This window comes from Paraburkholderia phytofirmans PsJN, assembly GCF_000020125.1.
GTDB classification, from domain to species: domain Bacteria; phylum Pseudomonadota; class Gammaproteobacteria; order Burkholderiales; family Burkholderiaceae; genus Paraburkholderia; species Paraburkholderia phytofirmans.
In genome coordinates this window covers 2,341,868-2,572,553 of record NC_010676.1, presented here as the reverse complement: position 1 = coordinate 2,572,553, position 230,686 = coordinate 2,341,868, and the positions used below count along the sequence as shown (strand labels likewise).

Sequence of the window (230,686 nt, the reverse complement as noted above, 5' to 3'; positions counted from 1 at the left end):
CGGCTCGAGATGTCGCATACCGTGTCGGTTCAGCCGCGCGACTGTCCTGCTGAGCCGGAGTGAGGTCTGCCAAGCACCTTTGGTCCATCGCTTCATGTGTGCGCCTTTTCGCGTTCGAGCGCACAAAAATCCATGCTCACGGCGTCCTTTTAATTCCCCGCTCAGCCGCATCTTCAAGATGTAAGCCGCTCGAAACGACAGATGGCATGCCGGCTTTCGACAACGAATGGCCGGCGTCGAGTTGATCTGAGCCACGTTCGGGCCGACAGGCGCATGCAACGCCCTTCGAGATGATCCATATCAAACGACAGGACGTCGTACCGGCCTAATCTCAAATCACAACGGGGGGCTCGGCGGTTCCAGATACCGACGGCCGAAACGGGCGTCCCGCGAATTCAATTATCCTAACTGTTCAGGAGGCTTACCATGCGCGCATCCGATGTCATGACCAGCAACGTTATATCCGTGACACCTGAAATGACCGTGCGAGAGGTCGCCAGAATTTTTGTCGACAACGGCATTAGCGGCGCGCCGGTTCTGGATCGCGACGGCCACGTCGCCGGCATGATCAGCGAAGGCGATCTGTTCCGCCGTGCCGAAATCGGCACCGACGAGCGCACGCGAACCTCGTGGCTCGATTTCTGGTCCGCGAGCGAGGAGGCACGGGATTACATCAAAACCCACGCGCTGAAAGTTCGCGATGTAATGACCACCGACGTGGTGACCGTTCAGCCCGAAACGCAACTCGGTGAAGTGGCCGGCATCCTCGAAACCCGGCGCATTAAACGTGTGCCCGTGACGGACGCGGGGCGGCTCGTGGGCATCGTAAGCCGGGCCAATCTCGTCCAGGCGCTGGCGAGCGTACCGGATGAGCCGGCATCGGATGTGACGCTATCCGACGGCGAAATCCGCGCAATGTTGATGGGCGAACTCGCGGGTCGCAAATGGAGCTTCGCCGGACGCAATATCGTCGTCACGGATGGAGTCGTGCATCTGTGGGGCATCTTCCATTCGTTGGAAGCGGTCGAGGCGGTCCGCGTGGCGGCGCAAACCATACCCGGTGTCAAGCGCGTGGAGGATCACACCGAGCCTTATCCGGTCATGCCGGGCATCTAGCGGGCTCCGGCGGACTCTAGCGGGCCGCGGCCTAAAAAAAGCCGCCGTTAAATTCGCGGTGCGGCTCTGCTCGCATCAGGTTTCCTTAAGGTGAGGTCGTTAGTATCGGTTCGTTTGGGCGGTGTATTTTCCGGCTGTCAATTTGAGAGTTTCTGGCCGCGCGCGTCGTCAATCCAATCAATTTCTGGGCGAATCGAGGAGCACGGATGGGTAAGGTTTATGAAACGCGGCTTCCCGCATATGACGCAGTAGCGCGGACGCTGCACTGGCTGACGGCCGTCCTGATCGCGATGCAGTTTGTGATCGGCTGGACGATGCCCGATGTCCACAAGGACACGCAACCCGTCGGCCTGATAGCCTGGCATCTCGGCGTCGGCTCGGCACTCATCGCCGTTATGCTGGTCAGGGTTCTATGGCGATTGACCCACTGGCCGAGCCCGGAAGATTTGCCGCCGTTGCTCAACACAGTCTCGCGCATAACGCATTTTCTGCTCTATGCAGCCTTGCTGGCCGTGCCCCTGCTTGGCTGGATCAACGCGTCTTCGCGCGGCTGGACGGTCCGCCTGCTGGGCGTCGTGCCATACCCGGCGTTGAGCGAGCCGGGCTCGGCCTTCGGCCATGAGATGGGTGATGTGCACGGCGTCCTCGCATGGGTGCTCTTCACGCTTATCGGTCTGCATGTGGTCGCGGCATTGTTCCATCGCTTCGTTCTGAAAGACCACGTGCTGCAACGAATGCTGCCCCAAGCAGGGCCGTCGCGCCTTCCGGCGCGAAACGAATGAGAACAGGTTTGCGCGACCCTATCGAGGGCTACGGCGAGGATGTTGCCAGCGTGGCCGCGGCGCTCCTGCGGCGCACACCGGCTCCAATCCGCAGCCGCCGTGCAGTGCAGACCAGCCACTCGACGCATCGCGCGCCGTCTGCATGAGCCTTTACAACGCTGCGTCCACTCCGATCGCCTGAACCGGCTCGCGCTGATAGCCCGTAGTCGCGAGCAGCAGGCGGCGCGTGTACTCATGCTCGACCTGTTGCGCGCGAATGGACGCGATATCGCACTGCTCGACGATCTCGCCATTACGCATGACCGCGACGCGCGAGCAGAGAAAGCCGACCACCGCCAGATTGTGGCTCACGAGGATCATCGTCAGGTTGCGTTCACGATGAAGCCGCCGCAGCAGGTTGAGAATCTCGGCCTGCACGGACACATCGAGCGCGGACGTCGGCTCATCGAGCAGCAGCACGCGCGGTTCGACAATCAGCGCCCGTGCGATCGAGACGCGCTGCCGCTGGCCCCCCGACAACTGATGCGGATAGCGAAAGCGATACGCCGGACCCAACCCGACTTCGTTCAGCGCGTCGACAATGCGTTTGTCCTGCCGGTCGATGCCGTTGATGCTCAGCGGTTCGCGCAAGGTCTGATCCACTGTGAAACGCGGATGCAGTGCGCCGTACGGATCCTGAAAGACCATCTGCACGTCGCGCCGAAACGAGCGGTTGATCTTTTCTCCAGGCACGTGCGAGCCGATCGTCATAGTGCCGCCAGCGATGGGCGCGAGGCCGGTCAGCGCGCGCAGGATCGTCGACTTGCCGGATCCGGATTCGCCGACCAGCCCGAAAACTTCTCCTTCGCCGACGTGAAAGCTCGCCTCGCGCACGGCCTCGAAGTAACCGGTCTTTGTCTTGAAGCGGACCGTCAGGGCGTCGACGTCGATCATACCGATGCTCCAGTCGATTGCGTGAGCCACGCTGCGTCCCGCTTCAGCACGGGCAGTTCATCGGGTGGATTGACGAGCGGGGGATTTGCCGCGAGCAGGCCGCGCGTATAAGGATGCTCGGCGTGGATGAGATCGCGAGCCGCACAGGTTTCCACCACGCGCCCCGCGTACATCACAACGACGCGGTCGCAGAACGACATGACGAGCGGCAGGTCGTGGCTGATGAAAATGAGGCCCGTGTCGTGCTTTTCGATCATTTCGTCGAGAATCGCGAGCACCTGCATCGAGACGAGCACGTCGAGCGCGCTGGTCGGCTCGTCGGCGACGAGAAGCCGCGGGCCGGACGACACCATCATGGCGATCATCACGCGTTGTCCCATGCCGCCCGACAACTCGTGCGGGTACGCATCGGCGACACGCTCCGGATTGCGGATGTGCACCGCTGCCAGCGCCGCGACGATCTTCTCGCGCATCTCGCGGCGGCCCAGCTTCGGGCCGTGCAGGTCGAACGCTTCGCGCATCTGCTGCGCGACGGTCATCACCGGGTTCAGCGAGTATTTCGGATCCTGCAGGATCATGCCCATCTGCCGGCCGCATAGTTGCCGGCGCTTGCATGCCGACATCGCCAGCAGATCCTGGCCATGGAACTTCATCGCCTTCGCATGGCATTGCGCGGCAGGCGGCAGCAGGCCGAGCAGCGCGCGCCCGGACAGCGATTTGCCCGAACCGGATTCGCCGACAATGCCAAGCCGCTCGCCGCGATGGAGCGTCAGCGACAGGCCGCGCACGGCTTCCGTCAATTCGCCGTCGTGGCCGCGAAAACCGATTCGCAGGTCGTCGATTTCGCACAGGGGTTCGGTGATATCGGCTGGCATGTCAGCTTCCATGGCGAGGATCGAAGACGTCGCGCAGACCGTCGCCGAGCAGGTTGAAGGCGAGGCTCACCAGCAGAATGGCAAAGCCCGGAATGGTGGCCACCCACCACGAATCGAGCAGCACGTTGCGGCCCGACGCGACCATGTAACCCCATTCGGGGCTCGGCGGTTGTGCGCCGAGGCCGAGGAACCCTAAACCCGCGACGGTAAGAATGATGCCGGCCATATCGAGCGTCGCGCGCACGATCACCGACGACGAGCACAGCGGCACGATATAGCGCAACAGGATGCGCAGCCGCGACGCGCCCTGCAACCGCGCGACGTGAATGAAATCGGCTTGCACGAGCCGCAAAGTCTCCGCTCGCGCGAGACGTGCATAGGCCGGCCACGCCGTAATCGAAATCGCGATCACGGCGTTCATGACACCCGGTCCCAGCGCGGCCGCGAATGCGAGCGCGAGCACGATCTTCGGAAACGCAAGGGCCACGTCGGTGATCCGCATCAGCGCGTTGTCGACCCAGCCGCCAAAGAAGCCGGCCGTGGTGCCGATCAGGAGGCCGACTGGAACCACGATCACCACGACGAGAATCGCGATCGAAAGCGTGAGCCGCGAGCCGTAGATGAGCCGCGAGAGGATATCGCGGCCAAGCTGGTCGGTGCCGAACCAGTGCGACGGCGAACCCGGCGGCAGAAGGCGGTCGGAGAGGACTTGCTGCAACGGATCGTGCGGCGCGATCAGCGGTCCGATTGCCGCGACGATGATCAGCAAGGCGAGAATCACAAAGCCGAACACGGACAGAGGATTGCCCGCGAAGCGTCGCCAGCGCCGATAAGCGAGCCCGAGCGCGGCCTGTTTGCGTGACGCGGGCGTGTCGCTCAGCAGCCAGTCTTTCCATCGTCGGGGCGTGGCATTCATTGGCCAGTCCTGCGTTTGCGTTGATCGATCCCATGGGGGAAGCACGGAAGAAACCTCCGGAGCATCAGCGGGCGCGCGGATCGAACACGCGATAGAGCGCGTCGGTCAGCAGATTGAGTGCGATGAACGTGACGCCGATCACGAGCGTGCTGCCAAGCACGGCGTTCATATCGGCATTCAGCAGCGCGCCCGTCAGGTACGAGCCGATACCGGGCCAGGCGAAGACGATTTCCGTCAGCACCGAACCTTCGAGCAGATAGCTGTAAGTGAGCGCGATGATGGTCAGAAGCGGCACGGCGATATTGCCGAAGGCGTGACGCCAGATCACCCGGCGCTCGGGCAAGCCTTTTGCGCGCGCCGTGGTGATGTACTCCTGGCTCAACTGCTCGAGCATGAACGAACGCGTCATCCGGCTCAGATAAGCGACCGAGTAGTAGCCGAGAATGGCCGCGGGCAGCGCGATATGGGAGAACGCATTGAAAAACACGTCCCATTCGCCCGCGATGAGTGAGTCGACCAGCAGGCTGCCCGTATGCGTATCGACCATACCGTCGAATACGGGATCGATGCGCCCCGGACCGGCTACCCAGTGCAGCTTCGCGTAGAACAGCAGCAGTCCCATGAGTCCAAGCCAGAACACCGGCACGGAGCTGCCGACGAGACCGACAAAGCGCGCCACATGATCGATCCAGCGGTTGTGGCGCACGGCGGCGATCACGCCCAGCGGCACGCCTATCAGCACACCGATGAGGGTCGCGAGGGTCGCGAGTTCGAGCGTCGCGGGGAACACGCGCTGAATGTCTTCGATCACAGGGTGCGCCGTCAGCAGCGACATGCCGAAGTTGCCATGCAGCACATCGCGCGCGTAGATCAGAAATTGCACCGTGAGCGGCTTGTCTAGCCCGAGCTGCAGGCGCGCCGCCGCGTAGGCCGCCGCCGAGGCGCGATCGCCGAGAATCGCCAGTACCGGGTCGATCGGTATCTTGCGGCCGATCACGAACGTGACCGCTAGCAAGCCGGTGAAGGTAATCACGAGCGTGAAGATCCAGCGCACGAGGCGCAAGGTCCAGCGCACGCCGGCGCTTTCAGCCGAAAGCGCGCGCATGCGCTCGAAAGTCGTGAGCGGAGTCGACATGATGGGTTCCCCGGTCGAAGGCGAAGCCGGAACAGTTTCGCCTTCGCCCCATACGTTACTGCTTTTTCAGGTCACGATACGACACAAGGTCGTTGATCGGACCCACTTCGAGCCCGGTCACGCCCGGCCGCGCGGCGACCTGCGAGACCTGTTGGAACATGATCACGAAGGGAGAGTTCGCAAGCACCTGCTTCTGCATCGTCTGGTATAGCTCGGCGCGTTTGGTGGTCGACGATTCGGCGAGCGCCGCGTTGGTTTCCTTCGTCAGATCGGGAATATTCCACGAGTTGCGCCACGCGAGCATCTTGTAGGCCGACTTGTCGGAGTTGTCCGGATTCCAGGTGAAGCCCTGCGCATTGCTGTGCGGGTCGATGTAGTCCGCCGACCATTCGCCGATATAGATGTCGTGCGAGCGCGAGCGGTACTTGGCGAGCGTCTGTTTGTTGTCGCCCGGGATGATCTGCACCTTGATGCCGGCCTGGGCGAGATTGGCCTGCACGGCCTCGGCAATTTCGCCGTACGGGTAGCCGTTGCGCACATCCATCGTCACGGAAAAGCCGTTTGGAAGCCCGGCTTTTGCCAGCAGCGCCTTGGCCTTTGCGACATTCTGCTGGTAAGGATTCGAGTTCAGCACGCCGAGAAAGCCTTCAGGCAGGAATGTTTCGTGCACCTTGTAGGTGGTCTTCGCGACGTTGCTCTGGATGCCGTTATAGTCGATCAGCCACTTCATCGCTTCCTGGACTTCCGGTTTTGCCAGATTCGGATTCTTGACGTTGAGGCCGAGGTACAGAAGCGTCGCCTGCGGCACGGCGCTCACACGCGCCTTGCCGGATTTTGTCAGTGCGGCGAGGTCGTCCGGGCTCAGATTGCGCGCCACATCGACGTCGCCGTTCTCGAGCAGCAGGCGCTGGCTCGATGCTTCCGGCACGTGACGCAACACAATGCGCTTCATCGCGAGCGGTAAGCGATAACCGTCGAAGCGCTGCAACACGATGCTGTCGTTGGCCGTCCACTTGACGAGCTTGTAGGCGCCGGAGCCCGCCTCGTTCGTGCGCAGCCAGTCGTTGCCGAAGTCGTTGCCTTTCTGGTGCGAGAGCAGCAACTGCTTGTCCACCACCGAAGCAGGCCACGCGCCGAGCACGTTCAGGACAAACGTCGGGGCATATTTCTGGTCGGTCGTCACACTGACGGTTGTGTCGTCGATCTTTTTCACGTTGCTGAGCGCGTTGTCCCTGGTCAGGCCGATGCCTTGCAGCACGGCGGCCGCGCCTTTGTCGAGCAGGACCGTGCGCTGGATCGACCAGGCGACGTCGTCGGCGGTCAACGGATTGCCCGAGTGGAACTTGAGACCCGGGCGAATCTTGAACGTGAAGGTCAGACCGTCGGGGCTGACGGTCCATGATTGCGCGACATCGCCGTTGAACTTCGACGGGTCTTTCAGATCGACTCGCACCAGCCGGTCATAGGTATTGGCCACATATTCTTCCGGCACCAGCTCGTAGACTTCGCCGGGATCGAGCGTGGTGAATTCGTCGAGGAACGTTGCCATGACGAACATGTCTTTCGGCGTTGCCGCCGCGGCGGGGCTCGCCGCCGTGAACGACAGGGCCAAGGCGGAGGCGATTGCTGCCGCTGCCAATGCATTGCGCAATACCAGTTTCATACTCGCTCCATAAGGAATGGGGTAGAGCCTGCCGGGGAACAACGGACGCGGAAATCGAAAGCCACTACATGAGACGCAAGGGGCCGCTTTCACTGTTGTCGATCACGGGCAGCGCACGGGAGCCGGGCAGCTCGTAATGCCACCATTCGTTCTTGATGTGCGCGAAGCCCGCGGCGTGCATGATGCCGAGCAGTAACAGGCGATTGCGCTGCACGTGCTCGGGCAGGCCCGGATGGAAGTGCTCGGATTCGATCGTCATGGCGTCGAAGCCCGTGCCCATGTCCAGTTCGTTGCCATTGGCATCCAGCAGCGTCAGGTCGATCGCCGTGCCGCGGCTATGGTTCGAACCGCGGCCAAGCTCGGCGACGTAGGTGGGGTCCGGCAGAAAATCCCACAGCACCTGCTGCGCCTGCGGTGGACGGTAGGCGTCGAAAATCCGCAGCGTCAGGCCGGCCTCGCGGGCAATCGTGACTGCCTTGCGCAAAGCGGCTTCGGCTGGTTCGAGCAGCAGGCAGTGGGCCTCCTTGTAGATGGGCTTGCCGGTCAGGTTGCGCTCGGTGGCATAGACGAGGTCGATGTCCACGCCGTGCCCGGCGCGCGTGATTTCGATAAGTCGCGGTTCTGTCATTGGGGGCGCGGTGGAATATTGAATGGGAGCGGGTTCAGAGATCGAACTGGTTAGATTCGCCTTGTAGTTCGCGATTGCGTGCGACGCGTTTGTCGATGGCAAATATAGTTGTGGTGTCTATGAAACGCGTAGCCGATGCCGCGCGTCGGCTGAATGCCGAGGATACACTGAGGCGGCGCTGCAGAGGCACTCTGCGATGCGCGCGAATTGGGGGATTGCGTTGACTGGTACCCCGTGCTGAACGGCGTCAGCACGGACGAGCTTGGTTAGATGCATGTCATTTAACTGAGCGATGACATGCATCTAACAAGACCAATAACCTCAGCGCGAGTATAAAAAATCAATTAGGGGCGATTCTTTAATAGTCTCGGCAGAGGTGATCCGGCGGCCAATAGATTTCCGCGTGTTCGCCGGCGCTCAGAACTTATGCCGGATGCCCGTGACGGCGATGAACTGCGTGCCGCTGCTAGACGGGCCGGATGCTCCCTCGATCTGCGCGACCGCGTTCGTGGCGCGCTGGTACAGCAAGTCGATATAGACATCGGTCGATTTCGACAGGAAGTACTGAACCCCTGCGGTCGTCTGCCAGTAGTGCCACGAGTCCACCTTTCCGTTCGTCGATACATTCGTATAGGTCTCGCCGATCGCCGCATGCACGGCCGGCGAAATGCGATAGCGCAGGCTCGCCTCGGCATTCTGGTAGGTCTGGTACTGGCTCGCGGGTGTCAGCTCGAAGCGCGTGTTGGTGTACATCAAGCCGACGCTTGCGTTGCCCATGTCGTACAGTCCGCCCGCGCCGTAAATGCGCTGCTTGCTGATGCCCTTCAGGAAAGTGAAGTAGTTGTCGGAGGGAATCGCGCCGGTGGTGTCGGTGGCGGGATGATCGAGCATCACATAGGCCGCGCCGAGGTGCCATGGGCCATTCGCGTAGCTCGCGCCGACGCTGTACGAGCGGTTCGTCGCGAAATTGCCGGCATTTCCCGACAGCGCGTACAGGGTGTTGATCTGCAGACCGTAGAAGGTCGGCGTCACGTATTTGATCGAGTTGTCGGTGCGAAACGTGTTGTTGATATCGTCGACGTCGAATGGATGCGTGCCGTACTGAACGGTGTCAGCGGCGAGTTGCAGCGGTTCCAGCGAATCCTGCGACGCGTTGTACTGACGGCCGAACGTCAACGTGCCGTAGCGATCGCTCGACAAACCGACCCACGCTTGTCGCCCGAAGATGCGTCCATTCGCGCTGGCCGTGCCGTTCATCAGATTGAAGCCATTTTCGAGCCGGAATACTGCGCGGTTGCCGCCGCCAAGATCTTCGCTGCCGAGCAGGCCCCAGCGCGAACCCTGTTCGCTGCCGGCCGTCGCCTGATAGTTCGACTTGCCGCCCTGATTGCTGGTGTAGGTGAAACCACCGTCGGCGATGCCATACAGCGTCACGCTCGACTGTGCGTGTGCCGCGCCGGCCGACAGGCCGATGCCGCCGATGCCGCTAATAGCGAGCAGCGTCGCCGGTAGTGTCTGTTTGCGCATGGTGCTTGTCCTCTTGGAGTGGGTCTTACTGTTGAAAAATCGGCGTGCGACGCACGGAAGCGGTCGCGCCCGGGTCTGGACGTTTCCGGCCTTTCGCAGAAAATCCGGGCAAAAAGGGGCCTCGGACGTCGCGCTGAACGCGACGCCTCAATGACCTGGAACGGGGTGGAGCGGAGGCGCTGCTAGCCGGTTTTGCGGCTATCCGCCGGGCTCGCCTGCATGGCTTCGAGCGAAGCCACAGGGACGAGCGGCAGTACGACGTGCGACGCTTGACCCGCGCCGAAATGCACACGGTTCACCGCGACGCGTGGTGTGCGCGCCAGCGCGGGCGCCTCGCCGCTATTCGGGTTGACGTCGAAGTGCGGGAAATTGCTGCTCGATATATCGAGGCGGATGCGGTGGCCGCGTCTGAACAGATTGGCCGTGGCGAACGGTTCGATTTCAATCGCGTAGACGCGGCCTTCTTCGAGGGCACGCGGCTCGGTCCACGATTCGTGAAAGCGGCAGCGGAAAATGCCATCGGTCAGGTTCATCGCGTAGCCGTGCGGGTAATCCGCATTTGGCGGATAGACGTCGATCAGCTTCGCGGTGAAGTCGGTGTCGGGCGCATCGGACGAAATCCACAGCTTCACGACAATCGGCCCAATCACGGCGACGTCTTCTTCGAGCGGGTCTGTCTGAAACACGAGAACATCGGAGCGTGCCGAGAGCGGCATACCCATGTGCCGCGTGCCGAAAAAGCGCGCGTCCTCGCGCTGGTCGAACGCGCCGCCTTCGAAAACCGGCGCACCCGAGGTCAGCGCGCCGCCGATCGTCGGCACCGGATTGGACGGATCGAACGAATACGAGGTCGCCGCGGGCGCCGCCTGCAAAGTGTCATTCGATGCCGAAAGCGAGCCGTCCCCGGCAAGATAAAACGGCGTGAGGCGCGTGCCGGGCAACGGCCATTGCGCTGACTTGACCCAGCGTCCGCCGTGCTCCATGCGGCCCTGCGGATTACGCGCTCCACTGCCGCCGCCCATCACGAAGATACGTGCAATGGCATCGCCTGCCCCGTTCGACGCGCCGTTCGGTTGCAGCCAGCGGTCGAACCAGTCGGCGCGGAACGCCAGCCAGTCTTTCGCAATCTGGCCTTCGATCACCGCGTCGGGTCCGAATTCAACGTCGCCGCTGTACGACACGTTGCGGTCGCCGTGCAGCCACGGACCCATGATCAGATACGCCGGAGCGCCGGGCGTGCCGGATAACGCGGCGAAATTATCGAGCGTGCTGCGCACATAGGCGTCGTACCAGCTCGACATCAGCACCGTCGGCACGCGCGTCATGGTGTCGTAATAGCCTTCAGCATAGATGCCTGGCTGTTTCCAGTATTCGTCGAACACGTCGTGCGTCCATTGCTCGAACAGATAGCGCTCGTATTCCGGCACCGTCGCCAGCGGCGAGTGACCTGGCCGCCACGGCATCCGCGCAAACCATTGACGCAGATCGCTCGCATTCAGCGCCGCCGCAACCAGCGGATTCTCGGCGGCCGTGGTGCTGTTCTTTGCACGGTTGAAGGCCCACGTCGCCTGCTTCAGTTCGAAAGCGCCGCCCTGGCGAATGCCGCAGCGATAGCCGTTGGCGAAACCGCCGGAGTCCAGCACCATGCACGCGAGTCCCGGCGGATTCAGGCAGGCGGCGGCAAGCTGCGTGTGAGCTGCGTACGAGAGCCCCATCGTGCCGACCTTGCCGTTCGACCAGCGTTGTTGCGTGATCCATTCGATCGTGTCGAAACCGTCCGGCCCTTCGGCGATGTATTTGGTGAACGTGCCCTCGGAGTTGTAGCGCCCCCGGCAGTCCTGCAGCACCACGGCATAGCCGCGCGCCGCGAAATAGCGGGCCACGTCGGCGCGATTCGCGGGCGGCTCGCCGTGATGGATCTCCGAACGCGAGATATCGGATTTGCCGTACGGCGTGCGTTCGAGAATCGTGGGCAGCGGCGCGTCGATGCCCGCGCGGTAACCGGCGGGGAAGTACACGTCGGTGGCGAGCCGCACGCCGTCGCGCATCGGCACCATGACGTCGCAAAACGGGTTGAGCGTCGAATCAGCGGGAAGCGCCTCGCTGCGGGAAAAAACGTCGGTCATGGTTGGGTCTCGATGAAAAGCAGCGAGGTGCGTTCAGATTTGTTCGGATGGAAAATCACGCCGTTGCGTGCCGCCCAGTAGTCCACCGGGAAATAGAGCGGCACGATGCCGTAGTCGCTGAAACCCGCGTGCGCGGCCTGTTGCAGCAACTGGTCGCGCCGCGCCGGATCGAAGGTCGCCGCGGCTTCGCGCAGCAGCCGGTCGAGCGTCGGGTTCGAATAGCGAGTGCGGTTGAAGGCGCCCGTGCCGCTCTCACGTGAATAGCTTTCGAGCACGTTGGTGAGCGCAATCGCGGAATCGCTCGTCGTATTGCCGAAACTGAAGACGAACGCACTGTAGCTGCGCCGCGCGGCAGCGCCTGCATACACGTTGTACGGTTGCGTGACGACATCGCTAACGGCGATGCCGCCACGCGCGAGCATCTGGCCAAGCGCCTGGCCGAGATCGCCGTCGCTCGCGAAGCGATCGTTCGACGAATGGATCGTCAGCCGGAAGCCGTTCGGATAGCCGGCCGCAACCAGCAGGCGCTGCGCGCCGACCGGGTCGTACCGGTCCGGCTGCAGCTGCGGGTCATAACCGCCCATGCCGGGCGGCACGATTTGCGCGGCCGGCAGTCCGGCACCGTTCAGCAGATGCTGCGTGATCGCATTGCGGTCGATCATCTTCGAGATGGCTTCGCGCACTCGCACGTCGCGCAACGGATTGCGCGCGATCGCCGAACCGTCGGCGGCGGTGACAAACGGAGAAGCGTCGCGCGACGAATCCAGTGCGAGATAGATGAGCCGTGCGGACGGACCGGAATAGAGCGTCACGTTTCGTTCGCGGCGCAGGCGGCCGATCGTGACCGGCGGTACGTTGTCGATCAGATCGACGGAGCCCGACAGCAAAGCCGACAGTCTCGCGGCGTCGTTCGATACGAAGCGGATAGTGCAGGTGTCGAAAATGGGCCGCTTGCCCCAGTAGTAGTCGTTGCGCACGAGCTCGAGACGGTCGCCCGGAATCCAGCGTACGAGACGATACGGACCGGTGCCGACCGCGACAGCGGGCAGGCGGTAGTCGTTGCTCGCGTGACCCGCGCTCGCGTGCTGCGACACGATATACACGAGCCCGATCTGCTCGACGAACGCGGGTGAAGGCGTCTTCGTCACAATGCGCAGCGTCAGCGGATCGACGACCTCGATGCGCTCGATATTCGCGACCGCGCCCGAATACGGCGCGGGGCTGTTCGGCACGGAGCGCGCACGGCGTAGTGAATACGCGACGTCGTCGGCGGTCATGGTCGAGCCGTCCGAGAAGCGCACGTGCGGGCGCAGATGGAATTCCCACGTGAGCGGATCGACCGCGCGCCACGACACCGCGAGGCCGGGCCGGACCTGCAGATTGTCGTCCTGTTCGATCAGCCGCTCGAACATGTTCTCGGCGGTTTGCATATTGTTCTGCGTGCGCGAGAACAGCGGATCGAGTGATTGCGGCTCGGACGCGAGCGCCATTGTCAGCGAGCGCGCCTGCGCGCCGGCGGCCGCGCCGACAAAGCTCAGTCCGCACGCGAGCGCGATTGCCGCCGTGCGCATGAGGCCGCGTCGGCGCATGGATGAAATCACCGTGTTCATCGCACCTCCACCAGATGACACGCGACCTGATGGGCGGCGCCACTCTGGCGCAACAGGGGCCGCTCGGTGCGGCAACGCTGCGTCGCGTGCGGGCAGCGTGGATGGAAGTGACAACCATCGGGCGGCGCGAGCGGCGACGGAATCTCACCTTGAATCGACTCGAACTGCCGCTTGCGATTCGACAGGCGCGGCACCTGCGCAAGCAACGCGATCGTGTAGGGATGCTGCGGATTGGCGAACAGTTCGACGGTCGGCGCGGTTTCGACGATACGGCCGAGATACATGATGGCGACGCGATCGCTGATGTGCTCGACGACGCCCAGATCGTGGCTGATGAACAGATACGTAAGGCCGAGATCGCGGCGCAGTTGCATGAAGAGATTGATGATCTGCGCCTGGATCGACACGTCGAGCGCCGCGATCGATTCGTCGCAGATCAGGAAATCCGGCTTCACCGCCAGGGCGCGGCCAATTCCGATGCGCTGACGTTGCCCGCCGGAAAACTGATGTGGGAAGCGTTCGCGGAAATCCGGATTCAGGCCGACGCGCTCCATCACGTCGACGACATAAGCGTCCAGCTGTTTGCGCTCGACGATTCCGTGCACGAGCGGCGCCTCGCCAATAATGTCGCGCACCCGCTTGCGCGGATTGAGCGACGACAGCGGGTCCTGGAAAATCATCTGGGTGGCGAGCCGGTGGCGCGAAGTGCGCTTTCCAGCGCGAGTGCCGTCATGCTCGCTGCCCGGCGCGGATTGCTCGGCGATCTTCTCGAGTGTGCGGATCGAGCCGCTCGACGGCGCGCCGATCCCGGCCAGCATCCGGCCGAGGGTCGATTTCCCGCAGCCGGATTCGCCGACCAGACCCAGCACTTCGCCGCGATGAATCGTCAGGCTGACGTCATCGACGGCGTGGACGATCTGTTCCTCAGCGCGCGCGCCGAGCCAGCCGGCGATCCGCTCGGCGTAGTTCAGGCGTCGTACGAAGCGGCGCGACACGTGGTCGACTTCGACCAGCGGCGCCATGACATGGGGTGCGTTCATGCGGGCGCTCCGGAACGGGGATGGAAACAGCGGAACAGATGCGTGCCTTCGCCGGTGACGGGCGGCTCGGCGCTGCGGCACAACGACGTGGCGTACACACAGCGCGGCGCGAACGCACAGCCCACCGGCAGCTTGAGCGCGCTCGGCGCCATGCCCGGAATCTGCGTGAGCGACTCGCCGCGCCGGGCTTTTTCGGGCAAGGAGTCGATCAGCCCGATCGTGTACGGGTGGCGCGGTCGTTCGAGAATCTCGTCGACGCTGCCCGTTTCGACGACCCGGCCGGCGTACATCACGCAAATGCGATCCGCCAGCCCCGCGACCACGGCAAGATCGTGGCTGACCCACACCATGGCGGTATGCGAGCGGGCGCACAGCTTCTGCATTTCCGCGAGAATCTGCGCCTGAATCGTGACGTCGAGCGCGGTGGTCGGTTCGTCGGCGATGATCAGTTCCGGGTCGTGCAGCAGCGCGATCGCAATCGCCACACGCTGCCGCATGCCGCCCGATAACTGGTGCGGATACGCGCGCAAACGTTCGTCCGGCGACGGAATGCCGACCGACGCCAGGGCGTCGCGCGCCCGTTGCCGCGCTGCGTGCTTCGATACGCGCGTGTGGGCCTGGACCGCCTCGATCATCTGCGTGTCGATGCGCAGAACCGGGTTCAGCGTCATCATCGGATCCTGGAAGATCATCGCGATGCGATTGCCGCGCAAGCGGCGCAGCGCTTCAGGCGTGAGCGTCGTCAGGTCTTCGCCTTTGAATAGTACGCGGCCGGCGACAATGCGCCCTGGCGCGTCGATCAGCCCGAGCACGGAGAAGCCCGTAATCGATTTGCCGGAGCCGGATTCGCCGACGAGGCCGACGATCTCGCCTGGCGCGACATCGAAACTCGTGTCGTCGACGGCTTTCGCGACGCCGGCGCCGGTAAAGAAATGCGTGCGCAAATTCTGCACGGACAGGGTAGGGGTGGACATGCGAAATCCTATTTCTGCAAACGCGGGTTCAATGCTTCGCGCAGACTGTCGCCGACGATATTCATGCTGAACACCAGCACGAGCAGCAACAGGCCGGGAAAGACGCTGATCCAGTAGAAGCCCGCGATCAATTGCTGATAGCCGTTTGCGATCAGCAGACCCAGCGAGGGTTGTGTGACCGGCAGGCCGATACCGAGAAAGCTCAAGGTCGCTTCGGCTGAAATGGCGGCGGCAATCTGTACGAGCGCAATGACGATGACGGGCGGCAGGCAGTTCGGCAGCAACTGGCTGAACAGCGCGCGCCGGTGGCTCAGGCCGAGGCAAAACGCGGCCTCCATATACTCCTTGCGGCGTTCGACGGCGGCGACGGCCCGCACGGTGCGCGCGAAATACGCCCACTGCACGACCACCAGCGCGAGGATCACCTTGTCGACACCCTGGCCGAGAATGGCGAGCATCATCAGCGCGACGAGGATCGTCGGAAAGCCAAGCATCAGATCGACGGCGCGCATCACGAGCGTGTCGACGCGACCTCCGAAGTACGCGGCCACAAGACCAAGCGTCGTGCCGAGCGACATCGCGAAGACGCCGCTCAGCAAGCCCACGCCAAGGCTGATGCGCAGTCCGTACATCATGGCGGCGAACATGTCGCGCCCGAGCGCGTCGCTGCCGAGCAGATACAGGTGACCGTTCACGCCTCGCGCGCCGGGCGGGAGGCGGCCGTCGACGAGATTGAGCGCGGCGAGATCGTACGGATTCTGCGGCGCGATCCACGGCGCGAGCAGCGCGATCGCGACGAGCAGAAGACATACGCAAGTCGCCACGGCAACAGCCGGCTTGCCGAACAGACTGCGCAGCACGATGCCCGACGTGGTATTGCGGTCAGGCCGCCATGCAAAAACGGTGGCGCTATGTCTCATGCCGCCTCCAGCCGCACGCGCGGATCGAGTAGCGAATAGATGATGTCGACGAGCAGGTTGAGCAGCGTGAACATCGCGACCACGATCAGCAGATACGCAACGATCACCGGACGGTCGAGCTTGGTGATGCTGTCGATGATCAGTTTGCCGACACCAGGCCACGCGAAAATCGTCTCGGTCACGGTGGCGAATGCGATCAACGAACCGAATTCCATGCCGACCACCGTGACGATGGGAATCAGAATGTTCTTCAGGACATGCACGAAGATCACCCGCCGCTCGCGCAGACCTTTGGCGCGGGCGAACTTCACGTAGTCGAGCGGCAGCGTTTCGCGCACGCCGGCGCGCGTGAGGCGCGTGACGAGCGACATCTTGAAGAGCGACAGGTTCAGCGCGGGCAGCAGCAGGTGCCGCAGGCCGTCCCATGTTGCGAGGCTGGTGTGGATGCCGAACAGGATGCCGGGTTGGCCGCGGCCGGCCGACGGCAGCCAGCCCAGCGTGACCGAAAAGATCAGCACGAGCATGATGCCTTGCCAGAAGTTCGGCAGGCTGAAGCCGAGGATCGAGCCCGTCATCACCGTGCGGTCGAGTACCGATCCCGCCTTCAGCCCGGCGATCAGGCCGAGCGGCAGACCGACTATCAGCGCCAGCACCAACGCCACACACGCCAGTTCCAGCGTTGCCGGCAGGCGTTCGAGAATCAGCGGGATCGACGGCTGGTTGAACACGAACGAGCGCCCGAGATCGCCGTGCAGTGCTCGCCCGATGAAATGCAGATACTGTTGCCAGAGCGGCCGGTCGAGTCCGAGCGATTGCACGGCCTGGGCGATTTCGGCCGGGGTCGCGTCGGCCGGGACGAGAATCGCGATCGGGTCGCCGATGGCGAACACGCCGCAGAATACGAGCACCGACGTGAGCAGCAATACGCCGATGCTCTGGATGAGCCGCCGGATGATGAAGGCGATCATTGCGTGTGAAACCTCAAATGATGAAAATGCGGGGGGTACGGCGCAAGCGGCACCGGGCTCATGCAACGCCCCGATCATTCGACGGCAAAAAACTGTCCGCAACCTTATGTCGAATCCACATACCCCTATGCGGAACCTGCAATGAATCTCAAGCAACTCGAAGCTTTTGCGGCAATTTCAGCGCTGCACACGACGACGGCTGCCGCGCAGCGGCTGGGCTGTTCGCAGTCGGCGGTGAGTCGTCTGCTGAGCCAGTTGGAGGAGGATCTTGGCCTGAGCCTGTTCGTGCGCGAACAGGGCCGCCTGACGCCGACGCGCGAAGGTGACGCGCTCGTGCAGGAGGTGGAAACGATCGTCGAGGCGGCGCGCTGCCTGGAACGGCATGCGCAGCAATTGCGGCTGGCCGGCACACAGCGCAAGCTCGTGCGCATCATGGTTCCGAATACCTTTGCCCAGTTTTTGCTGCCCGCTGTCATGCAGCATTTCTACGAGACGCATCGCGACGCGGTACTGGAAGTGTTTTCGGGTACTTACGACGCTTCGGAGCGCGCATTGCTGAGCCGCGAGGTCGATCTGGCGTTCGTGCGACTGCCGACGCGTCTGTCCGGCTTTTCAGTGAAGTGGCGCTTCAAAAGCGAATCGGTGTGCGTGATACCAAGCTCGCATCCGCTCGCCGGCAACGCGACCGTCTCCCCGCGCGATCTGGACGGTGTGCCGCTCGTGCTGCTATGGCGTCAGAGCGCGCTTCGCCATGAAGTGGACTCGGCGTTCCGCAGCGCGCGGGTAACGCCCAATGTGGTCGCGGAGGTCCATTCGGTGAGCGTGGCCTGTGCGATGGCGGCGCGCGGGGTCGGCGCGGCGATCGTCAACCGGTTGATCGCGCAATGTTGCGACACGGAACAGTTCGTCATGCGGCCATTCGTGCCGACGATCAGCTTCGAGACCGGCATAGCATCTCTCGAATCCGATCCGGTCAGCGGAACCTGTCATGCATTTGCCGCTTGCCTCGCCGAAGCACTGGACAATCTTCATGCGCTGCGCGAGGCTGATTAGCCTCGACCCTGCATCGCCGTCCGACATTTTTCGCGGCCTTTTGTCCGTCAGCATGCGGCCCGCGCGTCATTGTGATGGCGGCGCGATTTAATTTACCCGCCTCAACCCCATGACGGAGGCTCACATGCAATACCTGTTGATGATCTATTCGGAAGAAAACGGCTGGAACCAGATGAGCGCCAGCGAGCGGCAGCAAGGCGTGGCCGCGTATCAGGCGTACACCGAATCGTTGAAAAAAGCGGACGTGCTGGTCGGCGCCAACCGGCTGCAGCAAACGAACACGGCGACCACGGTGCGGCTCGTCGACGGCAAGCCGCAAGTGCTCGACGGACCGTTTTCCGATTCGAAGGAGCAGCTTGCCGGCTACTACCTGATCGACGTGCCCAACCTGGACGCGGCGATTGCGTGGGCGTCGCGTTGCCCCGGCGCGGCGCACGGCCTCATGGAAGTGCGCCCCGTCTGGACTGCCCCGTACGAAGCGCCCTCGGTTGCATGAGCCGGTATGGCTGCGGCAGTGAACGCTGACGGCGCCGCGCGTTCGATCGCCGAGGCGGTCGCTCGTCGCAGTTACGGCAAGCTCGTCGCGCTGCTGGCAATGCGCACGCGCGACGTCGCCGCAGCCGAGGACGCGCTGGCCGACGCGTTTGCGGCCGCGCTCGCCGACTGGCCGGAGCGTGGCTGCCCCGCGAACCCCGAAGCGTGGCTGATGACGGTCGCGCGCCGCCGGGCGATCGACGGCGCGCGGCATCGCCGCGTCGGCGACGAAGTGACGAACCAGCTCACGATCCTCGCCGACGAGATCGACGAGCGTGAAGCCGGCGCGTTGCCCGACCGGCGGCTCGCGCTGCTGTTCGCGTGCACGCACCCCGCGCTCGAAGCCGCGATCCGCACGCCGCTGATGCTGCAAGTCGTGCTGGGGCTCGAAGCGAAGACGATTGCTTCCGCGTTCCTGATGTCGCCCGCCGCGATGAGCAAACGTCTCGTGCGGGCGAAGAACAAGATCCGCGCAGCGGGCATTCCGTTCAGCGTGCCCGGGCGCGAAGAGTTGCCGGACCGGCTCGCCGCGGTGCTGGAAGCGGTCTATGCGGCCTATGCGGAAGGATGGACCGACCCGCTCGGCCGCGATACTGAGAGGCGCGATCTCACCGGCGAGGCGCTGTTTCTTGCACACCTGCTCGTCGAATTGCTGCCCGAGGAGCCGGAGACGCTGGGTTTGCTCGCGCTCATGCTGTATGCGCAGGCGCGTTGCGACTCGCGACGCGATGCAGCCGGCGACTATGTGCCGCTGTCGGCCCAGGATCCTGCTACATGGAACGCGTCGATGCTCGACGCCGCCGACGCATTGCTGCGGCGCGCGAGCGCATTCAATGCAATCGGACGTTTTCAACTGGAGGCCGCGCTGCAGTCGGCGCATGTACACCGTTGCCGCACGCATCGCTCGAACTGGGACGAGATCGTGCAGCTCTACGATGCACTGTTCGCGATTGCGGCGTCGCCGGTGGTCGCGGTGAACCGCGCGCTCGCGCTGGCGGAACGGGACGGCCCGCAGGCGGCGCTCGATGCGCTCGAGCCGTATGCCGACGATCCGCGGCTGGCCGACTACCAGCCGTACTGGGCCGCGCGCGCCGACCTGCTCGCGCGCGTCGGCGCAACGGCTGAAGCGCTCGGCGCGTACGATCTCGCGATTGGACTTGAGCGCGATCCTTCCGTGCGCCGCTTTTTGCAACGCAAGCGCATCGAGTTGTCGTCGGCGAGAGGCTGGATTGGCACCTCGTGATTGCCGCGCGAGGTTGCAAGGCGCGTGATCGCGCCGAAACTCCTGCTCGCGATCAATACATGCATGGCGAGCCGCGCAGTCCGACACCCGTCGAGGCAGACCGAGCCTCGCCCCTTTGCTGGAAGGCGAGGCCGCGGCTTCTCGCTCAACGCTGCTGTTGCACGGCCAACAGCGGATTGACGACCTTGGGCGCCGCCGCCTTCTGATGCAGATCCTTGATGAACGCCTCGCTCAGCGCAATGACTTTTGCCGACGCTCGCGGATCGAAAAGAGCGTGGTCGAGCTCATCGAAGACGACCGCCTTGACATGCGAAAAGCGCGACAGCTTCTTGCCGCGCTTGCCGAAATGCGCATTGAGCTGATCCATTCCTTCGTCGCTCGAGCCGTAGACGAAGAGAGTCCGCACGCCCTTGCGTTCGAGCGCGTGAACCACGCCGTGCGGGTGCGTCAACGTATCGGCTTCGGCCGCGCCGGTACGGTTGGCGGTTGCGTCCAGCCGATGCGAATGCAGGCGCGCGAGCAGAATTGATCCGACGGCTTGCGCGATCGGCAGGAACTTGCGCTTTCCGCTCAGGACGAGCCACCATTTGGACGGCTTGAATATCGCGGGCCCGACACGCTTGAGCGAGTTACGCTGCAACTCCTCCAGCTCCGCCATCGACATGTGCGGGGGTATGTAAAAACGCACGATGTTGACCGCGATGACGGCGGTGAGAGCCGGCTCCACGAGCGCCGCGCGTAAGGCGCTATAGGCGCCCGAGCAGATCCCGAACGAGATGACCGTTTGATAGCCTTTGCGCTTGAGCCAGGCGGCGGCCGTCGCGACATCCTCGATAGTCGTGGATGCGTGGATCTTCGGCACCAGATCGAGTGGCCCTTGTGGCGTACGCGGTGGACTGTCGCCGATGCCGCGCGCGTCGATGCGCATCGAAGGGATGCCGCGCCGGGCCATTTCCCGCGCGATCCGAACCGATAGCCGGCTGTCGCCATGATGCACGCTGCCGGCGGTATTGGTGATCAGCATGACGGGCCCGTACGCGACCCTGCCGCGCGGTTCGCACAGCATGCCGAACAGGCCGTTGGCGCCGAAGATGACCGGGCGCTCGCGGGCTTCGGGCGTCTCGATGATCGCTTCGTCGTCGAGGGACACGCTCGGCCGCGCGCCTCTGTTCATCGAGTTGTGGACGCGCATTCCCGGGGCGCCATCCACGATCCACTTCACGGCCTCTCCGAATGCGCGAGCCGGCACAGTCGACGACTTCGTCTCATCCATATATTCGAGGTAGCCCTCCAGCAGGCCCGTTTCGACCGCGACGCCGCGTCCGCGCAGCGTCGAACACAGCGCGGCGCTTGCGCGAGCGCGTGCATCGAGCACGAGAGCGCGCGTGAGAACCGGAGCGTGCTGGTCCATTGCCTTCGAGAGGTCGAGCGCGTCCAGTTCACTGCAAAGTCGGTCGCTGTAGATCTGTCCCAGCACGTTGAACGGCTTGTCGCGCTGCGCGGCGCGCAAGGACGGGGCGAGATTGTCGAGCCAGACCTTGCGCACCGCGGCCAGTTCGCGCAGATAGGTTCGCCCGCGCGTGACGGGCGCGAGCAGCACGAGCGAGTCGGCCGCGCATGCACGCGATGCCAGCGCTGCGAGCGCCCCGCCGAGACGCAAGCCGCAGAGCGTCACGCTGGTCACGCCGGTCAGTTCCTTGAGGCGCTTGACGGCCGCGACGACGTCGGACACGAAAGCATCGAAGTGATGGGCATTGCCGTCCACGCCCGCGGAGTCTCCCGTTGCCAGATAGTCGAAGCGCAGCGCCGGAATGCCGTACGCGGACAGTTCTTCGGCGAGATAACGAATACCCTTGTGGCACCACGGCTCTTCATGGCCAAACGGGCTGCAGAGCACCACGCCATGTGTGCCTTCTCCAGGATGAAGCCATCCAAAGCGTCCACCGAATGCGATCGGTTTCATGGCTTGCCTCGACCGGTCTGGTTGTTGTCGCCGACTGGGGCCGGGTGGCAAAAAGCGGACGTTGCAACGTTTTTTGCAACTGCACCGCGCAATGTTCTTGTCTCGTAGTGCATCAGTGTGAGCCTCTTTTTGTATTGAGCGTTTTGGTCGATTGGATCGCTCTTTAGAGGCCCGTTCGGTGCGCTAAACAACATTGCACGAAGCAGAAAATGAATTTAACCCGGGCGACGTTTGCCTTTCAACAAACGGTCAATGATTGCTCATATATTTTTTGAAAAAGTCGATTAAGGACTTACCCGTACGTGCCGTGCGTTTTAAGGTATTTTCATGCTGACTGTGCGAATTCGCACATAGTCTTAAAGATTGCCGCAGTAGTGTATTTTCGGGGAAAAACGACTTTCGGATAAAAGCAGGGCCATAAATCGGAACGAGACAATTCGCCGGCACTCGTCCGACGAAAGAAAATACGCCAAATGCGTTGTTTGAGGCCGTGGCGCGGATAAATCAATCTATCGACGAATGAGCCTGACGATGTGCGAATAGCACGGGCGCCGGTGTCCGGCGCGCGACGGAAACTGCCGATGCGGCTGGATTCAGCCTATCCGTCATACAGCCGGAACGCGGCGATAGGCGAGCCGCAAAATTTTCGTAATGAAAACCTTTCGAATCAATTACTCATATATTAATTAATATTTAATCAGACAATAAAAATGTGTCGTTTCTGATACGTTTTTATCTTCATACGTTTAGAAAAATTTACCATTCAACAGACAAAACCATCGGTACGGAAGTCGTTGAAAAGATAGAGGTTCAGGGAATTTGTTCCGGATTTCTGAAAAAGTATGATGATATGATGTACATATTGTAACAAGTGTGACGTAGGACTGACTTTGGTAATCTGATACGATTATTAAGAGATGGTAATAATTTACCTTCTAGCTATTACTGTGCATCTCATCGGCCGCATTATGCGCCATCGAAGTGCAAGTCTGGTGACCCCCTTCCGGAAGATCTGCTTTACCAATCCTGAAGTCTTTGCTTTAAGCGGAGATGTCTTCGGGTATTCGCTTGCGCCTGCGCGTATTCGCATCGCCGATTACGCGGGGTAACTCGTACTTAAGCGTTCGGGCTTTTGCGCCCGTTATCTCGCTTAATTCCCCTATTAACGCCTGTATGGTTGCGGTCGTTCGCTTGGGCTTTGGCTTTTGATCGCGCCGGCATAGTTGGAAAGACTTTAATGATTAAGAATACACCTGCGGCAAGACTCCCTGTTTCTAACACTGAACTCACGGTCCGTCGTAAATTTCTGACGTCCTTGCTGGCCGGCGGCGGCGCGTTCGTGCTCGCTGCATGCGGCGGCGGTGGCGATGCCGCCAGTCCCGACGCGGTCGCGGACCGCTATCGACGCGGCGGCGGCGCATCGAACCCGAGCGGCGCCAGTTCGTCGAGCGGCGCGAGCGCGCCGGCAACGGCAAGCTCCCCGGCAACGGCAAGCTCGCCGGCTGGCGCGAGCTCGCCGACCAGCACCCAAGGTGTTCTTCTCGACACGTCTTTCGGCGTAAAGGGCGATGGGACCACCAACGACCGCGTTGCACTTCAGCGCGCAATCGACGGCTCCATTGGACAGATTTTGCTGATTACCGGCCAGAGCCGGATCGACGTGGCCGGCCTCGACCTGCGCACCAATAGCCACGTGCGCTTTGCAAGCGGCGCTTCGATCAAACTGCTCGCGCATAATACCGACACGTATGAAATCCTGCGCTTGGCGGACGTCAATAACGTCACGCTCGAAAGCCCGTATCTCGACGGCAGCAAGGAATTGAATTCGGCGAAGTCGGGCGAGTGGGGGATGGGGATTTCGATTAATGGCGCAACGAATTGCACCATTACGTCTCCGACCACGATCAATTGCTGGGGCGACGGCATTTACATCAATAACAGCGATAGCAAGAGCAACGGCTACAGCACGAACATCACGGTCAATTCGCACCACGCGACCGGATGCCGTCGCCAGGGTGTATCGATTATCAGCGGCAGCGGCATTACGTTTAATAGCCCGCTTTGGGAAAATATCGGCGGAACGGCCCCCGGTGCCGGTCTCGATATCGAACCGAATGACAATACCGCTGTGTTTCAAAACATCCGCATCGTCAGCCCGACGACGAATAACTGCGCCGGCGGCGGGATTAACGTTTATTTTGGCTTCTTCCCGGGTCCGGTCAACAAGACTGTCAGCATCAGCATTACCGGCCATACGGATACGGGAAGTCCCGGCGGCTCATTCAACGTTCAGGGCCTTCAATTGAATGGCTACGTCGTGAATGGATCGATTACCAGCGCCAACCCGGTCTGGAAGAAAACCGGGCTGAGCCTGGAAGACTGGGACAAGAATGGCCCGACGGTGACGGTCAGCAACGCGCGCATCGGCTGATGAAGCGTTCCGCCGGTGGTGCGATACAGCAACGGATCGCGCCCCGGCTGCCTGACAAGTCGATTGGGCCGGCCTGGTGCCGGCCCAACACGTCTTCACCTTGCTGCGAACCCTGTGGTTACGCAAACCCGATTCGACTTCTTTGTAGACGGGTTTAAGGCGCTGTGGCCGAACGCGAATCAACATGTCCGACACGGGTAAGCTGAAACGTGCGGCGCAATTCGAAGCCCAGACGCTCATACAACCCGATCGCGGAGGTGTTGTTACTGAACACGTGAAGAAACGGCGTGTCCTCCCGTTGCTCAATTTCTCTTCGCAAGACTTTGATGAGCCGGCCGGCAAGGCCGCGTCCCCGATAGTCTTCATCTACGCAGACGGCGCTGATCTCAACGTATCCGTCGACGCGCATCCGTTCGCCGGCCATCGCGATTAGACGCCCCTGGTCGCGAACTCCAATGTAGTGGCCCATTTCCCCCGTTCTCCTGCCGAAAGGACCAGGCTTGGTCTTCTGGGCGAGGTCGAGCATGTCTTTCGCGTCCGCGTCACCCAGCCGGATTACGTCGTGGTCGTCCGCGCGCTCTGCTTTGCCATGCCGGGCGATCATTTGATGAATCACGCCCACGTGCGTGATCTGAAGTCCGTCTATCGGACCGACTGGGTCACTGGAGCGAAGGACGGCGGCCTGTTCGTGAGGCAGCAAAAGCTGGAGCAGCGCCTGGTATGCCGCGGGCGTTTCCAATGCCAAAGCGGCGAAGGGCGCCACGTCGGGATGGTATCGAACGGCAAGCGCATCGCCATATCCGAGGTGCGCCTGCTTCGTTGTGAGGGCCGCCCAGATCGGACGGTCGAGATCAGCTTCTGTCGAACTGCTCATGCTTTCTCCTTTGCAAGCGCGGCTGTGTGCCAGCGGCTTGATTGAATGGTCAGCCGGCGCTCTACCTCGGCCGTATTGCTGTGCAGTCTAGACGCCCGACAGGCGCGAGGCTATAGTCGCAAATGACATTAATGGGGTTATTTGCGACATGAGGCTGGTTATCTTCGCGCTGGACGGCCTGTTCGACACGGGGCTCACGGTCCTGCTGGATACTTTTGCGACGGCCAATGAACTGGCTGTGGCCCAAGGCTTCGCCGCGTCGCCTTTCGATGTCAAAGTCGTCGGCGTGCGCAAACGGATTCGCACCGCGCATGGCTTGTCGACCGCGGTCGAACCGGCAAGCACCGTTCGCCGTCCGGATTGGGTGGTGGTGCCTGCGCTGAACGTCAGACAGCCGGAGCGTCTGATCGAGGCGCTGGGCCGACCAGACGTATGTGAGACGATGGCGTATCTTCGTGCCTGGCATGCCGACGGCGTCGGCGTCGCGGCTGCCTGTATCGGGACTTTCCTGCTGGCCGAAGCCGGGCTTCTGGATAATCGCGAGGCGACAACGACCTGGTCGCTCGCACCGTTCTTCCGCCAACGCTATCCGGCTGTCAGTCTGGATGATTCACGCATGGTCGTCGCCTCGCAAGGCGTAGTGACGGCGGGCTCCGCGATGGGCCATCTCGACCTTGCACTTTGGTTGCTGCGTCAGGCAAGCCCCGAACTTGCGACGCTGGTTGCCCGCTTCATGCTTATCGACAAGCGTTCGTCCCAGTCCGAATACATCATTCCCGATCACCTCGCTCACGCCGATCCGCTGGTCGCGCGATTCGAGCGATGGGCTCGCGACAATCTTTCGTCGGGGTTTTCGCTTCAGGCTGCCGCTGCCGCGTTGTCAGTCGGACCGCGCACCTTGCAGCGGCGTACCGAGGCCGTGCTCGGTAAGTCGCCACTGGCCTTCTTCCAGGACTTGCGAATCGAACGCGCGCAGAATCTCGTGTCGATTGGCTACGACCTCGAGAGAATCGCGAGCGAGGTGGGCTACGCCGACTCGGCGACGTTGCGGACTTTGCTGCGTCGGAGGCTCGGCCGCGGGGTGCGGGAACTTCGCGCCGAAATGCGCTAGCCTTCCGACGACGGTTTGCCGAACCATCCGAGCCGGTCCTTGACGTGGCTGCCGACATACATGATCTGACCACTCCAGCGACTCGACCGCGGACTTGTCGCGAAACGACTGGGCCGCTTCACGCAGCCACTTCGTGAAGCGGCCGAGACTATTTTCTACGGTGTGGCGAGGACATCTCCACGAGACGATAAGAGAATCCCGGCAGACATAGGTCTTCGCCATCGCCAAAACGGGCTGCTCGAGTTGCGGTGGCGCTTGCTCACGCCCCTCCGAAGGTATTCAGGTATCCGTAAGAAAATCCGGATGCCTCGTGCGGATCTGATCGACCTGGCTCAGCGTACCGGAGAGGTGGTTACGCAGCGCTGCCTGCGCAGCCTCGGCATCGCCGCGCTCGATTGCATCGACGATCTCGGTGTGATCGCGCACCACCGCCATCGTCTTGCCTTCCACTGGCAGATGCAGGCGGCGTAGCCGGTCGATGTGGCCACTCAGTCGGCGCACCAGATCCCAGAGTTGCGGCACGCCCGCCGCCTCGTACATCTGGCGATGAAAGGCCTGGTCGAGCAGCGAGAACTGCTCGATGTTCTTCGGGTCGCGCACTTCCATCTGTCCGGCAATCGTGGCGCGTAATTGAGCGATCAGCGCGGCGTCGCGCTGCTCCGCAAGCGTGCGCACGATTTCCAGTTCGATCGAGCGGCGCAGAAAGTGCGCCTGCAACGCAGAAGTCACGTTGATCTGGCTGACGACCGTGGCGTGCTGCGGAAAAATGTCGACGAGGCCTTCCTCGCCGAGCTTCATCAACGCGTCGCGCACGGGCGTCTGACTCAGACCGTACTGCGTCGCCAGATCTGCGCGCGAGAGCACCGTGCCGGGCGCCAGTTCGAGCGACAGGATCATTTCGCGCAGGCGTTCGAATACTTGCGGCGCGGCATGGCGGGACCGGTCGAGCCGGGTCGCCCTCGTCGGGGAAGCGTTGATTTTCATGGCAGAACCAGAAGCGTGGGCATAGGCGGGCACTGCGATTTTCACCCGCTGAAATATTAATACTATAGCCGACGCCCAGCCGCTCCCCGCAAGCGTGTAGCCGTTTTCCGGCGCGACAGACCATGGGTTTTCCCCACTGACACACTAATACATTAGTGCTTTACCATGCCTCCATCTACTTCGAATCTCTCTTTACCGGACTGCCGCCATGACTCGCGACATCACCGTCACCCAGGTGCGAATCACGCCGATCGCCTTCCGCGACGGCCCTCTGCTCAACGCTGCCGGCATCCACGAGCCGTGGGCATTGCGCGCCATCGTCGAACTGGAGACGAGCGATGGCCGCGTGGGTATCTCGGAGACATATGGTGACGAGCCGATGCTGCGCGTGCTCGAGCAGGCCAAGGCGCTGGTGATCGGCCTGTCACCGTTCGACCTGAACCGGATGGAGGAACGCGTGCGTGCGGCGATCAAGCCGAGCTCGGGTGCGATCGAATTCGAACTCGCCCCCGGCTCGCATTCGGCCAAGAACGCGCCGAAAGTCATCAGCACGCTCGAAGTCGCGATGCTCGACCTGCAGGGGCAAATCGTCGGTGCGCCGATCGTCGATCTGCTCGGCGGTAAGGTTCGCGACGCAGTGCCCTACAGCGCCTACCTCTTCTTCAAGTACGCGGAGCACATCGACAAGCCCTATGCGCCCGATGCCTGGGGCGAAGGCCTTAGCGCGGACCAGATCGTCGCGCAGGCGCGTCGCATGATCGACTTGTACGGCTTCCAGAGCATCAAGCTCAAGGGTGGCGTGTTCGAGCCGGCGCACGAGATCGCATGCATGCGTGCGCTGCATCGGGCTTTCCCCGGCGTGCCGCTGCGCCTCGATCCGAACGCCAACTGGACGCTAGAAACGAGCATCGCAGCCGCCCCCGAACTCGACGAGTTGCTCGAGTATTACGAAGACCCGTGTCCGGGGCTCGCAGGCATGGCCGAACTGGCAAAACACACTCGCCTGCCGCTCGCGACCAACATGGTGATCACGACCATGGAAGACTTCCGCCGCGGCGCCGAGATGGGTTCGGTCAAGGTGTTGCTGTCGGATCATCACTACTGGGGTGGTCTGCGCGCGACCCAGACGCTCGCGCGCATGTGCAAGTTGTGGGATCTCGGCATGTCGATGCACTCGAACTCGCACCTCGGCATTAGCTTGATGGCGATGACCCACGTCGCGGCGAGCATTCCTAATCTGACGTATGCGTGCGACACGCATTACCCGTGGCAGGAAGAAGAAGTCATCAAGGGTGGCCGCGTGAGCTTCGACAATGGTGCGGTGCGCGTGCCCAGCGCACCGGGCCTCGGCGTCGAACTCGACCGTGAGCGGCTGGCTGAATTGCATGCTCAGTATCTAACGTGCGGCGTGCGCAATCGCGACGACTTGAAGCAGATGCAGAAGTACGACCCGAGTTTCAGTGGTAAGAACCCGCGCTTCTGATTCAAGCGGGAGTCCCGCGCGATGGGCATTGCCACTCGGCAACTATGTTGTATGGGAACGCTTTGCATGGGGCCGCAGTAAGCGCTAAAGCGCTAACTGCGGTCGACCGCTTTGCATGGGACCAGAGTAAGCGCTAAAGCGCTAACTCTGATCGACCGCTGTGCATGGGACAGCAGTAAGCGCTAAAGCGCTAACTGCTGTCGACAAAGGAGACAAGCCGATGAGCAGATCCATTCCGGCCACGGCCGGCCCGGACCGAACGGATGCACTCGCAAGCGCCGTGCGCAAGATTAAGTGGCATGTGCTGCCGCTCTTCGTTGTGATGTTCGTCGTCAACTACATCGACCGGGTGAACATCGGCTTCGTCCGCCAGCATCTGAGCGCAGATCTCGGCATTGGTGCCGCCGCCTATGGACTTGGCGCGGGGCTTTTCTTCGTCAGCTATGCGATCTTCGAAGTGCCGTCGAACATGCTGTTGCAGCGCTTCGGCGCGAAGGCCTGGCTCACGCGCATCATGTTCACGTGGGGTCTGGCCGCGGTCGGCATGGCGTTCGTTCGCGGCGAGACGTCGTTCTATGCAATGCGCTTGCTGCTCGGCGCCGCCGAGGCCGGCTTCTTTCCGGGCGTCATCTTCTATTTCACCCAATGGCTGCCACGCGGTGAGCGAGGCAAGGCGATGGCGATCTTTCTCAGCGGCTCGGCGCTCGCCTCGATACTGTCCGGGCCGATCTCCGGCGCACTGATGCTGATCAGCGGCGGAGGTCTGCACGGCTGGCAGTGGATGTTCGTGATCGAAGGCATGGCCTCGGTCGTGCTGGCCGGCTTCATCTGGTTCTGGCTCGATTCGAAACCGCGCGACGCCAGATGGCTGAGCAGCGCCGAGCAGAATGCGATTGTCGCCGAGATAGAGGAGGAGCAGCGCGAACGCGACGCGGCGCATGCGGTCATGCCGTCCGTCTGGACTCTGCTGCGCGACCCGCAGATTCTGATCTTCTGTGTGATCTATTTTTCGGTATCGCTGACGATTTACGGTGCAACGTTCTGGCTGCCCAGCATCATCCGCAAGATGGGCCATTTCAACGATTTTCAGGTCGGGCTCTTCAATTCGATCCCGTGGCTGATCTCGATCGTGGCGATGTATCTCTTCGCGATGCTCGCGGCACGCTTCAAGTTTCAGCAGGCATGGGTCGCGTGCGTGCTGTTGATCGCCGCGCTCGGCATGTATGCAGCTGGCCAGGGCAGTCCATTGTTCTCGTTCGTCGCGATCTGCTTTGCGGCGATTGGTTTTAAAGCCGCGTCGGCGTTGTTCTGGCCGATTCCGCAGGGCTACCTGGACGCGCGCATTTCAGCGGCGGTGCTGGCGCTGATCAATTCGATCGGTAATCTCGGCGGCTTCGTTGCGCCGGCGGCCTTCGGCTTGCTGGAGCAGAAAACCGGCTCGATCGAAGGCGGTCTCACCGGGCTGGCCGTGATGTCTGTGGTGGCCGCCGGGGTCGTCTTCTTTTCCCGGATGAAGCCTCGCGAGGGGCGGTCCGCCCTCGCGCTGTAGGCGATACGTGAACCAGTTTGCCTGATTAGAAACTCCCGGAGACACGATGAAAATATTAGAAGCCGGTTCCGTCGCCGACCAAACGGCCGTCGGACGATATAGGTGGACCATCTGCGCACTCATCTTTTTTGCAACGACGATCAACTACATGGATCGTCAGATGCTTGGGCTGCTCGCGCCGCTGCTGCAAAAAGACATCGGCTGGACTCAGGTTCAGTACGCGCAGACCGTGATGGTGTTCACGGTCGCCTATGCGGTGGGTCTCGCGACGTTCGGCCGTATCGCGGATCGGATCAGCACCAAAGTGGTCTACGGTGGCGCTATGGCGATGTGGAGCCTCGCCGCGATGCTGCACGCAATAGCGGCGACCGTCCCCGGCTTCGCAGCGGTGCGCGGTTTGCTCGGGTTCGGCGAGGCGGCCAATTTCCCCGTCGCCATTCGCACCACGGCGCTATGGTTTCCGAAGAAGGAGCGTGCGCTGGCCACGGGCCTATGGAACATGGGCGCAACCGTAGGCGGAATCGTTGCGCCCGCATTCGTACCGATCGCCGCTGTCATGTGGGGCTGGCGCGCGACATTCATTGCGGGAGGGGCGGCCGGTTTCGTGTGGCTGGCGGTGTGGCTGCTCGTCTACCGTCCTCCGGCGGAGCATGCCTCGGTATCGAAGCGCGAGCTCGACTACATCAACTCGGATCGGGACGAGAGCGTCGAGCAACGCGTGAGCTGGCTTTCGGTGCTGAAGTACCGCGAAACGTGGGCGTTCATCTTCGGCAAACTGCTGACCGATCCGGTGTGGTGGTTCTATTTGTTCTGGCTGCCTAAATGGCTCAATGAGTCGAGGCACATCGACATCGCCAATCTTGGGCTGCCGTTGATCGTCATTTACACGATGGCATCCGTCGGCAGTGTGGCTGGAGGATGGTTGTCGTCCCGGCTGATGCAGCGGTCCCACAAACCTAATGTCGCACGCAAGATCGCGATGGGCGTCTGCGCGCTGTGCGTCCTTCCGATTGCCACACTTTCGCTCTTTCAGAGCCTCTGGTACGCAGTATTCGCTGTCGGGCTCGCCGCGGCGGCTCATCAGGGATGGTCGGCCAATCTCGTCACGACGGTCGGCGACGTGTTTCCGCGCCGGATGGTCGGCACGGTGGTCGGTATCGGCGGCGTCGCAGGGATGATCGGCTCGTTCTTTTACTCGGGCGTTATCGGCGAGACGTTGCAGCGCACCGGTCAGTATTGGGTGCTCTTCGCTGTCGGCGCATCGGCTTATCTGGTCGCGCTCGGCATCATCCATTTGCTCATGCCGCGCATGACGCCGGTGAAACTCGAGCACTAACTAGCCTGTTCCGGTCGAAGGTCGTCCCGATGGAACAGATGCCGGCGGTCATGAGATTGGCCGGCGCTCTCCACGAACCATGCCGGTAGCCCATGCGCTCTTTGGCGAGCTCGCGCGATGCAGTATCGGGAGACATCTGCTCGATTCCGAGTTGTAGAAGTCCCACGCTTGCGCCAGCACGTATTGCCCTTCGGCGGCCCGGCACGTTTGTCATCCTCATAGTCCTATATAATTGCGAATGATTCTCAATTGCGTATAAACTGCTGGTTTCGCTGTCGTGCTGAACTATGAAAACCTTCCTGCGTAACGATCTGATTGAGCGCTTTGGTTATGGCATGGCCGTCTATATCACGGCCAAGGCTTCCGCGATGCAGCGGAGCATCGATGCCATCAACGCCGAACGGACGGCGGCCGGTGGCCGCCTGCTGAAGAACGCGAGTATCGAAGAGGTAGTCGGCGTGTTACGCAGGAAAGGCAAGCTGCCGGCCTGAACTTAGCGAGCGATGTCGCACACGAATTCGATGTCGTGTGGCCGCTCGCTACGCGAACGAAGTCTGCCACCCGCTTTACGTGGCGACCGTCGTCACTCGCTCAAAGCAAAGATTTCCCTTGGGCCAGAATCTTGTCGCAGACCTGTTTCGTGATCTGCTCCTTCAGGCCGCCGCCACTCAAGTCGACCTGCTTACCGTCGCCGCTGTTCAGGATGCCTTTGGCGCCGTCGGTGTACCCGCTGTCGCTCGACGATGAACCGCCCGGCAGCTTGCTCATGAGCCCATCTTTGACCGACGACGCGCCGCCGCCGAGATAGTTGTTCTTGATACAAAATTCAAGCACGCCCGCGACATTGCCCGTGCTGCCGGACGTTAGCGACTGCAACGACAACCCACTGCCTAAACCGCCCAGGCTGCCAAGTCCACCTGCGGCCGCGCCGTTTCCGCCCTGATTGAGAAGATTGCCGAGTTGGGCGTGGGCCGTTGGGAAATAGAGCAATGTAGCGACCAGAAGCCCGTTGGCCCAGGTGCGACGGTTGCATGCGATCATGGAAGCCCTCTTGCCGTGGAGTGAAGGTTGTCTTCACTATAGTGCCTCACGGGCTCAAACAAAGGACGAGGTCATCGGCCATTTGAACAGGCCCCGCGCCCGGCATGTGCCAACGCCAGCGCCAATCTCGCCCCGACCTCGGCATTGTGTTTGATGAGCGCAATGTTTGTCGCCAGGCTGCGTCCACTCGTCAATGCCTTGATACGAGCCAGCAGGAAGGGCGTCACGGCCTTACCGGCGATACCTTTCGCCGCGGCCTCGGCGAGCGCCTGCTGGGTCAGCGCGTCGATCTCCTCGGACTTCATCGCTGCCGCTTCCGGCACCGGCGTGCTCAATACCACGCCGCCGACGAGCCCCAAGTCCCACTTGGTCCGGATGAAGCGTGCCTGCTGCGCCGCATCGTCCAGCCTGAAGTCCGCGCGAAAACCGCTGTCGCGCGTGTAAAACGCGGCGAAATTGTCCTGCTCGCAACTGAGCACCGGCACGCCGTGCGTTTCCAGATATTCCAACGTGAGTCCAATGTCCAGAATGGACTTCGCCCCCGCGCAGACCACCGCCACTGATGTCTTCGCCAGTTCCTGCAGGTCGGCCGAAATGTCGAAGGTTTCCGGCGCACCCCGGTGCACCCCGCCAATGCCTCCGGTCACGAATACCTCGATGCCGGCCAGGGCAGCGCATATCATCGTGCCAGCCACTGTCGTGGCGCCAAGCCCGCCGGCGGCCAGCACGGCTGGCAGGTCGCGGCGGCTGACCTTGTGTACCTGGTCCGAGCGCCCAAGCAGTTCCAGTTCGTCGTTTGAAAGACCGATGCGGATTCGCCCGTCGATCAATGCGATAGTCGCCGGTTCGGCGCCCAGGCTGCGGATTACGGCCTCCACTTCGCGCGCAGTGCGAACGTTCTCCGGATAGGGCATGCCGTGAGCGATGATGGTCGATTCCAGCGCCACGAGCGGGCGGCCGGCGGCTTGCGCAGCGGCCACAGGTGCGCTGAAACTCAACCACGAGCGAGCAGGATCCGTAATCATCGCGATGTTCCCGGCGGTTTATTGCGTTCAAGTATGCAACAGGGGGCGGCTCCAGGGTTCACTCGTTGCGATGCGATGGCGCTTATCATTAGGATGGTCAATGTCGGGTCGGGAGGTTCCATGCCACCGCTACGCGCAATCAATCTGCTCCAGTCGACGGAAGGTGCCCGGCTCCATGGCCCGGAGCTCGACCGCTGGCGCCGTTGGGGGCCTTATCTGAGCGAGCGGCAATGGGGCACTGTTCGCGAAGACTATAGCGAATACGGCACCGCATGGGACTACTTTCCGCACGATCATGCGCGCAGCCGCATGTACCGCTGGGGCGAGGACGGCATTGCCGGATTCGGCAACGACCCGCTCGACTGGTGCGTATCGCTCGCGCTCTGGAACGGGCACGATCCGATCATCAAGGAACGGCTCTTCGGCTTAGCGAACGAGCAAGGCAATCACGGCGAGGACGTGAAGGAGCTTTACTTCTATCTCGACGGCACGCCGACGCATTCCTACATGAAGATGCTGTACAAGTATCCTCAAGACGCGTACCCGTACCAGGACCTCATTGACGAAAATCTGCGGCGCGGCGCGGAACAGCCCGAATATGAAATTCTCGATACGGGCGTGTTCGACGATAACCGCTACTTCGACGTTTGCGTCGAGTACGCGAAGCACACTCCCGACGATATCGTGATGCGCGTGACCGTCGAAAACCGAGCGGATCAGCGCGCGGCGCTTCATCTGTTACCGCAATTCTGGGCGCGCAACAGATGGGCCTGGTCGGGCAAGCCCGGCAAGCCGGCGCTTACGCTGGAGTCGAATACAGAGAATGGGACGCGCGTTATCGCGCGCCATCCCGCGCACGCCACGATGATCGTCACGGCGTCAGCGCAACAGCCGATCGAGTGGCTCTTCTGCGAAAACGAAACGAATGTACGCCGTATTTTCGGTATCGATGGAGCGGGGCCGTTCAAGGACGGCTTCAATGACTACCTCGTCGACGGCGACGAGCAGGCCGTCCGGCGCGACAAGGGCACTCGTGCCGCCGCGCATGTGAGCCTGCAATTCGCGCCTCATGAGCGCTCGGTCGTGTATCTGCGCTGGCGTCCCGAAGCGGCTGCGGATGCCGCGCCTCTCGACATGCAAGCGCTCTTCACGCGCCGGCAAGCGGAAGCCGACGAATTCTATGCGGCGCTTCAGCACGACATTGCAGACGCCGATGCGCGGCTCGTGCAGCGTCAGGCACTCGCCGGCATGTTGTGGTCGAAGCAGTACTACCAGTTCGACGTGACGCGCTGGCACGACGGCGACCCCGGCCAGCCGCCGCCGCCGAGAGCACGCAGGCACGGCCGCAATGCGGACTGGCGGCACATGTGCAATGGCGACATCGTGTCGATGCCGGATAAGTGGGAGTACCCATGGTACGCGTCGTGGGATCTCGCATTTCATGCAGTCGCGTTCGCTATGATCGATCCCGACTTCGCGAAGAAGCAATTGCTTCTGCTCGTGAAGGAGCGCTATATGCATCCGAACGGCCAATTGCCCGCTTACGAGTGGGCATTCGGCGATGCCAATCCGCCGGTTCATGCGTGGGCCACATGGCGTGTGTACGAACTCGACCGCGAGGTGACGGGCGTTGGCGATCACGAGTTTCTTGAAGTCATGTTTCACAAACTCCTGCTCAATTTCTCGTGGTGGGTCAACCGCAAGGACGCGGATGATCGCAACATCTTTCAGGGCGGCTTTCTTGGGCTCGACAACGTGGGCATCTTCGACCGGTCTTCGCCACTGCCTACCGGCGGCCGCATCGATCAGGCCGATGGCACGGCATGGATGGCCTCGTACGCGCTAGATCTGATGCAGATCGGCCTGGAACTGGCCATGACGAACAGCGCGTATGTCGAAATTGCAGTGAAGTTCTTCGAGCACTTTCTGTATATCGCGGAAGCGGTCAGTTGCGACGAAGGGTGCAAAACGGGGCTATGGGACGGACAAGACGAATTCTTCTACGACGTACTCCACCTTCCGAACGGCGCCCGTGTGCCGATGCGCATTCGTTCGATCGTCGGGCTGATCCCGCTGTTCGCTGTTCACGTGCTCGAAGATCGCGTGTATGGCCATTTGCCGGGATTGCGCGAACGGCTGGCCTGGTTCCTCGATCATCGGCCGAATCTGGCCAAGCTGGTGTCGCGCTGGACCGAGCCGGGCAAGGGCAATACCACGCTGCTGTCGCTGTTGCGCGGACACCGGATGAAAACACTGCTGCGCCGCGCGCTCGATGAAAACGAGTTTCTCTCCGAGCATGGCGTGCGGGCGCTGTCGCTCGTGCATCGCGATGCACCTTATGTGTTCGACCATGACGGCGTGAAAGTCTGCATTCAATACCAGCCGGCTGAATCGGACTCGCGTGTTTTCGGCGGCAATTCGAACTGGCGCGGGCCGGTCTGGATACCCGTCAACTACCTGCTGATCGAATCGTTGTATGAGTTCTATCGCTACTACGGCGATGAGTTTCGCGTCGACTATCCGACAGGATCGGGAAACCTTTTCTCGCTGAGCGAGATTGCCGACGACCTTGCGCGGCGCGTCACCACGCTCTTTCTCAAGAATGCACAAGGTGTGCGGCCCGTGATGGCGGCTTATCCGATGCTGCAAGCCGACCCGCGTTCGCAGGATCTCATCTTGTTTCATGAGTACTTTCACGGTGACAACGGACGCGGCGTCGGGGCTTCGCACCAGACCGGGTGGAGCGGGCTCGTCGCGCTGCTGCTTCAGCCGCGCATGATGAAGCTGTCGCATGTTGCGGCCGATGTTGCGTCGGCGGATTCGGCAGTGGGGGAGGATGCTGCTGCGGCGGCAGTGCGGTAACCCTCGCCATCAGATTGATCGCGACTTGTCGAAAAACCCACGAGGACTTGAAACGTGAGGGGTTTCTATTCGTAGCCGAGCTTGTGACTCAGAATAGGCGCGAAAAAGAGTGCAATCGCCGAGCCCGCCGCTTTGCCTTCGAGTTCGGCGGCCGCAGCCGCAGCCTGCATTCCATACGAATGCATGAACAGATCGAATAACTGGGGTAGACAGTAAAGTACTGCAATCGCTATGCAATAGGATTGCGCGACGGATATGCGCCAGCCCTTCTCGACGGCGACAGCAGCGGAAACAATGCGCAGAATGGCGAACAATACGAGCGCGCCGACGGCTGCCTGTTCGCGGACCAGATACTCTGGAATAAACTCGACCATGACTTTCTGTGCACCCGCTACGTTAAACCGCCTTGGATTGAAGATCACCCGTTCGACGTCGAGGGTCGAGCCGACAGGTCTCGATAGTACCGATGCAACGCTAGCGGCACGACGGCGCGGCTGAATGAACCATAGTCTTGGCCGATATCGTCAAGACTCACGGGCCGTCGGCCGAACGCCTATTCTTTTTTTTCGCGAAATCGATGGTGGCGTGTTGGCCGTGTCGCGACGGATCAGTCTGTCAGCATGCGGGTACTGGCGAGCGCGCAAGCAGGTACCCTTCGAAATCGGCGGCCACTTCCGGGTGACGTAAGGCGAACTCGACGGTCGCCTTGAGATAACCCAGCTTGCTGCCGCAGTCGAAACGCGTGCCGTGATACTTGTACGCGAGCACCTGTTCGTCGGCGAGCAGCGACTGAATTGCGTCCGTGAGCTGCAATTCGCCGCCCGCGCCCGGCTTCAATGCACGCAGATGTTCGAAGATGCGCGGCTTCAGCACATAGCGTCCCACCACGCCGAGATTCGACGGCGCCATGCTCGGTTCCGGCTTCTCGACAATGCGCGACATCTTGATGATCGAGTCTTCCCATTTCTTGCCGTCGACAATCCCGTACGACCTGGTCTCCTCTGCCGGAATCTCTTCGACGCCGATCACCGAGCTGTGATAGTGGTCGAACACTTCGATCATTTGCGTCATAACGGGTGGCGTGCCGTACAGCAAGTCGTCCGCGAGAATGACGGCGAACGGGTTGTCGCCCACGAGCTTTTCGGCGCACATCACCGCGTGGCCCAAACCCAATGCTTCCGGCTGACGCACGTAGAAGCAGTCCACATGGCTCGGCTTGATGCTGCGCACGAGTTCCAGCAGCTTGTCCTTGCCGCGTGCCTCGAGTTCCGCCTCGATTTCATACGACTTATCGAAGTGGTCTTCGATTGCGCGCTTGCTGCGGCCCGTGACGAAGATCATTTCGGTGATGCCGGCCGCCATTGCCTCTTCCACCGCGTACTGGATCAGCGGCTTGTCGACAATCGGGAGCATCTCTTTCGGGCTCGCCTTCGTGGCGGGAAGGAACCGGGTGCCGAGACCCGCCACCGGAAATATGGCCTTGGTAACTTTGAGCATGTGTTGTCCGGGGTGTTCGCGATAACGACGTTAGAGATTAGCCTGCTTGCTTAAAGAGACGGACCCAAAGCGAAGCTGATCAGACAGTGTTTGCGTATCGTCTGGCAGATCGACTCAGGGTGGACGAGCGCAACCATAAAGGCGAAAGCCAACTATTGATGCGAGATGGCGGAACAGGCACCGCTATTGGCTAAAACGAATACACGCAGGCTTTGCGGGAGCACCGCGAAGGGGAACGCATGGCGCGCGTCGACAGCATCGATGACAGCGGCGAGGGCCTGTTGCTACCCAATCAGCGTGTAACGATGCTACGTACGAATATCATTGGCGAAATCCGCTGAAAATAATTTTTTCGCGGAAGGTTCAGGAAGAACGGGCGGCAAACAAAATCACGGTCTTCTCTGTCGGAGGGCCTTAGCCGAGACAGTCGATCAGGCTTGCTCCGCCGGAGACGCCTCCCTGCCCATGCGGTAATCGGTGGGTGTCGTCGCGAGATACTTCCTGAACAGCTTGGCCAACTGGCCGCCACTGCCAATGCCGCAACGCCGTGCAATCTTATCGACAGGCAAGCGCGACTCGACGAGCATCCGGCAACTCATGTTAAGACGAGCACGAAGCAGATAGTCGGAGGGGGTCATGCCGATCTCGCTCTTGAAGCGGCGCAGGAAGTTGCGCTCGCTCATCGCGGCAATCTTCGCGGCCGCGTCGATAGAAACAGGCCGGTCGACGTTTTCCTCCAACCAGCGCGCCGACGCCATAATCTTTTCACTGACTTTGGGCGCTCCGCTGCGGGAGACGGACATGTCCCAAGGCATATCCTGCTGAGGCGCAACCGATTCAGCGACATGACGCGCCACCTCCGATCCCATATCCTCTTCCACGATACGCAGTGCTGTGGCGACCTCAGTCGGAGCTTCGCTCAGTGCGCGCACTTGATAGTAGTCGCTCGTTTCACTGTCGCCATATAGGAGGGCACTGTAGCGGCTGGGAAGCTTGGCTGCTTCCAGGAGCAGTCTGCCCTCGGCGATCGGATGAACGATCTCGCTGAATGGATGCCTGCGGCGCAGCCAATTGCTCAGGCGTTCGTCGCGGCAGGCATGGGGTACGCCCGCGCCGCCTGCGATGAATAGCAGATGTCTGTCATCCGTGACCTGGTGCGAGTCGACACTCTCCGTCCAGACGAATACCGAAGACGAGCTTGCAATACGGCCGCCCGCAGCCGACAGCAATGAGACGTCGTAACGCGGATGCAATTGCTGCGATGCGCCGAATGCGTTCGCTTTCTGGAAGATCTCGATGATTGCCGCCACTTTTGGCAGCGCAAACCCGTTAAACAACGCTATGTCGACGCGAGTCAACTCACGCGTCTGCGTTCTCATGGCACTTTGCCGCGAGCAGCGCGGCAGAGTATTTACCAGCTCCATTTGCTTTTCCCCGGAATGTTTTGGCCTTCGAAGCTCTTCCCTAGACTCTCTGTTTTTTTCTTATCTTTGGATGCTATACAACCAATTCTAACGTAATTATTACATGTCCGATTTGGCCAACACATTGGCCGTTCACGACCCGGCTGAAAAAATTTCCGGTTTAGCGGAGAAAATCCGCCGTCGAATGTGTCCAAAATCTGAATTGAGCGAATTTATGCTCTTGGGATAAATTCGGCGAGAAATAAGACGGAATGGATAGCGTCTTCGTGGAGACGGTTTGTGCGAGAGTGTGTTATGAAAAGAATCGGAAAGACACTGCTCATTACTCCCGCTCAACCTTACGAGATGTCACTCGTTTCGATCTTTTTCAAGGTAGGGCTTTCCTGGGTAATTTCCGGTCGAAACTCCCGCTATCATGGGGTCGCTGTCGGCAGTTCGCCCGCCTTAACCGGATCCACGCAGAATCTTTTTGGCGGTTTGCCATATTCTCAGCGCGCAGGGCTAAATAAGTCCTGAACGTAGCCGATAACGCATACATGCGTATAGAAGATATTCAGACAATCATTAGCGCCGCTTTCGAAACTGCCGATTCCATAGTCGGCGCGCGTGAGTGGACTACGGCCGAAGATGCGAGCGCAATGCACGACATCATCTTCTGGGACATGCTTTCCAGGCAATTGCCGGATATAAGCGTTGTTGATCTGCTGTCGATTCTGAAATAGCACCGTGCGAGGCGGGCTCAGGACGAGACACCACCCGCCAAGCACATTGTCATTCAAGTGATCCGCTTACCCGGCATCGCGCAGACCTCTATTGTTTCCACTCAATTCATGTACCACTTGTCGACGTATCGGGTGAATGCGTAGATTGTGTCCGCTTTCAGCACAACGTCCTTAGATAAGCGCGTCACGATGCCCGATCCGTGAACGATGGTCACATTCGGATTCCCCAGTACGCGAATCGTTTGACCATCGGCGGCGCCGGAAAAATACGAGATTTCCGTGGGCGTCATGTAGTTATCCAGCACCACGAGACCTGAGCCGGTGACGTTGACGATCCGCGTCCCAGCCGGAGGCTTAATGGTGAGCGGCGCACCGGCTACGCTCGACCCTTCATGGTTCTGGACCAGGAACAACCCGGCCTGATTGAAGCTTCCCGCGCATGCAAAGTATTGATTGCGCGCATCCGGGTCGGATTCACTGACGTAATCCTCGAAACCATACTTCTGAAGACGCTCTTTTCGACCCTCAGAGCGGCATGAGGTCAGTATGTTCGAGCGCGACTTCGACGACATGTAGAAGCCGCTATAGGTGCCGACCCCGGCGGAACTATTGTTATAGCCGAAGCACGTGCTCCATATCGCGCTGCCATCGACATAGAACCCGTGGCCGATATTGGAGTCGCCGCGGCACTGCGAAATGCGGTGCTGTGATCCTCGCAACGGTGCGATGTAGATGCCACGCTCGGCGTCTTCGCCAATGCAATTCGACAGGAAATTATTTGCCCCGCCAACGACAATCCCGCACAGAAGAAGGTCCGGCGTCACCAGGCCGCGACCCGCGATCAGGGAAGGGTTGGCTTCGATACGGTTGAGGAAATCGTCGGTGCCGAACGTTTCGATACACCCGGAAATCCGGTCGCGCTGGCGATTGAGCAAAACGTTTGTCGTCAGAATATCTTCAAAGACGACGCCAAATCCTGCGAGGTGCTGAAATCCCTGGTCGGCGAAATTGTTGGCGGTGCAACGTCGAATAGCGGCCCATTTGACCAGTTGAAAGCGCACCCCGCCACCATTTAAATTTGCGCCACATCCTTCGAAATTGATGCCGCTGATGCCGATACCGCGCACGAGCGTCGACGGAGTATCGACCACGAAGCCGTGGTCCGCCTGTACCAGAGTTACACCAGAAATATGGCCCGGAAGATAACCGAACATCGTGCTACTCGACACCAGCGACACGCCGTTCTTCAGGACGATATTGCAGCGATAGCGCCCAGCAGGAAAGCGGACTACTCCGCCGCCACGTGATTCGAGCAGGTCGATCGCGGACTGGATCGCGACGCTGTCATCCGAGCGGCCATCACCCTTTGCACCAAATCGCTTGGGATTGATATCGGCATCGTTCAACTCTTCGGCCACCGTCCGGACGATACTCGTCGGTGCTGCCGCCTTGAATGCGATTGATTGAGCGTTGCCTGTTCCCGACGGCGTGTCTTTCGACAACCCCGTATCTACAGATGACGCGTCCGGTTTCGTTTGCCCATTGACGGCCGCCGCCGCGCTGAGAATCGTGCCTGCCAGGGCACCCTTGATTGCCTGCCTTCTGTTAGTCACGGTATGACTCTCGTTCGTCGATCATTTATTGCGTGCAACTGCGTTGCTGACGAGTTCCTTGACAAGGACAGTCGGGAATACCAAAGCGTCGTGTGCGTAGCGGCGCAGCAGACGCCGGGGCTCCGTGACGATCCGGTGCAGCCATTCGAGGCCGGTCTTGCGCATCCAGACTGGAGCGCGCGCCTTCTCGCCCGCAATGAAGTCGATCGTCGCACCCGCACAGATCGCCACCTTTGCGTGGATGCGAGCTCTGTACTCATGTACCCATAGTTCCTGTTTGGGTGCGCCGAGTCCAACGATCAACAGATCCGGTTCAGCAGCTGCGATCTCGTAGAGAATGCGATTGCACTCGGACGGCAACGTCTCGAATCCGAAAGGAGGGGAGTATGTACCGGCTATCAGAACGTTCGGCCAGCGCTGCGCAATAATACGCGCGGCACGCTGAGCAACGCCGGAGCCGGCACCGAGCAGAAACACGCGCATGGGCTGATTCATGGACCGCGCCTGATGAAGGAGACTCGGTACGAGGTCGCTGCCCGGCACGGTTTCCTTCAACGCGCGACCCATCATCCGCGATGCGAGTACTAGCGGCTTACCGTCGGCGAGTACCATCGACGCGCCTGCATACGCGGCCTGGAATGCCAGAGAGTTTCGAAGTTTGACGATATGGTCCACATTCGGCGTGACCACGTAACGGCATCTTGCGTGCGGCGATTCGAGCCACCGCGCCAATGTCTTTGCCGCCGTGTCCATTGAAATGGCGTCTATCTCTATCCCGAACATCGTGCATTTGGTGGTCATTTAACAGGCCTCAGGTCGATAGGACGTGACGAAGCGCTCCGACTGAAAATTCAATCGGAGACTTTGGAAAACTAACTAAGTGAGAATCTTGCTGAACTGACCTTGAGTCGGTCTTTGTCGGCTTGATATGCCCAGCATCGCCACGATAGGATGCGCCGGGCCGCCTCCGTGGAAGCGTGCGCGAGCAGCGCTAAGCGCTATGCAGTGCCGGTTCTGCCATATCGGTCCTCAAGCCGAACGATGTCGTCCTCGCCGAGATACGCTCCGGATTGGACTTCGATCAGTTCAAGTGGGATCTTTCCCGGATTGAACAGCCGGTGCGATACGCCAACGGGAATATACGTAGACTGGTTTTCCGTCAGTAAGTCCTCGCGTTCGCCGTTCGTAACTAACGCTGTGCCCCTGACTACGATCCAATGCTCGGCGCGGTGATGGTGCAGTTGAAGACTCAATTGGGCACCGGGATTGACAACTATCCGTTTGACCTGGAAGCGCTCGCCCTGGTCGATGGATTCATACGAACCCCACGGGCGCGTCACGCGCCGATGCGTAACGGACTCGCGCCGTCCCGTTGCATTGAGACTGTCGACGATAGTCTTTACGTTCTTGGCGAGATCGCGATGTGCGACGAGCACAGCGTCTGCCGTTTCGACGATTATCAGGTCGCTGACGCCGATCGCCGCGACCATGCGGTGTTCAGCGCGGATATAGGAATTCGACACGGAATCTTGCAGCACGTCGCCTATAAGGGCATTGCGCTGCTCGTCGTGCGGCGCAATCTCATGCAGTGCGGACCACGATCCGATATCGCTCCAGCCGAGATCGTCCACAGAGATAACTGCTGCGCGATCGGTACGCTCCAGAACTGCGTAGTCCACCGAGATGCTTGGGCAGTCGGTGAAGGCGTCTTTGCCGAGCCTGAGAAATTGCAGATCGGGATGTGCATCTTTGTACGCTTGATCCGCGAAGCGGGCGACGTCTGGCTCGTATCGTTTCAGTTCGTCCAGGTAGACACCTGCGCCAAACAGAAAAATTCCGCTGTTCCACAAGTAATCGCCACTGGCCAGCAGTTCGGCGGCGAGCGCGGCGTCAGGCTTCTCGACGAAAGCGCTAACGTTGTATGCCTCGTGCTCCTTGTCCGCCAACGATTCGCCCTTGCGGATGTATCCGAACCCGGTATGCGGTGTAGTCGGCACCACTCCGAATGTGACGAGCCGTCCATCGCGTGCCAGAGCAATGCCGGTCTCGACGGCATTGTGAAACGCGTCAGCATTCTGAATGACGTGATCGGATGGCAGCACGAGCAACAGCGCTTTTGGATCATCCTGAATAGCGAAATGCGCCGCGGCTGCAATCGCCGCTGCGGTGTTTCTCGAAACCGGTTCTAGGATGATCGCAGAGACGTCCAGAGCGATTTCCTTCAGTTGATCGGCAAGCTGAAAGCGGTATTCGGCATTTGAAACCAGAACCGGCGGCCTGGTGTTATCGAGAGCATTGACGCGTCTCAGCGTAGTCTGCAACAGCGAGTGCTCGCCCGCGAGCGTGAGGAACTGCTTTGGTTGACCGCCACGAGACATCGGCCACAACCGAGTTCCACTGCCGCCACATAGAACAACTGGGAAAATGCTCATGTGCTTCTATCCTGTATGCCTCGTTCGATGTGACTCTACTGAGCAACCCATGTGTTGTGCGTCTACTGTCTTAATTCGACATACTTTTGGCAGATCCGGGTAACCCACTACAAAAGAGCTGCACAGGGCGTTTGTGACACACGTCGATCCTATTGCCGGCCGGCGATTGACGGATAGTCTCGATAGGCGAGAAGCATGAAGACGAAGATCGACAGACCGAGTGGTTCGATCATCAGCAGACCTGTGAAAACGGCAAAGACAAGTGGCGCCATACCGCCGAAATCTCTACGCACCCGGAGCCAGAGAACCCAGCAATAGATGACGGTGACGGGCACGCCGTATTTGTAGATCATGCCGGTAATCGAATTTGATATACCTGCGTCGTTCTCCTTGATGTAGCCATACTCGTCCAGCGCCAGAGCGTTGTAAGCGTCGAGGTCGCCGCTCGGACGGCCGAGCAGCAAGCTGTCAGCTGCCGCGCGCGCGCCGAGTGTCATGTCGTTGATTCGCACGGTGATACTCGAGTCGCCTTGCAGCGAGCGGCCGAACAGGGTCGAGAAGGCGTCGTCTATCGCGCCGGGGGCGGCCAGTACCAGAGTCACCACGACGCCCAACATGATCGCCGCGAGATTCGCGAGTCGCGGCTGGCGCTGATGCATGTAGCAGTAAGCCGCGAATGGCATCAAGACCGATAGGGCTCCCATGGATTGAGTCGAGAGAGCGGCCAGAAGAAACACCCAGTTGGGTCTCTTTTTGTACTTCAAGAAGTTGTACGCGAAGGCCATCGTCAGCATGACGCCGTACACACCGGCTTCCCAGAAGATGCCCTGGTTGCGGTAGTGATTGAAGCGCTGCAAATCGGTCGAGCGGACATAGAGAAGGCCGAAGACCGTGCTGTATTCGTCGTCGATATGGCGTGCGATGCCGGGGGCCACATAGGCGAGCGGATAAAGCACTAGCGAGATGATCGCCATGTAATACATCACGTCGACAAAAAGCTCGCGAAAGTCGCGACGTGTGCGCTTGAAATAGATGCATGCGACGCCCGCAATCAGCGCTTTCAAAATGACGAACAGTTCCTTGTCGTCGATCTGAAAGTCCTGCACATAACTGGCGACGAGGATCGCGATAACCAGAATCCCATAGCTACCGCGGATTGCTCGAGGAAAGCGTACCGATACCAGGAAGCTGCAAAATAGAACCACCACGATTGCGGCGATCATTGCGGAATTACCAACTCGAACCACAACGATCCAACCGCCGCTGACAAGCAGAATTGCGGTCAGCAGTAGCGAGGCGCGGATTTCGCGCCGGAAGAGGGAACTAAGCATGATTGATTTCGTTCGTGACACTAGCGGAACAGGCGGCGCGGGCAGAAGGTGCGCCCTTTAACCATTGCTTACGATCCGGATGCCAGTGTCGAACCACGCGAGCGGGTGCGCCGACGGCGACGCAGAAATCGGGGATGTCGCTTGTGACGACGGCATTAGCGCCGATCACGCAGTGGCGGCCAATTCTTGCTCCGAGTATCACGACGTTCTCGCCGATCCACGAGCCGTCGCCGATGTTGACCGGGCGGCGCTGAATCAGGTCTTGCGTCTTGACTGGTGTGTGGATGTCTTCGTATCCGTGAATATAGTCGGCGACATAGACTCGATCGGCGATCAGTACGTCGCATCCGATCTCGATCGAGTGGGTGACAATAATGTGCGCGCTGTTGCCGATGTAAACGCGGTCCCGGATATCGAGTCGGGGTTGCACGGAGAACGCGCGAATCGTCTCGATCCATGCGAAATTGTTAACGAATACGTCGGTGCCAATCGCGATGTTGTCCGATCCGTCGATCCGGATTGGCCTGAGAATGCGGGAACGTGCCCCGAACCGTGCGAAGAAGAACGGATAGATCAGCCCCTGAAGTGACGTCCTGAGCCGATTTCGAACCTTGAAGAAGATGCCTATGTTCACGTGGCTATTCCGTTTGTGTGCGTTTGGCGTGGTGCTTCAGGAGCGTGGCGATCTCACGCCGGTAGAACGACAGCGACGGGTAGACGCAGATACCTAGAACCTTCCATGCCACAAGTCCCTCCGCGAGTTTTTCGCCTGCCAGTGCAAGCGCGGTAGCGAGTGCCGCGCCGGTTGCGCCAAGCGTCGGCACGAGAATCGCGGCAAGGGCTATGCACGCCAGGGTCGCAATCACCATCGCATTGCGGATGACTCTTTCGAGTCCGTGAACGACCAGTAAAGGACGTATCGAACCGCTTGCGACCACGGCGAGTTGTCCCGCGCTCAAGAAGAGGAGTGGGCCGTAACCTGCCCCGAAGTCATTGCCAAACAGCCGCAACAGTTGGTGACCTGACACGACCAATACGACGAAGAGACCCGATACGAGGATCAGCAGCGCAGCCGACACGCGTTGAACGATCCACTCGATATCGTGCTTGCTGGAAGTGCCGCGCATCATCGAGAGTCTGGGCCCGACTAGCGCGTCGATAGGTGGGACGAGAAATCCCGATAGTGTCAGCGCAACGCGTTGTGCGACCGAATATCCGCCTACGTCAGAGGGAGAAGAGTGGATCCCCACGGCGAAAACCGCAATCCAGAGCAGCGCCATCTGGCAGGTGTTGCCGATCAGCAGCGGCAGTGCCGGTCGAAGCAAGCGGACGTTCCAGAGCGGGCCGATTGGGCCGGGGAGTCCACCGGCGCTACGCATGAATCTACCGAAGGGAATGTACGCAATGGCAAGGTTGACGGTCGATGCGCCGACGAAGATATATGCCGCCGTCACCGCGCTCGACGGCGGCATGCAGAACAGTGAAAGAAACGAGAGGAGCGGCACCCAGACGCTGAAAACGGCAATACTTCTTTCCGGCTTGCCGATGATCTGCAGAAACGGCACGTGCATCATCGCGATCGAAGTGGGTAACAATGCTACTGCGAACCACACCAATACAGAGGCAAGTTCCTGCTTGTGAAAAACATACAGTGCAAGGGGTGTCGATAGAAGAATGACCGTAAGCGTCAGGGCGAGACTCGCAGCAGCGGCGAGAAGCATGGTTTGGCGGTACAAGGATCGTAGCTGTGCCCACTGACGATCACGCACCATCGGGCCGCCGTCGCGAATGACGATCTGTTCGAGGCCGAGACGGCAGAATGTCGACAGCACCGACAGAAACCCTAGGCCAATCATGTAGAGACCCGTCTGCGACGCGCCGAGGTAACGCCCGAGGAAGATCACGAACGAGAAATTCGTCACCGCGCCCGATAGCCTGAAGACGAAACTCGACGCAATACGTTTGAGAATGGTCGGCGAGCGCGGAAGTCCGGTTGGCGTCATATCTGTTTTATCGAGTCTCAACTCGGAGCGACTCCATTACGCGCGCGGCGATACCGCGCGTATAGCCGAGATCGACATCGGTGAAGTGGCCGGGGAAGAAGTACCGGTCGACTAGTGCGCCAAGCAACATATTCGGCGCGGGCTTCGACCTGTCGGTGGGATGTTCGACCAGATGCCCGAGTTCAGCGGGCGTCCGGGCCGGCAGGATTCCGTTGAGATGATCGTAAAACGATTCGCCGAGCACGATGACCCTGTGGCCGGCCGCGAAGGCGTCGAGTCCCGTCAGCGAGTTGACCGTGACCGTTATGCATGTGCGGGCAATATCATCGGATAGCGACCGGCCGCTGAGTTCGATTCTCTCCAGACGCTCCACCAGCGCATAGAATGCCGCGCTATATTTGCGGCGGTACAGCGGATGTTCACGGACGACGACTTTCCAGTCGGGTGGGATACCCGACATGACGAACTCGATCAGTCCGGCATCGCTGAGCTGAAGTGGATTGTGATAGATGTTGTTCGCGTCCTCGGGCACCTGCATGGCGAGAAGGAGCGTCTTTCGCCTGTCGGACACGGTGTCTGATTTGCGCACCAATGCCTTGTAACGTGAAGACGGACACTTCTCCAGCCGATACGGACGGAGATCGGGCGGCAGCAAGCCGGTAAGCCGGGACTGCGCAACGATAAACTTGTCGACCATCGAGTAGAGACGATTGTTCCATCTCGGGCGCTGGTTAGGTACGACCAACTCAGGACCCGCGGCGGGCAGATAGGCAAGGGCCGTCCGGAACGAACAATTCGCGTTGACGCCCTCGCGATCCAGTAGCGTCGTGCGGTACGGCCCCTGCTCGAAGAACCACGTCGTTGCGCGCGAATCGGCCAGTGTGCGCATCAACACTTCGGCCGGCAAGCGTGTATCGCCACTGAGAATGGCTACGTCCGGATCGAATTGCTCGATCACCGATCGGCTCACTTCAAGCATCGCCCGCGCCTGGCGGTTGAGTGCGTCCCGTTGCGGATCGGTCATGCCCGGATCGGACGAGTGGAAGCGGATCAGAGCCGATATCACGTCCGGGTCAGTCGAACGATCCTTTGACCTTGTCAGAAATGCCTTCCATGACAGCGCCTTGGTCGCACGCCCATGCAACCGGAAGTACGCCCACGCACTTGGGAAAACCGCTAGGTGGAGAAATTCCACATTGGGATCCAGCTGCTTCCATGCATCCTCTATCGCGCAGAAGAAGCGCGCCATGGGATGGTAGTAAACCAGCGTGACAACTTTAGTTTTCATAGTGTGTGAGCGAGCCAGGCGCCGGCTGGATGCGATGCCGAACGTGGTTATGCGACAGTCCGTTTCATCAGGAACGCGTCGCGCATTGCACGAAGTTCGATCTTGTGACGTGCTACTGCATGGAAAACCGTCAACACGATTGCCGATGCGGCGACGGCCAGATTGCGCGTTTTCAGTCCGCAGTAAAGCCAATTGCGCGTCAGGTAATAGCGTGAGAAATCTGAGCGACTACCGCCCGTAGAAGAGCTGATCTTGTGCTGAAGATGAATGGTCGGCGTGTAATACATCTTGATTCCGGCCCTTTTCAATTCGAGGCAGAAGATCGTGTCGTCGTAGTAGACGAAAAGTTCTTCCCACATCCGGATTCCCGACTCCTTTAACGGCCGCGATTTGACGATCAGCGAGCAAGTTGGCGCGTAGTCGACCGGATACAGCAGATTTTTGGTCAGTCGATCAGGTTTGTTATGGCCGAAATGACGGCAGCCGCCTTTCAGATAGCTCAGTTTGCCGCCGGCGTACCACGGCTTGCCGGGCGTGTCGTAGTAGAAACTTTTCGGCGCCAGGGCGTCGACGCGCGGATTGGCGACCAGAATGTCGACTTGCCGCTGGAGGAAATCGGCATCGACCTCGATATCGTTATTCAGGAAGAGGATATGCGTGAAGCTCTCATCTGGAAGAAAAAAGTCAAGTCCCTGATTGTTCGCCGTGGCGACACCCACGTTCGACTTGTTGCGAATGAACGTGAACGGGACCTTCAGATCCGCGCGAATTGCCGCTTCGCAGGCCGGGTTTTCGACGTCGTTCTCGATACAGAGGACATGGAAATCCGTGAATCGTTGAGCGTTCATGCTCGCAATAAACCCGGCGATCACAGGGTCCGATTTGAAAAGCACGGTCACAATGCCAATTTTCATCGCGAATTTCCTTGAAGAGTGGAGGTGCGCTTAGTTCAACAATCCGCGACTGCGCATCTCGGCGACCGACTGGTCGTAGCCTGCATCGGAGATGGTTTGTTCCTCGACCCACTTGCAGAAATGCATCGCCCCTTCCGCGAAGGACACCTTCGGCTCGAAATCGAGCTCCTTGCGAATCTTTTTCAGATCCGCGTAGTTATGGCGGATGTCGCCGAGGCGGAAATTGCCCGTGATATTGAGCGCGCCGGTGGCGCCGTAGAAGCGCTTCAGCGTTTGCGCGACCTGAAGCACGCTGGTTGCCTTGCCTGATCCTACGTTGTAGGCAACGCCTGCCTTATTCGTTGCATCGAGCGCGAGCACAATGGATTCGACAATGTCGTCGATATATACAAAGTCGCGACTCTCAAGGCCGTCTTCGAAAATGTTGACGTCTTTGCCTTGAAGCAGCAGCGTGGAGAAGATGGAGAGAATACCGGTGTACGGATTGCGCAGCGACTGTCCCGGCCCATACACGTTCTGAAAGCGAAGTGCGATAGCGCCGATATCGAGCGTCTCGCAGACGGTCAGAACCAGTTGCTCCTGGAACAGCTTCGTAATGCCGTAGACAGAGCTTGGATGTGTCTTGGAAGTTTCGTCGGTCGGAACCAGTTCGAGGCGTTCGCCGGTTTCCGGGCAAAGGCAATCATATAGTCCGAGACGCATATCAGAGGCTTTCCGCGCGCCCGGATATACGTAGCCCGCGTGCCCGCGATATTTGCCTTCGCCGTAAATGGAACGGGACGACGCGACAACGACCCGACGGACCGTGCCATGCCCGGCGTCACGCGCTTCGGCGAGTAGATCGAGCATCAGCGACGTGCCACGCACATTGGTCTCGACATAGTGGTCGATCTGGTACATGGATTGGCCGGTACCCGTTTCCGCGGCCAGATGAATGACGGCTTCCTGACCTTCCAGTGCGGCCAGCCAGTCTTCACGGCGACGTACATCACCTTTGATGAGGCGCACGGATTCAGGCAGCGACTTGAACAAGGGCGAGTCATCGGGATTCGTTCCGTGAATCTGTGGAGAGAGGTTGTCCAGTACGGTAACAGTGTCGCCGAGGCGGTTAAGGGCACGCGCGAGGGCACTGCCGATAAAGCCGGCACCGCCGGTGATCAGGATATTCATGCGAGCTCGAAGATAGAAATAAAGGCCAAAAGGGGCTGCATTCACGGTGAATCGCAGAGGTGAATCACAGCGCTAATCCTGGAACGCGAGACACGAATTTGGGCGACTAGCCGGCACGAGTGCGTGTAGCACTAAGAACGCATATCTTCAATAAGCGTGGGCGCCGCCGAAACCATGAATAAAGGTTTTTAGAACGATCTTGAGATCAAGACCGAAAGTCCAGTTCTCGATGTAATAGAGATCGAATGCGATTCGTCCTTGCATCTTCTCGATCTTGTCGGTTTCACCGCGATAGCCATTGATTTGCGCCCAGCCCGTAATGCCGGGTTTGATCCTGTAGCGAAACATGTAGCCATGCACGAGGTCTTTGTAGAGTTCATCGTGCTGCAAGGCATGCGGACGCGGACCGACCACGGACATGTCGCCTTTGAGCACGTTAATGAACTGCGGCAATTCGTCGAGACTGGTCTTGCGGAGCAGCGCACCTATTGGCGTCACACGAGGATCGCGGCGTTTGGCCTGGGTCAGCTGGCCGGCATCTTCTGAATGAACCACCATCGTCCGGAACTTGTAGATCTGGAATTCGTTGCCGTTCGCACCCTTGCGCCATTGGCGGAAGAAAACCGGCCCGGGCGAGGACAACTTCACGAGAATTCCGATGACAAGCATCAGCGGCAACAAACAGAGCAATGCGAGCGCCGCGAATGTGCGGTCGAAAATCTGTTTGGGTACAAAACGCGGATCTGCCGACGGTGATGCCAATAAATTGATTGCGGATAACCCGACGACCTCCGAGACCGAGTGGTTGAAGAGGGAAAAGTCACGCACGTTCGGAATGAAGCGGACGTTCACGAAGTCATGCCGGAATGCGTTCAATACGGCGTGTACACGTGCTTCCTCCCGCAGCGGCAGAACCAGCCAGATTTCCTTGATGCCGCGGGTACGCACCGCATCGGCAAGTCCTTCGAGAGAAGCGACCACCGGAAGTCCACCGGCGTACGTGGAGGCAAGCGGATCTTCGTCGAATACACATTCCGGAGAGAAACCCGACTGGGCGTTTTTACGCAAGCGATCGATCAGCGTAAGGCTGAGCGGATTTGCACCGACGATCGCGACGGGCTGGACATTGATGCCGCGACGCCATAGCTGTTTCGACAATTGATACTTCGCGAGCCGCAAGCCGACGAGGAGCACAAGCGATGTGACTAGCCACGTGCCGCACCAGAGCCGCGACAGGGTGCGCGCCTGATGCGTCGTGAAAACCAGTACGAGTCCCAGAACGAAGACGGCTACCCAGCCGATCGTGACGAGCGACACCATTTCCAGCGGACTCCGTCCGCGCCACGATTGATAGATGCCGAGCGTGGGGAATAGCAGAACGGTCATCGCCGTATTGAAGGCAACGAGAAGCAGCGTGGCATCGCTCCACGCAGTGAAATCGTCAAAACGGAATACATACGCAATTGCGGCGCCCGCCAATACGAAACACGCATCGAGCAACGCAAAAAGAAAGGCAGGTGCGCGAGTGCCGGGATGAAAACCAAGCGGTTTGACTGATTGCATTTGCATTCCCCTAGCGATTTGTTTGCGGGCGCTAACCGGTTTTGCGTCGCATCATAACCACGAGGTTGGCGGTGAAAAATCCGATGACGGAAAACGGCAATGAATCGTCCGAATCGAATCAACGCCCGCATTGATTGCTTTTTGACATCGGCCGGAAGCCGCGCGGCGACTAGATGTCCGATTTATCCATATTGGGTCAGAAGCCTTAGCGCTTGGGCCTCGAAACCATTGAGCGCAGCCCGGGACTTTCCGTATTTCGCCAAATGCATGCCGTTTTCGGTCAACGCGCTTCGCCGCGCCGCAGCATCGGTAATATCCGATCCCGGTAAGACAAGCCGTCAAGAACGCGACGGCAGACTGTGCGATGCGGTCTCACAGCCGTAGAGCGCGACTGACATTCAAGAGCGGTCGAACAGCCCATAGATCATCGCTCTTTCCGCCAGTCATTTCGAAGTCTGCAGACCCACACTGCCTTAGCACACTGCCAATGAGAAATCGCTTTGCATCACTTATTCAACGCTTGTCCCTGTGTTCGGTGGTTGCGCTTGGTGCTTGCGCATTTGCGCCGGGGATGAGTTTTGATCCACATAAACCGATCGATCCGGAGGATCCTTCTTCAGTGCCGGTGATCACTCCGATTACGTTCAAGCTGATCGAGCAGGAGTCGTCGGCGCGCAAGGCAGCCATAGCGGCCGACACCAGCTATGCATCGTTGATCGCGCCACCGGCTCCCTATCGGATCGGAGCCCAAGACGTGCTGTCTATCATCGTTTGGGATCACCCGGAACTGGTGATGCCTAACCTGAGTTATGCGATCGGTACCGATTCGGGCGCTTCTCCGGCTACCGTCGGCATGGCGGCACAAAGCCTGCCTGGCTTTGTGGTCAGCAAGGACGGCTATGTCCAGTTTCCCTATGTGAAGAAGATCAAGGCCAGTGGACTGACCGAGTTGCAACTGCAGCAGGAATTGATCGATCACCTGAAGCAGAACCTCAACGATCCGCAAGTAACGGTGCGCGTGATCGGATACCGCAGTCAGAAAGCCTATATCGATGGCGAAGTACGCCAGCCGGGCGTCAAGCAGATCACCGATGTCCCGATGACTTTGGCCGAGATGCTGAATCTGGCAAACGGCGTTGCGGCCACAGGCGATCTGAGCAGAATCGAACTGACTCGCGGCGGCATCACACATTGGATCAATCTTCCCGAGATGCTGAAACGCGGAATCAATCCGAAGGACATTGCGATCCGTGACCAGGACGCGATCCGGGTCCCGCCTTTGATCGAGCATCGGGTCGTGGTGTCAGGCGAAGTCGTGAAGCCGGGGCCTGTCGTGTTCAAGACGAATGGTCATTTGACGCTAAGCGATGCGCTCGGCGACGCGGGCGGTGTCAGCCAGTTGAGCGGCGATGCGGGTGAAATCTATGTGGTGCGCGCGAAATCGGACGATGGACTACCGAAGATATTCCATCTCGACAGCAAGTCGCCGACCGGAATGGTGCTTGCCGCTGGTTTTGAAATGAAGCCGGACGACGTCGTGTATGTCGACGCGCCAGGCGTGATCAGGTGGTACCGCGTCGTGACGCCTCTGGTGGGCAGTGCGACCGGAGCGTATTACCTGCAACGAACTACAACGGGTAACTGAACATGGTCCAATCGGTTCTCGTGGTCTGTGTCGGCAACATCTGCCGAAGCCCGATGGCGGTAGGGCTTCTGCGCACACGGCTGCGCCATGTTCGCGTGGAGTCCGCGGGACTCGGCGCTCTTATCGGCCACCCGGCCGACGCGATCGCGCGTGAGTTGATGCGCGAGCGCGACATCGTGATCGACGATCACCGCGCCCGCCCGCTCTCGGCGCCTCTGTGCGCGCAGTCGGATGTGATCTTCGTGATGGACGCCAGACAGAAGCAGAGCGTGGTCGATCGTTATCCGACCACGCGTGGAAAGGTATTTCGGCTGGGCGAATTCATTGATCAGGATATTTTCGACCCTTACGGAGGCGAGCGTTCAGATTTTCAAGCGTGCCTCACCTTGATTGACCGCGCGATCGAAGGCTGGGTCGAGCGACTCAAAATTGTGGCTTAACCGAGCAGGCGTCTTTCCTCTCGCTACCTTGGCACCTATTTGATGACGCAAACTAAATTGCCTCCCACGGGGGCACCTGATAGTGAAGAAGAACTGGATTTCGTGACGATTCTCGACGTGCTGATAGAAAGCCGTTGGCTGATCGGCATTGTCGTTGCCTTCTTCGTCGTGACCGGCACGCTCTACGCGTTTCTGAGCAATCCGGTCTATGAAGCCGATCTTCTCATACAGGTCGAAGACAGCCCGGAGAGCTCGGCGGAAAAGGGCTTGCTGGGCGATGTTTCGTCGTTGTTCGACGTGAAATCGACGGCTGCCGCCGAAAGCCAGATTCTGGCGTCACGCCTGGTCGTTACGCGTGCGGTCGACAACCTCAAACTGTTTATCGACGCACAGCCGCGCTACTTCCCGTTGATCGGGAACTGGATAGCGCGTCGCAGTCAGGAGTTATCCACGCCCGGCCTGTTCGGCATGGGTGGCTACGCGTGGGGGAACGAACATATCGATGTGGCGCAGTTCGACGTGCCGGTATCGCTCGAGGACGACAAATTCCGGCTGACGGTGATCGACGCGACGCACTATCGGCTGACCGGCGACGATCTCACCGACCCATTTGTCGGGCAGATTGGACGGGTCGAGTCCGTACCGTCGTGTTGCGGAAAGATCCTTCTCTGGGTGAAATCCATTAAAGGCCGGCCGGATACGCAGTTCGTGCTTCGACGCCATTCGCGTATGAAGAGTATCACCGACTTGCAAAACAACCTCGACGTTCAAGAGAAAGTGAAGCAATCGGGCGTATTGATTGCGAGTCTGCTCGATACCGACCCGGTGCGCGTAGCGGCGGAGTTGAACGCGGTGGGCGATCAGTACATCCGGCAGAACGTCGAACGAAAGTCCGCTGAAGCTGCGCAATCTCTGGAGTTTCTAAACTCGCAATTGCCTGTGATCAAGCAACGGCTCGACGAGGCCCAGCAGCGGTATACGGCGGCACGGAACAAACTCGGCAGCGTCGACCTGACTGAGGAAGCGAAGGTGGTATTGCAGCAGTCCGTCGATGCCAAGACCAAGTTACTCGAACTCGAGGAGCAACGCCAAGGTCTCGCGGCGCGATTCAATGGACACCATCCGGCAATCCGCACGATCGACTCGCAGATTGCGACATTGCGTCAATACAGCGACGCGGCATCCGCCAGAATCAAGCAATTGCCCGACGTGCAGCAGCAGATCGTTCAGTTGCAACTCGACGTTCAGGTCAATACCGATCTCTACACGTCGTTGCTGAACAACTTTCAGCAATTGCAACTCGTCAAGGCGGGCAAGACGGGGAATGTGCGTCTGGTCGACACGGCGGCGATTCCTGAGAAGCCGGTCAAGCCGAAAAAGTTGATCGTGCTTGCAGGATCGCTGGTTGTCGGCTTGTTTGCAGGAGCGGTGCTGGCCTTTGTGCGCAACATGCTGTTCCGCGGCATCAGTGACCCGACCGAGCTGGAGCGCCGCACAGGGTTGCACGTGTACGCGACGATCCCGTTGAGCAAGCGTCAGCAGGAGATAAGCAGGGTGTCGAGTGCGAAGAAAGCGGGTACACACGTTCTCGCCGCCGATTCGCCCAGCGATCCGGCTATCGAAAGCTTACGAAGTCTGAGAACTGCGCTGCAGTTTGCGATGGTGAATGCGCGAAACAACGTCGTACTGTTGACTGGATCTGCGCCGGCGGTGGGTAAGTCGTTCGTGTCGGTGAATTTTGCGGCGGTGCTCGCGGCAGGGGGCAAAAAAGTGCTGCTGATCGACGGTGACTTGCGCAAAGGGCATTTGCATCAGTCGTTCGGATTTGAACGCGGTGGCGGATTTTCAGAGCTGGTGTCGGGGCTTTCGACATTCGAGCAGGTCGTGCGTCGCGATCTGCTTGCGCGACTGGACTTTGTTTCGACAGGAACGCTGCCGCGAAATCCCGCGGAACTGTTGTTGGGTGAGCGGGTGGCGTCTTGTATCGAAGAGCTGTCGAAGCGGTACGACATCGTGCTGATCGACTCGGCGCCTACACTCGCAGCCGCCGACGCCGGGATTCTCGCGCCGAATGCCGGCACGGTGTTCCTGGTCGCCCGGGCGGCGGTGACAAAAGCGGGCGAGATCACGGAGTCGGTCAAGCGGCTCGCCCAAAACGGGGTCGAGGCAAACGGCGTACTCTTTAACGGGCTCAATCTGTCGCACGCACGGTATGGCTACGGCTCCAAATACGGCTCATATCGCTATGCAGCCTATGAATACGGTGGCGAGACGCGTAGCTAGCGTCAATGTGTGCAGCGCATGAGACCAAAGGACTGAAGATCGCCGTGCTCGGATATCTCCGGGTACGAAGGTCGAGGTCAACCGTTCTAACTCTTTCTGGCGTGGACGTGAGCGATGAAGATAAACGATCGTGCGGTAGAAATCACAGGCGCGGTAACGGTCTCGAACCGTTTGCCGTTTGTATTGTTCGGCGGCATCAACGTTCTCGAAGACCTCGACTCGACACTGTATGCCTGCCGCCACTATGTCGAGACGACGGCGAAGTTGAACATTCCATTCGTCTTCAAGGCTTCGTTCGACAAGGCGAACCGTTCGTCGATCCATTCATACCGTGGGGTGGGAATCGACGAAGGTCTGAGTATCTTTGAAGCCGTCAAACGTGAGTTCGGCGTGCCGGTCATCACCGATGTACACGAGGTCGAGCAGGCCGCACGTGTCGCGGAGGTGGTCGACGTGCTCCAGGTGCCGGCATTCCTCGCGCGGCAGACGGACCTGGTCGTGGCCATTGCCAAAACGGGCCGTGTGATCAACATCAAGAAGCCGCAATTCATGAGCCCGACGCAGGTCGCTCACATTGTCGGCAAATGCCGTGAAGTCGGTAACGACAACGTCATTCTGTGCGAGCGGGGCAGTTCGTTCGGCTATGACAATCTGGTGGTCGATATGCTCGGCTTCCGGCAGATGATCGAAGCGTCGGATGGCGCGCCGGCGATCTTCGATGTGACGCATAGCCTGCAATACCGCGATCCGGGCGGCGCCGCTTCAGGTGGCCGGCGCCGCCAGGTCGTCGAGCTTGCGCGTGCCGGTCTAGCGGTCGGCCTGAGCGGTCTCTTTCTGGAGGCACATCCGGATCCAGACCACGCGCGCTGTGATGGTCCGAGCGCGCTTCCGCTTGCCGTGCTCGAGCCGTTTCTCCAGCAAATGAAAGACCTTGACGATCTGATCAAGAGTTTCCCTGCGCTGGATATTCAATGAGCAGGCCACGCGAGTACCGGGGAAAAATCCGCCTCGTTCTATTCGATGTGGACGGCGTGCTGACGGACGGCTCGCTGCATTTCAACGGCGACGGTGAATACCTCAAGTCCTTTAGCGTACGCGACGGCGTGGCGATCGGATTGCTGCGGGAATACGGGATTGCGAGCGGCGTGTTGTCGGGTCGATCGAGTGCGCCGCTGATACGCCGGGCAGAAGAACTCGGTTTCGACGTGGTGGTGACCGGCAGCCGCGACAAGTTGTCCGCGTACGAGGCGATCAAACTGGAGCGGGGATTGCAGGACGAGCAGATCGTCTACGTCGGCGACGATGTGATCGATTTGCCGGTGATGTTGCGCGCGGGACGCGCGTTCGCCCCCGGCGATGCGCATGTGCTTGTACTACGTCACGCAGACCATGTCACGCGAGCGCGCGGCGGCCACGGCGTCGCCCGTGAAGTCGCCGAGAACGTGTTGCTGGCCGACGGAATGACGCTTGACGAGATGTATCAATCGTTTTTGACCGGGGAGGTGCGCAGTGCGATCGTCCAGTGACCCTGCTTCGATTCACGTGGTGATTCCGGCTCGCTTCGGGTCGACTCGCTTGCCGGGCAAGCCGCTCATTGATTTGGCTGGCGAGCCGATGATCGTGCGTGTTTATGAGGCGGTTCGAGCGGCATTGCCTGAAACGGTGAACATTGTGGTGGCGACGGATGACGAGCGGATTGTCGGAAGTCTGGAGGCGTACCGGATTCCCGTTCGGATGACCGACCCCGAACATCAGTCGGGAACCGATCGGTGCGCGCAAGTCGCGCGTGAATTGGGCTGGAATTCGGACGATCTGGTCGTCAACGTGCAGGGCGACGAACCGCTCGTTCCACAGCCGTTGCTTGCGTCGTTCGTGCAATTTTGCGCGAACGCGCAGGCTTTCGACATGGCGACTGTTGCGGTGCCTTTGACGGAAGTGTCCCATTTGACCGATCCAAACGTCGTCAAACTCGTGGTCGGCGCGCAGGGGCAGGCAATCGTCTTCTCACGTTCCGCAATTCCGTTTTGCCGGGATCTTCCGCAGAACGAATGGCCCCTGTCCGCATACTTGCGTCATGTCGGTATCTACGCCTATCGATGTTCGGCGCTCTACCGGCTGACGGAGACACCTTCATGCGAGCTTGAAGAACTCGAAAGACTGGAACAGATGCGTGCGATCTGGCTGGGCATGCCGATCCGCGTATTCGAATGGCCGGAACCCCCGCCGCCGGGTGTCGATACGAAAGAGGACGTAGCGCGAGTGAGGGAAATACTTTTTGTGAACGCTTCGGGGAGATCATGACGGCTCACGATTACATCTCGTCGGCGAAACGGGTTTTCGCTCTGGAGTCCAGTGCGATTGCCGCGCTCGCGTCGGCTCTGGACGACGACTATCCCCAGGCGATCGCGCGTATTCTCGAAACGCGCGGCCGTGTGATCGTATGCGGCATGGGCAAGTCTGGAATCATAGGTAAGAAGATTGCCGCGACCTTCGCCAGCACCGGCACGCCGGCGTTTTTCATGCATCCCGGCGAGGCGTATCACGGTGACCTCGGGATGGTCACCAGCGACGACGTATTTCTCGCCATTTCAAATTCGGGCGAGACCCACGAGGTTGTGCAATTGCTCCCATTTCTGCGAAACAATCACAATTTCGTGATCGCAATGACGGGTAATCGTGAGTCGACGCTTGCCCGCGCGGGGCATTGTCATCTGGATATCGGCGTCGAGAAAGAGGCTTGTCCGCTGCAACTGGCGCCGACCGCTTCGACGACTGCGACGTTGGCAATGGGCGATGCGCTCGCCGTGACGTTAATGGAGGCGCGCGATTTCAAGCCCGAGGGCTTCGCGCGTTTTCATCCGGGAGGATCGCTTGGCCGGCGACTGCTGAGCACAGTGGGCGATGAGATGGTTCGCGACAGGCTTCCGTTCGTCGGGCCCGACGCGAAGGCTATGGAAATCGTCAGCGAGATGACGCGCGGCAGTCTGGGGATTGCAATCGTTCGCGACGAAACAGGCTGGGGGCTGATCACCGACGGTGACGTTCGCCGTTTGATCGAGGTCCACGGACCCCATGCATTCGAAAAATGCGCGCGAGACTTCATGTCGAGAGAGCCCACGATGGTGTCGCCCGCAACGCGCGTACAGGACGCGTTGGCCTTGCTCGACCAACGGCGGATTACGTCGTTGCTGGTATTCGAACACCAGCAGATTGTCGGTGTTTTCAAGAAGTGAAAGTACATGCTCGGTGCGTTGGGCACAGTGGCTAGCGTTGTTTCAGACAAATCCATGGCACCGGTAGCCAGCGATCATTGTCGACAGCACGCTGTGAGTAATATCGGCAGTCAGGATAAATGACAAGCCAGCGCTGCCCGCGGAAACAGGAACATGCACCGGTACACAAACCGCACAAGAGCTAAAGGAGCATTCTCCGGGAACGTCGCGCCACCTTTCATGGAATCAGTAGTGAAGATTGCGATAGTCGTATTTGCCGGGTTCTCCATCAAGGAGGTCGATGCGCTGGCGGATATCTTTAACCGCGTTCACGGCAACGATATCGTGGAGGAAAAGGCGCCGTCGCCTGGCCTGATATTCAACGTGTCGTTACTGTCGATTGGCGGCGGCTATGTTGATGACTCGCTTTCAATCCGGATTTGGACGGATCCAGTCGAACCTCGTTTATCGGAGAAATTCGACGGTGTGTTTGTGGTGGGAGCGAAGTGCAGGCTGCGGGCGGCTGAAGAGCCGGATGTGTTGCGCGCCATGTCGACTTTGGTGGCGCGAGCCGATGTCGTCGTGTGGGATAGCGATAGCTCGTTGTATCGATTCGTGATGGCTTCGCCGGGTACAGCGCGGCGCGGGCGACGCTTGGGCAGTGCTCGCGCGCGTTCGAGACTGGCGCCGTCTATGACGGAAGCAGGGGTGTCGTTCGTTGCGGCGTTGGCGGCGACCGGCGCGCATGCGCGAAAACAAATCGAATCGCAGATTCTGCTTTATCTCACATCGTCGCGCAATGCTGTGAGAAAGCACGCGAGTCTTGGGACGTCGACTGGCAGTCGCGATGCGCAAACCGTCGATGCCTCATCGATGGAATGGACCGCACCGATCAGAGCGGCGGCAAATTGGCTGCGAGAGAACTACATGCACCCGATCTCAATTGCGCATGCGGCGCAAGTCGCGAATATGAGCGAACGAACTTTTTTGCGTCGTTTCAGGGCGGAGGCATCGATCACGCCTTCGGAGTACTTGCTCGAGATTCGATTGGGTTTCGTGTGCAGTCTGCTGCAGCGGACCAATGTGCCGATCGATACGATCGCGCGACGTTGCGGAATGGGAAGTGGCGAGCGGCTTGCAAAAATATTCAGACGTCGACTGTCTCTCACGCCGAGCGAGTTTCGTGACGCGAATCGGCAGGGATTGAATCCGGACACGTACGGGATCGATCTGAATGAATGAGTGCGAGCCACTCAAGCGGGAAACTGGCGAATGTCGGAATGCGCCAACTATATGGCCGATGCAAAAATAGTCGCGCCTTTACGATTCAAAATGTAAGAGCCGTCATCTAAGAGAACTTCAAATGATCTTCGTAACGGGTGGCGCCGGTTTTATCGGCGCAAATTTTGTCATCGACTGGCTTGCCCACCACGATGAGCCGATACTCAATATCGACAAATTGACGTATGCGGGCAATTACGGCACGTTGCAAGCGCTGCACGACGATCCTCGTCACGTGTTCGCGTGTCGCGATATCGGCGATCGCACAGCCATGAGCGCTATCTTCGAACAATATCGGCCGCGTGCCGTGGTGCACTTTGCAGCGGAAAGTCACGTCGATCGCTCGATCGACCGTCCACGTGAATTTATTGATGCAAATGTGACGGGTACCGGTGAACTGCTGGATGTCGCGCGACTGTATTGGGAGCGGCTAAGCGATGCGGAACGTAATTCGTTTCGCTTCCTGCATGTGTCGACGGACGAAGTGTACGGTTCGCTGTCGGCCAACGATGCCGCATTTACGGAGACGACACCATACGCGCCAAACAGTCCCTATGCGGCATCGAAAGCCAGTTCGGATCATATCGTTCGTGCATACCACCACACCTATGGATTACCTACGCTCACCACGAACTGTTCGAACAACTACGGGCCTTACCAGTTTCCGGAGAAACTGATTCCGTTGATGATTCAAAGGGCACTGAGCGGCGACGCGCTACCGGTGTACGGCGATGGCCGCAATGTGCGCGACTGGCTGTATGTACGCGACCATTGTGATGCGATCCGTACGGTGCTCGCCCGCGGCACGCCGGGGGAGACATATAACATCGGCGGCAATAACGAAAAAACCAACGTCGAAGTCGTTCATTTCATCTGCGATCTTCTCGACGCGATAAAACCGCGCGAGAGCGGCAGTTATCGCGAGCAGATCGCTTTCGTCACGGACCGGAAGGGACACGATAGGCGCTACGCGATCGATGCCACGAAGCTGCGCCGCGAGCTCGGCTGGGTGCCGCGCGAGACGTTTGCCAGCGGCTTGTCGATGACGGTGCAGTGGTACGTCGAAAACGGTGCGTGGCTCGAAGAAATCCGCTCTGGCGCATATCGGCGCTGGAACCCCGAAAGCATACTCAAGAGAGCGTGAACGATGGACTCGAACCGTAAGGGCATTATTCTCGCCGGCGGGTCTGGAACGCGGCTGTACCCGATCACGCGCGTTATCTCCAAGCAGATGCTGCCGATCTACGACAAGCCGATGATTTACTACCCGCTGTCCACGCTGATGATGGCGGGCATTCGCGAGGTTCTGCTGATCTCGACGCCGGATGACACGCCGCGCTTCGCGGCGATGTTCGGCGACGGCAGCCAGTGGGGCATGCAGATCACCTACGCCGTGCAGCCGTCGCCGGATGGGCTCGCCCAAGCGTTCATACTCGGCCGCGAATTTATCGACGGGAAACCCTCCGCGCTGATTCTGGGCGACAACATTTTTTATGGCGCGGACCTGGGTGCCCATCTGGGCAGTGCGCATTCCAGAACCAAAGGCGCGACGGTCTTCGGCTATCACGTGCACGACCCGCAACGCTACGGCGTGGTCGAGATCGACGGTCGGGGTAAGGTGCTGTCGATCGAAGAGAAGCCGCTGAAGCCGCGTTCCAATTTTGCCGTTACCGGTCTTTATTTCTATGACGGCGACGTCTGCGATATTGCCGCGAATATCGAGCCGTCTGCACGCGGAGAGCTGGAAATCACGGATGTGAATCGGCACTACCTGGAGCGCGAAGCGCTTCATCTGGAGACGCTGGGTAGAGGCTTTGCCTGGTTCGACACCGGCACGCACGAATCACTGATCAATGCGGCGACGTTTATCGCGACGCTGCAACAGAGGCAGGGCTTGCTGGTTGCAAGCCCGGAGGAAGTCGCATTCCGGCGTGGCTGGATCGATGCCGAGCAACTGGCCCGCCTCGCGGCGCCTTTGCAGAAGACCGACTACGGCCGATATCTGTCATCTCTCGTTCCTGCCATCCACACATGACCATTCAAGTTAGACATACCGCGATTCCTGACGTGAAGGTCATCGAGCCGCAAGTGTTCGGAGATTCACGGGGCGCTTTTCTCGAGACGTTCAATCAGGTCGAGTTCGAAGAGAAAGTGGCGCGCGGTTATACGTTTGTGCAAGACAATCATTCCATTTCAGCGCAGGGCGTTCTGCGAGGCCTGCATTACCAGATCCAGCATCCGCAAGGCAAGCTGGTTCGAGTTGTAGTGGGTGAGGTGTTCGACGTTGCGGTCGATCTGCGGCGCTGGTCGTCCACGTTCGGGCGATGGGTCGGCGTGCGGCTGTCCGCGTCGAACCGGCGGCAGCTATGGATTCCGCCGGGCTTTGCGCACGGCTTCGTCGTATTGTCGGATGTCGCCGAGTTCCTTTATAAAGCGACTGCATTCTGGCACCCGGAACACGAACGTACTTTGCGTTGGGACGATCCGGATATTGCTGTCGAATGGGAACTGAATGGTGTTCCGTTCGTTTCGTCGAAAGACGCCGCCGGTAGCCGCTTTAACGAGGCTGAGGTCTACTGATGAGAATCGCGATCACGGGCGTACAGGGGCAACTCGGCTGGGAGCTCGCACGCTCGCTTGCGCCGCTGGGTGACGTGGTCCGCTGGGACCGGGAAGTTGCGGATCTCAGCAAGCCGGCACTGCTCGACGGATTGATGAGGTTTTACCGCCCGGACGTCGTTGTCAACGCCGCAGCCTATACGGCGGTCGATAAGGCGGAAGACGATTGCGTAACGGCGCGGCTCGTCAATACCGAATCAGTCGACGTCATGGCCCGTGCGGCGAAACGCGCGGGCGCATTGTTCGTTCATTTCTCGACCGACTATGTATTTGACGGCAAGTCGCCAGAGCCTTATTCGGAAGATTGCGAGACGGCGCCGCTGAATGTGTACGGCGCGACCAAGCGCGACGGGGAACTCGCGATCATCGCGTCCGAATGCGATCATCTGATTTTCCGCACATCCTGGGTCTATGCGACGCGCGGGGCAAACTTCATGCTGACGATGCTGCGGCTCGCCGGCGAACGTGAAGCGTTGAAGATCGTCGATGACCAGCTTGGTGCACCGACTCCGGCAAGAATGCTTGCCAACGTTACCGCCCACGCGATTTCGCAAGCAATGCGCGAGCGCCGGGAAGCACGCTTCCAGAGTGGACTTTTTCATTTGACATCGCGAGGCGTGACCAGTTGGCACGGCTATGCTTCCGCGATCATCGACTATGCGCGTAATCTCGCACCTTCAGGTCGGGTACGCGTCACACACATCGAGCCCGTACCGAGCGAGGCGTTCCCGACGCGTGCTGCTCGGCCGCGCAATTCGGCTCTTAACAACGACCGCTTCGATGAGCGCTTCGGACTTGTGCGGCCGCATTGGTGGGACGCACTTGCTCAGACGCTGGATGAGCGATTCGAGCGTACCGCTTAAGCATTCCAGATCAGCCAAAGCGCCGGAACGAGACCGAAGGTTCGCCGCCGGCCTGCGTTACGATGCTCTGCGCGAACCTTGTTTGCTGATTCGATACTCCGTGGGCGTGGTGAGCAGGTGCTTGCGAAACAGCTTCGCGAGCCTCCCGCCACTGCCGATGCCGCAGCGACGCGCGATCTTGTCGACGGGCAGGCTTGTTTTGGCGAGAAGGCGGCAGCTCATGTCGAGACGCACATAGAGCAGATATTCCGACGGAGTCACACCCATTTCGCTCTTGAAGCGCCGCAGGAAATTCCGTTCGCTCATTGCCGCGATCTGTGCGGCGTCGTCGATCGATATCGGGCGTGCGCCGTTGGCCTCGAGCCATTGCGCGGACGCCTGGATCTTATCGCTGATATGCGATGCCGTTTTGCTACGCAGGATGGTGCTGAATTGCGTTTCGCCTTGAGGCGCAACCCAATCGGCGACCTGCTGCGCGACTTCCGGTCCAAGATCGTCGCCAACGATGCGCAAGGCGGTTCGCAGCGGGCTGGGCGAGTCCACAAGAGATCGGGAAGGGAATGCGTTTCGTGCGTGACGGTCGTTCTCGATGCGCGCACTGTAGGCATTCGAGAAACCCGCCGCTTCGAGCATCAGGCGTCCCTCGGCGATTGCATGGACCATGCCGCTTTTCGGAAAAGCCTGCCGAAGCCATACGATCAGACGATCGTCAAGGAACGCGTTCGTTGCGCCGGTGCCGCCTGCAATGAAAAGCGCGCGGAAGTTGTCCCCGTTCCCGCGCGATTCGACGCTGTCGGTCCACACGAACACCGAAGAAGAACTCGCAATACGCCCGCCGGATGCCGACAATAGCGAGACCTCATAGCGAGTTCGACGGGGTTCGCCTGTGTCGCTCAGGGCATTCGCCGATTGGAATATCTCAATGATGGAAGCCACATCGGGTAGAGCAAATCCATTGAACAATGCAATACCGATATGGTTTACGCTGGCGGTCTGTGGCAAAGCGGGTGCTTGAAGTGCATTCTTATGCTTCACGTTGCAAAGAAACTCCATCGTACTTCCCCGGAAATGAGTGACTTGCCGGCTGTCTCTAAGCCGCCTTTAATTGTTTGATCGAATGCTACATAACGTTGTTGCGCTGCATTAATGACTGGCTGAATTTGCCAAGGTGTTGGCCAGAATTGCCAAGTTGCGATGTCTTTCCATGGCAGGGGAATTACCCGTTGGATAATTGGCTGGTTTAATTCGAAAGCGCGGGCGGGTCTGAAGTGGGAATGGAGTACAGTTCTATTAGGCTTGCGGAGACGGAGTATCGCGCAAAGAACCGGGAAGGCTTAAGTTTTATTGTGAATTGAGTTGTCTATTGTGGGCGTGATAAGGAACACGACTAATGAAGAAGAATATTGATCGTCAACATTCAATATATAGTGATCCTATGCGACGGTATGAGATAGCGTCAACGTAACAGTCAGGGAACCCGCCTTGTCGTATTCGAAGAGTCGAGACTTCACTTTAAATACATCATCGAATCCCAGTTCCTCGACCTTCATGACTACATTGTCGCCAACAAGGGGGAGATGGCATGCGAACCTTTTCCCAGTAGTACGGTACGTACCAAAGCCACCCGTATACTCGTACACGTAAGTCACTTTCTCATCCATGTGTGCTCCGTTCGGGAGTTTTCGTATGAATCGAGGACGTGGAAGCATGCGCCTCGCGAGACGCATGCGCTTAGTTAGACGTGCGACTCGAACCTGATACAGCGGAAAAAAAGAACCTGCCGCCCGAAGGAGCGGCAGGCGGGAAAATCGAGGGGGTTGGGGTTGACTGAGAGAGGCGCCCCTCGAAAGGCCGACGCCAGTGTATTCGTTCGAAGCAGACTCAAGACGCGAGAGGCGGATTGCGTCATGTTGTTGACTGAACATGACATAAGAAGGGCTCAGCGCGACACGATCGTCCAGGTATCCTGGGCCTGTATGGACTCGGGTGGCCGTGTTTGTATTCCGGCGGTAGAGATGTACCGCCGGGTTCTGACTTACGCTTCGACTTGAGTCGCGTAGTCGGCTTCGATCAGAACACCTGGATCGAACTCGCGCCGTTGATCCCGTACCTGTGCGTTTGGTTTCTGCTGTGCCACATGGTTGCGCGTTCGATAGTCCGTCGGCGTCGTCTCCAGATATTTTCTGAACAACTTCGACAACTGGCCGCCGCTGCCGATGCCGCAGCGGCGCGCGATCTTGTCGACGGGCAGCCGCGATTCCACCAGCATCCGGCAACTCATATTCAGGCGTGCGCGAAGCAGATAGTCGGAGGGCGTCATGCCGATCTCGCTCTTGAAGCGGCGCAGGAAGTTGCGCTCGCTCATCGCTGCGACCTGGGCCGCGTCGTCGATCGAGACGGGCCGGTCGACGTTCGCTTCCAGCCAGCGTGCCGACGCGAGGATCTTATCGCTGATCTGGGGCGCCACGGCGGGCGTGATCGACGAGCTGAAAGGCGTTCTGGTTTGCGGCGCGATCGATTCGGCAACCCGCTGCGCGAGATCGGCACCGAGATCCTCTTCGACGATACGCAGCGCGGTCGATACGGCGCCCGGCGCTTCTGTCAACCGCGCCGGATGCAAGCCGGGTGCTTCGTTGTCTCCATAGAGAAGCGGGCAGTAGCGGCTGGGCAGCCCGGCGGCCTGAAGCAGCAGTTGGCCTTCCGCGATCGGATGCACGATCTCGCTGAACGGATGCCTGCGGCGAAGCCACTCGCTCAATCGCTCATCGCGGCATGCCTGCTGCACGCCGGCGCCGCCTGCAATGAACAACAGGTGTGGCTCGTTGGTGCCTCGATGCGACTGGACGTCGTCGGTCCAGACAAAGACCGATGACGAACTGGCGATGCGTCCGCCCGCGGCGGAAAGCAGCGAGACGTCGTAACGTGCGCGGCCCGAGCGCGGTGCGGCGACTAGCGAGTTAGCCCTCTGGAAAATCTCGATGAGTGCGGCGACCGTAGGCAAGGCGAATCCGTTGAACAGCGCAATGTCGATGCGAGTCAGAGCGTTCGTTTGCATCGGCGCGGCACTGTGCGGCGAACTGCGCTGCAGAGTATGTCCCAAATCCATTTATTTTTCCCCGGAAATGTGTGGTCTACAGAGACTTCTCCCCAAGACTCCGTCTTTTTTATTAGAGCATGCTATACGTGTAATTCTCTTGTCAGTATTTCATGGCTGAATTCACCAACACATTGGCTGTTGCGGACGTCGAACGGCGAGATGGCGAGCAGCGCTTGCTGAGCGCCGGATTTTATCCGTGATTGCGTAAGATTAAGAAAGAATTATCGTATTTCGCAACAGACAGGGCGGCATGCATAGTGCATTCCTTTATCGTTTTATGTCATTATTGGGCTAATTGTGCTCAATAACAGTGCGTTGTTCATTGGCGTTGAAATAGTTTGTGGTGAATGCATGTCACTCTGATTGGTCAAAAGTGGTGCATTTGCTGCACCGCGCACGGTATTGCCGCCTACCCCCACGGCCGATGCAGAGAGAACATGTGCCTCGGGTCGGTGGGAAGCGGCCCCAACAATGTGCTCCTTTCGGACTTAAGTTTTCCGATAAGCGCCGCAATACGGTGCGGCGCAGCGGAAGAGGTAGAATTTCGCCCGACGTTCAGGATGCGCGAATTTCAAGTGCGTGCTCACACGCATCGCCGTTCATCTGGAACGCAGGGCAGGCGCCTTGTCCCGCCTCGTCGGGCACGGCGAACGTTTGAACTCCGTGATGCGCCATGTTCGGTTTTCGATTACCGCGCTGGCATCGTGCAAAGCGGAGGGCAGTGGTTAAAATTTTTTAGCAAACGATTGCGCATGAGGCTAAATAAGCTCGCTATGCGACCGTTAACGGGTTCATGCATAAACAAGACATTCAGACAATCGTATCCGCAGCTCGCGAAACGGCCGATTCCATCGTCGGTGCGCGCGAATGGAAGACGGCGGAAGATGCCAGCGCAATGCGCGACGTGATCTTCTGGGACATGGTTGCGAAGCGATTGCCTGACACCAACCTCGCCGATCTATTGTCGGTACTGGATTAGTCGGCTCAGTCGACACGGTTCATCTTGCCGCGCGGCATGCTATTGCGCGTGCGATTGGCGAGCGCTTCCAACCTCCGTCCATGGACGTCCAAAGCGTCGACACGGCTACTCATCCCCAAACCCGAGCAGGGAAAAGATCTTGACGACTGACCCTTGCTTCGGCTGGCGCTCGCCCTGTTGTTGGATGAAGACTTGCATCGCGCGTGCCATCTCCTGATCTGACAGCTTGCGATAGGCGCAGATGTTGTAGGTGACGCCGTGCTGCGAGTCTTTGATGAAATTATTTACGTTCGGTATCTGCATGCTTTCCTCGAAAGCGTCACGCGGTTTTCCGCTGGAACTGTGGTCGTCTTCGACTCACAGGTGAGGACAGCAATCGCAATCGTGGATGAACCTTGGCGGCGGCATGCATCGGCCTGATCCTCTTAGGTCACGAGCGACTATTGCCTGAATTCGAGCGGCCCACAAAAAAAGAGCCTGCCGCCCGAGGGAGCGGCAGGCTGAAAGATCGAGGGGTGGGGTTCGCTTGAGAGAAGCGCCCCCTCGAAAGACCGAAGCCAAGTCTAGTCGCTCGAAAGAGGCCGTGGGCGCATGCGGCGGATGAGGTCACGTTCTTGACGGAACAGGACACGAAAAAGGGCCGATCCCGGGCGAACGGACACGCCGCTGAACGTCACCGCCCAGATCCATTCCACCCCGGCGCCCGGGCCCGACCCGCCGCCCAACATTCCCATTGGCAACACGCCAGACGGGACTTTTTTCATGAATCGTGGTGGACGCGTTAATGTACCAGCGCCGCGAGGCCGCGTATCTGGCGTCCCAGATACTCGCGTGCCATGGCGCAAAACGTACTTCTACCCACCGCGTTAATTTATTCATGGATTCTTTATGCTTATTAAAGACGTAGCCGTCAGCTTGCCCTCCAGGATCGTTACGAACGAAGAAGTGATCGATATGATTCGATTCCATTCCAAGGATTACGAGGGCGACATCGACCGGGGGATGCGCACCATCAAGACCTTGCTCGACAGAAGCGGACTGGTCAACCGGCGCTGGTGTGAAAGCCACGAGTCGCCTATCGATCACGTCGCCATGGCGACGCGCAAGGCGTTATCGGAAACGTATCTGAAGCCGGAACATATCGAGCTGTTTATTTACGTCGGTATTGGACGAGGGTTTCTTGAGCCCGGCAACAGCCACATGATGGCCAGCACGCTAGGCTTCGTGAACGCCGAGTGTTTCGACGTGGTCGACGCCTGCATGAGCTGGACCCGGGCCATGGCGATCATCGACAGCCTTTTCAAGTCGGGTCAGTACAGAAACGCTATGATTGTGAACGCCGAGTTCAATATGCTTGCGGGCGGCCCACTCTATCCGGGGAATTTCGCGTTGAAGAGCCAGGCTCAAATCGAATATACGTTGCCGTCGTTTACGATTGGCGAGGCGGCGACCGCTACCTTGCTCGTCGCCAAAGAGCCGGATAACTTCACCTTTGCGTTCCGCGCGAAGCCGGCAGTGTCGGACCTGTGCACCATTCCAATCCCCGGCTACGAAGGGTATTGCCACCCGACCGAACGGATCGGCAAGAACGGCGACATGCGTTTCACATCATTCGGCCATGAGCTTCACAAGAATTCGGACGAACTGTCCGCGGTATTGACTAAACTGCCAGTTCCCAAGAAAGACATCGACATCGTCTTCACCCACGCATCCTCCAAGGCTGCGTGGCAGGGTTACGGCGCCAAGGTAGGGATCGACGACAAGATGTATCACATCTATCCGGAGACGGGAAACCTCGTCTCGGCTTCGATTCCGGCGGCCATTTCACTGGCGAAAGACGGCGGGCGGTTGAAGAGAGGCGACAGAGTGCTGTGCTGGGTCGGCAGCGCCGGCATGTCGTTCAACGTCAGCAGCTTCAGATTCTGAGGCTGGATAAGTCAAGATAAAGCACGACATGAGAGCCATTTCAACGAGCATCCGTTACCTCAACCGACTGGTTTATGACTCGGCCAAGGTGTCGGACTACAGCGTGCTGGCTGTTGGCGTAATCGGTACGATCGGACATCCGCTGTACTGGGCGTGGTGGACGTATATCGACCCTCAACCCAACGAAAGCCTGCTGATGCGCGCTTTCGGTACAGCCGCCTGTGCGCTGCTGCTATTGCGCCGTTTCTGGCCCGCTCCGGTCGTGCGCTTCCTGCCGTGGTACTACTTCGTAACGGTAGCTTATACGCTACCGTTCTTTTTCACTTACTACCTGATCGCCGGTCACTATTCGATGCTCTGGTCGATGGCCGAGCTGGGCATGGTGTTTTTCCTCATCGCCATCTTTCCGTCGGTCGTTGCGTTAGCACTCAATCTGATTCTGGGGATGGGTCTTGCCGTTTTATGCGCCAGGGTCGTCATTCCGCAATCCCTCCACGTGGACGGACAGTTATTTCTCTACACGTATCTGCCGGTTTTTACATTCGCTATTTTCGCCGGCCTTACGTTCAGTTACAGCAACCTCAAGGGCATCGTCGCGCAGGCAAAAAACGTGGCATTTCGTGCGCTCGCCGGTTCGATCGCTCATGAAATGCGCAATCCTCTCAGCCAGCTGAGGCACGTGCTGGATCGCATGGAAGAGGCGCTGCCCGCGGTGACGGACGCCAACCCGTCGCCGGCCATGTCGCATGACAGGGCGGCGTTGCTTTACCGGCATCTCGCCCACGGCCAATTGTCGATTGACCGGGGCCTGCGCATCATCGCCATGACGCTCGATGAAGTCAGCGCGAAACCCATCCGCGCGGATCATTTCACCTATCTGAGCGCGGCGGCCACCACGCGTAAAGCGCTGGACGAATACGGTTTCGGCGATCAGAAGGAGCGCGCCAAAGTCCGGCTCGCGGTGCTGGAAGACTTCATCTTTAAGGTCGACGAGACCGTCTATCTGTTCACGCTGTTCAATCTGATCAAGAACGCGCTGCATCACATCGCCGCGCATCCTCTGGCAACGCTGACATTGACCATCGACCGCCAGACGGTGCTGGTTCACGATACCGGCCCCGGCATCGCGGCCGACCTCCTGCCGCATCTGTTCGAGCCGTTCCGTACCGCGGGCAATTCGGCGGGGACGGGGCTCGGCCTTGCCTATTGCCAGCGCGCCATGCGGGCGTTCGGCGGCACGATTGCCTGTCGCTCGGAAGTCGGAAAATTTACGCAGTTCACGCTGCAATTCCCCGCCGTTTCCAGCCGCGAGGTGGCGGAGCATGAGCAGAAGGTTTTCGAGCGGGCCACGCCTTTTTTCGCCGGCAAACGCATTCTGATCGTGGACGACGATGCCGCCCAGCGGGCGCGAAGCCGCCGCGCGTTGTCGAAGGTCGGCGCCGAGGTGAGCGAGGCGGAAAACGGCGAGGCGGCATTGAGGTTGCTTCGACAGTCGACGCCGCACGACCTCGTGCTAATGGACATCAATATGCCGGTCATGGACGGCTACACCGCCGCCGAGACGATCCGCGCCGACCATCAACACCCGAACCGGAACGTGCTGATCGCCGCCTTCACGACGGAGCCGGTCAATGTGACGCGGGTACTCGCCCGGCGTGCCGGCATGGACGACATGATCAGCAAATCCGTCAGCCCGGTGGAATTGATCACCGCGCTCAAGACGCTCTTCGAAAGCGGCAATCGGCACGATCACAGCCATCCATTCGACGGATTCGCCGGCAAAACGATACTGGTCGCGGACGACGACACCTACAGCAGGCGGATTGCCAAAGGTTATCTGGAACGATGCGGCGCGCGCGTCGTCGAGGCCGAGCATGGGCCGGCCGTGCTGGCGAGGCTGGAGGAGGACGCCGCCGTCGATGCCATCGTGATGGACATGAACATGCCCGGAATGGGCGGCGTGGAAACGACTGCGTTGATCCGCGCGCGTGCCGACGCATATTCCCGGATCCCCGTCGTTGCATTGACCGGCCAATCCGACATGAAAGCCGTGCAGGCATGTCTCGCCGCGGGCATGAACGAGGTCATGATCAAGCCCGTGCAGATCGGCGCCCTCTATGCGTCTCTTGCAAGACAGTTTGCCCAGCAACGTGTGTCGCATGCGCCGGTCAGGGCGGAACCGGCACAGACACCCGCCGTGCAAGCCGGCAAGCCGGAGCCGATCAAGGAAGGCCCGTTGCTCGACGAGAAACACCTCGAGGAACTGGTGGCGCTCGATTTGCTGGATCAGACGTTCCTCAACGGCATCGAACAGATTCGCTCGACCGTGGCGCAACTCGCCGCAAGCGTGGCGGCCCGGGACCTCGAATCGACGCATGGCGCCTTGCACGTGCTGCTTGGCATCAGCGGCAATATCGGCGCAAAGGCGTTGCATCAGTTCGTGCGGCAAATCTATCCGCGCGTGGTGGAAGGGGAATGGCCCGCGGAAGCCGACTGGCTGGCGCGAATCTGCTCGTTGAGCGACCATTCGGCCCCCGCGCTGCAGACCTTTTTCGCTTCAGCCAAAGCGCGTGGCGATCACGGGGACGCTGTGAGTGATTGATGGGCGGTGGAGGGCAGCGATCCGGTCTGGTTTCGGGCCCGCAAGTTCCTGACGATCCGAGCGCAAAAGCCGCGGAGAATTCGTGGACGGCGGCGTGACCGCCACGCTGTAGTCCGCCGTCGAGGCATCGCGCGGCGAGACTATCTCGCGGCCGGTCCCGTCGATTGCCGGAGCTGAAACAACGCATGCACCTCGTGCCCGTGCAGCGGACGCTTGCCGTCGAGCGTGTCGAGCAGATACTGCGCGGCTAGCTGTCCGATCTCGTAGGTGTCGACGCGCATCGTGGTCAACGCGGGGCGGATTTCCTGCGCCATTTCCAGATCGTCGAATCCGGTGACGGACAGTTCGCCCGGAATCGCAATGCCCAGCTCCTCGGCCTCGCGCAACACGCCCAGCGCGATATGGTCGTTGCCGCAGATGATCGCGGTGGGGCGCTCGCCCGACGCTTGCCAGATCGTGCGCAGACTGCGCCGCCCGAATCCCATCGTCGATTCGCCTTCAAACATATGCTCCGGCCGCACCGCGAGGCCGTGACGTTCGAGTGTCGCGCGAATGCCCGCGACGCGTGCCTGCACGCGATCGTTGTCGCGCGTCGGCTGGATGCAAACCGCGAACGCGCGGTGCCCGAGGCCGATCAGATGTTCGGTAATCTCCGCATAGGCCGCATGATTGTCGAACCCGATGCAGGTGTGCGGACTGTCCTTGCGATACGCGTATGTCACCGCATACGGCACGCGGTAGAGCCGCAATGCATCGAATAGTTCGGCCGGATGAGCCTCGCCTACCACGGCCATTGCTTCCACGCCGCGCGCCAGCATTGCGCGCACCTGCGTGAGCGCCTGCGCGGGGTCGTAATTCGAGCAGCCAAGCACCAGCGTGATGCCGCGCGCCGCGAACGCCGCCTGCATGCCGCTTACCTGCGAAGCAAACACGCGATCATCCAGAGTCGGAATGATGATGCCGGCAATGTGGCTGCGCGTGGAGGCGAGGGCGCGGCCCGCCGCATTCGGAAACCAGTTGAGTGTGAGCGCGGCGTGCTCGACGCGCTCACGCACGTTCGCGGAGACCTTGTCCGGCTCGTTGTAGACCCGCGAGACGGTCGCCGTGGAGACACCCGCGAGCTTGGCCACATCGGAAAGCACGCTGCGGCCCGTGCTGCGGCGAGCGCGGTTCGTCTGGGTGCGGGCGGCGGCCGGTGGGTCGAGAGAGTCGGGCATCAGGTTGGTGAGCGCAAAGTGAATCGGGGAACGCCCGCCATCTTACCGCCGTGAACGCGCGTGACGGCTTCAGCGGATGTACCTGTAATCCGGAAATCCTCCACCCCGTCCAACGGCTAGCGAACCGAGCGGTTCGCACCGAGTGCCGCGATACGGCTGCGAAAATGCTCGGTGCCGACGACGATCTTATCGAGCACCGCGTCGAGGGCCCAGAAACGTTCACGCACGTCGTAGTCGATCACGCGGCAGCGAATGGAGTCGAACGTGCCGATCCGTTGGTGGTAGATCTTCGCGAACGCCGGATAGCCAAGCGACTCGGAGACCGCGGCGAGCACCAGAAACGTAGCGAGTTCTTCTGCCAGGGCCGGGTCTTGCGCCGCATCGTTGCGTAGCCACTTGTAGAGATCCGGATGGAAGTTCGTGAACACGCCGTTGAAGCCGGCGGAACCCGCCTTCATCGCGTCCCACGCAATGGCCGCGTTGGCGTTCAGGATTTTCAGCGGCGAGCCTTCGGCGAGCGCGACGCGCCGTTTGACCGTAGCGAGATCGCAGCTCACGTCTTTCAGCATGATGAAGCGGCCGGTGTCGATGCACAGCTTCAATTCGTCGTCGGAGAGAAGGCGGCGGTAGGGCGCGGGGCATTCGTACAGACCGAGCGGAACGTCGGACGGCAGGCGCGCGAGCAGTTGCCGGAGATTCGCCGCGAACGTCTGCGTGCCTTGCTGTTTCGGGTCGAGCCGGTTCGTCACCAGCACGATGCCTTGTGCGCCGGTGGCGGCGGCGACGTTGAGTTCTTCGGCCTGCGCGTCGGGGTCGTCGCTGATATGGCCGGAGACGACGACCGGAATGCGGCCCGCCACCTTGTCGACGACGAAGCGTCCCAGCGCGCCACGCTCGGCGAGCGTCAGGAACTGCATTTCACTCGACTGCGCGACGGCGAAGAGCGCGTCCGATCCATGCGCGATATACCACTCGATCAGGCGTTCGAGTCCGGCGTAATCGATGGCGCCGGCGTCGTCGAACGGCGTCAGCATCACCGGCACGATGCCTTCGATCGACGTGGCGAATTGCTTGGAAGTGGTCATGCTCGTGATCTCCCGGAAAGGGTTCGTTGAGTCTGGGCGGTGCGCGCGTTTCACGCGGGCGCTCGCACGGGTTCGGTTGGGGTGGACGGGTCTTCGATCGGCTTGCGCACCAGCAGGAGGTAGCTCATCGCGCCGATAAACGCGATGCCCGCGGCCGTCAGCAGCGCGGGGACGAACGACCAGCTCTGCGCGATATAGCCCGTCAGGATCGGGGCGAGCGCGCCGCCCAGAAAACCGCCGAAGTTCTGAATCGCGCCGAGCGAGCCGACGCGGTTCGGCGGCGCGGCGGCAGTGGCGAGCGCCCATGAACTCGCGGATGCGGCATTCGCCAGAAAGATCACCACCGAGATGCACACGATCGCGATCGTGTTGCTTTCGACGAGCGCTGCGGGAATCGTGAACGCGACCATGCCGAGCATCGCGATCACCACCGCATTGCGGCGGCTCGCGACCGGGCTCGTGCTGCGGCTCGTGATGAGATCGGAGAACCAGCCGGCCGTCAGCGAGCCCAGAAAGCCGCAGAAGAACGGTATCGATGCCGCGACGCCCGTGTGCATCAGGCTCATGTGGCGTTCCATCGTCAGATAGCCAGGCAGCCACGTGAGGTACACCCAGTTCAGATACACCGAGCCGAAGAAACCGATCAGCATGCCCCACGTGGTGCCGTGCGAAAACAGCGAGCGCCATTCGGCAAAGGTGACCGTGGGGGCCGGCTTGCGGTCCGCGTCGTCGCCTTCGAGATAGTGCCGTTCGGCTTCGGTCATGGTGGCCTTGACGGGGTCGCGGTACACCGCGAGCCACACGAGCGCCACGACGAGACCGACCACGCCGGTCACGATGAAGGCCCAGCGCCAGTGAAACTGCACCACGAGAACCGACAGACACAGCGGTGCGAGCGCCGTGCCGAGCGGCGACGCCGAGTTGAAAATGCCGGTCGGCTTGCCGCGCGCGCGCAGCGGAAACCAGTTGCTGACCACCCGGGCCGCCGACGGAAACTGCGGCGCCTCGCCGATGCCGAGCACGATCCGCGCGAGGATGAACCAGCCGAAGGTCGAGACGAATCCGCCCGACGCCTGCGCGAGCGACCACACGATCAGGCCGATGCCGAGCAGCTTGCGCGGCCCGATGCGGTCGACGAGACCGCCCACCGGCAACTGGAAGAGCGCGTAACTCCACGAGAACGCGGAAAGCAGCAGCCCCATTTCTCCAAGCGACAGGCCGAGATCGTGACGGATCAGCGGATTGGCAACTGCGAGCGTGCCGCGGTCCAGATAGTTGACGATGCCGCTCACCATCAGCAGCGTGAGCGCCACGATCTGGGCGCGGCGGATTCTCGGTGGCGCCTGCTCGAGGCTCGGTGTTGCGCTCATGATCGTTGTCTCCGAATGTTTCGTTCTGTCACCGATGTTAGCGCTTACATTTAACGGCACTTTGCGCGAATCATGGGGTTTTTACTAGCAGTTTTGCTTTACATATCCAAATGATAGCGCTTACATTCTGTGCCTTTCTTCGAAGAGATTGCAAGCGATAGCGATGCCTTGAAGGGTAAACCCCGGTGATTAGCGACGAATGCCACGTTGTTGAAAGCGAAGCGTCGGCTGAGCGCTCCTTCGCCTGGCGCCAGACCGAATATTTAGCCGGCGCTTTCCGGCTATGCTTATCGAATAAGTTGTCTGCCTTGCCCACGATACAGGCGGACGGGGCCGTTTATCGACGACGACACGCAACTTCTCACCCGACACGCGCGGAATTCAATGAAAGAGATCAGCGGTGACCCACGCAAGGCACCGGCAGCCGCGACCCGGCAGGATGATGGGCGCCTCGAGCTCCCCGCGGCCGAGCCAGATACGCTCATGCACCTGAAGAGCTGCGCGCTCGCCCTGGTCAGCGATGCTGCCTATCTGATCGACCAGAATGCATGCTTCATCTACGTCAACGAGGCGGCCTGCCGCTCGCTCGGATACAGTCAGGCGCAGTTGCTGCGAATGCGCGTGATGGATGTCGATCCCGAGTGGAACTTTGAACGGTGGCGCGACGTCTGGAAAGAGCTGCGCGAGAACGGCTCGATGATGATCGAGTCGAGGCAGCGCCGCGAGGACGGCACGACCTTGCCGGTGGAAATTAGCGTGAGCTATTTCGAGTACGAGGGCCAACCGTATAACCTCGCGCTCGTGCGCGATATTACGGAGCGCAAGCGCACCGAGCAGCTCCTGATCGCGCAACTGGAACTCGAGGCGCAATTCCGCCGCCTCGCGGAAAGCACGCCCGATATCATTTGCCGCTATGACCTCGACTGCCGGCTGGTTTATGCCAACTCCGGACTGGCCGCGATACTGCGCCGACCCCTGCACGAAATGCTCGGTGCGACGCCGACCGAACACACCGCCGATCCCCAGTTCGTCGCCTATCAGAATGCGCTGGCGGCCACGCTCGAAACGGGCGCGGAACGCACGCACGAACTCACGTTGCGCGACGGCGGGGATGACGTGAGCTATCACCACGTTCGCATTCTCGCGGAGCGCGGGCTGCATGACGAGATCACGAGCGTGCTGGCGCTGGGGCGCGACATCACCGAACGCAAGAAGGCGGAAGAGCGTTTGCATGCGAGCGGGCAGGCATTCCGGGCGCTGGTCGAGCATTCACCGGACTACATTGCGCGCTTCGACCGCGAGTGCCGGCGCATCTACGCCAATCCGGCGCTGCGCGCGATCCTGCCGCCGGTGGCTGACGAAGCCATGGGCACGGAAAGCGTGGACGAGTCGCCAGTGGTCGATGTGCCGAGGTATAGGGACCAGCTCCAGCGCGTCGTCGAGACGGGCACGGAGCGCATGGACGAAGTGCGGTTCCGTAACGCCAACGGCGAGGTGCGCTGGGGGCACATGCGGATGGTGCCGGAGTTTGCCGCCGACGGCCAGGTCGCCACCGTGCTCGCCATCTGCCGCGACATCGACGAACTCAAGCGCAGTGAGCAACTGTTTCGCACGCTGACCGAAAACGCGCCGGAGATGATCGTTCGCTACGACCGCAACTGTCGCTATAGCTACGTCAATCCGCGGTTCGAACAGGTCAACGGGATGCGCGCAGCGGACGCCATCGATAAAGCGCCTGCCGAGCTATCGGACAGTGTAATGCCCGAGTTGCGGATGATCACCGCCACGCTGGAGCAGGTGATGGCAAGCGGTATCGGCGCGAAGGTGGACCTCACGTCGGAGAAGAACGGCAAACCAGTGGGCTGGCACGTTAGCGCGGTACCCGAGCACGGCGCGAACGGCGATATACGCGGTGCGCTGACGATCTGGACCGACATCACCGAGCGGATGGAAGTCGAACTCCGTTTGCGCGAATCGTATGCGCTGTTGCAGGAGTTGACGTCGTTGCGCGAAACCGCGCGTGAGGAAGAGCGCAAGCGCATTGCCCGCGAGATGCACGACGAACTGGGCCAGCAACTGACGGCGCTGCGGCTTGGTGTATCGGCCATGCGGATCGAGTTCGCGCAGGACGATCCGGCGCTCGCCGGACGATTCCGGGACCTGCTGGCGCTTGCGGACGACACCATGCAGGTGGTCCGCAATGTGGTTGCATCGCTGCGTCCCGCCGCAATCGATGCCGGCATCGTCGCCGCGCTGGAGTGGCTGGCCGCCGAATTCTCGCGCGACGGCCGGGTGGCCTGCCATCTACGGATTCCTGACGATAATCTGGTGCTCGACGAGGCGCGGGCAATCGCACTGTTTCGCATCGTGCAGGAGGCGCTAACGAATGTCGCGCGTCACGCTGCGGCGACCCAGGTCACGATTTCGCTCGAACAGACCGGACGCTGCTGGGTCCTCGAAATCAGCGACGACGGCTGCGGCTTCGATTCGATGGCGGCGCGGATGAAGTCGTTCGGGCTGGTGGGCATGAGGGAACGCGTACTGATGTTGGGCGGCGAGATTTCGGTGTGCAGCGCGCCGGGCAGCGGCACGTCGATCACCGTGTGCATACCGGTCGACGACGCTTCATAGCAGTCGGGAACCTGCTTGAACCTTCAAGGCGACTTCCGCAAATGGGCGACAATCGCGTTGATCTGCATATCGAAGCGTTCGAACCATGTGCGCGCCGTTTCCAGTTGCGCGTCGAGTTCCTCAAAGTGGGACTGATGCGCTTCGGCGGCGCGCTCGGCGGCGGCGAACGCTTCAGGAGTCGCCTGCAAGCGAAACGCAAGCGCGGCGAGCGACTCGATCTCGCCGCGGTTGCTTTGACTTTGATGCATGAGTTCGGTCAGCAGCGCTTTCAACATCTGCAACTGATTGTGCCAGTCGCTTTCCGCGCGATGCAGCGCCTCGATGAGCGGACCTGCATCGTCCGCGAGTGAGATGTCGGCCGCGGTGGACGTGCCCTGCCGCACGTGATCCAGCACCGCGAGGCAGCCCTCGGCGCGCTCGACTAGTTGCTTCGCTTTGTCATGCGCCTGGGCCATGCGCGTCTTGAGCGCCGTGGCGCGATCGCACAGCCGCGCCTGTAGGACGAACGTCTGCGGCTTCACCTGTCGATGTCCATGTGTAGGGTTCGTGAGTGGCGATGAATGATCCCGCTTGCATTTGAAACGACGTCGCGCCGGGGGATTGGCGCCGCCTTTCCATGTAAACGGCGGCGCCCAATGCAGCTTGATGTCAGGATTTCCTGATTTTGGCCCAGGCATTGCCCGTTTTGCCAACGGAGGAAAGCCGCCGCCGGCGGCCTCAGCTCATCCAGTACTCGTCTGGAATCCTCCGGTCCGCTTCGGAAAGGAAGGGGTTGTCGAGCGTGAAGATCAACCGGGATGCGATATCCGCGCGCGCGAGCGCATCCTGAATGTAATGATGGGTGTTGAACAGCCTCATATATGCGCCATTGCGATACGCGGCGACGAGCCCCGCTTCAATGGTCTGTGCCAGTGCTTCATGGCCCGCTGCCACATAGAAAATGAAATCCGATCGGTACTTCAGCAGCAGGCGGTTCTCGACCACGAGATCAGGCTCCAACTGCCGGCGTCCGTCGAGTTCGGCAAATGCTTCCACCACGCCGCGCGGAAAAAAGTCGACGCGACCGCCTTGGGTCATCTCGAACATCGTGTCATAGGTCGAGGTCTGGACGTTCAGGCCGGCTGCTCTCAGGATTTTCGTATCGATCCAGCCGAGCCCCTGACCGCACATGAACGCTTTGAGATCGGAGAAGCGCGCCACCTTGTCGAAATCGGCTTGCCGTTCTTTCCGGATGATGAACACCCGGTGGCCAATCAGCCCACGGTGTATCGGAATCCGCACGACGTTCCGGCCGCGCTCGGCTTGCGCCTCCATGCTCGTCCAGTGCAGATTGATCATATTGTCGGCGCCGGCCAGTTCGGCAAGCGCGCGGCCGCGTTCCATTTCGATGTCGGCCGATCGCAACGTGTACGAGGCGTTGGCCGTTTTCATGGCCAGATCCAGCACGGCGAGCGCAAACGCGACTTGCACGTCGCGCGTAGGCCGGATGCGAGGATAGACGATCTCGAAGTGGACGGGAGGGTCGGCAGGGGCGGCACGCGCGTGAAGCGTGCTGCCCACCGCACTCAGCGCGGCCAGAACAAAGCGCCTGCGATGCATGGATAGTTTCCCGAAACAGCAGTAAGGCGCTCAAACCGGCGCTTGTCCGCACAGGTTCTCGCCCGATCGGTGTTTTATCGTGCCACGTCTTGCCAGTGCTGACAAACCGTGTAATCCCTTTGTCAGGACCATTCAGGATTTCCTGACGGCATATTCAGCAGATCGGAAGTGCATTTTTCCGGGCTTCCTGACTGTGTGACGCAAGCGGCCTCCCTACGATGGACTATCGAAATCGTCTATATCAGCGGACCCGTTATGAACGGTCATTCAGAAAGCCGCGAAGTCGCGGTCGAATCCCTCAACACCGCGTGCGAGCGCCTGTTCGACATCTGGTGTGAAAGCCGAAGCGTCATACCGCTCAGCTATCTGTTGCACTGCTGGCCGTTGCCGGATTGGGGATACGCGTCAGTGAAAAAATTGTCGGACGGATTGCGCGAACTGAGGATATCGAACCCCGACGCGCTCGGCGGCCGCGTGCGGCCGATCCTCGGCGAGCTGACGTCATGCATCGATGAGATTCTGCTGTATCCGCGAATCTGCCTGCCGCGCGCGATCAACGAGTCTCCGCCTATCGAGCCGAGCCTGTACGTCATGTAGATTCACGTCGGATGCGCCGGAACGCGTTCATCCGGAATGAGCGCCGGCACAGTCCAGGAAATAAGAGTGACTGGCTGGCCGGGGAAGGCAAACGTTAAATCGCCACCCTGCCGATGCGGCGACCGATTGGTCTGAGCCGCCCGGCGGCAACGAGTGCAGAATAGACGAAACAAGAACCGTAGCACTCGCGGGGATGTATGAAGCACAACCTGTTCGACGCATGGTGGAGTTTGATCGGCAGCTTCAGGAGCAGCCTTGTATCGCGGCTTCTCGTGACCGTGCTGCTGGTCAGTTGCGTCGTCACCGTGTTGTTGACCGGATTGCAGCTTTACGGCGACTACTACCGGGGCGTGGAGCAGATTGAAAATCGCCTGACGGACATCGACCGCAGCAATCGCGACAGTCTCGCGGAGGCGCTCTGGCGCCTCGACGGTTCGCAACTGCGACTTGAGTTGAACGGCATTCTGCGTCTTGCCGACATTCGTGCCGTGGAAATTCGCGAGACAGGCAAAGAGGGGCAATCGGCCTATGTGAGTGCCGGGCGGCGCTCGGCCGGTCCCGTCATCGCCCGCGAATTCCCGCTCTCCTACAGCGTGCAGGGCAAGGAGCGCGAGATCGGCAAGCTCTACGTCGAGGCGACGCTGCTCGACCTTTATCATGACCTGACGCGTACCGCGGTGATGATCCTCGTCACTCAGGCCGCCAACACCTTTCTGATCTCGCTGTTCATCGTCTACATTCTGTCCCGTCTCGTGATGCGGCATGTCGCCGCCATCGCGCGCACGGTGGAGAGCTACGATTTCCGTGAACCGCCCCGGCCGTTCAGTCTCCAGCGGTGCAAACGGCGCGAGCCGGACGAACTGGATCGCGTGGCGGCCGCATTCAATGCGATGGGCGCGCGGCTGTACTGCGCGTACCGCGACGAGCAGGACACGGCGGCCGAACGCGAAGCACGCAATCTGGCGGAAGCGGCCAACCGGGCCAAAGGCGAATTCCTGGCGAACATGAGTCATGAGCTGCGCACGCCGCTCAATGGCATTCTCGGCTACGCCCAGATCCTCGAACGCGATGCCGCATTGAGCGAGCGGCAGCGCGAACGCGCGTCGTCCATCCGCCATAGTGGCGAACATCTGCTGACACTGATCGAAGACACGCTCGATTTCGCGAGGATCGAAGCGGGCAAGCTGCGTGTGGAAATCGGCGACGTGCCGCTGGCGGGGTTCGTCGATGTCATTCGCGACATCATCGACGTGAAAGCGGAGCAGAAGCGCCTCGACTTCATCTGCGAAATCACTGGGGATGCCCCCGTCGGCGTGCGTGCCGATGAGCGGCGCCTGCGGCAGGTCATGCTCAACCTGCTTGCCAACGCCGTGAAGTTCACCGATTCGGGTTGCGTCACCCTGCATATCTCGAGGTCCGAGTCGAACCGCGTTCGTTTCGAAGTGCGCGACACGGGGATCGGCATTGGTCACGATCAGTTGAATACGATCTTCGAGCCGTTCGAGCAGCTGGGCGCGGCCGAGCGGCGAGCCGGCGGGGCGGGTCTCGGTCTGGCCATCAGCCGCGAATTCGTGCGTGCGATGGGTGGCGAGATCGAGGTGGAAAGCCGGATCGGGCAGGGCAGTACTTTCCGCTTCGAACTGCCGGCAGCGAGCGTGACGCCCGTGTTGCGCAAGACGGCGGTCCCGGCGCCGCTGTCGTCCACGGCGACGGGCTATGAAGGGCCGCGCAGGAAGGTGCTGGTTGTCGACGATGTCGAGATCAATCGCGCGATCGTCGTGGATCTGCTGGGGCGTCTCGGCTTCGATACCGTCGAGGCGGAAAACGGTCGCGAGGCATTGGAGAAGGCGCAGCGCGAACGGCCGGCGCTGATTCTCACGGACATCGTGATGCCCGAGATGAACGGCTTCGACCTGACGCGTAACCTGCGTCGATCGCAAGCGTTCGCCGATGTTCCCATCGTGGCCATGTCCGCCAGCCCATCCGGGGTCAACCGGGCGATGAGCATCGAGGCGGGCGCCAATGCCTTTCTGTCCAAACCGGTCGACCTCGAAGCGCTGCTGACACAGATTGCTACGTTGCTCGGGCTGAAGTGGACCCATGCGTCGCCGCCCCCATTCACTCGCGCGGCGACTCCCGAAATCGGTCTTGCGGCCGTGCCTCGGCAACAGATGGAAGAACTGCATCATCTTGCCCGCCTTGGCGACATGCATGAGATTATCGTCTGGGCCGAGAGCGTGGCGGCGGGCGATTCACGTTATCGCTCGTTCACCACGCAACTCTGCGCGCTCGCTCGCGACTACCAGTCGAAAGCCATTCTCCATCTGGTTGAGCGACATCTGAATGTCGAGCCCAAGCCATGAACGAGCCAAATGTGGAGGCCAGCGTGGAGGCCGGCGAACGGCCGACCATCCTGATTGCGGATGACACGCCGGCGAATTTCGGCGTGGTCGTGGAGAGCCTGACGGACCGCGGCTTTCGGGTACTCGTTGCGCTCGACGGCGAAGAGGCGCTCGAACGCGCGCTGTTTTCCCAGCCGGACCTGATCCTGCTCGACGTGAAAATGCCTGGCATCGACGGCTTCGAGACCTGCCGGCGACTCAAGGCCGACGCGCGCACGCGCGATATCACGGTGATCTTCATGACGTCGCTGACGGGCGCGGAAGACATGGTGGAGGGTTTCTCGGCCGGCGGCGTCGATTACGTGGCCAAGCCTGTGCGCGTCAACGAAATGATGGCGCGCATCGAAACGCATCTCGCCTTGCGCGTGATGCACAGGCAGCTCATCGTGCAGAACCGCCTGCTTCTTAAAGAGGTCGCGGTGCGCCAGCAGGCCGAGACGGAACTGTCGAGCGCGCGCGATGCGCTGGAACAGCAGGTCGAGCAGCGCACGCGGCAACTCGCGGAGTCGAACACGCGGCTGTCCGCCCAGATCGACGAGCGCCGCCGTGCGGAAGCGAACTTGCAGGCGAGCGAAGCGCGCTTTCGCACGATTGTCGAAACCAGCCCGATCCCGCTGTGCATCACGTCGATGCCCGAAGGCGTCATCCTGTACGTGAATGAGCCACTGCGAGAGCTATTCGGTCTCGATACCGGCATGCGCACGCTGACCAACATTGTCGACTTCTATATCGACCCCGCCGATCGTGACCGGCTCGTATCGCATCTGCGCGCCGAGGGCAGTTTCAACAATAGCGAAGTCCACATGCGGCGCGTGGACGGTTCGCCGTTCTGGGCCATAGCGACCGCGCGCGTGGCGACTTTCGGCGATGCTCCGGCGATCTACGTGGGTCTCAGCGACATCACATCGCGCAAGCGCATCGAGCAGGAGCTGTTCGAATCGCGCAATCAGTTGCGCGAGTTGTCCGCGTATATGGAGGCGATTCGCGAGGAAGAGCGCAAGCGCATCGCCATGGAGATTCACGATGAACTCGGCCAGTTGCTGACCGCGTTGAAGATGGACGTATCGCTGCTGAAGATGCGCCTCGGCAAGGATCCGGACGCGATGCGCAAAGCCGACGACATGCGCGAACTCGTCGAAAAGACGATCTGGATGGTCTGCAATGTCGCGAACCATCTGCGGCCGGTGGCGCTGAACTTTGGGGTCGTGTCCGCATTGGAGTGGCTCGTGGAGGACTTCATTCGACGCCACGGCATTCCTTGCCAGTTGCATATCAACGGAGGCGAACCGGTGCTGCCGGAAGCTTGTGCCACCGCCGTGTTTCGTATTGTTCAGGCTTCGCTCACCAATGTCGGGCGCCACGCGCATGCCACGCGGGCTGACGTGACGCTGACCAGCACGGCGGCGGCGCTCGACCTTCACGTGAGCGACGACGGCTGTGGTTTCGATCCCGGCATGGCGCGCACGGGTTATTCCTATGGACTGCTCGGCATGCAGGAGCGCGCGCGCCTGATCGGCGGCGCGATGACAATTGACAGTGCGCAGGGCATGGGCACCGCTATTTCCATTCACATTCCGCTTACAGGCGGGGCAGAAAATGATCGACGTCCTGATTGCTGACGACCACGCCGTGGTGCGTGGCGGCCTGAAACAGATTATCGCGACGACCACGGATATCGTCGTCGCCGCCGAAGCCGCGCAAGGTTCGGAAGTGCTCGACCGGCTGCGCGCGAGGCGCTTCGACCTCGTGCTGCTGGACATGACCATGCCCGGCATCAGCGGAGTCGATCTGATCCGGCGCGTACGCGCCGAGCAGCCTCCCTTGCCGATTCTCGTGCTCAGTATCCACAACGAGGCGCAAGTCGTGTCGCGCGCGCTGCGCGCCGGCGCGACTGGTTACGTAACGAAAGACAGCGACCCGGACGTGCTGCTCGCGGCGATCCGTAAATTGGCGGGAGGCGGGCGATTCATCGACCCCAAACTGGTCGACGCCATGGTCTTCGAAACGCATTCCGGCGATGCGCCGCCGCATGAGGTGTTATCCGACCGTGAATTTCAGGTATTACAGATGCTGGCGGCCGGTCAAAGCATCAACGAGATTGCCGAATCGTGTTCGCTCAGCGCCAAGACCATCAGCACCCACAAGATGCGTCTCATGCAAAAGCTCGGCCTCAACAACAACGCCGAGCTGATCCGGTATGCGGTCAGGCACGGTCTGGTGACGGAGTGAAAGGGTGACGGAGCCTTTAGGGATATCCTGAGGCTCGAAGCAGCATTTCCCGAATCAACAATCCGGCGCTGCTGACTGATGAATCCTCGCCGTTGTTCCACGATTGTCAAATGGGAACCTGAAGTGCGGGGGCAGATGTGAATGCGACGAAAAGCTCACTACGCGGACTGCGCGAGAAATTATTGGCAACGGCAGGCACGCTGCCGGTCCGCGTGCTTACGCTGCATGGTTCGCCGGACGGTCGGACTTGCCGGGTATGCGTCGAAATCAGGCGTCCGGACGGTCCGATCCTGCTGTTCTTCTTCCGGCACGACGACGGTACCTGGCACGTATTCCCGCCGGCAAAGAACCTGTGCAGAATGAGCTTTGAGCCGCTCGTGGGTTGATATGAACGACGCCGGACAAAGGAGATTATCGATGAACGCAGACAACCTTGGGACGCTGTCGGGCCACGAAACCGAATTGCGCGCGTGGTTGAGCGATTGGTACGACCACGCGTTCGCGACCGGCTTCATCCGGCCGCCTTTCATACTCGACGACGCGACCGCTTTGAGGCTGGAAGGTTACTTCGACGTGGGCCTGACGCCCGCGGAGGGCGTCAACGCGATTTTCGGCGTGGTGCATTGACGCGGCGGAGGCATCGACGCGCCGGGGCATCCGCCGCGTCGATGCGCTGCTCACCCCGAGCGCGTCTTTTGCTGCCGGACGCCGCTGTTCAGTTCGGCGGCGCCGCCGTCTTCACCGCTTTTTTCGTCGATCCACCGCCGCGCCCATTCGAGCGCGTATTGCCGTGCCGTCTCGCGGTTCTTGAAGCTCGGACCGATCAGCCCTGAGCGCGCAACTCGCCGATCATCGCGCACGATCTCGGCCCATCCGCGGAAACGGGCGTTCGCCAGCCGATCGGCGGCGATGTAGATGACGTAGCCGCGCGGGTCGGATTCGGTGAGGCCTTTCGATGCGAGGCCCATCCACGGCGACTCGATTCGATGCACGGAATGGAGGGGTGTCACCGGCGCGCGGGCTTCGACGCGCTCGGGTAAGGCATACGCGGAGTTGGCGGGATTCGGAAGTTCGCGCGCGATATCCTTGAACGTATCCGCCGTTTGGGGCGACTGCCATGTTTCGCGCGGCGCCTGCCACGACGCCTGGTCTCTCCAGAACACCCGGCGACAACCTTCGTCCCGAGTCTGGCGATCGATGCCGCGCGTTAGGGCGTCCCGGCGTTGCAGTGTCAGTTGCGGACCGCACCGAAGCTTGCGGCCGCTGCTCGAAAGGATCTGGTACATCTGCGCGAGAGCGCCGCTCGAACGCCACGCCTCGAAGCGGTGCCGGCACGTCGGCGCCGACGGGTAGTGGCTCGGCAACATGGACCAGGAATCGCCGGTTGTGAGTACCCATAGCACGGCATTCGCCACCACGCGAACCGATGCGCGTGGCCGGCCGCGCTGGCGGTGAACAATCGGGGGATCCGCGAGGACGGGCGCGAGCAGCAGCCACTCTTCGTCACTGATTTCGTTGAAATGCACGCTGTCTTCCTCTACCCATTGCATTGCGCAGGCGCGGCTGTCGCCGCTCGCGCTACCAGCCGCTCGTCAGCCACGTTGGCAGGGATGAAAGGGCCAGCAGATCCTCGACACAATCCGATAGCTCGCAGATTTCCTGAAAGGCGGTGTCGTTAGAGTCGTGCAGATGTTGCCGTCTGATCTCGCGCAACGCGGTTGCGAGACGCCGGAGGGTCTCGGGGTCGCCGTTCATCATCGGCCAGGCTCTTAGCAGATACGTCAGCGGCACGACGCTTCTGGTTTCGCACCACCTGTCGAAGAGGCGTAAGCACGTCGCGTTGACGTGCTCGATCGAGTTTTCTCTTTCAGACAGATACGGAACCATGGCAGCACTCGGATGACGATCGGCATGCGTTCATCGTATGCGGCCAGTTTTCGCAAGGCTGTCAGGAGATCAAGAAAATGAGAGGGGGCGATGCTGAACTTTGGGTCAGGGAATCCTTAGCAGCCCCGATTTGATGCCCGCATGGGCGCCGCGGCATTACTGCAGTTTCCAGAGCATCGCCGATATCGTGCCTTCGTCCTGGAAGACCGCTAGCACGTCGCTGATGCCCGAAATAGGAACGTTGTTCACCGTCAGGACGAATGCGATCCGGTGGCCGCTTTTGGCATCGATATAGCCGGCGAGCGATTGTCCTCTCAGGAACGGTAACGTCGGCGTGTTCGGATTCTCCGTGACGTACGTGCCGGTTTTCGCATGCACCTGGCCTTTCGCTCCTGCAAGCGTCGCATCGGATTCGAACGCGGTGATGGTGGCCAGCGATCCGTCCACGCCCAGCACCGGCAACGCGTCGAAGTAGGGCGAAAAGACCTGCGTCGTGCTCATGCCTCTGAGCATGGCGATGACCGCCGTGCCGCTCGCAGTCGAGTCGCCGCCGCCGCTGCCGTCGATGAAGTGGTACTGGTTCGACGCGATCTTGAACGTAGTGGACAACTCCGCCTGTTCCGCCGCTAACGCGCCGCTCAGCGTCGTCGAACCGTCGCGTGCGAGACCGAACAGCATGAGGCTCGTATCGGCGCCGATGTTATAGCTGACCTTCATGACGTAGCGGACGTATTGCTCATATGGTTGCGAAGTGAGTTGCGCAACCTGCGTCGCGCTCGAATACGAGCCTTTCGCGGGCAGTAACTGAACCGGATTGGCGGCAACCGGCGCCGCCGTAACCGAGACACCTGCGCGCGCCAGCGCTTCGATGAAGACCGTGCGGGCGTAATTGGAAGGCTCGGTCACGCGGAAGGTGCGGATCAGCGGGTAGGCGTTGGTCAGTGGCGGCACGAAACCGGCCGGCACGTTGCCGGTTATGTTGCCGATACAACCCGGCGAGCCGATGCACAACGGCAGTTCAGGCGCGAGTTCGATATCCAGCTGAGAAGCCGCGCTGCCCGTCGCGAGCGCGGATTGCACGCTGAACGCGGCCGTTCTGGGGCGCCAGTCGAACGGAACGGCGGAGCCTTCGGCGCTCTGGTCCAGGCTGACGTCGACCACGTCGTCGTTGACGAAGATCGGCCGCACGTTGAATTCACCGCGAAAGTCGAACGGCTCGAAAAGGCGATCGTCGATCACGACATCGCCATTGATCTTTTTGATGCCCGCTGCCGCCACCTGCGTCGCGAGGGAGTTGAAGCCGGCGAGCGGGTCGGGCGTGGCGAGTATCGCGTTGCCGAGCGAGTTGGCCTCGTTGTGATCGAAGTTCGTGATGGCGATCGTGCCGTCCGGGTTGGCTCGGCCGCCCATGGTCAGATCGCCGCTTGCCAGCAGGATCAGATTGCCGGTGAGGGTACCGCCCGCATCGAGCGTGCCCTGCCGGTAAACCGGTGTGACGAACTGATGCTGCGCACCCAGTTGATTCAGCGCTGAGCCGACTGAAAAGAGCTTGCGCACCGAGCCAACCAACATCTGGGCGTCCGAATTCAGGTCATAGATCACATGGCCAGAGTCGAGATCGACCACCTGCATCGACCAGGTCGCGTTCTTGTAGACCGGTTTTTGCATCACCTGCATGATCGAATCGGGAACCGTCGGATTCGAACTGAGCGAATCGCCGCACGACACCAGCAGAACGGCGCTTGCGATTGCAGCCCAACATTTCCACTGTCGATCGATTGTCGGGCTCATGGCATGTCTCCGGCGTGATTACACTTGACTGCACCTGCCTGTACGTTAAGCCGCTCGATTCAAAGCGGATGCATTCCGTCACGGCGAGATTGCGGCATCGGAAAGTCCGGCAGCAGCAGGTGGATGCGCTTCTGTTTTTTAGGCCTGGCCGCCAGATAGTGAAATTAAATACCGTCCTGAACGGGTGTCAAGGACACTGTTCGCACTCACGTGCGGGCGGCGAAGCTTTGGCGCCGGTTCATGATGGGGATTTAGGCCGGCTTATTGCAGCTATTATTTAGCTCCAGGGCTCGGCGGAGTGATTGCGTCGTTGTGGCCGCAACAACGTCAATGGCGCGTCCGCATTCATCGGCTCTGCCATGCAGTTCGTAAGGAGAGGGTATTGGCTAACGGCATTCACGGCACTAGTGGCACTAACGGCCGAGAAGTTCTCGAACCGGCACCGGGACGCGAAGCTATCGGACAAGGCGGTGGACCGGCGCCGGTCAAGGTAACCGCGCTAGGGCTGTTTCTTGTCTTTTCCCGCATCGGCCTGACGAGTTTTGGCGGCGGCTTGAGCGGCTGGTTCCTGCGCGAATTCGTGCATGACCGGCAATGGTTGAGCGAAGACGAGTTCCTTAACGGACTGGCGTTGTCGCAGGCGCTGCCGGGCGTCAACATCAAGAACCTGGCCATCTGGATCGGTTATCGCTTGCTGGGCTGGCGTGGGGCGCTGGCCGGATTTTGCGGAATCATTTTCCCGCCCGCCATTGTGATCGTGTTGCTCGGCGCGTTCTTCTCGGCCATCGCCTATCTTCCCCTCACGCATATCGCGCTGGCCGGTGCGGCGGCAGGTGCGATCGGCCTTTCCGCGGCGATGGCGATCACCGCCGCGCGCAGGCTGCCGCGGCGCCTCTTTTCGTATTTCATGCTGATCGCGACCTTCGCGGCGGTGGCGTTATTCAGGGCGTCGCTCGTGTGGACCGTGCTGATCGCGGGCGCACTGAGCGTCGGCTATGAATACGTCCGTTCGCCGCGGCAGCAATAACGACAGTCGGGCAACTCTCAACAAGGCACATCACGTGTCCAGAAATCTCATCGCACTGTTTTCGGTTTTTGCGCCGCTTTCGATCGTGACGGTCGGCGGCGGGCAAGGGATCATCGCCGAGGTCCAACGGCAAGTCGTCGACGTGCATCACTGGATGACGCACGCGCAATTTCTCAGCGACTTCGCGATAGCGCGCCTCGCGCCGGGTCCTGGCTCGCTGCTGGCCACGTTGATCGGCTGGCAGGTCGGCGGTTTTGGCGGCGCGCTCGTGGCGACACTGGCCTTATTCGGGCCAACGGCATTCCTGATGTGCGGTGTCGTGCACGTGTGGAACAGGCATGAAGGCGCCCGCTGGCTGAACGCATTGCAGGCGGGTTTGCGGCCCGTTGCCACCGGTCTGATTCTGGCCGCCGTCTACGTGCTGATGAAACAGCTCGACGGCGGCTGGATAGCGTGGCTCACCGCGGCAATCGCGACGCTGCTGGTTATGGCGACCCGAATCAACGCGTTGGTGTTGATTGCGGGCGGCGGGGGGTCGTTTGTCGTGCTGCACTTCGCGGGCCTGCTCTAGTCCGGCAGTGACGCGCCCGCAATCTGCCGGTCGGTGCGTTGCTGAAGATGATTTTCGCGCGGCAGACTCTGCGCACGTTCGGCGCGGGTCTCAGTGCGCCTCAGTGCGCTCAGTGCGACGGTGCCCGCATTGCACGATATTCGCGCCGCACGATTTCCATCAGCTCCTCGACGGACGTGCTGGCTGCCTCACGCTGATAAGTCACACGTCCGCGTTGCATCAGCATCACACGATCCGCGATGTCGAGCGTCTGCGCGTAGTTGTGCATGATCATGACGATAGACAAGCCGCCTTTCGCCTTGAGCCGAAGGATCAGGTCGATGATGAGCCCCGCCTCGCGGGCGCCCATCGCGGCGAGCGGCTCGTCGAGCAACAGTATCTTTGCATTTGAATTGACCGCGCGGGCGACCGCGATAGCCTGCCGCTGCCCGCCGGAAAGCTGCTCGACCGGCAGGTCGACCGAAGGCACGTGCACGCCGATTTCTTCAAGACACTCCGCAGCGCGCTCGCGCATGGCGCGATTGTCCAACAGCCGAAACGGCCCTCTGCGAATGATTTCCCGATTCAGGAACATGTTGTGATAGATGCTCAGCGAGTTGGCGAGCGCCAGATCCTGATAGACGCATTCAATGCCGAGTGAACGGGCGTGATCGACCGAGCGCAGCATCGTTTCCTCGCCGCCCACAAAAAGCTTGCCGCTTGTCTGCTGATGGAAGCCCGTGAGAATCTTGATCAGCGTCGACTTGCCCGCGCCGTTGTCACCGAGTACGCCGAGAATCTCTCCCTGTTTTAGCGTCAGAGAAACGCCATCGAGCGCGGTGACCGCGCCGAAACGTTTGACGATGTCTTCGCCGCGCAGCGCCTCGAGCACGTCGGACATTACAGATTCCCCTTGCGTGCGAGACGAACCACGTGGATGTTGAAGATCATGGCGCCGAGAATCGCCGCGCCGAGAATCATGTTGAAGGTGAAGGCGTTGATGCCGATCAGCGTGAAGCCGTCGTTGAGAATGCCAAGCACCGCCGCGCCGATCAGCCCGCCTATGATCGTGCCCGATCCCCCGGCGAGGGGCGTGCCGCCGATCACGGCCGCGGCGACGGCGAGAAACATGATCTGGTTGCCGCCTGCTTGCGGATCGATCGACGTGATGCGGAAACCTTCCAGGATCCCGGTCAGTCCGGCGAGCAGCGCGGCAAGAATGAAGTTGCCGAGCTTCAGGCGTCTGACCTGGATGCCTGCCTCACTCGCGCCCAGCGGATTCGCGCCTGAAGCGATGGTATGCAAACCCCAGCGTGTGTGGCGCAGCAGCACGTGCATGAAGGCCGCGAGCGCGAGCGTCCAGATGATTTCGCTGTAGCCCCATCCGCCCATGAATGCCGCGAACGCTGAATTCTCCGGTGGCGAAACCGGCGTGCCTCGCGAGATCGTCAGCGTGAGACCGTTCACGAAGAACAAGGTGCCGAGCGTCGTCACGAACGAAGGGATACGCAGGTACACCGTCACCGCGCCGTTGATCAGCCCGACGATGCCCGCGGCCACCACGCCGGCGAGCATCCCGAGCCATGGCGGCAAGCCCGCCTCGATGGCGAAATACATGATGAAAGGCGCAAACGCAAAGACCATCCCGGCGGAGAGATCGATCTCCCCGCCGATCATCAGCATGATTTCGCCAAAGGCAATGATCGCCACTGGTGCGATGAACTGCGAGAGATTCTGCAGACTCGCGCCCGTCAGCAGAAAGTCATGGTTGACCGTCTCGAAGTAGACGCAAAGGATGAGCGCCACCGCAAAGATGCGGATCTCGCTGGAACGCCCGAGCGCGCCTGACCAGCGCCTCGGACGTTTGGCGGGTTTCTGGGCGTCCGTCACGGAAGACGTCACCCTTTGATCGCACCCGTGCGTGGCACGATCTGGGCTTTCGTGCTCTTGCCTTCATAGCGCGTCGACGTGTTCAGGTACGGATCGACTGTGCCCTTGGTGACGAACTTCAGACCCGTATTCACGTTGGCCGGCCCGACGAGTCCGCCGGAGGCGAGAAAGGTGAACGCCTGGACCACGGTATAAAAACCCTGCACGTACGGTTGCTGGTCGATCGTGAAATCGAGGAAGCCCTCGTTAATCAGATCGACCGTGCGCGGCAACAGGTCAAAGCCGCCGCCGTGGACGCCTTTGGACGGCAGGTTGGATTCCTTCATTGTCACGGCGACGCCCTGCGTGCTGCCCGCGTCCACCGCGAACATGCCTTTGAGATCCTGGTGGCCGAGATAGAAGGATTTGATCTTGGAGAGTTCTTCGTTGACGGTCGCGCCGGTGGCGATGGTCTGCACGTCGATCTTCTTGCCCGATTTCTTGATTGCAGCCACCGCGCCATCGAGCCGGGGTTGAATGTTGAGCTGGCCCGGCGTGGCGATAAAGAGCGCGACCAGGCCGCTATCGATGAGGTTCGCGATCCGCTCGCCCATCTGATAACCGGACAGATAAAGATCCTGGCCGATATACGCGAGGCGCGGATTCGTGGAACCCGAAGGTGCGTCGGCGTTGTAGGCGAAAACGGGAATGCCGGCGTCGAGCGCGGCCTGAATGGGTTTGTCGAACGCCTTGGGATCGACGATTGGGACGGCGATTGCGTCGGCTTTCGCGGCAATCGCCGCGTTGACCGCATTCACCATTTCGCCGATGTCGGCGTTGGCGGAGCCGGTCCATTGATAGTCCATGCCCAGCAAGGCGGTCGCGTCCTGAATGCCGTATTGCGTGGGCACGAAGAACGGATTCGTCGTGACATGATTGACGAAGACGATCTTCCATCGCTTGTGCGCCGGAAATGAACCGCCTTCCGCCGCCTGGGCCGACGAGATCATTCCACCCATTCCACCCATTAGCGCCAATGCTGCGGATATGCCCGCACCCTGCAGCAATCCGCGACGCATGCCCTGTACTTCGTCCTTGTCTTCCTTCGATTGCGCCATCTCAGTCTCCCGTCTCTCAGTTGTCGAACGTTTTACTGGTTGTAACGGCGCAAGCAGGAAAAGCTCCGGCAAGACAGGCACCGGAGCCGGGCACCACTCCTTTCGAAATGCCCACGTGCACGCGCGTACGCATGACTAACCCTCAGAAAATGCTATATCACGCACTTTTGCCTACTAATCAATGTATACCCTTAACTTCTCTGACTAGTGAATCACCGACGTGTGATTCATTCCATTTTCGCTCGCACTTTGAGGCATCTGCAGACCAATTATTGGGATTCGCAACGTGCAATACGCTGAATTGAAAGCTTGCTGCACATCTACTTTGTCGATGACAAATATGTTTATTTCGCATGCGAATTTTATATATTTCGCATGCGAACATGTTGACGGGCTCAGCTGTGCTCGGAGTGCATACTCGTAGATAGTCTGAGCAAATGTTTGGAGATGAGGATGGGGGCAGTGTGCACTGCCGGGCAAAAAACGGCGACACGGCGGTGCCGCGGTGCTCAGGTGTCGCTCTATTCCGTTTCCTCGCCGACGTCGGGAAACTTGTCCTGCAAACTCGTCAGCCAGCGCGTAACCACGTCGATCTCGGACTCTGTAAATCCCTCCGTCAGGCGTGCGTTCAACTCGGCAAGGCCTGACTTCGATCGCTTGAGTGCGGCGCGTCCGGCGGCCGTTAACCAAAGTCGCGACGCACGCCCATCGAGTTCGTCCGAGTGGCGTTCCACAAGACCGGCCCGCTCAGCTCTATCGACCAACCCGCTCATTCCCGGCGCCTTGAGATCGAGCGCCGCGGCCGCCTCGCTGGTGAGAGCTCCGTCGTTTTTCCCGAGAAAGAAAAGCAGCCTGGCCTGCGTCGCAGTGACTCCACCTGCGGCTGTCCGAGTCTGCGACCACCGATGCAGGCGCTTTTGGCCCACATTGAGCAGATACACGAGCCGATGATCCATGTTTCAACCTCACCTGGTGCGCTCCGAAGAACGGCGCTTTTTTTGTTGGGATTTAGTTCGTGCGCGAACTTTTCTCTTAGCATAAGTCATATCGATGGTAGGCATCGCCGACGCTGATAAGCTGCTTCTTTCTGTTCGACGTTTTGCCGCGCTGCGCTGTTTCGCCGGTGATGGCAAGTGCAGCGAGCATCTGCCAGAATCTCTAGAAGAATACTAAGAATGGAGGCAGCTTGCGCACGGTCGAATACCGCTTTTCCACCATCTGGCGTATCGATGCGCCAGTGCAGGACGTGTGGGCGGCAATCCAGGACTCGGCGCGCTGGCCCGAATGGTGGCATAACGTCGAGCGCGTGGACCAACTGGAGGCGGGTTCGGATCAAGGCGTCGGCCTCGTTCAGCGCTATACATGGAAAGGCCGGTTGCCCTATCGTCTGGTGTTCGATATGCGGGTGACGCGCGTCGATCCGTTGGTCGCGCTGGAGGGTGAGGCCAGTGGCGACGTCGAAGGCGCTGGCCGGTGGAGCTTTTCGACCGACGGGCGCAATCTGACCGTGGTCCGCTATGACTGGTGCGTGCATACGAAGCGCGCATGGATGAATGCGTTGGCGCCGTTGTTGCGACCGGTTTTCCAGTGGAACCACGACGCGGTGATGCGCGAGGGCGGCGCGGCGCTAGCGCGGCGGCTGGACGCGCGGCTCCTTGGCATTGAGCAGGGATGATGAAACTCCATCCGGGCCAGAGCAGGGTTCATTCAGTGCAATTACCAATCCGCGGGCTGTACGATGCGGTGTGCCGCTCATGAGCCGCTGGAAGGGTTGCAGCCCGCCTTCTTCCAGATTCACACGTTGCGAACATTGCTGCGGCGGTGGTGGAAAAGAAAGTACGTGAGTTGCGGGCGCCGTGAATCGCTGCGGCCGCGCCAGGTTTGCCGGCAATGGGAGAAACCATGTTCGACAATACGCTGCGTATCGAAAGCGGACCAGACTGGCATCACTTCCACGTCTACACCGACAGTGAGTTCGTCGCGATACTGCTCGTCGTGGCGCTGCTGGTCGCGATTCTGCTGGCCAGCACGATCTGTTACTACGTGACGCGTTCGATCATGCTGTTGATCGTCAGCCGCCTCGCGCGCCAGGAGCGGCACAAGTGGTTGCAAGCCGCCGAGCGCCACAAGGTCTTTCATCGGCTCGCGCCGCTCGTGCCCGCCGCGATCGTCTACGCGGCAGGCCCGCTGCTTTCCGGCATCACGTTCCCGCTGATCGCGGCGCTCGGGCATCCGCTGTCGGTGCTGGCGGCCTGCTACATGGTGTACACCGTGCTGCGTGCCGCGCTGGCGTTCCTCGACAGCGTCAGCGAGCGCTACAGTCACTTCCCCTCCGCGAGCGAGCGGCCGATCAAGAGCTTCCTGCAGATCGCCACCATCGTGCTCTATGTGATTGCGCTGATCGCCGTGATTTCGGTGTTGCTCGAGCGTTCGCCCGCTTACTTCCTCACGGGCCTCAGCGCGATGACGGCGCTGCTCATCATCATTTTCCGCGAGACGCTGCTCGGTTTCGTCGCAAGTATTCAGCTCGCCGCCTACGACATGCTGCGGGTGGGCGACTGGATCGAAGTGCCCGGCTTCGTTGCCGACGGCACGGTGATCGACATTGCGTTGAACACGATCAAGGTGCAGAACTTCGATAACTCGATCGTCATGGTGCCGAGCTACGTTTTACTGACGAGCGGTGTGAAAAACTGGCGCGGCATGACCGAGTCGGGCGGCAGACGGGTCAAGCATTCGATTCATTTCGACGCCGACACGGTCCGCTTTCCCGACGAGGCGCTGCTCGCCCGCCTGCATAGCGATATCGACCCGCCGCTCACGGCATTTGCGCCCGCCGGCACGCAGCGCCGCACGAATCTAGGCCTTTATCGTCTCTATTTGAGCGCGCATTTTCGCGCTCATCCGGCGATCCGCCACGACATGCCTGTTGTGATTCGCCAGGTGCAGTCCAGCCAGCCCGTCGTCGCGCTGGAGATTTTTCTCTACGTCGACGAAACCAGCTGGGAGCCGTACGAAATACTGCAGTCGGACATGCTGGACCACGCTTATGGGCTCGTGCCGCTGTTCGGCCTGCGCTGCTGGCAGCAGGAATACCCGACCCCCCGCCAGCCTTAGCTGGCAGTAGTTCTGCCCGGCATCTACACTTATTTCATAGCTTGGCTGACGATGCCAATGACTGCGCCGAACCGGCGACGCAGGGTTTTGCCGCGCCCAACTCTCAACTGACGGGAATATCGGCAGCGATCCAGCGCGGACGGGAGACACCGACATGAACGGCTATCAGGTCACCTTCTTTACTCAACAGGATCGCCGCCATCACGGCAAGCCGCTGGCCGATTGGCTCGTCCATCTTGCGGGCGAACTCGGTTTGCGCGGTGCAACGGTGATACCGGCCTGCGAAGGAATCGGCCACCATCACCGCATTCACTCCGCGCACTTTTTCGAGTTGGCGGACCAGCCCTTGTCCGTCGTGATGGCGATGACGAGCGACGAAGCCGACCGGTTATTCGACCGGCTGCGCGCCGATGGCGTGCATCTGTTCTACGTGAAGACGCCCGTCGAGTTCGGCGTCATCGGGGATGACAATGGCAATGGCAGCGGCAACGACAGCGGCAACGCCGCGAAGTCCTAGCCTGCGATTTCGTACGCACACTCCGCGAGGTTCGACGCACACGACTCGTAGTTAGCCGATATGCGTCGACCGGGCGGCGCGTTCAATAAGCGTCCATCCGCGCCGCAAAACCGCCGGCTTCTTTCGTTTCTGCTTCCGGCTCGCCGAGATAGGGACGGTCTGGGCGAATCCAGTGCGCGGCAATCGGTCCGAGCACGAGAAAGAACATCGACAGCGCGAACACCGGTTGCCACGAATGCATGGTATCGACCAGCCAGCCGACCAGCGGTGGCGACACCGATGCCGCAATGCCGAGCCCCGTGTTCATGATGCTGCTCGAGGTCGCCGCGTGATTGGGCGCGAGATCCATCGCGACGGCCCACAACGGTGCGGTCACCAGTTCGGAGAGAAACAGCGCGGCAGCCAGCGAGAGCGCGGCGAGCGTCGGCGACGTATGCAGGAACATCGGCACGAAGAACACGATCGGTGCGAGAAAACCCACGGTAATCAGCGTCTGACGCGAGCGGCGAATGTTGCCGGTCTTCTTGAGCATCAGATCGCTGAGCGAGCCCCCAAGCGTGGTGCCGACTACACCGCTCAGGAAAATCCCCGAACTGAAGATTGCCGAATGCCGGATATTCAGGTGATACGCCTGTGCGAAAAACGACGGCATCCAGTTGAGAAAGAACCACAGAATCCAGCCGTGACAGAAGCTCACTACAGTAGCCGGCCAAAGCGCGCGCAAGAGCGGCGGCCAGCGCATCGGCACGCGTGTCTTGCCGAGTTTCGCGGGCAGGCGAGCGATGTCCTGAGGCGTGATGCCCGGATGATCGGCGGGATTGTCGCGGTAATACCAGACCCACAGCACGACCCACGCGAGACTCGCCGCGCCGAGCACGATAAAAGCGATGTGCCATGAAAACGCGGTGATCAAACCGGCGACGAGAATCGGCGTCGATGCGTTGCCGAGCCGGGCACAGGCATGCGTGATGCCTTGCGAAAAGCCGCGCCGCTCGGGTTCCATCCATGCGGTCAATGCGCGGGCGGACGCGGGCACGATCGGGCTTTCACCCAACCCGACGACGAAGCGCGCGAGCAGCAGTGTCCCCAGCCCGCCGGCAAAGCCAGTGAGGAGCGTGCCGAGCCCCCACAGCACGCCGCATACGGCGAGCATCTTGCGGGCGCCGAGACGGTCGCCGATAAAGCCGCCTGGAATCATCGCGAGCGCGTAGGTCAGCGCAAAAGCGGAAAACACGATGCCAAGCTGCGAGTTGCTCAGATGCAGATCCCGACGGATCGCGAGAGCCGCGGTGGAAATGTTGGTGCGGTCCACATACATCAGGAACGACATGATGCACAGGACAATCAGTACGCCTGTCGTCGCGGAAAAGCGGTTGCGGCGGCGGATCGATTCCATCGTGTCTCCTCCTTGCGACTACGCAACGGCACGTGCCGTTGCGTTTGGTGTCGCGGCGCCGCGGGGATCGCCCCACGTCGCCGTACGTCGAATGGCTCGCTATTGAATTGGTGTAATGCGAGCTGAAACGCGAACCTGAACGTACTTACTCGAGCACTTCGCCGTGTACGCCGGCGGCGAGCGTCTTCTTTTCCCAGCGGTCCATGGGCACGACTTCCGCAACCGGGCCGTTCGGCGAACGGAACTTGACCGGCAGATGACCCGGCGCCGTCAGGATTTCGCCGCCGTTTTCCTTGATTTGCGCGATGAACGCGTCAAGGTCTTCCACTTCCATGCCGATGTGGTGAATGCACGGCGCCGGGCCGGCGAAGTCGGCTTCGTCCGAATCCGATTGCTCATAGTGAATCAACGTCAGGTCCATATAACCGTCGGTCAGGTGATGCGAAATGTGGTCGCCGTTCTTGCCCTTGCGACGCACCGTATTCACGTGCTTGTAGCCGAACACGTTCTCATAGAACGCGCGTTCCTTCTCGACATCTTCAACCTTGAATGCAATGTGCTTGATGAAATTCGGCATGGCTCATCTCCTCTGATGTAAGCGCGCGTGGTTGCGCGATGAAGATCAGTCTAAGACGACATCACGTCGCAGTCAATCGAATCATTCGAATGATTAGAATTAATTAATGGGTTCGGGTCGATGCCGATTGTCTTCAATCTTCGCGGTCGCTAAGAACTCGAGGCTTGTCGCGGTGATGCATTTAGGTGTCGATCCTGTATCCTTCCGGAATTCGCCATCCGGGCCGCGAATCGGACCGCAAGCGGCGCACGAAACGTGTGCGTCGCGTAGTCGTCGCGGCGTGGATACAGCGGCTTTTTTCGATTCCTTTTTCTTCACTCTGACACTGACCTGAATGCCAGGACTTCGTACTCCGGGAGAGCAACCGCTCTATGAAATCGTCCGCGCCGGTATTCTCGAGCGCCTTCGTACCGGCCAATGGACGGCCGGCGACAAGATCCCCACGGAGCCGCAGCTAGCCGAGGTATTCGGCGTCGGCATCGGCACGATCCGCCGCGCGGTCGAAGAACTGGTGGCCGAGCGTCTGCTGATTCGCCGGGCGGGGCGCGGCACGATCGTCGCGAAGTTCGCCGATGAACATGCGTTCGACCACTACTTCAGCTTCGTCGATACAGACGGCGAATTACTGAAAGTCACCGCGCGCCTGCTGCGTTTCGGCAAGGAGCGCGCGAGCCCGGAACTCGCCGCGACGCTCAAGCTCGCGCGCGGCGCACGGCTTGCCACCGCCGACAATCTTCGGCTGCATGACGACGTGCCTGTCATGCTCGATCGTTTGTGGTTTCCGCTCGACGTGTTCCCGACGCTCGAAGCCGAGATGTTCAAGGCACGGCGCGGTTCCATTTACGGCTTTTACCAGGAGCACTTTGGAATTTCGGTCGTGCGCGTGGTGGAAGATCTGGGTGGCGCAATCGCCGACGAAGAAGTGGCGCGCGCACTGAATATCGAAGCCGGCGCGCCGGTGTTGCGCATCGAGCGGACGGCGTTCACGTTCAAGGACCAGCCGGTCGAATTCCGTGTGCGCTTTGTCGATTCGAGCCGCTGTTCTTATCGGAACGTGCGCGGCTTGCAGGATTGAGCGGCGTGCGTTGGCGGCGGTGAGGGTGGTGCGCCGGAGCCACGGCTTCTAAGCAGTCGCGGCTTCTGCCTCGCGCCTGAAAACGCTGCACAGTATCAATGAACGACGCCCTCAGTGAGGGCGTCGTTCGCATCGACCAGTCTATTGCCGGAACTGCGCGATCGCGCCGAGCGCCGGCTCGTTGAACACCGTCTCACACCATACGCGCGCCTTGTCGGCGAGTGCCGCACTCCAGCCGCCGTGTTGCGCGTTGTCGGTGAATTTAGTGGCGAGTTCGGCGCGCGAGAGCGGCTCGCGCGCGCCGCCGCGCATATGCGGCTGGCGCACTTCCTGAACGGTGCCGTCGTTGAGCGTTGCACGCAGATGGCCGGTGAAATTGCTCGGATACTCGTTGTCCGGATCGATCACGTAGCGGATTTTGCCGGCCAGCGCGAGCACGGCCGGATCGTGAATGCGCGCTTCGGTGAACTGGCTGAAACCCGCCTTGCGATCGAAGAAACCCACGGCCATGCAGAACGGCGTGCTGAATTTGGCGGCGTAAGCGGTCGGCGGCCGATGCTTGACCGCGAGTTCTTCCCACAGCCGGTGCACCGTGCCTTCGCCGACCTCGCACACGATGTCGCGAATCTCCTCCGCCTTGACGCCGCGCTCCGCGAGTGCGATCGCGCAATCGATATACGGCTGGGTCATCGTGCCGCACGCATAGGGTTTGAACGCGATCGTCTCCATGATCCACGACTTGCCGAGCGTATCGAGCACCGGCGAAAAATCGGGCGCGCGCGACGGCGCGAATGCCTTGAAGAAACCGTGCTTGCCTTCGAGCACCGTGCGCGGACCGTCGAAGCCGCCGCGCGCCATCAACGCCGCGCGAATGCCGGACTGCGCGGCCCAGCCGGCGTGCATCCGCTTGGTCGAGGTGCCTTCGGCCAGATACTCGATGATCCCCGCCGCCATGCTGCCCGCGATACCGAGCGCCGACGTGGCCTGCTGCGGATTCAGGCGTAATGCGCTCGCCACACCGCCCGCCGCCGCGAGCGCGCCGATCACGGCGGTCGGATGAAAGCCGGCCGTATGGATCGCGCGCGGGGCGACGAGACTCAGCCGGCACATCAATTCCGTGCCGACCACGATGCCGCGCAGCAACGCCTCGCCACCCAGGCCTTCGCGTTCGCACGCCGCCAGCACTGCGGGCACGACCACCGCACCCGAATGCACCGGACCGCCTTCGAAGGTGTCGTCGTAATCTTCGCCGTGCGCGGCGGTGCCGTTGATCAGCGCCGCATCGAATGCACTGAAGCTGCCTGCGTGGCCGAGGGCAGTGCAGGCGCCGCCGGCGTCGGTGGCTTGCAGCGTGGCGCGGATATACGGTTCGTCACGCCCGGCGATGCACAAACCCGTCACATCGAGCAGCAGCAGACGGGCGATTTCGACGGTCTGGGCAGGCAATGCCGACGCGTGCACGTCCGCAATCCAGGCGCCGAGTTTTTCGCCAACGATGCCGTGTCCTTCTGATTTTTCAACGCTCATACGGGTGACCACTCCGAGTCGGTAATGAAATGCGTGCGCCGCCGTGTCGCGCCTGCGCCGACGTTCCGGGCGCGCTGCGAGGCTTAATTCGGACCTTCCGCGACGGTGGTCTGCGGCGCTTTGCCGGCGGCTGCGCTGCCCGCTGCCGCGTGCGCGGCGTCTTCCGCGCCATGTGCGGCGATCGCGCGCTGGAAACCTGCCTGCACGTGCTGGCGCATGGCAAGGGCGACGGCTTCGGGATCGCGGCTCGCGAGCGCGTCGAGAATCAGGCGGTGTTCGGTGTGCGACGCCTGCGAGCTGCCGGCGATCGAAAAGCCGCGCCGGCGCAGCAGATGCATGCGGTTGATCGTTTGCCGGTACAGACCGAGCATCGTCGCGTTGCCCGACAGTTCGACCAGCCGGTCGTGAAAGGCGATATTCAGCGTGAAGTAATTGTTCAGCTCGCCGTGGATCGAGCTGGCTTCGAGCTGATCGAGCATGGCGTGCAGTTCTTGCAACTGCGCGTCGGTGATCTTCGAGGCCAGGCGGCGGCCGGCCATCTCGTCGAGGCCGGCGCGCACTTCGTAGAGCTCGGCGGCTTCGTCGTCGGAAATCTCACGGATGTAGACGCCGCGGTTCTTTTCGAGCCACACGAGACCCGCTTCCTCGAGCGCGCGAAACGCTTCGCGCACCGGACTGCGGCTGATCTTCAGATGGTCGGCGAGATCCATCTCGTTGAGTTTCATGCCGGCCTCGAGCTCACCCGTCTTGATGCGGCGGAGAATTTCCTCTTGCACGAGACCGGACAGCGTGACGGAGCGGAGCAACTCGAGCGAAGTGGTGGGGCGGGGCATAGACGGACCTGTTTTGGGGAAAGCTGGCAGTGTACAACGCACATTGCGTCTTGAAGATTGTCGACAACATACTATCCACAGCGCAGGCGCGCAAGTAGAATTTGCCATGATTTGCGTATTGTCGACAATATGTACAATGCGAGCTTGTGTCCTTGGCAGCTCTCCTTTTCATCGCCTCACTACTCTCGTCGACCCGATGACCGAAGCTGATCGCGTCAACCAAACGACGTCGTAAAAGAAGCGCACATGCAGTACCGAAGATGACGCGCACCTTCGCGCGAAGCGCCAGATGCGTCATCGACAACATTGTCGACATAACACAAGCCGCGATACTCAAGAACGCGGCGGACGGTGGATCCAGTCAGGAGACGAGATGTCGAGTTCCGTCGGTGTGGCAGTTGCAGCAGCGCGTCCGTACCGCGTCTTTATCGCCACTTGGGCGGGCTGGATGCTGGACGGCTTCGACAACGCCATCTACATCTACGTGATCGTGCCGGCGTTGACGGAGTTGCTCCCGCAAAGCGGCTTTGTGGCCGATCACGCGCATATCGCGCGGCTCGGCGGTTTGATGTTCAGCCTCTTCATGCTCGGCTGGGCCTGTTCGATGTTCTGGGGCTGGTGCGCGGACCGCTTCGGCCGCGTGCCGACCATGTGCGCGACCATCCTCATCTATTCGATCTTTACCGGCGCGTGTGGGCTCGCGCCGGGCATTGTGTCGTTCGCGATCTTCCGTTTTCTGACGGGCTTCGGAATAGGCGGCGAGTGGGCGGCCGGCGCGCCGTTGTTGCAGGAGTCGGTGCCGGAGCATCTGCGTGAACGCCTGTCGGGATGGCTGCATACCGGCACGCCGATCGGCTTTCTGCTGGCATCCGCGGCCGCGTTGGTGATTCTGCCGCTGGGCGGGTGGCGCGTGCTGTTTCTGATCGGCAGCGCGCCCGCGTTGCTGACGATCTGGCTGCGGCTTGGCGTGCCGGAGTCGCGCCGCTGGCAAGAACAACGCTGTGCAAAGGGTTCGCGTGCACGCGTGCGTGATCTGTTCGCGCCTGGCATGTCGCGCACGACCTGGTCGGCGGCGCTAATGATGACGTGTCTGATCTTCGGGCTGTGGTCGTCGACGTTCTGGATTCCGACGCTCGTCATCACCTGGCAGCGCGCGGGCGGCGCATCCGTTGCCGATGCGCAGTATCTCGGCTCGCTGAGCGGCTTGATCCTGAGTGTCGGCACGCTCGCAGGATGCGTCACGATGCCGTGGATCGTGCGCTGGATTCCGCGCCGCAAATCGGTCGCCACGGTGTTCTTTTCCGGCGCGCTGATCTGCAATGTCACGTCGTACTTCGGCATCGTAGTGCTGCTGAAAAGCCTGCCGCTCTTCCTGATCACGCTGCCGTTGCTTGGCTTCTTCACGAGCGGCGTGTTCTCGCTGTACACGATCTGGCTGCCCGAAATGTTCCCGACGATGCAGCGCGCGCTCGGTTCCGGATTCGCTTTCAGCTTCGGCCGTGTGCTCGGCGCGGCGGGGCCGTCGATTGTCGGCGCGCTCGCGGCGATATTCGGTTCCTATCCGCTCGCGATCACTGCTGTTTCGCTGATCTATCTGGTCGGTCTCTTCTGCGTGAAGTGGGCGCCGGAAACCGCGCACCGGGCATTGCAGAGATGATCGTACGTATTACGAATGATGTGCGTCGAGCGCATCGAGTGCATCGAGGCGTTGGCGGCAATCCGAAAATGAAGGAGCAAACCATGCATCATGGTCACAGTCGCGGTCACGGGCAGGGCGGTTCAAGATGAAAGCGAAAGCAGGCATGTTCAGCGGCACCACGGGCAGAGTATTCATGCTCATCTGCGCGATGTATTTCATCGAATACGTCGACCGGGTCAATCTTTCCATCGCGGCGCCGCTGCTGAAGTCGGAGATGCATCTGTCGAATACGCAGCTCGGCATCGCGCTCTCGGCGTTCGGCTACTGCTACGCGATCTTCCAGATCATCAACGGTTATCTGGGCGACAAGATCGGACCTCGCCGGATGCTGGCGTTCTCAGGCATCTTATGGACGCTCGGCACGCTCGCGACCGGCGTGACCGGCGGCCTCGCGACGCTGGTGCTCTCGCGCGCACTCGTCGGACTCGGCGAAGCCGGCACGATTCCGAACGCCACACGGGCGATGGCCAACTGGGTTCCGCAGATAAAACGCGGCTTCGCTCAGGGCTTCACGCATTCCGCCGCGCGCCTGGCGGCCACCGTCACGCCGCCGCTGATCGTGCTGATGATTCCACTGCTCGGCTGGCGAGGTGCGTTTATCGCGCTCGGTTGCGTCAGCGCGATCTGGGTGGTCGTATGGGCGCTGTATTTCCGCGACGATCCGCGCACGCATCCGACGATCACCACCGCTGAAGTCGACGCATTGCCGCCGTATGCGGGCCCGCGCCATCGCACGGCGGTGCCGTGGTGGCCGCTGATCCGGCGCATCATGCCGGTCACGCTGGTGTTCTTCTGCCATGCATGGACGCTGTGGCTGTATCTGAGCTGGCTGCCGAGTTTCTTTGTCGGCGTGTACGGCATCGACCTCAAAAGCACGGCGCTGTTTACGTCGGGCGTGTTTCTCGCCGGCGTGGTCGGCGATACGGCGGGCGGCCTGCTGACCGACGCACTCTATAAACGCACCGGCAACCTGAATAAAGCGCGACGCAACGTCATCATCATGGGCTTTGCGGGCTCGCTGCTGTTTCTCTCGTGCGTGCTGTTCGTGCGGGACCGGACCGTGATCGCACTGTGTCTGGCCGCCGCATTGTTCTGCCTCGAATCGACCGAAGGCCCGATCTGGGCCGTGCCGATGGATATCGCGCCCGCTTTTGCGGGCGTCGCGAGCGGCTTTATCAGCACGGCGGCCGGGCTCGCGGCGGTCGTGTCGCCGGTCGCGTTCGGCCTGATTACCGACATGACGGGCAGCTATCGTCTGCCGTTCGTGATGTCGATCGCGCTGTTGCTGGTCGGCATTGCGTTGTCGTTCTGGATTCGTCCCGACCGGCCGCTGCAAGCCGGCGCGAAACCCACACTATCAACGGAATCACTGGGAGTGCATTCATGAACGGAGAAGTTAGCGGCGTCGCGGTCGTCACCGGAGCGGCGCGCAATATCGGCCGCGAGATCGCGTTGCAACTTGCGGCAGCGGGCAATGCAGTGCTCGTCAACGCACGCAGTTCCGCCGACGAAGCCGCCGAAGTCGTGCGCGCGATCGAGGCTGCGGGCGGCCGCGCGGCCGCGCATCTGGCCGACGTCAGCGAACCGGCGGGCGCGCAAAGTCTCATGGAAGCGGCGATTCACCATTTCGGGCAGATCGACATTCTCGTCAACAACGCCGCGGTGCGTCGCGAAGTGCCGTTCGCGGAACTGGATTACGCGCGCTGGCGCGAAGTGATGTCGGTGATTCTCGACGGCGCGTATCTGTGCGCGCACGCGGCCTTGCCGTATCTGCGGCAATCGAAGGCCGGCGCGATCGTCAACATCGGCGGCATGTCCGCGCATGCCGGTTCGGCGGGGCGCGCGCACGTGATCGCCGCGAAAGCGGGCCTCGTCGGTTTGACGCGCGCGCTGGCCCACGATCTCGGCCCGGACGGCATTACGGTCAATTGCGTGGTGCCCGGCCTGATCGCGACGGTGCGCGGTGGCGCGGCAGGCAACAAGGAACCCGCGCATCACGCTGAGCGCACCACCTTGCTCGGCCGGCGCGGCCAGCCCGACGAGGTCGCGAGCCTCGTGCAGTTTCTGTGCGGCCCGACGGCACGGTATCTGACGGGCCAGGCGATTCATGCGAACGGCGGCGCGTTTCTAGGCTGATCGTTCTGGCGGCGCGCGGCAAAGACCGTTCGCGCGCCGCGCTCCAACAGTTTCAAGTCGAACTCGCCGTTGCGGGTTTCGGAGGATTGCTTATGCGGTAGAGCTTTCAAATTAGTTAGTATTACAGAGTGAAATGTTAAAGGTAAAAATAAATCATGACTTGGCGGAGATGAAAGAATGAAAAAATCGCTGTTTGCATTATCGATATTGGGCACCTTTGCTGCGACCGTTCACGCGCAGAGCTCGGTGACGCTGTACGGCATTGTGGATGAAGGCGTGATGATCAACACCAACGCGAAGAACGTGGTGAAGGGCAAGAACGTGGGCGGCCGGCAATTCTCGGTTGATTCCAATGCGGGCACGCAGGGCAGCCGCTGGGGCATCCGCGGCGCAGAAGATCTGGGCGGCGGCCTGAAGGCGATCTTCGTGCTGGAGTCAGGCATCAACGTCAGCACGGGCGCGTTCGGGCAAGGCGGCACTGCATTCGGCCGGCAAGCCTATGTGGGCCTCGCCAGCAGCTCGTTCGGCTCCGTAACGCTCGGCCGTCAGTACGACAGCATCAATGACTACGTGGGCAACTACGGCTATGCCGCCGCATATGGCGGATCGACGACAGAACATCCGGGCGACCTCGACAACGTCAACCATACATTTCGCGCGAACAGCACGATCAAGTACGCGAGCCCGAATTTCAACGGCCTGACTTTCGGCGGCACGGTGAGTCTGGGCGGCGTGGCGGGTGAGATTTCGCAGTCGAGCGGATACAGCCTCGGTGCGAACTACGGACACGGCCCGTTCGGGATTGGGGTCGCGTATGAACTGTTCAAGAATCCGTCGGCGTTGGGCTCGCTTCTGAACAGCAACGCGAACGCCGCGACGTTCAATTCGCTGAACTCGGGTTATCTCGGCACGAAGCCCGCCAACTCGCTGCAAATCATTACGACGGGCGGCTCGTACGACTTCGGCCCGGCAAAGATCGGCGCGGTGTATTCGAATACCAAGTACATGAATATCGGCGCATTCGGTGGGGCGACCGCGACGCTCAACAGCTATGAGTTGAACGCGCTCTATCGCTTCACGCCGGCGTTCTCTGTGTCGGGTGAATACAACTACACGAAGGGCAATGCGGTGAGAGGCGACCTCGGCGACCAGAAGTACAACCAGTTCTCGTTGCTGCTCGACTACGCGCTGTCCAAACGTACCGACGTTTATTTCCTCGGCACGTTCCAGACCGCGAGCGGCACCAGTTCCACGGGCGCTGCGGCGGTTGCGGATATCGGCGGTCTCGGCGATTCGTCGAACAATCATCAGGCCGTGGCGCGCGTCGCGATTCACCACAAGTTCTAATCACGCTCGTTTTCCATGAAAGAAGCCCAGTGCGGCGATTAACGCACTGGGCTTCTTTCATTCACATATTCAAACACTGCGCGTGAACGCTTCACGCTGCAACGCTGCCGGGTTATTTCGCGCTGAGCGCCACGCCGCGAACCTTGGCGACTTCACCAGCAGTGACGGCCGCCGCGCGATTTCCCCAACTGGTTCGCACGAAGCTCAATAGGTCCGCTACCTGCTGATCGGTCAAACGCCAGCCGAAGTCGGGCATGGCGAGCGGCGTCGGCGCCGCGGCGGTGGATGGCATATGGGAGCCACTCAACACGATATGAATCAGCGATGCCGGATCGCCGCTCAGCACCGATGCGTTGCCCCTGAGGCTGGGGAAAGCCGGCATTGCGCCGGTGCCATCCGTGCGGTGGCAGGCCGCGCAATTGTCCAGATAGAGACGGGCGCCGGACGAATCGACGCGACCGGCTCGGAGCGCGATAGCCGTCTGTTCCGCGCGGCCGGTTTGCTGCGGGGCCGGCGGCGTCGCGCCTGCTTGCAATGGTGGCGACGTCAGATAGGTTGCGATCGCGTTCAGATCGTCGTCGTGCAGATATTGCGTGCTGTCGTCGACGACTTCCGTCATCGGGCCGAATGCCACCCCGTCATGCATACGCCCGCTGCGCAGATAGGCGACGAGGTCGGCTTTGCTCCATACATTGTCGCTGTCGGATGTTTGCGTCTTATGTCCGCGCAGGTTGGGCGCATACCATCCCGCCAGCGTATTGCCGGACAGGAACGCGGTGTTGTCCTTCTCGTCGAGCACGCTCTCCTGGCCGAGCATGCCGTGCGGCGTATGACATGCGCCGCAATGCGCGAGCCCTTGCACCAGATATGCGCCGCGATTCCATTCCACACTCTGGTGCGGATCTGCCTGATAGGGCAGTTGCTCATGCGCATACAAACGATCCCACACGGTCATCAGCGCGCGAACGTTGAATGGAAACCGCAGTTCGGACGCGCGATCTGGCTGCCCGATGGGTTTGACGCCTTGCATGAAGTAGCGATAAAGCGCATGCATGTCGGCGTCGTCGATCTTTGCATACGACGGATACGGCATTGCCGGATACAGCCGATGGCCGTCTTTGGCGATACCCTGACGCAACGCCGTGGCAAAGTCCGCGTAGCTATATCCGCCGATGCCAGTCGATGCGTCCGGCGTGATGTTGGTTGAATACAGCGTGCCAAAAGGCGTCGCGAGCGGCAGGCCGCCCGCGAACGGTTGCGCTTTGTTTACCGTGTGACAGGCCGCGCAATCGCCGACTTTCGCGAGATAAGCGCCTTTGGCTAGCTGCGCGTCGGCGCTCACGGGCGTGGGCGTGGCATTCGAGGTTTGCGCATTCGCACCGCTACTGAGCGCGCCGCTGCACATCAGCGCAAACACAGGAATCAGATACTGTTTCAAGCGATCGAATTGGATTGTCATGACGTTCGCTCACGCCTGAACCAGAGGGCCGGGATTCTTCAGATACGTCTCGCGGATCGTCTTCGCCGCGTAATACGTCATGGCGCCGATCGTGCCAGTCGGATTGATGCCGAGATTTTGCGGAAACGAGCAGGCGCCGGTCACGAACACATTCGGGACATCCCACGACTGAAGATACTTATTCACCACGCTGTTGTCCGGCCGGTCGCCCGCAATCGCGCCACCGGTCGTGTGCGTGCTCTGATATGGGCCGACATCGAAGTGATCGCCCGGCTTGCCCGCGTTGATTGCAACCGATTGCGGCTTCGGGTTCATCGCGCGCGCAACATCGGCGGCTTTGTGGCTGACGAACTGCGTCATGCGGCCTTCGTTGTCTTTCCAGTCGAACGTCATGCGCAATAGGGGCAGGCCGTATGCGTCCTTGTAAGTCGGATCGAGGTCGAGATAGTTGTCGCGGTACGACATCACCGAGCCCTGCGTGGAGATGGCGAACGAATGCAGATAGTGGTCTTTCACGGCCTTTTTCCACCCCGAGCCCCACTTCGGCGTGCCGGGCGGCACGAGTGCCTGCGCGATCGGACGGCCACCCGTCACCGTCGCAAAGGTAATCGCGCCGCCGATGAAATTCAGCGGACCATGATCGAAGTTGTCGGCATTGAAATCGTCATAAACGACACCACCCGCTCCCGAGCCGATGAACGGATTGATTGCGACGTCCTTGTCGAAGAAGACCTGGATCTTGCTGTTCTTCTGGTAGGCGTAGTTCTTGCCGACAGTGCCTTCTCCGGTGGCCGGATCGTACGGCTTACCGATACCCGATAACAGCAGCAGGCGCACGTTGTGCATCTGGTAAGCGCACAGTGCGACGATATCTGCCGGTTGCTCGACAGTGTGTCCTTGAGCATCGATATAGGTGACGCCGGTGGCGCGTTTGCCGGTCGAGTCGAGATTGACTTTCACGACTGCCGAACGGTCGCGCAGTTCGAAATTCGGCTTTCTCGCGAGCGCCGGAAGAATGCAAGACTGCGGCGACGCTTTCGAAAACATGTAGCAGCCAAACAGTTCGCAGTAGCCGCAGAAATTGCACGGCCCTAGCTGCATGCCATACGGATTCGTGTAGGCCTTCGATGCGATCGACGCGGGCGTCGGATACGGGTGATAGCCCACTTCGCGCGCGGCCTGGTCGAACAGCATCGACGGATACGCAGTGGGTAAGGGCGGCAACGCGTAATCGCGCGAGCGCGGCGCTTCGAATGGATTGCCGCCGCCGACCGATTGTCCGTTGAGATTGCCCGCCTTGCCCGACGTGCCGGCGACATATTCGAAGCGATCGTAGAACGGCTCGAGCTCGGCGGCGCTGACGGGCCAGTCCTGAATCGTCATGTCGTCGGGAATGAAGCCCTTGCCGTAGCGCTGTTCGTAGTGGCTGCGCAGTTTCAGCTCAGCTTCGGTCGCGCGATATGTAAAGCCGTTCCAGTGCACGCCCGATCCGCCGACACCGTCGCCGAACAGAAAGGCGCCGTATTGACGCAACGGCAGCGCGACTTCCTGCGCCTGGCGGCGGATCGTGACGGTCTCGTGCGCGAGGCTTTGCATCAGCTTGAAGCGCTGCACGTGAGTGAGTTCGTCGGCGACCTTCGGATACGCGAAGTCGGGGTATGTATCGCGGTTTTCGCCGCGTTCGAGGCCAACCACGGTGAGGCCGGCGTCCGCCAGTTCGATCGCCATGATCGAACCGGACCAGCCCATGCCGACCACCACCGCGTCCACTTTGGGTTTACTGATGTTCGCCATGTGTCTCCTCCTGGCGTGTGTTTTATGTAGTGCTGCTGCGAGCGTTGCTGGATGAAACGGCTAGAGCTTGCCTTCGATCGTCACGGGTCCGAGCGGATAGACTTTGCCGGGTTGCGCGACCCAGTCGAGATAGTCGGCGCGAGCGCCGGGAAATCCGATCATCGTCCAGCTTGCCGCGTGCTTGTTGCCGCCGTGAATCGGATCGGAGAAATAGCCTTCTTTGGTGTTCTGCCACAGCAGCGCAATGAAATGCCTGGCTGAGGTTTGCTCGAATTTGACCTTGCCGCTATCCATGGCGTGCAGCAGCGTGTCCTGTTGCGCGGTCGTCAATTGCACGAAAGGCTTGCCGCCGAAGTGCGCCTTGCAATGCGCGTCGAGCGCGGCAATGCCGGTGCGGTACAGGTCTCGCGGAGACATGGGGCTTTGATAGCCGGCGAGCGGCGTGGCGTCCGGATGAAACGGACCATGCATGTACCACGCCGCCGCGTGACCGAACGCGCCTTCCATCTGCCGGTCGATGAATGTCGCGACGTCGAGTTCGAGTGCGCCCGGTCCTTCCGCATCGGCGGGAATCAGGCGGTCGATTGCGGCTTGCAGGACGCTCCATTCATCGGGCTTGAAGAACTTCGGCTGGTACGGCGCCGCATTCGAACTGTCCGCGGTCGACGCCGACGCTGACGCCGTCAAGCCGCCGGGTCGGTCGCACGCGGCGAGGCCGCCCGCCACCGGCAACACCGCGACGCTTTTAATCAGGAACCGGCGCCGCGACGAGGCGATTGGCGGCGTCGCTGAGGCGGCTGCGGGTTTGTCGTCCATGATGAACTTCTCCGTGCATTATAAAGGCATCCTGATCGATATGATTTGGCTTGCTAGCAGGATTGCCGACCAACTTAAGCGCCGCAAAAACGGCGACCCGCGTTTTTATTTCAACGCGTCCGCGCCTGCTTTGCAGATATCCGCGTCCTGGTCGCCGCTGCCGCCACTGCATCCGATCGCGCCGACGATCTTGCCGCCGATCACGAGCGGATAGCCGCCGGGCGATGCGACCACCGAAGGATCGAGCGTCGCTGCATAGGTATGACCGGCTTCGAAGGCGTTATAGAACGTGCGCGTATCGCGTCGAAAGCGCGCGGCCGTCGCGGCTTTGCGCAGCGCGATTTTCGGCGACGAGTTCTGCGTGTTGTCCATCTTCGCGAATGCGACGAGTTCTCCGCTGGGATCGGTGACGGCGATTGCTTCGGGCCAGCCGTGCCGAGCGGCTTCAGCCTCGGCGGCTTCGAGCGCCTGGTTGGCGCTTTGCAGGCTGAGCGGCATGCCGTATGGAATATCGAATGGCGAGTGCGCCGGCAGGCCGCCCGCCGACGGTTGCGATGCGGGCGTCTGCGCGATGGCGCTCGTGCCGCTCAACGCTGCGCACAGCGAGAACAGCGCAGGTAAGAAGGCTTGGATGATGCGCTTGCTGGACATATTGGACTCCCGTGGTGTGGCCGATAAAAAGCCTCGAACATTGGCGGTTGATGACAGCTTTGCCCGATGCGTCGAACACATCGGGCAAAGCGAGTCACATTCAGTCGAGCGAAGTCCAGCGGGTACCCAGCGCTTCGGTGATCGCGGCGGCGTCGAAGCGATACGCCATTAGCGCCGCGAAGCCGCGCCGTCCGTCGATCGATGCGGCCGCGCTCGTGAAGCCGTGCTTCGCGATCATCGCGGCTTCGAGCGCGTCGGCTGCGGCCTTGCCGATCTCGATCGCTTCCATCGCGTGGTCCGCGTTGTGCGCGAGGCCCGCGGCCTGGGTTGCGGCGACGCCGAGCGCATGACGTGTACGCGTTTCATCGAGACGCAGCAGGCGCGAGACTGCCAGCACCGCGCCGAGTACGCCCACCGACGACGCCACATTCCAGCGCGCGCGGAATTCAGCGCTGTCGACCGCGTTGAGAATGCGCGCGGCGGCTTCGATACCGATCGCGGCGGCGGCAATCGCATCGCTTTCGGATGAACCCAGCGTGTCGCCTGCTGCGATCACGGCGGCGAGCACCGGCATGGCCGGCGACGCGGCGGCCTGCGTCGCGAGCGAGGTGCCGAGAATCCATGCGCGGGTGCGCGAGTCGGTCGTCGCGCTGCCTTGCGATTGCAGCAGTGCGCTGATCTGCTCGGTGGAGCGCGTCGCCGGGCCGGTGATCAGGCGCGCGTGGGTGAGCGCGTCGCGGGCGGCGTCGAGTGCGGCGTCGGCCGAAGCAGGCAGTGCGGCGATCGCGAAGCCGGCGAGCGCGTCGGACACGACGGAATGTTGAGCGGCGTTATGCATGATTCAGTTCCTCAGACGGTGCGCACAGTGCAAAGAGCGCGTCGAGATTGGCGGCCGTGTCGAGTGCCGCCACGGCGGCGGCGAGTTGAGCGGCGACGCCGTCGCCCAACTGCGAATCCACCAGCAGACGGACCTTGTGCATCAGTTCCTCGTCGGTCAGCGGACGCGCGAGGCTGCCGCGCGCATGTTCGACGTGATGTTCGATAACCGAGCCGTCCTTCAGCGTGGCCGCGATAAAAACTTCGTCGCGATTGACCGAGGCGTCGGGCGCGAGCTTCGTCAGCGCGCGCACCGCCGTGACGTCGTCCTGCACCACGCGTGCGTCCTCGTATTGCGCGAGACCGACCTGGCCGTCGCACAGCGCGGCGGCCACGCCGTGAATCGCGCTAAAGCGCGCCTGCAGGCCGTCCTTCGGCTGCGGATTGCCCATCAGTTCGGGCACGAGCGGATGGCAGCGCAGCGTGATGGATTCGATGGACTGCACGTCGTCGATTTGCGGCGCGAGCGCGAGGCCCGCGTCGATCGCCGGATGCGCGACGATGCCGCACGGATACGGCTTGTACGTGTTGAAGAGCAATTCCCAGCGCTCGCCGAACGCGCCGTTCATCAGTTCGAAGTCGACCTTGGTCGACATCGAATGCGAGTAGCCGCCGGGCGCTTCGAAAATATCGTCCGCGGCGCGCTGGCCTTGCTGCGCGAGACGCGCGGCCGCAATGCCGTTTGCGGCTGCCTTGCCGGGGTGATAGGGCTTGGTCATCGTGCCGAACGCTTCGCGCTGGCCGACAAACATCGAGGCCGCGATCGACACCGCTTGCGCCAATCCCGCTTCGTCGAGACCGAGCAGCAGCGCAGCCGTTACCGCACAGCCGACCACCCCGCACGTGCCGGTGATGTGCCAGCCGCGGTCGTAATGTTCCGGCGAGATCGAGACGCCGACCCGTAACTGTGCTTCGCAGCCGAGCGTGAAGGCGCTCAGCGCGGCCGCGCCGGTGGGCCGCGTGTCGGGCGCGAGAGCGGTCAACACGGCGAGCACCGAAGCCGCGGGGTGAATGACGGTCGCAAGATGGGTGTCGTCGAAATCGTCGAGATGGCCGGCAAAGCCGGTCGCGAGCGCTGAAAAATGCAGATCGACTTTTTCGCTGCGGCCCGGCACCGGCGCGATCCGCGCGACGCCAAGTTCGGCGGCCGCGGCGAGAATCGCGTCGACGCCGGGATGCCGCGAGGCGCCGATCGACGTGCCGATCACATTGATCAAGGAGCGCCGGGCTTCCTCTGCGACCGGAACCGGCAGCGGACGCTGCGCCAGTGCAAAAAGGCCGTGCGCAAATGCGGCGGCGATGGAACTCATTGAGACAACTCCTCCAGACGAATGCCGTTGGTCTTCGGCCCTAGCAGCCCGACCATCACGACGATCACAAACATGGCTGACGAAATCAGCACGAACACGGCGGGCACGCCGGAATGCTTCAGCAATGCCGCCACCCAGAAACCGACGAAGATCGAACTCAGGCGGCTCCAGCTAAAAACAAACCCGACGGCGCGGGCGCGAATCCGGGTCGGATACAGCTCGGCCTGATAGGTGTGAAAGATGCCGATCAGCCAGTTGTTGGCGATCGTCACGGCGCTGCCGAACAGCAGGATCAGAACGGGCTCACGCACCATGCCAAACAGCACGCCGGCCACCGCGACGACGATCGCGCAGCCGACCAGTTGCCACTTGCGCTGAACACGTTCGGCGCACGCCATCGCGCCGAGTGCGCCAAGCGGCGTCGCGAATGCGATCACCATCGTGTAGAGCAGCGAATGCGTGATCGTGATGCCTTTCGTGTAGAGCAGCACCGGCACCCACGCGCCGAAGCCGTACACGCCGAAGGTCTGGAAGAAGTTGAAGAACGACAGCATCACCGTGCGGCTGAAGTAGCGCCCCTTCCACATCTCCGACCATGAACCGCTTTGCTCGCCGGCCGGCGGTTCCGGCGCGTGTTGCGCGGGTGCCTGCAACGGGCAGCGGGTTTCGGCGACCACGCGGGCCTCGATCGCATCGACGATGGCGCGCGCCTCGTCGACGCGGCCCTTGCTTTCGAGCCAGCGCGGCGATTCCGGCAGGCCGCGCCGCATGAACCAGATCAGCACGGCGCCCGCCGAGCCGATGATCATCACCCAGCGCCAGCCTTCGAGACCGAGGATCGTGTGCGGCACGAGCAGAAACGACAGCACCGCGCCGGTCGGCACGGACGTCAGGATCACGAGAATGCTGAACGCGCTGTAGCGGCCGCGTGTGTGATGCGGCGTCAGCTCGGAGATGTAAGTGTCGACAGTGATGAGCTGCACGCCGATCCCGAGGCCCGCGACGAAGCGCCAGAGATCCATGGATTCCGGCGAATGCTGGAACGCGGCGGCAAAGGTCGCGACCGAATAGATCAGCATCGCGCAGGTGAACACGGCGCGGCGTCCAAAGCGGTCGGTGAAGCCGCCGAGCGCCACGGTGCCGACGAACATCCCGGCAAAAAACGAGCCGAGAAAGCTGGCGAAGCCGTTGACGTCGAAGAGGCCTGCCGTGGTGGCGCGGTACAGACCACTGCCGATGAGTCCCAGCGAGATATAGGCTGCCATGAACATTTCATAAAACTCGAACCAGCCGCCGATCGCGATGCGCGCGACGAGGCCGCTGAAATAACGCGTCGGCGGCAGGCGGTCGAGCCGCGCCGAAACGCTGGCTTCGACGGCGGTTGCGCCGGCGATCTCCTTTTCCATGTACATGCTTGCGTCTCCTGTGCCGACCGGAGTTGGCGCTTCGGCGCTTACTCCGGCCCATGCAGCTAGTTGCGACCGGACTTGGTGTTCTATATTGCTAGTGTCGACACTTCGCAAAGTGTATGGCGAATCTATGGTTTATTTCAAGAAATATTCGACGAACTGTGCACACTTAGGGAAATCGAGCAGGGGGCCGCACCGGCTTGCCCAATTGCCGGTTTGCTAGAATCCGTCCATGCAGTCGGGAGGCACGCCAAGGGATATCGAGGAAAACGGGATGGACGAAACTGTCGACACACGCGACGAAGAGGAGCAGGGCGACGCATCGCCGGTCGGGGAGATCGTCGACTGGGTGGCGCGCGGCATCATCGAAGGACGGCTGCAACCGGGCGACGACCTGAATTCGGTCGATCTCGCGAAACGCTTCAACGTCAGCCGCACGCCGGTGCGCGAAGCACTGTTCGTGCTGAACCGCGAACGGCTGGTGGACTGGTCGCCGCGGCGGCGCCCGCGCGTGTCGTCGATGACGCTCACGGAAGTGCGCGAGATCTATCAACTGCGTGTGCTGTTATATGGGCAGGTGTCGCTGGCGATCGTCGAACAGGCCACCGCTGAAGACATCGAATCGTTGTGGCGCGCGCACAAGCGTCTCGCCGATGCGGCCGCGCACGCCGACGTGGACGGCTATTTCTGGGCCAACGTCGCGTTTCGCGATGAAGAACTGAGGGTGAGCCGCAACGGCATCTTCAAGGAAGTACTCGATTCGATGCGGATGCGCACCAACCGGCTGCGCCACCTCAGCACCTCGTTGCCTGGACGCATGCAGCGTTCGTGCGCCGATCATCAACGGCTGTGCGAGGCGTATGCCGAACGCGACGGCACGCTCGCGGCGGCGTTGAACCGCTCGATCGTGTTGACTGCGTTGCAGGCAATCGAGCAGGCGTGGGAGACGGAATTCGTCAAGGGTTGAGGCGCTTCATGGGCGCGGTGCGAGGCAAGCTGGGGTTCGTTTGTTTCTATCAACGGCGAACCAGGTTTTGCCGCCGTCAAGAGATGTTCAGAATGAAACGCGGTCCCGTGCGTCTGGCAACAAGCACGGGACCTGCACGGCATGCCACTTATTTGCCGAAGTACGGGGTACAGAAGCTGACCGGACCGACACAGGTCGATTGCATCGCCGTTTCCATCGGGCTTCCTGACGATGTGCTGTTCGTCGGTACACCGCCGTAGCCCTGCGTCGCTTGCCGATACGTTGATTGTGCCGCGACTTTCGCTTCGGCGGCCTGGATGTCGGCCGGATAGCTGGCGTCGTCGGAACGCGCCGGGTTATAGCCGGCTCGCTCCACCTGCACGAGATTGCTGCGGACCTCGGCGCGTGTTACCGGCCCGTTGGATTGCGCGAAGCTGAGCACCGGAGCGGACAAGGCGGCAGCAGCGAGGGCGAGGCAAACGATAGCTTTCTTCATGATTCAGACTCGAAATAAATACGATGGTTGATTGAGGAAATTCACTAAATAGCAGCAGCTCATTCGACGCTACTGGTATTGCGCGGGCCTTTCTTCTGTGAGCGTCTGGAAGCCATATTGCGCTTGCGCACCTGACGCGATCCCCACCGGTTCATTACGAAATTGACATGTTGGCTCTGCCCCAGCTTCAGGGTCTGGGCACTGCCTGTCGGAAAAAGGCGTTTTGTCATGCATTTATGCATGGAAGGTGTGCGGATTTGTGAGTTTTCAGGCCAGTTTGCATGGGCCACTATTCACTCCAGCTGCTTTCCATTCACCGGCATTTGCCAGGAGCGTTGACCATGACAATGCAAGCCCTCGTTCTCTCCCAGTACAACGGACCGCTGGAACTCACCACCGTAGCGCGCCCCGAACCGTTGCCCGGCCAGGTGCTGGTGCGTATCGCGGCGGCCGGTCTCAATCCGCTCGACACGAAGATCCGCGCAGGCGCCGCCGCTCATGCAAAACATCCGTTACCGCTGGTGCTCGGCATCGACATGGCCGGCGTGGTCGAGGCGGTGGGGGCAGGCGTGACCCGCTTCAAAGCGGGCGACGAGGTCTACGGCATGACAGGCGGTGTCGGTGGCATTCAAGGTTCGCTCGCGCAATATGCTGCCGTCGACGCGGATCTGCTCGCACTAAAGCCCACCACTCTGTCGATGCGCGAAGCCGCCTCTCTGCCGCTCGTGTTCATCACCGCCTACATGGGGATCGTGGACCGCGCGAAGCTCCGGGCCGGGCAGACGGTGCTCGTGCAAGGCGGCGCGGGTGGCGTGGGCCACGTCTCGGTGCAACTCGCGCGGGCGCTAGGAGCGCGGGTGTTCGCGACGGCTAGTGCGCGCGACCACGACGAACTCACGCGCCTCGGCGCAACGCCGATCGATTACGCCGCGCAGAACGTCGAGCAATACGTCGCCCAGCATACGGGCGGGGTGGGATTCGAGGTGGTGGCCGATACGGTGGGCGGTGCGACGCTCGATGCATCCTTCGCGGCGGTCAAGCATTTCGGCCATGTGGTCAGCGCGCTTGGCTGGGGCACGCACGCACTCGCGCCGCTGTCGTTTCGCGAGGCCACGTATTCGGGCGTGTTCACTCTGCATGCGCTGCTGAGCGGCGAGAACCGGGCGCATCACGGCGAGATGCTCCGCGAGGCGACGCGCCTCGCTGAAGCGGGTCAATTGACGCCGCGGCTCGATCCGCGCCTCTTCGATCTTCGCTCGGCGGAACAAGGGTACGACGCAATCACCGAGCGCAGCGCGCGGGGCAAGATCGTCGTCGATATAGCGTGATGCTTGCTGCGCGGGCCGGTGACCGCGAGTGAGTTAAGCGGTGGCCCGATGCCTATCCGTCGTTGGCGAGTCTGTCGACGACAACGTCGATCAGCGCCCGCAACCGCCCCAGCCGCCGAAGGTCGCGATGGTAGCCGAGCCACACTTCGCGACCCGGCGGCTTTTCGCCGAGGTCGATGCGCCGCAGGCCCGGCGTGTTGTCGCCGAGCGCGCACGGCAGGACCGCGAAGCCGCCGCCCTCGGCGCACATGCGCGCCTGCACGCCGCGATTGTTGCTGGCGTACGCGACCCGCGCATGCGGCAGCATGCGGCGAATCCACGTCACGTCGGGCAAGGCTTCGAAGGCGCTGTCCATCGTAATGAGCGATTGCCCCGCGCCATCGCCGGCTTGCGGCACGACCAGATCGGCGTGCCCGTACAGCGCGTAATTCATATCCATGATCTTTCGCTGGATCACGTCGGGTTCGTCGAACGGCGTGATGCGAAACACGAGATCCGCTTCTCGGCGCGAGAGACTGTAGCGTCGCGAGTCGGTGATCAACTCGATCGAGAGTAGCGGATGCCGCGAGAGAAACGTGGCGAATACTGGCGTCAACACATGAATGCCGAACCAGTCGGACGACGACACGCGCAGCGACCCGGTCAACTGCTGCGTGGTCCCGGCAAGCGAACGGGTGAACGCAAGCGCTTCTTCCTCCATTCGCTCCGCGAAACTCAATACCGCCTGGCCTTCGTCGGTCAGGACGAAGCCCTCGGCGGTGCGTTGGAACAGCATCTGGCCCACCGCGTTTTCGAGCGCGCGCAGCCGGCGGCCCATGGTGGGCTGGGTTTGTCCCAGTTGGCGCGCGGCCGCGCCGAGTGTGCCGCAACGGGCAATCGCGAGAAACACGCGGACATCGCCCCAGTCCATTGTCATTTCGTTCATAGCAGGATGCGCTCGTGCGACAGGCGGCTTATCGTACCGAACTTCGAGATTGGGCGTTAGCGCGATGCCGATGACAATCTCGCGGTTGAAAAGACCGATGCGGCGACTGTCCAGTGCGAGGCGCCGGCGCATTGGACTGGCCGTCCTGAGTGACAGCACCAACCGCAAAGCGGGCGACGGGCAAGCGACGATCACGTGCCTATCCACGCTCCGCCTGGCAAGCCGCGCCCGCCACGGCCGGCCGTCCGACGATCGCCAGCGTCAGCAGCACGGCGGCTAGTTCGCTGGCCGCCGCGACCCATCCGAGGCTGCCCACGCCGCCGTGTGCCAGGGTCAATGCGCCGAGCGCGGCGCCTAGCGAGAAACCGATATACATGAACGATGCATTGAGCGACAGCACGATCGGCGCGACCTTGAGACCGGCTATATCGATGAGCCGCGCCTGCTGCGCGGGATAGAACGCCCAGTGCGCAACGCCCCACAACGCGATGGCCACCAGCACCGGTATGAGCGCGGCTGCGGGTGACAGGAAGCGCGCGCTGATCGACAGCATGGCGAAGGCGAGGCCCGACAGCGCGATCGTCGGCACGATCACGGCCAGCGGTCCGAACCGGTCGCTGGCGTTGCCGCCGGTCACGACGCCGGCTGCGGCGGCGAGCCCCCACATGAACATCACCATGCCGATCTGCGCACCGGCCAGACCGGTGACGCTGGCGAGAAACGGCGAGAGATACGTATAGACCGTGTAGGCGCCGGTGGCCCACAGCGTGGTCGTCAATAGCGTTGCGAGCACGACCGGGTTGCGCCCCACCGCGATGCGTTCGCGCAGCGTCGCGACCGGGATGCCCGCTCCAATGTCGCGCGGCAGACCGACGACCAGGCCGGCCGCAGCGAGCATCGCCAGCCCGGCGACGCCGGCGAACGTCATGCGCCAGCCGAGTGCGTGACCGACAACCGCGCCGAGAGGCACGCCAAGCGCGATGGCGATCGTAATGCCGCCATTGACTACCGCGATCGCGCGGCCGCGGCGTTCTGGCGGCACGATCGCGCTCGCCAGCGCATTCGCGCCCGGCACGTACAGACCGGCAGACAGCGCCAACAGCACGCGCGCGCCCATCAGCGCCCAGAAGTTCGGCGCGACCATGGCAAGCACGTTGGAGAGCGCGAAGGCGATCATGCTCGCGAGCAACAAGGTGCGGCGATTCAGATTGCCGCTGAGCGCCGTCAACACCGGCGAACTGAGGCCATAGGCCAGAGCGAAAACGGTGACCAGTTGGCCCGCGGTTTCGATCTTCACCGAGAGATCGGCGGCGAGTCCGGGCAACAGCGGCGAGATCATGAAACCTTCGGTGCCGATCGCGAAAGCGCCGAGCGCCAGCCAGTAGATCGGCGCGGGGAGAGCGGAGGTAACGTGTGCGGATTTCATGCAATGCCTCAAGGCGAAAGTGATGCGTTGCATGATTCTGGGGGCGGCGTTCCCGCCCATCAATAAGCTGGAGTTCCAGACTTATCGGACACCCATGTCCGCAATCATGGGGACGCGCGTGGACGGTCTCAACGCACTCAAAGGTTTTTCCCCGCTGCTGAGTCGCGCGGTTTCACGGATTGCCGGCTATTCATCGAGTACTCGTAGCGAAGCCGGGCGAGCGGTGAACCTCCCGCCGATGCGATGAATCGGTGAATTGATCTTGGGCGTAGCCGGTTCGAACTGCTATCTTGAGTGAGTGTCGTCGGTACCGTCGGCGAGCGAGCGCCATGTATGCGCTAAAAATTCCTGCTCAGAGGTGCATGATGGTCGAAGTTACCTGGCTTGTCGTGGCTGACGGTGGTCGCGCGCGTGTTTTCCGGATGCCCGGGCTTACGCTCGACTTGCAGGAAGTCGAAGTTCTCGTCAACGACGAATACACCGGTACGGTCCTGACCGAGAAAGACCGCGAGAAATTTGCAAAGCGAGTTGCCACCTATCTGGACGAAGGGCGGCTTCATCAACTCTACAATCGGCTGCGGCTTGCCATGGAGTCGAAATTCCTCGGCATGGTGCGTTCGAATCTGAGCGAAGAAGCGCGTCGAATGATATTCGAGCAGATCAGCGAAGATCTGTTGCCGCTCAGTACACAGGAAATCCAGGCGCGTCTGCGGAAGTAGAGAGCGGCTGCGGAAAAATTTCACTGAGCCTGCAAGCGTTTTGCAGGCGCCGGCTTTGCAGCGTTCAGGTTGGCAGCGTTCAGGAACTGATGTCTGGGCCGTGCGATTTTTCTTCCGCATCGCGGAACCAGTCCTCCGCGCGAGCCCGGGCGCTGACCCAGGAGTGCGGTTGCGGCGTCTCGAACTCACGATCGATGAAACGGCGGCCCCATTCGACCGCATCTCTGATCGCTTCTTCTTCGGTCAGCCATTCGGGTTGAACGGTCATCGGGCGAATATCGACGACTTTACCTGCGCTATTTTTCAGGCTCACGCTGGCGACCCAGGCGCCGAACTTATTGGTCTCTGGGCGCACGACCATCTCGAACTCGCCGTAGAAAATAGTGGATGCTGGCATCGTTTTCTCCTTTAGCCTGAGTGTCGCTGCTAAGCGCCATCATGCCGTAATCTCAGCATTCCGATACAAAGAAAATTGCTCCGGCTGGCGCGCGCGGACCGTATTTCGCCGATAGTTAGCATTGGAGAAACCTGCGTTCACCGGGGCGTGACTTGCTCATAGAATTCCACGTGGCGCGTGGCGCGCGAAGACGCGCACTCGTATGAAGATAACGCGGGCTCAACTGGTCTTCCGCGAGGAGGGTTTATGGCAGAAGAGGCACAAGAATTCCCGTATCGACGATTCCTGTTTTCCGCAACGATCTCACCTCTGCAAGGGAACCGGGGCATGGTCACGGTCGACGTCACGACTTCGGACGCTGAGCGCACCGCCGATCTCGGCACGCAGCGTTTCCTTCACGTCGAGCGATGGGTGGAAAGAAACGATCCTGCTTTCCTTCAGGTCGTGATCGACGAATGCAAGGTTGCTGTCGATCATTACGCGGACAACGTCGACGACAGTTGAAGCGTCTTCGAGACCTCAACTTGCATAAGGTGGTGAAAATGCAGGAATTCGATTTCTACATTAATCTGAAGAAGCCGACACTCGGACTCTACGTGCGCAACGGCGCCGGCCTCCCCGACCTAGCCGACAAGAGCGACTGGCAATTCGAGGGGCATGTCTGGCAAAGCGAACTGACACCCGATCTTCTGAAAGGACTCGAGGCCAACGGCCACGTATTTCAGGAACTGGGTGCGTGACGCCCCGCTCTACGGCGAGTAGAGCAAAGCAAGCTGAGCGAATCAAGCTGAGGGAGAAGACCATGCCGGAGCAACAGAGTGATCTGAGTGACGAGTTCATCGCGCAGCAGCGCAAGCGTCTAGAGGCGCTGCTGCGGGAACTGCTGGGCGGCGAGGAAGATACGATCGCGAACGAAAGAACGGCTCAGGAGGAGCATGGCGACGAGGCCAAGGAATACGAGGAGGAGGCGCAGGGAATGGCACAGAATGAGATTAACCAGTCGCTGCATGACGTGAACGACCAGCGCGTCGCGGATATCCAGCGTGCGCTGCGCAAAATCGACGAAGGCACCTACGGTCTCTCCGATGAAAGCGGCCAGCCGATCCCCAAAGAGCGGCTCGAGGTCATGCCCGAGGCTATCCTGACCGTTGCGGAGCAGAGCCGCCGGGAGACCGGCAAGTAGGGGAATTCACACGCGGCGAGGCGCGCATTCCCGGAGCTGATAGCGTTGGACATGGCTGCCAATCCTTATCATCGGAAAAACCAATGTTCCCTTACTAACGATCCACTCATAGAATTTAAGGGCGGTTTTTTAGGTTCGTTATGCCAATCATGTGGGCAATCAGGCGCGTAGCGCGAACACGCGAGCGCATGCCGGTTGCCGGAAGCCGCTCGCGCGTCTCAACCCGTTTGGCAGACGCCGGCATTTGAACGCTGATCAGCGAAGCATCGGTCCCCGGCGCAGCACTTATCGAAAGGCCGGCGACAGGTTTCGTGCATTCGCCCCTCATTTGAACGCGTTCCATACCCTTTAACACGTCGGATGCCTTAACTCATAAAGGTGAATCTACGATGGCCGCCCTTTGCGAAATCTGTAACGCCCGTCCCGCTGTCGCCCGTGTGACCGTTGTGCAGAACGGCGAGCGGAAAACTTTATCGATCTGCGATTACGACTATCGGCAATTAATGCGGCACCAAAGCATGGCGAACCCGTTCGACTCGCTGCTCGGAGGAGGCGGTCTGTCCCGCTTCTTCGGCGGTCTTGGCGGCGCGGGCGCCGGCGCCGGCGCGGAAGATGATGACGAAGAAGAATTGGCCGCGGAGTTGCCGCGCGAATCGGTCGACGCCACCGACGCCTTCAGCGAGCAGACGCTCGAATTGTTGCAGCGCGCGGCAGAGAAAGCGCACGAACTCCAGCGAAACGAACTTGACACCGAACATCTGCTGTACGTACTAGCGGACAACGATGTCGGCACCGCGCTGCTGAAGGAACTCAAACTCTCGCCGCAGGATATTAAAGGGTACATCGACCAGCATGCGCAGAAGGGAAACGCGAGCCCCGATACGCCGATGGACAAGATGACCATCTCGCCGCGCATGAAGAAAGTGATCCAGAGCGCGTTCCAGGCATCGCGCGATCTGGGTCATTCCTACATCGGGCCCGAGCATCTGCTCATCGGGCTTGCGGCGGTGCCGGACAGTATTGCGGGCACCTTGCTGAAGAAGTACGGCGTGACACCGGAAGCGCTGCGGCAGAAAGTGGTGAAGGTAGTCGGCAAAGGCGCCGAGGATGGCCGCGTCGACACGCCGACCGGCACGCCCACACTCGACAAGTTCGGCCGTGATCTCACGGCTCTGGCGCGGCAGGGCAAGCTCGACCCGGTGCTGGGTCGTGCGCAGGAAATCGAAAGCACGATTGAAGTACTCGCGCGGCGCAGGAAGAACAATCCGGTGTTGATCGGCGAACCGGGGGTCGGCAAGACCGCGATCGTCGAAGGCCTGGCGCAGCGTATCGTCAACGACGAAGTTCCCGAAAATCTGCGCGGCAAGCGGCTCGTCGAGGTCAATATCAATTCGATGGTGGCGGGTGCGAAGTATCGCGGCGAGTTCGAAGAACGCGCAAAAACGCTGATCGACGAAGTGACGGCGAAGAAAGACGAACTGGTTCTATTCATCGACGAATTGCACATGATCGTGGGCGCAGGCCAGGGCGGCGGCGAAGGCGGCCTCGACGTCGCGAACGTGCTCAAACCGGCGCTGGCCCGTGGCGAACTCAGCCTGATCGGCGCGACGACGCTCAACGAATACCAGAAGTACATCGAAAAAGACGCAGCGCTCGAGCGGCGCTTTCAGCCGGTGCTGGTGCCCGAGCCGACCGTCGAGCAGACCATCGTCATCTTGCGCGGTCTGCGCGACAAGCTCGAAGCGCATCATCAGGTGACCTTTGCGGACGATGCGTTCGTCGCCGCCGCGGAGATGTCGGACCGTTACATCACATCGCGCTTTCTCCCCGACAAAGCCATCGACCTGATCGACCAGGCTGCCGCGCGCGTGCGCATCGGCGCCACCTCGCGCCCGGCCGACATCCAGGAACTCGAAGCCGAAATCGCCCAGCTCAAGCGCGAGCAGGACTATGCGTCCTCGCGCAAGCGCTACGACGAGGCGAAGAAGTTCGAGGAGCGTATCGGCGAAAAGCAGTCGAAACTCGATGAGCAGATGGAGGCATGGCAGCGCAAGACCGGTTCGGAAACGCTTGAAGTGACGGTGGCGGCCATCGCCGAAGTAGTGTCGCGCCAAACCGGCATTCCGGTCACCGATCTGACACAGGAGGAGCGTCAGAAACTGCTGGACATGGAGAACAAACTGCGCGAGCGCGTGGTTGGCCAGGACGACGCGGTGCTTGCCGTGAGCGACGCCGTGCGCCTGTCGCGCGCCGGACTTGGCCAGGCGAACCGGCCTATCGCGACCTTTCTGTTTCTCGGACCGACCGGCGTCGGCAAGACCGAGCTCGCGAAGGCCCTGGCGGAAACCGTGTTCGGCGATGAGCAGGCGGTGATCCGTATCGACATGTCGGAATATATGGAGCGTCACGCGGTGGCGCGGTTGATCGGCGCGCCTCCGGGCTATGTCGGGTATGACGAGGGCGGCCAGTTGACCGAGCGCGTCCGGCGGCGCCCGTACAGCGTGATCCTGCTCGACGAGATCGAGAAAGCCCACGCGGACGTGAGCAACGTGCTGCTCCAGGTATTCGACGACGGCCGGCTGACCGACGGCAAGGGTCGCGTGGTGGACTTCAGCAACACGATCATCATCGCGACCAGCAATCTCGGCGCACACATCATCATGGATAACCTCGAGAAGCTCGAGGCGGACCAGTTGCCGGAGAAGAAGCTTCGCGAAGAACTGATGGATGTGCTGAAGGGCCACTTCCGCCCGGAATTCCTTAATCGTATCGACGAGGTGATCGTCTTCCACGGGCTTTCTCGCGAGAATATCCGCTCGATCGTGCAGATCCAGCTCGAACGGGTCATACGCACGGCGGCGGCCCAGGACATCACGCTCAAGATGGACGAGTCGATTCTCGACCATCTTGCCGACGCCGGCTACCGGCCCGAGTTCGGTGCCCGCGAACTGAAGCGGCAGATCCGCCAGGAACTGGAAACGCGGCTTGCCAAGGAGATTCTCGGCGGTAAGCTGAAATCGGGCGACAGTGTCGAGGTCAGCTACGACAAGGACAGCGGCGAAGTGAAGTTCGTTCGCGACGAGGCGCCGCCGCCCAAGGCGAAGCGCGTCAATGGCCGGGCCAAGAAGAAGTCGTCCGACGAAGTCGGCAGCACCGAGTCCACGGAGGGCGCCGGGTCCTGACGGCGTGCTGTGGGCAACGGGCAAAGACACGCAGCGAGCGTGTCGGCGGTGTGGCGCGTATTATCCGGAAGCGGACCTGGTGCTGCCTCTCGAACTCTTCTACAAAGAAAGAGACGGGAGGCGCACGGTTCGCCGGCTGAGTGAAGTCTCTCAGCTTTGCGAGGCGTTCATCTTTGCGCACGTACCGGTACAACCTGGAGCCGCCGATCAATCATGGAAATCTTCGATGCCTTCCACCTCGCCAGGCTGCAGTTTGCGTTCACTGTTTCATTTCACATTATTTTCCCCGCGATCAGTATAGGAATGGCCAGTTTCCTCGCCGTGCTGGAGTGGCGTTGGCTGCTGACCGGCGACGTGGTCTACAAGGACATGTTTCTGTTCTGGTCGAAGATCTTTGCGGTCGGCTTCGGCATGGGCGTGGTGTCGGGCGTCGTGATGGCCTACGAGTTCGGCACCAACTGGAGCGGCTTTTCCACCGTTGCCGGCAACATCACAGGGCCGCTGCTGACTTATGAAGTGTTGACGGCGTTCTTTCTCGAGGCCGGCTTTCTCGGCGTGATGCTGTTCGGCTGGCAGCGCGTGGGTCCGCGCGCGCACTTCTTCGCCACGCTGATGGTGGCGGCAGGCACGTTGATGTCCACCTTCTGGATTCTCGCGTCGAACAGCTTCATGCAGACGCCGCAAGGATTCGCCATGGAGAACGGCCGGATCGTGCCGGTCGACTGGCTGAAAGTGATTTTCAACCCGTCGTTTCCGTACCGGCTCGCGCATATGACGATCGCCGCGTTCATCGTCGCGGGCTTCATGGTCGCCGCGTGCGGGGCGTGGCATCTGCTGCATGGCCGGCGCGACGGCCCGATCAAGCGCAGTTTTTCGATGGCGCTGTGGATTCTGCTTTTGCTGACGCCGATCCAGATTTTCGTCGGCGATGCGCACGGCCTGAACACCCGCGAATATCAGCCCGCCAAGATCGCGGCGATAGAGGGACTGTGGGAAACCGAGAAAGGCGGCACGGCGCTCAATCTGGTCGGTCTGCCCGACATGAAGGCGGAAGTGACACGCTACACGCTGCAAATTCCGCATCTAGGCAGCCTCATTCTGACCCATAGCTGGGACGGAGAAATCCGCGGGCTCAAGACATTTCCCGCCAGAGACCGTCCGTATTCGCCGATCATCTTCTGGACCTTCCGGATCATGGCGGGCCTCGGTATGTTGATGCTGCTGACCGCGTTGCTCGGGCTGCTGCTCAGACTGAAAGGCCGCCTCTACGAGACGCGCTGGTATCAGGTTTTCGTGCTGTGCATGGGCCCGTCGGGAATCGTCGCGCTATTGGCCGGGTGGGTCACGACGGAGGTCGGCCGCCAGCCCTGGACGGTCTACGGCGTTCTGCGCACTGAAGACTCGCTCTCGCCGATCAGCGCCCAGCAAGCGGGTGTTTCATTGCTGATCTTTGTGCTGGTGTACTTCCTGGTATTCGGTATGGGGGTCTACTACATGCTCAAGATGATGAAGCGCGGACCCGAGGAGCATGTCGACGCCCGCCAGTCCGTCAAGCATCCGGTGTTGCGCAATCGTCCGCTGGACGCACTGGAACGGGAGTGATGCCATGCAAATCGATCTTCCGGTAGTGTGGGCTGCGATCATCGGACTCGGCGTTTTCATCTATGTGATGCTGGACGGCTTCGATCTCGGCATCGGCCTGCTGTTTCCGTTTTTTGAAGAGAAAGGCGACCGGCAAGTAATGCTCAATACCATCGCCCCCGTGTGGGACGGCAACGAGACGTTCCTCGTGCTCGGCGGCGCGGGCCTATACGGCGCGTTCCCGGTGGTCTATTCGACGCTGCTGCCGGCGAACTATCTGCCGCTGATCCTGATGGTCGTGGGGCTGATCTTCCGCGGCGCAGCCTTTGAATTGCGCGCGAAGGCCACGCGGACCCAGCATGCGTGGGATCTCGCCTTCATTGCCGGGTCGGCTCTCGCGGGCCTTTGCCAGGGCATCGTGCTGGGATCGCTGCTGCAAGGCATCAAGATCGTCGACGACCGTTTTGCCGGCGGCCCGTTCGACTGGCTATCGCCGTTCAGCCTGTTCTGCGGGATCGGCGTGCTCTTCACCTATGCGACGCTTGGCTGCGGCTGGCTGATCCTGAAGACGGAAGGCGAACTGCAGCGCAAGATGCGCGAGGTGATGCGGCCGTTGCTGGCCGTGCTGCTGGGCATAATTTTCGTGGTGAGTCTCTGGACCGTGATCGGCTTGCCGGCGGTGGAGCATCGCTGGTTCGGGAGCGGCTATCTCGGATGGTTCATGCCGGTGCCCATTCTTGTTCTGGCCTGTGTGTGGGGCATTTTTCGTTCGCTTCGCCTGCAGCATGAAGCCATGCCGTTCCTGCTCACGCTTGCGCTGTGCTTTCTCGGATACAGCGGCTTGCTGATCAGCATCTGGCCGAACATCGTGCCGCCTTCGCTGACGATCTGGGAAGCCTCGTCGAGTCATTCGAGCCAACTGTTCACGCTGGTCGGCACGGTGATCGTGCTGCCGATCATCCTCGTCTACAACGCCATGCAGTACCGCGTGTTCCGCGGCAAGGTGCGGGAAGGGGACGCCGGCTATCACTGAGGGCGGCTATGTTCCGCGCGAAGAGGATAGCCAGAAGCTCGCTAGCGGGCGCACAGGGCGGCGAGCTTGCCCACGGTAATCACGGCCTGTTCGATTTCGCTCGACCAGGGGCTGCTGTAATTCAGGCGGATGAAGTTTCGAAAGGTCGTCTCCGAGATCGAAAACATGTAGCCCGGTCCGATGGTGATGCCCTGCTCGAGTGCGAGCTTGTAGAGCCGCATCGCGTCGACCCTGGACGGCAACTCGATCCACAGCACGTAGCCGCCCGCGGGGTTGGACATGCGCGTGCCTTCGGGAAAGAAGCGCGAGACGATCGCCTTCATCAGGTTAGCCTGCTGCGCGTAGGTTTTCCGAACCCGTCGCAGATGATGCTCGTAACCATCCCGTTCGAGGAATTCCGCGATCGCCAGTTGCGGAATCGTCGGTGTGGTCAGCGTGTTCAGAAACTTGAGTTTCTCGACCTGATCGCGATAGCGGCCCGGCATTGCCCAGCCGATGCGGTAGGCTGCCGTCAGCGTCTTCGAGAACGACGCGCAGTGAAGCACCAGTCCCTTCGTGTCGTAGGACTTCAACGTGCTCGGATAGGTGCTGTCGAAGTGCAGCTCGTTGTAGACACCGTTCTCGATGACCGGTATGTCCCGTTTCGTCAGGTATTCGACCAGCTCGCGCTTGCGCTCGTCGGGCATCAGAAACCCGAGCGGATTCTGGAAGTTCGGCATGATCATGCAGGCGGTGACCGTCTGCGATTCCACGATCGCGGCAAGCGCTTCGATGTCGATGCCGTGTTCAGGATGCGTGGACACCTCGATCGCCTTCATGCCCATCCGCTCGATCGCGTGCAGCATCGCGTAGAACGTGGGCGACTCGACGGCGATCGTATCGCCTGGCTTCGCGACGGCCTGCAGGCACAGATTGATCGCCTCGGTCGCGCCGACCGTGATGACGATCTCATTCGGATCGACCGCCATGCCGTTCTCGAGGTAGCGGCGCGCAATCTGGCGCACCAGTCTCGCCGTGCCAGGCGGCAGCGCATCGGTCACGCCCCAGCGTGTCTTGTCTCGTCCCGCGTCGTAAGCGTAGCGGTTGAGCTTCTCGAAAGGAAACAGGCTCGCGTCAGGGTAGGGCGAGCCGAGCGGCACCGCATCGTCGACACCGATCGAGCGCAGCGTGGAAAGCACTAGCCGGCTGACATCGACTGGCGACGAAATCGGGATCGGTTTAGATGGCCGCAGTTCGAGCGACTTCCGCACGCCTTCGTCGCCGCGAAAATTGACGAAATAGCCGGACTGCGGCCTGCTGGTGAGCAAGCCCCGGCTTTCGAGCAACAAGTAGGCGCGAATGACCGTGGTGACGCTGATCCGATGCTGCTGGCTGGTTTGCCGCACTGATGGCAGGCGTTCGCCGTGGCCGTACACGCCTTGCCGGATCAGCTTTTCGATGTCGTCTGCAAGCTTCTCATAGAGATTCATCGGACGATTTTCCTGGCGTTTATCAGCGGCGGGTTATACCGGCTGCTTCGCTGCAGTGCACGCGCTTTCGAAGACGTGCCGCCGCCCGGTGCGCAGATCGTAGCAGAACTGTACTGATGCAAGCCGGGCCGATTTGTGCACTCTGCGACTGACCGCCCAGCCTTACTCTGTTCTCCATCGAACGCGTGTTCGCGGGTCCTGATACGAGGGCCTGTCGATATGTAAAGACTGGAGCCGAAAAATGAAAGACGCAAATCCGAAGGGAAATAGTCACGCATGCCATCAGCCCCCCGACACTTCGTCGCTTGAATCACGCAGGACCGTCGCAAAAGGGGGAGGGGGATCATGAATCTGCTCGAAGCCATGCGCATTTACGTGAGAGTGGTGGAGCGCGAGAGCATTTCCAGCGCGGCCAGGGATCTGAATATCGGGCAGCCCGCCGCGAGCGAACGCATCGAGCGGCTCGAGAAGTACCTGGGTTGCCGGCTTTTGCTGCGTAGCGCACGCGCGTTCAAGTGCACGCCCGAAGGCGTGACCTTCTATGAGCGTAGCAAGAGGATTCTGAGCGCCGTCGAGCAGACCATTGCCGATGTGTCGAACGACGAACAGGCGCTCAGAGGCACGGTCCGCATCGCGGCGCCTCACTGCTTCGGCGAGACGGTCGTACCGCAGGCGTTGACGCTCGTACGCGCGGCCTATCCGCAACTCGATCTGGAACTGGTGCTGAACGACCGGATCGTCGATCTCGTGACGGAAGGCGTGGACGTTTCCTTTCGTCTCGGGCAACTCGGAGAGGGAGCGTTCATCGCCCGTCAACTCGGGCAGGTCGGGCGCGTGCTCGTTGCGGCGCCGGGCTACCTGAGCCGGCACGGGTCGATCGACGAGCCGTCCGATCTGATCAACCATCCGTTCATTCGGATGCAGGGTACGTTCGGCACGGACCAGTTGCCTCTCAGGCACCAGGCGAGCGTCGTCGAGAGCGCCCCCATCCGTACCGCCGTGAAGACCAGTCATTGGCGGCCCATGTATGAAATGATCGTGGCGGGTGCGGGCATTGGCGTGCTGGAAGAGCCGGCGTGCGTCGAAGCGTTCGCGGACGGCCGGTTGGTTCGGTTGTTGCCGCAATTCGAGGCGCTGCCCTTCGACGTCAATATACTGATTCAGGCGCAACGTCCCATGCCGCCGCGGGTACGCCTGATCGTGACGATGTTGAAGCAGTGCACGCCGGCAATGCTCGAGAGAGTGCACGTCGAATGCGGAAAAATGGCCCGCGGCCTCGAAGTGCTGGCTGAGGACGTCGACTCCGCGCTGCCGCAGCAGTCGTTGCGTGCCTGAGCCCGCAACGACCCGCGCTTATTCAGCGAGCGTCAACGACACCGAGGCTTCGCTCGTCAACATCAGGAATGTCAGCGTCTCGCGCAAATAGAGGCGCACTACTGAGTCGGTGTGGCTGAGATAGCCGATCGACAGGTCTTCGCCGAGGTGTAACTCGAAGTCGCCGCCTCGCGTGGAGAGCACGCTGCCGCCGGTCAGCGCGGGTGCCCAGATGATGTCGCCGTTCACGATCCGCTTGATGTGCTCGATCACCGGATAACCCTGGTCGCGTGCCTCGCTGAGCGCCGTGTAGGCGTCGGCGCCGAGCAGCACGGAATAAGGACCGTCCACGCCGGCGAGCCGTAGCTCTTCCAGCGCATTGCCGATTGCGTGCGGATAATCGCCGATGTCGGCGGGCAGCGCGAGCGGCGCATTCGACGAGCCTTCGCGAATCCCGCCGATCCCCGCTGCCTGATAGCCGTCGAAGATCGCGCGATCTTCGGCATAGGCGAGCTCTTTCGCTGCATCTTTGGCGGGCTGCCAGTCGGCGTCGTTCGCGCCGCGCAGCACGCTGTCGATCGCCTCGCGCTGCAATTCGAACGGCACGGTGAACTCGACCAGGCGCTTGACCTCCGCGAGCCTGGCCACGACGCCTTGTTGAGGCGCGGCAATCGCGGTCTGATGCCCCGTGCCGACGCCGGACAACTCCGTTCCGCCCGGACCCTCGACGTCGACCACGCGACGGCCGGCTACGCTGCGTTTGAAGGTGCGCGCCACTTCGTTTTCGATCTGCGACCAGGCGGCGCTGGAATTGGGGCGAGCTCGCGATGCAGATTATTCATGTTGGGAGATTCCCTTGAGAGAGCCAATATTCAGCGAGCCGTCGTGGCGCGGCTCGGCGGGCGAAGACGGTTCGGAATGAGTTTCGATGGCGGCCGTGACGCTCGGCGGATCGCGGTCCGCGAGTTCCTCGAGCAAGGTGGCCGACGGCACGAAGAACAGGCCGCCCGTGACGGCGCGGCTGTAGTCGAGCAGCCGGTCGTAGTTGCCCGGCGGGCGCCCGATGAACATGTTCTCCAGCATCTGCTCGATCGGCGCGGGCGAACGCGCATAGCCGATAAAGTAGGTGCCGAATTCGGCCGCGCCCAGGCGGCCGAACGGCATGTTGTCGCGCAAGATCTTCACTTCCTTGCCGTTTTCGGTGATCGTGGTCAGCGAGCTGTGCGACGACGACGGTTTAATCGCCGCGTCGAGTTCGACGTCGGATAATTTCTTGCGACCGATAATGCGCTCCTGTGTCTCGACGGAAAGCGCATTCCAACCGTCCATGTCGTGCAAGTACTTTTGCACGAGGACATAGCTGCCGCCCTCGAACCCGGGGTCTTCGGTGATGAGCGTGTATTCGTCGGCGGCGCGCCCGGTCGGGTTCTCGGTGCCGTCGACGAAGCCCACCATGTCGCGCATATCGAAGTAGCGAAACCCGTGAACTTCATCGACCACGGTGACCGCGTCGCCGAGCGCGCCCAGCAACTGCGTGGCAAGCTCGAAACAGAGATCCATGTGTTCGGCGCGAATGTGTAGCAGGAAATCGCCTGGTGTCCCCAACGCGCGACGCTCGCCTTCGCCGATGTCGCGGAACGGATGCAGAAGGGCGGGCCGCGGCGCGCCGAACAGCCTGTCCCACGCGTCGGAGCCGAACGAGCAGACGCACGACAGATTGCCGGCAGGCACACGCTTGCCGACCGCGCGCACAAGGGCGGCAATGTCGCCGCACCATTCGCGTACCTTGGCCTCCTGATCGCGGTCGTTCGCGATGGTCGCGACAATGAAGATCGCGCTGCGGGATACGTCATTACAAATTGCTTGCGGTTCCGGGGTTTCGTTGGGCATCGGTTTGAGTGTTGAGAGACCGTTACGGATTCCGACGGCAGTAGAACCCATGTCGTTCCGCCTACGCGCTTCATGCGGGAGGCGGGCGCGAGTTTCGTTTGAATGATTGAAGCAGGTTCGCTGTTGCGGCCAGCCCGGGCATGCGTAGCGCTTTGCCTTGTCGCCGGAAGGGCGCAACATGCGTGACATGGTTGACATCCATCACGCCCACAGATGTTATACCGAGCAGGTAATTTATGTGAACTCGGTGCCGCCTTCGGGAGGCGTCGTGGCGTGGCGGGTCGGCCAATAGACAGTGGCATTCGTTCGCATTGCAAATGGATAGCGAACTGACAATGAATGCTTGGAGCCGCCCGGGATGATTCGGTCTAACATGGCGACTTGCACCTTCAGGAGCAGCAGATCATGACCTCAGGTACCGACGAAGCAGTGGCTCGAGAAGCGGTTGAAGGGTTCTATCGAGCATTCGAGCAGAAGAGCGTCGAATTATTGGCGAAGGTTGTCACCCCTGACTGGCAGTACATTCCGGAGCCTCGCGGGGCCACGCGCGGGCCGGGTCAAATGGTTCAGATCTTCCATGACATTGCGACCGCGCTGCCGGACATGAAAGTCGAAATTCTCGATTTGCTGGTGCATGGCAACCGGATTGGGGTTCGCGCGGAGATCAGCGGCACGCAAACCGGGGAGCTACTCGGCATCGACGCGAGTTCGAAGCACGTGAAATTCGCGATTCATTCTTTCCATCAGATGCGTGGCAATCTGATCGAGATAACCTGGCATCTCGAAGACTGGCTATCGCTGTTTCGACAGCTCGGACAGGTGCCGAAAATACTCGAACGACCTTGAAGCGGAAGGAACGCATCAATGCTGATAATGCATTGCCGCGGCGATCAGAAGCCGAAACGGCAGCGCGAGCAGCACGGCCCCGGCTACGCCGAGCAGCCATAAGCCAATGAACCATAAGAGGCGTTTGCTGAACGTCGTCTTGCGATCAGGGCTTGTCTGTGACACGCTGTCCCTCGTCATCGGCTAGTCATACTCACTTGTCCATCATAACTTGTAGTGGGCGACAGGATCGCGGCAGGTGTTTCTGTGCGATCGCGAAAAGAGGCCGAGAGAGACACAACGGGATCGAGAGTCATGAACGAGAAGCGAGATGCAGCACCTGACAGCACCGCTGCGCGTGTCGCCTTGTGGCGCGCGCTGCATGTCGAGGCCGACCCGCCGCCGCATGTGCTGGAAGACGCCATCGGCCTCAAGCTGCTGGCTCCGGGCAACGAATGGCGTGACCGCGGAGACATGGACCCGCAGTTCACGCGTCCGTTTCGCGCCTCGATCGTGGCGCGGGCTCGCTTTATCGAAGACCTGGTCGTGGAACAGGCGGGGCGGGGGTTGAGTCAGTACGTCATCCTCGGCGCTGGGCTCGACAGCTTCGCCCAGCGCAGGCCGGAGATCGCGTCCCGCCTCAAGGTGTTCGAGATCGATCCGCCGGGTCCTCAGGCATGGAAGCGCCAGCGCCTGATCGAACTCGGCTTTGGCATGCCGGACTGGCTGCGCTTCGTGCCGGTCGATTTCGAGGCGGGCCGGAACTGGCGGGACGAGTTGATGGCTGCCGGCTTCGATGCCAGCAAGCCGGCGGTCTTGGTCTCCACGGGCGTCAGCATGTACCTCACGCGCGACGCGAATATGGCCACGCTGCGCGAGGTCGCGGCGCTCGCGCCGGGATCGACGCTCGCCATGACCTTCCTGCTCCCGCTGCAGCTGGCGGACCCCGAGGTACGTCCGGGGCTCGAGATGGCGGAGAAGGGCGCGCGAGCAAGCGGGACACCTTTTATCAGCTTCTTCACTCCGCCGGAGATGCTGGCGCTGGCTTATGAAGCCGGCTTTGGCGAAGCGCAGCATGTGTCGGCGGCCGATCTGACGCAGCGCTATTTCGCGGGCAGAACCGACGGTTTGCGTCCGCCGAACAATGCGGAGGAACTGCTTGTGGCGAGTACTTCGGCGCAGTGAGCGCATTTACCCGTCTCGAAGTCGCCGTGTTGAAGTCATATACCAAACGCGATTGACAGGCATGTGACCAAGCACTCATTCGTGCCAAAAAACATGCCTGGGGAAAGTATCTATTCTGTCAAAACCGACCCTCGCGTACTTTTAAATCCTGGCTGAATCCCAAATATCGAGCACCAATGCGGTGGATCCGCTTCCAGTCCTTCAACAGGATCGGCGGATCGACGCGGCAGGTGCCGTGACATTTATATTCGAGCGCGCGGGACATCGTTAAACCCTGGCGCGACTGTGGTTCTTGACCCACGCACTTTCAGGGAAACGATGACCACCGGACCTCGTAACAGCGGTTTTCCAGCGCTTGGCGCCCTCTCCTGGGGCTCTCATCTGTGTCACTTCTACGAATCGCGTAGCGAATTGCTCAGCGTCACCGCGGACTTTCTGCATGCCGGACTCGCCAATCGCGAAGCGGCCGTGTGGGTCGCGCCCGCGCTGCTGGGACCCGACAAAGCCCGCTATATGCTCACGCGAACCGCGCCCGCACTCGCGGAATATATCGATGCAGGCCAATTGCAGATTCTCGACGGCGCGCAGATTTACGCCTCGCCCAAAACGGGCTTCAACGGTGGCGCCACCGTGGGCTTGTGGTCGACGGCGATCAACGAAGCGCTGGGGCGAGGCTTCGAAGGATTGCGAGTGGCCGGCGATGCCGTTTGCAACGAAACCACCGACTGGGTTGCGCTGCTCGACTACGAGGCCTCGCTGAAGGAAAAGCTTGCTGCGCGGCCGATCATCGGTTTGTGCACGTACTGCGTGCAGAAGCTTCGCACTGCGCAAGCGCGGGACATCGAGCGCCTGCACGATGCGAAGATCGAAGCGCCGCGCGTCGAGACTTCCGGGCATTCGCGCGGGCACGTTAGCGGGCAGAGTGTGCAACGTTCGGAGAACGTCGCCGCTATTGCCGAGCGTAGCGATGAAACGAAACAAGCCTCGATCGGTGCAACAATAGGCCACGAAATCCGCAATGCAATCACGCCGCTCGGCCTGCTTGCGCGTTTGTTGAACACGCAGTACGGCAATGATGAACAGTTGACGCGCTATGCGCTTCTGCTCTCGCGGCAGGCAAACCTGCTCGGCCAATTGGCCCAGCAATTGATGGCGCCGGACGATGCCGGGTTCGACGGTTTCGCTGGTTCCGCTCATACGGCGCCGGACGCGCCGGCATGTGTGTCGCGCGAGAGAACGGTTGAAAACCCCGCATCGGTCGATATTGGCGATCTGCTCGCGCATTGTGTGCAGGTAGCCGAAGCGGGCGCGCCAGATCACGCGCCGATTCAACTGACGGTAAGCGACGCGCCGTTGCCGGTGCACGGCGACTTCGGCAAGCTGACCCAGGTGTTCGTCAATCTTCTGGTCAACGCGCTCAAATATTCGGCTGCTGCGGACGCGATCAAGGTAACGGCGTCACGCGCCGGGCGTTACTGCTATATCAGCGTGAGCGACGAAGGCATCGGCATCGCGCCGGGCGAGCTTGCGACCATCTTCAAGCCCTACGCGCGCGGGCTTGTGGGTCGCGCATTGGGCACGAGTGGGCATGGACTCGGGTTGGCGGTGGTACGCGATATCGTCGCGAGCCATGGTGGCACCGTTGAGGCGTTTTCCGGGGGACTGGGCTGCGGCTCGAATTTCGTGGTGCGCCTACCGCTGGCGAAGATGGCTACGCCAATCACGACCATTGCATCCGACGTACAAGAGCGCGAGGCGGTTTGCGCGGCACCCGTCACGCAAGGTATTGCCGCATAGCGAGACACGCTAACTCGATGGCGGGAGAATGGCCGTTGATTCGAACGCGATGGTTGAATGTCTCGTCAGGTCGTGCGAGCGACGTAGGTCAGCTTGCTCGCGGGCGTGTGGCAATCTTGAGGCACGTTGCGTGCGCGAGGCAAAGCTTACCGCGACAACTCGCTGCAAACCCAACGATCATTCAACCTTGCACCAACGGCCAGATTCCGTGCACACGATAGCCGGTTCCCCATTCACGCAGACTTGCTCTTCATCCGTTTGCAACGGGCTCGAAGTGGCTATGCCGATGTCGAAGACAACGTTAAGCGCACGCGCAACATGAAGGTCTTCGATGGGAAGCTCCCACGTCAGGAATATTTGCGTGCAATCCTGATCCGGCGCGAAGTCGGCTGTATTGAAACCACTGCTGCCGCGCCGGATAACACCATGAGGCTGGCCAGTGTCGAATATCAGCGCCGTTCCGCGAGTCAAAGGAATGCGATGACCTGTGCCGGGGAAATGAACATCCAGCCCCTTGTCTTCGCTGAGGAACAGATTGCAGAAGGCCGCACCGCCATATTGCGCGCCGTCATGGTGATACCTCGCGCCGCGGCAGGCCATCAGCGCAAGGTCGCTGGCGGCAAGCACGTCTGGCAGTCCGAGCGTGCCCGTCCACTCGGACATTGCCCGCACGCAGTGCGGGTAGTCCGGCCAGCGTACCTGCGTTCGCGCCAACGGCATGACCTCGACGTCGCCAGGTTCGAGGACCATGCGCGACGACGTCTCCCTGTCCCAATCCGCAAGCACGCGAGCAGGAGGCGCAGGCACGTCGAGCGTGCCCGACAGCACGATGTCACTCACGCTCCGACTCCGAATGGCATCGCCACTCCAGAAATAGGAAGTCAGTACGTCTCGCATCGATGCTGTAGAAGAAGGGCTCATCCACAGCATTGTAAGTTACCGCCCAGCTTTGAGTTGCGTCCACAGCCTGTTTTGAAGGCGAAGGATTTCGGCCGGCAAAGGCAGTGACAGCGTGAGCGATTTCATCTTCTCGCCGCGAGGATAGACCGCTTCATTATCGAGGATGGCCGGTTTCACATAAGCACGCGCGGCGGCATTGGCGTTCGGGTAGTAAACCTGATTGGTGATCGCCGCGCTGACCTTCGGTTGAAGAATGTAGTTGATCCACTGCATTGCGGCTTCGGGATGAGGCGCATCTTTCGGCACGCCCATCAGATCGAACCACAGCACGCCGTCGCCTTTGGGAATGACGTAGCGAATCTCATAGGCGCGGTGTGCCTCCTCTGCGCGCCGCTTTGCGATACCGGCGTCGCCGGACCATGCTAGCGCGAGGCAGACATCGTTATTGGCGAGGTCGTTGATGTAGCCGGATGAATTGAACTGGGTGATGTACGATCGGATCGTTTTGAACAGCTTGTACACGGCCTGATAGTCGGCGGGGTTAGTGCTATTGGGATCCTTGTGCAGGTAGATCAAGCCGACCGAGAAAGCATCTTCTGGAGAGTCGAGCACGGAAACGCCGCAGGTTTTCAGTTTGGACACGTATTGCGGATCGAACAGCAGATCCCAGCTATCGTAGGGCGCGTCCTTGCCTAGTATTTGCGTGACCTTCGTGACGTTGTAGCCGATGCCGTCCGTTCCCCATGACCAGGGCACCGTGTACTGATTGCCGGGATCGGCGGATGCCAGCATCTTCATGAGCACCGGATCCAGATTGGCCAGATTTGGAATCTTGCTCTTGTCGAGCTTGCGATAGACCCCCGCTTCGATCTGCCTGGCGGCATAGGCGGACGACGGCACCACCACATCATAGCCTGAGGAACCGCTCAGCAACTTTGCCTGCAAGGTGTCGTCGCCGTCATACACGTCGTATCGCGTGTGAATGCCGGTTTCTTTCTGAAAGCCCGACACGGTGTCCTCGGCGATATTGTCCGACCAGTTGTAGACATTCAGTTCTTCGGCATTGGCAGGATGAGTAGTCGCCGCCAGCATCCCCGATGCTGCGAGGATTCCAATGGCTATGCTGATGAGATGGCGGGGTGTCATAGTGGTCTTCCAGTTTGAATGAATGAGCGCATGCGAGGAGGAGAAGAGTCAGTCTGTGAACGGGCGTTCGGCTCGATCCGCTGGGCGGCGCCAGCCAACCTGCTCCAGTGCTTTCAGCAGACGGGCCGTGCTCAGCGCGGGGACATGCACGCGCTGTCCGCTCGTATCTTCAGCAGCGACAAGTGCGTTGAGAATCGCTTCTTCGACGGCATCCGCGGCCGCGACGAATAGCGGAGAAATAAAATCGTGAGTGACGCTGCGCACGCTGATCACCGGCTCGATCGCTTTGCCGTAGTCCGCCGGCGGTATGCCGTGATTGCCGACCGAGAACGCGATGAAAATGTCGCCGCTCGAATATTCCGTGCCGCCGCCCACGCGAGCCAATCCAATGCTTGCACGTCGCGCGACCTGCTCGCACTGATGGGGAAGAAGCGGCGCGTCGGTCGCGAGCGTCACCACGATCGATCCCATTCCGGGGACGCCCGTCTGACGCTTGTCGAATGGCGAAGGCAGATCGCGCAGCACGTCGCCAACCGGATAGCCGGCCACGCGCAACGCGTCGCGCCGGCCGTAGTTGGCTTGGACCAGCGCGCCCACGGTCCAGCCGCCGTCCCTCGTCGCGAGGCGTCGCGAGGCGGTGCCGATGCCGCCTTTGAACTCGTGGCAAATCATGCCGGTGCCGCCGCCAACCGAGCCTTCCTCGACAGGTCCGCTGCGGGCCGCGGCCAGTGCCTCGTGAACATGCGACGCGGTGACGTGCTGCCCCCAGATATCGTTCAGCACCCCGTCGAAGGTTTCCAGCACGACCGGCATACACCAGTACTGGCTTTCACCGAGCGTCGCCCGTTCGGCGGCAACCAGCGCATCGCGAACCACGCCGACGCTGTGCGTGTTGGTGTACGCGATGGGCGTGGTCAGCAAGCCGGCTTCGCGTATCCACTCCAGGCCGGTGGCATCGCCGTTTCCGTTGAGCACATGGACGCCCGCATAACACGGATCGAACCGCGCGATGCCGGGGCACGGCTCGATGATCGTCACGCCGGTTCGAATCGAGACTTCTGCCCGGTTTTCGACCAGGGTACGATGACCGACTCTGACGCCCTGCACGTCGGTGATGCTGTTGAATGGACCAGGCGTGCCGTGGCCGACTCGAACACCGATGTCTCTGATACCCATACGTTTCTCCTGTGTTGCCCGCTGCGGGCAAGCCTTGCCGCTGCCTATGCGGCGGGGTACTGAGATGGTAGGGACGGCGCAAACGGGTGAAAATCAGGCCGAAGGGCTAGAACGATGGAGCGACCTACCCTTTTAGGGGTAGAGGGGGACACTGACATGCCGCTTGAGGTATCGGACGTTGCATTTCATCAGCGGCTCGGACGTCTGGTCGAAAAACTCGACGACAAACAGTTCTGGCATGCGCTGATCGATCTGTTGCGCAAAGTGGTCCACTTCGACAACTGGGTGGCGATGATCTTTTGGCCGAACGGAAAACCTCAGTTGATCGCGGAGACACAAACGCGCACACCGCACGACGACCTGTTCAAGGGCTATCTGAACAGCGTCTATTTGCTGGACCCGTTCTATCAATTCAGCCTCGGTGCGATCAGCCCAGGCGTGTATTGTCTGGATGAAGTCGCGCCCGATCATTTCCGCGAAACCGAATACTTTCGCCGCTATTTTTCGGTGAACGTGCTCGAAGACGAAGTGCAGTTACTGGCGCCGCTGCCTTTGGGAGGAACGCTGTCGGTGTCGCTGGGCAGTGAGCGGCGCTTCAGTTCGGCCGACGTCGGCACGCTCTGTCTTTACGGCGCATGGCTGCTTCCGCTGATGTGCCACGCGCTCTCGGCGCAGACCGCCATACTGCCGCCGCCGGCGAGTTCGGCGGCGGGAGGCGACCGTCGCCTTCACTTCGAACAGGCACTGCGCAAGCGATCCAATGCGTCGCTGACTCATCGCGAGATCGAAGTCGCGCTGATGATTCTCGCCGGTCACTCGACCAAGAACATGGCGAGAGAGCTGGGTGTGTCGCCTGCCACGGCCAAGGTTCACCGGCGCAATCTCTACAGGAAACTGAACATTTCCTCCCAGGCAACGCTCTTTCTGCTCATCATGGACGAGGACTCAGAGGCGAGCTGAGCCGGCCCGATGCGGATCGGCGATCTCGGGAAGGCGAGCGCTTTGACGTGATCCACGTTCTTTGTATCGCAATGTATCTGCGCCGTAGCAGGGTACATAACGTTTCACCAACCGGCATTGCCGACATAAGCCAGATACGTCCACGGGGTCTAATGCTTCCAAGCCAGCCGAACTGGCCTTGCTAATCAGAACGCGAACGCAGAACACAAACGGGCGTTTGCGTGGAAGACATTGTCTCGAGGTGAAGATCATGAAAGTCATTCAATCGCTTATCGTCGCTGCTGCCGTTGCTCTCCCGGCTTTGTCGTTCGCGCAATCGAATCAGCCGCTCACCCGGGCGCAGGTCCGCGCAGAACTCGTGCAGTTGGAGAAGGCCGGCTACAACCCTGCGGGCGATGAAACGCAGTATCCCAGGAATATCGAAGCCGCGGAGGCCCGCGTGAGTGCGCAGAACGGCCTGGCGTTGTCGTCTTATGGTCCAGCGACGGGCGGCCGCTCGGCATCGGGCTTGCATACGTCGGACTCGGAAATAATCGGTCTTGGAGCGATTTACGCCAAACCGTAACTGAAGTTCGCTTCGAGGGCGGCTGCATGTATCGCCCACGCCTCGCGAGCGTTTTGATTCAACCATTCGGGGCGTCCCGCGGGCGCAACGTTCAATTCAGCGCTGTCGCACATAAGGAGAATTAGCTATGTCTGACCAGATCAATTTGCGGCGTCGTCGTCTGCTCGGGACGACGGTTGCGGGCCTCAGCCTGATGGAACTGGGACTGAGCGGACTTGCCAACGCGCAGTCCAATAGCACGAAGACGGGATCGAGCGTCGCCTCGTTCGACAACCTCAAGCAGATCAACGCGGGCGCGCTCAACATCGGCTATGCCGAAGCGGGTCCGCAGAACGGACCGGTCGTGATCCTGCTGCACGGCTGGCCCTACGATATCCATGCGTTTGCCGAAGTCACGCCGTTGCTGGCGGCAGCCGGCTATCGCGTGATCGTGCCGTATCTGCGCGGTTATGGCACGACGCGGTTCCTGTCCGCGGATACGCCGCGCAACGGACAGCAGGCGGTCGTGGCGGTCGACATCATCGCGTTGATGGATGCGCTGAAGATCGACAAGGCGATTTTCGGCGGCTTCGACTGGGGCGCACGCACGGTGAATATCATCGCCGCGCTGTGGCCGGAGCGATGCAAGGCGATGGTCTCGGTGAGCGGCTACCTGATCGGCAGTCAGGAAGCGAACCGCACGCCGCTGCCGCCGAAAGCGGAGCTGGCCTGGTGGTATCAGTTCTACTTCGCGACGGAGCGCGGCGCGGCGGGTTACGACGCGAATCGTCACGAGTTCAACAAGCTGATCTGGCACACGGCCTCGCCGAAATGGAATTTCGACGATGCGACTTTCGAGCGCTCGGCGCAATCGTTCAGCAATCCGGATCATGTCGCGGTGGTGATTCACAACTATCGCTGGCGTCTGGGGCTGGTGAAGGGCGAGCCGCAGTACGACGATCTGGAGAAGCGCCTGGCCGCGGCGCCGACGATTGCCGTGCCGACAATCACAATGGAAGGCGACGCGAACGGCGCGCCGCATCCCGATCCGGCGGCGTACGCGAAGAAGTTCACCGGTAAATACGCGCACCGGAATATCGGCGGCGGTGTCGGACATAACCTGCCGCAGGAAGCGCCGAAAGCATTCGCCGATGCAGTGATCGACGTCGCACGTTTCTAGGCGAAGCGCGGATTACAGAGCCGCGTCACGCGGCCGGCAGCTTTAGGCTGCTAAGGAAAAAAGCATGCTCCACAAAGACGGGCCGCAGCGATATCCAAGATCGCTGCGGCCCGTTGGTTCATTCCGAGGCCGATTGTCAACCACTTGCGCACGCCATGCGCCGTCAACCGTTCCGTCGTCCGGCTGCCTTTCGCCGCGGGCTTCCCTTCGCTTTAGACGCAGCGAACATCGGCATGCGTTCCTCGATCCATTTGAGCAGTTCGAGCGGGCCTGCTGCAAGCGGCCGGCCGGTTTTGACCAGCACGCGGGCCTGCGCGCCTTCGAACAACGGATGCGCAATCGGGACCGTGGTCAACTCGCCGCTGGCGAGCTCACGATATGCGGCGAACTCTCCAATGAGCGTCACGAAGTTCTCCGCCGTCACGAAACGCTTCAATGCGCTCAGCGAGTTCGTCGTCAACGTAGGGCGGATCACTACATTCTCAGCCAACTCCAGCATCGAAACGACATGGCCGATGCCGAACGTAGAGGGCATCAGCGCGAGCGGGTAGGCGCGCAGATCGTCGACACCAGCGGGCCCTTTCCGTTTGACGAGCGGATGGTCTTTCCTTAGCAGCAACACCACGGGCTGGTGCGAGCTGGCTCGATATTCGATACGCGGATGGGGCGGCGGGTTGTACGCCAGCCCGATATGCGCGCGGCTTTCCGCTACGTCGTCCAGCAGCGCGTCCACGGCCTGCGTCGTCATGCTGATGTCCAGGTGCGGATAGCGCGTGCAAAACGGCGCCAGCACGTCGTCGACGAGCGTATCGACGAAACCTTCGCTGATGGACAACTGGATACGCCCTTTCTGAAGCCCCCGCAATGCGTGCAACTGGTCCTCGAGCTTTTCCTGCTGCGACCGGTAGCCCTGCCAGAACTCGAGCAGATGCGCCGCCGCCTCCGTCGGCCTGACTCCGCGCGCCTGGCGTTCGAACAGGACCGTACCCAATTCGTCTTCGAGCAGCTTGATTTGCCGCGTGATGACCGACGGCGACGTATTGAGGTGGTCGGCGGCGCCGCGGATGGTGCCGTGGGTCAGCACTTCGTGGAAATACCGAAGACGCTGCTGGTTGATTTCTCGCATTTGGTCGCTCCGGAGCTCAAATTAACGTTGTCTACAGAGCAACGATATGTGAACTTAGTTGCTCTTGCTAGTGAGGTTTTGCCCTGCCACCATCAACTCAACCCGCACGACGGGCCCACGGACGCAAAACCGGGAGACACGCATGTCAGCAATCCATCCATCGGCCGCCGGCGATCCTGCCTCAGCGCTCTACAGCAAGCTCAACTGGCGGCTGCTGCCGTTTCTCGTGACTTGCTACATGTTCGCGTATCTGGACCGCGTCAATGTCGGCTTCGCCAAGCTGCAGATGCAGACCGACCTGGGTTTTTCGGACGCTGCATACGGCGTGGGCGCGGGCATCTTCTTCATCGGCTACGTGCTGTTCGAACTGCCGAGCAATCTCATGCTGCCGAAAGTCGGCGCGCGCCGAACCTTCAGCCGCATTCTCGTGCTGTGGGGCATCACGTCGGCGTGCATGCTGTTCGTGCGCAGCGTGCCGGCCTTTTATGCCATGCGATTTCTGCTCGGCGTGTTCGAGGCGGGCTTCGCGCCGGGCATGATCTATTACCTGTCGTGCTGGTATGGACCGGCGCGGATGGCGCGCGCCATTGCGCTGGTGTTCGTCGCCGGGCCGCTGGGCGGAATTGTCGGCGGCCCGGTGTCCGCATGGCTCATGACGAGCCTTTCCGGTGTCGGCGGCCTGGCCGGCTGGCAGTGGATGTTTCTCGTGGAAGGCCTGCCGTGCATTGCACTCGGCCTGCTGACGCTGCGCGTGTTGTCCGACCGGCCTGAGCAGGCGCGCTGGCTGAACGACGACGAAAAGTTGCTGCTGGGGCGCGAAACCGCGCCGACCGAACATCGCGCGGACTCGTTCAAGGCCGTGTTGAAGAGCCCGAGAGTCTATGTGCTCGCGTTCGCTTACTTCAGCATCATCTTTCCCATCTATGCCATCAGCTTCTGGTTGCCGACGCTGCTGAAAGAGCAGGGCGTGAGCGATACGATCCGCCTCGGCTGGTACAGCGCGATTCCGTATGTCGTGGCCGCCGTCTGCATGTACCTCGCGGGCCGCAGCTCGGACCGGGTCGGCGAGCGCCGCTACCATTGCGCGATTCCGGCGCTCGGCGCGGCGATCTGCCTGATCGCGGCGATCTTCGCCGACGGCAATGTGATGCTCACACTCACGGCGTTGACGCTGGGAACGGCTTGCCTCTGGATGGCCTATACGGTTTTTTGGGCCATTCCGTCCCAGCTTGTCGAGGGAACGGCGGCGGCAGGCGGCATCGCGCTTATCAATACCGTGGGCTTGTCCGGCGGCTTCTGGGGGTCGGCGGTGGTCGGCTGGGCCAAGGCATCGACCGGCAGCATGCATGCCGGTCTCTTCGTCATGGCCGGCGCGGCCGCGTTGGCCGCCATTCTGATATTGACCGGCAAGCTGACGCTCAAGCAGGACTGACGGCTGCTGAGTCTGCATGGCAAGGTCTTTGTCGAAATCAAAAAGATAGGCATCCCTATCATCTCGCGGATTTGTCGCGAGGTCGTTTGAGAAAAGGTGAAACACATGAAAATCCTGATCGCCGGTTTCCAGCATGAAACCAATACGTTCGCGCCCACCAAGGCGTCTTATTCGAGCTTCGTTCAGGGCGAGGGCTTTCCACCCATGGTCCGGGGCGACGCGGTGTTCGGACTGCGCGACGTCAATGTTCCGATTGGCGGGTTCATCAAGGTCATGGAAGCGAACGGGCATGAACTGAAGCCGGTGATCTGGGCGGGCGCCAGTGCATCGGCACACGTCACGACGGATGCATTCGAGCGGATCGGCGGCGAGATTCTCGCCGCTGTCGAGGCCGGCGGCTTCGACGCGATCTATCTCGACCTGCACGGTGCGATGGTGACCGAGCAACACGACGACGGCGAAGGGGAACTGCTCGAACGCGTGCGCCGGATTGTCGGCGCTCGCATGCCGGTGGTCGTGTCTCTGGATCTGCATGCCAACGTGACCGCTCGCATGTTCGAACACGCGAGTGCGCTCGTGGCGTATCGAACCTATCCCCACGTGGACATGGCGGAGACCGGCGAGCGCGCCGCGCGGCTTCTCGAAGATCTGATGCATGAAGGGCGTGTGTTGCACCGGGCGGTGCGTCGAGTGCCATTCCTGATTCCCGTGAACGGCATGTGCACGCTGGTCGAGCCTGCACGTGGGATGTACCAGTTGCTGGAGGATCTCGAAGAGCGGCCCGTGGTGACCGTGTCGTTTGCGCCGGGCTTTCCCGCGGCTGATTTTCCCGAGTGCGGCCCGACGATCTGGGCCTATGCATTCGACAAAGCGGCGGCAGAACACGCAGCGGACGCACTGTTCGCGAAGATCGCCGGCGAGGAAGCGCGCTGGGATGTGCCGTTCCTGACGCCCGACGAAGCGGCGCTCGAAGCAATCCGCGTGAGCAGTTCCGCGGCCAAGCCGGTCATTATCGCGGACACGCAGGACAACCCGGGCGTCGGCGGCGATTCGAACACGATGGGGATGGTGCGCGCGTTGTTGCGCAATGGCGCCACCGGCGCGGCGGTCGGCGTGATCTGGGATGCGGAGGCTGCGGCAGCGGCGCATCGTGCAGGTGTGGGCACGCGCATTTCACTCGCGCTGGGCGGACGGTCCGGCGTGCCGGGCGATGCGCCGCTGGAAGGCGTTTTCGAAGTCGAGCACCTGTCGGACGGGCGTTTCCGCTTCGATGGGCCGATGCTCAACGGCATGCAAGGCGAGTTGGGGCCGGTTGCCTGCCTGCGGATCGAAGGCGTCAGGATTGCGGTGAGCTCGGTCAAGATGCAGGTGTTCGATCGCAACCTGTTCCGCGTGGCCGGCATCGAACCGGAGCAGATGAAGATTCTCGTCAACAAGAGTTCGGTGCATTTTCGCGCGGATTTCGAGGCTATCGCCGAGGCGATCCTCGTGGCGAAAGCGCCGGGGCCGATGGCTGCCGATCCCGTCGATCTTCCGTGGACCCGTCTCGATCCGGCCATCCGCTTGCGGCCTTTGGGGCCGTCTTTCAGTGAGAGCGATCCGGCACGGCTCGCGAGTGCTTAATCTTTTTGGAGGAATCGCCATGTCTGACCAGATCAATTTGCGGCGTCGTCGTCTGCTCGGGACGACGGTTGCGGGCCTCAGCCTGATGGAGCTGGGACTGAGCGGACTTGCCAACGCGCAGTCCAATAGCACGAAGGCGGGATCGAGCGTCGCCTCGTTCGACAACCTCAAGCAGATCAACGCGGGCACGCTCAGCATCGGCTACGCCGAAGCGGGCCCGCAGAACGGACCGGTCGTGATCCTGCTGCACGGCTGGCCCTACGATATCCACGCGTTTGCCGAAGTCACGCCGTTGCTGGCGGCAGCCGGCTATCGCGTGATCGTGCCGTATCTGCGCGGTTATGGCACGACGCGGTTCCTGTCCGCGGATACGCCGCGCAACGGCCAGCAGGCGGTCGTGGCGGTGGACATCATCGCGTTGATGGATGCGTTGAAGATCGACAAGGCGATTTTCGGCGGCTTCGACTGGGGCGCACGCACGGTGAATATCATCGCCGCGCTGTGGCCGGAGCGATGCAAGGCGATGGTCTCGGTGAGCGGCTACCTGATCGGCAGTCAGGAAGCGAACCGCACGCCGCTGCCGCCGAAAGCGGAGCTGGCGTGGTGGTATCAGTTCTACTTCGCGACGGAGCGCGGCGCAGCGGGTTACGACGCGAATCGCCACGAGTTCAACAAACTGATCTGGCACACCGCATCGCCAAAATGGAAATTCGATGATGCGACTTTCGAACGCTCGGCGCAATCGTTCAGCAATCCGGACCATGTCGCGGTGGTGATTCACAACTATCGCTGGCGTCTGGGGCTGGTGAAAGGCGAGCCGCAATACGACGATCTGGAGAAGCGCTTGGCCGCGGCGCCGACGATTGCCGTGCCGACCATCACAATGGAAGGCGACGCGAACGGCGCGCCGCATCCCGATCCGGCGGCGTACGCGAAGAAGTTCACCGGCAAGTACGCGCACCGGAATATCGACGGTGGGGTCGGACATAACCTGCCGCAGGAAGCGCCGAAAGCATTCGCCGATGCAGTGATCGACGTCGCACGTTTCTAGGCGGATAGCGCGCAAACGCGTGATCGCGGACAAAGCGTCAGCTAGTCGCGTTGCGACGCGCGCGTCCGTTTAGCCGCCCCGCGCCTTGCCGCCTGGCCGCTCTTCGTCACGGTCATCGCGATTGTCGACGAAGGGCGAATCGGTGTCGCTGCCGCCGGCACGCAGCGCGATCCGCGCTTCGTTAGCCAGTCTTTCGTAGTGTTTGCGAAAACGCGTCAAGTCTTTTTCCTCGAGTTCTTCGAGATCGAGCAGGGCGTTGTGAGCCCCTGCCAATGCGCGGATCAACTCGTCGAGCTTGATCTGCATCGCGGCGGTGTCGCGGTTCTGGGTGTTCTGGATCAGGAAGACCATCAGAAACGTGACGATCGTCGTCGACGTGTTGATCACGAGTTGCCACGTATCGCTGTAGTGAAAGAGCGGGCCCGTGAGGGCCCAGACGATCACCATCAGGACGGCCAGCACAAAGGTGGCCGGCCTGCCGGTCATGGTGGAAAGGAAGCTTGAGAACTTCGAAAACCATTTGCCGCTCATCGTGATCTCCGGGAGTCGGGTCGACGTGAGGCATCATCGCACAGACGCAACCCTGTCCCACGAGCATGCCGCGAAGCACGTCAGCGGTCCGCCGATTTACCCGACACGATCGATTCAGGATGCTGTTCCAGGTAACCCGACAGCGCCTTCAGCGCGCTAAGTGTCCGGCGCAACTCGGTCAACGCCTGACGGATATCGGTGTGCATCGGCGAATCCTGTTGCAACGTTGCGTTTGCGGCGCGTCAGCGCCCGAGCAAGACCAATCACGCCGGCCTCTATTTCCTCGACACCGATTGAAGCAAATCCGAGCACGAGCCCCGGCGGCGCGGCACGGTCGATCGCGTATAGCGACAGCGGACGCGTCTCGATGCCTTCGCGTGCCGCTCGCCGCGCGGCGTCGGTGTCGTCGGCGTCTCGCGGCAGAAACGCGGGCGCGTCGAGGCCCGCCACGATCGGCGCAAGCGCAAGCAAACCCGAAAGATGCCGCTCGAGCGCCGACGTCAGTGCCTCGGCTCGTTCGCCATAGAGCATGCGCATGCGCCGTATGTGCCGGCCGAAATGGCCGTCGGCGATAAAGTCGTGCAGCACGGATTGCTGATCGGTGGGAACATGCCGTGCCGTGGACGACAGCGCGGTCACGAACGGTTCGATCAATCGGTCGGGCAAGATCGCGTACGCGGTCCTCAAAGCGGGAAACAGCAGTTTGCTGAAGGTGCCGCAGTAGATCACGTGTCCGTGGTCGTCGAGGCTCTTCATCGCGGCGAGCGGGTGACCCTCGAAGCGGTACTCGCTGTCGTAGTCGTCCTCGATGATGATGGCGCCTCGCTCGCGCGCCCATTCGAGCAGCGAGAGCCGCCGTTCGAGCGCGAGCGGCGGACCTAGCGGCGCCTGACGCCCGGCGGTGACATAGGCGAGACGCGCTGCCGCGGGGTGCTGGCGAGCCCATGACACATCGACGCCGGCTGTATCGACCGGCACGCCGATCACTCGCGCGCCCGCGGCTTCGAGCACGAAACGGGCGCCGGGATAACCGGGATCTTCCATCCACGCAGTGTCGCCGGGATCGAGCAGGAGGCGAGCGCTCAGATCGATCGCCTGCTGAACGCTGCCCAACACCACCACGTTGTCCGCCGAACATCGAATACCGCGCGACGGGCCGACATAAGCGGCGATCACTTCGCGCAGCGGCCGATATCCTTGTGCCTCGCCGTCGCCGAGCAGATCCCGCCGCGCGCGACGCACCCGGTTTGCCGCGAGCCGCGCCCACAGTTCGAAGGGAAACGCGTCGAGATCGGGCTGGCTGGCGCGAAACGCGCGCGCCGGATGAGTGCGGCCGCTGAGCTGAAACGCGCTGCGCGCGAGCAAACGGCCGCGCGTCGACAACGCGACGTCGCGCGGTTGCGTACCGTTGTTGCCAGCGCGCTTTCCGGGCGACGTCCGCTCGCCGCTGTCGATGCGCCGGTCCGGCAGTTCCGCCGCAACGAAACTGCCTCGTCCCACCGCGCCGGATAGATACCCTTCCGCCTCAAGCTGCGCGAAAACGCCCAGCACCGTCCCGCGCGACAGTCGAAACCTCGCTGCGAGATCGCGTGTGGAAGGCAGGCGCGCGCACGGTGGCAACGTCGCTGTCAGGATCGCCTGGCGCAGCTCGTCGTAGAGCCAGCGCTGAAGCGGCACGCCTTCCGGTCTCGGCGCTAGCGCAAGTTCGATCTGTTCGGCTCGCCGCACTTTGGTCTCCGTCTAATTGGCTCAGTCAGTTTCCGAATAATGGACCTTTTTAATGACCATTCACAGTCTTATGCTGGGCTCATCGGAAGCGCAATGGCTAATGGGAGAAAGGAAATGGCACACAAGGTTTTTGTCGCCGGAATAACGGGCGTGATCGGCAGCGCGCTTGCGCCGCTGTTGCTCGACGCGGGCTACACGGTGTTCGGCAGCACGCGGCGCGCGGATCGTGCGAGAGAACTCGAGGATGCGGGCGTGGTGCCGGTCGTCGTCGATGTATTCGACGCAGCCGCGCTGCGCGAAGCGCTCGTGCGTATCGCGCCGGCTTGCGTGATTCATCAATTGACCGACCTGCCGCCGGGGCTCGACCCCGCCCGAATGGCGCAGGCGGTCACGGCGAACGCGCGGATACGCGATGAGGGTACGCGCAACCTGGTGGCCGCGGCGATCGCGGCGGGCAGCAGCAAAATGATCGCGCAAAGCATCGCATGGGCGTACCGGCCAAGAGCGACGCCTTACGACGAAAGCTCCCCGCTCGACATCGATGCGCAGGGCGCGCGCGGCACGAGCGTGCGTGGCGTCGCGGCGCTCGAGCGGCACGTGCTGGAAGCGGCGTCGCTGAACGGTACAGTGCTTCGCTATGGACAGATCTATGGACCCGGCACGGGCGCCGACGCGCCGGCTGGTTCGAGCCCGCTGCATGTGGAAGCTGCGGCTTTTGCGGCCTTGCTTGCGCTTCAGCGGAACAGCGCGGGCGTGTACAACGTCGCGCAAGACGCCGCCGAAGTGACCAACGCGAAAGCTCGCCGTGAGTTGGGCTGGTCGCCGGACAGCCGCTCGGCGGCGCGCGTATGAATCCGGTGGCGCCGACCCTGCCGCGTTGCGCACGCAAGCTCGCCATGCTCGCATTGGCTACGACGATGATGCTGGCGCTCGCTCCGTCGGCGCCACGTGCGGCAATCGACTGGTTCGCGGACATTTGCGGCGGCGATTCGTCGATGTCCAGCGTGTCGACGCATGCCGGCGCAGCGAGCCGTCCGGCGTCGACCGTGAAGGTGCTCTCGTGCGAAGCGTTGCCCAACGCGCCCGGCAAGTCGGTGACGACGGCGATTGTCGACTTTCCTCCACTCGGCTTTACGCCCGCGCATCGTCACCCCGGCGCAGTGAGCGCGGTCGTGCTGGAAGGAACGATCCGCTCGCAGCTGCAGGGTGGGCCGCCTGTCGACTACGCGGCGGGACAGACGTGGTTTGAGCCGCCGCGGGCGCTTCATTTGTTCGCGGAGAACCCTGATGCAATGCACACGGCTAAATTACTCGCGACGTTTATCGCTGATACCAATTGCGGTCCACTGGTATTGCCGCCGGATTAAATTCCGCAGCGTTACCAATAAATGGTTGTAAATCCGCATCACATTTCTTTTCTCTCCCATGAAATAGACGGTCGGATGCACATGTATTTGACCGTCTATTGCACATCTGCTCACGCACTTGATAGCGCGATCTAGCCGCTTATCGATGGTGGTTTCTACGTGAGGTGCCGCACGTCGGCGCATGCGCGGGGGCTGCACCTATTCCACTGATCTTTCAGGCACCGCCACCGCGTAATTCCTCAGCCAAAACCGCCCCTTGATTCAAGGGTAATCACCTACAAAAGAGTACGCCAAGCGCAGATTTAACAAAGTTAGAATGTTTCATCTAATGCTGCATCGCAGAACGATTCGAGCGGGTTGGCGCAATTCGAGGGTCAACAATCTGCTTGCGTCCCGCTGGTTTCGCATGCCTCTTGTCTGAGCAATGTGAACGTTTTAAAGAAGGAGTCCAGAGTGTATTTTTCGACGCCAGAGCAATTCATCTCCATGCAAAGCGCCAATGTGGCCGTCGCGTTTTCGTTGACGCAGCAAACGTTCCAGTATTTTGAAGAGCTGGCTAAATTGAACCTGCAGGCGGCGAAGGCCACGCTTGCGGAAAGCGAGCAGGCGTGGCAGATGGCGATGTCCGGTAAGACCCCGGTTGAATTGCTTGTTCATCAGGCCAGCAACGCGAAGCCCGTCGCGGAAAAAGTGCTGTCTTATAACAGTCACATGCTCGAAATCGCGAATGCGGCCCAAGCCGAGTTTCTGAAGATTTTCGAAGACCGTTTCGCACAGTCCAACACGAAAATGCAGACGGTGTTCGAGGACCTCGCGCGCAATGCGCCCGCCGGTTCCGAACTCGCGGTCACCGCGTTCAAGTCGGCGGTTTCCAGCGCGGGCGCTGCCTACGATGCGATGCGCAAAGCCACCGCGCAAGCCATTGCCATGGCGCAGGCCAGTCAGTTGACGGTGCCTGCTCCCGCGCGGGTCAAATAAAGCCAGTCAGCCAACAGCAATGCTCACGCAGCCTGGCGCAAACGCGCCAGGGCTGTTGTTTCGCTTTCCTCCAAGCAGGACGGATCGGCCGATTCGGAAACGAAATGGGTATCGCATTGCTTGCCAACTCGTTCGAAGGGCGATTCGAAGGCGCTTGATAAAGTCAGCCGGGAATGTAATGGGAAGTCACGCTTCTTATAAGAATGATCTTTCGCACATTGAAACGATAGTCACAACGCTTGAGCGATTTACATCAAAAGGTGATTCGATGGCTTGCACTTCGCTGATCAATGAGCCGCGTTATTGGCGTCAACGGATCGAGGCGATACTGAAGCAGCGCGAGATATCGCAGGTCGATCGCGAGCATGCTGACGCGTTGCTCAGGCGCTTGAGCGGAATCATCAAGATGCCTTAATAAGGTGGGAGAATCGGACAAACATCGAAAAGCCGCGAGCAACGCGGCTCAGTCAATATAAAAGGATACGACATGACCAGTGAATCTTCTGAGAGCGGTTTGCAGGTACTGACGTCGCAAACTTCGGGCCGTCATCGACTCGTGGTGCGCGCGGCGCTTCACGGCATGCGCATTGCCGCAATCTGGCAGGTGCTATTTCCATTTTCCCGCAACGTCGAGACAGTCGCTGTCACGACGCTGCCGGGCAGCGGTTTTGAAGAGGTGACGATTGCGCTGGCTCAGGCGCAACGTGAGTTGGTGGACGCCCTGATCGCGCGCTTCAAGAGCATGTCCTGGGTGACGAGCGCAACGCTTTGCTAAGTGCGTGACTTCAGCGCAACCGGCCGTTGGATGCAAATAGCCGGCTCCGGCTATTTGCACGTCAACCGCAGCCCGCGCTTTATTCGAGAGCGGAAGCCGGACCAAAGAACTCGTACCGGCTTTGCGACTCCGGCACGCCGATCGCCTTCAAGTGCTTCTTGATGGCCTTCATGAACGCGATCGGTCCGAGGAAATAGACGTCGACGTCACGCGTCCTGGGCAACCACGCGTCCAGACGCTTTTCGTCCAGATAGCCGATGCCGTGCGCGTCGGCATCTTCCGCGCGGCGCTGCTCATAGCAATAGAAACGCTTCAACTTCGGATGACGCGCGGCCAATTGGTCGATCACGTCGCGAAACGCATGCACGCCGCCGTGACGCGCCGAGTGAATGAAGTGCACAGGACGGTCGGTCTTTAGCGCGGCTTGCAGCATGGCCAACGTCGGCGTGATGCCCACGCCGCCGCTGATCAGCACCAGCGGCTTGTCGCTGTCTTCAAGCTTGAAGTCTCCGGCGGGCGCGAACAGTTCCACGGTATCGTTTTCATTGACGCGAGCGTGCAGGTGGTTCGACACCTTGCCATTCGCTTCGCGCTTCACGCTGATCCGGTATTCCTCGCCGTTCGACATGGCCGAGAGCGAGTAATTGCGCCGCACTTCCTCGCCGTCGATCACGAGCCGCACGCCGATGTATTGCCCCGGATGAAACGCGAGCAACTCGCCGTTGTCGGCGGGGCGCAGATAGAACGACGTGATCTCGTCGCTTTCCCGCACTTTACGGGCGACGCGAAAGAGCCGCGTGCCACGCCAGCCGCCCGGCGCCGCTTCGCGCTCGGCGTACATTTTTTCTTCGAGGCCGCTCAACAGATCGGCGAGTTGCTGATAGGCGGCGGCCCACGCTTCGATGACCGCGTCGGTGGCGATCTCCGCGCCCAGCACTTCGCGGATGGATCGGAGCAGGCACTGTCCGACGATCGGATAATGCTCCGGCAGAATATTCAGCGCGACGTGCTTGTTGATGATCTGCGAGACCAGTCCGCCGAGTTGTTCGAGTTGATCGATGTGACGTGCGTACATCAGCACGCCGTTGGCCAGCGCGCGTTGCTGCGCGCCGCTCGCCTGATTGGCGAGGTTGAACATGGGGCGCACTTCGGGATGTTCGCTGATCAGCATGTCGTAAAAGTGCGTGGTCAGCGCCTCGCCCCCGCTTTCGAGAAGAGGAACGGTGGCTTTGACGATGGCGCGGTGTTCGGCGGAAAGCATGGGGAGTCCTGGTTGTTGGTGGATATCCAGTCGTGTATCGACTGATGCGCTTATGTATCCATGTTTCGTGCCAGGTATAAAATGTAAATAAATCAACGATCTGAAATTAAAGATGGTCAATTCGACCTTAGTCGAAAAGACTCCTGATGGAGTCAATCTGACTGCAGAGGCGCTGCTCGACGCCCTGACGCCGCTGATCCGCGATCTCTCGCGCGATCTGCCCGAGAGCGAACGCTACCGTCGTCTGCTGAGTAGCTTGCGCGCGCTGTTTCCCGGCGACGCGGCCGCGCTATTGCGTCTAGAGGGCGACACGCTAGTGCCGCTCGCCATCGACGGACTGAGCAGCGATACGCTGGGGCGGCGCTTTCGTGTCGGCGACCACCCGCGCTTCGAGCAGTTGTTGTCACGGCCGGAGCCGACCCGCTTCGCCGCCGACTCCGATCTGCCGGATCCTTACGACGGCCTCGTGCAGGGCGTGGCCGGGCATCTCGAAGTGCATGACTGCCTCGGTTGTCCGCTATTCGTGCGCGGCCGGCCGTGGGGATTGCTCACGCTCGATGCGCTCGACCCGGCGCGCTTCGACAGCATCGACATGGCGTCGCTGCGGGCTTTTCTGGGTCTGGCCGCCGCTACCGTGAGCGTGGTCGAGCGAATCGATACGCTCGCGCGCAGCACAGAGGAAGAGCGGGCGCGCGCTGAAGCCTACCGGCAGGCGAGCAGCCAGAGCCGGCGCGAAATGGTCGGCAGCAGCGACGCGCATACGCATCTGATGAAGGAAATCGAGGTCGTTGCCGGCAGCGATCTGACCGTGCTGATCACCGGCGAGACCGGCGTCGGCAAGGAACTCGTCGCCAACGCGATTCACGCGCTCTCGTCGCGCGCGAACAAGCCGCTGATCAGCCTGAACTGCGCCGCGCTGCCGGATACGCTCGTCGAGAGCGAACTGTTCGGGCACGTGCGGGGCGCGTTCTCAGGCGCGTCGTCGGACCGGCGCGGCAAATTCGAACTGGCCGACGGCGGCACGATTTTTCTCGACGAAGTGGGCGAGCTGCCGCTTCTCGTGCAAGCCAAGCTGTTGCGGGTTTTGCAGAACGGCCAGCTGCAGCGCATCGGCTCGGACCACGAGCACAAGGTCGACGTGCGGCTGATCGCCGCGACCAATCGCGATCTGGCTGAGGAGGTTCGTGCAGGGCGATTCCGCGCGGATTTTTACCATCGGCTCAGCGTCTATCCGTTGCGCGTGCCGCCGTTGCGCGAACGCGGCCGCGACGTGTTGCTGCTGGCGGGTTTTTTTCTCGAAGAGAATCGCTCGCGGCTCGGTCTGTTGAGCCTGCGTCTCGCGGCGGATGCGCAAGCCATGCTGCTGCGTTATCCGTGGCCGGGGAACGTGCGTGAGCTGGAACACCTGATCGGACGAAGCGCGCTCAAGGCGCTGGCCACGAATCGCGAGCGTCGCCGGATCCTGACGTTGACGGCCGCGGACTTTGCGCTAGCGGCCGCACCCGAGGAAGACAGAGCCCAGAACACCCAGGCCGAAACAACTGAGACGGCATCGAAGGACTTTCGCAGCGCGGTCACCGAGTTCGAGCGGAACATGGTTGTCGACGCTTTGGCGCGCCACAATCAGAATTGGGCGGCGGTCGCGCGCGAGCTTGGTCTTGACCGTGCGAATCTGAATCGGTTGGCCAAGCGGCTCGGCCTTAAGTAGAGAGCTGGTAACTCTGTAACCCGCTCAACCGCGCGAGCCGCTGCACGATGGCAGCGGTTCGCGCGGCATGTCCGACCGGCAAGCGCTTAAGCGTTCACGCCTTCGTTTTGCGGAAATAGCGCGCGACGGGTCTCTTCGTCGAACTCGGCTTTCAGCGTCAGCTTGTCTTTCAAGGCTTGGGCACGAGCCGCGGCCGGGCGCGCGGAGATTTCATCCACCAGGCGCTTGACGTTCGGATATTCGCTCAGACCCGCTTCGCCGAGAATGTAGCCGGCGAAGTTAGCCCAGCCCCACAGCGCGATATCCGCGACCGAATAGGTATCGCCGGCCAGATACTTCGTTGCCGCGAGGCGCTCGTCCAGCACGCGATAGTGGCGCTCCACTTCCTTCAGATAGCGATTGCGCGCATAGGGCAGCGGCGTCGGCGCGTGATGCAGAAAATGCACCGCCTGGCCGGAGAACGGCGACAGCCCGGTCGCGACGAACATCAGCCACGATAAGGCCCGCGCGCGTTCGGCAGCCGACGCCGGCAGAAACCGTTCGTGCTTTGCCGCGAGGTGCAGCAGGATGGCGTGCGAATCGAACACGGTCACACCGTCGTCGGTAATCGCGGGGACTTTTGCGTTCGGGTTGATCCGCAGAAACTCGGGGCGATGTTGCTCGCCCTTGAACGTATCGACCGCGATCAGTTCGAACGGGGTCTGCAGTTCTTCGAGCATCAACGCGACTTTCATCGGGTTCGGCGAGGGGTGGAAGTAAAACTTCAGCATGACGATCTCCATGGAATAAGGGCTGGGCAGATGACGGCCAGGCGGCACTACGCCGCTCGGATTCATGCTGCGGTGGCTGCCGGGCCGTTGCGACCTGTGGTGATGATGGGCTGCCGGGCCGTTTTTGCCGTACGACTATTCCGATGAGAACGTTCGAAGGATTCGCACGTGTTCCGGCGTACGAATCGGGATCGCCTGCCTTCCGTTACTCCGCGATCGAAAAGCGCGCAGGGCGCTTTTGCGGTGCCTTGCCCGGACGCTCCACGCGCGAGGTGGCGCCGCGAATGAAGAGGATTGCGCAAAAGGCCACCATGGCCCATATGCAAAAAATTACCGTCAGAGCGCTCATGTCGATTTTCAGAGGGTGAAACTGCGATTGGTGCTGTTCGGCCGACGGGCCGGTCAATGCGTGGTATGGGGGCCGTTGCCGTCGAACAGCAGCTCGTCGATCAGGCGCGTGGCCAGTTGCAGTTGCTCTTCGAGCGACATGCGCGCTGCCTGCGCGCCCGCCGCGTCGCCGCGCGCAACGGCGTTGTAGGTCTGCGTCGCGAGGCACAGCACGCTCTCCGACGCGAGGTGCAACCCGCGCATCGTTCCGGCGTCGGCGCCCGGCACCGGGCTGGTCCATTCGGCGCCTGAAGCGGCCGGCAGGTCGATTTCGAACTCGTTATCTTTATCGTGGCGGGTGGACATCGCGGGCTCCTTGCGCAATTGGCACAAGTTCAGTGTGCGCTGGCGGGTCAGGTTTCAATCGGGCGAATAGAAGCCTGTTTTTTAGTCAATCTTCGTTGATTGGAAAGTCGACGTATTCCGCTGAAGAATAGGCGTTCGCGGCGCCGCCGCCCAGCGGTCGGCGCGCTTTTGCGCAGGGGCGGGAGCCTCGCGGCGTGAGCCGGCGCCGGCGGGCGTCTTGCGGCAAATATTTGGGGGCGAACGCAATTGCCGTGCTGCCCTCGCCAAAGGTGGAAGCGGCGCGTTTGACCGGGGACAGCCGAACATCGCCGCAGGCGAACACGCCGGGCACGCGCGACCATTTCTGATCGCGGCCGCATTCGATCTACTTGATATCGGAAAAGTCGTCGTTCAACAAACGAACGCGCGCGACGACAGCGATGTATAAAGCGTGCAGCACCAGTTTTTGCGCGACGTCCGTGACTTGGCGAATGCGTTCGGGCTCGGCGGGCGGGGGCGGACTAGGGTGTTTCAAGGGACGGGTTTCTTCGTCGGCGGCTTCCTGCTTTCAGCTACGAGTCTGCGAAGAAACGTATGCGGCAACACGCGCATATTTTTGATGAAGTGGTCGATGGCAGTAAGTCACGGTGTTTGAGAGCCACACGACAACCATGTCGCGGCGTAGCTGATCAGACCGCCTATCGATCGAAGGCAAGCCGTCATTCAATTAGTTCGGACTGCAACATTACTGCGTGCCACTCGGTGCCGGTGCCTGCGAGGCCGGACCGACCCGTACCGATTCCCTTACCAGCTCCTGCGTCATTGCGGCCGCGACGGGGTTCGAACCGCGGTGGTCCTGGCTGGCCGGCGCGGTTTGCGTCGACGGTGGCATCGGCAACGACGGATCGGGCCTGGAAGATTCTCTGACGAGCTGTTCCGTCATGGCCGCCGCGACGGCATTCGAACCATGCCGGGTCAAATCGCCTCGCGCGCGTTCAATCGGCTGCGCGGTGTTCGCCTTCGCGGCGACGGACTCGCGCGCTTGCGCCGATGCAGGCGCGCGGCCCGGCTGTTTATGCCGCGATGCTTGCGGCTGAGTACCGTTCGCGACCGCGCCCGATTGAGACGCTAGCGGTGCGCCCGTGCTGTTCGCGGACGGCGAAGTGGGAACCACGTTGCCTGCGCTCACATGCGTGCCGTCGACGCGCGGGCCGACCGGCGCCGGCGTGATGGAATTGGCCGTTACCGCGTCCGGCGCCGCCTCGGAGCGGTTGCTTTTAGGGAGAAGCTGGTAAGCGATGAAGCCCACGTCCACCAGAACCAGCGCGATTATCAACGCCTTGCCTGTATTCGTCATATCCAACACCGAGTCGTTCGAGTGAGGTGATCGAATCATGATAATCGACCGCCAAAAAACATTTTGCGCGGCGTTTTGCAATGCGATTTATGCGGTTTTTTCCACTCGGTTTGACACCGTTTTGACACTCGACGTAAGCGGCTCCATTACCATCAGCTACCCGCCGGTTCTCCGCGTTTCGTTCCGAAGTCCCAGCGCTGCGCCTGCGCGGTCTCGACTTTGGCGGGCAACAATCCGGCCTGAAAGAACGTATCCGCGATCTTTTGCTGCTCGCCGAAATTCTGCGCGAGAACGGGGCGCACCAGATAGCTCCGGCGCGCGTTCGCACGCTCGATTGTGGCGGCGTCGAGCCCCCAGATCGGTGCGAGCGTTTGGGCCGCGTCCTGAGGATGCGCGCGCAGCCACTCGCCCGCTTGCGTCAACTGATCGAACACGATCTGGATGACTTCGGGGTGCGCCTGCGCGAAGCGATTCGACGCGAGGTAATAACGCTGATACGACGCGAGTCCCTTACCGTCCGCGAGAATGCGCACGTCGGCATCACGGTCGACGGATGCCACATAGGGATCCCACGTGATCCACGCATCGACGCTGCCGCGCTCGAAGGCCGCGCGGCCGTCGGCCGGCGTGAGGTAGCGGATGCGCACGTCCGCTGGCGTGAGACCTGCCTTGATAAGCGCCGCAAGCAGCAGATAGTGGCTGCCGGCGGCCTTGGTCACAGCAATGCGCTTGCCCTTGAGATCGGCAAGCGTATGGAGCGCGCTGTCCTGTTTGACGATGATCGCCTGGGCGCCCGGCGACGGCGCTTCCTGCGCGACATAAACGAAGCGCGCGTGCGCGGCTTGCGCAAAAATCGGCACGGTGTCCGCGACGTCCGCGCTGAAATCGACTGCCTCGACGTTGAGCGCTTCGGTCAAGGGCAAGCCGCTCGAAAACTCATTCCACGACACGCGCACGCCCAATGGCGCCAAGGCCTTGTCGAGCGACCCGCCCGCCTTGAGCAGCGTGATCAACGTCGACGACTTCTGGTAGCCGATCCGCAACACGATCGGCTGACCGTTCGCGGCCGATGTTTGCGCATAACCGCGCGTCGTGAGCGTGGTGAGCGTGGTCAGTGAGGAAGCCAGCGCGACGCGAATAAACGCCCGTCTGTTGAGCAGCGCCATGATGCATAGTCCTTGAGTCGAGTCTGAAGGGGAGGCCAATCGACCATGCTAGCAAGGAGTCCGCGTGGCGCGAACCGACGGTTTCAGCTAACCATCGGACGTTAGTGCATAAGGGCATGCGCGCGTCGAAACTCTGGAGAAATCGAGGCAAAGCGCAGTAGCCATTAAATGCAAAAGATAAATATTGATTCGATATAAACATATCGAAAGAGAATAATTCCCAGAGGCGGTCTTCGTCGCTACGCTTGCGGGCATATCGTCAGAGAGGACATATGGCCGGTTCCATTTCTACTTCGTTTTCCGCACGGCGGCGCGCGCTTAAACTTCTCAGCGCGGTGCCGGCATGCGCCGTAGCGGGTGCATTCAATTCGCTCGGCGTACAGGCAGCCGAACTCGCGCCGGTCACGCTCGTGCTTGGCGATCAGGCAGGCGGCACGCGTGCGTTGGCCGAAGCGGCCAAGGTGCTCGACGGCGCGCCGTATGCGTTTCGCTGGGCCAATTTCCAGGGCGCGGCGCCGCTCTTCGAAGCGCAGCGCGCGGGCGCCGTCGATCTCGCGCCGGCCGGTGATTTGCCGGTGCTTGCCGCAGCCGTCGGCGATCCGACTCTAAAGATTGTCGCGACGCGCGTCGGTTCCGGCGAACAACTCGGCATTCTCGTCGCGCAGGATTCGAAGATTCGCACGGTCGCGGATCTGAAAGGGCGCACGGTGTTCGTTTCGTCCGCGCGGGGCAGCATTTCGCAGTTCCAGCTCTATGGCGCGCTAGCCGAAGCCGGTCTCTCGAAAGAGGACGTCAATGTCCGTTTCATTCTGCCCGTCGATGCATTTGCCGCCTTCGCGTCCGGATCGATCGAGGTTTGGGCAACGTTCGATCCGTACTACGGCATCGCCGTGCAACGTGGCGCGCGTATTCTGCGCGACGGCACCGGCATCAATAGCGGACTCGGTTTCATTACGGCCTCGGGCGCGGCCCTCGCGGAACCGCGCAAGCGCGCGGCGATTGCCGACGTGCTGTTGCGCTTCCAGCGCGCGGGCGATTGGGCGCTCGCGCATCCCGACGCCTACGCGCAGATCTACGCGTCGCTGACGCGTTCGCCGCTCGATGCCGCGAAGCGCATTACGCAACGCGCGTCGCTCAAACAGCACTTCATCAACGAGGCGGATATCAGCGCGTTGCAAAAGGTCGCAGACAGCGCCAACCGCGACGCGATTCTGCCGCGCCGCATCGACGTGCGCGCCATTTCCGATACTCGCATCGCGACGGCATGACGCGTGAGCGCCGATAACCTGACATCGGCCGGCGGCACGCGCTTCGCGCTTACGCGCCCGGTGTTTTCGCGGCTTACCAGGGTTTTGCCCGGTCATAACGTGATGTCATGGGCACTCAAACAATTCCGGCGTTGTGGAGGATAAATAGACTCACTATATTGGGCTCAACGATGCATGACATCGACGATCTGTTCGCTCAACCGTTTCGAGGACCCCGTCGTGATCAAGAAGCCCATGTTGCGCCCGCTTGCCGCAGTTCTGATCCTCGGTGTCGCGAATCTCGCGCCCGCGTGTTTGACGCCCGCGTTTGCCGCCGCCGGCAAGATCACTTTCGTCTCCCAGGGCGGGACCTATCAGGAAGCGCAGACCAAGGCGATTCTCGACCCCGCTGCGAAGCTGCTCAACATCACGGTGAACCAGGACAGCATTCCGGACGCGTGGCCGCAGATCAAAGCCCAGGCCGCGACCGGCAAGCCGATCTGGGACGTGGTCGACACGCCTACGTCCAACTGCCTGCGCGGCGGCAAGGAAGGTCTGCTGGAAAAGCTGGACTTCTCGAAGATTCCGAATGCGGCGGCCATGCCGGAGAAATACCGCACGCCATATTCGGTCGCGTATGAGTTCTATTCGACGGTGATCGGCTACAACAAGAAGTCGCTGAAAAAAGTGCCGCAGAGCTGGGCCGATTTCTGGAACGTGAAGGCATTCCCCGGCACGCGCGCATTGCGTAACGATCCGCAGACCGTGCTCGAAGCCGCGCTGCTCGCCGACGGTGTGCCGCGCGACAAACTCTATCCGCTCGACGTCGATCGCGCGTTCAAAAAGCTGCAGCAGATCAAGCCGGACGTGACCGTGTGGTGGACCTCGGGCGGCCAGTCGGCGCAATTGCTGCACGACGGCGAAGTGGACATGACGATGATCTGGAACGGCCGCGCAAGCGCGGTGCGTAAGGACAACCCCGACGTCGACTTCACCTTCAACGATGGCATTCTGCAGGACACGCAACTCTGCGTGCTGAAGAATGCGCCGAATCTGCCTGAGGCGATCAAGTTCATCAACGCCGCGGTCTCGCCGGAATTGCAGGCCAACTTGCCGCTTTATATCGACTACGGCCCGGGCAACCCGGCTGCATTCAAGACGGGCAAGATCGACGCCAAGCGCGCAAGCGAATTGCCGAGCTCGCCGGAGAATGCGTCGAAACAGGCATTGATGTCGGAGGAATGGTGGGCGTCGGACGCCGGCGTCCAGGCGAAGGCGCGCTGGCTCAAGTTCATGCAGTAAGCGGCATCATGCTGCGCGCGCGAGTCGAGGCCGTTGAACGCCAACGCATCGAATTCCGCGCGCACCGCTGAGCGCTTCTCGCGCCTACCGCACGGCTCATCGTCTGCGCATTCATCGAACGTGATCGACTATCTGATTCTCGGCGGCGGTTCGGCCGGCTGCGTGCTCGCTGCGCGCCTCTCGGAAGACGCCGGCAAGACCGTCTGCCTCGTCGAAGCCGGCCGCAATATCTCGCGAACGGATATGCCCGAGGCAGTGCGCAGCCGCTATCCCGGTCGCGCCTATCTCGACACCGCGAACATCTGGCAACGACTGAAGGCGCGCATGAGCGCCTCGGCCGCGACACGCCGTTATGAACAGGCGCGCCTGCTCGGCGGCGGTTCGGCGATCAATGCGCTGATGGCGAATCGCGGCGCGCCGGCCGACTACGACGAATGGCACGCGCTCGGCGCACATGGCTGGAACTGGAGCGCCTGCCTGCCGTATTTCCGCAAGCTGGAAACCGATTGCGACTTCGACGGTGCGTTGCATGGCAAGAGCGGGCCGATTCGCATCCAGCGCGCGCCGTGGGCGCGTATCTCGCCATTCGCGCGCGCGGTGCTCGCCACACTCGACGCACGCGGCCATCCGCGGCGTGACGACCAGAACGGCGAGTGGCAGGACGGCACGTTCATTGGATCGATCGCGGTGAGCGCAGCGGGCGAACGCATCCCGACTTCGGTCTGCTATCTCGACGACACCGTGCGTGCGCGCCCCAATCTGACGATCCGCACGCACACGCTCGTCGAGCGCGTGCTGTTCGACGGCAAGCTCGCGATTGGCGCGCGGGTCGTCGGCCAGGACGGCGCGAGCGAAGCATTGCGCGCCAAACAGGTGATCGTCTGCTCGGGCGCGATCCACAGCCCGGCGCTGCTGATGCGAAGCGGCATCGGGCCGGCCGCCGAGCTCGCCGCGCACGGTATCGAGGTGGTGGCGGATCGAGGCGGTGTCGGCGGCAATCTGATGGAGCATCCGTCGATTGCCGTGTCGGCGTTTCTGCCGCGCGCCGCTCGCACGTTATATCCTGACGAGCATCACGAGCAGGCGATCGTGCGTTTTTCATCAGGCGTGAGCGGGGCGGTTCCCGGTGACATGCACGGTGCGATCCTGTCGCGCTCGGGTTGGCATTCGGTCGGCCACCGGCTCGGCACGATCTTCTTCTGGGTGAACAAATCGTACTCGCGCGGCCGCGTGAGTCTCGCATCGGCGGATCCGGGGGATGAACCCATCGTCGACTTCAACATGCTCTCCGACGCGCGCGATCTCGAGCGGCTGAAGCTCGCGCTGTGCTTCGGCGCCCGCACGCTCGCCGATCCGATGATGGCGAAGCACCGCGATGCACTGCTGCCGTCGAGCTATTCACCGCGCGTCGCGAGCGTGGCCGTGCCGGGCGCGTGGAACGCGTTGCAACGCGGAATACTGAGCACGTTGCTGGACATTGCCGGACCGTTGCGCGCGTGGCTGGTGCGCAGCGTGATCACGCAAGGCGTGACGCTAAACGAATTGCTCGCCGACGACCATGCGTTGACGCGGTTCGTCACGCGTTCGGTCGGCGGCACCTGGCATCCGTCGGGAACCTGCCGCATGGGCGCGGCCGACGACGCGCTCGCCGTTTGCGATGCGCGCGGCGCAGTGTATGGCGTCAGCGGACTTTACGTCTGCGATGCGTCGCTGATGCCGTCGATACCGTGCGCGAATACGAATGTGCCGACCATCATGATCGCAGAGCGGATTGCGGATATGTTGCGCGGGCGTGTGTGAATGCGATGAAGGGCCGCCGCGTTGACACGCAGCGGCCCGGCAGGCGTCAAGCATCAAGCGGTGAACGGTCCGGCGAAGCGCAAGAAGGCCAGAGCACGCTCACTCGCCAAACCCGACAATACCCTTCACCTCGAGAAACGCCTCGAGCCCCCACTCAGCGTATTCACGCCCATTGCCGGACTGCTTGTACCCGCCGAACGGCGAGCCCGCATCCCACGACGGATAGTTCAGATACACGCTGCCGGCACGAAGTCTGAACGCCACCCGCCGCGCGCGCTCCAGATCGGCGGATTGAACATAAGCCGCGAGCCCGAAGGGACTGTCGTTGGCGATCGCAATCGCTTCTTCCTCATCGCGATACGGCATGATCGCGAGCACCGGGCCGAAGATCTCTTCGCGCGCGATCGTCATGGCAGGGTGCACATCCGCGAAGACCGTCGGTTGTACGTAATAGCCGCGTTCAAGACCCGCCGGGCGCCCGAGGCCACCCGCCACGAGTTGTGCGCCTTCGTCGATGCCAGCCGCAATGAGCCGCTCCACACGCTCGAACTGCACGCTGTTGACCACCGGACCCATGGTCGTGCGTTCGTGGTCGGCGGGGCCAACGCGTTGCGCCTGCGCCGCGCGCCGCGCGATCTCCACTGCTTCGTCGTGGCGCGCCGCGGGCACGAGCATGCGTGTCGGCGCATTGCACGACTGGCCGCTGTTGCTAAAGCACGAGTCGACGCCGGCCGTGACAGCCGCTTCGAAATCGACGTCGTCCAGCAGAATGTTCGCGGACTTGCCGCCCAGTTCCTGATGCACGCGCTTCACGGTCGGCGCCGCGAGCTTCGCTATCTCGACGCCCGCGCGTGTCGAACCGGTGAACGACACCATATCGACATCGGGATGCGCCGCGAGCGCCGCGCCGACAGTCGGCCCGTCGCCGTTGACGAGATTGAAGACGCCCGGCGGCACGCCCGCCGCGTCGAGTATCTCCGCGAATAGCAAGGCATTGAGGGGAGTGACTTCGCTTGGCTTGAGCACCATCGTGCAACCGGCCGCAATCGCGGGCGCGGCCTTGCAGACGATCTGGTTGATCGGCCAGTTCCACGGCGTGATCAGCGCGACCACGCCGACCGGTTCGTGATTGACGAGCGTCCTGCCCTTCCTGCGCTGCCACGTGAATGTTTCGCACGTGCGGATCAGTTCTTCGAGATGCCGCCGCCCGATCCCCGCTTGCCACGCACGCGCCATCGCGCGCGGGGCGCCGAGTTCGCGCGAGATCGTGTCGCCCATTTCGTCGTGACGTTCGAGAAATACTTCGAGAATGCGGCGGATCAATGCGAGGCGCTCGGCCGGCGTGGTCTGCGAGAACGACGTGAACGCGCGCTTCGCGGCGGCTACCGCGCGATCGGCGTCAGTGGGCGTGCCCATTGCCACTTCGGCGATGGGTTGCTCGGTACACGGATCGACCACGGCACGGCGGGCGTTGGTGGACGGCTCGACCCAAGCGCCATCGATATAAAACTTCAGTGCATTGACCATGTATTGGCTATCTTCAGAACGAGGTTAGGCGCGCGCCGCGCCCGAGCGGCGGCTCACCACGACGATCATCACGAGGCACAGCGTCAGTGCGGTCAGCATCGTGCTGATCGCGGCGATGGTCGGATCGATCTCGTCGCGCAGCGTCACGAACATGCGGCGCGTCAGCGTCTGGTTCGAACCGCCCGACACGAAGAGCGCGACCACCGTTTCGTCGAGCGCCTGAATGAACACGAACACCGCGCCGGAGATCACACTGGCCTTGATCTGCGGCAGCGTCACCGTCATGAAACTCCGAAAGCGATTCATGCCGAGGCTGCGCGCGACCATCTCCTGCGTGCGGTCGAAGGTGCGCAGATCGGCGCCGACCGAAATCAGCACGTACGGCAGCCCGAGCATCGTATCGGCGAGTATCAGGCCGCCAAGCGTATTCACATAGCCGGCCTGAGAGTAGACGAAGAACACGCCCACCGCGACGATAATGATCGGCACCATCAACGGCAGCATCAGCAGTGTGCGCAGATAGCGCATGATCCAATGCGTGCCGTTCTGGATCGCGTAGGCGGCGGCCACGCCGAGCGGCGTGGCGATCAGCGCGGCGCAGATCGAAGCGGTCAGCGTGGTGCGCGCGGCGTCGATCCATGCGGGATTGTCGAAGAACGAGTGATACCAGCGCAGCGAGTAGGCGGGCGGCGGGAAGGTCATGAAGCGCGTGTCGGAGAACGACAGCGGCACCACGATTAGCACCGGCACCATCAGGAACAGCAGAATCAGCACGACGCTCGCGCCGAGGACGATCCGTCCGAACGGGAGTTTGTTCATTTCGCGCCCAGGGTCTTTTCGAGTGGCACCACGCGGCTCGCGGCGTAGAAAATCGCGAACACGCAGATCAGCAGCACGACGCTCACCGCGCTCGCCGCACCCCAACTGTTGTAGATCTCGACGTTGCGGCTCACCACCATCGACACCATGATCGACTTGCCGCCGCCCATCAGTTCAGGCGTGATGTAGAAGCCGAGGCACAACACGAACACGAGCGTGACGCCGGCGAACACGCCGCTCAGCGACAGCGGCAGGAACACGCGCAGGAACACATGGAGCGGCGAGCCGCCGAGACTCGCGCCGGCTTGCGAAAGATTCGACGGGATTTTCTGCATCGCCGAATAAAGCGGCAGCACCATGAACGGCAGCAGGATATGCACCATTGCGATGACCGTGCCGAACTGGTTGTAGGCGAGCTGCACCGGCCGATCGACGAGCCCGGAGGCGAGCAGCGCCTTGTTGACCAGCCCCGTGCGCTGCAACAGCACGAGCCACGCGTAGGTGCGCACCAGTACGCTGGTCCAGAACGGCAGAATCACCATGCCGAGCACGAGCGCGCTCAGCTTCGGCGGCAGCGACGCAGCGAAGTAGGCGACCGGATAGCCGAGCAGCAGCGTGATGACGGTCACGACGATGCTCAGTTTAAATGTCAGCAGAAACGTCTCGAGGTAAGCGCCGGTGAACATGCGCCGATAGTTTTCGAGCGTGAAGCCGTCGTGATAGATGGACTGCCACGACAGCCACGCGAGCGGCACGACCAGCAGCACCACGATCACGAGGAGCGCGGGCGTCATCAGAAGAAGCATGGTGCGATCTTCGCGGCGCTGATAGCGCGCGGCGGGATCGGACTCGGTGGCCTGCATCAAGGTGGTTCCCTGGAGCATCCGTTTGGCGGTTGTCATCATGCACCTACGGCGTCGAGAAACTGATACCACGCCGCGACGAGTCGCACACCCGGCGCGCGCAGCGAATGAAAGGGCACGGGCCGCAGACCGGGCGCGCCGAGCAGCGAAAGCTCGGGCGTTTCGCCGAGCGCGAGCGCGGCGGCATGCTGGCCGAGCAGACTCGCCATCGCGACGCCTGCCCCGTTATACCCCAGACAAAAGGTCGTGGCGTCATCGCTGCGTCCGACATGCGGCAGCGAATTGAACGTCATACCCACGTAACCCGACCAGCGATATTCCACGCGCACGTCCGCGAGATCGGGAAAGAGCGCGACCATCGCGCGTTGCAACGCGTCGAAGCCGGTGGTTTGCCCTTCCTTGCCGAACGCGTCGCGGCCGCCGAACAGCATGCGGCCGTCCACTTTGCGGAACCACTTCATCATGCGCCGGGTTTCCGTGTAGCTGCGGCGCTCGACCATCAGACGCGCATCGAGGTCGGCGGGCAGGCGCTCGGTGGCGATCATCGCGCTGCGAAACGGCACGAGTTCGCGCTGATACGCCGAGGTGGCCGCCGTGAGATCCGAATACGCATTGGTCGCAACGATGACCTGCTTCGCGCGCACCGTGCCGCCTGGCGTGCGCAGTGTGACGCGGTTCTCGCCGGGCGTGCGTTGCATCTGCTGCACGGGCGTCGATTCGTAAATCGGCACGCCGCGCAGCGTGAGCCCGCGCGCGAGTCCGCGCACGTATTCGAGCGGCAGAATCGTGCCGGCGTCCGCGCTCAGCACGCCGCCGACAAAACCTTTCGAACCCGTCTCGTGCTCGATCTCGGCACGCGATTGCACGGTCATCGAGGTATCGCCGAGATTCGTGCGAACCCAGTCGGCCTCAGCGCGAATCGCGGCGAGCGCAGTCTCCGTATGAGCGCAGCGCAAACTGCCGGTATGTTCAAAGCGGGCGCGTGCCAACTGGAATTCATCGACCAGCGTCTCGACGACCCGCACGCCTTCATGCGCGAGCCGATGCATACGCTTCGCGGTATCGAGGCCGTTCAGCTTGTCGATGGTGGGAAACGACAATCTGAACTTCGACGACACCACGCCGCCATTACGCCCGCTCGCGCCCCAGCCGACCGGATTCGCATCGAGCACCACGCAGTCGACGCCGCGGTTTTGCAGCGCATACGCGGCGGCGAGACCCGAGTAGCCCGCGCCGATCACGGCGACTTCGACGTCGAGATCGCGTGCAAGCGGCACGCCGGTGCTGACTGCCGCATCCGCGCCTGGCGATGCGGCGAAGAGCGCGCGCCAGAGCGAATCAGGCGCGGGCATGTGCGGTTTCATCGGCGCGAGCATCGGCTCAGGCGGCGAGGCGTGCTTCGGCTTCGACGGCGTCCGCGAGCGCGCCGAGCGTGGCGAACTTGAAGGTCGGCGTGGTCACGGCTTCCGGCACCGGCGTGGCGCCGAAGCCCTTCACGTTCTGACGGCGTTCGATCCAGCAGGTCGCGTAACCGAGCTTCGTGGCGATGCCGATGTCGTGATACTGGCTCTGCGCGGTGTGCAGGATTTCGCCGAACTTGTAGCCGAACGCCGCCTGACGGCCGCGGTTGTACGCGAAGAATTGCGGGTCGGGTTTGGCGACGCCGGTTTCATCGCAGCAGACGGTGTCGTCGAACGGGTCGCCGAGCGTGTGCGCGTAGGCCGAGAGCGCCACGCGGTCGGCGTTGGTCATCGCGACCAGGCGGAAGTGCTTGCGCAGACGCTTGAGCGCCGCGACCGAATCCGCGAACGCCGGCCATTCGAGCACGTCGCGCTGGAAGGCAGCGGCGGATTGCGCGTCGTCGGGCAGACCGAGTTCTTTCGCGAGCGACAGATAGACGTTCGCCATTTCGTGGCTCGAACGGCCCGGATAAGCGGCGCGGCCGCGCATGTACGGTTCGAAGATCTGGTCGTCGGTCAGGTCCTTCGCTTTCGCGCCGCCAATGCGCCGCACGGAGGCGAGCACGCCGCGCTCGAAGTCGATGAGTGTGCCGACGACGTCGAACGTCAGGACCTTGAAATCGGTGAGCTTCATGAAATCATCCTTTTGCAATGTGCGGTGAATCGGAGAGGGAGTGCCCCACGCGTGGGCGGAGAAAATCAGGCGGGCACGACGATCGTGTCTTGCGGGTCGAGCGTCACGCTCATCTGTGCGCCCGGCTCGGGAATGCGGCGGCGCGCGTCGTGGCCGCCGGGTTGCCTGAGGCTGATGGCGGTGCCGTCGGCGAGCGCGGCGAACACGCGCAGACTCTCGCCCTGATACAGCACCTCGGTGACGCGGCACGACAAGCGGTTCACGCCGTCGTTGCCGCCACCGCCGCCGCCGTCGATCACGAGCTTTTCGGTCTGCACCGCGAGCAGCAGTTTGTTGCCATGCGGCAGCGGATGCGCGGTGCGCAGCACGGTATCGCCGAGACGCACCGCGTCGTCGCCGGCACGCGTCACGTCGAGCAGCGTCGCCTCGCCGATGAAGCTAGCCACGAACGCATCGCACGGGCGGTCGTAGAGCCGCTCGGGCGTGTCGATCTGCACCAGCCGGCCGTTCTTCAGCACGGCTACGCGGTCGCTCATGGTGAGCGCCTCGCGCTGATCGTGCGTCACATAGACGATCGTCGCGCCGAGCTTGCGATGCAGCCGCCGCAGTTCGATCTGCATGGTTTCGCGCAGTTGCTTGTCGAGCGCGGAAAGCGGCTCGTCCATCAGGATCAGTTGCGGCTCGAACACCATCGCGCGGGCGAGCGCCACGCGCTGCCGCTGACCGCCGGAAAGCTGGGAGATGCCGCGGCTTTCGTAGCCGGAGAGCTCGACCATGGCGAGCGCGTCGGCGACTTTCTTCGCCCACGTGCCTTTCGGCTGACGGCGCGCGCGCAACGGAAACGCGACGTTCTCGCCGACGCTCATGTGCGGAAACAACGCGTAGTTCTGAAACACGATACCGATGTCGCGTTTATGCGGCGGCGCAAATGTAATGTCGCGCTCGCCGACCCAGACCGCGCCCGAACTCGGCTGCACGAAGCCGCCGAGAATACCGAGCAGGGTCGTCTTGCCCGAGCCCGAAGGGCCGAGCAGCGAGACGAATTCGCCGGGGGCGATGTCGAGTGAAACGTCGTCGAGGGCCACCACCTGGCCATAACGTTTCGCTGCCGATCGGATCGAAACACCTGTTTTCGCTCGTGCGTCCATTGCGTCCTGTCTCGCTGTAGAAGCCTGCGTTAGGGAAAATATAGGCTTCGCTCTTTTTGACGGCAATTCCCAAATTGTTGGAGAAGGCATAACATCAGGTCATGCCCAATCTCCGCAAAAAATTGCCGAGCGCCAATGCGCTGTTCGTGTTCGAAGCTGCTGCGCGCTGCGGCAATTTCACGCGCGCGGCGCAGGAGTTATATGTGAGCCAGCCCGCGGTGAGCCGCATGCTGGCGCGCATGGAAGACCATCTCGGCGTGCGCTTGTTCGAGCGGGTGCGCGGCGGTATTGAGCTCACCGAGAACGGCAAGATTCTTTACCGGAAGATTTCCGAGGGCTTCAACGGTATTGAAGGCGCGATCCGCGAGATCGAGGCGCGCGCCACCGGTGTGGAGTCGGTCACGCTCTCGGTGTCCACCGCTTTCACCACGCACTGGCTGATGCCGCGCATGAACCGGCTGAACCAGGCGTTTCCAAATGTCGACTTGCGGTTCCAGCTGATCTCGGGGCGCATCGGCGGGCCGCTCGTCGATGTGGATCTCGGCATGCGCTTTCGGCGTGAGGACGAGATCGGCGAGAACAGTGTGCTGGTCATGCCGGAGACCTTGCTGCCGGTGTGCAACCGGCGCTATGACGAGATCGCGGCCACCGAGGCGGGGCGCGCGCACGGCGACACAGTGATCGTCATGGACGACGGCGAACGCGGCTGGCATGACCGCTTTGAAGCGTTCGCGGCACACGGGCGTCACGCCGCCAGCATGTTGAGCTTCAACGACTATGCGATCGTTGTGCAGGCCGCGCTGCTTGGCCAGGGCGTCGCGCTCGGCTGGCTGAACGTGGTGTCGCACTGGCTGCTGGAAGGCGCGCTTCAGCCGGCCGAACAGGAACTGATCGTCACGAACCGGCGCTGTTGTCTGGTGTGGCCCGAGAGCCGCGCGCTGCGGCCCGCCGCGGCCGACGTGCGCGACTGGATCATCGAGGAAACGCGCGCGGACGTGCGCGCGGTCGATCGGGCCTATCCGAAGCTGGGGCTGAAGCGTTCGCTGGCGGATGCGGGATTGGCGATCGGGTAGGGCGCCGGCACGCATCGACCTTTCTGGCGCAGTGCAATACTGCCGCCGTCGCTTCAAGGCTGGTCCCAGACGTCATTATTCGGTCACGAACCTCACGCAATATTACCGGCGGCCTTCAATCGGCCAACGGGCCGCAGGCCGGCCCGCTTTCACTTCTTTCGCACCTCCACGCGGACAAAAGCGCCCACGCACGACGCCGCGCGCCCGATCCGTCGACAAACAGGCATTCCAATCAAGGAGACACCGTGTCCCGTTCAAGAATCTTTGCTCTGACAGCGATCGCTTCGTCGCTTTTCTTCGCAACGGCTGCGCATGCCGGCATCGATCTCATCGCGGTCGGTCAACTGAGCGGTCTCACCGGTGACTTATCGAAGGAAACCGCTGCGCCGCTGGAGAACGGCGTGCCGGGCAATCTGCTCGGCGGTCTGGGCTCGGGCATGGCTTACGCGGGATGCCATACGTTCGTCGCCGTGCCGGACCGTGGCCCGAATGCCGTGTCGTACAACCCGGCAATCGACGACACCGCTTCGTATATCAACCGTTTTCAGACTCTGCGCCTGCGCCTGAAACCCGGCGCGGCCGGCGCCTCGCTTCCGTACACGATGACGCCGACCCTGCTCGCCACGACGCTGCTCCACACCAACGACAAGCTGGTCTACGGCACGGGCGCCGCCGCGGGCGTGCCCAACGGCGCGCCGGCGCTCAATCGCCGCAATCACACCAACTACTTTACCGGCCGCTCGGACAACTTCGATCCGACACGCCTGTCCACGGACGACCGCGACGCGCGCTTCGATCCCGAAAGCGTGCGCGTGAGCAACGACGGCGAGAGCGTTTTCATCTCGGACGAGTACGGCCCTTACGTGTATCGCTTCGATCGCCGCAGCGGCCGCCGGATCGACACGTACAAGCTGCCGGACGCGTTCGCGGTTGCCACGCTGAGCCCGATCGGCAACGACGAAATCTCGCAGAACACCTCGGGCCGCGTCGCCAACAAGGGCATGGAAGGCCTCGCGATCTCGCCGGACGGCAAGACGCTGTTCGGCGCGATGCAAAGCCCGCTGATCCAGGACGGCGGCACGAAAGGCGCGTACACGCGTATCGTCAGGATCGACGTGCGCACCGGCAGGACGACCCAGTTCGCGTATCCGCTGACGAACATCGGCACGGCGGCCAAGCCCAAATATCCGACCATTAGCGACGTGGTGGCCGTCAACGATCACGAATTGCTGATGGACGAACGCGATGGCCAGGGGTTGGGCGATAACTCGACGGCCGTGTTCAAGAAGGTGTTCCATATCGACCTGAACGGCGCTCAGGACGTGAGCAACGCGAGCGGCGAGGTCGGCCTCGCGCCGTATGCGGTGCAGAAGACGCTGTTTCTGGATGTGGTTGCCACGCTCACCGCTCACGGCTACAACGCGAACGATATTCCGGCGAAGCTGGAAGGTTTGGCATTCGGTCCCGATGTCGTGGTCGGCGGGGTGAAGAAGCACACGCTTTTCGTCGCTAACGACAACGACTTCTTAGGCACGATCACCGATACCAACCACCCGGCGGGTATCGCGAACCCGAATCAGTTTTTTGCTTTTGCCTGGGACCCGAGCGACTTGCCGGGTTACGTGGCGCAAAGACTGCCCGGCGTGGACGACGATCATCACGGCGACCACCGCCGCGACCACGGCGACTCGGACCGCATGTGCGGCCCCGAACGCGACGACGATCATTGAACCGCTGACGCACGCCTCGTAGTTCCCCGCGCGCGTTAAAGCAACCGAAGGGCGGCGCGGGTTCAAGCCGGCGCCACTTCATCGAGCTAGGCGTCGGCGCTTTGCGCCACGATCAGATCCAGCGAGCCCGCCAGAATCGATCTGGCCGTTTCAGGCTCGTCGACGGCACGCGCCAGCGTCACCGCGCCGACGATGGTCGCGACAATGCCGAGCGCCAGGGTTTCGCTGTCGCCGGCCAACGTCTGCGCGATGCGCGACGCGAGCTTGTGCACGTATTGCGTCAAACTCTCGCGAACCGCTGGCGCCGCGTGCCGCGCTTCGCCGGCAAGCGAGCACAACGCGCAGCCGTTGCCCGGATCCTTGATGTGTTTCTCGCTGAGAAACATTTCGGCGATCACGCGCAACGGTTCTTTCTTCGCCGACCCACTCGCATTTGCCGCCGCAACCGTGGTGGCGATCCGTTTCTCGCTCAGTGCGACGGCATACTCCAACGCCTCGACGATCAACGCGTCACGCGACTCGAAGTGGCCGTAGAACGCGCCATGCGTGAGACCGGCGCGCCGCATGCAGTCCGCCACGCCGAGCGCCTCGATGCCGTCTTCCCGAATCTGCCGCGCCGCTGTTTCCAGCACGCGTTGACGGCTTTCTGCCTTTTGTGCCTGCGAGTAGCCCATTTCCGTCACCCCTCTTGACAATCTGCATGATGAGCATAATACTGAAAATGTGCATGATGATCAACATGCAGATTGTCGGATGAGGGCATCTTTCGCGGATGTCCGTACGCGGCGGCGCCGTTTGGCCGCTTAACCGTTACAGGCGTCGCACGGCCGTGACTTCCGGCGCGTTCGCGGCGCAAGCAAGGAGAGAGATGATGCGTTTCTCAGGAAAGACAGCGTTGATTACCGGTGGGAATAGCGGCATTGGTTTCGTCACGGCGAAGCTGCTGATTGCCGAAGGCGCAAAGGTGGTGATCACCGGCCGCGACAGTGCGAAGCTGGATCAGGCCGTGTCGGAACTCGGCGAAAACGCACTGGGCGTGCGGGCCAATCTGGACAACGAAGCGGACATCGACGCGTTGTTTGAACAGATCAAGAGCAAATTCGGCTCGCTGGACATCGTGTTCGCGAATGCCGGCATCTCGGGTCCGACGCCGCTCGGCGGCACGACGGCCGCGGCGTTCGAGGCCATTCTCCGCACCAATCTGACGGCCGTCTTTCTGACGGTGCAAGCCGCATTGCCGCTGATGAGCGCGGGTGGCGCGGTCGTATTGAACGGCTCCGTGATGCGTGAACTCGGCTCGCCTGGTTCTTCGGCATATTCGGCCACCAAGGCGGGCATCACGGGTATGGCGAAGGTCTTCGCGTCGGAGTTGGTGCAGCGTGGTATTCGCGTGAATACGGTGATCCCTGGCGGCACGCGCACGCCGATCTGGACGCGTGGCGCGCGCGAGGGCGCGACGCTCGACGCAACCGAACAGGCGCTCGCGCCGCGCGTGCCGATGGCACGCCTCGCCGCGCCGGAAGAAGTCGCGGCAGCAGTGCTGTTCCTGGCTTCCAGCGACGCGTCGGGAATGACCGGCGCGGAAATCGTCGTGGATGGCGGCACGATCGGGGCACCGTGGGGCGCGCCGATTTTCCGCCAAGCCTGAGCGGCGTTAAAGGCGGGAAGCCGCGTCGCTCGATGTACAAGCGGCGCGGCCAGCAAGCTCAATACGCTCCGCTCACCAGATTCATCGGCGTATCGTTGACGAAGTTCTCGATGTTATCCATCAACTGATTCGCGAGACTCTGCTGCGCGTCGTCCGACGCCCACGCCACGTGCGGCGTCAGAATCACATTCGGCCGGCCGGCGGCGCGCAACAGCGGATTATCGTCGGCGGGTGGCTCCCCTGCGGTCACGTCGAAACCCGCGCCGCTGATCAATCCTTCGTCGAGCGCCTGGACTAGCGCGGCTTCATCCACCAGTCCGCCGCGCGCCGTGTTGATGATCAACGGCCGGCGCTTCATCGCGCGAAACTCGGGCATGGCGAGCATATTGCGCGTTTGCGGCGTGAGCGGACTGTGCACGGTGATGATGTCGCTCGTCGCGAGCACTTCGTCCCATGGCGTGTATAGCGGGCCGAGTCCTTCGCGTCCTTTGTGCGCGGCGAACATCGGCTGCATGCCGAAGGCTTTGCCGAGTTCCGCCACACGCTGCCCCAGCACCCCTTCGCCGATGATGCCGAGCCGCGCGCCGGCCAGATCGTGAATCGCGTGTGTGAAGAAACAGAACTGCCCGGACTTCTGCCACTCGCCGGCGAGCACGTCGTCGCGATAAGCGACCAGATTGCGCCGCAGCGCGAGGATCAGCGCGAAGGTATGCTCGGGCACGGTGTTGATCGCGTAGCCGCGAATATTGCTCACCGCAATGCCGAGCCGTTGAGCCGCCGCCTTGTCGACGCAATCCGTGCCGGTCGCGGCCACCGCGACGAGCTTCAACTGCGGCAACTGCTCCAGCACTTCGGCGCTCAGCGCCACCTTGTTGGTAATCGCAATCGACGCGCCGGCCAGTCGCTCGATCACTTGCTCCGGCGTAGTGCGATCGTGCTCGATCAACTGATGCTCGAAGCGCAGTTCACGCAACACGATCTGCGGCGCGAGGGTCGAGCGGTCCAGAAAAACGATCTTATGCATGGTCATGTCCCCGATGATTTACAGATGCCGTTTCGCTTCAGCGACGATATGCTGCGCGGTGATGCCGAAGTGCTCGTACAGCGTCTCCGCCGAAGCCGACGCGCCGAAACCCGTCATGCCGACAAAGCCGCCGCGCTCGCCGAGATAGCGATCCCAGCCGAAGCGCAACGCCGCTTCCACGCCGACTCGCACGGTGCCCGCGCCAAGCACGGCGGTGCGATAGGCGTCGTCCTGTTCGTCGAAAATCTCCCAGCACGGCATGGACACCACGGCCGTCGCGATGCCTTCGTCCTGCAACTGACGGCGTGCCTCCACGGCCAGCGCGACTTCGGAACCGGTCGCCAATAGCGTCACGACACGCGCGCCGCCCTCGGCCTCTTCGAGTACGTAAGCGCCGCGTTGCGACAATGGCTCGGCGCTATATTCACGGCGCACCAACGGCAGCGCCTGGCGGGCGAACACCAGCGTACTCGGCCCGCGCCGATGTTCGAGCGCGAGCGCCCAGCACTCGGCGGCTTCGACGGCGTCGGCGGGGCGCAGCACGCGCATGTTCGGCATTGCGCGCAGCGAGGCGAGAATCTCGACGGGTTGATGCGTCGGGCCATTTTTGCCGACGCCGATCGAATCGTGACTGAACACGTAGTGCACCGGCAGGCCCATTAGCGCGGCCATGCGCATGGCCGGACGCTGATAGTCGGAGAACGCGAGATACGTGACGCTGGTCGCGATCACGCCGCCATGCGCGGCCATGCCGTTGGCCATCGAGCCCATCACGTGTTCGCGTACGCCGCAGTGGACGTAGGCGCCGCTGCGGTCCTCGGCAGTAAAGGCGTGCAATTGACGCTTGTGGCCGGTGGGCGCTTCGAGGTCGGCACAGCCCACCATGCGTTCCGGCAACAGCGGCGCGAGCAGGTCGCTGATCTCGCCCGACACGGTGATGCCTGGCTGCGGCTCGTCGCGCTCCACGGCGCGTTTGCGGTAGTCGTCCAGCACGTCGCGCCAGCCTTGCGGCAGATAGCCGGCCTGGACCCGTTCGAACTCGTCGCGCTGCGCGGCGGGCAACGCGGCGAGACGTTCGTGCCACGCGTAGTACTGCGGGTCGCTTCGCCGTCCTGCCGCGCGCCAGGCGCCGAGAATCTCCGCGGGTATCTCGAAGGGGGCGTGCGGCCAACCGAGTGTGTCGCGGGCCGCGTCGGCGTCCGTCTGGAACAGCTTGCCGCTGTGGCCGCCGCGCTGTCCTTGCAGACGCGCGATGCCGCGGCCGATCACGGTCTTGCACGCAATCATCGAAGGCCGCGGGTCCGCGCGGGCGATCGTCAGTGCGGCCGATACCGCTCCGAGATCGTGCCCGTCGACCTCGACGACATGCCAGCCGCCGACGCGAAAGCGCGCGCAGACGTCCTCGCTGATCGAGAGGGCAGTGCTGCCGTCGTCGGTAATCTGGTTGTCGTCCCAGCAGAGGATCAGCTTGCCGAGTTGCAGATGGCCGGCCAGCGAAATCATCTCCTGACCGATGCCTTCCTGAAGACAACCATCGCCGACGAACGCATACGTATAGTGGTCGACGAGATCGCTGCCGAATTTCGCGGCGAGATACGCTTCGGCGATCGCCATGCCGAGCGCGTTGGCGATGCCCTGGCCGAGCGGGCCGGTGGTCGCCTCGATACCGTGCGCCGGTTCGTACTCGGGATGCCCCGCGCAATGCGAGCCTAGCTCGCGAAAGCTCTTGATCTGTTCCAGCCCGATCGCGTCATATCCGGTGAGATACAACAGCGAGTACAGCAGCAGCGAGCCGTGACCATTGGACAGCACGAAGCGGTCGCGGTCGGGCCAGGTCGGATCGGCGGGGTTGAATTTCAGGTGGCGCGTGAACAGCGCGGTCGCGATTTCCGCCATGCCGAGCGGCACGCCCTGATGGCCTTCGCCGGCGCGCAGAATCGCATCGATGGAAAGGAAGCGGATCGCGTCGGCTAACGGCAAGGGCGCGGTTTGCGCAACCTGGACCTGCGGCGTGATCGAAGCAGGCGAAGCATTCAATGCGGCAGACGGGGCTTCGGTGGTGGACATGGCAAAAGGCTCCTCTACGCCGCTGCTTTTACGGGCAGCGGCGGCAATCAGATGAATTGAATCAGGCGAATGGCGTGGCCCGCAGCAGCGGGCGGAAGGACATCGCGCGAGGCGAGACGGCGCTGGCCTCGCGCTTCAGGAGATCAAAGGCTCAATGCAGGAAGCCCGTCGAAATCCACGGCACTGCGGCCACGATGATCAGCCCGGCCATCAACGCGGCGATGTAGCCGAGAATCGGCTTCATGCCTTCGTCCGGATGGATGCGGCTCACCGCGCAAGCGGAGTAGTAGCCCACGCCGAACGGCGGTGCGAACAGGCCCACGCCCATCGAGAGGATCACGACCATGGCGTAATGCACGTCGTGGATATGCATGGCCCGCGCGATCGGAAACATCAGCGGGCCGAACAGCACGATGGCCGGAATGCCTTCGAGTACGCTGCCGAGAATCACGAACATGCAGATCGACGCCGCCATGAACATCGCCGCGCCGCCCGGCAAAGCGCCCAAGGTCTGTGCGAGCTGGCCCGAGAAGCCCGATTGCGTCAGCGCCCAAGCCATTGCGGTGGCCGCGCCGATGATCAGCAGAATCGCGCCCGAGAGCGTGGCGGTATCGATCAGCATCGGCTTGAGCCGTTTCCACTCGAAGCGGCGATAGATCAGCAAGCCGGCCAGCACCGCGTAGGCGATGCCGATGGTCGAGACTTCGGTCGCCGTCGCGATGCCTTCGACCACCGCCGCGCGAATCACGAACGGCAGCGCGAGCGCCGGAAACGCGATCACCAGCTTGCGCAGAATCTCGCCGCGCGTCGCGCGCTTGACGCTCGACATGTCTTCACGCCGGTAACGCCATTGCACGACGATGCACAGCGTGATCGCCAGTACGATGCCCGGCAGCATGCCGCCGGTGAAGAGCGCGGAGATCGACACGCCGGTCACGGAGCCGAGCGTGATCAGCACGAGGCTCGGCGGAATCGTCTCGGTCTGCGCGCCGGTCGCGGCGAGCAGCGCGACCAGGTCGCCGGGTTTCGCGCCGCGCGCTTTCATCTCCGGAAACAGCACGGGTGCGACCGCGGCCATGTCGGCGGCTTTCGATCCCGAGATACCGGAGACGAGATACATCGCGCCGACCAGCACGTACGAAAGACCGCCGCGCACGTGACCCAGCAGGCTCGCGAGAAACGCGATCATCGCCGCGGCCATGCCGGTCATCTCGATCAACTGGCCGAGGAACACGAAGAGCGGCACGGACAGCAGGATCAGATGCGACATGCCTTCGTCCATCCGGCCGACCACCACCGGCATCGGCGTGTTCGTGGTCAGCGCGAGATAACCGAAGGTGGCGAGGCCGAACGAGAACGCGATAGGCACGCCGCTCAGCACGCCGAGCGCCACGAGGCCAACGAAGAAGATCAGCAGGTTGAGATTGCCGAGGTCGCGCAACAGCGGGCCGAGCGCGATGAAGATGCCGACCAGCGCGCCGACCGTCGCGACAGCGCCCAGCACGAGGCGCCAGTTGCCCATGCGCGCAAGGCGCACCACGGCGACCAGCAGCATCAGCGCGGAACCGATCGGCAACGCGGCGGCGCGCCACGAATTCGACAGTTCGAGCGCGGGCGTGGTGATGAACGACTCGTCTTGCGCGAAGCTGATGGCCGGCCCGATCACCATCGCGAGAAACGCGATCGGCGCGGCGATCGCCACGACGTCGAGAAACGCGCGCACGCCCGGCGGTGTCATGCCGACCAGCGCGGTCATTCGCATATGCTCGCCGCGCCGCAAGGCAATCACGGCGCCGAGCATGGCGAGCCAGAGGAACAGCATGGAGGCCAGTTCGTCGGACCAGACGAGCGGTGCGTGCAGGATATAGCGGCTCGTCACGCCGGCCAGCAGCACGACGATTTCCGCCAGCACGAGCAAGGCAGCGGGAATCTCCACCAGATGCCCGAGCGCTGAATCGAGCGCACAGGCGAAGCGGTGCTGCCGCTCGTGTGAATAAGAGATCGAGATCATCGCATCACCCCAGTTTTCCGACGGACTTCTCCAAGAGACCCCAGGCTTCGTCGCCGTATTTGCTCTTCCAGTCGTGGTAGAAGCTCGTCTTGGCCAGTGCGGCGCGGAACGACTCACGATCCACGTCGATGAAAGTAATGCCCTTGGCCTTCAGATCGTCGCGCAGGGAACCGCTCAGCTTCGCGATGTCCGCGCGCTGCAGCATCGCGGCCTTTTCGAATTCGCGCGTGACAATGGTGCGCATTTCCGCCGGCAGTCGCTCCCACGCGGCGCGGTTGCCGAGAATCCAGTAACCGTCCCACACGTGCGAAGTGAGGCTGATGTACTTCTGCACTTCATAGAGCTTGGCCGTGGCGATGATCGGCAGCGGATTTTCCTGGCCTTCCACCACGCCGGTCTGCAAGGCCGAATACAGTTCGTTGAAGTTGATCGGCGCGGGGCCCGCGTCGAGTGCCTTGAACAGCGAGGTCAGCATCGGCGCTTGCGGCACGCGGATCTTGAAGCCCTTCAGGTCGGCCGGCGCACGCAGCGCGCGCGTGGACGAACTGATCTGCCGGAAGCCGTTGTCCCACACCTTGCTGACCGACACGAGCCCGGACTTGCCGATCTGACCGCGAATGTAATTGCCGAGGTCGCCGTCCATGGCTTTCCACACGGCGTCGTAGTCCTTGAACGCGAAGCCGGTGTTGACGATGCCCGCGGCCGGCGTGAGCGTCGCGAGAATCGACGAGGCCTGGTTGAAGAACTCCACGCCGCCGTTGCGCACCTGCGAGAGCAGGTCGGTGTCGGAGCCGAGCTGATTCTGCGGAAACAGCTTGATGTCGAGGCGGCCGTTGGTCGCTTCGCGAATGTGATTGATCGCCTCCTGCGCGCGGATATTGACCGGATGCGTCGGGTCTTGGCCGGTGGCGAGCTTGTACGAGAACTCGGGCGCCGCCATGGCGCGCCGCGAGACGCTCCATAACGGCACGGCTGCGGACAGGGTCGCACCGGCCTTCAGAAAGCTGCGGCGGCTGATGCCCTGCGGGGCGTTCGAACGGGTAGTCATGGTGTCTTCCTCCAATATGGCGTGTCGTTATGTTTTTCTACAGTCTCGAACGAGGCGGCTGCACATGTCGCGCACCGCGCCCGTTTGTTCTCTACTACGCGGTTTCCATTGCCGCCGGCCTCCCGCCGTGCAGCTCGTCCTGCCGGACGAATCGGCCTTGAATCAGCCTTGAATCAGCCGTGAATCAGCATGCCGCCATTCACGTCGATCACCGCGCCGGTAATGTACGAGGACAGGTCCGACGCAAGGAACAGGAACGCGCCGGCCACATCGTCGGGCACGCCCAGGCGATTCAGCGGAATGCCTGAAAGAATCTCGACGCGCTTGTCGTCGCTGATCTTGCCGGCGTTGATGTCGGTCTGGATCAGCCCCGGCGTCACGCAGTTCACGCGAATGCCGTCGTTGCCGAGTTCGCGCGCCATTGCTTTGGCGAGACCGAGCACACCGGCTTTGGCCGCCGAATAGTGCGGGCCGCCCAGAATGCCGCCGCCGCGCTGCGCCGACACCGACGACATGCAGCCAATCGACCCGCTCTTCTGCTTCTTCATTTGCGGCACGACTGCTTGCGACAGATACAGCACGCCGCGCAGATTGACGTCGAGAATGCGGTCCCAGCTTTCCGGGTCGATGTCGAGGAATTTGGCCGCCTGGGTGATGCCGGCGTTATTGATCAGGATATCGATCGAACCGAAATCGGCGACGGTGCGCTCCACAGCCGCCTGGCATGCGCCGCGGTCGGTGACATTGCACACATAACCGCGATGCTCGGGTCCGATCGACGCGGCGGCTTCCACCGCGGCCTTTTCGTCGAGATCGAAAATGGCGATGCGCGCGCCGTGAGCGGCGAATTTGCGCGCGGTGGCCATGCCGATGCCGCGCGGCGACGCGCCGCCGGAAATGACGGCGACCTTGCCGTCGAGAAGACGTGACTCTGACATGATGCGGATCTCCTGAATGTGATGCTTATGGTTTGCTGCTGTCTTTGCTATTGGTGACTACACTTGTTTCTGCTGATGAAACCGGCATCTAGCGCAGCCAGCCTTTGATGGTGTCGCACATCGCCTCGGTCGAAATGCCGTAGCGGTCGTGCAGCGTCGGCAGCGCGCCGGCGTCGAGAAAGGCGTCCGGCAGGCCGATCTGACGGAAGGCCGGCGTGACGCCGTTGGTCAGCAGCACGGTGGCCGCGGCCTCGCCAAGCCCGCCGATCACCGTATGGTTCTCCGCGACGATCACGAGGCGCCCCGGCCGGCGCACTTCGCGCAGCAGTGTGACGGCGTCGAGCGGCTTGATGGTCGGCACATGCAGCACGCCCACGTCGACGCGGTCGGCGGCGAGCGCCTTGGCCGTTTCGAGCGCGCGCATCGTCATGATCCCGGACGAGATGATCAGCACTTCGGCGCCGTCGCGCAGCAGCTTGGCTTTGCCGAGTTCGAACTGATAGTCGTATTCGTCGAGCACGACCGGCACGTTGCCGCGCAAGAGCCGCGCATACACCGGGCCGCGATGGTCGGCAATCGCCGGCACCATCTGCTCGATTTCAAGCGCGTCGCATGGGTCGATCACCGTGAGGTTCGGCATCGCGCGGAACAGGGCGAGGTCTTCGGCCGCCTGGTGGCTCGGACCGTAACCGGTCGTGAGGCCGGGCAGTGCGCAGACCAGCTTGACGTCGAGGTTGTCCTCGGCGATCGCCTGGTGAATGAAGTCGTAGGCGCGGCGCGCGGCGAACACTGCATAGGTGGTGACGAACGGCTGCGCGCCTTCGTGCGCCATGCCGGCGGCGGCGCCCATCAGCAGCTGCTCGGCCATGCCCATCTGGTAGAAGCGCTCGGGGTATTCCTTCGCGAACAGATGCAGGTCGGTGTATTTGCCGAGGTCGGCGGTCATGCCGACCACTTCGGGCCGGTTGCGCGCCAACTCCACCAGCGCGTGGCCGAACGGCGCGGAGCGGGTGATCTGGCCTTCGCCGGCGATCGAGGCGATCATCGCCGATGTCTTCAGACGCGGTTTCGGTGCGGCGGCGCTCATACGGTTCTCCCGGCTTCGAGCGCTTGCAGCGCGAGTTGCCACTCGTGCGCATCGACGCGGATAAAGTGGTTTTTCTCGCGTGCTTCGAGGAACGGCACGCCGCAGCCCATACGCGTATCGCAAACGATGACCCGCGGCTGCGCTTCGGGATGCGCGCGCGCCGCATCGAACGCGGCGACCACCGCCGCGAGATCGTTGCCGTCCACGCGCTGCACGAACCAGCCGAACGCCTGCAGCTTCTCGACCAGCGGCTCGAACGCCATGACCGCCGAGGACGGCCCGTCGGCTTGCTGGTTGTTGACATCGACCATCGCGATCAGGTTGTCCAGCTTCCAGTGCGCGGCGGACATGAGACCTTCCCATATCGCGCCTTCGTCGAGTTCGCCGTCCGAAAACAGTGTGTAGACGGTGGCGTCCGAACCCTTGCGCTTCAGACCCAGGCAGCGGCCGACCGCGATCGTCAGCCCCTGGCCGAGCGAGCCGCCGGACATCTCCATGCCGGGCGTGTAGCTCGCCATGCCGGACATCGGCAGGCGGCTGTCGTCGCTGCCGTAGGTCTCCAGTTCTTCGTCGGCGATGATGCCGGCTTCGATCAGCGCCGCGTACAACGCGATCGCGTAGTGGCCGTTGGAGAGCAGGAAGCGGTCGCGGCCTTCCCAGTCGGGATCGTCGGCGCGATAACGCATGGCGCGGAAGTAGGCGACCGCCAGCACGTCGGCGATGTCGAGCGCCTGGCCGATATAGCCTTGCCCTTGCACCTCGCCCATGCGCAGCGCGTTGCGGCGGATCTGGTAGGCGTGCTCCGCGAGCTGGGCGTACGGTGCGGGTTCTCCTGGATTCATTGTCTCGTCTCCTGTTTTGCGTGGGCTGCATCGACGCCGCAGCCAGTGATGACAAGCGTAATCGCACGCCAGGCATCGCTCAAACGAATTAAGATGGCCGATAGATGAATTGAATTCACGTGGATGCTGCCATGCACAATCGCGTCACCCTCAAGTCGATACAAGCCTTCGAAGCGGCCGCCCGGCTATCGTCGTTCGCGCTCGCAGCAGAAGAACTGTTCGTGACGCCCTCGGCAGTGAGCCATCAAATCAAGCTGCTCGAAGAGCAATTGAGCATTCGTCTGTTTCATCGCTTGCATCGAACGGTGCTGTTGACGGACTCGGGCAGGCAATACGCAGAGGAAATCAGTTCGGCGTTCGCGCGTATCGACGCGGCCACGCGCGAGATCGGCCGCGTGGCGAAGAGCGACATCCTCACGATTCACTGCACGCCGAGTTTCGCGACCCAATGGCTGATGCCGCGCATCGCGCGCTTCAGCGCGGCGCATACGGATATCGACGTGCGTTTGAATGCATCATCGGAAGCGGCGGATCTGATTTCAGGAGCGGTCGATATCGACATCCGCTACGGTCCGCGCAAGCTGCAGCCGGCCGGCACGCTGGTGCTGGAATTGCCGCCGGAGACGATCGTGCCGCTGTGCGCGCCGGCGTTGATGAGCGGCGACTATCCGTTGCGCAGCGTCGCGGACTTGCAGCACCATCCGCTGATTCATAGCGAGGGCTGTCTGGTCGGCTGGCGGGACTGGATGCGTTTGCACCGCAAGACGCGGATCGATATTGGACGCGGACCGCGCTTCGACCGCTCGTTCATGGCGTTGAGCGCCGCGGTCGATGGGTTGGGCGTGTGCCTGGAGAGCCTGCTGCTCGCGCAACGCGAACTGGAAACCGGGCGGCTCGTCGCGCCGTTCGGTACGGACGGTCTCGACGTGCACGGCTACACGTTGAACCTGTTGAAGTCGCGTGCCGACTTGCCGAAGCTGCGCAGCTTTCAGGACTGGCTGTTTGCTGAACTGGAACGGTGAGGTGCGCGCAGGCAGCTTGAGAACGGCAACGCATGTTCGCGCCTAGCCAACGCGTTCGATGGAATCGTTAAACCGATGCGCTTCCCGCTGCGGCAATTCGAACACCGCGCGCTGGATGGCTTTGCCATGACGCGAGCGCAGCCTCCTGATCATCGCGAACAGGGACCGCACATCGGTGGCACTGGATGACGTGTCGAAATACGGTGCGATCTGTTCCAGCACTTCGATTGCTTCGTCATTGCGGCCTTCGTCGCGCAGCAGCGCCGCCATGGCCAGCGACGCACGCAGTTCCCACATTCTCGCGCCCTGCTCGCGGGACGATTCGAGCGCCTTCGCGAAACAGGTGGCCGCGTGCGCGAGCTTGCCGCCGAAATCTTTGCCGGAGCCGGCTTGCACGCCGGCTTCGGCGTGCGCGGCGATTCCCAGCACGCGCCAGATTTCCGGAACGAACATCAACTCGCCGTGCTGCTGGCAAAACGCCAAGGCGTCGTTCAGACGGCTGGTCGCTTCGCGCGTTCGTCCCACGCTCACGAGCGCCTCGGCATGGACGACGATAAACAACGTGACGACACGCCGGAAGCCGCGCGCGATCAACGCATCGAGCGATGCGGCCAGGACAGGCAGCGCCCGCGCCGCCTGTCCGTCGAGAATGTCGCGGTAAGCGCTCAGGCAGTCGCAATACTCCACCCAGACATCGAAGCGATGCAGCGCGGCCTGCGAACGCATGATCTCCAGATACGCCGCGGCGCGGCTCAGATCGCCCGACAACAGCGCGAGCGGCGCGGCCACGGTGCCGAGCATGTGCGTGAGCGACGGCTCCATCGTTTCAGGCCGCACGAGATTCACGAGCGCATCGACCAGCGTCATGGCCTCGCCGGGATTGCCCTGAAGCCAGGCGATCCGCGCGAGCGTCCCGTTGCAATAGACGAGCGGATCGACGGCGAACGTGCTGTCCCACTGCGACTTTCCCTCGAGCTGTGCAAAGCGTTCGCGCGCGCCCTCCAATTTCCGTTTGGCCTGCGCGTGCTGCCCGAGACAATGCAGCGATATGGCTACCGCCTGGTCGCCCAGAACGGCTTGCCATGCATTGCCTTCGTCTTCGCCGAGACGCTGGAATTGCCGCGCGAATTTCATCGATTCGTGGATGTTGCTGCTGGAGAGCATCATGTTCCACAAGCCCCACAGCGCGCGCGCCTGAAACTCCTGGTCGCCGCTCGCGGTCGCCAGCGCGAAGACATCGCGCCACAGTCCGGCCGACCGCGCCACGCACCCGCGAACGGACGGCAAGGCCGTCGCCAACGCCGCGCGCACGCGCATTTCGCAGGCGGCATCCACCGTGGCGGCCGGAAGCTGGTCGAGCACGCCGACCGCGAGTTCGGCGCGCGCGCAAGCCTCCGCGATCATGCCGCCATCGAGCAGCGCACCGGCGAGGTTGGAGGCGAGATCGACGCCGAGGCGCACATCGCCTTCGGCGGAGAAGGCCCAGTCGAACGCGCCGCGCGCGTCGTCGAACGTATGGTGCAGAGCCGTGGCGCGCTCGGCGTCGCGGCACACGGTGGGCGCCGTGCGCGTCTGGAAGCAGGTGGACAGATAGCGCGCGTGGCGCGAAGCGAACGCCGAGTGCTCGCCTTCGGCCTGCAGTTTCTCCAGCGCATAGGCGCGCGTCGATTCGGGCAGCCGGTACTTCGCGACCGGCCCGTCGAACTCGACATTGGCGAGCGATTTGGCCAGCAGTTCGCTGATCCCGCTGATTGCGTTCTCGATCGTCAAAGTGGAATCGCACACGACCGCGCACATGGCCTCGAACGTGAACACGCCGCCGAACACCGCGATCCGTCTGAAGAGCGACTGCGCGCCTTGGTCGAGCAGTGCGAAGCTCCAGTCGAAGGTGGCGCGCAAGGTCTGATGGCGCGGCAGCGCGGTGCGATAGCCGCCCGCGAGAATCGCCATGCGATCGTCCAGCCGCCGATGCACGCCCTCCACGCCGAGCGCCGCGACGCGTGCCGCGGCCAGTTCGATCGCGAGCGGAATGCCGTCCAGCCGGCGGCATATTTCGCCGACCAGCCGCAATTCGGCGCTCTCGGCCCCCACTTTGTATTGCAACGAGTTGGAGCGCAGCAGAAACAGATTCACGGCCGACTGCTGCAGGATCTCCGCATCGGTGGAGTGCAAGTGCGGCACGTCGAGGGGATCCACGCGAAAGACCGCCTCGGGCATGATGCGCAACGGCTCACGGCTCGTCACGAGCACACGCAGCGAATCGCTTTCCGCGATCAACGCCTCCACGATCTCGGCCACGCAACCGATCACATGCTCGGCGTTGTCGAGCACCAGCAGCCGGTGCCTGTGCGCGAGCGCCGCGGCGAGCTGCGCGACGGCGGGCGTCGTGCCTTCCGTGAGCAGTCCGCAACCTTCCGCAATGGCGCCGAGCACGCCGTCAAACGTGTTCAGCGTAGCCAGTTCGACGAAGCAGACGGGCTCGGCATAATCCTCCGCGGCTTGACGCGCCGCTTCGATCGCGAGACTGGTTTTCCCGATGCCGCCCGCGCCCACCAGCGTCAACACGTGCGCCTTCCGCAGCATCGCGTGGATCTGTTCGATTGCCGCGTCGCGGCCCACGAGGCGGGTTTTCGGCGAAGGCAAAGGACGCCCGGCGCAAACCCGGCTGGCGGGCCGCACGGGGGCTGGCTGTTGCCGATGCACAAGCTGATAGCCGCGGCCAGGCACGGTGAGAATCAGATGCCGGTCCGCGCCGAGAATTTTGCGCAAGGCCGAGAGATGCACCTGGATGTTGTTCTCTTCCACCACGGTGTTCGGCCACACCGCATTCATCAATTCGTCTTTCGTGACGAGACGGCCGGCGGCGGACACGATGACGGCGAGAATGTCGAAGGCGCGTGAGCCCAGATGCAGCGCTTCGCCGTCCCGCCGCACGGTGCGCATTTCCAGATCGATTTGAAAGCGGCCTAGTTCAATCATGTCGTTTTCAAGTCCCGGGACAATGAGCGTGATAGGGAGATGCGCCGCACGGCTGCTGGTGAGCGCCTTGCATGTCCTCGCTGCGTCGACGCAGGCTCGAACGGCCATCGTCGATGGGCTCGAAAGTACCTTGGCAAATCACGCGCGTCTTGTCGGTTAGTGCGATGCTTTGTAGGAAAGTCTAACGGCGCGTGCAAACACGGCTTATTCGTTGCAAGACCGGCATGGGTTCAAGAGGCGGGAGGCGCATTCAGCGCCGTTTGCTAGACGGCCCGGCCGCTTAGCCGGCGGCCTGTCTGCGCCATGTGCCGGGCGGCGTGCCGACCAGTTGCGAGAAGGTTCGCGTGAAATGGCTCTGGTCGGAGAAACCGCATGCAATGGCGATTTGGGAAAGGGAATAGTCCGAATTTCTCAGGAGATCGCGAGCCCGGTCGATGCGCTGCTCGAGCAGCCATTGATGCGGCGTGCGATGCGTGGTTTCGCGAAAGGCGCGAATGAAGTAGCTGCGCGAGAGGTTGCATGCGTTGGCGATTTCTTCGATCGACACACTGCCTTGCGACTTGGCGAGCAGCATGTCTTTGGCGCGCGTTTCCTGCAAACTCGACAGGCGCCGGGTCTTGCTGAAGGACGAGCACGCCGTGTCGCCGTATTGATCGAGCAGATGTGTGCCCACGGCGATGCCTAACTGCTCGACAAAGAGCGGGCTTGCCTCGCTCTTGCGATCCAGCGTGAGCGAGAGAATCTGCGCGAAGTGGCCGAGCGTTGGATCGTTGCGACCTGCCAGCGTGGCGAGACGCGCCACGTTCGAACCGTTGCGCTCATAACAGGCGTTCGCGATGAAAGCGCGCGACAGTTCGATCAGCACGAAATCGAATCCGCGTTGCAGATCGGCTTTGTAGTCGTCCGCGAAGTCGCGAATATAGACGCTATCCTGGCTGAAGTCGTGGGTGGTCCAGCGGTGCGCCGAGTAAATGCGCCGGCGGTGGCCTGGCTTGAGCGACACGCCGATCAGGAAGCCGCGATCGGAACCGTGCATGGCGACCGCGCTGGCCTGGTCGTCGACGGTGGACTTGCGATAAAACTTGAACTCGCCGGTGTCGAGTTCGAGATCGCGGCCGAGCTGGTTCGACAGGCATCCCAGCGAGTCTTTGGATCGTGCGGCCGGGGCGGTGGTGGCGGTCAGTGTGGCGTTCAACATGATGGGTCACCTCGATCGTCGCGCAGCGGTCGCACTGCTTTCAGCAATTTACCCGAAAATTAAAGAATGTAAGCAAGCGTCATTATGGCTTAATCGCCCCGGAATGTGAAAGTGCTGATTTAAATGACTGCTGCTTTAATATTAGGCAGAAAGAAACATTTGAAGCGGCCGGTTGGCGATTTCCCCTTGGCCCGCGCGCAGCGGGCGTTTCGGCTTTGAGCGGGCAGGCTTGGCGACGCGTCGCCCGTCATTGGTGAGAGGCGGATTTATTTTTGTCGGGCTTGTCGAAATGTTTTATTTTTGCGCCGACATATTGGCGTAATACATATCGATGCCGCGTGGAAATTCTGAAGCCGGCATTTAGCGGAGCGGAGGCACAGAGCTTAAACGCTGACGGCCCATATCGCATGGACCGATTCGAGCCGGCAAACACAACGCGGCGCTGCGCCCGGCGAAGTGAATCCGCCAGGCCGCCGCGCCGCGTGTCTACAACGTATCCAACGAGCGCCGCGTGGTTTCAACCACACGCAGCGCCCTGGGTGTCATCAGCTTTGCAGGAACGCAAGCAGATCGGCGTTGACCTTGTCCGCTTCCGTCGTGCACATGCCGTGCGGTGCGCCCGGATAAACCTTCAGCGTGGCGTTCTTCACCAGCTTCGCCGACAGGCGGGCCGAGTCGTCGATCGGCACGATCTGGTCGTCGTCGCCGTGCAGGATCAACGTGGGCACGTCGATCTTCTTCAGATCCGCGGTGTAGTCCACTTCGGAGAATTGCTTGACGCATTCATATTGGCCCTGGATCGAACCGAGCATGCCTTCGCGCCAGAACTCGTCGATGGTGCCTTGCGAGACTTTTGCATTGGGCCGGTTGAAGCCGTAGAACGGTACGGCAAGGTCCTTGTAGAACTGCGAACGGTTCGACGCCACGCTCGCGCGAATGCCGTCGAACACCGACATCGGCAGGCCGTTCGGATTGCCTTCGGTCTTGAGCATGAGCGGCGGCACGGCGCCGATCAACACGGCCTTCGCTACCCGTGCGGTGCCGTGGCGGCCGATGTAATGCGCTACTTCGCCGCCGCCCGTCGAATGGCCGACTAGCGTCGCGCCCTTCAGGTCGAGCGCGTTGATGACCGCGGCCAGGTCGTCGGCATAGGTGTCCATGTCGTTGCCGTGCGACGGCTGATCCGAGCGGCCGTGGCCGCGGCGGTCGTGGGCGATGACGCGGTAGCCCTTCTGCACCAGAAACAGCATTTGCGCGTCCCACGCGTCGGCGTCGAGCGGCCAGCCGTGCGAGAAGACGACGGGCTTGCCCGAGCCCCAGTCCTTGAAGAAGATTCGCGTGCCGTCTTTCGTGGTTACCGTATTCATAGTGTGACGCTCTCCATGCTGTGAGTGGGATGCATTGCCTGCGTGTGCGCTGCCGCTGCCGGCCGCCGCGGCAGCCATCGCGACGCCTGGCGCCGCCATCGCGGCGACTGCCGCGCCGGCTGCGCCGGCGCTGGCGACGAGTAGCTGGCGGCGATTCGCCGACGCAATTCCAGATGGGCTAGCCAAGTTTTTCTCTCCAGTCTTGTGATGTTGAAGGACGTCCCGTCCCGACGATGCATGACGTGACATCGCAGTTTCCAATCGTACGGTGCGAGCCACTGTAGAGAACTTCAGATTGCTTAATTCTTCTGAATGCGATTGCTTGCGTGCGCCGATCCACCGGGGCGGGCCGTCACCCTCTGGCGACTCATCGCACTCACTTTTACCGGAGTGCGATCCACGCTGCGCCGCCATCATTTTTAAGAACGATTAAGGACTTCCACAAGGACTCCGCGAAGCCCCGTCGATAGACTCAGCTCCAGTTTTTCTCGCTGTTCTAGCGAGCACGGCACGTCTCTCAGACTGCTTTGTCCATTCAATACGGAGCCCGTAATGCCTAAAGAACTCTTGACCCCCGATACATGTGCGGTTGCCCTGATCGACTACCAGCCGCAGATGTTCTTCGGAACGACCTCGCATGAGCGGACCACCATCCTGCACAACGTTCAGGCGATCGCGAAGGCCTCGAAGCTCTTCAAGGTCCCGACGATCCTGACTACGGTGGCCGCCAAGTCGTTCAGCGGCGACATGGTGCCGGAAGTGCAATCGGTTTTCCCGGAGTACACGCCGATCGATCGCACGTCGATGAACTCGTGGGAAGACGTGAATTTCCGCAAGGCCATCGAGGCGACCGGCCGCAAGAAAATCGTGCTCGCCGGTCTGTGGACGGAAGTGTGCGTGTCGTTCCCGACCATCCAGATGATCAACGAAGGCTACGAAATCTATGTGCCGACCGACGCCTGCGGCGACATCACCACGGAAGCGCACGAACGCGCGGTGCAACGCATCATCCAGGCCGGCGCCGTGCCGATGACCTCGTTCCAGTACATGTTCGAACTGCAGCGCGACTGGGGACGCAGCGAGACGTACGAAGGCTGCATGGACATCCTGAAGGCGCACAGCGCCTATGGCATCGGCGTGCGTTACGCCAAGTCGATTCTCGGCGAGCACGCGAGCGAAGCGGGCTGATTCAGCGCGGCCGGCATGGCATGACGCCGGCCAACCCGTATGGATGGATGCCGCGCCGTTCGGCGACCGGAGTCCGGCATTTTCGCGGGGCTCACGCCGGCCGCGGCACCCGTTTGAACGATCGATAGACGGCGCGCGCCCACCGCGCGCCTCCAGGCTTCCCTGTTTCCCGATTTCCGGGCTTGCCCGGAAATAGCTCCGTGCGTGCAAACCGGAGCGCTCTCCCATGAGGATCGCCATGACTTCCACACCTTCCGCGCCGACGCCGGCCGAGGTCGTCTTCTTCAACGGCAAGATCGCCACGCAGGACGACAAGCGCTCCTTCGCCGATGCGCTCGCGGTGGCGAACGGCCGTATCGTTGCCGCAGGGTCGCGCGATGCCGTGATGCGGCACGCCAACGACGCCACCCGCCACGTCGATCTGAAAGGCCGCACGGTCATTCCGGGCCTGAACGACTCGCACCTGCACATCATTCGCGGCGGCCTGAACTTCAATATGGAGTTGCGCTGGGACGGCGTACCGTCGCTCGCGGACGCGCTCGACATGTTGCGCAAGCAGGTGGCCCGCACGCCCGCGCCGCAGTGGGTGCGCGTGGTGGGCGGCTGGAACGAATTTCAGTTTGCCGAGCGCCGTGGACCGACGCTCGAAGAAATCAATGCGATTGCGCCGGATACGCCGGTGTTCATCCTGCATCTGTACGACAGCGCGCTGCTGAATGCAGCGGCATTGCGCGCGGTCGGCTATACGAAAGACACGCCCAATCCGCCCGGCGGCGAGATTCAGCGCGACAAGCGCGGCAATCCGACCGGCATGCTGATCGCGCGGCCGAACGCCGGACTTTTATACGCGACGCTCGCCAAAGGCCCGAAGCTCGCGCTCGAGGATCAACGCAATTCCACGCGCCATTTCATGCGCGAACTGAACCGCCTCGGCGTGACGAGCGCCATCGACGCGGGCGGCGGCTATCAGGCCTATCCCGACGACTACGCCGTCATCATGGACATGGCCAAGCACAGCGAACTGACCGTGCGGATCGCCTACAACCTGTTCACGCAAAACGCCAAAAAGGAAATCGAAGACTTCGCCAAGTGGGTGAAGATGACGAAACCCGGCGAGGGCGACGACTTCCTGCGCGTGAACGGCGCCGGCGAAATGCTGGTGTTTTCCGCTGCGGACTTCGAAGACTTTCTCGAACCGCGTCCGGATCTGCCCGACTCGCTCGAAGACGAACTGGAGGCAGTCGTCAAACTGCTGGTGGCGAACCGCTGGCCGTTCCGTCTGCATGCCACTTATAACGAATCGATCGAACGCTTCCTGAATGTGTTCGAACGAGTCGACGCCGAAATTCCGTTCAACGGACTGCGCTGGTTTTTCGACCACTGCGAGACCATCACGCAGAAAAACATCGAGCGTGTGCGCGCGCTCGGCGGCGGCATTGCGATTCAGCATCGCATGGCGTATCAAGGCGAGTACTTCATCCATCAATACGGCGAAGAGGCGGTCAAGCGCACGCCGCCGATGCGTCACATGCTCGACGCGGGCCTGCCGGTTGGCGCGGGCACGGACGCGACGCGCGTCGCGAGTTTCAATCCGTTCGTCTCGCTGTACTGGATGGTGTCGGGCAAGACGGTGGGCGGTACGTCGATGTATGGGAGCGAGAACAAGCTCGATCGCATGGAGGCGTTGCGCCGCTATACGGTGGGCAGCGCCTGGTTCTCGAATGAAGAAGACCGCAAGGGCGCGCTGGTGCCCGGCCAGTTCGCGGACTTCGCGGTGCTTAGCGAAGACTTCTTCACGGTCGACGAAAGCCGCATCAAGTTCCTGACCTCGAACATGACGGTGGTGGGCGGCAAGGTCGTCTATGCGGACGACGAGTTCGCGCCGCTCGCGCCACCCGATCTGCCGGTTAGTCCGTCGTGGTCGCCCGTCGCCGAATTCGGCGGCTACAGCCGATACAAACCGACCGCGGTGGCATGCGTCGATGGCTGCGTCAATCTGTGCGGCGTGCATGCTCACGCGCACGGCTGGGCATGGCGCAAGAACGTGCCGGTCAGCGACTCGAACGGCTTCTGGGGTGCGCTGGGTTGTAGCTGTTTCGCGTTCTGACATTCACCGTCTCATGCCGCGAGGCCAGCGAGAACCTTTATGCCGACCCTGAACGATGGTGTGTTGTATGGGCTGGGCATTCTGGTTCTCGATTTCCTCGCCTGGCGCTTCATGACCCGTAAAACGGACAAGGGGCGTCTTGCTCTGCGCGCGCTGATGTTCGGCCTGTCCACTTACGTGCTGTTCAGCCACGGAATGAATCCGCTGCGCGCGGCGCCCTGGCCGGACGAGCCGGTGCGTCATCTGCTCGCGCAATTGCTGGAGGTGGTGTGGTGGCTGCAAGGCGCGCGGCTCGTGACGATCGTGCTGGATCGCACCGTGCTGCCGGAGAGCTGGCACAAGGAGCGCCTCTTTCAGGACGTGTTCGGCGCGCTGGTGTTTCTGGCGGCTGCGGTCGGCGCGATTGCCTTCGTGCTGGAACTGCCGGTGCGCGGCCTGCTCGCGACCTCGGGCGCGCTCGCGGTCGTGCTCGGTCTCGCGATTCAAAGCACGCTCAACGACGTGTTTTCAGGCGTGGTGCTCAACGCCACGGGACCGTTTTCGATCGGCGACTGGGTGACGATCGGCGAAGTGGAAGGCAAGGTGGTCGAAACCAACTGGCGCGCGACGAGCCTGCTCAATGGGCAGGGCAACATCGTCGTGATTCCCAACAGCGTGGCGGCGCGCACCAATATCGTCAACGCCAACCAGCCTTCGCATACGCACGGCATCAGCGTGCTGCTGCCGGTCAAGCCGTCGGTGCGGCCCGCGACGGTGCTGCAGGCGCTCGCCAACGCGGCGGCTAGCTCGGAGAACGTGCTTGCCGAGCCGAAGCCGGTGGTCAGCGTGCGGCGGGCCACCAACGACGCGATCGAGTACGAGATCGTCTGCTATGTCGATTCGCTGGGCGAGAAGATCGAAGTGCGCAACGAACTGTTCGATCTCGCGCACAGGCATCTGTCATCGCGCGGCGTGGTGCTGCATCCGCTTTCCGTGTCCGAACCCGCCAACGAGGCCACGGATGAAAAGCAGCGCCTGCTGCGCAGCGTGCTGATCTTCCAGACGCTCGACGACAGCGGGATCGCGGAGTTGGCCGCGCAACTGACGCGCCATGAGTTCGACATCGGCGAAACGATCTACAGCGCGGCCGACGAAAACGGCCACGCGTTGCACATTCTGGCGAGCGGCGTGGCGAAAGTCAGCGTGCCGAAGGACAGCGGCGAAGTCGAATTGCGCCGGCTCGCGCCGGGCGACTCGATCGGCCAGTCGGGCATCCTGGCCGGCGTGAAAACCGGCGTGATCGTCCATGCGATGACGCGCGTCACCGTGTTCCAGCTCGACAAGGCGGCATTGACGCCGATGCTCGCGCGGCGTCCCGAGGTGGGGCGCGAAATGTGCCGGCTGCTGTCCGAACACCATGAAACCGAAAAGCTGCTGCTGGCGTCGCCGGACAATGCCGACGCCGGCCCGGGTGGTCTGCTGCAATGGATTCGCGACGGCGTCCGGCGCATCCATGACCTCGCGTTGTGAGCGGAGTGCGAGCCGTACCGCATCGATTAAGTCTTTTTAAGGATTCGCCAAAGTCTTTATGAGGTTTATTCGCTACGCTGCACTGATTGGTCGGACGGCGATGCACGCCCGCTAGCGGCTGTCGGATAGGGAGGAGATGACATGAAGAAAACGATTGCGGGAGTCGACATTCCCGACAGTCCGTTGGCGCGGGCGGCCACCGATCAGATCCAGGCGACGGAGTCTAGCCTGATGTTTCATCACGCGCTCAGGGCGTTTCTGTTCGGCGCGCTGACCGGGTTGCGCGACAGGCTGAGGTTCGACGCGGAGTTGCTGTACGTGAGCGCCTTGTTTCACAACGTCGGTTTGAGTGTGCAACACCAGCGTTCCGCATGTCGCTACGAGGTGGATAGCGCGAACGAGGCGCGCGACTTCATGCTGCAGTACGGCGCCGCCGCCGGCGCGATCGGCGAAGTTTGGGCGGCGATCGCGCTGCACAGCACGCCGGGCATTCCGGAGCATCTGTCGCCGCTCGTCGCGCTGGTGAGCGCGGGCGTGCAGATGGATATTCGCGGTGCGCGTTACGACGAATTCACGGCGCAGCAGCGCGACGAAATCGTGCAGGCCTGGCCGCGCGAAGCCGGCTTCAAGAAGAAGATCATCGAAGCCTACGCGCGCGGCATGGAGCATCGTCCCGAGACGACGTTCGGCACCGTGAATGCCGACGTGCTGGACAGGTGGGATCCGAACTATCGCCGGCTGAATTTCTGCGGGCTGGTGCTGGGTTCGGAGTGGGCGAATTGACGACGCGGTTCGCCGCGAGTGTGCATAGAAAGGAAATCGGCATGGGCTACATCATTTCACTGGGAGTCGGCTTCGGCGTTGGACTTCTCTACTGGCTGCTCAAGGTGCAGTCGCCGGCGCCGCCGCTGATCGCGCTCGCCGGCCTGCTCGGCATGGTGCTGGGCGAGCACGCGATACCGGTCGTCAAGGCGCAGTTTTTCGCGCAGACGGCCACGGTTCAGGTCGCCGACCCGCAGCAGGCCAGCTCGGCGCAAAAACCGGCCACGCCGAGCGCGACAAAAAAGGGCGGCTGATCCTGCAGGCCATCCATTCAGATTTTGCTAACACCATCGGGTAATCACATGTTCACATCGCTTCAACGCTTTCGTCCCCTTGCGGCTTTCGGCGCAGCTTTGCTGATCGGCCTCGCGCCGGTCACGGCCGCGTTCGCCGATAACGGCCCGCCGGAAGTCCCGAGCGGCAAGAGCGCGCTCGCGGCGCGCATGCCCGACGTCTCGGTCGGCGCGCAGTACGATACGACCCACGTGTACGTCGCCTCGGCGGACCTCGACGCGTTCGTCACCAGCTTTCTCGCCACGTTCGGCGGCAAGGCGTCGCCGCGCGCGGTGTTCACCGTGACGCCGACGCCGAGCAAGACCGCGTCGCAATACGTGCAGACGCCGGTCGGCATGCTGTCGGTGTTCGGCTTCGAAACGCCGATTCCCTATCCGTTCGGCAACGAGCGCACTGGCTATCTGGTCACCAACATCGACCAGGCGGTGAAGGCGGCGCGCGCGGCGGGCGCCGACGTGCTGGTCGACAGCTTCGACGATCCGATCGGCAAGGACGCGATCATCCAATGGCCGGGCGGCCTGACGATGCAGCTCTATTGGCACACCAAGGCGCCCAACTACGCGCCGTTGCACAGCGTGCCGGACAACCGCGTGTATGTGTCGCGTTATGAGGCCAACAACTTCGTGCGCCGCTGGGTGCATTTTTCGCATGGCAAGGTGGTGTCGGATAACCCGCGCGCGGATGCCGGCGTGATCGGCCGTCCCGGCGAGACGATTCGCGAGATTCGCATCAATTCGGGTTTCGGCCGCATGGTGGTGTTCGTCACGGACGGCAAGCTGCCGTTCCCGTTCGGACGTGAAACGACCGGCTATGCCGTCGACGATCTGGCGCAGACGCTTGAGCGCGCGCAAGCGGCCGGCGCGAAGGTGGTGTCGCAGCCGTACAGCAGCGAAGCCGGCAAGAGCGCGGTGCTCGAATTCCCGGGTGGGTATATCGCCGAAGTGCACGATGGCCAGTAAAGCAGGCCTCATGCGGACGTTGCGAACCTCGCAGACCTTGCAAGCGTTGCAGTCGCGCGAGCGCTCGCGCCGGCGCCTGGCGCTGCGCGCGGCCCGCGCGCTGTTGATCAGCACGGGGCTGGCGGCCGCGCTGCCGGCGTCGGCGGCGGACACCGCGCTCGGCGGTGCGGACGATACCAGCACGACCAGTACGCCCAGCACGGCGGCAACGGCGGCAAGCACCTCATGCGCGCGTCCGGCTGTCATGTTTAACCGCTGGCAGGAAAACTGGTCGGCGCTCGCCAATCCGTGCGTGCCGAAGAAGCCCTTCGACTCGCTGAAATACATTCCGCTGTTCGGCAATCCCGACGCGTATATTTCGCTCGGCATGGTGCTGCGCGAGCGGCTCGAAATGAACGACGCGCCGCTCTTCGGCCTCGGTTCGGGCCGCGACGACACCTACGTGCTGCAACGTCTCGAAGTTCACGCGGATGTGCGTCTCGGCCCGCACGTGCAGATCTTCACGCAGTTCGAGGACGCCCGGCCTTTCGGCAAGGACAACGTCTCGCCGGTCGACAAGAATCCGCTCGACTTGCGGCAGGCGTTCGTCGCCATCACCGAACCGCTCGGACCGGGTACGTTCAAGTTTCGCGTCGGCCGCCAGGAGATGGCGTTCGACTTGCAGCGGTTCATTTCCGTACGTGACGGCCCGAACGTGCGCCAGGCCTTCGACGCCGTCTGGGCCGACTATGAAACTGGCCCATGGCGCTGGATCGCTTATGCGACGCAGCCGGTGCAGTACCGCGACAACTCGGATTTCGACGACGTTTCCAATCGCGACCTGACCTTCAGCGGCGTGCGGGTCGAGCGCAAGGCAGTCGGTCCGGGCGATCTGTCCGCCTATTACTCGCGCTACAACCGCAGCAACGCGCGCTTTCTCGATGCTACCGGCAACGAGCATCGCGACGTGTTCGACGCGCGTTACGCCGGCTCGGTCAATCACATCGACTGGGACGCGGAGGCGATGTATCAGTCGGGCCATGTCGGCAACAAGACGATCGGTGCGTGGGCGGTGGGCACGCTCGCCGGCTACACGCTGGCTTCGCTGCCGTGGACGCCGCGTCTCGGCCTGCAGGTCGATGCGGCCTCGGGCGACACGCATCCGGGAGATGGCCGCATCGGCACCTTCAATCCGCTCTTTCCGAACGGCTACTACTTCGCGCTCGCCGGTTATACCGGCTACTCGAACGTGATTCACGTCAAGCCGTCGCTGATCGTCAAACCGAACAGCAAGCTGTCGCTGCTCGCGGGCGTGGGGCTGCAATGGCGCGAGACCACTGCCGACGCGGTATATCAGCAGGGCTCGGCAGTCGTGCCGGGAACGGCGGGACACGGCAGCCGCTGGACCGGCTTCTATACGCAGCTGCGCGCCGACTATGCGGTCACCGCGAATCTCGCCGCCGCGCTCGAAGCCGTGCATTTTCAGGTCGGACCGTCGCTGCGCGATCTCGGTGCGCGCAATTCCGACTATGTAGGCGCCGAACTCAAGTTCGGCTGGTAACGCCGTATCGGCACCACGTCATCAGCGAGGCGTGTCAGAGGAGGTTATTTTTATGAGCACGCCTGATCGACAGGTCGAAGCGGCGACGCCGTCCGAACTCGAGTTTCCGTATTCGTCGCTCGAATACCGGCAGCATCAGATGTTCCCACGGCTTTCGCCCGCGGAAATTCAAAGCCTTCGGCGCTTTGCCTCGCCCATGTCGTTCAAGGCCGGCGAACTGATCTTCGAAACCGGCAAGATTGCGCTCGGTCTGTTCGTGCTGTTGCGCGGCCGCGTGCGCATTTATTCGCGCGACAGCTTCGGGCGCTCCACGCTCGTCACGGAACATGAAGACGGCCACTTCATGGCGGAGATGGCGCAACTCTCCGGCAAGCCCGCGCTGATCGACGGCGTGGCGCTGACCGACGCCGAGACGCTCGTGATCGAGCCGGAGCGGTTGCGGGCGCTGATCGTCGCCGACGCGCAACTCGGAGAACACATCATGCGCGCGCTGATTTTGCGGCGGCTCGGGCTCATCGAGCAGGGGCTGGGGCCGATCATCGTCGGCAATGGGAACGATGAGCGGCTCATCAGGCTGCAAGGCTTCCTGCGCCGCAACGCCTATCCCGCGATGGTGATCGACGCACGAACCGATCCCGAAGCCATCACGCTGCTGGGCGGCATGACCACCGGTCCCGGCGATTTTCCGCTGGTGTTCTGTCCGAACGGAAACGTGCTGCGCGCGCCCGACGAAGTGCAACTCGCGTCGTGCCTCGGACTCGTGCCGACCTTCGAGCAATCGCATGTGTACGACGTCGCGATCGTCGGCGCGGGGCCGGCGGGACTCGCAGCGTCCGTGTATGCCGCCACGGAAGGACTGTCGGTTGCGGTGTTCGATCAGAGAGCGCCGGGCGGCCAGGCCGGCGCGAGTTCGCGCATCGAAAACTATCTCGGCTTTCCCACCGGCATTTCCGGGCAGGCGCTTGCTGCGCGCGCGTTCCAGCAAGCGCTGAAGTTCGGCGCGCATCTGGCGATCCCCGGCAAGGTCGTCGAGGTGTGCCGCAACGAAGGCATGTTCCTGCTCACGCTGCTCGACGGCCAGCGCATCAACGCGCGCACGGTCGTGGTGGCGAGCGGCGCCTCGTATCGCAAACCGGCGGTGACGGGTTTCGAGCGCTTCGAAGGACGCGGCACGTACTACTGGGCGTCGACGATCGAAGCGAAACTGGTGAAAGATCAGGACATCGTGCTGATGGGCGGCGGCAATTCCGCCGGCCAGGCGGTCGTGTTTCTCGCCAACTTCGCGCGCAGCATTCGCGTGCTGATTCGCGGCAAGGACCTCAACGCGAGCATGTCGAAGTATCTGATCGACCGGATCGGCTCCCTGCCCAACGTCACGCTTTGCACGGGTTGCACACTGCGCGCGCTGGAAGGCGACGAGGCCGGACTCACGCATCTGCACGTGCGGCACGACGACGGCGAGGACGAAGTGGTGGCGTCGCGTCATCTGTTTCTCTTTATCGGCGCGGACCCGAAGACGGATTGGCTCGACAGGAGCGGCGTGGAGTTGGATAACCGCGGTTTCGTCGTCACCGGTTTCGCGCGCAGCGAGCATGGGTTCTCAGAAGGCAGTGCGCGATATCCGCTGGAAACCAGCGTGCCGGGCATGTTCGCGGTGGGCGACGTGCGCTCCGAATCCGCTAAACGCGTGGCCGCCGCCGTGGGCGACGGCGCAGCGGTTGTCGCGCAGATTCATGCGTATCTGAGTCAGCTCGCGACGGTGGCCACTCAGGAGGATTAATAAAAATTAGCGAGTGTGCCCGCCGGCTGGCCGCTATGCTTTCCATCATATTCACGATGAGCACCAGGGATCGAATCATGAAGTGGATACGGCGCAAATGGACGATGAATGCAATCGCGTGGTGCGTGTTCGTAGTGAGCCTGGCGGCGAGCATGACGGGCATGACGAGCGTTTGCGCGTTCGCCGCCGCGCCTCAGGTGAAGACGCAGGGTCCGGGTTTTTACCGGATCATGCTTGGCGGTTTTGAAGTGACCGCATTGCTCGACGGCACGCATCCGTTTCCAATCGACACGGTTGTGAAGGACGTGCCGAAAGCCGAAATCGCTCGCGATCTCCAACGCGATTTTCTGCAGGCGCCGGTGCAAGGGTCCATCAACGCGTTTCTGATCAATACCGGTTCGAAGCTGATCCTGATCGATTCCGGCGCGGGCGTGCTGTACGGTGACTGCTGCGGCAAGCTGCCCGACAATTTGCGCGCGGCCGGCTATCAGCCCGAGCAGATCGACGAAGTGCTGTTGACGCATCTGCATAAGGACCATGTCGGCGGCATCGTGTCGAACGGTCGCATGGCGTTTCCGAACGCGGTTGTGCGAGTGAGTCAGGTTGAAGCCGACTACTGGCTGAACCCCGCCAACAAGTCGAAAGCGCCGGCTTTTCTCAGCACCTTCTTCGATGCGGCAAGCGCCTCTGTCGCGCCTTATGTCGCGGCCGGACGCTTCAAGCCGTTCAGCGGCGACGCCGAACTCGACGCGGGCATTCGCGCGGTCGCATTGCCCGGCCATACGCCGGGCCACACAGGCTATCTGGTCGAGAGCGAATCGCAGGATCTGCTGGTGTGGGGCGACATTATCCACGTCGCGTCCATCCAGTTGCAGAACCCCGCGGCTTCGGTCGAATACGACACCAGCGCGGCGGATGCGCAGCACTCGCGCCGCCAGGCGTTCGAACTCGCGGCCAACAAACGTTATCTGATCGGCGCGGCGCACGTTGCCTTTCCGGGCCTGGGGCACATCAGAAAAAACGGCCGCACGTATGACTGGGTGCCGGTCAATTACGAGGCCGCACCCGGCAGATGACGTTCGTGCTCTTTGAAGACTACCCGCAAACTTTTCGGGAGCAGCATCATGCAGATCGAAACCCCCTTGAAGCAATGCACGAAGACCGCTCAGCATGGGGGGCGCGGTTGTCGTGAAGCGTATTGCGAGGTTAGCGGCAACGCATCGGCGCTGCCGGACGACGGTCGCGCGCCGGTTTGGAGTCACGTGATCAGCAGGCTATTGGCGGACTATGGCAGCGAGAACGAAGGGGAAGCCTATCTGAAGCCACGGGCGAAACGTGTCGCCGCTGCCGACGTGCTGTCGCGTCATATCCAGATCGAAGTACTTGAGCGTCTGTCGGACACCTCGATTGCCGTGCTCTGGCAGGACGCGACCCGTTGCCAGTATGTCGACCAGGTGTGGATCTGCTGCCGCGCCCGCATCAGGGGACGCTGTGCATTGAGCGGCGCGACGATTCGCCGTGACGACGCGATCTACAAGCCGAGAATACGCGCCGCGATTCCGGCCAATGCGGACGCCATGATTCTGGCTTCCGTCATTGCGTGCATGACGTCCACGGTCGTGTCGGGCGACGCATGTTAGATCGGCAGGGCGAGCAGGAGATCTTGCGTCGATCGCCGCTTGCTCACTACAAAAAATTTGAACGATAGGTTCAGTTTTTTCCGCGCATGCGTATTCGCGATTGATCTAGACTGCGGGGACTCAACGGTGAGTAGTCGGTACTCAGTCGTTCCTCATCCCGCAGCGTCTTGGATAATCAGGCAATGATCCGCATTGGCCCGCTTCAGGTGGACCTCGCCAGCCGGGAACTGTTTCTCGACGGGCAGCCCGCGCGCATCGGCAGCCGTGCATTTGACATCCTGGCCGTGCTGATCGGCGCGAACGGGGCGCTGGTGTCGAAGAGCGCCATGCTCGAACAGGTCTGGCCGGACACCATCGTTGAAGAGAACAATCTTCAGGTGCATATGTCCGCCTTGCGCAAGGTGCTGGGCGAGAGCCGCAATCTGATACAGACCGTGTCGGGAAGAGGCTACCGTCTGGCGTCCCGGGACGCACCCGAGGAACAGACGGGCAAGCCCGCTCGCGATGGCGCGCCCGATGCCGCCGAAGACAGCGCGTGCCTGCGCGGCATCCCCAACAATCTGCCCGCTAGTAGCTCGTCGCTGATCGGCCGCGATCAGGCGGTCAGCGACATTGCGCGAGCGCTCGCTTCGACGCGTCATGTCACGCTCGTCGGTTCGGGCGGCATCGGCAAGACCCGCATGGCGATCGAGATCGCACGCAGCTTATTGGCGCACTTTCCGGAAGGTGTCTATCTCGTGCCGCTTGCGTGCACCGTGGACGCAAACAGCGTGCTCGCCATGTTCGCCCATAGCGTCGGCGTGAGCGCCGCGAGCGGCCCGCTTACGCTCGCGCACATCAGCAAGGAACTCAGCGAGCGGCGCGTGCTGTTCGTGCTGGACAACTGCGAGCACGTACTCGGTCCCGCCGCCGAACTGGCCGAAGCGCTCCTGAACGCGAGTCCGGCCACGCGGATTCTCGCGACCAGCCGCGAGCCTCTGCGTGTCGTGGACGAACATTTGTACTGGGTGGCGTCGCTCGATGTGCCCGCTCGCGACGATGAGAGCGAGCAGGTCTTGCAACGCAGTGCCGTCCAGTTGTTCCTGTCACGCGCCCGCGCGATCGACGCGCGCTTTTCGTCCGACGACAGAAGCATTCATTTGACCGGCACCGTATGCCGCCGCCTCGACGGCATTCCGCTGGCGATCGAACTGGCGGCGGCGCGTGCCGCGATACTCGGCATCGAGACGCTCGCGGATCATCTCGACGACCGTTTCAACATGCTGACGGGCGGCAATCGCACTGCATTGCCGCGCCACCAGACCTTGAAGGCGACGCTCGACTGGAGCCACGCGTTGCTCGACGACGCAGAGCGCACGACGCTGCGGCGGCTCGGTATTTTCGTCAATAGTTTCACGATCGACTCGGCGATCGCTCTGGTGAGCGATGAAGGCTTGCGCGAGTCGGACGTGATCGCGGCGCTGTCCGGACTCGTCGAAAAATCGCTAGTGGTGATGCAGGCCGAGCGCGGCAAGGCGAGTTATCGGCTGCTGGAAACCACGCGTGCCTACGCGATGCAAAAGCTCGACGACAACGGCGAGCGGCGTGCTGTCACGCTCACTCACGCGCGCTATTTTGCCAATCTGCTCGAACGCGATCCGTCGAGCGACGCCTCCTACGCGGCACGCGAAGCGAACGCCGCGGGCGCCGAACGGCACGGCTGGCATCACCGCATGCGCGAGCAACTCGACGATTTGCGAGCCGCGCTGGGCTGGGCGCTATCGCACAAAGGCGACGCCGCGCTCGGTGAAACGCTGGCGGTGAAGTTCGTGTCGCTGCTGTATGAGCTTTCGCTGGTCGACGAATGCTGCGTCTGGGCACGGCGCGCGCTCGACGCCATGAACGCGATATATCAAGGCTCGCGCTCGCCGCGCCATTTGCGCGTGCGCATGCAACTGCTGGCCGCGCTCGCTGCGGCGCTCGTCTACATCAACGGACCGAACCGGGAAGCGCTCGGCGTCTGGGCGGAGGTGCTCGCGATCGCGATCGCGCTCGGCGATCAGACGTTCGAAGCACGCGCGTTATGGGGCATGTGGAACGCGAGCCAGTCGTCCGGTGAGGCGCGCAACGCGCTGGCGTTCGCGCAGCGCTTCGCGTCGCTCGCCGCGGAGACGGGCGATGCCGCCAACGGGATTCTCGCTGATCGCCTGCTCGGCATTGCCGCACATTACGCGGGCGATCAGCACCAGGCGCGCGCCTCGCTCGATCGGTTTCTGCAGCACGCCGGCCGCCTGCAACATCGGCTGCCGCTGGGGCAATCCATCGACCAGGGCGTGGTCGGCCGTGCGACCTTCGCTCGCGTGCTCGGCCTGGCAGGCGAGCGCGATCAGGCGTTGAGCATCGCCGAGGCATGCGTTGCGCAAGCGTGCCGGCAGGATCAGGCTATCGTCACGTGCTACGTGCTGGTCGAGGCGGAAATTCCGCTGGCGCTGCTGGCGGGCCAGCGCAAGCGGGCGGCTCGGGCCATCGCGCTATTGCGCGACGTGTCGGCGCGTGGCGGGCTGAGGGTGGCGCATGCGTGCTGCCGCTGTTTCGACGAATACCTGCATTCGCTGGATGACACCAGCGCGCAGCGTGTGCACAGCTTTCGCGCCGCGCTGGACGATCTCGACGCGCTCGACTACGCCGCGCCACGCGCCATGCTCGCCGCGCAATACGCTCTTGCGCTCGGCCGCGCCGAACAGCGCGAGGAGGGCGTTGCCGTCGTGCTCGATGCGCTCGCGCGGAGCGACGAAACCGGCGATCAGTGGTATGCCGCCGAACTCAGACGCGTGCACGCCGAATTGCTGCTGATGGAGTACGGCTCTGGCCAATCACCGTTCGGCGATGCGGCAACACACGCACAGGCGGGTCTGATCGCGGCAGTGGAAGAATCGTCGGCACAGGATTGCTGCACGTTGCACCTGCGAGCCGCGACCAGCCTTGCGCGGCTTTGGCACGCGCAAGGCCGAAGCGCCGAGGCGGTGCAACTGCTTACGTCCGCCTGTGCCAGACTCACGGAAGGCCGCGATTGGGACGACTTCAAGGCGGCTAAAGAACTACTGCGCGTCGTAAACGAGGCCTGTACGCCGGCCGGTATTTCCGCCGGCATCGATCTGCGGATGGAGACGAATGCGGAAGCGAATGCGGCGTCGTTCGACGGCCCGCCGCCGGACGAGATCAGCGAAGCCTGCTAGTCATCGAACCTCAACCTTGCAGCGTGCGCTGTTGCACCACTTCGTCGATCAGGTTCGGCCGGTCCAACTGATCGACCCACCATTGCAGCGCCTTGCCGCTTTCGTCGTCGCGCCATGCCAGATAGAAATGCGTGACGTCGCGCATGCCGATCACTTCTTTTTGCACCAGTTCGCCCTGGCTCAGCGCGTCGACAGCGAGGCATTCCGGAATCGTGCCTGCTGCGAGGCCTCTGATCTGCGCGGCGAGCTTGGCTTCGAGCGTGGGCACTGTGAGCACTTCCTGATTGACGGCGAGCGCGATCGTGCGCGGCGCGAGTTTGCGTGACGTATCGCCGATCGCAACCGCGCGATGGCGCGCGACCATGTCCATGGTGAGCGGTCCGGGTATCGACGCGAGCGGATGATCCGGCGCCACCACGAACACATGCTTCAGCGAGCCGATCGGTCTCGCGATCAGATTGGGAATGGGCGGCGGATCGCCGGCCGCGCCGACGATCAGGTCCGCGCGACGCGTGAGCAGCGCGTCCCACGAGCCGCCCAGCACTTCTTTCGACAGATGCAGTCTGGTGTCCAGTTTCAGCTTGTAGAACTCGCCCACGTGATGCCAGAGCAGGTCGAACGGAATGATCTCGTCGACGGCGACGTGAAGTTCGGACTCCCAGCCGTGCTCGATTCGCTTCGCCTTGAATTCGAGTGCTTCGGCCGCTTCCAGCAGACGGCGGCCTTCCTCGACGACCACACGCCCCGCGTGCGTTAGTGTGGCGCGCCGGCCTGTACGGTCGAACAGCTTGACGCCGAGATCGAGTTCGAGTTTCTGAACCAGATAACTCAGCGAGGACGGCACCTTGTGAAGCGTTTCCGCGGCGCTCGCAAACGTGCCGGTTCGATCGATTGCATCGAGTACCTGCAGGACTTCAAAAGATAGATTCATGGAGAAGAGCCGGGGCTTTTGGGTGCGTGCAGCGGGATGTTCAGGATACTGGAATTCGCGGGAAATAGGCCTTCGCCTGACCGCTTCGGGCGCTGGCTTTTCCGTATTCACCAGCAAGAGTTCGCCCGTGACTCGCTCCCCGAGGGCATTTTTAACCAAGACGGCCTCCCACGGGACTGGGTATCCTAGGCGTATTCCGTCAATTCCCGCGAGGACACCAAGGTGCCGCATTATCTTTGCCATGAGCAGCCGGATCTGCTGGACTTTGAAACGGCGGTGATCGCCGCGCGGCCCGGCGCGGTCGTGCTGGGCCGTTCCGCCTTGCATCCGGGCGGCGGCGGCCAGGTGTCGGACGCCGCCACGCTGACGCACGCGCAGGGCGCGGTGCGCATTACCGGCGTCGCGGCGGAAGGCGATGTGCTCTGGCATCTGCTCGACGCACCGCTCGAACTTGACGGCAACGTGCACGTGGCCATCGACGCGGCGCGGCGCGCCGCAGTCGCCCAACTCCATACCGTGACGCATATTCTCAACGCGCTGGTGTATCAGCGCTTTGCCGGCGCACTCGTGACCGGCGCGCAGATCAACGCCGACGGCACTGCGCGCATGGACTTCGATCTGCCCGAAGCGGATAACGACGCGCTGCGGCTGCTGGAAGAACCCGTCAACGAGGTGATCCGCAGCGCGATGGAGGTGCGCACCTATTATGTCGGCACCGACGAAGCGAAAGCGACCCAAGGCTTGATCCGCAGCCTTTCGGTGGCGCCGCCGCCCACGCCGGACGGCACGGTGCGCATCGTCGAGATCGGCGATCTGGACCGGCAGGCTTGTGGCGGCACTCACCTGACCAATACCGCGCAGTCACGGCCCATTCGCATCGCGAAGATAGAGAACAAGGGCCGTCGCAATCGCCGGGTCAGAATCGAACTGGTTTGAAGAGCAGGGAGGCGCGAGCTATGGAGACATCGGGTAAAAGCGAGCCGGAAGTGGTCTGCTGGCGCGACGGCGCGCTCGATGGCGCATGTCTCGCGAGCGCCCGTTACGGCAATCACAAGTTCGACCGGCATCTGCACGACGAACTCGTCATTGTCATGACCGAAACCGGCGCGGGCCAATGTCATACGCGCGCGGGCAGCGAGGTTGCCGGCCCCGGCAGCGTGCTGGTTTTCGGGCCGGGCGAATACCATAGCGGCGAGGTCTGGGAAGGCCGCGAATGGATTTATCGCGCGATCTATCTGGACATGGAAGGGCTCGGCGCGCTCAGCGCCGTCTTCTCGCCCGACGCTCGCAGCGACAAACCGCTGCTGATTCCGCCGGGGCTGTATCAGGACCCGCACCTCGCGGGTCTGCTGGTCAAGGCGCATGCGAGCCTGGACGAACAGCGCGCCGTGTCGCTGATGGAGCGTCAGGCGAACTGGTGGGCTGCGATGGGAATGCTGGTCGGGCGCTATGGGCGCGCGGGTGAAGAGGCGGGAGAGCCCCGGCGCGAGGCGCGCAAGATGGAGCAGGTGCGCGAGTACGTCGCCGCCAATTACGAGCGCGATATCTCGGTCGATGAACTGGCGGAACTGGTGGGTTTGAGCCGTTACTACCTCACGCGCGCATTCTGCAAGGAGTTCGGGCTGCCGCCGCACGCCTACGCGACGCAAGTGAGGCTATTGGCGGCGAAGCGCATGCTTGCCTCAGGGCAGAGCGCAGCGACGGCTGCGGCGGCAGTGGGCTTTTACGATCAAAGCCATCTCAACCGGCTGTTCAAGCGGGCTTATGGGATCACGCCCGGGGCGTATGCGGCGTTGAAGCCGGGGCATTAGGCGGCGTGCGTTCGCGTTGCCGCTATCACGCCGGCAAAGGCACATCCTCGATCAACTCTGCCTTCACCGCACGAATCCTGCGGTCCACGAAATACCCGCCGCCTTCCACGTAACGCAGATAAAGCCGCCCGCACAGCGAGCATTGCCACACGGCGCAGCGGTTATACGGAAAGTAGCGCGGCGCGATAGGCGCATCCGCTGCCCAGTATGTCGTCTTGCCCGGCAGATACTCGCTGAACGTCGGCTCCGGATCGTCCTCCGGCATCAAGGTGCCGATTTCCTCGAACTGCGTTTCATCGAGCGATAAAGGCTGCGATTGCCAGCCGTCGAGCGGCGTCTTCGTGCACGTGCAGGGCGCGATGGCGCGCGTCTGCGCGGCGCGCGCGAGTTCGAGGAGTGTTGCTGCGTTCAGATATTGCGCCATGAGGCTCACGGTCAGTTGTTCATCATCCGTTCCCGGTGCGGAACGACCCACGAACGATCGAACTTGCCTTCGGCAATCGACTTCAGCGCCGCCGTTTCCTTCGCGTGCTGGCGGCGCGCGCCTTCGATCACCGCTGCCACGTCGGCGGGTGTGATCGCGAGCAGGCCGTCTTCGTCGCCGACAATGATATCGCCAGGATGTACTACCGTGCCGCCGACCGTGACCGGCACGTTGATTTCGCCCGGTCCGTTCTTGTACGGCCCGCGATGCGTCACGCCGCGCGCATAGACGGGAAATTCGCGCTGGCACAGCGAACCGACGTCACGGATCGCGCCGTCGATCACGAGGCCCTGCACGCCGAGACTTTCCGCGAAGCTCGCCATGATCTCGCCCATCAGCGCCTGCGTGAGATCGCCCGCACCGTCGATCACCAGCACGTCGCCGGGCCGGCAAAAGTCGAACGCGCGATGAATCGCGAGGTTGTCGCCCGGCCGTGTGTGGACCGTGACTGCAGTGCCGGCCATCGGGCGCGGCTGGTGATAAGGCCGCAAGCCCACCATGCCGCTCGCGCGCGCCATGTTGTCGCTCAGCAGCGAGACGGCCAGTTCACGAAGTGTTTCGAGCGTGGCCGCGTCGGCCTGAGGCGCGGAGTCGTATTCGCGCCATCCGATTGGATTCATACCGTTGCCCCTTGGGTTACCTGTGCAGCGAGTTGTAGATCGAGTTGACGCGAGAGCCGCGGATAGACACTGCGCGCGTTGTCTTCGTAAATACGTTGACGGTCCGCGTCGCTGAGCCATTCGATGGCGTCGATATAGCGGCGCGTGTCGTCGTAGTAGTGGCCGGTCTCTGGATCAATACCTTGCACCGCGCCGATGGTTTCCGACGCGAACAGAATGTTCTCCACCGGAATGACCTTGGCGAGCAGTTCGGCGCCGGGCTGGTGATAGACGCAGGTATCGAAGAACACGTTCTTCAGCAGATATTCGCTGAGCAGCGGACGCTTCATGTCCTGCGCGAGTCCGCGATAACGCCCCCAGTGATAGGGCACCGCACCGCCGCCATGAGGGATGATGAAGCGCAACGTGGGAAAGTCGGCGAACAGATCGCCCTGCAGCAACTGCATGAACGCCGACGTATCGCCGTTGATGTAATGCGCGCCCGTCGCATGGAAATTCGGATTGCAGGACGACGAGACGTGGATCATTGCCGGCACGTCGAGTTCCACCATCGCTTCATAGAGCGGATACCAGCAACGGTCCGTGAGCGGCAAGCCGGACCAGTGGCCGCCGGACGGATCCGGATTCAGATTGCAGCCGATAAAGCCGAGCTCCTCGACACAGCGCCGCAATTCGCCGATGCAGTTCGCGGGCGCGACGCCGGGCGCTTGCGGCAATTGGCATACGCCGACGAAATTGCGCGGAAACAGCTCGCACACGCGATGCACGAGGTCGTTGCATTCGCTCGACCAGAGCGCGTTGGCTTCGGCAGTGGCGAGGTGATGACCCATGCCGGCCGCACGCGGCGAGAAAATCGTGAGGTCCGTCCCGCGTTCGTGCTGAATCCGCAACTGGCCACCCTCGATGCTCTCGCGAATCTCGTCGTCGGTAATGACGGGCCGCGGCGGCGTCGTGCCGCCGTCCTTCAGCGCGGCGATCTGCTGCGCGCGCCAGGCTTCATGCTGGGGCGGTGAGGTCGTGTAGTGACCGTGACAATCGATGATCATGGTGTGCAAATCCTGTAAGTTGTCCTTGCGCACGCAGGTGATGCGTGCGCAGATTCAGTCCGCTGTTTTGTCAGGCGTTATGTGTTGCCGCTCGGCCTTTCAGGCGCGCGGCGCGGCGTCGCCGGTGGTGAGCGAGTTCGCTTCGTCTTCAACCGGCGCGACCCGCATGACTAGCGCGATGATCGTCGCGACAATCAGAAAGGCTGCGATCGTCAGCAAGGCCAGCTTGAAGTTGCCGGTCGCATTGCGCACGAGGCCGATGCTCCACGGGCCGACCAGGCCGCCGAACTGCGCGATGGTGTTGATCAGCGCGATCGTCGCCGCGCCTGCCGCGCCGGTTCTGAAAGACGACGCGAGGCTCCAGAACAGCGGGTTGCCCGCATAGATGAACAAGCCGGTCACGCACAGCAGCACATAAGCGATCACGGGGTTTGGCGCGTACGCGCTGCCGGCAATGGCCAGTGCGCTCATGCCGTACACGAAGGCGAGGTGCTTCTTGCGGTCGCCGGTGCGGTCGGAACTGCGGCTGATCAGGAAGGTGCCCAATACACCGAGCAAGGGCGGCGCGGCCGACAGAAAGCCGACTTCGAGATTGCTCAGATGACCCAGACTCTTGACGATCTGCGGCAGCCACAGGAAGAGGCCATAAATACCGACCAGCGCGCAACCGAAGAGACACGCGAGGCTCCACACGCGGATGTCGCCCGCCACACGCAGCAAGGGAACATGCGCGTTGCCGCCTACGGCTTGACGCTCGGCGGAGAGCGTCGACTCGAGCCAGCGCTTTTCGTCGTCGGACAGCCAGTCGGCGTCGGCGGGGCGTTCGGTCATGATGCGCAGCGTCAACAGGCCGAGCAGCATGGCCGGCACGCCTTCGAGGATGAACATCCACTGCCAGCCCTGCAAACCGAGAATGCCGTTAGCGTAGGTCATCAAAGCGGTCGAGATCGGGCCGCCCAGCACCGCCGAAAACGAACCGGCGATGATGTAGCCCCCAACCGCGCGAGCACGGTAACGCACTGGAAACCATTTGGTTAGATAGACCGCGACGCCCGGCAGAAAGCCCGCTTCCATCACGCCGAGCAGAAAACGCAGCACGTAGAAGCTCGAATCGTTGAACACGAATGCCGTGGCCGCGGCGACCGCGCCCCACGTCATAAGAATGCGGGCAATCCAGCGGCGTGCGCCGACGCGATGCAGCAATAGATTGCTCGGCACTTCCAGCAGCATGTAGCCGACAAAGAAGATGCTGCCCGCGAAGCCGAACACGGCCGGACTGAAGCCGAGCTGCTTGTTCATGTCCAGCGCGGCGAACCCGATATTGATCCGGTCGAGATAGTTGAAGAACATCATCGCGAAGAGCAGGGGCATGAGGCGCCCGTAAACTTTTCGCATGGTTACGGCTTCGTTGATCGCGGTCATCCTGTCTCCTACCTTGCGGCGATGGCCTTGGCCAACGCTGCGTTCTAATCATGTGTGTGAGGTCAATGATAAGAACGCGCGGACAGGGAGTCCAAGACCGCTTGCTTATGCTTCTATAATTTTTTGCTTATAGTGCGCTGTCTTTGAGGGGCTCGGGAAGGCAAGCCAGAAATGCCCGCAGGTGGGGCGAAGCGTCTTCGGTACGGAAGGTGGCGGCAAGCGTGGAGCGGTACGACGAGCCCGGTCCGGTCAGGTGACGGTAAACCACATCGGTGCGTCCGAGCCGCGCCACGGATTCGCCGATGAACGTCACGCCGAGGCCTGCCGCCACCAGGGCAATCGCGGTCTGGATTTCATAAGCCTCGTGCGCGACGAGCGGGGTGATGCCCGCATCGCGATAGAGCGATTGCACCGAGCGCTTGAACTGCGCGTTCTGATGCTTCGGGTACAGAATCAATGGCGTGTCGGCGAGATCGGCGATGCTCACTTTCTTTTGTGCCGCAAGCGGATGGCTGGGCTCGAGTGCGGCCACGACACGCTCGCGCAGCAGCGTATGCGAGGTAAAGCCTTCAACTGTCAGCGGCTGCCGGCCGATGCCGATGTGAATGCGCATGTCGCGCAGCGCATCGGTCTGTTCTTCGGTGAGCATCTCGAAGAGTTTGAGTTCGACTTGCGGATACGCCTTGTGAAATGCCTTCAGCGCGGGCGGCAGGACGCTGTACATCGACGAACGGGTGAAGCCCACACTCAGCCAGCCGCGCCGGCCCACGCCGATTTCCTGCGCGACGAGCGTCACCTGTTCGAGCGAACCGAGTATCTGACGCGCCTCGTTGCACAGATAATGGCCCGCTTCGGTGAGACTCAGCGGACGTCTTGCGCGATCGACCAGCTGCGTGCCGAGCCGTTCTTCGAGTGATCGGATCTGCTGGCTCAGCGCAGGCTGCGCGATATGCAGGCGCTCGGCGGCGCGGCTGAAATTGAGTTCCTCCGCGAGAATCACGAAGCATTGCAGGGCTCTGATGTTCATAGCGGTTTTTCCACTCGCGTTTTACCGCTATCCGGCGGTTGATGGAACATGCCATAAATCTCATCGAGCAACCACGCAATGCCCGGATCCGCCGAAAATTGCGAATGCGAGTGGACCTGGATTTCGATGGGCGGCAACGCGAACGGCAAGGGCAGAATACGAAAGGCTTTGTTGCGATTGAAGCGCTGCGCGATACTCCGCGGAAAAATCACGGCGAGATCGGTATGCTGAACGATCTCCGGCGCCACCACGAAATGCGGCAGGCGCAGCACGATATCCCGGCGCAGGTTCAACTCTTCGAGCCACTGTTCGACCATCCGGTGGCCGGTCGCGTTGGTGCTGGCGTAGACGTAGCGCAGGCTCGCGAGATCCTCCTTGGTCGGCTTCTGTTTGCGCAACGGGTGACCGGCACGCACCACGCAAACATGTTCGTCGACGAACAGCGTCCTGCTCACACAACCCGGATCGAGACCCGGCACATAACCGAGCGCCAGATCGATCTTGCCGCTGCGCATGGCCGAACTCACCGAATCGACGGAGACGTTCGCAATCTCCAGGTGAATGCCGCGCGCGTTGCGGTCGAGCATCGAAAGAAGCGGCGGCAGGAAATAGAACTCCGACATGTCCGACATGGACACGCGAAACACGCGCTGTGCCGTGGCGGGATCGAATTTGGCGATTTGCTGGACCGCCCCGTTGATGATGCCGAACGCTTGAGTCAGCGGCGCATGCAGGCGCAATGCGGCGTCGGTGGGCACCATGCCGGTGGGCGTGCGAACGAACAGCGGGTCGTCGAACAGGACGCGCAACCGGCGCAAGGCATGGCTGACCGCCGGTTGCGTGAGTCCTAGGCGTTCCCCCGCTGCGGTCAGGCTGCGCAGATCGGAGATGGCCAGGAACACGCGCAGCAGGTTCAAATCCGTAATGCCGGGGTGCGAGTTGCTCATGACGTTCGGATCGCGGCGAGGGCGGACATTTATTTGGGTTTCAGATTACCGTAAATGCTACGCATAGGGAAATGCAGCGTCGCGCCGCTGTAGGGTGGGAAGGCGTTGAAGTCCTGCTTCATGCTGGCGCGTATCGGCGACGCCAGCGCGGCCGCCAGCGAGGCGGAATCGTCGAAGACCACTTTGTTGCGCTGCATGGCCGCGGCGCGCGCGATGCCGAGGCCCGAGCGGTAATCGAGCCGCGTGTAGATTTCCAGCTCGCGAATGCCGGGTAATTGCGCCATCAGCGGTGGATGATGCGCGAGGTAGTGGGAGAGCCACGTATTGAAGTCCTGCGCTTCGCCTTCGTAGCTGACGAGGTAGGTGCAGCGTTCGGTGTAAGTGCCAAGCTTGCCCGGATTAGGGTTGTCGAATCGTCTGACCGCCATGGCTTGCTGCGCGAAAATGAGACCCGTGCCCGAAGATTCGTGTGCGATGTGGTGTATCGCGCCCTTCGGTTGCAGCGCCTGTTCAAGCAGTTCGAGGTCGTCGAAATACCATTGCAGTACGCAGCGAGGCCGCGTGGAAGCGTCGGTCTTCGACAGAGGATCGCAGTCGTTCGATTCCGCGGGCAGGTGAATTACGCAGCGGCGTAATCCCTCCACGTCTCGCGGTGTTAGCTCGAAGGATGAAAGATCCGGAGAGCACGTTTCGCGCAGATGCGCATTCGCGTGGCCAATCAAGAATAAGCAGACTTCCACGCTCACCTCGCGCATTGCGCGGCAACCAGCGGCGCCGCTGCCTGCGGCCGTGTCAGCCGATGAAACTGGCGGCCGAAATAGATGAGCCCGTCGCCATCCGAGCGCAACGCGATGTGGCGAATCTGCGCAAACATGACCGAGTGCGAGCCGACCGTCTTGATGTCGACGATCTCGCCTTCGAGACTCGCGATCGCATCCGCGAGCACCGGCGCCGACAACGCGCCGCCGGTCCACGCGTGGCGTGCGAAACGTTCGTCCATCGGGCACGCTGTCATGCCGGCGAAATCACGCGCCACTTCCTGGCACTCGGCGGCCAGCACGTTGATGCATACGCTGCGGTTGCGATGCAGGATGTCATGCACGTAGCTGGTCTGATTGATACAGACGAGCATGGTCGGCGGTGCGTCCGTCACCGAGCACACCGCGCTTGCAGTCATGCCGCAGCGGCCGCCGGGTCCGTCCGTGGTGATGATGTTGACGGCGGCCGGCAGGCACGCCATGGCATCGCGGAAACGCTTTCTGGTGTCTTCGATCGTCACGGTCTTTTCCTTTTCCTTTTGCATGGCATGAGTCAGGGCGCGCGGCGTTACGGAAAAGGCGTGACCGGCGGCACCCCGGCAAACAGCGCACCGGACGCGTCATACGTGCCTTCGCCGAGAAACGCATGTTGTGTCACGACGATCGAATCGCGCACAAGGCGCTGCAAGCGGTTCTCGCGATAGATCGCGGCGATGCCCGCCATCTGATAAGCCTGCATCACCACTTCCGCGCCGATCTGCGCGGCGTGCGTTGCGCTGAGGCGCAACAGATTCGCCTGCTCTTGCGAGACGGCATCGCCGTCGATGATCGTCCGCCACGCGGCCTCGGCGGATTCGTAGAAGAACGCGCGGGCGCTGCGCCAGTTGGCTTCTGCTTTCGCGAGGCCCGAACGGTAATAACCGCGATCGGCGAGGCGCGGCGCGCCGGTGGTGGTTTTGGTCGAACCGGACATGTCCGTCAGCAGATCGAGCGCCGCGCGCGCGAGGCCGATGTTGACGGCGGCGTGCACCTGCGCCTGATAGGCGACGGCGGGGTAGCGGTAGAGCGGCTCGTCGATCAGCGCCGCGCCGCCGCGCACGAAGGTCCATTGCGCATCGACGAATTTCTCGCGCAGCCGCAAATCGTGGCTGCCCGTTCCCTGCATGCCGACCACGTTCCAGTTCTCGACGATCTCGACTTCTTGCGCGGGAAACACGGCGGTGAACGGCTTGCCCGCGCCGGCATCGCCGGAATTGGCGGGCGTGCCGCCGATGCCGACGCCGATCCAGTCCGCGCCCTTGCAGCCGCTCGCGAAGCGCCACTGCCCGCTGACCACGAAGCCGCCCGGCGCTTTCGTCGCGGGTTGCAGCGGATAGAGGCCGCCCGAGAAAACCTGGTCGGGGCCAGTGGCATAGATCTGCTGCTGCGTTTCAATCGGCAAAGCGGCGAGGTAGGTATTCGCCGAGCCGAACGCGGCGACCCACGCGGCGGAGCCGTCGGCGATCGCGATGCGTTCGAGCATCCGCAGGAATTGCGCCGGCGGCAGCGCGTCGCCGCCAAAGCGCTGCGGCGTGCTCGCGCGAAAGATGCCGGCGCGCTTCATCTTCGCGATCATGTCGCGCGGAACGTGCGAGAGATGATCGAACTCGTCGCGGCGGCGCTCGATCTCGCCGATCAGCGCGTCGAGCGTGAGCGGGCCTGCGTAGTCGGGATACCGATCCGCGTGATCGATCGCGCTGGGTTCGTAGGCGTAAGTCGAAAAAGTGCTCATCTGAAGGCTTTGCATGATGACGGCTTCGAAAGAAAGTGAATGGCTGCGGGATCGGTACAGGAGAAGCTGGCTTAGACGCTTTCGTGCCCGGCGTGCTCCTTGGCTTTCGCCTGAAGCCGTAGCGCCTTCGGAAAGGTCTCCGGTGCGAGACAGGTCGCTATCACCGTGATCAAGCCAAGCACGACGAGATAAATCGCCACCGGTGCCGCGCTGCGGTAATGCGCGAGCAGTGCGGTCGCCACCATCGGCGAGAGTCCGCCGCCGAGTACCGACGAAATCTCGCGGCCAATGCCGAGCCCCGAGAAGCGCAGATGAACCGGCAGCAGTTCGCTGATGAACGCGGGCTGCGCGCCTTCCAGAATGCCGAGCGTGATGCTGTTGGCGAGCACGAGCGCCGTGATGACTTTCCACAGCACGCCGGAGCCGAGCAACGTGAAATACGGGTAAGCGACCAACACCATCGCCACGGCGCCGGCGAGATAAACCGGCTTGCGGCCGACGCGATCCGTGAGGCGGCCCATCAACAGGGACACGGGAATCATCAACAGCATCGACACGGTCAGGCCGCCTAACACCCAACTCGATTTGAGCCCGATGAACTGGCCGTACGCAATTGAGAACGCGAAGAAGATGTACGACGCCGCGCCTTCACCAAAGCGCAGGCCGAACACCGTCAGCACCTGACGCGGACATTGGCGCAGCACTTCGACGACCGGCATGCGGGCATCTCGGTGAGTCGCCTTGACGGCGGCGAACTCCGCGCTTTCGTCGACGGAGCGGCGCATCCACAGACCGAGCGCGACCAGCGCGGCGCTGCAGAGGAACGGTACGCGCCAGCCCCAGCTGTGGAAGTCGGCGGGCGAGAGCGTTTGCACGAGCAGAAACGCGGCGGTGGACAGCACGAAGCCGAACGCCGCACCGCACGGACTCCATGCCGCGAGTGCGCCGCGCCGCGAAGCGGGCGCGCTTTCGTGAATCAGCAGAATGCTGCCGCTCCATTCACCGCCGGCGGCAAGGCCCTGCAGAACGCGCAACAGCACGAGCATGATGGGTGCCGCGATGCCGACTTGCTGATAGGTCGGCAGCAGACCCATGCAGACCGTGGCCGTACCCATGACGAGCAGCGTCAGCATCATGACCGTCTTGCGGCCGTAGCGGTCGCCGATATGGCCGCACAACACGCCGCCGATGGGCCGCGCGATAAAGCCCACCGTAAAGCCGCCGAATGCGGCGATCGTACCCGTCAGCGGATCGCTGCCGACCGGAAAGAACAACTTGCCGAACACGAGCGCGGCAGCGGTGCCATACAGAAAGAAGTCATACCATTCGAGGACCTGGCCGAGCACGGCGGTCGTCACAGCGCGACGAACCTTGCTGGTGGGCCGGGTTGCGGTCAGAGATGTCAGGGCGGCTGTCGCGTCAGAATTCATGGCGGGTCATGGCAGGTGGAGGATCACGATGTGGAGGGTCGCGCGTTCTAGCCATGTTGTTTCGGCAGGAGCGGCGAGACGAGCCCGGCAGGCATGGTCGAACAATAGGACCGTGGAAAAACGCGGTCAAATTCGGGCCAAAAATGGCCGTCATGAATCGTGTGCATGACGGTTACGGTATTTCGCGCGAGGGGTGTTGCGGCGGGAGGAGGGCTGCGTTCTCTTGAGAAGCGAACGCGTTGTTGGTCTTGCGTCGTGCTGAATTTATTGCGGGCAAATGAGAACTGCCGCTTCGGCACAGCGCTTCTCACAACTGGGAAGCGATGGCGTTCGGCGGCAGAGTGTTCAGGCGTTCAGCTATTCAGGCGTTGAGGCGTTAAGGCGTTAAGGCACTTGCGGGATTGCGGCCCGTCAATCAAGCCCGCCCTGGCACATGTATTTGATCGACATGTAGTCGTCGAGTCCATACTTCGACCCTTCGCGGCCATAGCCCGATTCCTTCACGCCGCCAAACGGCGCCGCTTCGCTCGACACCGCGCCTTCGTTGATGCCGATTACCCCCGCTTCGAGTTGCGCGGCCACGCGATTGATACGCCTCACGTCCTGCGTATAGAAGTAGGCGGCCAGGCCGAACGGCGTGTCGTTGGAGAGACGGATCGCTTCGGCTTCTTCGTTGAAACGGAATAGCGGCGCGACCGGGCCGAAGGTCTCCTCGCAGCTGACGAGCATGTCGTCCCGCGCGTCCGTCAGCACGGTCGGCGCGTAGTAGTTCGGGCCGAGTTCGGTCAGGCGCTTGCCGCCCACCAGCACCTTCGCGCCGTGTTTGACGGCGTCTTCCACGTGACGGGCAATCTTCTGGATCGCGCGCTCGTTGATCATCGGACCGATTTGCGCTTGCGGGTCGGTTGCAGGCGCAACTTTCAGCGCGCCGACGCGTTTCGCGAGCAGATCGGCGAAGCGCTCATAGACACCCGCCTGCACATAGACGCGGTTCGGACACACGCAGGTCTGGCCGCCATTGCGGAATTTCGCTGCCATCAGGCCGGTGACGGCCGCGTCGAGATCGGCGTCGTCGAACACGATGAAGGGCGCGTTACCGCCCAATTCCAGCGAGAGCTTCTTCAGCGTGCCCGCGGATTCGCGCGCGAGATGCTTGCCAACCGGCGTCGAACCTGTGAAGGTTATTTTGCGCACCCGCGAGTCGGCGAGCCAATCGGCAACGGCGGCAATGCCTTGTTCGCGCGACGCCGACAGCATGTTCAGCACGCCGTCTGGCAGACCAGCTTCCTGAGCGAGCACGGCGAGGGCGAGGGCGGTGAGCGGCGTGTCTTCGGCGGGCTTGGCGACCACGGTGCAACCCGCCGCGAGCGCGGGCGCGATCTTGCGGGCGATCATCGCCAGCGGGAAATTCCACGGCGTGATCGCGGCGATTACGCCGACCGGTTCCTTCACCGCGCTCATGCGCTTGCCGCGCTGCTGTTGCGGAATCAGATCGCCGTAGATGCGGGTCGCTTCGTCGGCGAACCAGGCCACGTACGACGCGCCGTAAGCGACTTCGCCGCGGGCCTCCGCGAGCGGCTTGCCCTGTTCCATCGACATCAGCTTCGCGAGGTCGTCGGTATTGGCGACGATCAGCGCATGCCAGCGGCGCAGAATCTCGGCGCGCTCGCGAGGCAGCGTGTCGCGCCAGGCGGGGAACGCGCGGGCTGCGGCGTCGGTGGCGGCGCGCGCGTCAGCGGCGCCGCTGTCGGCGACTTCGACAATCGTCTCGCCGGTGGCCGGGTTGGTGACGGCGAAGCGGGCGCCGTCGGCGGCGCCGGTCCATGCTCCGTCGATCAGGTTCTGCGGGCGAATCAGTTCATTGCGTGTCAATGCGAGAGACATTCGGTTGCTCCTTCAGGTTGCCCTTGACGTAGCGAGGCTCGCGGCCGCGCACGCGCGTCGATTGATGGATCGATGCTACGCCTCTAGCGCAATCGATGAAATTGCCAATCGAGGCGCTGGCGGGTTGCACGTCTTTTTTTTGCGGCGATCACAGCATTTTCTGCTGATTACCCTGCAAATTCATTTCAGCGGGGGTGGGCGGTCGATGCGGGTGCCATCAGAGTGGGTTGGGGCGCGAGTACCATCGACGGCTGCTGGTGAGGGTCTGGATGAGCCGGATCAGACTGTCGATCGGCAACTCGGCGACGCTTCGCTCGTACGGCGAGCGGTTCTAGCGCAGCGCGAACGTGGATGACATCGTTTTTCCGTCATTGCGACTGATAACAGGCGTTTGTTTGACGAAAACGTGCGCAATGCTGGTCTGATGAGCGCGAGCAGGCGGCGCTCGCGAATTGCTGGCTGATTGAACTGCCGCTGGCTGAATGACGAAATGGCGCGATTACTCGCGCCATTTCGTTTGCAGGTGCGGGTCCACGACATTTCACACCGGCGTGAAGGCGTGGGAGGATCGCCATCAGCTGTGCTTGTATAAGCCACTGTACGTGGACCGGTAGACTGAATCGATCACACGCCGGCGTCGGGGAAGCGCGTTGTGTCGATACATGACAGTTCGCTAATCAGGCTGGAACCATTGAATGAGACATCTAGTGCTTCGCCATGGACGGAAAAGGGTCGTTAAGGTCTGTCGATCGAACCCAACCAGCAGTGACTTTCCCAGGCGCCGGGTTGAAATAGTCAGGATCGGTATGCCGAACAAAAAAGTAGACGCCGTCTTGCTTCAGAACAGCAACCACGTCACCTGCGGTGAGATAGGTTTTTCTTTTTAAAAACGAACGGCCGCGCTTGTCGTGGAAAAACGTTTTCCTTGTGACAATATCAAGTCCGAGCGCTGGAATTTTTCTGCTTACGTAGTAACGCGTGGCATCGTGGTCATAGGGACCGAGGTGGAAAAAACCTACAGCTCCTCCGCACCCCGGGGGTTCCGCGTCAGTTTTAATAATCCATTGATCTCCCATAACATACAACTTGCCCGGCGTGTCGAACCGTACATCTCTTTTGGCGTAAAGAAATTGTTCACTATTTAGCGCGTAGGTTGCTACGTCAAACGTCGAGTAAAGTCCGTCGCTGGTTTTTTTTGAATTTTTCAGATCGGCCGTAAAAAAGAACATGCAGGATGCTCCCTTTTCCAATGCGCCATAATATCCGCGCAAAGAATTTTCTGACGTGACGGCGATCAGATTCGGGCTGTCGAAAATTACCACATCGGCCGCGTGGCAAAGATTGCAGAAAACCATGAGGGAATATAATAAGATTTTTTTATTTAAAATCATTGTAAAATTCCTCAAGATTTTTGGCATAGTTTGGATTTTGTTTTTTCCAATGCGATCCATTGAAGCTAAAAGCTAGATCTTCCCATTTTTTATGGGCGAGTGCGGCTATCGCGCTAGGCTTCGCTTTTTTCATAAACGCCTCAAAGAGCTTTACTTGTGCATCAATGCTTTCCATGGATCTGTTTGCCATATCAACAGGCGATGAGCAGTTGCAATAGTCATAATATTCGCCGAGAATTTGAAAGGCTCCCCAAGAGCACGATTGAATGGCTGCATCCCGATCAAGTTTCGCGGCTTTGACCAGCTTCTCGTATTGGTGAATTCCAGAAGGGCCATATGCTCCAGGCTTTGGGAAGCATATGTCGGGAAAGGCAACATATGGATTTTTTGTCCTTTTGCCAGTTTTTTTATTTGCAGTTGGTAATGTGAAACCATAAAAATGGTGACGTTCAAAAAGAATCCGAGGCAAGCCATTGGGATCAAAACCACCATCAGGTGACCATCGTCCATTGCCTGCCGTCTCCTGTTTGTTTAGTACTTTGACAGCTGCTGCTTCACAACCGAACGAGGTTGCAAGGTAGGTAAAGTGCTGATCTGTGAGCAACGATGACTTTGGATAGCTCAATCTGGAGGCGAGCAGATTTATAGCGATTGTGCGCGGCTTACCTGTATCAACCACGCGATAGTGATGCTCGATGGTGATCGAAGTTTTCTGCTTTCCCGTCGCAGGGTCAATGTGGACTTCCTTCTTTTTCGCCGGAAAGTCTTTTTTTACCTTTCCCTGCTCGGTCACTTTCTGCGTGGACCCTACGTAAGGCCCGAACTCGTTAAGCAGACGATCAACCGTCATAACTTCGCCGTCTTTTACAATCGGAATTGTCAAGTCCTGCTCGAACGCATCCTGGGGCGTAGGTTGCGTTACCGCCTCAAGATGGTATTCAGGGCTGTTAATCACATAGGAGGTTACGTCTTTCGTCGGCGTCACAGTGGCCTTGAGGACATATTGCCCATGGCGATTTTTAACCAGCACGTCGAGCGGCTGATTGCGTGCAGCATTCTGGATCGTGAGGGCGTAGCCGTCTCCGTCTGTCGTGACGTCTAGACTGTTCTCCACTGCGGCTACATGCATCGATGCCTCAGACGCGGGCGGCTGATCCGTGTCCGGTCCGAATGTCCATGGGGGGGCCGGTGGTGCGCCTGTTCCTGCCGCAATTCGCACCGCTAACCCCTTGATAGCACGATTCAAGGCGTCCCGAAAGACAATCGTCACTTCGACAACGGGACTTGAAGGCTCTTTGTGATGGGTCGGCGCATGTCCCTTATGATGCTGTTTATTCATGTATTTCATTTCCCTCCAACTTTTCAAAGTTGTCGCCCGACCGAAATTGCGCTTCTTCCTCGGCGTTCAATTCGATGTCGTCGTAAGCATGTTCAGTAACTCCCCAGTCACCCGTACCGATCTCGCATTTGACTTGGGTGGATGCAAGAGTGTGGACAACCTCCGTTGCGCCGTCCGTTAGCATGCCTTGCTGCTGGATCGTGCCGTCTGCAAGATAGATTCGATATGGCTGGCTCTCAAGAGCTGAACCAATACTGACGGCTGGAATAAGCGTGCTGATATCGAAAATTTGCGAGTATTCATACTCCGCTGCTTGCGGTAAGGCGCTGAGTGGAAGGAAGGGTAATGACACACGCTTCGAATCCGGCCCCGGCACGTCCCACGACGCGCCTTTCTCCAGAATCGGCCCGGGCGACCCATTGATGATCCCGTCGCCGTTGATCTGGATATACGACCCGCCCGCACCGAGCCAGACTTCCTTTGCTGCGGTGATCACGATCCTGCCGTCCGTGCTGCTGATCGTGACGTCCTTCAGCGCCGCCAACGCCATCTGGTCGCTTTGCGCCTGGATGTCCACGCGCCCCTTCGCCGCAATCAGCTTCATGCCGAGCTGCGAGGCAAACAGGCTGATCGCACCGCGCACCGACGCAAACAGCGAACGTCCCGACGACACACTCACGTCCCGTCCCGCCGTCACCGCGTGATCGTTCGCGCTCGCCATATGCGTGCTGTCTGCGGCCGTGGTCGCGATGCCTGCCGCACTCGCCATCACCACGTCCGGGCGCGTCAGCTCCGGCGATGGATTCTCCGGCGTCCTGGCGCCGCCCCTGATCGCGCCGTTCTGTGTCCTGATCGTGCTGGCCGCATCGCTCTGGCTCGCTTGCGGCGTCTGCGCGTTGTGCTGCTTCGCGAGCAGTGACAGGTCTTCATGCTGTTGCCGCGCCTGCGTGAGCCGCTGTACCGTCTCGCCCATATCCTTCACGGGAGCGGTCGCCCCCGCGCGCGTCTCGGTCGTTACGAGCAAGCCCCGGTTCGCCCGCATCACCGCATGCGCATCGGTGGCAATCTCGATCCCTTCGCCGCGCGGCTCGGTGCGCCCCCGGTTGCCTTCGATGCGCGTATTGAACCCCGCCACAAACCGCGAATTAGCCTGGTCGCTCGACAGTTGCGCCTGCATCCTGCCGGGCGTATCGTCCAGCGCGAGATGATTGGAGCGCAGACCATACCCAAGACTCTTACTGCGCATGCCGCTAAGCGCCGCGTTGGCCGGCAGTGCCCACGGCGGCATGTTGAACTTGTCCACCACGAATCCGGCGACGACAGGCCGGTCCGGGTCACCGTGCACGTGCGCGACCAGCACCATCTGACCCGCGCGACCGGGTGCAACCACACCCAGCTCGCCGCCCTGCCATTGCGTCATGACGCGCACCCAGATCGAGGTCGCGCCGTCGAGCTTCGCCTGCCGGTCCCAGTCGAACTGGATGCGCAGCCGGTTGCGCGAGTCGATGTACATTTCCTTGTCCTGCGGCGCGACCACCACGGCGTATTCATAGCCGTCCACGCGCGGCCTCGGCGTGATCTGCGGCAGCCGGAAATACTCGTTCGCCGGTTGCAGTTCAAATTCCGTGTTGACCGAGTACTGACGCCAGTCACCTGAGGACGTGCCAACTTCAGTGATATCCAGCGTGCAGCGCAGAACGATGTATTCACAGTTCGCGCGCTGCTGCGGATAGCCGGTCAGCGTGAACGTGCGGCCGGGCTGCAGCCCCTGAATATGACCCCTGCCGGTTGCGCGCAGCCCCTGGCAGCGTCTCGCTTCGAGTTTGACCCGTGCAAGATACCGGGCTTCCTCCCGCTCGTCGTTCGCGTCGGCAAACGTGCGCCGGGCCTCGGGCTGCGCGAAGTCGGCGGGTTCGTAGATTTCGATGGCCCGGCTCGCCGTGCCGCGCAGGTCTTCGTAGCGTTCGCGGTTCGGTGCGAGACTTTTTGCAAGTCGCGGCTCCGCGTAGTTGTGGTCGTTGACTTCGGCGCTGCCCGGCGTCAGCGTGTACGACACCGACAGTTCGCTGATATGTTCCTCATCGATCCGGCCGGCCGGATGATAGCGAAGTGTTTCATAGGCGACGCCGTGCGGACGGAAGCCGCTCAGCAGGTCGGAAATGACGAGCGAATGAAAGTCGTCACGATGCTCGAACCAGTAGCAGAGCCCGAACTCTTCCATTAAACGGGATATGAATGCCCAGTCTGATTCCCACGCCTGCCGGATCATGTCGCGCGGCGGGTAGCCTTTGCCGGGCCACATTCCGCCGATACGCCATTCAACGGTGCCCACATAAGGTTGCAGGACTTCTTCGAGCACCTTGGTCACCGGACCATGAAAGATGCGCGAATCGCAGTTCAGCGTTGCGCGCCACACAAACGGACGCAGCACGAACTCGAAAATCGACGCGCGGTCTTCAACGCATCTGATCCGCGCCGAAACGATTTCGCCGCTGATGTAGCGGGTATCGGCGCCGACATTCGCGCGCCCGGTATCGCCTGTCGCGCCCGCGCGGAAGGTGCCGATGCCGGTGATCTGGATCGCAACGGTGCCTGTTGTGCCGACGATGCGCTCCAGATCGATCTGCGCGGCGCTCTCTGGGTCTTCCAGAAAGTCCGGGTTCTCGACTGCTGTCTCGACGATATATTCGAACAGTTCGCCGACCGCCTCGCGTCCGCTGACCCGGCGAACGGTCAGCATCGGCGCGCGCTTTTCGGTGAACTGCCTGTTCCTGTATGAGACGCCGACGATTTCGGGAAGCGCGGCACCGCTGAACGTGACGGTGTGTGTCTGGGTTAGCCACTGGGTCACGCGCACCTCAATAGGGTTTGCGTTAGTGCGTCGCCGGTAATGTCCGGCGTGCGCGGTTGAGTCGACCACGACATTTGCTGGCCCCCGGAAGTTCTTGTTTTAAAACCGCTGGAATCCGCCTGTTACGCACTCCGCGAGAGACCTGAACTGCAGCAGCCTGTCATGCAGAACGACGCCCGTGTCGAACCGTTAGCTATGCCGTTGTTCGCCTTTGCGCCTCCAGTATTCTCACGTTCATTATCAGATTGGCACCTCGTAGGCGTACATAAGACGCCTGTAAAAATTGGTCAAACAGAAAAAATAGATAGGCATTTCGCATAGCAGGCCGAGGGATATCAACAGTACGGACAACCTCACGCCCACCGACGCCAACCCGATTGATCTACTCGACTTACGCCGCTTCATGTCGGACGAGGTGGCGAGTTTTCATCGCGAGCAGATCGATGTGTTGCGCGAGCATGCGCCATCGGCGGATCTGCTCCACAACTTCATGGGCTTTTTCACGACCTTCGATCACTACCGCTTCGCCAGGGACAATGCGCTCGATGTCGCTGTGTGGGAAAGCTGCCCGATCGCACGCACTGAATCCATGGCGCTGCTCGACGAGCAGAAAGTACGTTACGCGCGCACCGCGCATCCCGACGTTTCCGCCTTCGACCATGACCACTATCGGGCGATCGGCGGCGGCCGTTTCTGGGTGATGGGGCAGCAAGCCGGTCCGGTCAACTGGTGCCGTGGAATCCGGTGCCGGCGAAAGGCATGGTTCGGTTGACGTTTGCGCGTGGAAGGGCGCCTGAACCTGTTGGTCGATCGACAGAACCGGCCCGGCCACGAGCAGAGTTGTCAGCGCATTGTCACGGCAAGGCGCTGACGTAGCAGGACGCGCTGCGCAACGCTAGAGGCATTTGCAACCGCAGGCGCTATTGCCTGGGCGTCTGAGCATTACGGTTCGCGCAATCCGACGTGAAGGCCATGCTGGCCTGATCCGGCGTCATGCGCGGCGCGTCCGGACTGTAGATTTTCTCGATGATGGCACTGACCGCTTGCCGGTCGGCCGCATCCTTGTAGTACTTGGCCGCCTGATCGAGCGCTTGAGCCTTGGTCTTTTTGTGCGCGCGCCACGAAGCGACCTGCCCGGCGATGTCGCCGATCGCAAAACATTGATCGCTGACGGTTTGCGCAACGGCTTGAACGGCCGGCTGTGCGAGGCAAGCCGCAAGCAGCGCGGATACGACTACGCGTTTCATTCCCTGAATCCTGTGGTTAGATGGGCACGGGCCAACAAGCGCGTAGTTTATCGGGAAAGTCGCGACTGCCTCGCTGTCAGGGGCAGCAGCTTCATGCCGGATTCGGTCTCGGAATCAACTGCAACCGGCCGCCAAGTGTTGTGGAAGGCTAATCGACTCATGATTTGAGTCGATTAAGTGCGCATTCGACTCAGGCGTGGCGGTCCTGCGAAGAAGCGCCCAGAGTAGTGGACGCAGCGCTCGCCAAAGCCATTTTCTGGGTGAGCCATGAGGACAAAGTGCTCACGCCCCGACAGCGCAAGTCGTCAACCTTCTGCTCGATGCCGGTCCCAATGGCTTTGATGGGGGCATGAATACCCGAAAGTACGAGAGCGTCGGCAGCACCTCGCGAGCCACGGCGTCACGCGAACTCATTGAACTCGAGGGCATGGGGCTGCTGTGCAAGGTTGGCGGCGGTCGCTCTACGCGCTATTACCTCAACATTCCGGGGTGGGGGCCGGCGGACCAGACCGCCAGCGGCATCCCCTTTCATGACGGCTGACGAGGCAGTTCGAAGTCCCATCAATTTTTCCAACGCCGCCTCTCTACTCGCTCAATGCCCGAACGACTCCGCCTTCGGCGCACCCACGTTCGCCACATGCGGCCGCGCCGCCTGCTTGATCAGCAACGCCAGGCACGCAAGCAGACCCGCCACCGCGACCATCGCGAAGATGCCCGCGAACGAAAAGTGCCGCCGCGTCAGTTCGGCCACGAGGAACGAGCCGGCAATCCCGCCGAAGCGTCCAATGCCGAGCATCCACGCCACGCCGGTGCCGCGGCCTTCGGTCGGGTAGAACGCGGCGGCGAGTGCCGGCATCGACGATTGCGCGGTATTCATCAACACGCCCGCGACGAACACGATGAACACCAGCGCGCCCACGTTGCCCACCGCCTGGCCGATGAAGTACACGCTCACCGCCGTCAACGCATAGCAAGCCGCAATGATGCGGTTCGCGTTGAAGCGGTCCATCAGCACGCCGCACAGCACGGCGCCCACGCCGCCGAGCGGGAACAGCGCGGAAATCAGCGTCGCGCGCTGCGGCGTGAGTCCGGCGTCCTTCAGCAAAATCGGCATCCAGTTGATCGACGCGTAGAAGATCACGAGGCCCATGAAA

198 protein-coding genes and 3 pseudogenes (2 of these 201 cut by a window edge) are annotated in these 230,686 nt (G+C 61.8%); 92 read left to right on the top strand and 109 right to left on the bottom strand.

Annotation, left to right across the window (positions count from 1 at the left end; all coding sequences use genetic code 11):
• The 3 genes from BPHYT_RS31265 to BPHYT_RS31255 all read left to right on the top strand — a co-directional run.
• On the top strand, window positions 1-63 hold the 3' portion of the coding sequence (locus BPHYT_RS31265) for a hypothetical protein (protein ID WP_012428143.1). Its footprint begins 204 nt before the window's first position; the window shows 63 of its 267 coding nt (coding positions 205-267); its start codon lies off the left edge, out of view; its stop codon occupies window positions 61-63.
• Between the two features lie 363 nt (window positions 64-426).
• Window positions 427-1,116: a CBS domain-containing protein gene (locus tag BPHYT_RS31260; RefSeq protein ID WP_012428142.1), complete on the top strand. Its 690-nt coding sequence runs from the start codon at window positions 427-429 to the stop codon at window positions 1,114-1,116.
• A gap of 206 nt (window positions 1,117-1,322) precedes the next feature.
• Window positions 1,323-1,898, top strand: coding sequence for a cytochrome b (locus BPHYT_RS31255; protein ID WP_012428141.1), 576 nt, complete (start codon window positions 1,323-1,325; stop codon window positions 1,896-1,898).
• A gap of 150 nt (window positions 1,899-2,048) precedes the next feature.
• Here the strand turns inward: BPHYT_RS31255 and BPHYT_RS31250 are convergent, their stop codons facing one another.
• From BPHYT_RS31250 to BPHYT_RS31190, 13 genes are all read right to left on the bottom strand, one after another.
• A complete protein-coding gene (locus BPHYT_RS31250; protein ID WP_012428140.1) occupies window positions 2,049-2,831 on the bottom strand; it encodes an ABC transporter ATP-binding protein in 783 nt (260 codons plus the stop codon).
• Complete coding sequence (locus BPHYT_RS31245) at window positions 2,828-3,706, bottom strand: ABC transporter ATP-binding protein (protein ID WP_012428139.1); 879 nt, start codon at window positions 3,704-3,706, stop codon at window positions 2,828-2,830. Before BPHYT_RS31245 ends, BPHYT_RS31250 begins: the two co-directional genes overlap by 4 nt.
• Before the next feature lies 1 nt (window position 3,707).
• Window positions 3,708-4,622, bottom strand: a complete 915-nt coding sequence (gene nikC / locus BPHYT_RS31240) for a nickel transporter permease (RefSeq protein ID WP_012428138.1) — start codon at window positions 4,620-4,622, stop codon at window positions 3,708-3,710.
• A gap of 64 nt (window positions 4,623-4,686) precedes the next feature.
• Window positions 4,687-5,757 (bottom strand): ABC transporter permease, encoded by a 1,071-nt coding sequence (locus BPHYT_RS31235; RefSeq protein WP_012428137.1) that lies wholly within the window; start codon window positions 5,755-5,757, stop codon window positions 4,687-4,689.
• A 55-nt stretch (window positions 5,758-5,812) separates the two neighbouring features.
• Window positions 5,813-7,420 (bottom strand): ABC transporter substrate-binding protein, encoded by a 1,608-nt coding sequence (locus BPHYT_RS31230; RefSeq protein ID WP_012428136.1) that lies wholly within the window; start codon window positions 7,418-7,420, stop codon window positions 5,813-5,815.
• 64 nt (window positions 7,421-7,484) lie between these two features.
• Complete coding sequence (ddpX, locus tag BPHYT_RS31225) at window positions 7,485-8,048, bottom strand: D-alanyl-D-alanine dipeptidase (protein WP_012428135.1); 564 nt, start codon at window positions 8,046-8,048, stop codon at window positions 7,485-7,487.
• 417 nt (window positions 8,049-8,465) lie between these two features.
• Complete coding sequence (locus BPHYT_RS31220; protein WP_012428134.1) at window positions 8,466-9,575, bottom strand: porin; 1,110 nt, start codon at window positions 9,573-9,575, stop codon at window positions 8,466-8,468.
• A gap of 182 nt (window positions 9,576-9,757) precedes the next feature.
• On the bottom strand, window positions 9,758-11,701 hold the full coding sequence (locus BPHYT_RS31215; RefSeq protein WP_012428133.1) for a CocE/NonD family hydrolase: 1,944 nt from the start codon (window positions 11,699-11,701) through the stop codon (window positions 9,758-9,760).
• Entirely contained in the window at window positions 11,698-13,311 is a 1,614-nt protein-coding gene (locus BPHYT_RS31210; protein WP_012428132.1) for an ABC transporter substrate-binding protein, read from the bottom strand. Before BPHYT_RS31210 ends, BPHYT_RS31215 begins: the two co-directional genes overlap by 4 nt.
• The gene (locus BPHYT_RS31205; RefSeq protein ID WP_012428131.1) at window positions 13,308-14,351 is read right to left on the bottom strand and encodes an ABC transporter ATP-binding protein; all 1,044 of its coding nucleotides are present in this window, start codon (window positions 14,349-14,351) and stop codon (window positions 13,308-13,310) included. Before BPHYT_RS31205 ends, BPHYT_RS31210 begins: the two co-directional genes overlap by 4 nt.
• Window positions 14,348-15,325 (bottom strand): ABC transporter ATP-binding protein, encoded by a 978-nt coding sequence (locus BPHYT_RS31200; RefSeq protein ID WP_012428130.1) that lies wholly within the window; start codon window positions 15,323-15,325, stop codon window positions 14,348-14,350. Before BPHYT_RS31200 ends, BPHYT_RS31205 begins: the two co-directional genes overlap by 4 nt.
• 8 nt (window positions 15,326-15,333) lie before the next feature.
• Entirely contained in the window at window positions 15,334-16,245 is a 912-nt protein-coding gene (locus tag BPHYT_RS31195) for an ABC transporter permease (protein ID WP_012428129.1), read from the bottom strand.
• A complete protein-coding gene (locus BPHYT_RS31190) occupies window positions 16,242-17,213 on the bottom strand; it encodes an ABC transporter permease (RefSeq protein ID WP_012428128.1) in 972 nt (323 codons plus the stop codon). Before BPHYT_RS31190 ends, BPHYT_RS31195 begins: the two co-directional genes overlap by 4 nt.
• A 141-nt stretch (window positions 17,214-17,354) precedes the next feature.
• Here BPHYT_RS31190 and BPHYT_RS31185 point away from each other — a divergent pair, with 141 nt between their 5' ends.
• From BPHYT_RS31185 to BPHYT_RS31175, 3 genes are all read left to right on the top strand, one after another.
• Complete coding sequence (locus BPHYT_RS31185; protein WP_012428127.1) at window positions 17,355-18,266, top strand: LysR family transcriptional regulator; 912 nt, start codon at window positions 17,355-17,357, stop codon at window positions 18,264-18,266.
• A gap of 124 nt (window positions 18,267-18,390) precedes the next feature.
• Complete coding sequence (locus BPHYT_RS31180; RefSeq protein WP_012428126.1) at window positions 18,391-18,762, top strand: YciI family protein; 372 nt, start codon at window positions 18,391-18,393, stop codon at window positions 18,760-18,762.
• A gap of 6 nt (window positions 18,763-18,768) precedes the next feature.
• Complete coding sequence (locus tag BPHYT_RS31175; RefSeq protein WP_012428125.1) at window positions 18,769-20,043, top strand: RNA polymerase sigma factor; 1,275 nt, start codon at window positions 18,769-18,771, stop codon at window positions 20,041-20,043.
• Window positions 20,044-20,188: 145 nt separating this feature from the next.
• Here BPHYT_RS31175 and BPHYT_RS31170 read toward each other — a convergent pair whose 3' ends face one another.
• Window positions 20,189-22,006 (bottom strand): serine aminopeptidase domain-containing protein, encoded by a 1,818-nt coding sequence (locus tag BPHYT_RS31170; RefSeq protein WP_012428124.1) that lies wholly within the window; start codon window positions 22,004-22,006, stop codon window positions 20,189-20,191.
• Window positions 22,007-23,204: 1,198 nt separating this feature from the next.
• On the opposite strand from BPHYT_RS31170, the gene BPHYT_RS31165 reads away from it, so the two are divergent.
• Window positions 23,205-24,437, top strand: coding sequence for a hypothetical protein (locus BPHYT_RS31165; protein ID WP_238535692.1), 1,233 nt, complete (start codon window positions 23,205-23,207; stop codon window positions 24,435-24,437).
• A 154-nt stretch (window positions 24,438-24,591) separates the two neighbouring features.
• Here BPHYT_RS31165 and BPHYT_RS31160 read toward each other — a convergent pair whose 3' ends face one another.
• Window positions 24,592-25,311 (bottom strand): GNAT family N-acetyltransferase, encoded by a 720-nt coding sequence (locus BPHYT_RS31160; protein WP_012428122.1) that lies wholly within the window; start codon window positions 25,309-25,311, stop codon window positions 24,592-24,594.
• 148 nt (window positions 25,312-25,459) lie between these two features.
• On the opposite strand from BPHYT_RS31160, the gene BPHYT_RS31155 reads away from it, so the two are divergent.
• A complete protein-coding gene (locus BPHYT_RS31155; protein ID WP_012428121.1) occupies window positions 25,460-26,422 on the top strand; it encodes a GlxA family transcriptional regulator in 963 nt (320 codons plus the stop codon).
• A gap of 279 nt (window positions 26,423-26,701) precedes the next feature.
• On the opposite strand, the gene BPHYT_RS31150 is transcribed toward BPHYT_RS31155, so the two are convergent.
• The gene (locus BPHYT_RS31150) at window positions 26,702-27,406 is read right to left on the bottom strand and encodes a GntR family transcriptional regulator (RefSeq protein ID WP_012428120.1); all 705 of its coding nucleotides are present in this window, start codon (window positions 27,404-27,406) and stop codon (window positions 26,702-26,704) included.
• Window positions 27,407-27,614: 208 nt separating this feature from the next.
• On the opposite strand from BPHYT_RS31150, the gene BPHYT_RS31145 reads away from it, so the two are divergent.
• From BPHYT_RS31145 to BPHYT_RS31130, 4 genes are all read left to right on the top strand, one after another.
• Complete coding sequence (locus tag BPHYT_RS31145; protein WP_012428119.1) at window positions 27,615-28,889, top strand: glucarate dehydratase family protein; 1,275 nt, start codon at window positions 27,615-27,617, stop codon at window positions 28,887-28,889.
• A gap of 220 nt (window positions 28,890-29,109) precedes the next feature.
• Window positions 29,110-30,438 (top strand): MFS transporter, encoded by a 1,329-nt coding sequence (locus tag BPHYT_RS31140; protein ID WP_012428118.1) that lies wholly within the window; start codon window positions 29,110-29,112, stop codon window positions 30,436-30,438.
• Between the two features lie 46 nt (window positions 30,439-30,484).
• Window positions 30,485-31,774 carry an MFS transporter gene (locus BPHYT_RS31135; RefSeq protein WP_012428117.1) on the top strand — a complete coding sequence of 430 codons (1,290 nt, stop codon included), beginning with the start codon at window positions 30,485-30,487 and terminating at the stop codon, window positions 31,772-31,774.
• 287 nt (window positions 31,775-32,061) lie between these two features.
• Window positions 32,062-32,265: a hypothetical protein gene (locus tag BPHYT_RS31130; protein WP_012428116.1), complete on the top strand. Its 204-nt coding sequence runs from the start codon at window positions 32,062-32,064 to the stop codon at window positions 32,263-32,265.
• 100 nt (window positions 32,266-32,365) lie between these two features.
• On the opposite strand, the gene BPHYT_RS31125 is transcribed toward BPHYT_RS31130, so the two are convergent.
• Together BPHYT_RS31125 and BPHYT_RS31120 are read right to left on the bottom strand one after the other, a co-directional pair.
• Window positions 32,366-32,815, bottom strand: coding sequence for a DUF2501 domain-containing protein (locus BPHYT_RS31125; RefSeq protein ID WP_012428115.1), 450 nt, complete (start codon window positions 32,813-32,815; stop codon window positions 32,366-32,368).
• A 71-nt stretch (window positions 32,816-32,886) separates the two neighbouring features.
• A complete protein-coding gene (locus BPHYT_RS31120; protein ID WP_012428114.1) occupies window positions 32,887-33,840 on the bottom strand; it encodes a pseudouridine-5'-phosphate glycosidase in 954 nt (317 codons plus the stop codon).
• A 120-nt stretch (window positions 33,841-33,960) separates the two neighbouring features.
• On the opposite strand from BPHYT_RS31120, the gene BPHYT_RS31115 reads away from it, so the two are divergent.
• Complete coding sequence (locus BPHYT_RS31115) at window positions 33,961-36,702, top strand: MGH1-like glycoside hydrolase domain-containing protein (protein WP_012428113.1); 2,742 nt, start codon at window positions 33,961-33,963, stop codon at window positions 36,700-36,702.
• Between the two features lie 65 nt (window positions 36,703-36,767).
• Here the strand turns inward: BPHYT_RS31115 and BPHYT_RS31110 are convergent, their stop codons facing one another.
• From BPHYT_RS31110 to BPHYT_RS31100, 3 genes are all read right to left on the bottom strand, one after another.
• Window positions 36,768-37,076, bottom strand: a complete 309-nt coding sequence (locus BPHYT_RS31110; RefSeq protein WP_012428112.1) for a hypothetical protein — start codon at window positions 37,074-37,076, stop codon at window positions 36,768-36,770.
• 241 nt (window positions 37,077-37,317) lie between these two features.
• On the bottom strand, window positions 37,318-38,199 hold the full coding sequence (gene galU / locus BPHYT_RS31105; protein ID WP_012428111.1) for a UTP--glucose-1-phosphate uridylyltransferase GalU: 882 nt from the start codon (window positions 38,197-38,199) through the stop codon (window positions 37,318-37,320).
• Window positions 38,200-38,630: 431 nt separating this feature from the next.
• Window positions 38,631-39,623, bottom strand: coding sequence for a helix-turn-helix domain-containing protein (locus BPHYT_RS31100; RefSeq protein WP_012428110.1), 993 nt, complete (start codon window positions 39,621-39,623; stop codon window positions 38,631-38,633).
• A gap of 536 nt (window positions 39,624-40,159) precedes the next feature.
• Here BPHYT_RS31100 and BPHYT_RS31095 point away from each other — a divergent pair.
• A complete protein-coding gene (locus BPHYT_RS31095) occupies window positions 40,160-40,345 on the top strand; it encodes a hypothetical protein (protein WP_012428109.1) in 186 nt (61 codons plus the stop codon).
• 101 nt (window positions 40,346-40,446) lie between these two features.
• On the opposite strand, the gene BPHYT_RS31090 is transcribed toward BPHYT_RS31095, so the two are convergent.
• From BPHYT_RS31090 to BPHYT_RS31045, 10 genes are all read right to left on the bottom strand, one after another.
• The gene (locus BPHYT_RS31090; protein WP_012428108.1) at window positions 40,447-41,958 is read right to left on the bottom strand and encodes a glycosyl hydrolase family 28-related protein; all 1,512 of its coding nucleotides are present in this window, start codon (window positions 41,956-41,958) and stop codon (window positions 40,447-40,449) included.
• 21 nt (window positions 41,959-41,979) lie between these two features.
• Window positions 41,980-42,759, bottom strand: coding sequence for a WecB/TagA/CpsF family glycosyltransferase (locus tag BPHYT_RS31085; protein WP_012428107.1), 780 nt, complete (start codon window positions 42,757-42,759; stop codon window positions 41,980-41,982).
• A 197-nt stretch (window positions 42,760-42,956) separates the two neighbouring features.
• Window positions 42,957-44,390 (bottom strand): mannose-1-phosphate guanylyltransferase/mannose-6-phosphate isomerase, encoded by a 1,434-nt coding sequence (locus BPHYT_RS31080; RefSeq protein ID WP_012428106.1) that lies wholly within the window; start codon window positions 44,388-44,390, stop codon window positions 42,957-42,959.
• A gap of 149 nt (window positions 44,391-44,539) precedes the next feature.
• Window positions 44,540-45,721, bottom strand: coding sequence for a hypothetical protein (locus BPHYT_RS31075; protein ID WP_012428105.1), 1,182 nt, complete (start codon window positions 45,719-45,721; stop codon window positions 44,540-44,542).
• A complete protein-coding gene (locus tag BPHYT_RS31070; protein ID WP_012428104.1) occupies window positions 45,714-46,355 on the bottom strand; it encodes an acyltransferase in 642 nt (213 codons plus the stop codon). The genes BPHYT_RS31075 and BPHYT_RS31070 overlap by 8 nt, the downstream gene beginning before the upstream one ends.
• A gap of 4 nt (window positions 46,356-46,359) precedes the next feature.
• The gene (locus BPHYT_RS31065) at window positions 46,360-47,745 is read right to left on the bottom strand and encodes a lipopolysaccharide biosynthesis protein (protein WP_148225164.1); all 1,386 of its coding nucleotides are present in this window, start codon (window positions 47,743-47,745) and stop codon (window positions 46,360-46,362) included.
• On the bottom strand, window positions 47,732-49,012 hold the full coding sequence (locus BPHYT_RS31060; RefSeq protein ID WP_012428102.1) for a capsular polysaccharide export protein, LipB/KpsS family: 1,281 nt from the start codon (window positions 49,010-49,012) through the stop codon (window positions 47,732-47,734). The genes BPHYT_RS31065 and BPHYT_RS31060 overlap by 14 nt, the downstream gene beginning before the upstream one ends.
• 47 nt (window positions 49,013-49,059) lie before the next feature.
• On the bottom strand, window positions 49,060-49,926 hold the full coding sequence (locus BPHYT_RS31055; RefSeq protein WP_012428101.1) for a glycosyltransferase family 2 protein: 867 nt from the start codon (window positions 49,924-49,926) through the stop codon (window positions 49,060-49,062).
• A 30-nt stretch (window positions 49,927-49,956) separates the two neighbouring features.
• A complete protein-coding gene (locus BPHYT_RS31050; RefSeq protein WP_012428100.1) occupies window positions 49,957-51,096 on the bottom strand; it encodes an NAD-dependent epimerase/dehydratase family protein in 1,140 nt (379 codons plus the stop codon).
• A 147-nt stretch (window positions 51,097-51,243) separates the two neighbouring features.
• Complete coding sequence (locus tag BPHYT_RS31045; protein ID WP_012428099.1) at window positions 51,244-52,659, bottom strand: undecaprenyl-phosphate glucose phosphotransferase; 1,416 nt, start codon at window positions 52,657-52,659, stop codon at window positions 51,244-51,246.
• A gap of 487 nt (window positions 52,660-53,146) precedes the next feature.
• On the opposite strand from BPHYT_RS31045, the gene BPHYT_RS31040 reads away from it, so the two are divergent.
• From BPHYT_RS31040 to rfbD, 12 genes are all read left to right on the top strand, one after another.
• Entirely contained in the window at window positions 53,147-54,304 is a 1,158-nt protein-coding gene (locus BPHYT_RS31040) for a polysaccharide biosynthesis/export family protein (protein ID WP_012428098.1), read from the top strand.
• Between the two features lie 2 nt (window positions 54,305-54,306).
• A complete protein-coding gene (locus BPHYT_RS31035) occupies window positions 54,307-54,744 on the top strand; it encodes a low molecular weight protein-tyrosine-phosphatase (RefSeq protein WP_012428097.1) in 438 nt (145 codons plus the stop codon).
• Window positions 54,745-54,786: 42 nt separating this feature from the next.
• The gene (locus tag BPHYT_RS31030) at window positions 54,787-57,027 is read left to right on the top strand and encodes a polysaccharide biosynthesis tyrosine autokinase (protein ID WP_012428096.1); all 2,241 of its coding nucleotides are present in this window, start codon (window positions 54,787-54,789) and stop codon (window positions 57,025-57,027) included.
• Between the two features lie 114 nt (window positions 57,028-57,141).
• Complete coding sequence (gene kdsA / locus BPHYT_RS31025) at window positions 57,142-58,002, top strand: 3-deoxy-8-phosphooctulonate synthase (RefSeq protein ID WP_012428095.1); 861 nt, start codon at window positions 57,142-57,144, stop codon at window positions 58,000-58,002.
• Window positions 57,999-58,553, top strand: coding sequence for a KdsC family phosphatase (locus BPHYT_RS31020; protein ID WP_012428094.1), 555 nt, complete (start codon window positions 57,999-58,001; stop codon window positions 58,551-58,553). The genes kdsA and BPHYT_RS31020 overlap by 4 nt, the downstream gene beginning before the upstream one ends.
• On the top strand, window positions 58,537-59,328 hold the full coding sequence (gene kdsB / locus BPHYT_RS31015) for a 3-deoxy-manno-octulosonate cytidylyltransferase (RefSeq protein WP_012428093.1): 792 nt from the start codon (window positions 58,537-58,539) through the stop codon (window positions 59,326-59,328). The genes BPHYT_RS31020 and kdsB overlap by 17 nt, the downstream gene beginning before the upstream one ends.
• Entirely contained in the window at window positions 59,325-60,260 is a 936-nt protein-coding gene (locus tag BPHYT_RS31010) for a KpsF/GutQ family sugar-phosphate isomerase (RefSeq protein ID WP_012428092.1), read from the top strand. The genes kdsB and BPHYT_RS31010 overlap by 4 nt, the downstream gene beginning before the upstream one ends.
• Window positions 60,261-60,491: 231 nt before the next feature.
• Window positions 60,492-61,481: a helix-turn-helix domain-containing protein gene (locus BPHYT_RS31005; protein WP_167315779.1), complete on the top strand. Its 990-nt coding sequence runs from the start codon at window positions 60,492-60,494 to the stop codon at window positions 61,479-61,481.
• 121 nt (window positions 61,482-61,602) lie between these two features.
• Window positions 61,603-62,664, top strand: coding sequence for a dTDP-glucose 4,6-dehydratase (rfbB, locus tag BPHYT_RS31000; RefSeq protein WP_012428090.1), 1,062 nt, complete (start codon window positions 61,603-61,605; stop codon window positions 62,662-62,664).
• A 3-nt stretch (window positions 62,665-62,667) separates the two neighbouring features.
• Window positions 62,668-63,555, top strand: coding sequence for a glucose-1-phosphate thymidylyltransferase RfbA (gene rfbA, locus BPHYT_RS30995; protein ID WP_012428089.1), 888 nt, complete (start codon window positions 62,668-62,670; stop codon window positions 63,553-63,555).
• Window positions 63,552-64,100: a dTDP-4-dehydrorhamnose 3,5-epimerase gene (gene rfbC, locus BPHYT_RS30990; protein WP_012428088.1), complete on the top strand. Its 549-nt coding sequence runs from the start codon at window positions 63,552-63,554 to the stop codon at window positions 64,098-64,100. Before rfbA ends, rfbC begins: the two co-directional genes overlap by 4 nt.
• Window positions 64,100-65,002 carry a dTDP-4-dehydrorhamnose reductase gene (gene rfbD / locus BPHYT_RS30985; RefSeq protein ID WP_012428087.1) on the top strand — a complete coding sequence of 301 codons (903 nt, stop codon included), beginning with the start codon at window positions 64,100-64,102 and terminating at the stop codon, window positions 65,000-65,002. Before rfbC ends, rfbD begins: the two co-directional genes overlap by 1 nt.
• A 57-nt stretch (window positions 65,003-65,059) precedes the next feature.
• Here the strand turns inward: rfbD and BPHYT_RS30980 are convergent, their stop codons facing one another.
• On the bottom strand, window positions 65,060-66,055 hold the full coding sequence (locus BPHYT_RS30980; protein WP_012428086.1) for a GlxA family transcriptional regulator: 996 nt from the start codon (window positions 66,053-66,055) through the stop codon (window positions 65,060-65,062).
• Window positions 66,056-67,037: 982 nt separating this feature from the next.
• The gene (locus BPHYT_RS30970) at window positions 67,038-68,108 is read right to left on the bottom strand and encodes a GlxA family transcriptional regulator (protein ID WP_012428084.1); all 1,071 of its coding nucleotides are present in this window, start codon (window positions 68,106-68,108) and stop codon (window positions 67,038-67,040) included.
• A gap of 784 nt (window positions 68,109-68,892) precedes the next feature.
• Here BPHYT_RS30970 and BPHYT_RS30965 point away from each other — a divergent pair.
• Entirely contained in the window at window positions 68,893-69,078 is a 186-nt protein-coding gene (locus BPHYT_RS30965; RefSeq protein WP_012428083.1) for a hypothetical protein, read from the top strand.
• Between the two features lie 105 nt (window positions 69,079-69,183).
• On the opposite strand, the gene BPHYT_RS30960 is transcribed toward BPHYT_RS30965, so the two are convergent.
• The gene (locus tag BPHYT_RS30960; protein WP_012428082.1) at window positions 69,184-69,381 is read right to left on the bottom strand and encodes a hypothetical protein; all 198 of its coding nucleotides are present in this window, start codon (window positions 69,379-69,381) and stop codon (window positions 69,184-69,186) included.
• A 585-nt stretch (window positions 69,382-69,966) separates the two neighbouring features.
• Between BPHYT_RS30960 and BPHYT_RS30955 the strand changes: the two genes are divergently transcribed.
• On the top strand, window positions 69,967-71,004 hold the full coding sequence (locus BPHYT_RS30955) for a 3-oxoacyl-[acyl-carrier-protein] synthase III C-terminal domain-containing protein (protein WP_012428081.1): 1,038 nt from the start codon (window positions 69,967-69,969) through the stop codon (window positions 71,002-71,004).
• Window positions 71,005-71,032: 28 nt separating this feature from the next.
• Window positions 71,033-73,606 (top strand): ATP-binding response regulator, encoded by a 2,574-nt coding sequence (locus BPHYT_RS30950; RefSeq protein WP_012428080.1) that lies wholly within the window; start codon window positions 71,033-71,035, stop codon window positions 73,604-73,606.
• A gap of 140 nt (window positions 73,607-73,746) precedes the next feature.
• Here the strand turns inward: BPHYT_RS30950 and BPHYT_RS30945 are convergent, their stop codons facing one another.
• From BPHYT_RS30945 to BPHYT_RS30935, 3 genes are all read right to left on the bottom strand, one after another.
• Complete coding sequence (locus BPHYT_RS30945) at window positions 73,747-74,823, bottom strand: LacI family DNA-binding transcriptional regulator (RefSeq protein ID WP_012428079.1); 1,077 nt, start codon at window positions 74,821-74,823, stop codon at window positions 73,747-73,749.
• Between the two features lie 116 nt (window positions 74,824-74,939).
• Complete coding sequence (locus tag BPHYT_RS30940; RefSeq protein WP_012428078.1) at window positions 74,940-75,908, bottom strand: dihydrodipicolinate synthase family protein; 969 nt, start codon at window positions 75,906-75,908, stop codon at window positions 74,940-74,942.
• A 50-nt stretch (window positions 75,909-75,958) separates the two neighbouring features.
• Entirely contained in the window at window positions 75,959-77,278 is a 1,320-nt protein-coding gene (locus BPHYT_RS30935; protein ID WP_012428077.1) for an MFS transporter, read from the bottom strand.
• 483 nt (window positions 77,279-77,761) lie between these two features.
• On the opposite strand from BPHYT_RS30935, the gene BPHYT_RS30930 reads away from it, so the two are divergent.
• The gene (locus BPHYT_RS30930) at window positions 77,762-79,909 is read left to right on the top strand and encodes a sensor histidine kinase (protein WP_085966761.1); all 2,148 of its coding nucleotides are present in this window, start codon (window positions 77,762-77,764) and stop codon (window positions 79,907-79,909) included.
• Window positions 79,910-79,932: 23 nt separating this feature from the next.
• On the opposite strand, the gene BPHYT_RS30925 is transcribed toward BPHYT_RS30930, so the two are convergent.
• Both BPHYT_RS30925 and BPHYT_RS30920 read right to left on the bottom strand, forming a co-directional pair.
• Entirely contained in the window at window positions 79,933-80,430 is a 498-nt protein-coding gene (locus tag BPHYT_RS30925) for a hypothetical protein (RefSeq protein WP_012428075.1), read from the bottom strand.
• A gap of 196 nt (window positions 80,431-80,626) precedes the next feature.
• Window positions 80,627-81,508 carry a hypothetical protein gene (locus BPHYT_RS30920; RefSeq protein WP_012428074.1) on the bottom strand — a complete coding sequence of 294 codons (882 nt, stop codon included), beginning with the start codon at window positions 81,506-81,508 and terminating at the stop codon, window positions 80,627-80,629.
• 255 nt (window positions 81,509-81,763) lie between these two features.
• Here BPHYT_RS30920 and BPHYT_RS30915 point away from each other — a divergent pair, with 255 nt between their 5' ends.
• The 5 genes from BPHYT_RS30915 (at window position 81,764) to BPHYT_RS30895 (ending at window position 87,363) form a co-directional block, all read left to right on the top strand.
• On the top strand, window positions 81,764-82,105 hold the full coding sequence (locus tag BPHYT_RS30915) for a hypothetical protein (protein ID WP_012428073.1): 342 nt from the start codon (window positions 81,764-81,766) through the stop codon (window positions 82,103-82,105).
• A gap of 197 nt (window positions 82,106-82,302) precedes the next feature.
• Window positions 82,303-84,468, top strand: a complete 2,166-nt coding sequence (locus tag BPHYT_RS30910; RefSeq protein WP_012428072.1) for an ATP-binding protein — start codon at window positions 82,303-82,305, stop codon at window positions 84,466-84,468.
• Complete coding sequence (locus tag BPHYT_RS30905) at window positions 84,465-86,126, top strand: response regulator (RefSeq protein WP_012428071.1); 1,662 nt, start codon at window positions 84,465-84,467, stop codon at window positions 86,124-86,126. The genes BPHYT_RS30910 and BPHYT_RS30905 overlap by 4 nt, the downstream gene beginning before the upstream one ends.
• Window positions 86,104-86,736 carry a response regulator gene (locus tag BPHYT_RS30900; protein WP_012428070.1) on the top strand — a complete coding sequence of 211 codons (633 nt, stop codon included), beginning with the start codon at window positions 86,104-86,106 and terminating at the stop codon, window positions 86,734-86,736. The genes BPHYT_RS30905 and BPHYT_RS30900 overlap by 23 nt, the downstream gene beginning before the upstream one ends.
• A gap of 417 nt (window positions 86,737-87,153) precedes the next feature.
• Window positions 87,154-87,363, top strand: a complete 210-nt coding sequence (locus BPHYT_RS30895) for a hypothetical protein (protein ID WP_012428068.1) — start codon at window positions 87,154-87,156, stop codon at window positions 87,361-87,363.
• A gap of 50 nt (window positions 87,364-87,413) precedes the next feature.
• On the opposite strand, the gene BPHYT_RS30890 is transcribed toward BPHYT_RS30895, so the two are convergent.
• The 3 genes from BPHYT_RS30890 to BPHYT_RS30880 all read right to left on the bottom strand — a co-directional run bounded on the left by BPHYT_RS30890 (window position 87,414) and on the right by BPHYT_RS30880 (window position 90,414).
• Entirely contained in the window at window positions 87,414-88,286 is an 873-nt protein-coding gene (locus BPHYT_RS30890; protein WP_012428067.1) for a transposase, read from the bottom strand.
• A 28-nt stretch (window positions 88,287-88,314) separates the two neighbouring features.
• Window positions 88,315-88,623: a death domain-containing protein gene (locus BPHYT_RS30885; protein WP_012428066.1), complete on the bottom strand. Its 309-nt coding sequence runs from the start codon at window positions 88,621-88,623 to the stop codon at window positions 88,315-88,317.
• A 156-nt stretch (window positions 88,624-88,779) separates the two neighbouring features.
• Entirely contained in the window at window positions 88,780-90,414 is a 1,635-nt protein-coding gene (locus BPHYT_RS30880; RefSeq protein WP_012428065.1) for a D-alanyl-D-alanine carboxypeptidase/D-alanyl-D-alanine-endopeptidase, read from the bottom strand.
• Window positions 90,415-90,871: 457 nt separating this feature from the next.
• Between BPHYT_RS30880 and BPHYT_RS30875 the strand changes: the two genes are divergently transcribed.
• Together BPHYT_RS30875 and BPHYT_RS30870 are read left to right on the top strand one after the other, a co-directional pair.
• Window positions 90,872-91,441 carry a chromate transporter gene (locus BPHYT_RS30875; protein WP_041759785.1) on the top strand — a complete coding sequence of 190 codons (570 nt, stop codon included), beginning with the start codon at window positions 90,872-90,874 and terminating at the stop codon, window positions 91,439-91,441.
• A 34-nt stretch (window positions 91,442-91,475) separates the two neighbouring features.
• Window positions 91,476-92,012 carry a chromate transporter gene (locus BPHYT_RS30870; protein WP_041759783.1) on the top strand — a complete coding sequence of 179 codons (537 nt, stop codon included), beginning with the start codon at window positions 91,476-91,478 and terminating at the stop codon, window positions 92,010-92,012.
• A gap of 109 nt (window positions 92,013-92,121) precedes the next feature.
• On the opposite strand, the gene BPHYT_RS30865 is transcribed toward BPHYT_RS30870, so the two are convergent.
• The 4 genes from BPHYT_RS30865 to BPHYT_RS30850 form a co-directional block, all read right to left on the bottom strand.
• Window positions 92,122-92,892, bottom strand: coding sequence for an ATP-binding cassette domain-containing protein (locus BPHYT_RS30865; protein ID WP_012428062.1), 771 nt, complete (start codon window positions 92,890-92,892; stop codon window positions 92,122-92,124).
• Window positions 92,892-93,893, bottom strand: coding sequence for an ABC transporter permease (locus tag BPHYT_RS30860; RefSeq protein ID WP_012428061.1), 1,002 nt, complete (start codon window positions 93,891-93,893; stop codon window positions 92,892-92,894). The genes BPHYT_RS30865 and BPHYT_RS30860 overlap by 1 nt, the downstream gene beginning before the upstream one ends.
• The gene (locus BPHYT_RS30855) at window positions 93,890-94,978 is read right to left on the bottom strand and encodes a sugar ABC transporter substrate-binding protein (protein WP_012428060.1); all 1,089 of its coding nucleotides are present in this window, start codon (window positions 94,976-94,978) and stop codon (window positions 93,890-93,892) included. Before BPHYT_RS30855 ends, BPHYT_RS30860 begins: the two co-directional genes overlap by 4 nt.
• A 521-nt stretch (window positions 94,979-95,499) precedes the next feature.
• Window positions 95,500-95,934, bottom strand: coding sequence for a MarR family winged helix-turn-helix transcriptional regulator (locus BPHYT_RS30850; RefSeq protein WP_012428059.1), 435 nt, complete (start codon window positions 95,932-95,934; stop codon window positions 95,500-95,502).
• A 230-nt stretch (window positions 95,935-96,164) separates the two neighbouring features.
• On the opposite strand from BPHYT_RS30850, the gene BPHYT_RS30845 reads away from it, so the two are divergent.
• The 3 genes from BPHYT_RS30845 (at window position 96,165) to BPHYT_RS30835 (ending at window position 98,612) form a co-directional block, all read left to right on the top strand.
• Entirely contained in the window at window positions 96,165-96,653 is a 489-nt protein-coding gene (locus BPHYT_RS30845) for an SRPBCC family protein (protein WP_012428058.1), read from the top strand.
• A 227-nt stretch (window positions 96,654-96,880) separates the two neighbouring features.
• Entirely contained in the window at window positions 96,881-98,095 is a 1,215-nt protein-coding gene (locus tag BPHYT_RS30840; RefSeq protein WP_012428057.1) for a mechanosensitive ion channel family protein, read from the top strand.
• 154 nt (window positions 98,096-98,249) lie between these two features.
• A complete protein-coding gene (locus tag BPHYT_RS30835) occupies window positions 98,250-98,612 on the top strand; it encodes a DUF190 domain-containing protein (protein ID WP_012428056.1) in 363 nt (120 codons plus the stop codon).
• Between the two features lie 82 nt (window positions 98,613-98,694).
• Here the strand turns inward: BPHYT_RS30835 and BPHYT_RS30830 are convergent, their stop codons facing one another.
• Window positions 98,695-100,008, bottom strand: a complete 1,314-nt coding sequence (locus BPHYT_RS30830; RefSeq protein WP_012428055.1) for an MFS transporter — start codon at window positions 100,006-100,008, stop codon at window positions 98,695-98,697.
• A 145-nt stretch (window positions 100,009-100,153) separates the two neighbouring features.
• Entirely contained in the window at window positions 100,154-100,585 is a 432-nt protein-coding gene (locus BPHYT_RS30825; RefSeq protein WP_012428054.1) for a VOC family protein, read from the bottom strand.
• A 334-nt stretch (window positions 100,586-100,919) separates the two neighbouring features.
• Between BPHYT_RS30825 and BPHYT_RS30820 the strand changes: the two genes are divergently transcribed.
• A complete protein-coding gene (locus BPHYT_RS30820) occupies window positions 100,920-101,660 on the top strand; it encodes a GntR family transcriptional regulator (RefSeq protein ID WP_012428053.1) in 741 nt (246 codons plus the stop codon).
• Between the two features lie 141 nt (window positions 101,661-101,801).
• Here BPHYT_RS30820 and BPHYT_RS30815 read toward each other — a convergent pair whose 3' ends face one another.
• Entirely contained in the window at window positions 101,802-103,187 is a 1,386-nt protein-coding gene (locus BPHYT_RS30815; protein ID WP_012428052.1) for an MmgE/PrpD family protein, read from the bottom strand.
• Between the two features lie 83 nt (window positions 103,188-103,270).
• The gene (locus BPHYT_RS30810) at window positions 103,271-104,020 is read right to left on the bottom strand and encodes an FCD domain-containing protein (RefSeq protein ID WP_012428051.1); all 750 of its coding nucleotides are present in this window, start codon (window positions 104,018-104,020) and stop codon (window positions 103,271-103,273) included.
• A 373-nt stretch (window positions 104,021-104,393) separates the two neighbouring features.
• Here BPHYT_RS30810 and BPHYT_RS30805 point away from each other — a divergent pair, with 373 nt between their 5' ends.
• The 4 genes from BPHYT_RS30805 (at window position 104,394) to BPHYT_RS30790 (ending at window position 109,202) form a co-directional block, all read left to right on the top strand.
• Window positions 104,394-105,677 carry an MFS transporter gene (locus tag BPHYT_RS30805; RefSeq protein ID WP_012428050.1) on the top strand — a complete coding sequence of 428 codons (1,284 nt, stop codon included), beginning with the start codon at window positions 104,394-104,396 and terminating at the stop codon, window positions 105,675-105,677.
• Window positions 105,678-105,804: 127 nt separating this feature from the next.
• On the top strand, window positions 105,805-107,106 hold the full coding sequence (locus tag BPHYT_RS30800; protein WP_012428049.1) for an MFS transporter: 1,302 nt from the start codon (window positions 105,805-105,807) through the stop codon (window positions 107,104-107,106).
• Entirely contained in the window at window positions 107,103-107,855 is a 753-nt protein-coding gene (locus BPHYT_RS30795; protein WP_012428048.1) for an SDR family NAD(P)-dependent oxidoreductase, read from the top strand. The genes BPHYT_RS30800 and BPHYT_RS30795 overlap by 4 nt, the downstream gene beginning before the upstream one ends.
• A 177-nt stretch (window positions 107,856-108,032) precedes the next feature.
• The gene (locus tag BPHYT_RS30790) at window positions 108,033-109,202 is read left to right on the top strand and encodes a porin (RefSeq protein ID WP_012428047.1); all 1,170 of its coding nucleotides are present in this window, start codon (window positions 108,033-108,035) and stop codon (window positions 109,200-109,202) included.
• A 112-nt stretch (window positions 109,203-109,314) separates the two neighbouring features.
• On the opposite strand, the gene BPHYT_RS30785 is transcribed toward BPHYT_RS30790, so the two are convergent.
• The 7 genes from BPHYT_RS30785 to BPHYT_RS30755 form a co-directional block, all read right to left on the bottom strand.
• Complete coding sequence (locus tag BPHYT_RS30785) at window positions 109,315-110,661, bottom strand: cytochrome c (protein ID WP_012428046.1); 1,347 nt, start codon at window positions 110,659-110,661, stop codon at window positions 109,315-109,317.
• Window positions 110,662-110,670: 9 nt separating this feature from the next.
• Window positions 110,671-112,455: a GMC family oxidoreductase gene (locus BPHYT_RS30780; protein ID WP_012428045.1), complete on the bottom strand. Its 1,785-nt coding sequence runs from the start codon at window positions 112,453-112,455 to the stop codon at window positions 110,671-110,673.
• A gap of 60 nt (window positions 112,456-112,515) precedes the next feature.
• A complete protein-coding gene (locus tag BPHYT_RS30775; protein WP_012428044.1) occupies window positions 112,516-113,271 on the bottom strand; it encodes a gluconate 2-dehydrogenase subunit 3 family protein in 756 nt (251 codons plus the stop codon).
• A 105-nt stretch (window positions 113,272-113,376) separates the two neighbouring features.
• Entirely contained in the window at window positions 113,377-113,922 is a 546-nt protein-coding gene (locus BPHYT_RS30770; RefSeq protein ID WP_012428043.1) for a GlcG/HbpS family heme-binding protein, read from the bottom strand.
• A 100-nt stretch (window positions 113,923-114,022) separates the two neighbouring features.
• Window positions 114,023-114,760, bottom strand: coding sequence for an MmgE/PrpD family protein (locus BPHYT_RS30765; RefSeq protein ID WP_012428042.1), 738 nt, complete (start codon window positions 114,758-114,760; stop codon window positions 114,023-114,025).
• Window positions 114,753-116,108 (bottom strand): MmgE/PrpD family protein, encoded by a 1,356-nt coding sequence (locus BPHYT_RS30760; RefSeq protein WP_012428041.1) that lies wholly within the window; start codon window positions 116,106-116,108, stop codon window positions 114,753-114,755. Before BPHYT_RS30760 ends, BPHYT_RS30765 begins: the two co-directional genes overlap by 8 nt.
• Entirely contained in the window at window positions 116,105-117,520 is a 1,416-nt protein-coding gene (locus tag BPHYT_RS30755; RefSeq protein ID WP_012428040.1) for an MFS transporter, read from the bottom strand. The genes BPHYT_RS30760 and BPHYT_RS30755 overlap by 4 nt, the downstream gene beginning before the upstream one ends.
• Before the next feature lie 271 nt (window positions 117,521-117,791).
• On the opposite strand from BPHYT_RS30755, the gene BPHYT_RS30750 reads away from it, so the two are divergent.
• Window positions 117,792-118,484: a GntR family transcriptional regulator gene (locus BPHYT_RS30750; RefSeq protein WP_012428039.1), complete on the top strand. Its 693-nt coding sequence runs from the start codon at window positions 117,792-117,794 to the stop codon at window positions 118,482-118,484.
• Window positions 118,485-118,632: 148 nt separating this feature from the next.
• Here BPHYT_RS30750 and BPHYT_RS30745 read toward each other — a convergent pair whose 3' ends face one another.
• The gene (locus tag BPHYT_RS30745) at window positions 118,633-118,980 is read right to left on the bottom strand and encodes a DUF4148 domain-containing protein (protein ID WP_012428038.1); all 348 of its coding nucleotides are present in this window, start codon (window positions 118,978-118,980) and stop codon (window positions 118,633-118,635) included.
• Window positions 118,981-119,321: 341 nt separating this feature from the next.
• Here BPHYT_RS30745 and BPHYT_RS30740 point away from each other — a divergent pair, with 341 nt between their 5' ends.
• Complete coding sequence (locus tag BPHYT_RS30740; RefSeq protein ID WP_012428037.1) at window positions 119,322-120,308, top strand: zinc-dependent alcohol dehydrogenase family protein; 987 nt, start codon at window positions 119,322-119,324, stop codon at window positions 120,306-120,308.
• 52 nt (window positions 120,309-120,360) lie between these two features.
• On the opposite strand, the gene BPHYT_RS30735 is transcribed toward BPHYT_RS30740, so the two are convergent.
• Window positions 120,361-121,233: a LysR family transcriptional regulator gene (locus tag BPHYT_RS30735; RefSeq protein WP_083772136.1), complete on the bottom strand. Its 873-nt coding sequence runs from the start codon at window positions 121,231-121,233 to the stop codon at window positions 120,361-120,363.
• Window positions 121,234-121,432: 199 nt separating this feature from the next.
• The gene (locus BPHYT_RS30730; RefSeq protein ID WP_012428035.1) at window positions 121,433-122,659 is read right to left on the bottom strand and encodes an MFS transporter; all 1,227 of its coding nucleotides are present in this window, start codon (window positions 122,657-122,659) and stop codon (window positions 121,433-121,435) included.
• Between the two features lie 329 nt (window positions 122,660-122,988).
• Here BPHYT_RS30730 and BPHYT_RS30720 point away from each other — a divergent pair, with 329 nt between their 5' ends.
• A complete protein-coding gene (locus BPHYT_RS30720; RefSeq protein ID WP_238535690.1) occupies window positions 122,989-123,378 on the top strand; it encodes a host attachment protein in 390 nt (129 codons plus the stop codon).
• Window positions 123,379-123,457: 79 nt separating this feature from the next.
• Here BPHYT_RS30720 and BPHYT_RS30715 read toward each other — a convergent pair whose 3' ends face one another.
• The gene (locus BPHYT_RS30715) at window positions 123,458-123,775 is read right to left on the bottom strand and encodes a DUF6566 family protein (protein WP_012428032.1); all 318 of its coding nucleotides are present in this window, start codon (window positions 123,773-123,775) and stop codon (window positions 123,458-123,460) included.
• 327 nt (window positions 123,776-124,102) lie between these two features.
• Here BPHYT_RS30715 and BPHYT_RS30710 point away from each other — a divergent pair, with 327 nt between their 5' ends.
• From BPHYT_RS30710 to cydB, 6 genes are all read left to right on the top strand, one after another.
• The gene (locus BPHYT_RS30710; protein WP_238535689.1) at window positions 124,103-124,279 is read left to right on the top strand and encodes a hypothetical protein; all 177 of its coding nucleotides are present in this window, start codon (window positions 124,103-124,105) and stop codon (window positions 124,277-124,279) included.
• Window positions 124,280-124,317: 38 nt separating this feature from the next.
• Window positions 124,318-124,515 carry a hypothetical protein gene (locus tag BPHYT_RS30705; RefSeq protein WP_012428030.1) on the top strand — a complete coding sequence of 66 codons (198 nt, stop codon included), beginning with the start codon at window positions 124,318-124,320 and terminating at the stop codon, window positions 124,513-124,515.
• A 62-nt stretch (window positions 124,516-124,577) separates the two neighbouring features.
• Window positions 124,578-124,958: a TraR/DksA family transcriptional regulator gene (locus BPHYT_RS30700; protein ID WP_012428029.1), complete on the top strand. Its 381-nt coding sequence runs from the start codon at window positions 124,578-124,580 to the stop codon at window positions 124,956-124,958.
• 389 nt (window positions 124,959-125,347) lie between these two features.
• Window positions 125,348-128,140, top strand: a complete 2,793-nt coding sequence (locus BPHYT_RS30695; protein WP_012428028.1) for an ATP-dependent Clp protease ATP-binding subunit — start codon at window positions 125,348-125,350, stop codon at window positions 128,138-128,140.
• A gap of 213 nt (window positions 128,141-128,353) precedes the next feature.
• A complete protein-coding gene (locus BPHYT_RS30690) occupies window positions 128,354-129,742 on the top strand; it encodes a cytochrome ubiquinol oxidase subunit I (RefSeq protein ID WP_012428027.1) in 1,389 nt (462 codons plus the stop codon).
• A gap of 4 nt (window positions 129,743-129,746) precedes the next feature.
• Entirely contained in the window at window positions 129,747-130,754 is a 1,008-nt protein-coding gene (cydB, locus tag BPHYT_RS30685) for a cytochrome d ubiquinol oxidase subunit II (protein WP_012428026.1), read from the top strand.
• A gap of 41 nt (window positions 130,755-130,795) precedes the next feature.
• On the opposite strand, the gene BPHYT_RS30680 is transcribed toward cydB, so the two are convergent.
• On the bottom strand, window positions 130,796-132,223 hold the full coding sequence (locus BPHYT_RS30680) for an aminotransferase-like domain-containing protein (RefSeq protein ID WP_012428025.1): 1,428 nt from the start codon (window positions 132,221-132,223) through the stop codon (window positions 130,796-130,798).
• 345 nt (window positions 132,224-132,568) lie between these two features.
• Between BPHYT_RS30680 and BPHYT_RS30675 the strand changes: the two genes are divergently transcribed.
• Entirely contained in the window at window positions 132,569-133,558 is a 990-nt protein-coding gene (locus tag BPHYT_RS30675) for a LysR family transcriptional regulator (protein WP_012428024.1), read from the top strand.
• A gap of 18 nt (window positions 133,559-133,576) precedes the next feature.
• Here the strand turns inward: BPHYT_RS30675 and BPHYT_RS30670 are convergent.
• A pseudogene (locus tag BPHYT_RS30670) lies at window positions 133,577-134,379 on the bottom strand (family 1 encapsulin nanocompartment shell protein).
• On the bottom strand, window positions 134,372-135,427 hold the full coding sequence (locus BPHYT_RS30665; protein ID WP_041759277.1) for a Dyp-type peroxidase: 1,056 nt from the start codon (window positions 135,425-135,427) through the stop codon (window positions 134,372-134,374). Before BPHYT_RS30665 ends, BPHYT_RS30670 begins: the two are co-directional and overlap by 8 nt.
• 405 nt (window positions 135,428-135,832) lie before the next feature.
• Here BPHYT_RS30665 and BPHYT_RS30660 point away from each other — a divergent pair, with 405 nt between their 5' ends.
• The 3 genes from BPHYT_RS30660 to BPHYT_RS36775 all read left to right on the top strand — a co-directional run bounded on the left by BPHYT_RS30660 (window position 135,833) and on the right by BPHYT_RS36775 (window position 139,234).
• Window positions 135,833-136,273 carry an ester cyclase gene (locus tag BPHYT_RS30660; RefSeq protein ID WP_012428021.1) on the top strand — a complete coding sequence of 147 codons (441 nt, stop codon included), beginning with the start codon at window positions 135,833-135,835 and terminating at the stop codon, window positions 136,271-136,273.
• A gap of 294 nt (window positions 136,274-136,567) precedes the next feature.
• Window positions 136,568-137,437, top strand: a complete 870-nt coding sequence (locus BPHYT_RS30655; protein WP_012428019.1) for a class I SAM-dependent methyltransferase — start codon at window positions 136,568-136,570, stop codon at window positions 137,435-137,437.
• Window positions 137,438-137,755: 318 nt separating this feature from the next.
• Complete coding sequence (locus tag BPHYT_RS36775) at window positions 137,756-139,234, top strand: MEDS domain-containing protein (protein WP_012428018.1); 1,479 nt, start codon at window positions 137,756-137,758, stop codon at window positions 139,232-139,234.
• A 177-nt stretch (window positions 139,235-139,411) separates the two neighbouring features.
• Here the strand turns inward: BPHYT_RS36775 and BPHYT_RS30645 are convergent, their stop codons facing one another.
• The 3 genes from BPHYT_RS30645 to BPHYT_RS30635 are packed head-to-tail and all read right to left on the bottom strand — an operon-like array spanning window position 139,412 to window position 142,456.
• Window positions 139,412-140,164 (bottom strand): hypothetical protein, encoded by a 753-nt coding sequence (locus BPHYT_RS30645; RefSeq protein ID WP_012428017.1) that lies wholly within the window; start codon window positions 140,162-140,164, stop codon window positions 139,412-139,414.
• A gap of 6 nt (window positions 140,165-140,170) precedes the next feature.
• Window positions 140,171-141,280: a polyamine ABC transporter substrate-binding protein gene (locus tag BPHYT_RS30640; protein WP_012428016.1), complete on the bottom strand. Its 1,110-nt coding sequence runs from the start codon at window positions 141,278-141,280 to the stop codon at window positions 140,171-140,173.
• Window positions 141,281-141,328: 48 nt separating this feature from the next.
• Window positions 141,329-142,456, bottom strand: coding sequence for a DmpA family aminopeptidase (locus tag BPHYT_RS30635; protein ID WP_012428015.1), 1,128 nt, complete (start codon window positions 142,454-142,456; stop codon window positions 141,329-141,331).
• Window positions 142,457-142,612: 156 nt separating this feature from the next.
• Here BPHYT_RS30635 and BPHYT_RS30630 point away from each other — a divergent pair, with 156 nt between their 5' ends.
• The 3 genes from BPHYT_RS30630 to BPHYT_RS30620 all read left to right on the top strand — a co-directional run bounded on the left by BPHYT_RS30630 (window position 142,613) and on the right by BPHYT_RS30620 (window position 145,140).
• On the top strand, window positions 142,613-143,416 hold the full coding sequence (locus tag BPHYT_RS30630; RefSeq protein ID WP_012428014.1) for a helix-turn-helix transcriptional regulator: 804 nt from the start codon (window positions 142,613-142,615) through the stop codon (window positions 143,414-143,416).
• A 250-nt stretch (window positions 143,417-143,666) separates the two neighbouring features.
• Window positions 143,667-143,981 carry a DUF4148 domain-containing protein gene (locus tag BPHYT_RS30625; RefSeq protein WP_012428013.1) on the top strand — a complete coding sequence of 105 codons (315 nt, stop codon included), beginning with the start codon at window positions 143,667-143,669 and terminating at the stop codon, window positions 143,979-143,981.
• Between the two features lie 127 nt (window positions 143,982-144,108).
• Window positions 144,109-145,140: an alpha/beta fold hydrolase gene (locus tag BPHYT_RS30620; protein ID WP_012428012.1), complete on the top strand. Its 1,032-nt coding sequence runs from the start codon at window positions 144,109-144,111 to the stop codon at window positions 145,138-145,140.
• Window positions 145,141-145,303: 163 nt separating this feature from the next.
• Here the strand turns inward: BPHYT_RS30620 and BPHYT_RS30615 are convergent, their stop codons facing one another.
• Window positions 145,304-146,266, bottom strand: a complete 963-nt coding sequence (locus BPHYT_RS30615) for a LysR family transcriptional regulator (protein WP_012428011.1) — start codon at window positions 146,264-146,266, stop codon at window positions 145,304-145,306.
• 142 nt (window positions 146,267-146,408) lie between these two features.
• On the opposite strand from BPHYT_RS30615, the gene BPHYT_RS30610 reads away from it, so the two are divergent.
• The 3 genes from BPHYT_RS30610 to BPHYT_RS30600 all read left to right on the top strand — a co-directional run bounded on the left by BPHYT_RS30610 (window position 146,409) and on the right by BPHYT_RS30600 (window position 150,372).
• Window positions 146,409-147,698, top strand: a complete 1,290-nt coding sequence (locus BPHYT_RS30610; protein WP_012428010.1) for an MFS transporter — start codon at window positions 146,409-146,411, stop codon at window positions 147,696-147,698.
• Between the two features lie 105 nt (window positions 147,699-147,803).
• Window positions 147,804-149,321, top strand: a complete 1,518-nt coding sequence (locus BPHYT_RS30605) for a M81 family metallopeptidase (protein ID WP_012428009.1) — start codon at window positions 147,804-147,806, stop codon at window positions 149,319-149,321.
• Window positions 149,322-149,340: 19 nt separating this feature from the next.
• Window positions 149,341-150,372 (top strand): alpha/beta fold hydrolase, encoded by a 1,032-nt coding sequence (locus tag BPHYT_RS30600; protein WP_012428008.1) that lies wholly within the window; start codon window positions 149,341-149,343, stop codon window positions 150,370-150,372.
• A gap of 69 nt (window positions 150,373-150,441) precedes the next feature.
• Here the strand turns inward: BPHYT_RS30600 and BPHYT_RS30595 are convergent, their stop codons facing one another.
• Together BPHYT_RS30595 and pdxR are read right to left on the bottom strand one after the other, a co-directional pair.
• Window positions 150,442-150,903 (bottom strand): low affinity iron permease family protein, encoded by a 462-nt coding sequence (locus BPHYT_RS30595; protein ID WP_012428007.1) that lies wholly within the window; start codon window positions 150,901-150,903, stop codon window positions 150,442-150,444.
• A 324-nt stretch (window positions 150,904-151,227) separates the two neighbouring features.
• Window positions 151,228-152,580: pseudogene (gene pdxR, locus BPHYT_RS30590) on the bottom strand (MocR-like pyridoxine biosynthesis transcription factor PdxR); the annotation flags it as partial.
• A 165-nt stretch (window positions 152,581-152,745) separates the two neighbouring features.
• Here pdxR and BPHYT_RS30585 point away from each other — a divergent pair.
• From BPHYT_RS30585 to BPHYT_RS30570, 5 genes are all read left to right on the top strand, one after another.
• Window positions 152,746-153,483 (top strand): NAD-dependent epimerase/dehydratase family protein, encoded by a 738-nt coding sequence (locus BPHYT_RS30585; protein WP_012428005.1) that lies wholly within the window; start codon window positions 152,746-152,748, stop codon window positions 153,481-153,483.
• The gene (locus tag BPHYT_RS30580) at window positions 153,480-153,998 is read left to right on the top strand and encodes a cupin domain-containing protein (RefSeq protein ID WP_012428004.1); all 519 of its coding nucleotides are present in this window, start codon (window positions 153,480-153,482) and stop codon (window positions 153,996-153,998) included. The genes BPHYT_RS30585 and BPHYT_RS30580 overlap by 4 nt, the downstream gene beginning before the upstream one ends.
• 453 nt (window positions 153,999-154,451) lie before the next feature.
• Entirely contained in the window at window positions 154,452-154,976 is a 525-nt protein-coding gene (locus BPHYT_RS30575; protein ID WP_012428003.1) for a phasin family protein, read from the top strand.
• Window positions 154,977-155,244: 268 nt separating this feature from the next.
• Window positions 155,245-155,391 carry a hypothetical protein gene (locus tag BPHYT_RS38845; RefSeq protein ID WP_012428002.1) on the top strand — a complete coding sequence of 49 codons (147 nt, stop codon included), beginning with the start codon at window positions 155,245-155,247 and terminating at the stop codon, window positions 155,389-155,391.
• A gap of 72 nt (window positions 155,392-155,463) precedes the next feature.
• Window positions 155,464-155,751: a hypothetical protein gene (locus tag BPHYT_RS30570; RefSeq protein WP_012428001.1), complete on the top strand. Its 288-nt coding sequence runs from the start codon at window positions 155,464-155,466 to the stop codon at window positions 155,749-155,751.
• A gap of 79 nt (window positions 155,752-155,830) precedes the next feature.
• Here the strand turns inward: BPHYT_RS30570 and hmpA are convergent, their stop codons facing one another.
• Window positions 155,831-157,012, bottom strand: a complete 1,182-nt coding sequence (gene hmpA / locus BPHYT_RS30565; RefSeq protein WP_012428000.1) for an NO-inducible flavohemoprotein — start codon at window positions 157,010-157,012, stop codon at window positions 155,831-155,833.
• A gap of 112 nt (window positions 157,013-157,124) precedes the next feature.
• On the opposite strand from hmpA, the gene norR reads away from it, so the two are divergent.
• The gene (gene norR, locus BPHYT_RS30560) at window positions 157,125-158,720 is read left to right on the top strand and encodes a nitric oxide reductase transcriptional regulator NorR (protein WP_012427999.1); all 1,596 of its coding nucleotides are present in this window, start codon (window positions 157,125-157,127) and stop codon (window positions 158,718-158,720) included.
• Window positions 158,721-158,806: 86 nt separating this feature from the next.
• Here norR and BPHYT_RS30555 read toward each other — a convergent pair whose 3' ends face one another.
• The 4 genes from BPHYT_RS30555 to BPHYT_RS30530 all read right to left on the bottom strand — a co-directional run bounded on the left by BPHYT_RS30555 (window position 158,807) and on the right by BPHYT_RS30530 (window position 162,685).
• Window positions 158,807-159,490: a glutathione S-transferase family protein gene (locus BPHYT_RS30555; protein ID WP_012427998.1), complete on the bottom strand. Its 684-nt coding sequence runs from the start codon at window positions 159,488-159,490 to the stop codon at window positions 158,807-158,809.
• Between the two features lie 402 nt (window positions 159,491-159,892).
• The gene (locus BPHYT_RS30545) at window positions 159,893-160,183 is read right to left on the bottom strand and encodes a hypothetical protein (protein ID WP_012427997.1); all 291 of its coding nucleotides are present in this window, start codon (window positions 160,181-160,183) and stop codon (window positions 159,893-159,895) included.
• A gap of 724 nt (window positions 160,184-160,907) precedes the next feature.
• On the bottom strand, window positions 160,908-161,519 hold the full coding sequence (locus BPHYT_RS30535; protein WP_167315778.1) for a hypothetical protein: 612 nt from the start codon (window positions 161,517-161,519) through the stop codon (window positions 160,908-160,910).
• A 152-nt stretch (window positions 161,520-161,671) separates the two neighbouring features.
• Entirely contained in the window at window positions 161,672-162,685 is a 1,014-nt protein-coding gene (locus BPHYT_RS30530) for an aliphatic sulfonate ABC transporter substrate-binding protein (RefSeq protein WP_012427995.1), read from the bottom strand.
• A 272-nt stretch (window positions 162,686-162,957) separates the two neighbouring features.
• Here BPHYT_RS30530 and BPHYT_RS30525 point away from each other — a divergent pair, with 272 nt between their 5' ends.
• The 3 genes from BPHYT_RS30525 (at window position 162,958) to BPHYT_RS30515 (ending at window position 167,034) form a co-directional block, all read left to right on the top strand.
• Complete coding sequence (locus BPHYT_RS30525; RefSeq protein WP_012427994.1) at window positions 162,958-163,953, top strand: ABC transporter substrate-binding protein; 996 nt, start codon at window positions 162,958-162,960, stop codon at window positions 163,951-163,953.
• A 219-nt stretch (window positions 163,954-164,172) separates the two neighbouring features.
• Window positions 164,173-165,234, top strand: a complete 1,062-nt coding sequence (locus BPHYT_RS30520; RefSeq protein ID WP_193372840.1) for an ABC transporter substrate-binding protein — start codon at window positions 164,173-164,175, stop codon at window positions 165,232-165,234.
• 120 nt (window positions 165,235-165,354) lie between these two features.
• Window positions 165,355-167,034 (top strand): GMC family oxidoreductase, encoded by a 1,680-nt coding sequence (locus BPHYT_RS30515; protein WP_012427992.1) that lies wholly within the window; start codon window positions 165,355-165,357, stop codon window positions 167,032-167,034.
• A gap of 99 nt (window positions 167,035-167,133) precedes the next feature.
• Here the strand turns inward: BPHYT_RS30515 and BPHYT_RS30510 are convergent, their stop codons facing one another.
• From BPHYT_RS30510 to BPHYT_RS30485, 6 genes are all read right to left on the bottom strand, one after another.
• The gene (locus tag BPHYT_RS30510) at window positions 167,134-168,561 is read right to left on the bottom strand and encodes an aldehyde dehydrogenase family protein (RefSeq protein ID WP_012427991.1); all 1,428 of its coding nucleotides are present in this window, start codon (window positions 168,559-168,561) and stop codon (window positions 167,134-167,136) included.
• Between the two features lie 24 nt (window positions 168,562-168,585).
• Window positions 168,586-169,380 (bottom strand): ABC transporter permease, encoded by a 795-nt coding sequence (locus BPHYT_RS30505; protein ID WP_012427990.1) that lies wholly within the window; start codon window positions 169,378-169,380, stop codon window positions 168,586-168,588.
• Complete coding sequence (locus BPHYT_RS30500; protein ID WP_041759273.1) at window positions 169,377-170,285, bottom strand: ABC transporter permease; 909 nt, start codon at window positions 170,283-170,285, stop codon at window positions 169,377-169,379. The genes BPHYT_RS30505 and BPHYT_RS30500 overlap by 4 nt, the downstream gene beginning before the upstream one ends.
• The gene (locus tag BPHYT_RS30495; protein WP_012427988.1) at window positions 170,282-171,619 is read right to left on the bottom strand and encodes an NAD(P)/FAD-dependent oxidoreductase; all 1,338 of its coding nucleotides are present in this window, start codon (window positions 171,617-171,619) and stop codon (window positions 170,282-170,284) included. The genes BPHYT_RS30500 and BPHYT_RS30495 overlap by 4 nt, the downstream gene beginning before the upstream one ends.
• Window positions 171,620-171,623: 4 nt before the next feature.
• Window positions 171,624-172,337, bottom strand: coding sequence for an HAD-IA family hydrolase (locus BPHYT_RS30490; RefSeq protein ID WP_012427987.1), 714 nt, complete (start codon window positions 172,335-172,337; stop codon window positions 171,624-171,626).
• A gap of 65 nt (window positions 172,338-172,402) precedes the next feature.
• The gene (locus tag BPHYT_RS30485; RefSeq protein ID WP_012427986.1) at window positions 172,403-173,485 is read right to left on the bottom strand and encodes an ABC transporter ATP-binding protein; all 1,083 of its coding nucleotides are present in this window, start codon (window positions 173,483-173,485) and stop codon (window positions 172,403-172,405) included.
• A 101-nt stretch (window positions 173,486-173,586) separates the two neighbouring features.
• Here BPHYT_RS30485 and BPHYT_RS30480 point away from each other — a divergent pair, with 101 nt between their 5' ends.
• On the top strand, window positions 173,587-174,558 hold the full coding sequence (locus BPHYT_RS30480) for a LysR substrate-binding domain-containing protein (protein WP_012427985.1): 972 nt from the start codon (window positions 173,587-173,589) through the stop codon (window positions 174,556-174,558).
• Between the two features lie 245 nt (window positions 174,559-174,803).
• Window positions 174,804-176,288: an esterase-like activity of phytase family protein gene (locus BPHYT_RS30475; protein ID WP_012427984.1), complete on the top strand. Its 1,485-nt coding sequence runs from the start codon at window positions 174,804-174,806 to the stop codon at window positions 176,286-176,288.
• An 86-nt stretch (window positions 176,289-176,374) separates the two neighbouring features.
• Here the strand turns inward: BPHYT_RS30475 and BPHYT_RS30470 are convergent, their stop codons facing one another.
• Window positions 176,375-176,962, bottom strand: coding sequence for a TetR/AcrR family transcriptional regulator (locus BPHYT_RS30470; RefSeq protein WP_012427983.1), 588 nt, complete (start codon window positions 176,960-176,962; stop codon window positions 176,375-176,377).
• Window positions 176,963-177,159: 197 nt separating this feature from the next.
• On the opposite strand from BPHYT_RS30470, the gene BPHYT_RS30465 reads away from it, so the two are divergent.
• Entirely contained in the window at window positions 177,160-177,936 is a 777-nt protein-coding gene (locus BPHYT_RS30465) for an SDR family NAD(P)-dependent oxidoreductase (RefSeq protein ID WP_012427982.1), read from the top strand.
• Between the two features lie 58 nt (window positions 177,937-177,994).
• On the opposite strand, the gene BPHYT_RS30460 is transcribed toward BPHYT_RS30465, so the two are convergent.
• The 7 genes from BPHYT_RS30460 to BPHYT_RS30430 all read right to left on the bottom strand — a co-directional run bounded on the left by BPHYT_RS30460 (window position 177,995) and on the right by BPHYT_RS30430 (window position 186,953).
• Entirely contained in the window at window positions 177,995-178,960 is a 966-nt protein-coding gene (locus BPHYT_RS30460; RefSeq protein ID WP_012427981.1) for a D-2-hydroxyacid dehydrogenase, read from the bottom strand.
• Between the two features lie 18 nt (window positions 178,961-178,978).
• Entirely contained in the window at window positions 178,979-181,027 is a 2,049-nt protein-coding gene (gene tkt, locus BPHYT_RS30455) for a transketolase (protein WP_012427980.1), read from the bottom strand.
• A 151-nt stretch (window positions 181,028-181,178) separates the two neighbouring features.
• Window positions 181,179-183,038 (bottom strand): TRAP transporter large permease, encoded by a 1,860-nt coding sequence (locus BPHYT_RS30450; protein WP_012427979.1) that lies wholly within the window; start codon window positions 183,036-183,038, stop codon window positions 181,179-181,181.
• Window positions 183,039-183,042: 4 nt separating this feature from the next.
• Entirely contained in the window at window positions 183,043-184,086 is a 1,044-nt protein-coding gene (locus BPHYT_RS30445; protein WP_012427978.1) for a TRAP transporter substrate-binding protein, read from the bottom strand.
• 173 nt (window positions 184,087-184,259) lie between these two features.
• On the bottom strand, window positions 184,260-185,024 hold the full coding sequence (locus tag BPHYT_RS30440) for an SDR family NAD(P)-dependent oxidoreductase (RefSeq protein WP_012427977.1): 765 nt from the start codon (window positions 185,022-185,024) through the stop codon (window positions 184,260-184,262).
• Between the two features lie 88 nt (window positions 185,025-185,112).
• Window positions 185,113-186,111: a transketolase family protein gene (locus tag BPHYT_RS30435; RefSeq protein ID WP_012427976.1), complete on the bottom strand. Its 999-nt coding sequence runs from the start codon at window positions 186,109-186,111 to the stop codon at window positions 185,113-185,115.
• Entirely contained in the window at window positions 186,108-186,953 is an 846-nt protein-coding gene (locus BPHYT_RS30430) for a transketolase (RefSeq protein WP_012427975.1), read from the bottom strand. Before BPHYT_RS30430 ends, BPHYT_RS30435 begins: the two co-directional genes overlap by 4 nt.
• 131 nt (window positions 186,954-187,084) lie before the next feature.
• On the opposite strand from BPHYT_RS30430, the gene gcvA reads away from it, so the two are divergent.
• On the top strand, window positions 187,085-187,975 hold the full coding sequence (gene gcvA, locus BPHYT_RS30425) for a transcriptional regulator GcvA (protein ID WP_012427974.1): 891 nt from the start codon (window positions 187,085-187,087) through the stop codon (window positions 187,973-187,975).
• Window positions 187,976-188,017: 42 nt separating this feature from the next.
• Here gcvA and BPHYT_RS30420 read toward each other — a convergent pair whose 3' ends face one another.
• The 3 genes from BPHYT_RS30420 to BPHYT_RS30410 form a co-directional block, all read right to left on the bottom strand.
• Window positions 188,018-190,954 (bottom strand): ATP-binding protein, encoded by a 2,937-nt coding sequence (locus BPHYT_RS30420; protein WP_041759269.1) that lies wholly within the window; start codon window positions 190,952-190,954, stop codon window positions 188,018-188,020.
• A 280-nt stretch (window positions 190,955-191,234) separates the two neighbouring features.
• Complete coding sequence (locus tag BPHYT_RS30415) at window positions 191,235-192,152, bottom strand: helix-turn-helix transcriptional regulator (RefSeq protein ID WP_012427972.1); 918 nt, start codon at window positions 192,150-192,152, stop codon at window positions 191,235-191,237.
• A gap of 545 nt (window positions 192,153-192,697) precedes the next feature.
• A complete protein-coding gene (locus BPHYT_RS30410) occupies window positions 192,698-193,519 on the bottom strand; it encodes an alpha/beta fold hydrolase (RefSeq protein WP_012427971.1) in 822 nt (273 codons plus the stop codon).
• 552 nt (window positions 193,520-194,071) lie between these two features.
• On the opposite strand from BPHYT_RS30410, the gene BPHYT_RS30405 reads away from it, so the two are divergent.
• The 11 genes from BPHYT_RS30405 (at window position 194,072) to BPHYT_RS30355 (ending at window position 208,573) form a co-directional block, all read left to right on the top strand.
• Window positions 194,072-194,707, top strand: a complete 636-nt coding sequence (locus tag BPHYT_RS30405) for a hydrolase (RefSeq protein WP_012427970.1) — start codon at window positions 194,072-194,074, stop codon at window positions 194,705-194,707.
• A 238-nt stretch (window positions 194,708-194,945) separates the two neighbouring features.
• Entirely contained in the window at window positions 194,946-196,814 is a 1,869-nt protein-coding gene (locus BPHYT_RS30400) for an amidohydrolase (RefSeq protein WP_041759267.1), read from the top strand.
• A 39-nt stretch (window positions 196,815-196,853) separates the two neighbouring features.
• Window positions 196,854-198,323, top strand: a complete 1,470-nt coding sequence (locus tag BPHYT_RS30395; RefSeq protein WP_012427968.1) for a mechanosensitive ion channel domain-containing protein — start codon at window positions 196,854-196,856, stop codon at window positions 198,321-198,323.
• A gap of 141 nt (window positions 198,324-198,464) precedes the next feature.
• A complete protein-coding gene (locus BPHYT_RS30390; RefSeq protein ID WP_012427967.1) occupies window positions 198,465-199,106 on the top strand; it encodes an HD domain-containing protein in 642 nt (213 codons plus the stop codon).
• 41 nt (window positions 199,107-199,147) lie between these two features.
• Window positions 199,148-199,399, top strand: a complete 252-nt coding sequence (locus BPHYT_RS30385; protein ID WP_012427966.1) for a DUF1427 family protein — start codon at window positions 199,148-199,150, stop codon at window positions 199,397-199,399.
• Between the two features lie 48 nt (window positions 199,400-199,447).
• Window positions 199,448-200,398 (top strand): VOC family protein, encoded by a 951-nt coding sequence (locus BPHYT_RS30380; protein ID WP_012427965.1) that lies wholly within the window; start codon window positions 199,448-199,450, stop codon window positions 200,396-200,398.
• A gap of 10 nt (window positions 200,399-200,408) precedes the next feature.
• Window positions 200,409-201,938: an alginate export family protein gene (locus BPHYT_RS30375; RefSeq protein ID WP_012427964.1), complete on the top strand. Its 1,530-nt coding sequence runs from the start codon at window positions 200,409-200,411 to the stop codon at window positions 201,936-201,938.
• A 52-nt stretch (window positions 201,939-201,990) separates the two neighbouring features.
• Window positions 201,991-203,718 carry an FAD-dependent oxidoreductase gene (locus BPHYT_RS30370; RefSeq protein WP_012427963.1) on the top strand — a complete coding sequence of 576 codons (1,728 nt, stop codon included), beginning with the start codon at window positions 201,991-201,993 and terminating at the stop codon, window positions 203,716-203,718.
• A gap of 77 nt (window positions 203,719-203,795) precedes the next feature.
• On the top strand, window positions 203,796-204,794 hold the full coding sequence (locus BPHYT_RS30365) for an MBL fold metallo-hydrolase (RefSeq protein ID WP_012427962.1): 999 nt from the start codon (window positions 203,796-203,798) through the stop codon (window positions 204,792-204,794).
• 48 nt (window positions 204,795-204,842) lie between these two features.
• Window positions 204,843-205,358, top strand: a complete 516-nt coding sequence (locus BPHYT_RS30360) for a DUF3331 domain-containing protein (RefSeq protein ID WP_012427961.1) — start codon at window positions 204,843-204,845, stop codon at window positions 205,356-205,358.
• Between the two features lie 182 nt (window positions 205,359-205,540).
• Window positions 205,541-208,573: an ATP-binding protein gene (locus tag BPHYT_RS30355; protein ID WP_012427960.1), complete on the top strand. Its 3,033-nt coding sequence runs from the start codon at window positions 205,541-205,543 to the stop codon at window positions 208,571-208,573.
• A gap of 10 nt (window positions 208,574-208,583) precedes the next feature.
• On the opposite strand, the gene BPHYT_RS30350 is transcribed toward BPHYT_RS30355, so the two are convergent.
• Window positions 208,584-209,504, bottom strand: a complete 921-nt coding sequence (locus BPHYT_RS30350) for a LysR family transcriptional regulator (RefSeq protein ID WP_041759264.1) — start codon at window positions 209,502-209,504, stop codon at window positions 208,584-208,586.
• A gap of 222 nt (window positions 209,505-209,726) precedes the next feature.
• Between BPHYT_RS30350 and BPHYT_RS30345 the strand changes: the two genes are divergently transcribed.
• Window positions 209,727-210,440: an alanyl-tRNA editing protein gene (locus BPHYT_RS30345; RefSeq protein ID WP_012427958.1), complete on the top strand. Its 714-nt coding sequence runs from the start codon at window positions 209,727-209,729 to the stop codon at window positions 210,438-210,440.
• Between the two features lie 20 nt (window positions 210,441-210,460).
• Window positions 210,461-211,315, top strand: coding sequence for an AraC family transcriptional regulator (locus tag BPHYT_RS30340; protein WP_012427957.1), 855 nt, complete (start codon window positions 210,461-210,463; stop codon window positions 211,313-211,315).
• Between the two features lie 25 nt (window positions 211,316-211,340).
• Here BPHYT_RS30340 and BPHYT_RS30335 read toward each other — a convergent pair whose 3' ends face one another.
• The 14 genes from BPHYT_RS30335 to BPHYT_RS30270 form a co-directional block, all read right to left on the bottom strand.
• Window positions 211,341-211,739 carry a hypothetical protein gene (locus BPHYT_RS30335; RefSeq protein WP_012427956.1) on the bottom strand — a complete coding sequence of 133 codons (399 nt, stop codon included), beginning with the start codon at window positions 211,737-211,739 and terminating at the stop codon, window positions 211,341-211,343.
• Between the two features lie 11 nt (window positions 211,740-211,750).
• Window positions 211,751-212,419 (bottom strand): RraA family protein, encoded by a 669-nt coding sequence (locus BPHYT_RS30330; RefSeq protein WP_012427955.1) that lies wholly within the window; start codon window positions 212,417-212,419, stop codon window positions 211,751-211,753.
• Complete coding sequence (locus BPHYT_RS30325) at window positions 212,416-213,465, bottom strand: amidohydrolase family protein (protein WP_012427954.1); 1,050 nt, start codon at window positions 213,463-213,465, stop codon at window positions 212,416-212,418. The genes BPHYT_RS30330 and BPHYT_RS30325 overlap by 4 nt, the downstream gene beginning before the upstream one ends.
• A 99-nt stretch (window positions 213,466-213,564) precedes the next feature.
• Window positions 213,565-214,887: an MFS transporter gene (locus tag BPHYT_RS30320; RefSeq protein WP_012427953.1), complete on the bottom strand. Its 1,323-nt coding sequence runs from the start codon at window positions 214,885-214,887 to the stop codon at window positions 213,565-213,567.
• Between the two features lie 127 nt (window positions 214,888-215,014).
• Window positions 215,015-215,914 carry a LysR family transcriptional regulator gene (locus BPHYT_RS30315; protein ID WP_012427952.1) on the bottom strand — a complete coding sequence of 300 codons (900 nt, stop codon included), beginning with the start codon at window positions 215,912-215,914 and terminating at the stop codon, window positions 215,015-215,017.
• Window positions 215,911-216,861 carry a LysR family transcriptional regulator gene (locus BPHYT_RS30310; protein WP_012427951.1) on the bottom strand — a complete coding sequence of 317 codons (951 nt, stop codon included), beginning with the start codon at window positions 216,859-216,861 and terminating at the stop codon, window positions 215,911-215,913. The genes BPHYT_RS30315 and BPHYT_RS30310 overlap by 4 nt, the downstream gene beginning before the upstream one ends.
• A 29-nt stretch (window positions 216,862-216,890) precedes the next feature.
• Window positions 216,891-217,601: an EthD family reductase gene (locus BPHYT_RS30305; RefSeq protein WP_012427950.1), complete on the bottom strand. Its 711-nt coding sequence runs from the start codon at window positions 217,599-217,601 to the stop codon at window positions 216,891-216,893.
• A gap of 2 nt (window positions 217,602-217,603) precedes the next feature.
• Window positions 217,604-218,164, bottom strand: a complete 561-nt coding sequence (gene hpaC, locus BPHYT_RS30300) for a 4-hydroxyphenylacetate 3-monooxygenase, reductase component (protein ID WP_012427949.1) — start codon at window positions 218,162-218,164, stop codon at window positions 217,604-217,606.
• Window positions 218,165-218,187: 23 nt separating this feature from the next.
• Window positions 218,188-219,405 (bottom strand): acyl-CoA dehydrogenase family protein, encoded by a 1,218-nt coding sequence (locus tag BPHYT_RS30295; RefSeq protein ID WP_012427948.1) that lies wholly within the window; start codon window positions 219,403-219,405, stop codon window positions 218,188-218,190.
• 56 nt (window positions 219,406-219,461) lie between these two features.
• Window positions 219,462-220,820: an MFS transporter gene (locus BPHYT_RS30290; protein WP_012427947.1), complete on the bottom strand. Its 1,359-nt coding sequence runs from the start codon at window positions 220,818-220,820 to the stop codon at window positions 219,462-219,464.
• Between the two features lie 411 nt (window positions 220,821-221,231).
• The gene (locus BPHYT_RS30285) at window positions 221,232-222,704 is read right to left on the bottom strand and encodes an NAD-dependent succinate-semialdehyde dehydrogenase (protein ID WP_012427946.1); all 1,473 of its coding nucleotides are present in this window, start codon (window positions 222,702-222,704) and stop codon (window positions 221,232-221,234) included.
• Between the two features lie 704 nt (window positions 222,705-223,408).
• A complete protein-coding gene (locus BPHYT_RS30280) occupies window positions 223,409-224,095 on the bottom strand; it encodes a hypothetical protein (RefSeq protein ID WP_012427945.1) in 687 nt (228 codons plus the stop codon).
• Window positions 224,082-225,443, bottom strand: a complete 1,362-nt coding sequence (locus BPHYT_RS37575) for an N-acetylmuramidase family protein (protein WP_238535686.1) — start codon at window positions 225,441-225,443, stop codon at window positions 224,082-224,084. Before BPHYT_RS37575 ends, BPHYT_RS30280 begins: the two co-directional genes overlap by 14 nt.
• Window positions 225,427-228,285: a type VI secretion system Vgr family protein gene (locus BPHYT_RS30270; protein WP_012427943.1), complete on the bottom strand. Its 2,859-nt coding sequence runs from the start codon at window positions 228,283-228,285 to the stop codon at window positions 225,427-225,429. The genes BPHYT_RS37575 and BPHYT_RS30270 overlap by 17 nt, the downstream gene beginning before the upstream one ends.
• 355 nt (window positions 228,286-228,640) lie before the next feature.
• On the opposite strand from BPHYT_RS30270, the pseudogene BPHYT_RS30265 reads away from it, so the two are divergent.
• Window positions 228,641-229,071, top strand: a pseudogene (locus tag BPHYT_RS30265) (beta-galactosidase); the annotation flags it as partial.
• 134 nt (window positions 229,072-229,205) lie between these two features.
• Here the strand turns inward: BPHYT_RS30265 and BPHYT_RS30260 are convergent.
• A complete protein-coding gene (locus BPHYT_RS30260; RefSeq protein WP_012427942.1) occupies window positions 229,206-229,532 on the bottom strand; it encodes a hypothetical protein in 327 nt (108 codons plus the stop codon).
• A gap of 349 nt (window positions 229,533-229,881) precedes the next feature.
• Here BPHYT_RS30260 and BPHYT_RS30255 point away from each other — a divergent pair, with 349 nt between their 5' ends.
• On the top strand, window positions 229,882-230,073 hold the full coding sequence (locus BPHYT_RS30255) for a hypothetical protein (protein ID WP_041759258.1): 192 nt from the start codon (window positions 229,882-229,884) through the stop codon (window positions 230,071-230,073).
• 51 nt (window positions 230,074-230,124) lie between these two features.
• On the opposite strand, the gene BPHYT_RS30250 is transcribed toward BPHYT_RS30255, so the two are convergent.
• Window positions 230,125-230,686, bottom strand: partial view of an MFS transporter gene (locus BPHYT_RS30250; RefSeq protein ID WP_012427941.1) — the final stretch only. 797 nt of this gene lie beyond the right edge of the window; the window shows 562 of its 1,359 coding nt (coding positions 798-1,359); the start codon falls outside the window, past its right edge; the stop codon is at window positions 230,125-230,127.

Excerpts from the sequence above, each read along its gene's own strand:
- BPHYT_RS31260 (WP_012428142.1), top strand. The coding sequence starts at position 427 with ATGCGCGCATCCGATGTCATGACCAGCAACGTTATATCCGTGACACCT.
- BPHYT_RS31255 (WP_012428141.1), top strand. The coding sequence starts at position 1,323 with ATGGGTAAGGTTTATGAAACGCGGCTTCCCGCATATGACGCAGTAGCG.
- BPHYT_RS31250 (WP_012428140.1), bottom strand. The coding sequence starts at position 2,831 with ATGATCGACGTCGACGCCCTGACGGTCCGCTTCAAGACAAAGACCGGT.
- BPHYT_RS31245 (WP_012428139.1), bottom strand. The coding sequence starts at position 3,706 with ATGCCAGCCGATATCACCGAACCCCTGTGCGAAATCGACGACCTGCGA.
- nikC (WP_012428138.1), bottom strand. The coding sequence starts at position 4,622 with ATGAATGCCACGCCCCGACGATGGAAAGACTGGCTGCTGAGCGACACG.
- BPHYT_RS31235 (WP_012428137.1), bottom strand. The coding sequence starts at position 5,757 with ATGTCGACTCCGCTCACGACTTTCGAGCGCATGCGCGCGCTTTCGGCT.
- BPHYT_RS31230 (WP_012428136.1), bottom strand. The coding sequence starts at position 7,420 with ATGAAACTGGTATTGCGCAATGCATTGGCAGCGGCAGCAATCGCCTCC.
- ddpX (WP_012428135.1), bottom strand. The coding sequence starts at position 8,048 with ATGACAGAACCGCGACTTATCGAAATCACGCGCGCCGGGCACGGCGTG.
- BPHYT_RS31220 (WP_012428134.1), bottom strand. The coding sequence starts at position 9,575 with ATGCGCAAACAGACACTACCGGCGACGCTGCTCGCTATTAGCGGCATC.
- BPHYT_RS31215 (WP_012428133.1), bottom strand. The coding sequence starts at position 11,701 with ATGACCGACGTTTTTTCCCGCAGCGAGGCGCTTCCCGCTGATTCGACG.
- BPHYT_RS31210 (WP_012428132.1), bottom strand. The coding sequence starts at position 13,311 with ATGAACACGGTGATTTCATCCATGCGCCGACGCGGCCTCATGCGCACG.
- BPHYT_RS31205 (WP_012428131.1), bottom strand. The coding sequence starts at position 14,351 with ATGAACGCACCCCATGTCATGGCGCCGCTGGTCGAAGTCGACCACGTG.
- BPHYT_RS31200 (WP_012428130.1), bottom strand. The coding sequence starts at position 15,325 with ATGTCCACCCCTACCCTGTCCGTGCAGAATTTGCGCACGCATTTCTTT.
- BPHYT_RS31195 (WP_012428129.1), bottom strand. The coding sequence starts at position 16,245 with ATGAGACATAGCGCCACCGTTTTTGCATGGCGGCCTGACCGCAATACC.
- BPHYT_RS31190 (WP_012428128.1), bottom strand. The coding sequence starts at position 17,213 with ATGATCGCCTTCATCATCCGGCGGCTCATCCAGAGCATCGGCGTATTG.
- BPHYT_RS31185 (WP_012428127.1), top strand. The coding sequence starts at position 17,355 with ATGAATCTCAAGCAACTCGAAGCTTTTGCGGCAATTTCAGCGCTGCAC.
- BPHYT_RS31180 (WP_012428126.1), top strand. The coding sequence starts at position 18,391 with ATGCAATACCTGTTGATGATCTATTCGGAAGAAAACGGCTGGAACCAG.
- BPHYT_RS31175 (WP_012428125.1), top strand. The coding sequence starts at position 18,769 with ATGGCTGCGGCAGTGAACGCTGACGGCGCCGCGCGTTCGATCGCCGAG.
- BPHYT_RS31170 (WP_012428124.1), bottom strand. The coding sequence starts at position 22,006 with ATGAAACCGATCGCATTCGGTGGACGCTTTGGATGGCTTCATCCTGGA.
- BPHYT_RS31160 (WP_012428122.1), bottom strand. The coding sequence starts at position 25,311 with ATGAGCAGTTCGACAGAAGCTGATCTCGACCGTCCGATCTGGGCGGCC.
- BPHYT_RS31155 (WP_012428121.1), top strand. The coding sequence starts at position 25,460 with ATGAGGCTGGTTATCTTCGCGCTGGACGGCCTGTTCGACACGGGGCTC.
- BPHYT_RS31150 (WP_012428120.1), bottom strand. The coding sequence starts at position 27,406 with ATGAAAATCAACGCTTCCCCGACGAGGGCGACCCGGCTCGACCGGTCC.
- BPHYT_RS31145 (WP_012428119.1), top strand. The coding sequence starts at position 27,615 with ATGACTCGCGACATCACCGTCACCCAGGTGCGAATCACGCCGATCGCC.
- BPHYT_RS31140 (WP_012428118.1), top strand. The coding sequence starts at position 29,110 with ATGAGCAGATCCATTCCGGCCACGGCCGGCCCGGACCGAACGGATGCA.
- BPHYT_RS31135 (WP_012428117.1), top strand. The coding sequence starts at position 30,485 with ATGAAAATATTAGAAGCCGGTTCCGTCGCCGACCAAACGGCCGTCGGA.
- BPHYT_RS31130 (WP_012428116.1), top strand. The coding sequence starts at position 32,062 with ATGAAAACCTTCCTGCGTAACGATCTGATTGAGCGCTTTGGTTATGGC.
- BPHYT_RS31125 (WP_012428115.1), bottom strand. The coding sequence starts at position 32,815 with ATGATCGCATGCAACCGTCGCACCTGGGCCAACGGGCTTCTGGTCGCT.
- BPHYT_RS31120 (WP_012428114.1), bottom strand. The coding sequence starts at position 33,840 with ATGATTACGGATCCTGCTCGCTCGTGGTTGAGTTTCAGCGCACCTGTG.
- BPHYT_RS31115 (WP_012428113.1), top strand. The coding sequence starts at position 33,961 with ATGCCACCGCTACGCGCAATCAATCTGCTCCAGTCGACGGAAGGTGCC.
- BPHYT_RS31110 (WP_012428112.1), bottom strand. The coding sequence starts at position 37,076 with ATGGTCGAGTTTATTCCAGAGTATCTGGTCCGCGAACAGGCAGCCGTC.
- galU (WP_012428111.1), bottom strand. The coding sequence starts at position 38,199 with ATGCTCAAAGTTACCAAGGCCATATTTCCGGTGGCGGGTCTCGGCACC.
- BPHYT_RS31100 (WP_012428110.1), bottom strand. The coding sequence starts at position 39,623 with ATGGAGCTGGTAAATACTCTGCCGCGCTGCTCGCGGCAAAGTGCCATG.
- BPHYT_RS31095 (WP_012428109.1), top strand. The coding sequence starts at position 40,160 with ATGCGTATAGAAGATATTCAGACAATCATTAGCGCCGCTTTCGAAACT.
- BPHYT_RS31085 (WP_012428107.1), bottom strand. The coding sequence starts at position 42,759 with ATGACCACCAAATGCACGATGTTCGGGATAGAGATAGACGCCATTTCA.
- BPHYT_RS31080 (WP_012428106.1), bottom strand. The coding sequence starts at position 44,390 with ATGAGCATTTTCCCAGTTGTTCTATGTGGCGGCAGTGGAACTCGGTTG.
- BPHYT_RS31075 (WP_012428105.1), bottom strand. The coding sequence starts at position 45,721 with ATGCTTAGTTCCCTCTTCCGGCGCGAAATCCGCGCCTCGCTACTGCTG.
- BPHYT_RS31060 (WP_012428102.1), bottom strand. The coding sequence starts at position 49,012 with ATGAAAACTAAAGTTGTCACGCTGGTTTACTACCATCCCATGGCGCGC.
- BPHYT_RS31055 (WP_012428101.1), bottom strand. The coding sequence starts at position 49,926 with ATGAAAATTGGCATTGTGACCGTGCTTTTCAAATCGGACCCTGTGATC.
- BPHYT_RS31050 (WP_012428100.1), bottom strand. The coding sequence starts at position 51,096 with ATGAATATCCTGATCACCGGCGGTGCCGGCTTTATCGGCAGTGCCCTC.
- BPHYT_RS31045 (WP_012428099.1), bottom strand. The coding sequence starts at position 52,659 with ATGCAATCAGTCAAACCGCTTGGTTTTCATCCCGGCACTCGCGCACCT.
- BPHYT_RS31040 (WP_012428098.1), top strand. The coding sequence starts at position 53,147 with ATGAGAAATCGCTTTGCATCACTTATTCAACGCTTGTCCCTGTGTTCG.
- BPHYT_RS31035 (WP_012428097.1), top strand. The coding sequence starts at position 54,307 with ATGGTCCAATCGGTTCTCGTGGTCTGTGTCGGCAACATCTGCCGAAGC.
- BPHYT_RS31030 (WP_012428096.1), top strand. The coding sequence starts at position 54,787 with ATGACGCAAACTAAATTGCCTCCCACGGGGGCACCTGATAGTGAAGAA.
- kdsA (WP_012428095.1), top strand. The coding sequence starts at position 57,142 with ATGAAGATAAACGATCGTGCGGTAGAAATCACAGGCGCGGTAACGGTC.
- BPHYT_RS31020 (WP_012428094.1), top strand. The coding sequence starts at position 57,999 with ATGAGCAGGCCACGCGAGTACCGGGGAAAAATCCGCCTCGTTCTATTC.
- BPHYT_RS31010 (WP_012428092.1), top strand. The coding sequence starts at position 59,325 with ATGACGGCTCACGATTACATCTCGTCGGCGAAACGGGTTTTCGCTCTG.
- rfbB (WP_012428090.1), top strand. The coding sequence starts at position 61,603 with ATGATCTTCGTAACGGGTGGCGCCGGTTTTATCGGCGCAAATTTTGTC.
- rfbA (WP_012428089.1), top strand. The coding sequence starts at position 62,668 with ATGGACTCGAACCGTAAGGGCATTATTCTCGCCGGCGGGTCTGGAACG.
- rfbC (WP_012428088.1), top strand. The coding sequence starts at position 63,552 with ATGACCATTCAAGTTAGACATACCGCGATTCCTGACGTGAAGGTCATC.
- rfbD (WP_012428087.1), top strand. The coding sequence starts at position 64,100 with ATGAGAATCGCGATCACGGGCGTACAGGGGCAACTCGGCTGGGAGCTC.
- BPHYT_RS30980 (WP_012428086.1), bottom strand. The coding sequence starts at position 66,055 with ATGGAGTTTCTTTGCAACGTGAAGCATAAGAATGCACTTCAAGCACCC.
- BPHYT_RS30970 (WP_012428084.1), bottom strand. The coding sequence starts at position 68,108 with ATGGATTTGGGACATACTCTGCAGCGCAGTTCGCCGCACAGTGCCGCG.
- BPHYT_RS30965 (WP_012428083.1), top strand. The coding sequence starts at position 68,893 with ATGCATAAACAAGACATTCAGACAATCGTATCCGCAGCTCGCGAAACG.
- BPHYT_RS30960 (WP_012428082.1), bottom strand. The coding sequence starts at position 69,381 with ATGCAGATACCGAACGTAAATAATTTCATCAAAGACTCGCAGCACGGC.
- BPHYT_RS30955 (WP_012428081.1), top strand. The coding sequence starts at position 69,967 with ATGCTTATTAAAGACGTAGCCGTCAGCTTGCCCTCCAGGATCGTTACG.
- BPHYT_RS30950 (WP_012428080.1), top strand. The coding sequence starts at position 71,033 with ATGAGAGCCATTTCAACGAGCATCCGTTACCTCAACCGACTGGTTTAT.
- BPHYT_RS30945 (WP_012428079.1), bottom strand. The coding sequence starts at position 74,823 with ATGCCCGACTCTCTCGACCCACCGGCCGCCGCCCGCACCCAGACGAAC.
- BPHYT_RS30940 (WP_012428078.1), bottom strand. The coding sequence starts at position 75,908 with ATGACCACTTCCAAGCAATTCGCCACGTCGATCGAAGGCATCGTGCCG.
- BPHYT_RS30935 (WP_012428077.1), bottom strand. The coding sequence starts at position 77,278 with ATGAGCGCAACACCGAGCCTCGAGCAGGCGCCACCGAGAATCCGCCGC.
- BPHYT_RS30930 (WP_085966761.1), top strand. The coding sequence starts at position 77,762 with ATGCACCTGAAGAGCTGCGCGCTCGCCCTGGTCAGCGATGCTGCCTAT.
- BPHYT_RS30920 (WP_012428074.1), bottom strand. The coding sequence starts at position 81,508 with ATGCATCGCAGGCGCTTTGTTCTGGCCGCGCTGAGTGCGGTGGGCAGC.
- BPHYT_RS30915 (WP_012428073.1), top strand. The coding sequence starts at position 81,764 with ATGAACGGTCATTCAGAAAGCCGCGAAGTCGCGGTCGAATCCCTCAAC.
- BPHYT_RS30910 (WP_012428072.1), top strand. The coding sequence starts at position 82,303 with ATGAAGCACAACCTGTTCGACGCATGGTGGAGTTTGATCGGCAGCTTC.
- BPHYT_RS30905 (WP_012428071.1), top strand. The coding sequence starts at position 84,465 with ATGAACGAGCCAAATGTGGAGGCCAGCGTGGAGGCCGGCGAACGGCCG.
- BPHYT_RS30900 (WP_012428070.1), top strand. The coding sequence starts at position 86,104 with ATGATCGACGTCCTGATTGCTGACGACCACGCCGTGGTGCGTGGCGGC.
- BPHYT_RS30895 (WP_012428068.1), top strand. The coding sequence starts at position 87,154 with ATGAACGCAGACAACCTTGGGACGCTGTCGGGCCACGAAACCGAATTG.
- BPHYT_RS30890 (WP_012428067.1), bottom strand. The coding sequence starts at position 88,286 with ATGCAATGGGTAGAGGAAGACAGCGTGCATTTCAACGAAATCAGTGAC.
- BPHYT_RS30885 (WP_012428066.1), bottom strand. The coding sequence starts at position 88,623 with ATGGTTCCGTATCTGTCTGAAAGAGAAAACTCGATCGAGCACGTCAAC.
- BPHYT_RS30880 (WP_012428065.1), bottom strand. The coding sequence starts at position 90,414 with ATGAGCCCGACAATCGATCGACAGTGGAAATGTTGGGCTGCAATCGCA.
- BPHYT_RS30865 (WP_012428062.1), bottom strand. The coding sequence starts at position 92,892 with ATGTCCGACGTGCTCGAGGCGCTGCGCGGCGAAGACATCGTCAAACGT.
- BPHYT_RS30855 (WP_012428060.1), bottom strand. The coding sequence starts at position 94,978 with ATGGCGCAATCGAAGGAAGACAAGGACGAAGTACAGGGCATGCGTCGC.
- BPHYT_RS30850 (WP_012428059.1), bottom strand. The coding sequence starts at position 95,934 with ATGGATCATCGGCTCGTGTATCTGCTCAATGTGGGCCAAAAGCGCCTG.
- BPHYT_RS30840 (WP_012428057.1), top strand. The coding sequence starts at position 96,881 with ATGTTCGACAATACGCTGCGTATCGAAAGCGGACCAGACTGGCATCAC.
- BPHYT_RS30835 (WP_012428056.1), top strand. The coding sequence starts at position 98,250 with ATGAACGGCTATCAGGTCACCTTCTTTACTCAACAGGATCGCCGCCAT.
- BPHYT_RS30830 (WP_012428055.1), bottom strand. The coding sequence starts at position 100,008 with ATGGAATCGATCCGCCGCCGCAACCGCTTTTCCGCGACGACAGGCGTA.
- BPHYT_RS30825 (WP_012428054.1), bottom strand. The coding sequence starts at position 100,585 with ATGCCGAATTTCATCAAGCACATTGCATTCAAGGTTGAAGATGTCGAG.
- BPHYT_RS30820 (WP_012428053.1), top strand. The coding sequence starts at position 100,920 with ATGCCAGGACTTCGTACTCCGGGAGAGCAACCGCTCTATGAAATCGTC.
- BPHYT_RS30815 (WP_012428052.1), bottom strand. The coding sequence starts at position 103,187 with ATGAGCGTTGAAAAATCAGAAGGACACGGCATCGTTGGCGAAAAACTC.
- BPHYT_RS30810 (WP_012428051.1), bottom strand. The coding sequence starts at position 104,020 with ATGCCCCGCCCCACCACTTCGCTCGAGTTGCTCCGCTCCGTCACGCTG.
- BPHYT_RS30805 (WP_012428050.1), top strand. The coding sequence starts at position 104,394 with ATGTCGAGTTCCGTCGGTGTGGCAGTTGCAGCAGCGCGTCCGTACCGC.
- BPHYT_RS30800 (WP_012428049.1), top strand. The coding sequence starts at position 105,805 with ATGAAAGCGAAAGCAGGCATGTTCAGCGGCACCACGGGCAGAGTATTC.
- BPHYT_RS30795 (WP_012428048.1), top strand. The coding sequence starts at position 107,103 with ATGAACGGAGAAGTTAGCGGCGTCGCGGTCGTCACCGGAGCGGCGCGC.
- BPHYT_RS30790 (WP_012428047.1), top strand. The coding sequence starts at position 108,033 with ATGAAAAAATCGCTGTTTGCATTATCGATATTGGGCACCTTTGCTGCG.
- BPHYT_RS30785 (WP_012428046.1), bottom strand. The coding sequence starts at position 110,661 with ATGACAATCCAATTCGATCGCTTGAAACAGTATCTGATTCCTGTGTTT.
- BPHYT_RS30780 (WP_012428045.1), bottom strand. The coding sequence starts at position 112,455 with ATGGCGAACATCAGTAAACCCAAAGTGGACGCGGTGGTGGTCGGCATG.
- BPHYT_RS30775 (WP_012428044.1), bottom strand. The coding sequence starts at position 113,271 with ATGGACGACAAACCCGCAGCCGCCTCAGCGACGCCGCCAATCGCCTCG.
- BPHYT_RS30770 (WP_012428043.1), bottom strand. The coding sequence starts at position 113,922 with ATGTCCAGCAAGCGCATCATCCAAGCCTTCTTACCTGCGCTGTTCTCG.
- BPHYT_RS30765 (WP_012428042.1), bottom strand. The coding sequence starts at position 114,760 with ATGCATAACGCCGCTCAACATTCCGTCGTGTCCGACGCGCTCGCCGGC.
- BPHYT_RS30760 (WP_012428041.1), bottom strand. The coding sequence starts at position 116,108 with ATGAGTTCCATCGCCGCCGCATTTGCGCACGGCCTTTTTGCACTGGCG.
- BPHYT_RS30755 (WP_012428040.1), bottom strand. The coding sequence starts at position 117,520 with ATGTACATGGAAAAGGAGATCGCCGGCGCAACCGCCGTCGAAGCCAGC.
- BPHYT_RS30750 (WP_012428039.1), top strand. The coding sequence starts at position 117,792 with ATGGACGAAACTGTCGACACACGCGACGAAGAGGAGCAGGGCGACGCA.
- BPHYT_RS30745 (WP_012428038.1), bottom strand. The coding sequence starts at position 118,980 with ATGAAGAAAGCTATCGTTTGCCTCGCCCTCGCTGCTGCCGCCTTGTCC.
- BPHYT_RS30740 (WP_012428037.1), top strand. The coding sequence starts at position 119,322 with ATGACAATGCAAGCCCTCGTTCTCTCCCAGTACAACGGACCGCTGGAA.
- BPHYT_RS30735 (WP_083772136.1), bottom strand. The coding sequence starts at position 121,233 with ATGAACGAAATGACAATGGACTGGGGCGATGTCCGCGTGTTTCTCGCG.
- BPHYT_RS30730 (WP_012428035.1), bottom strand. The coding sequence starts at position 122,659 with ATGAAATCCGCACACGTTACCTCCGCTCTCCCCGCGCCGATCTACTGG.
- BPHYT_RS30720 (WP_238535690.1), top strand. The coding sequence starts at position 122,989 with ATGTATGCGCTAAAAATTCCTGCTCAGAGGTGCATGATGGTCGAAGTT.
- BPHYT_RS30715 (WP_012428032.1), bottom strand. The coding sequence starts at position 123,775 with ATGCCAGCATCCACTATTTTCTACGGCGAGTTCGAGATGGTCGTGCGC.
- BPHYT_RS30710 (WP_238535689.1), top strand. The coding sequence starts at position 124,103 with ATGGTCACGGTCGACGTCACGACTTCGGACGCTGAGCGCACCGCCGAT.
- BPHYT_RS30705 (WP_012428030.1), top strand. The coding sequence starts at position 124,318 with ATGCAGGAATTCGATTTCTACATTAATCTGAAGAAGCCGACACTCGGA.
- BPHYT_RS30700 (WP_012428029.1), top strand. The coding sequence starts at position 124,578 with ATGCCGGAGCAACAGAGTGATCTGAGTGACGAGTTCATCGCGCAGCAG.
- BPHYT_RS30695 (WP_012428028.1), top strand. The coding sequence starts at position 125,348 with ATGGCCGCCCTTTGCGAAATCTGTAACGCCCGTCCCGCTGTCGCCCGT.
- BPHYT_RS30690 (WP_012428027.1), top strand. The coding sequence starts at position 128,354 with ATGGAAATCTTCGATGCCTTCCACCTCGCCAGGCTGCAGTTTGCGTTC.
- cydB (WP_012428026.1), top strand. The coding sequence starts at position 129,747 with ATGCAAATCGATCTTCCGGTAGTGTGGGCTGCGATCATCGGACTCGGC.
- BPHYT_RS30680 (WP_012428025.1), bottom strand. The coding sequence starts at position 132,223 with ATGAATCTCTATGAGAAGCTTGCAGACGACATCGAAAAGCTGATCCGG.
- BPHYT_RS30675 (WP_012428024.1), top strand. The coding sequence starts at position 132,569 with ATGAATCTGCTCGAAGCCATGCGCATTTACGTGAGAGTGGTGGAGCGC.
- BPHYT_RS30665 (WP_041759277.1), bottom strand. The coding sequence starts at position 135,427 with ATGCCCAACGAAACCCCGGAACCGCAAGCAATTTGTAATGACGTATCC.
- BPHYT_RS30660 (WP_012428021.1), top strand. The coding sequence starts at position 135,833 with ATGACCTCAGGTACCGACGAAGCAGTGGCTCGAGAAGCGGTTGAAGGG.
- BPHYT_RS30655 (WP_012428019.1), top strand. The coding sequence starts at position 136,568 with ATGAACGAGAAGCGAGATGCAGCACCTGACAGCACCGCTGCGCGTGTC.
- BPHYT_RS36775 (WP_012428018.1), top strand. The coding sequence starts at position 137,756 with ATGACCACCGGACCTCGTAACAGCGGTTTTCCAGCGCTTGGCGCCCTC.
- BPHYT_RS30645 (WP_012428017.1), bottom strand. The coding sequence starts at position 140,164 with ATGCTGTGGATGAGCCCTTCTTCTACAGCATCGATGCGAGACGTACTG.
- BPHYT_RS30640 (WP_012428016.1), bottom strand. The coding sequence starts at position 141,280 with ATGACACCCCGCCATCTCATCAGCATAGCCATTGGAATCCTCGCAGCA.
- BPHYT_RS30635 (WP_012428015.1), bottom strand. The coding sequence starts at position 142,456 with ATGGGTATCAGAGACATCGGTGTTCGAGTCGGCCACGGCACGCCTGGT.
- BPHYT_RS30630 (WP_012428014.1), top strand. The coding sequence starts at position 142,613 with ATGCCGCTTGAGGTATCGGACGTTGCATTTCATCAGCGGCTCGGACGT.
- BPHYT_RS30625 (WP_012428013.1), top strand. The coding sequence starts at position 143,667 with ATGAAAGTCATTCAATCGCTTATCGTCGCTGCTGCCGTTGCTCTCCCG.
- BPHYT_RS30620 (WP_012428012.1), top strand. The coding sequence starts at position 144,109 with ATGTCTGACCAGATCAATTTGCGGCGTCGTCGTCTGCTCGGGACGACG.
- BPHYT_RS30615 (WP_012428011.1), bottom strand. The coding sequence starts at position 146,266 with ATGCGAGAAATCAACCAGCAGCGTCTTCGGTATTTCCACGAAGTGCTG.
- BPHYT_RS30610 (WP_012428010.1), top strand. The coding sequence starts at position 146,409 with ATGTCAGCAATCCATCCATCGGCCGCCGGCGATCCTGCCTCAGCGCTC.
- BPHYT_RS30605 (WP_012428009.1), top strand. The coding sequence starts at position 147,804 with ATGAAAATCCTGATCGCCGGTTTCCAGCATGAAACCAATACGTTCGCG.
- BPHYT_RS30600 (WP_012428008.1), top strand. The coding sequence starts at position 149,341 with ATGTCTGACCAGATCAATTTGCGGCGTCGTCGTCTGCTCGGGACGACG.
- BPHYT_RS30595 (WP_012428007.1), bottom strand. The coding sequence starts at position 150,903 with ATGAGCGGCAAATGGTTTTCGAAGTTCTCAAGCTTCCTTTCCACCATG.
- BPHYT_RS30585 (WP_012428005.1), top strand. The coding sequence starts at position 152,746 with ATGGCACACAAGGTTTTTGTCGCCGGAATAACGGGCGTGATCGGCAGC.
- BPHYT_RS30580 (WP_012428004.1), top strand. The coding sequence starts at position 153,480 with ATGAATCCGGTGGCGCCGACCCTGCCGCGTTGCGCACGCAAGCTCGCC.
- BPHYT_RS38845 (WP_012428002.1), top strand. The coding sequence starts at position 155,245 with ATGGCTTGCACTTCGCTGATCAATGAGCCGCGTTATTGGCGTCAACGG.
- BPHYT_RS30570 (WP_012428001.1), top strand. The coding sequence starts at position 155,464 with ATGACCAGTGAATCTTCTGAGAGCGGTTTGCAGGTACTGACGTCGCAA.
- hmpA (WP_012428000.1), bottom strand. The coding sequence starts at position 157,012 with ATGCTTTCCGCCGAACACCGCGCCATCGTCAAAGCCACCGTTCCTCTT.
- norR (WP_012427999.1), top strand. The coding sequence starts at position 157,125 with ATGGTCAATTCGACCTTAGTCGAAAAGACTCCTGATGGAGTCAATCTG.
- BPHYT_RS30555 (WP_012427998.1), bottom strand. The coding sequence starts at position 159,490 with ATGCTGAAGTTTTACTTCCACCCCTCGCCGAACCCGATGAAAGTCGCG.
- BPHYT_RS30545 (WP_012427997.1), bottom strand. The coding sequence starts at position 160,183 with ATGTCCACCCGCCACGATAAAGATAACGAGTTCGAAATCGACCTGCCG.
- BPHYT_RS30535 (WP_167315778.1), bottom strand. The coding sequence starts at position 161,519 with ATGACGAATACAGGCAAGGCGTTGATAATCGCGCTGGTTCTGGTGGAC.
- BPHYT_RS30530 (WP_012427995.1), bottom strand. The coding sequence starts at position 162,685 with ATGGCGCTGCTCAACAGACGGGCGTTTATTCGCGTCGCGCTGGCTTCC.
- BPHYT_RS30525 (WP_012427994.1), top strand. The coding sequence starts at position 162,958 with ATGGCCGGTTCCATTTCTACTTCGTTTTCCGCACGGCGGCGCGCGCTT.
- BPHYT_RS30510 (WP_012427991.1), bottom strand. The coding sequence starts at position 168,561 with ATGGTCAATGCACTGAAGTTTTATATCGATGGCGCTTGGGTCGAGCCG.
- BPHYT_RS30505 (WP_012427990.1), bottom strand. The coding sequence starts at position 169,380 with ATGAACAAACTCCCGTTCGGACGGATCGTCCTCGGCGCGAGCGTCGTG.
- BPHYT_RS30500 (WP_041759273.1), bottom strand. The coding sequence starts at position 170,285 with ATGATGACAACCGCCAAACGGATGCTCCAGGGAACCACCTTGATGCAG.
- BPHYT_RS30495 (WP_012427988.1), bottom strand. The coding sequence starts at position 171,619 with ATGCTCGCGCCGATGAAACCGCACATGCCCGCGCCTGATTCGCTCTGG.
- BPHYT_RS30490 (WP_012427987.1), bottom strand. The coding sequence starts at position 172,337 with ATGAAGCTCACCGATTTCAAGGTCCTGACGTTCGACGTCGTCGGCACA.
- BPHYT_RS30485 (WP_012427986.1), bottom strand. The coding sequence starts at position 173,485 with ATGGACGCACGAGCGAAAACAGGTGTTTCGATCCGATCGGCAGCGAAA.
- BPHYT_RS30480 (WP_012427985.1), top strand. The coding sequence starts at position 173,587 with ATGCCCAATCTCCGCAAAAAATTGCCGAGCGCCAATGCGCTGTTCGTG.
- BPHYT_RS30470 (WP_012427983.1), bottom strand. The coding sequence starts at position 176,962 with ATGGGCTACTCGCAGGCACAAAAGGCAGAAAGCCGTCAACGCGTGCTG.
- BPHYT_RS30465 (WP_012427982.1), top strand. The coding sequence starts at position 177,160 with ATGCGTTTCTCAGGAAAGACAGCGTTGATTACCGGTGGGAATAGCGGC.
- BPHYT_RS30460 (WP_012427981.1), bottom strand. The coding sequence starts at position 178,960 with ATGCATAAGATCGTTTTTCTGGACCGCTCGACCCTCGCGCCGCAGATC.
- tkt (WP_012427980.1), bottom strand. The coding sequence starts at position 181,027 with ATGTCCACCACCGAAGCCCCGTCTGCCGCATTGAATGCTTCGCCTGCT.
- BPHYT_RS30450 (WP_012427979.1), bottom strand. The coding sequence starts at position 183,038 with ATGATCTCGATCTCTTATTCACACGAGCGGCAGCACCGCTTCGCCTGT.
- BPHYT_RS30445 (WP_012427978.1), bottom strand. The coding sequence starts at position 184,086 with ATGACTACCCGTTCGAACGCCCCGCAGGGCATCAGCCGCCGCAGCTTT.
- BPHYT_RS30440 (WP_012427977.1), bottom strand. The coding sequence starts at position 185,024 with ATGTCAGAGTCACGTCTTCTCGACGGCAAGGTCGCCGTCATTTCCGGC.
- BPHYT_RS30435 (WP_012427976.1), bottom strand. The coding sequence starts at position 186,111 with ATGAGCGCCGCCGCACCGAAACCGCGTCTGAAGACATCGGCGATGATC.
- BPHYT_RS30430 (WP_012427975.1), bottom strand. The coding sequence starts at position 186,953 with ATGAATCCAGGAGAACCCGCACCGTACGCCCAGCTCGCGGAGCACGCC.
- gcvA (WP_012427974.1), top strand. The coding sequence starts at position 187,085 with ATGCACAATCGCGTCACCCTCAAGTCGATACAAGCCTTCGAAGCGGCC.
- BPHYT_RS30420 (WP_041759269.1), bottom strand. The coding sequence starts at position 190,954 with ATGATTGAACTAGGCCGCTTTCAAATCGATCTGGAAATGCGCACCGTG.
- BPHYT_RS30415 (WP_012427972.1), bottom strand. The coding sequence starts at position 192,152 with ATGTTGAACGCCACACTGACCGCCACCACCGCCCCGGCCGCACGATCC.
- BPHYT_RS30410 (WP_012427971.1), bottom strand. The coding sequence starts at position 193,519 with ATGAATACGGTAACCACGAAAGACGGCACGCGAATCTTCTTCAAGGAC.
- BPHYT_RS30405 (WP_012427970.1), top strand. The coding sequence starts at position 194,072 with ATGCCTAAAGAACTCTTGACCCCCGATACATGTGCGGTTGCCCTGATC.
- BPHYT_RS30400 (WP_041759267.1), top strand. The coding sequence starts at position 194,946 with ATGACTTCCACACCTTCCGCGCCGACGCCGGCCGAGGTCGTCTTCTTC.
- BPHYT_RS30395 (WP_012427968.1), top strand. The coding sequence starts at position 196,854 with ATGCCGACCCTGAACGATGGTGTGTTGTATGGGCTGGGCATTCTGGTT.
- BPHYT_RS30390 (WP_012427967.1), top strand. The coding sequence starts at position 198,465 with ATGAAGAAAACGATTGCGGGAGTCGACATTCCCGACAGTCCGTTGGCG.
- BPHYT_RS30385 (WP_012427966.1), top strand. The coding sequence starts at position 199,148 with ATGGGCTACATCATTTCACTGGGAGTCGGCTTCGGCGTTGGACTTCTC.
- BPHYT_RS30380 (WP_012427965.1), top strand. The coding sequence starts at position 199,448 with ATGTTCACATCGCTTCAACGCTTTCGTCCCCTTGCGGCTTTCGGCGCA.
- BPHYT_RS30375 (WP_012427964.1), top strand. The coding sequence starts at position 200,409 with ATGCGGACGTTGCGAACCTCGCAGACCTTGCAAGCGTTGCAGTCGCGC.
- BPHYT_RS30370 (WP_012427963.1), top strand. The coding sequence starts at position 201,991 with ATGAGCACGCCTGATCGACAGGTCGAAGCGGCGACGCCGTCCGAACTC.
- BPHYT_RS30365 (WP_012427962.1), top strand. The coding sequence starts at position 203,796 with ATGAAGTGGATACGGCGCAAATGGACGATGAATGCAATCGCGTGGTGC.
- BPHYT_RS30360 (WP_012427961.1), top strand. The coding sequence starts at position 204,843 with ATGCAGATCGAAACCCCCTTGAAGCAATGCACGAAGACCGCTCAGCAT.
- BPHYT_RS30355 (WP_012427960.1), top strand. The coding sequence starts at position 205,541 with ATGATCCGCATTGGCCCGCTTCAGGTGGACCTCGCCAGCCGGGAACTG.
- BPHYT_RS30350 (WP_041759264.1), bottom strand. The coding sequence starts at position 209,504 with ATGAATCTATCTTTTGAAGTCCTGCAGGTACTCGATGCAATCGATCGA.
- BPHYT_RS30340 (WP_012427957.1), top strand. The coding sequence starts at position 210,461 with ATGGAGACATCGGGTAAAAGCGAGCCGGAAGTGGTCTGCTGGCGCGAC.
- BPHYT_RS30335 (WP_012427956.1), bottom strand. The coding sequence starts at position 211,739 with ATGGCGCAATATCTGAACGCAGCAACACTCCTCGAACTCGCGCGCGCC.
- BPHYT_RS30330 (WP_012427955.1), bottom strand. The coding sequence starts at position 212,419 with ATGAATCCAATCGGATGGCGCGAATACGACTCCGCGCCTCAGGCCGAC.
- BPHYT_RS30325 (WP_012427954.1), bottom strand. The coding sequence starts at position 213,465 with ATGATCATCGATTGTCACGGTCACTACACGACCTCACCGCCCCAGCAT.
- BPHYT_RS30320 (WP_012427953.1), bottom strand. The coding sequence starts at position 214,887 with ATGACCGCGATCAACGAAGCCGTAACCATGCGAAAAGTTTACGGGCGC.
- BPHYT_RS30315 (WP_012427952.1), bottom strand. The coding sequence starts at position 215,914 with ATGAACATCAGAGCCCTGCAATGCTTCGTGATTCTCGCGGAGGAACTC.
- BPHYT_RS30310 (WP_012427951.1), bottom strand. The coding sequence starts at position 216,861 with ATGAGCAACTCGCACCCCGGCATTACGGATTTGAACCTGCTGCGCGTG.
- hpaC (WP_012427949.1), bottom strand. The coding sequence starts at position 218,164 with ATGCAAAAGGAAAAGGAAAAGACCGTGACGATCGAAGACACCAGAAAG.
- BPHYT_RS30295 (WP_012427948.1), bottom strand. The coding sequence starts at position 219,405 with ATGCAAAGCCTTCAGATGAGCACTTTTTCGACTTACGCCTACGAACCC.
- BPHYT_RS30290 (WP_012427947.1), bottom strand. The coding sequence starts at position 220,820 with ATGAATTCTGACGCGACAGCCGCCCTGACATCTCTGACCGCAACCCGG.
- BPHYT_RS30285 (WP_012427946.1), bottom strand. The coding sequence starts at position 222,704 with ATGTCTCTCGCATTGACACGCAATGAACTGATTCGCCCGCAGAACCTG.
- BPHYT_RS30280 (WP_012427945.1), bottom strand. The coding sequence starts at position 224,095 with ATGATTTTAAATAAAAAAATCTTATTATATTCCCTCATGGTTTTCTGC.
- BPHYT_RS37575 (WP_238535686.1), bottom strand. The coding sequence starts at position 225,443 with ATGAAATACATGAATAAACAGCATCATAAGGGACATGCGCCGACCCAT.
- BPHYT_RS30260 (WP_012427942.1), bottom strand. The coding sequence starts at position 229,532 with ATGAAACGCGTAGTCGTATCCGCGCTGCTTGCGGCTTGCCTCGCACAG.
- BPHYT_RS30255 (WP_041759258.1), top strand. The coding sequence starts at position 229,882 with ATGAATACCCGAAAGTACGAGAGCGTCGGCAGCACCTCGCGAGCCACG.